Source organism: Enterococcus sp. DIV2402 (assembly GCF_017426705.2).
Classification (GTDB): domain Bacteria; phylum Bacillota; class Bacilli; order Lactobacillales; family Enterococcaceae; genus Enterococcus_F; species Enterococcus_F lowellii.
This window is the reverse complement of record NZ_CP147251.1, coordinates 2,817,844-3,048,529: the sequence shown is the minus strand read 5'-3', so window position 1 is coordinate 3,048,529 and position 230,686 is coordinate 2,817,844. Positions and strand designations below refer to the sequence as shown.

Here is a 230,686-nt window from a genome sequence, read left to right as displayed (position 1 = left end):
GGGAAGGTATATTGAGATATACTATAGGTTCCTCAAAAGAAAAAATGGAAAATATAGTTTCAACTTCAATAATATTTTCAATGATAATGTGTGTAGCCTCTTTTGTTATATTACATATTATTTATAGTAACATTTCAGCTTTTAATGAATATCTACATTTATATATACTCATGATTACGTTAACACCAGTAGTATCTGTATTGCAATTTTCTTCTAGAGGAATAGGAAAAAATACATCATTTGTATTTTCAGGAATATTCTCTACTATTATAAATATAGGTCTATTAATAGTTTTGGTTGTATTTATGAAAATGGGTATAGTGGGATTGTTGATTTCTACGATAGGAACGCAAATTTTCACTATCATATATATTTATATTCATGCAAAAATTTTTGAATTATTCTCTTTTTCAAAATTTAGCTTAAATTCGTTGAAAATACTATTAAGTTATTCTATTCCATTAATATTTAATCTAGTTTTTGCTTGGTTTTTAAATGGGTTTTCTAGATTTTTTGTAAATTATACATTTGGTGCTACTGAAAATGGTATTTTTGCATTTTCTTTGAAATTTGCTGCGATATTAGCAACTATAGGACAAGTTATTTCAATGGTTGTTATTGAGGATGCTATTTTATCCAAGGATGATAAACATTTTATTAATAGATTTGAAAAGAATATAGGAATTATATTTTCGACAATGCTTAATTTGTCTATTTTACTAATACCTTTAATTACCATATCTTACCAGTTTATAACAAACAATGACTTTAAAAGTTCATTAATATACATTCCATTTGTCATGTTAGGTACCATATTTATAAATATGTCTACCAATGTAGGATCTATTTTTAATGTTTTTAGCAAAACAACTAGTATTTTTATAACTTCTTTACTTGCAGCTTTTTCAAATATAATTGGCGTAGTTATTTTGTCGCATTTTTTTGGTGTATTAGGAGTAGCCTTTTCGTATTTAATTAGTGGCTTTGTTTTATTGTTGTGTAGATATATATTAGGTTCTAAAATTATTTATTATAAAATTAATTGGCGAGATATTAGTATTCAAATTATTATATATACATTTGTTTCGTTTATATCTTTATTAAATATTTTAATAATCAATATTGTATTAGAAATTGTTTTATTACTTTTCTACGTATACCTATATAGAAAGGGATTAGCAAAATATATAAATAAGTTTAAGGAGAGACTTATTAAATGATAAAGAAATTTAAGCATAGGGTGGTAACTATTTTAGATCCACAATCTAATTTTGAGCAACTATTAAATAAATATTTGTTCACTAAGAATGCTTTTTTAAAAAAAATATATAGATATAGAATGTTTAAAAATTTTAATATTATTATTGGAAAAAATACAAGAATTGGAAAAAATGTTAGATTTCCACATCCTTTTAATATTGTTATCGGAGATGGAGCTGTAATTGGTGACAATTCGATTATTTATCATGGTGTAACTATCGGTGTTAAAAGTCGAGAGGATATTTTGCTGAATAGAGTTAATGATGAACAAAAAATTATTTATCCCCATATTGAAAATAATGTAATAATTTATGCTAATAGTAGTATAGTTGGGAATATTATCATAGGACAGAATACTGTTATTGGTTCAAATGTCATTATTCATAGTAATATACCAAAAAATTCTATAGTAACTTTAAATCAAGAAATAAAAATTCGTAATAAGAGATTAAAGAATAGAGATAAGGAGCTTAAAAATGACACAAGTACGTAAAGCAATAATTCCAGCAGCAGGATTAGGAACAAGATTTTTACCAGCAACGAAAGCTATTGCAAAAGAAATGTTACCAATTATTGATAAACCAACAATTCAATTTATCGTAGAAGAAGCAATTGCTTCTGGAATTGAAGATATTTTGGTAGTGACTGGAAAAGCAAAACGTCCAATTGAAGATCACTTTGATTCAAATTTTGAATTGGAATATAATTTAGAAAAATCAGGTAAAAAAGAATTACTTGCATTAGTAGAAGAGACAACAGGGATTCGTCTACATTTTATTCGTCAAAAACGCCCATTAGGATTAGGTCATGCGGTATTACAGGCAAAGTCATTTGTGGGTAATGAACCATTTGTTGTTATGTTAGGTGATGATATTATGGTTGATGAGGTTCCTTTAACAAAGCAATTGATGAATGACTATGATAACACTAAAGCTTCTACACTTGCTGTAATGCCGATTCCTCATGAGGATACGTCAAAATATGGTGTAATTGATCCAACTTCTGAAGTTTCTAAAGGATTGTATGATGTAAAAGCATTTGTTGAAAAACCACAACCTGAAGATGCTCCTAGTGATTTGGCTATCATTGGACGCTATCTATTAAAACCAGAAATTTTTGATATTTTAGAAACACAAGAACCTGGTTTAGGTGGAGAAATTCAATTAACGGATGCGATTGATACATTGAATAAAACACAGCGCGTATTTGCTAGAGAATTTACTGGAAAACGTTATGATGTTGGTAATAAATTAGGAATGTTGGAAGCAAATATTGAATTTGGTTTGAAACATCCTGAAATCAAAGATGGGTTAAAAGCTTATTTAAAGGAATTAGCTTCAAAATTATAATAATAAAAAGTTTTTGATTAGATAGTATTAGTAAAAAGAAAACTTTAAAAGTAGGACATCAAAGAATCACTCGATTGTTTGATGTCTTTTTTTGTGCTATCAAAAATTTATATTCTTAAAATAGTATGATTATTGAGAAAATTAATAAGTTTATTATAAAAATAGTATTTAAGGAATTGTAATTTATTCGATAGTTGGATTATTTACCACATTATGTACATTTTTGAAATTTAATTTCTTTTATATTTTAAAAACATAAAAATATTTGAAATTAAATTTCTTTTAGTTTATAATGTAAGCGTATTAAAGAAAGGGGCGTGAGGTTGTGTTAGGTTTTTCCGTATTCTTAGGAGATGAGTTTCAAGAGTCTAAGCGATTGTATATTGAAAAAATGTTTCATAGTGGATTTAAGCGAGTGTTTACTTCGTTGCACATTCCAGAAGATGATGAGTCACGGATGGTAGCTAATTTGAAAGAGCTTTGTAAACTTACGAAGGCATTTAATTGTTCATTAATGGTTGATATTTCGAGTGATGGTTTGCGACGACTTCAGATTGATTTGAATGATGAACAGATGATAGCTCAACTTTTGTCTTTGGGTGTGACTGGAATTCGGATGGATTATGGGATTGATTTTCAAACGATTGCTAGGGTTTCACAACAGTTAGTCGTTGGTTTGAATGCATCGACGTTAACAGAGGCGGATGTTGAAGAGTTAGTTAACTATCAAGCGAATTTTGAGAATATGGAATTATGGCACAATTATTATCCTCGGCCTGAAACGGGTTTATCTGAACCTTATTTACACACATTAAATCAGAAATGGCGAAAATTAGGTTTTAAAATTATAGCGTTTGTTCCAGGAGATAAAAATTTACGTGGACCATTACATGCGGGGTTGCCAACGTTAGAGGGTCATCGTTTGAAGCATCCGTTAGTTGCGGCAGTGGATTTATTACAAAATTATGCTTGTGATGAGGTTTGTATTGGTGATGAAGGATTAAGAGAACAGACGCAACAGCAATTTATTGCGTATTTCAAAGAGCAAAAGGTTGTTTTACCGGTGCAAATAATTGATGAGACACATCGTGAGCTATTTATTGGAACCCATACGAATCGAGTGGATGATGCGCGTGATGTCTTACGGAGTCAGGAGGCACGATTCAAACAATTACCACTGATTATGCCAAATGGTAGCGTATCGAGAGTCAAAGGTAGTGTGACGCTGGATAATCAGAAGTATTTGCGTTATATGGGAGAGCTTCAAATCAGTAAACGGGATTTACCAGCGGATGAAAAGGTAAATGTCGTGGCAAAAGTAATAGATTCAGAGGTAGACCTTCTTACATGTGTATTACCAGGTTATCGATTTGAATTAGTAGAAAGTGGGAATGACAATGAGTAATTTAGAGAATTTAACAACAGAAACAAGAAATCCGAAGACGATGCATCTGGATCAGATGACGATTATGGATGTATTACAGACAATGAATGAGGAAGATCGCCAAGTGCCACTGGCGATTGAAAAAGTGATGCCACAAATCGAAACCGTTGTGGCTCAAATTATTCAAGCCTTTAATAAGCAGGGACGATTGATTTATATGGGGGCTGGAACAAGTGGTCGGTTAGGTGTGTTGGATGCGGCTGAATGTGTGCCAACTTTTGGTACAGATCCTGAGATGGTACAAGGTTTGATTGCGGGTGGGATGAAGGCAATGACAGTGGCGGTAGAAGGTGCAGAAGACTCAGAGGAGTTGGGTCGTAAGGATTTAGAAGCTATTTCATTAACGGCAAATGATATTGTGGTTGGGATTGCGGCTAGTGGTCGGACACCTTATGTGATTGGTGGTTTAGATTATGCAACTGAAATTGGTGCAACGACTGCGACAATTTCATGTAATACAGATGCGGCAATTAGTCATCATGCGACCTATCCGATTGAAGTTGAAGTGGGGCCAGAAGTTTTAACGGGTTCAACACGTTTAAAATCAGGAACTGCTCAAAAATTAGTTTTAAACATGTTATCTACAGTTTCAATGATTGGTATTGGGAAGGTGTACAAAAATTTAATGGTCGATGTTCGTCCAACGAATGAAAAATTAGTGGAACGTGCCAAACGAATTATCATGCAAGCAACGGAATGTTCCTATGAAGTAGCTGAAGCAGCTTTTGAGGCAGCCGATGAAAATGTGAAGTTGGCGATTGTGATGATTTTGACTGGAGAAACAAAAGAACTAGCATCTGAAAAGTTACTGGCAGCGAACGGATTTATTCGTCAAACATTATAAAAGGGGGAAATAAAAAATGGCAGACAAAAATCAACAAATTGCACAAGGGATTTATGACCATGTAGGTGGAATGAACAATGTGAATAAGATTGTTCATTGTATGACTCGTGTGCGTATGGAAATTCGCGATTACAGTTTGGTTGATATTGAAGGATTGAAAAAAGTTCCTGGGGTAATGGGCGTTGTAGAAGATGATACGTTACAAGTGGTTGTTGGTCCAGGTACAGTAAATAAGGTAGCTCAATATATGGTCGATATGGCAGGTGTTGCTTTAGGAGAAACGTTACCTTCACAAGCATCTGTAAGTGGACGGACTGCTGTCGAAGAAAAGGCGGCTCAGACAAAAGCTGCTGTGAAACAGAAAAATCAAAAACCATGGTCGAAGGCATTGAAAGCTATTGCGAATATTTTTGTTCCGTTGATTCCAGCATTTGTTGGTGCCGGGATTATTGGTGGTGTTGCTTCCATTCTAAAAAACTTAATGGCAGCAGGACAGCTTTCGGGTGATATGTGGGTCAACATTGCAACAGTTTGTGGCATTATTCAAAGTGGTGTGTTTACTTATTTAGTGATTTATGTTGGGATTAATAGTGCGCGTGAATTTGGGGCATCACCGAGTTTAGGTGGGGTTATCGGTGGTGTAACCACTCTGGCAGGAATGAGTCCTGATGCGCCATTAACAAATATTTTTACTGGTCAACCGCTTGCTGCGGGACAAGGCGGCGTGATTGGGGTCATTATTGCTGTTTATTTAATGTCTTTAATTGAAAAACGATTGCACAAAGTGATTCCCGAATCTGTTGACATTATTGTGACGCCAGTAATTACTTTATTGATTATGGGCTTGGCAACGATTTTCTTGATTATGCCGTTAGCTGGTTTTATTTCAAATGGTTTAGTTGGCGGAATTAACTGGGTTCTAAATGTAGGTGGCGCATTCTCTGGTTTTGTGTTAGGAGCAGCATTCTTACCAATGGTTATGTTTGGTTTACACCAAATTTTGACTCCTATTCATTTGCAAATGATTGAAAGTGGTGGCAGTACTTTATTATTACCAATTTTAGCGATGGCAGGTGCTGGTCAAGTGGGTGCAGCAATCGCTTTATGGGTCAAATGTTACCGCAATAAATCTCTGGTGGAACTAATTAAAGGGGCATTACCAGTTGGGATTTTAGGAATTGGTGAACCTTTGATTTATGGTGTGACTTTGCCTTTAGGTCGTCCATTTATCACTGCTTGTATTGGTGGCGGTATTGGCGGTGCAGTCATCGGGTTATTTGGTAATGTGGGCGCAACTTCTATTGGACCAAGTGGCGTGGCATTAATTCCTTTGATTGCTAATGGTCATTGGTTGAACTATATTATTGGATTGCTTGCAGGATATGCGGGTGGTTTTGTTATGACGTATCTATTTGGTACCACGAAAGAAATGCAAATAGGAGAAGCTTAATGAAAAAAGCAGTCATTTTTGATATGGATGGCGTCATTGTTTTCTCAGAAAGTCACTATCGTCAACGGCGTAAACTATTTTTTGCTCAACATGATATTCTTTTAACAGATGAGTTTCAAAAAAAATTAGTAGGTTCTAATTCACGAGATATGTTTGAACTATTAATTGAAGATGTAGAAAAACGAAAGTGGTTGATTGAACAGTATGCAGAGTTTCGTGCGAATTATCCGATTGACTATCGTGAAATTTTTAATGCGGAAATGGTGCCAACGTTAGAAGCGTTAGCCAATCAAGGTATACGGATGGCTGTTGCGTCTTCGTCCTCCTTAGAAAATATTCAAATGATTTTAACAGAAAATCAGATTTTATCGTATTTTGAATTGTTAGTCAGTGGAGATAAATTTCAACGAAGTAAACCTAATCCAGAAATCTATCAGTATACGGTGAAAAAATTAGATTTAACACCAGATGACTGTTTAGTGGTAGAAGATTCTTCAATTGGTATTTCTGCTGCTGTAAATGCTGATTTAGAGGTTTTGGCATTAAATAATGATGACCCTGCAGCAACTGTTCCGATTCAATCGGTGAGTGAAGTGTTGAAATATATCGAATTATAGAGCATACGAACTGTATGCTCTTTCTTTTTTATTGTATGATACACGTAGGGAGGACAGGAAATGAATATTTTATTTAGCATTCAAAATCAATTAGATGAATTATCGAAAACGGAAAAAAAATTAGCTGAGTGGATTTTGGCGCATTCCTCAGAAGTCATTCATATGAGTGCCAAAGCGTTATCTGCAGCAGCTGGAGCGAGTCCATCGACTGTGGTGCGTTTGTGTTACTCTTTGGGGTTGGAGGGTTTTCCTGATTTAAAATTAAAACTTTCGGCGAGTTTACCGCAAATCAATCAAGAGTTGTATTCTGATATTACACCTGATGAAGATATTGAGACGATCAAACGCAAGATTAAATTGCGAGTAGTTGACGGTATTGAAAAAAATTGTGAGCTGTTAGAAAATCAATCGATTGAAGATGTTTTAGCTTTATTGGAAGGAACAGATTTTATTTACACGTATGGAATTGGTGCATCGGGAGCAGTGGCGGATGATTTTTGTCAAAAATTTTTACGAATTGGACGCAAAGCGATGTTTCACCAAGATGCTCATTTGCTAGCAACGACAATGGTTACCAATGAAACGCCGTCTTTTCTTTTTTTAGTATCTAATTCTGGAGAAAAAAAAGCTGTAAATAGTTTGGCACATGTAGCCAAGGCAAACGGTATAGCAGTTGTTAGTATGACAAGTCAAAAAAAATCAACTTTAGCGAAATTATCAGATATTGTTGTACATATTGCGGATGGAGGAGAAGCACCGTTACGTAGTTCGGCAACTAATTCTCTTCTAGTACAGTTGTATACTGTAGATGTTTTATTTTCTGTTTATGCTTCTAAACATTATGACAAGACAATCAAACAGTTAGAAGAAACGAAACGAGCAATCGATGTGTTGGAAAGTTATACATAAGGAGGATATTTGATGAAACGGATTTTGGTGACAGGGGGTGCGGGTTTTATTGGTTCAAATTTTGTGCGTTATGTTGCAACAAATCAATCTGAAATTCACATAACCGTTCTAGATAAATTGACTTATGCAGGCAACCAAGCGAATTTGCCTGTCTCTAATAAGGTAGAATTAGTTGTGGGCGATATTTGTGATGCTGATTTGGTAGAACGATTAGTCCAAAAAAGTGATGCCGTCATTCACTTTGCTGCGGAATCACATAACGATCACTCACTAACAAATCCAGCTCCTTTTGTGCAAACGAATATTGTAGGAACGTATACCTTAATTGAAGCCTGTCGAAAGTTTGACGTCCGTTATCATCATGTCTCAACCGATGAAGTTTATGGCGATCTAGCACTAGAGGATTCACAAAAATTCACGCCTGAAACACCCTATAATCCATCCAGTCCTTATGCAGCAACCAAAGCGAGTTCGGATTTATTAGTGAAGGCTTGGGTCCGTTCATTTGGCTTACGCGCAACGATTTCGAATTGTTCAAATAATTATGGGCCGTATCAACATATTGAAAAGTTTATTCCACGACAAATTACCAATATTTTAAATGGGCAACGGCCTAAACTTTATGGAGACGGAAAAAATGTCCGTGATTGGATTCATGTAGAGGATCATTCAAGAGCTGTCTGGTTGATTTTAACCAACGGACAAATCGGTGACACTTATTTAATTGGTGCAGAGGGAGAAGCGGATAATAAAACAGTATTAGCAACGATTCTAACCTTGATGCAACAATCGCCAGAAGCCTATGAACCTGTAGCAGATCGTCCAGGGCATGATTTGCGTTATGCGATTGATGCGACGAAATTAAAAGAAGAATTAGGCTGGCAACCGCAATTTACGGATTTTCGTTCCGGCCTTGAAAGCACAATTGAATGGTATCGAAAAAACCGTAAATGGTGGGAAAAAGAAAAGATAGCCGTCGAAAAGCTGTATACTCAAAGAAAACAATAATTTTAGGAAATATCAGAAGGGCGGTTAGTCATTTCTGATATTTTTGGTTTTCGAGAAATAAATCAACGTCCCTAATCTATATACACAGACTGCACCAATAATTAATTCTCATAGTAATTGATTCAAAAAAATTTCGGTAAGAATACCTAGAATGCAACAAGCATTCTAAATGGCATCAGGTAATTAGCCAAGTGTATCATATTAGGTAACGTACCATGGATTGTTCAGTCAATTCTTATACTTTTTATAAAAAGCCATTTTTTCAGCATCTAGGGTATGTTTCTTTGTTAAACTAATCTCAACTACTATCAAGGAGGGCTGCGGATGACACGGTTCGTCAAAAGTATTTTAGGTCTCATTGCTTCATGTATTCTTGGATATGGTGTGATCCAATACATCGCCTATCCGACATTGCTACAATACGATCGGTTTGTTCATATGATGGAGCGCTTTGCTTATACCAAAGAAACGTTGACTCTTTTTTTAATTTTGAGTTGTTGGCTATTTTATTTGCAATTGTTGTTTAAACGGTTTTCAGCCATTTATTTGTATTTGGTATACAGCGTCTACTTGTTTTTATTATTTGTTGTTTTGTTTACCAAAGCACCACAATATCATACATTTAGCTGGGAAATATTTGACTTTCTAGTGAGAGATAAGAAAACAATGTTAGAGGCACTACTAAATATCTTGTATTTTATTCCTTTAGGCGGATTATATGGCTTAAAAGCAAACTGGTGGGAGTTTGGAATTATTGCTTTATTAACTATTTTAGGGATTGAGACGATTCAATATGTGTTTTATATTGGAACCTTTGCATTAAGTGACATTATTTTAAATTTTATCGGTTGTTCGATTGGTTATAGTATTTGTTTAGGGTTGAAAAAATATACTGTCATATAAAAAACAGCAGTGATTCATAAAGAATCATTGCTGTTTTTTTGATAGATTCGAATGTGATTTCTGCCTGCATGTTTGGCTTCATAGAGAGCTGCATCCGCATATTGCATCGTTTCTATTCCGTTGTAATGATAAGGTTCATTTGTTTCAATCCCCACAGAAAACGTAACAGAATAATTTGCTTCACGTAATAAACGATGTCTTGTTTCATAAACATTTTTAAAAAATGTCAGATGTTTCTGCGCATCTTCTTTAGAACAATTAAAGAATAATACACAGAATTCTTCGCCACCAAAACGGTAAATATTGAAATATTGTTGTCCAATCTTGTTGGTTAATGTTGCTGTTAACAGACTTGAAAATTCTTTCAAAATATCATTGCCTGCGTTATGTCCAAAGGTATCATTTAATTTTTTGAAATAATCCAAATCAATCATTGCCAAAGCGTATGCTTGTTGTTTTGTTTCATATTCTTGTAAATCTATTCCTAATTTTTGGAAATTATAAACGCCAGTTAGCGCATCTGTTTGTCCTTGATGAATCATTTCTTCAATGGCGGCTTTTTCTGAAAGCTCTAAGCGATGAAGCAGCCATAGAATAAAGGTGGCAAGCAAGCTACCTAGATAAATCAAGGTGCTATCTATCCAGGTAGTATATGTTTCCTGAAAAAATAAGGGGAATATAGAAATTACTAGCCACTTCCACGTAAAACTTAAACAGACGTTACCGACTGGTGGAATCTTAGAAAAGCTTTTCATAATCAACGCAAATAGGAATAAAGCGGTACCTAAAAGAGCAATTTGTATTTCTTCATAGTCGATAGCCTTGTCTACCAATAAGTAGTAAATAGTTATTAAAGATGGAGGAGCTAAAAACATCCAGTGACCATGTTTTTTGAAGAAGTAATAGGCCATAACTGTTTCGATAACAAATGTATAACTATAAAATCCAAGAAGGTTATAGGAAAATTTTAATGTGACGTATGCGTAAACTATGTATAGAATGACCATAGTGACTATTTGTAGAATCGGAGTTTTTACGATGATAGTCAGTTGCTTAATGATAAAAGAGAACGCAATAATGACACTTAAAAGAATAATCGGCATGACAAACAAAATGAGTGTGTATTTCTCCATCGAGTGCACGACTCCTTAATAAATTCAATCGTTTACAAAAATAAAAAACGCTTGTGCATTCAATTTAGCAATAATTTTTAAAAAAAGTCAATGAAAGAAACTGATAACTTCAAAGTTCGATGGAATACCGACGATGAAGTTCTTTTTTTGCTTTCTTTTGGCTATCTGCGTCTTGAAATTTAGAATAGATGCGGAAAAAGTCATGTTGATAACCTGGAATATGTTGAAATTCGAGACTTTTTAAAATATCGCGTGTTTCAACAGAAGAGGTAATATTCAAAAATTCCAATAAACTTGTGGTACTGCGCGTTCCACGACAATCATGTTCACGTTTAATAATTGCGTGGGCAAAAAAAGCTTTTTTCATCCCATTTTTTAAACTAGCACTATTTTTGGAGGCCGCTAATGCAAATAAATTTTCAAAACAAACAATTGTTTGCTGTTTTTGCGTAATTAATGAGTGAATGCGTCCAGGATTTAACCAGATGGTCTCACTGTCATCGACTTTTGCTGTGGGAAATAAACTGTAATTTTCATTAGCCACAGGCGTTAGCCGTTCTTTTTTATTTGTCATATACCCTAATGCTTTGCGATAGATGGGATACTCCATATGTTCTAAATTCTGTAATAATTTACAGACAATATTGAAAGGCTGATCTTCCACTAATAAGACGTATTCTCTATATATCACGCAAGATGCTCCCCATAATGGGCGATTAACGGGAATAATTGCATAAATTTCTTCTAAAAAATCTGCTTGGGAGCTAAGAGAAATGTTCTCAATTAGTTGATAAATATCAATTGGTGCTTGATCAGCAGCTGTTGAAAATGCTGGTAGACTCTCTAGTTTTGGGCGATATTCTCTAGAAAAAGAGGGGATTTTCTTTCTCTTTTTGGATTCGTCCGATTTTGAATAAGTCATTTAATCAACTCCTAATAATTATTTTTTGAACAGGATTTATTGAAAGTATTATACAACAAAACCGCTATCTTTTAAGCATTATTTGTAAAAAAATGCAAATAAAACAATTAACGTTTTTTAATTTATTCTTCTATACTCGAACTACCTCGAGGAATAAAACGAATAAAGGAAGAAACAACAATGAAACAACAAGAATTAGAACAATTAGTTCAGGATTATCAAGGGCTTTTTTATAAAGTATTACGCCGATGTAGTATTTTTCCAGGGCAAACTGATTTTGAGGATTATTTTCAAGAATTGCGAATTCTCTTCTTTTTACGAGCGGAAAAATATGAATCACGAGGGTATTTTGAAGCAGAAAACAACATTAGTTACTTGTTTCGATATTTATTGTGGTACCTCATTGATGAAAAACGGAAAGAACAAAAAGCAGGAATCAAAGTACAAGACGAATTTCTTTTAGAGATACAAATTGAGGAAGCGGATTATGATACGCTAGCTGAATTGGCGGAATTTGAAACGTTTTACCATCAATTGAAAGCAAAAGATCAACAAAAAGTTGTTGCATTATTGACCGATGAAAAGCTATCGCGTCAAAGTCGTAGTCGATATCGAAAATATTTTCGTGAGAACTTTAAATTATTTTTCAAAAAGGTGTGACATTCGTTTGACGATTTCCGTTTATAGAAGTGTAAGGCGCGCAACTTACTACCAAAATTCAAGGAGGTTGTTTTTATGAAAACACATAGTCAAACAAAATTAACTGTTCAATTTACCCAAGAGGGAGAGGACAAAACACTAAAGCAAAATTTTGCGAATGTGATTGCTGATCCGACTGAGGCGCAAGTCTTAGCTTTAGGTGATGTAGTGGCTAGTCTGGCACCAGATACGGTAACACTTGATACGGTGATTGAAACAGTTGAATACGAGTATAATAAATAGGAGGAAGATGAGATGAAAAAATTACATTTAACATTTACCAATAGTGAAGGCAAAGCACACAAATTAATCCCCACAGTTGCGGCAGAAGACTTAACAGAAGCGCAAGTGAAAGCTGCAATGCAACAATTTACTGAATTAAATTTATTTGAAAAAGATGGTCTTGGTTTGTATCAAGAAGCGACCAGTGCCAAATACGTCGAAACAATTGAAACCATCTTGTTTTAAAAAGGTAAGCGAGGGGTGAAAACTCCTCGCTTTTTATAAAGGAGGATGAGAATGATTCCAAAACCAATTATTTTAGATATTAGTGAATGGCAGCTACCTAGTCAAATGAATTACGATCAGTTGGCAAAACAAATTGCAGGTGTGATTATTCGGGTGCAATATGGCTCGAATTATGTCGATAAACATTATCAAACTCATTTACGCGAGTTTCAAAAACGTGGGATACCAACCGCTGTCTATGCGTGGGTTCGAGGGACTTCATTGAATGATATGGAACAGGAAGCGTCCGATTTTTATCAACGTGCCAAGGCATTTCAGCCGGTTTTTTGGTGGATGGATGTCGAAGAGCAATCAATGGCGAATATGCGCGAGGGGTGCGAACGTTATCGGGCGAAATTGAAGCAATTAGGTGCCAAAAAAGTTGGTGTTTATGTTGCCAATCATTTGTATCAGCAGTTTAATTTAAACGTCAGCAAGTTTGACGGTCTCTGGGTACCAACATATGGTCAAAATAATGGACAATATACAGGTGCCAATCCGACTGCTACCAACGCCTATCATCTGCATCAATACACTTCAGCAGGAATGTTACAGGGCTATGCTGGTGAGCTAGATCTTAGCCGCTTAGTTAAAGGCGAGTGGTCCTTTTTCTTTGGTGAAACGTCTGCAAGCAAGCCTAGCAATCAATTCGAATTTTCGACAGATGTTTATTTACGAAAAGCAGCTAGTACCAACGCTGCCTCGCTAGCTTTGTTGAAAAAAGGGGAATGCGTGCTCATTGAAAGCATTCAATTAGCTGAAGGCTATGTTTGGGGAAAACAAAAAAGAATAGATGGCAGTTTTGCTTATGTTGCTTTAGGCGAATGGCGAGGCTATGGTAAATATATTTGATCAAATAAACAATAGTCCCCTAAAATTTTGTTAAAACAGTACGAACTGGTTTTTTATTTTTCAGGAATTAGATTACAATAGAAGGAAAGATAAAAGGAGGGGTGGCTTATTTATACTTGGCTAATCCGTTTGATTACCTTGGGCACGCTAATCGTTACTTGGGAAACACATTTTGATTTTCTTGTGTTAAATACTTTTTTAGCTTATCTGCCGATTGAATGTGCTTTTCAAGTGCAACGTATGAAAAATGGCTACGTACAACTGTTATTTGGTTTTTTATGGCTGTTGTTTTTCCCTAATATTCCTTATTTAGTAACGGATATTGTTCATGCTGATTTATTAGGCTTATACAATAATTTAACAGGAATGAGCTTGGAAACGATTCGCGGTTGGGGATTAATTCTAATTTTGTTTTTAGTTATTTTTGCTTATATTTATTGGGGATTCATGGAGTTTTTCGCATTAATGGCATTAGTCAAAGAAAAATTTCAGTTATCTAAATGGGTGATTATCGGTGCTGTCCCTGTGATTTGTTGGTTATCTTCTATGGCGATGTACGCTGGAAGATTTGCGCCACGCCTACATTCAGTGCATTTTTTTACCAATCCGTTGTACGTGTTAGAAGTGATTTTTGCGCATTGGACGATGAAAAAATTTGAGTTCATCTGTCTATTTTTTTTATTACATCTGGGGATTATTGGTATTTTATGGATTGCCAATGGTCGACAAAAAGAAGCGAATTAGTTCGCTTCTTTTTTTGTCGATAGTGATACAGTATTTTAGTGAAATAGATACAGAAAATTGTGAGCATAATTCTTGCTTATTTTTAATTTTAAAGGGATTATAGAATGAGAAATAAAATCATAAGAAAGTAAAGGTGTTTTGCTTATGCGTTATTATATCATGGAGAGCAGTGATATTCGTTGGAATTTAGCAACAGAAGAGCATTTGATGAACACTGCGGATGTAACAGAACCACTCCTTCTGTTATACATACAAAAACCTTGTGTTATAATCGGACGCAATCAAAATGCGTACGAAGAGATTGATTTTAATTATTTACGTCAACATGACATTACCTTAACCCGTCGTATTTCTGGTGGTGGGGCTGTGTATGATGACTTAGGCAATATGAGTTTTAGTTTTGTAACAAAAAAAGATGACACGACATTTGGTGATTATCGCGGTGTAACCACACCTATTTTGCATGCGCTTCAATCAATGGGCGCAAAGGATGCGACAGTGGGTGGTCGGAATGATTTGTATATTAATGGGATGAAGTTTTCTGGAAATGCAATGTACACTCGTCATGGACGGACGTACTCACATGGAACCTTAATGTATGATGTCGATTTATCGGTATTGGACAAAATTTTGACTGTTTCAAAAGAAAAAATTGAATCCAAAGCAACTAAATCGGTTCGTAAAAGTGTAACCAATGTTAAACCATTCTTAGATGAACAATATCAACAATTAACCACACCAGAATTTCGTGATGCGCTAATTTGCCATATTTATGACGTGGATACACTAGCTGCCGTTCAAGAGAAACAATTTGTTTTAAGCGAAGCCGATAAAGTCGCCATCCAACAATTATTTGATGAGCGTTATGCAAATGATGAGTGGGTTTATGGTGAAGCACCAAAGTTTGAATTCAACCGCCGTACACGGATACCAGGCGTGGGCATTGTGGACATTCATTTATCGACAGAAAAAGGCCGCATTTCAGCCATTCAATTTTTTGGTGATTATTTTGGAACCAAAGATACCACCGACTTGGAAAAAATCTTGTTAGGAACGGTTTTTAAGTATGAAGAATTAGCAGCTGCTTTAAAACAAGTGACTGTCTCAGAATATATTTTAAACTTCACCAATGAAGATTTATTAAATCTGTTAGTGGGTTAGGGGGCTGTCATGTATAGACTAGAGCAGGTATCAAAACGTTATCAAGATACGACAGCCTTACAAGATATTTCATTTTCAGTTGGACAAGGTGAAATTATCGGAGTTGTTGGCAAAAGTGGTTCGGGGAAATCAACATTACTTCGTTTATTAAATTTATTAGAAACACCAAGCCAAGGTAAATTATTTTTGGCAGATAAAGACGTTAGTAAACTTTCTAAAAAAGCCATTCAGCAACAAAAACAAAAAATTGGCATGGTTTTTCAACAATATAATTTATTGAATAATTTAACGGTTAAAGAAAACGTTGCGTTGCCCTTGAAATTAATCGGCAAAAAAGATGAGGCCAAAGTCGTTGAGTTATTGAGTTTTGTGGGGATTAGTCATAAAGCAGACAGCTATCCGGTACAGCTTTCTGGAGGCGAGAAACAACGCGTAGCATTAGCGCGAGCCTTAACGCGCAATCCAGATGTTTTATTGTGTGATGAAGCAACCAGTTCATTAGATGAGGAAAACACCGATGATGTAATTCGCTTGTTACAACGTATCCATGAAGAATTTCCAGTAACGATTTTCTTTGTTAGTCATGAATTGGATACGGTTAAGAAATTATGTGAACGCGTGTTGGTAATGGAAGACAGTCATCTCTTAGGAATTGTGGATAATCAACCAACACAATTAGGTAAAAACGATACTCCTTACTTAGAAAAAGTAAAAAGGAGGCTCGCGCAATGACACTCATAGAAAATATTCAGTATTATTTACCAGAATTTATCCTATCATTGAAACAAACAGGAACGATGATGGGAATTTCAATGTCCTCATGTTTGTTATTTGGGTTACCATTGGGAGTAGCTTTATTCTTATCTAATCCGAATATCAAAGGAAGTCAACCAGCTAGTTATTGGGTATTAAACTTTTTAATTACCCTTGTGCGCTCATTTCCATATTTATTATTTGTGATTACCTTGATTCCAGTGACGCGTTTTATTATTGGTCGGGCATTTGGTCCGGTCCCTGCATCACTACCACTAAGTATTGTTGCTGTCGCAATTTTTGCTCGCTTAGTTGAGCAAGTATTATTAGATGTTCCTGAAGAAATTCGTTTATTGGCTGATTCATTGGGAACATCTAAATGGCAATATATTTGGCATTTTTTATTGGTTGAAGCTAGAAGCGGCATTGTACTCGCGTATACAACGGCTGCTGTCAGCATGGTCTCTTATTCCACTGTCATGGGGATTGTTGGCGGTGGAGGTGTCGGAGATTTTGCCATTCGTTATGGGTACCAAAGTTATCAAACCGGAATTATGTACTTTGCAATCGTCGTGATGGTTGTCATCGTATTTATTATTCAAATGCTGGGAAATTTTATTGCCCGCAAATTAGATAAAAGAAAGTAGGAGAAGAAATGAAGAAAATGTACATCGGAGCTTTATCATTATTAGCGGTAGTTACTTTAGCTGCTTGTGGATCAAACGGGGAAACTGAAAGCAGCAGTAGTAGTGTAGATAAAACAGATAAAGTGATTAAAGTTGCGTCTCAAGCTCCTCCAATGACAGATGTTGTCAAAGTTGCAGCTGAAGTTGCAAAAGAAGATGGTTGGGAAATTGAACTAGTTCAAGTAAACGATAATGTTGCTTACAATGATATGGTTAGCAGCGAAGAAGCAGATGCTAGTTTTGCACAACACAAACCATTTATGGAAAAATATAACAGTGAAAAAGGCACTAATTTAGTTGCGATTCAACCAATTTATGATGCAAAAGTTGGTTTTTATTCTAAAGATTACAAAACAATTGATGAAATTCCTGCTGGCACAAAAGTTGCTATTCCGAATGATGCGTCAAATGAAGGTCGTGCGTTAGCGATTTTAGAAGAACAAGGCTTAATCAAATTAAAAGATGGCGTTGGTGTGAATGGAACAATCAAAGATGTGGAAGAAAATCCTAAAAACTTTGAATGGTTACAAGTAGATTTATTGAATCTAGCAGAAGCATACAGTGAACCAAATGTTTCATTAGTGTATAACTACCCAACATACATTGCAAAAATTGGTTTGAAACCAGCGGATGCCTTGTTCTTAGAAAAAAATATCGATCAACGTTTTACCATTCAATTAGTTGCTCGTGAAGACAATCAAGATTCAGAAAAAATTCAAGCATTGAAAAAAGCGATGACTAGTGATGAAGTACGTTCATTCTTAGAAGATGATCATAGCGATACATTAGTTCCTGCATTTTAATGAATACTGACTCCTTACTCATTGAGTAGGGAGTTCTTTTTTGTTTTTTTATTCGCTATATTTGAATGCGTTCTCTTTTTTTGCGATAATTATAGTAGAAACAAATCTAAAGGAGGCCAATCAGTGAAAACGATTTTGATAACAGGTGCCTCTTCGGGAATTGGTCAAGCAGTAGTGGAACGATTCGCATCTCAAGATGTTTGTTTATTATTAGTTGGACGAAATCAAGAAAAACTACAGCATCTAGCACAAAAATTACCAGGTAAAAATCAACTTATTCCACTAGACTTGACGGATTTAGCAGCAGTTCAAAAAATTCCAGCACGTTATAAAATTGATTATTTAATTAATTGTGCTGGCGTGGGTGAAGTTGGTGACTTTCAAGAATTATCTTTGGCACAAGAATTAGCTGAAATTGAAACGAATTTTTTAGCGCCGATGATTCTTTCAAAAGGTTATGCCCAGCAATTTGTTCAACAAAAAAGTGGTACAATTGTAAATGTCTGTTCTACAGCAGCTTTTTATGTTCATCCATTTTTAACAAGTTACGGAGCTAGTAAAGCTGCTTTGTGGCATTTTTCTTTGGGGTTATCTGAAGAATTACGGGCGTATCCTCATGTCCAAGTTCTAACGGTTTGTCCTGGACCAACTAAAACAGCCTTTTTTCAAGGGAAAATGCAAATAGCATTCCAAAAGAATAACTTTCAAATGGCACCAGAAAAAGTGGCAGAGGTTATTGAAAAAGTGTTAACAAAAAATAAAAACCATCAAATTATTGGCTATCGCAATTGGTGGATGACGCAGCTGATACGTTGTTTGCCGATAAAATTGCGTTTGAAAATAGTTGGAAATTATATCAAACAGGGGCGGATGTGAATGTATCTTTTTTATGGGTTAAGTATTAGCTTTGTCTTCTTTTTTTGCTTACGTTGGTTATTAGCAAAACGTTATACGAAGCCAAGGAATGATGGAGCGATTGATGAACGCGAGTACACTGTCTTACAACCGATTTTATCAGGGGATCCTCGTTTAGCCGAAGATTTGCGGGGGAATTTGGAACAAACGACAGAAATGCTGTTTATGTGGTTAGTCGATAAAAGCGATGTCGTTGCTCAAGAAGTGACACAAAACATTCTGCAAGAACCAGACTATGCCAAACGTGTCACGATTGTTTTGCTAGAAGATGTGCCACAAGAAGTCAATCCGAAAGTTTATAAGCTTAAGCAAGTGATGAATGAGATTACGACGCCATATTTTATGGTGTTGGATGACGATTCGGTGTTTAATCGTGTACGTCTAAATGAAATGAGTCATTATGAAAAAGTCACAGAAGATTTTATTGTGACAGGCATTCCCTATAATTTCGGACAGACTGGGTTATGGTCTAAACTAGTGGCTGCCTTTGTTAATAGTAATTCGCTGTTAACGTATTTCCCGATGGCAGAGGTCAAGGCGAATCAAACAATTAATGGGATGTTTTATATTAGTCGAACGGAACTTTTTCAGCGGTTAGCTGTCTTTGAAAAAATTCAATATGAGTTATGTGATGATTTGGCTGTAGCTGCTTTTTTAGCAAAAAATAACGTGCGCATTATTCAAAGCCAAATACCATGCAACGTGCGCAATACAGTGTTGCAACCGAAAAAATATGTCTTATTGATGAAGCGTTGGCTGCTGTTTGCATCAATTTATATCAAAACGTTTCCGTCAGTGGCGTTGTTTTTCTTAATCATTGTCCCTTCTTTTTTACCTGGGCTGTTGTTGCTGATAAGCATATTTCTAGGCTGGCAATATATCGTGGGAACGTTGGGATTATTTAGTTTAAAAGCAATCTTACTACGAACCTATCGAAATCAGTTTTTTGAAGGAAAGGAATCTCTATCTGTTATCGGCTATGAAGTGTTAAATGACATTTTTTTACCCTTTCTCTTCATATATACGTTAGTCACGCCTCCGATTATTCAGTGGCGCAATAAAAAAATTAAAGTCACGGATGGGAAAATTCGTTATGTTTAATTTTAAGCAGTATTTGACAGCCTTACAACAGCTAGACGTTAATCGAACGTTACTGACCACTTCGCGTAGCGTGATTTTATTAAGTGGAAGTAGTCATTATCAACATGCGTCATTGACGATTGAGCAACAACAGTTTTTAGCGTATTTTCAATCATTTGGGTATCAAATTATCCCTTCTAATTTCCCATATAATCAAGACTTTGACTATCAACAAACGGAATTTCCGTCGTTGTTCCAAGCGAGTATAAGCAATATTCATTATTATGGTCATACCTTGAGCAATCGGGTATTTCATAAGGAGTTGATTCGTCATTTGCAACCTTTATTTGAATTAGACGAGATTATTTTAGTGACGCAAAGTTCGGGATTGAACATGTTAACTCAAGTTTTAACGCATATGACTATTAAGCCTACATTGAAAATAGTGGCATTAGGTCCTGTATCTTTGCAAAAATTATCTTTACGAGAAAAGGGGTGGATAGTCAAAGGGAAAACCGATTATTATTCACGATTTCTTGATTTTAATCAACCAACAAACGAGGTCGCATGTGGCCATCATGAGTATTTATTATCACCAGCAGTCAAGGAGGTGCTTGATGACATTATCCAAAATTAAAGTTGATTTAGTGGCAGTTCCGTTTAGCGGTCATCTTTATCCGCTATTAGAGCTTGCGCGCCCTTTATTAGATGATGATAGCTATGAAATTCGCGTATTTACTGGTGCGAATAAAGTAGCAATAGCAGAAAAATTAGGCTTTACGGTAATTCCTTTGTTTCCCGAGGATCCTTCTAAAATGGAACGAATCGCTAATACGGACAAACAAATTAGTTCCTACGGCATGTATCAACAATTAAAGCAAAACCTTGAACTGATTCCTGAAGTAATGACTTTTTTAAAGAAAGCTTTTCAAGTACATCAAACGGATATTGTGGTGGCTGATTTTGTGGCAGTACCTGCGGGCATTGTCTGTAATCAATTAAATATTCCTTGGATTACGACGATTCCAACGCCTTTTGCTATTGAGAGTCAGCGTACGACACCTAGTTATCTAGGTGGTTGGTATCCAGCTAACACAAAGCTGGGAATGGTTCGTGATTGGGTTGGTCGAAAGGCGGTTCGTTCATTTAAACGACTAGTCGTGTGGTTATTAAGAAAGCAGTTAAAACCTTATGATTTTCATTTGTATCACCAAGGCGAAGAAACGATTTATTCTCCGTATTCGATTTTAGGTTTGGGAATGAAAGAATTAGAGTTTCGTGAGGATTTTCCGGTGCAATTTAAGTGGGCAGGACCATGTTGTTCTTCACTTGAAGAGAAGAGTCTTTCTTTTGAATCAAAAATGTATGTGTTAGTAACCAATGGCACGCATTTGTTATGGGGGAAGGACCATTTAACAAACTTGATTTGTGAACTTGCCGTCAAGTATCCACAGTTTCATTTTCTGATTTCCGCCGGTGATGATCGCGAAGAACACGTACAACAATTATGTGAGAATGTTTCCGTCTATAGTTATTTACCTTACGAAGAAGTCCTGCCTCATGTCCAATACGTGGTTCATCATGGCGGTGCCGGAATTTTATATAACTGCATCAAATATCAGCGTCCAGCCTTAATATTGCCTCATGACTATGATCAATTTGATTATGCTGTACGTGCAGAACTTGCGGGTATTGCAGAGGTTGCTAATCGGAAAAATAAGCGACAAATTCATGAGCGATTCCAACGTTTAGTGACGCGCGAATGGTCGGCATTAGCGCAAATTAGTCAACAATGGCAGAACTACCATCCAAGTCAATGTTTGAAGGATGAAATTCAACGCCTAAAAGAAGGTGAGCAAAAATGAAAGTATTAGTAACTGGAGCAACAGGTTTTTTAGGAAAATATGTCGTTGAAGAATTAGTTGAGCATCAATATGAGGTGATTGCTTTTGGCAGAAATGAAGCAGTGGGACAAACATTGGAGCAATCCAAAGTAACTTTTGTAAAAGGTGATTTTGTTCAATATGAAGAAATTGAACAAGCACTTGTCGGTGTCGATGCCGTCATCCATGCAGGTGCGTTATCCACAGTTTGGGGGAAATGGCAAGACTTCTATGAAACCAATGTTTTAGGCACCGAAAATGTTTTAAAGTCATGTGAACAACATCAAATTCAAAAAGTAGTCTTCATTTCATCACCTAGCATTTATGCGGCAGGTAAAGATCAACTTGATTTACGAGAAGATGAAGCACCTCATACCAATGAATTGAATTTTTACATTAAAAGTAAGTTATTGGCCGAAGCTAAAATAAAACAATACCGTCATGTTCCAACCGTTGTTTTGCGTCCTAGAGGTCTGTTTGGAATTGGTGATACCAGTATTATTCCTCGCTTATTGCGGGTTCATCGGAAAATAGGCATGCCTTTATTTAATGACGGGCAACAGTTGGTCGATGTGACATGCGTTGAAAATGTCGCTTTAGCAATTCGTTTAAGTTTGGAGAATCCGTTAGCTATTGGCCAAGTCTATAATATTACGAACGGTGAGCCACGGCCGTTTAAGTCAATTTTGGATGAACTATTAGTAGAATTAGCCTTGGAACAGAAATATCTTTCATTGAGTTTTCCGCTCATGTATGGATTATCAGCTAGCTTTGAAAAAGTGTATCGTTGGTTAGGCATTACGAAAGAACCATTATTTACCAAATATACCATTTTCTTATTGCGTTATAGCCAGACATTATCAATTGAACGTGCACAAAGAGAGTTAGGGTATCAACCGAAAATGACGATTAGTGAGGGGATTAGAAAATATGCAGCCCATTATCGAGGAAATTAGTTACTTTGCTTGTGGTTCTTGTACAAATCATTTGCATTGGATGTTTAAGCAGGCACCCAAAGAAACACGCGTTTTCCCAGCAGGTGTTTTTTTAATAAAGCATCGCACACAAGGGTATATTCTTTATGATACTGGCTATTCAACTGCTTTGTATCAAAACCAGTTCAAATATCTGTTGTATCGTAAAATCAATCCTATTCAAGTCTCCTTTGACGAGATGATTGATCAGCAACTGCGTCAAAAAGGCGTTGAACCTTCAGCTATTCGCTGGGTGATATTATCGCATTTGCATCCCGATCATATTGGTGGTGCTAAACAATTTCCGAAGGCGACATTTATCACCACAGAAGCAGTCTACCGCAATTTTAAAAAAGCAACGGTCAAAGATTTAATTTTTAACGAATTTCTACCGAATGATTTTGAAGAACGTGTGATCCATGTATTACCTAATCAACACGATTCGCAATTTCCTTATCATGCTGTTGCGGATTTGTTTGGAGACGGTAGTTTGTTATTGTCTTCGTTTGATGGGCATGCGGTTGGGCAAGGCTGTTTATTTTTACCTGAGAAAAATCTGTTTTTAGCTGCGGATATTTGTTGGGGGATGGATTTATTATCAAAAACAGAGCAATTAAAACCGATACCACGTTTGATTCAACATAATATGCGTGCTTATCGCCAAAGCTGTGCGCTTTTACAAAAAATTCAAGCAGATGGTATTCAAGTGGTAGTTAGTCATGATGCTACACAGCGTATTAAGGAAGTGTTGGCATGAATAAATTAAAAATGCTGCTGCCTTTTATTCAAGCGCGCTGGCTCCGACGTTTTAAAAATAGACAAGCGTTAGAACGGTATCAAGAAAAAGAACTGCAAAAACAATCTGCGTATATGCGCACACATTCGCCTTATTATCGTTCCTTGCCAGAGGAGGCAACATGGCCTTTGATGGATAAAACATTTATGATGGCACATTTTGACGAGTTAAATACAAAAGGTGTCAAAAAAGAAGAAGCCATGGCTTTTGCATTAGCCAGCGAAAAAAATCGAGAATTTAATGAAAATTATCAAGGGATTTCGATTGGTTTGTCTTCAGGAACTTCTGGCCATCGTGGAATATTTATAACGACAGAAGAAGAGCAAGCCTTGTGGGCAGGAACGATTTTAGGGAAAATGCTACCAAAAGGCAAGTTAGTCGGACATAAACTCGCTTTTTTTCTAAGAGCAGATAATCAATTGTATCAAAGTATCAATTCACCTGTGATAGAATTGGCTTATTTTGATACCTATCAACCGATAGAAGAACATGTCTCTCGTTTAAATGAATATCAGCCGACGATTTTAATAGCCCCTGCATCGATGCTGGTCGCTTTAGCTAAAGCAATAGAAGAACATCACTTGAAAATGGACGTGCAACAAGTGATTTCAGTTGCGGAAATATTGGAAGCAACCGATCAGCGATATTTGGAAAAAATCTTTCAATTACCAGTCATTCATCAAATTTATCAATGCACGGAAGGTTTTTTAGGTTGTACTTGCGAATATGGTCAGTTACATTTAAACGAGGATATTGTTTTTATTGAAAAAGAATATTTAGATGAGAAACGCTTTTATCCGATTGTGACGGATTTTAAACGAACGTCACAACCGATTATTCGCTATCGTTTAAATGACATTTTAGTAGAATCCAAAGAAAAATGTCCTTGTGGTTCAGTATACCAACGTATCGAAAAAATTGAAGGACGATCGGATGATATTTTCCTTTTTGAAGGGAAAAATGGCACGACGATTTCGGTTTTTCCAGATTTTATTCGACGTTGCCTATTGTTTGTACCTGATATTCGTGATTATCAAGTGACTCAACACCAACCGACGCATGTTGAAATTGCCAGCAATCAATTAACTGAACAACAAAAGCGACAAGTCATTCAAGAATTTGAAAAATTAGCAGAAGACTTAGAATTTAATTGCCCTCAACTAACATTCAATGCGTATGAATGGAATCCGCAAGTGAAATTAAAACGAGTGGCACGTAAATTTTAAATGAGGTGAAAAGATGAATCATGTGGAAATTAAAGGGTATGGCACAAGCTTACCAGAACAAACCGTACATTTTGAAGACCAAACACGTTATCGAATTTCTGGAGAAGAAACTCAGTTACGTTTAGCAGTTGAAGCAAGCGAACGTGCGTTGAAAAAAGCCGATTGTACAATCGACGACATTGACTGCATTGTTGCAGCAAGTGCAGTAGGGATTCAACCAATTCCGTGTACTGCCGCATTGATTCATGAACAACTAGCACAAGGATTAGACATTCCAGCAATGGACATCAATACGACTTGTACTAGTTTTGTAACAGCACTAGATATGGTTTCTTATTTAATTGAAGCTGGTCGGTACAAAACAGTATTAATTGTTGCAAGCGAAACAGGTTCTTTAGGTTTAAATCCTAAGCAAAAAGAAAGTTATGAATTGTTTAGTGATGGCGCTGCTGCGATGATTATTACGCAAACGACCGAAGAGAAAGGCATTCTCTATAGTTTGCAGCGTACTTGGTCAGAAGGAGCCCATGCCACAGAAATTCGTGGCGGGTTAACGAATTTTCATCCAAAATTTTATACCGAAGCAACGAAAGAGGAATACATGTTTGATATGCAAGGACCTAAAATTCTTTCGTTAACTATCAAAAAATTACCCGCGATGTTCCAAGAATTCTTAGAGAAAAGTGGGTTACAATTACCAGAGATTGACCAAGTCATTCCACATCAAGCAAGTCGAGCGATGCCGTTACTAATGAAAAAATTAGGGATTCAACGCAAACAGTATATTGATTTAGTGGATGATTATGGCAATATGGTCTCCGTGTCAATTCCTTTTGCTTTATGTCAAGCTTTGGATGAAGGGCGCGTACAATCAGGAGATATGGTTGTACTTTTAGGAACAGCAGCTGGTTTGACTACCAATATGTTGGCGTTGAGACTTTAAACATAAAAAAGCTTTGAATCGTAGCAGATTCAAAGTTTTTTTTATGTTTGTATTTTATGTAAACGTAATTACTGACTAGCACTCTTTTTCGTGGCGACCATCAGCTACGCTTTCTGATGCAACGTTTTAGGCTGAAAGTTTTAACTTTCTTAATAACTAGCCCTATTTAATCAAGCTTTACTTGAGTTAACTTTAAATTTTCGTTACAAAAATGCTTCTAATCTAACGCCTATGTTATAATGAAAGGTAAGAGAATAATCAAAGGAGGATCTTACATGCTGATTGGATTGATTATTTTAGTAGCATTTGTTATCAAGTATGCACCTGAAACGAAAAAAGCACGTCGTTTAAGCGGTCTCTATATAGCATTTATTTATCTTTCATCTATTTTTTTCTTCTATAATCAAGCGAGCATCTCTTGGGATTGGGGCAATATTTTTCTTCCTTTGACCGGATTACCTGCGAGTGCCCTAATAGTTGGAGCGACAGTTTTTAGCATTGCGAGTATCATGGGATATTTTTTTCATTTGGTACGCTCGAATCGAATTCAGAAGACATATACGTTAACCCGTCGGAATTGGTTGGCTTTTTTATTGTCTGCTACGCTGATTTTTAGTGGCGCTTTGGCATATTCAAGTAGTCGTTGGGCAATGAATGGAATTGGCAATATGCGTTTTGACCAGATTGTGTTTGCAATGACGCAACCTTTAAATGGCAGTGATCCAGGACAAATCCAAGCATTTATTTTACAACCATTATTGGAAGCTGTTTTATGGAGTACACCATTAATTTCACTGATGTATCTCTTTACGACTTGCAATGTGCAGTTTGGACGCAAGTCGATTAGTCGGCGGGTGTTATCTACTCGTTTAGTCTGGATGTTAGGCCTATTTGGCTTAGTGTTTGGGATTTCAATGAGTGCGAAAGAAATCGGCTATGCGGACATTAAAGCCTATTATTTCGAAAATACTGAAATCTATGAAAACTATTACGTTGATCCCAAAGAAGTTGAATTGAAATTTCCTAAGAAAAAACGAAATTTAGTGTATATCTTCTTAGAATCAATGGAAAGCAGTTATATGTCAACGGATTTAGGCGGAAGTCAAGAATTCAATTTGTTGCCTAATTTATCATCCTTATCTGAAACAGAAGGCATCCACTTTTCAAATACTACTCAAGTAGGTGGAGGAATGCTGCAAGTCCCTGGTGCGAACCAAACAGCCAGTTCGATGGTTGCGCAAACGTCAGGCGTGCCGTTACGTCCATCTGCTAGTTTTGGTTTATCAGATGGTTCTGGTGCCAATAGTGCCGAATATTTCCCAGGAGCCTATTCGCTAGGGGAAATATTAGATAAAGAAGGTTACAATCAAACCTTATTAATCGGTTCAAAAGCGGAATTTGCTGGTCGTGATAAATATTTCCAACAACACGGCAATTATGAAATTCGTGATTATTATTGGGCAATTGAGCAAGGATTGATTCCTGAAGATTATTATGTTTGGTGGGGCTATGAAGACAATAAACTCTTTGATTTTGCTAAAGACACCTTAAATGAGTTATCTGCCAAAGAAGAACCGTTTAACTTTACGATGTTAACAGCAGATACCCATTTTGAGGATGGTTATGCCACAGAGGAAACGCCGGATTTATTTGGCGATCAATACAGTAATGTGATTCATGAGTCTGATCGTCAATTGATGGCATTTTTATCTTGGATGAAAGAGCAGCCTTTCTACGAAAATACGACAGTCATCTTATGTGGGGATCATTTAACGATGGATAGTGACTTCTTTGATGATTTAGATCCAGAATATCAGCGAAGCGTGTTCAATCTATTTTTAAATACCAACAAAAAAACAGTTAATAATCAAAATCGCCAATTTAGTGCGATGGATATGTTTCCAACGACTTTATCTGCATTGGGCGTGAAAATTTCGGGCAATCGCTTAGGTCTAGGAACAAACCTATTTTCTAAAGAGCCAACGATTATCGAAAAATTGGGCTACGATACCTTTGAATCAGAGCTCATGAAACGTTCAAAATTCTACGATGAAAAATTAATTATGAATGAAGGAACGACTGAATCAGAATAACGACACTCATCTTGTGAATAGCAAGGTGAGTTTTTTTGTTATTTAATTAACAATACTAGCTTATTTGATAGGCTTCTGCTAAAATGGAAAAGGACGATTTTAAGAACAAAGGAGACGTTAAAACATGATTGCAGCAAGTGATTTAAGAGCTGGTATGACTTTTGTACAAGATGGTAAATTAATTAAAGTATTGGATCAAAGCCACCACAAACCTGGTAAAGGAAACACAGTAATGCGTATGAAACTAAGAGACGTACGTACTGGGGCAACTTACGATACAACTTTCCGTCCTGATGAAAAGTTTGAAAAAGCACACATTGATACAAAAACAGTACAATATCTATATACAATGGAAGATACAGCATATTTCATGGACTTAGAAACATATGACCAATATGAAATTCCTACTGAAGTAGTTGCTGAAGAAATGAAATACATTTTAGAAAACATGGAAGTTAAAATCCAATTCTTCGGTTCAGAAGTAATCGGTATTCAATTGCCAAACACAGTTGTTTTACGTGTTGAAGAAACACAACCATCTATTAAAGGTGCAACAGTAACTGGTTCTGGTAAACCAGCGACGATGGAAACTGGTTTAGTTGTCAACGTGCCAGATTTCGTGGAAGCAGGCGAATTATTAGAAATCAATACAGCAGAAGGTACTTACTTAAAACGCGCTGGTAAATAATAAAAAACGTTAAGTAGTGAAAGCTGCTTAGCGTTTTCTTTTTGAGGAGAGAAATTATGGAAATTACTGGTAAAAAACAAGAAGTAGCAATTATTAGTTTGTTGAGTATTTTTATTGGGTTAATTGTTGGTGGTATTGATACGCTTTTTGGAAGAGTTTTACTTGCGCTCACTGAATTTCGAGAGGCGCACTTTCTTTACCTCATTCCATTTTTAGCACCTGTTGGAATGTTGTTTGTTTATGTATTTTTGAATTATGGCAAAACTAGTTCGCAAGGAATGGGTCTGATTTTTCAAGTAGGTCATAATGAAGAGGATCTCATTCCAAAACGTTTAACGCCTTTTGTTATTGTAGGGACTTGGTTGACACATTTATTTGGTGGTAGTGCAGGTCGTGAAGGTGTGGCGGTTCAAGTAGGGGCAACTGTTGCGCACTGGATTGGCAAACTAATTAAAGGTGTCGATGCAAGCCAGTTTATTGTTATCGGGATGGCGGCAGGATTTGCAGGTCTGTTCCAAACACCTATTGCGGCAAGTTTTTTTGCTATGGAAGTTTTAGTGATTGGAAAATTGCGTTATGATGCGTTGTTACCAACGATGATTGCTGCTTTTGTCGCAAGCAATACGTCTGCATTTTTAGGATTAGAGAAGTTTTCGGTTGCCTTGGATGTGCCAATTACTTTTGATGTTTGGTTTGCACTTAAATTAATTGTTTTAGGAATGGCTTTTGGTTTTAGTGGCTGGGCATTTTCAGATAGCTTAAAATGGGCGAAAGGCTTCTTAGTGAAATATATTCCGAATGCGGTCCGTCGTATTGGGATTGTGGGAATTATTTTAAGTATTTTATTCGTGCTCTTTTTCCAAGGCCGCTATTCAGGTCTAGGTACAAACCTCATCAGTTTTAGCTTTAATGGTGGAACGATTGAACTTTATGACTGGCTTTTGAAATTAATCTTCACGGTACTTACTGTGAGTGCGGGCTTCCAAGGCGGCGAAGTAACGCCACTTTTTGCAATCGGTGCTTCACTTGGAGTCATTCTAGCACCCGTTTTGGGAATTCCTGTAGTTTTAGCCGCAGCGTTGGGTTATGCCAGTGTTTTTGGTAGTGCCACGAATACACTGTTGGCGCCCATGTTAATTGGTGGCGAAGTATTTGGTTTTAATTATTTACCTTATTTCTTAATTGTTTGTGGTATTGCGTTTATGTGTAATGGTAATCGTAGTATTTATGGCAATCAAAAAATTGGCTAACAAACTGGGGCTTTTGCATTTTATGCAAAGACCTCAATTTTTTGTTTTCATCAAAAAATGAAACAAAAGCTGGTTCTAAGTACTTTATGACTAAATATTCTTCGTACCCATTTTTAGCGATGGTCTTTTGAATAACATTCAAAAGGCCTTTTTGTTTTAAGGTGACTTTAAGGTAACTTCGTATAATCAAAGATATCACTACATTGAATGGAGGAGTTACCGATGAAAGAAACCGTCTTATTGATCCCCAGTTATCAACCGGATGAACAGACACTCGCTTTTCTTCGAGTGTTAACAGAAGCTAGCACTGTTCCAATTGTTGTTGTTGATGATGGAAGTGGTGAAAAATATCAGTTTTTATTTGAAGAAATGCAAACGTTAGGCATTACCGTATTGTCCTACTCAGAGAATCATGGAAAAGGATATGCATTGAAGCATGGCATGACCTATATTATGGACAATTATCCCGCTGCACGTTGGTTAGTGACAGCCGATAGCGATGGGCAACATACGCTAGCCGACATTCAGCAAATGATTGATCACTATCTCCCAATTTCAGGGAAACTTTTATTAGGTGTTCGTCAGTTTTATTTGAAGCAAACACCTTTGCGTAGCTGGTTAGGTAACCGCATGACAACGTGTATGTATTATGCATCAACAGGTATTTGGCTAACAGATACACAAACGGGCTTACGAAAATTTTCATTGCATGATATTCCTGAATTATTGATGATTTCGGGAGAACGATTCGAATATGAAATGAATCAGCTATTAGAACTACCTCATAAAGGGTATCAGTTAGCTACCATCCCCATTACTACTGTTTATGAAGAAAATAACCAAGGCTCACATTTTCGAGTGATTCAAGATTCCTTCTTGATTTATAAACCACTTGTGACTTTTTTATTTGCGTCACTCTCGTCTTCAATCGTTGATTTGGCATTATTTGTTCTATTAAGTTTAATTGTTGGAGAATCAGCTGGTGCGTTACTTTTTGCGACCTCGTTTGCACGGATTTTATCTGGAGTTTATAACTATCAAATTAATCGTATCGTAGTTTTTCATTCGCAGCATAGTATGCGTCAATCGTTTTGGAAATATGGCATCCTGTTTCTTACCCAATTGCTCCTTAGTTGGTTAGGCGTTTCTTGGTTTAATACAATGATATCGTCTGTGTTTATTAGCAAGATCCTGGTTGACAGTTGTTTATTTATCGCTAGTTTTATTATTCAGCGGCGAATGATTTTTGCAAATTAAAGGAGGACATGAGATGAAGCGATGGTTTAAGAAAAAAATGGCAGTCGTCAGCATATTTATTCTGCTTTTGATAGGTGCTGACAGTTATGTGTTATTAAAGGCGTTCGTTTTACCCCAAGCTGAAACAGTGATTGCTAGCAATCAGATTGCAAGTGAGTCAACCACTACAGACGAAACGACTGAAACAACGGAGCCAGTTATTACTGAAACGAGTTATTCCGATGAAAACATCCAACTTACGATTGATGAACAAGTTGTTAATAATACAACAGCTTATGTAGTGGATATTCAAGTATCTGATCCAAGTTATTTGAAGACTGCTTTGGCACAAAATACGTATGGTCGCAATATTAAGGAAGCAACTTCGACGATTGCCGAAGAAAATAAGGCAATTTTAGCGATTAATGGTGATTTTTATGGGTTTAGAAGTAGCGGCTACGTCTTGCGTAATGGCAATTTATATCGTGAAAGTGGCGTTGACGGACAAGAAGATTTAGTCATTGATGAAAATGGCGATTTATCAATTATTGATGAAGGCGAAATATCGGCACAAGAATTATTAGATAGTGGTGTTCAACAGGTTTTATCGTTTGGTCCAGCATTAATTGAAAACAGTGAAATCGTGGTGGATACTGCCACTGAAGTGGGACAGTCGATGAGTAGTAATCCAAGAACTGCCATTGGACAAATTAGTGAAAACCATTATGTGTTAGTGGTCTCAGATGGCCGAACTGATGAGAGTGAAGGATTGAGTTTATATCAATTAGCTGAAGTATTCCAACAAGTGGGTGCCACAACAGCCTATAACTTAGACGGGGGCGGTTCAACGACCTTGTATTTCAATGGACAAGTTATCAATACGCCCGTGGGTGGCCAAGGAAGCTCGGAACGTTCTGTTAGCGATATTGTGTATTTTGGTTATGAATAGGAGGAAAATCAATGATTCCCAAAACTATCATTCGTTATGTAATAAGTAGTATTTTCTTATTTATTTTTCAAGTTGTGTATCATCAATTCAGTCATGGTGTCGTTTCACCAGCTTTACGCTATATCTGGATAGTTCCTATCGTAGGGCTAATTATCTGGATAGTTGTAGCAAGTGTTAACCATTCAAAGTTGTCTTTTTTATACCATGCCGGAATAGTAATCTTAATCAATGGTTTCATTTTACAAGGTATTTTAGAGATTGCAGGAAGTGATTCTCCGTATATTGTCTTTTATTTTATCGTTAGTTTCTTATGTATAATCGTTGCTCTCGCTAGAATATTAGTGAAAAAAACGCCAGAAAGAAGGAATGTATAATGTTGTTTCTCTTATTATTTATCTTTGGTTTAATCTGGATGCTCTTACCCAAAAGAATTGTAAAATAAAAAAGTGTGTCTTCAATGAACTGAAGACACGCTTTTTTCATCTAGAACGGAAAGCGACGGATTGTTTTTAAGATAAATTTCTTTTTGTTTACGAGATAATTTCTTAAAGGCAGCTTCGGCTTTGGTTGCTTCGCTGCGAGTCTCGAAGACTTCCGCATGAATCATTTTTAAGGGACGTCGACGAGCCAATCGAGTGTATTTAGCACCCGTTCCAGCGTTGTGTTCTGCTAATCGTCGCGTTAAATCAGTTGTGTACCCACCGTAAAAGGTCTGGTCTTTACATTCTAAGACATAAAAATAATGTTTAGTTTCCATACAGCATTTTCCTTGTCTCAGGATTGTAGTTTCCATCTTGGTCATACGTAATTAATGGCGGAGCGACTTTAAAACCATCTTGCTTGCCATCTTTTATGCCTTCGATTAATAGAATATTCGCTTCTTTACCTACTTTAGGATAGACAAATTGAATTCGTTTGGGAACAATTCGATGGCGACGCATGCTGTCAATAATATCCAAAAAACGATCAGGACGATGAACCATTGCGAGTCGTCCATTGGTTTTTAAAAGTTTACTCGATACATGGATGACTTCATCTAAACTGGTGTGAATTTCATGCCGAGCAATCGCCAAATGTGGATTCGGATTTTTAATGCCTGTCTCACTATTTTTGAAATAAGGAGGATTACAGACTAATAGATCAACCGAATCCCCTTTGATTTTTGTTAAAGCGTTTGTTAAATCCATCGTATAAACGGTCATTTGTTCTTCCAATTGATTTAATTGAATGCTTCGTTGTGCCATGTCGGCTAATTTTTCTTGTAATTCGATTTGATAGATGTGAGCGTTTGTTTTACGACTAATAAACAAGCCAACTGCGCCATTTCCTGCGCATAAATCAACAATCTTTCCACGTTTGGGGATGGCTGGAAAATTGGCCAATAAAACCGCATCAAGTGAAAATGAAAAGACTTTTGAGCTTTGAATAATTTGAATATCATCTGCGTACAATTGATCAATTCGTTCGCCTTCGTTTAAATACATGCAAGTGACTCCTTTATAATAAAATAATGAGTTTATTATACGCTATTTTTATAAATAAAAAAATATATTGAAAAGGGTTGCATTTTGTATTGCAATTCTCTAAATCTTATGTTAATATCATTTTTGTGATACGGATTGTTACTGCAAAGCAGGCAAAACCAGAACGAACCAAACGAATTTGTTTAGGGGGAGTCTAGGTTTTTTTTGTTGTATAAAGAGAGGTCGCCATGATTATTGATAAAGTGTTGAATAATAATGTTGTTCTTTCTAGCAATGATGCTGGAGAAGAAATCATTTTGATGGGCCGTGGGTTAGCTTTTAAGAAAAAAGTTGGAGATGAGATTGATTTGTCGTTTGTTCAAAAAGAATTTGTGTTAAAAGATTCTTTTACGGGGCGTCAAATGGAGCAATTATTCTCAGATATTCCAAGTGATGAAATTGATACTGTGAAGAAAATCGTTGATATGGTTGAAGCTGACTTAAACGTAGAATTATCTAATAATATTTACATTACGCTGACAGACCATATTCATTACGCTATTGTTCGATCAAAAGAAGGAATAGAAATGCCGAATCCGCTCTTGCTGGAAACACAAAAATTCTATCCAAAAGAATTTGCAGTAGCGCAAAAAGCATTGGTTTTAGTCGAACAAGACTTAGGTGCGATATTACCCGAGACAGAAGCAGGATTTATTGCTTTTCATATTGTCAATAGCCATCAAGGGAATGACAATATGCAGACTACCATGCAAATGACGGAAATCGTGCGCGATATTTTATCGATAATTAGTCGTTATTTTGGAAAAACCCTTGATACACAATCGCTAAATTATCATCGTATTGTGACGCATCTACAATATTTTGCACAGCGTTACTTAAAAGATGAGTTGTCTGATGAACAAGATGAATTTTTATTTGCTTTAGTGCAATCAAAGTATCCTAAAGCATATCAAACAGTTGAGCGTATTGACGACTATTTAATTAAAGCTTATGGAAAATCATTAGGTCAATCAGAAAAAATCTATCTAACCATTCATATTGAACGAGTGGTGACAGATAAAAAATAACATTCAATCATTATAGGATTGTTACTGACAGACAGGCAAAACCTAGATTGAAAATAGAGCACGAACGTAGCTATTTTTTCGTACTCTTTTTTCAGTCTAGGTTTTTTTGCATAGAAAAACTATAAAGGAGAGAAAGAAAATGAGTAAAAATAGTGAAATTGCTGCTCGCGTCCTAGATGCTGTTGGCGGTAAAGAAAATGTGAACAGTGTGGTTCATTGTGCGACACGTTTACGTTTTGTTTTAAAAGATGAAGGAAAGGCTGATACAGAGCGTTTAAAACAAGACAATGATGTTATTCAAGTTGTGCAAAGTGGAGGACAATATCAAGTCGTTATTGGTAGTCATGTAAGTGATGTTTATCAAGAGTTGACATCACTAGCTAATTTTGGTGGCGGAGATGCTGCTGAATCAGCTGGTAAAAAAGGAAATATTTTTAATCAATTTGTCGATATTATTTCTTCTATTTTTACACCTTTCTTAGGAGCAATGGCCGGGGCAGGGGTCTTAAAAGGATTCTTGACATTAGCAGTTACTCTAAACTGGATTCTAGCTGAATCAGGTGTTTACGTTATCTTGTTCTCAGTTGCCGATGGTTTATTTACTTATTTACCAATTCTTTTAGCATTTACGGCAGCTAATAAATTTAAAACAAGTCCATTTTTAGCGGTTTCTTTAGCGATGGCCTTAGTTCATCCATCAATTACTGCTTTGGCAGGTGCAGGTGAAAGTATTTCGTTCTTTGGTATTCCAGTTATTTTAGGTTTAAGTGGATATACATCATCAGTTATTCCAATTATTTTAGCTGTTTATGTTCAAAGTCATATCGAACGCTTCTTTAAGAAAGTAGTTCCTAGTTTCTTACAAATTATTGCTGTCCCATTATTAGTTTTCTTAATTATGGCACCTGTAACATTTATTGCAATTGGTCCTTTAGGTACAATTATTGGTGATTGGTTAGGCTCTGCTTACAATGGCATCTATAACTTTAGTCCACTTGTTGCAGGAGCTGTCATGGGTGGTTTATGGCAAGTATTCGTTATGTTCGGTATGCATTGGGGCTTTGTACCAATTATGATGGTGAACTTAGGCCAAGTTGGTTTTGATACGATGGTACCAATGTTACTACCTGCTGTATTAGCACAAGGTGGTGCTGCATTAGCAGTCTTCTTTATTACGAAGAGCGTTAAATTAAAAGGTTTAGCTCTTTCTTCAACGATTACAGCAATTTTTGGAATTACAGAACCAACAGTATATGGGGTTACACTACCATTGAAAAAACCATTTATCGCAGCGTGTATTTCGGGTGCTATTGGTGGAGCGTTTATCGGTTTTAGTAATGTGTCCAACTATACATTTGGTTTAGTTAGTGTTTTGAGTTTGCCAGGATTTATTCCACAAGATACAAAAGATATGTCAGGAATGATTGCAGCTGCAATTGGTATGGGCGGTGCTTTCGTTTTAGCCTTCATTCTAACATATATTCTTCGTTTTGATGATCCAGTAGAAACAGCAATTGCAAAACCAAAAGCTCCAGCTGCGACTGGAACAATCGCTAAAGAACGTACAGTCTTAGTAAGCCCATTAGAAGGGAAAATTGTTCCTCTAGCTCAAGTTCCTGACCAAGTATTTGCTTCTGGCGCTTTAGGAAAAGGTGTCGCAATAGAACCAGTTGTTGGGAAATTATTTGCTCCAGCAGATGGGACAGTTACAACTTTATTCCCAACAGGTCATGCGGTTGGTTTAACAACGACTGATGGTGCAGAAGTATTGATGCATATTGGGATGGACACAGTTAGTCTTGAAGGTGAGGGCTTTGAAACAGCCATCAAACAAGGCGATACTGTTAAAAAGGGTGATTTATTAGTTACATTTGATATTGAAAAAATCAAGGCAGCAGGTTTACCAATCATTACGCCAGTTGTTGTAACGAATACAAATGAATATCTAGATGTATTAGATATGGAACAAACAGAAATTCTACCAGGCGAAGATTTCTTAACTATTGTTCCCAATTAAATAATAAAATAATTTCAGGCAGGAATGTCTGAAATTATTTTTGAGAATTATTGAAAACGCTTACCATTCGAAAGGAGAGCAACGATGAAAAAATTAATTTTAGGTGTTATTTTAGGATTTGTGGGAGTAGGTTTAATGGGATGTTCAAATGGAGGAGATGCGGCTTCCTCAGCTGAATCAAGTGCGCCAAAAGAAGAGGAAATCACCTTATATTTGACACGCCATGGCAAAACAATGTTAAACACCATGGATATCTCACAAGGTTGGGTGGATTCACCGTTAACACCTGAAGGAATTGAAGTGGCTGAGAAATTGGGTGAAGGCTTAAAGGAACAGAAGATTACCTTTGATAGTGTGTATAGTAGTGATGCTGGTCGTGCTCGCGAAACTGCTAAATTAATTTTAGAGCATAGCGGTCAAGAGTTACCAATCAATGAAGATGCTCGATTTAGAGAAGCAAATTTTGGTTCTTACGAAGCCAAACCTAATATGGAAATGGCAGCAGCTGCCGCAGAAGAGGCAGGTATTACTTTAGATGAATTATTAGAAATGCTGCAAACAGATACGATTGGTTCGATTCGTTTATTATCTGATGCATTGCATGATATTGATGCCAAAAAAGATGCTTCCGAAATGGGGTGGCCAGCAGAAAGTAGCAAGGAAGTAATCGATCGTTTGGTTGCGGGGACAGATGATATTATTAAAGTCGCTCAAAAGAATGGCGAAAAAGATATTCTCGTTGTTTTCCACGGAAATAGCATCATTAAATTGTTGTATGCGCTAGATCCGACTTCTAATCCAACAATGATTGAAAATGCAAGTATTTCAAAAGTTATTTACAAAGACGGTAAATATACAGTTGAATCTGTTAATGATACTTCTTACATTAAAGAGTAGAAAAAACTTGTCAACAGCGTTTTTTTTCTGCATACTACATTTAATGAGTATGAAAGGAACGAGCGTATGTTTTTTACATTTATGCGTGGCGTTATACGCGTCATTTTATTTGTAGTAAATGGGAATGCTCACTACGAGCAAAGAAAATTACTACCTAACGATGAGAATTATATTTTAGTTGCACCACACCGTACATGGTGGGATCCTTTGTATTTAGCAATTGCAGCCCGACCGAAAAAATTTGCTTTTATGGCAAAAGAAGAGTTGTTCAAAAATCCGGTTTTACGATTTATTTTGGTGAAATCCAATGCATTTCCTGTGAAACGTGACAAACCAGGACCGAGTGCCATTAAAACACCTGTCAAAATTTTGAAAGATACGGATTTGAGTTTAATTATGTTTCCAAGTGGAACGAGACATTCAACTGCTTTAAAAGGTGGTATGGCAGTCATTGCTAAGATGGCTAAAGTTCGTGTCGTCCCTTCTGTTTATCAAGGACCACTGACATTAAAAGATTTATTTAAACGTAAACGGGTGACTGTTCGCTTTGGTGAGCCAATTGATTTAAGTGATATTAAAAAGATGAATGACGAAGGATTAGCAGAAGTAGAACGCCGGATTCAAGACGCGTTTGATCAGTTAGATAAAGAAGTTAATCCAGATTTTCATTATGAACCAAATAAATAGGCCAAAAGGTATCTTAGCAAAAGCTAAGATGCCTTTTTTCTTTAGAGACAAAGAGCAGAAAGTGTTATAATAATGAGAAGAACATTTTTAAGAGGTGAAATGCGTGCGATTTTTACATACAGCCGATTGGCATATTGGGAAAAAACTTCATGGATACGATTTATTAGCCGATCAACGAGATAGCATTGACAAAATTATACGCTTAGCACAAGAAGAAGCCGTAGATGCGATTGTTATTGCGGGTGATTTGTACGATCGCTCTGTTCCTAGTGTCGAAGCTGTGGAACTGTTAAATCAAAAATTGATTGAAATAAATCTTGAGAAAAAAATTCCGGTGTTAGCTATTTCAGGCAATCATGATTCAAGTGGACGCTTAGCGACGGGATCACCGTGGTTTAAAGAAACTGATTTTTATTTGCATACGCAATTGAGCGAAGCGTTTCATCCTATTGAAATGGCAGACACCCAATTTTTCCTTTTGCCTTACTTCGAACCGATTGCAGCTCGCTTATATTTTGACGATGAACGTTTAACGACGATTCAAGCTGCCATGAAACGAGTAATTACTGAAATGGAGACATTGTTTGACACTACGAAGAAACAGGTATTAGTAACTCATTTTTTCATTGCGGGTGGTTTACGAACGGATTCAGAAACGCCGATTGAAGTGGGTGGATTAAACAGTGTGCCGTATGAATTATTAGAAAAATTTGATTATGTTGCTTTAGGGCATTTACATTCTAAAAACGCATTGACAAAAGGTAACGTGCGGTATAGTGGTTCACCATTAAAATTTTCTTTATCAGAAATCAATGATGAAAAAGGTGTTTGGATTATCGATACAGATGAACTGATTCCTGCGTTTCATGCACTACCACCTTTACGTGATATCCAATCGATCGAGGCCTCGTTTGATGAATTATTACAACCGGCCTTTTATCAACAGTTAAATCGAGAACAGTTTTGGCAAATTTCCTTAACTGATCGGGCCGTGATTCCAAATATGATGAATCAATTACGCGAAGTTTATCCATATATTTTAAGTGTGGAACGATTGAATGGTCGCGAAACGTCACAGCCATTTCTTGAACGACAACGTGAACAAAATCCTCAACAAGTTATCACGACTTTTTTTGAAGAAATAACGGGTGAGACCCTAACTGAAAAACAATCCAAGTGGTTATCAGAAGGGTTACAAACAGCATTAGATACAGAAAAGAGGGACTAACATGCAGCCGAGAACATTAACAATGAAAAATTTTGGTCCATTCATTCATGAATCAGTGGACTTTGGCGATTTTCAGGAAGCAGGTCTCTTTTTAATTAGTGGGAAAACCGGTGCAGGAAAAACCACCATTTTTGACGGTATGACGTTTGCTTTGTTTGGTGAAACTTCTGGACAGCTACGTTCAGGAAAAGAAATGCGTTCGATGTTTGCAACGCCAGAAGAAGAAACATCGGTGACTTTTTGTTTTGAGCATCAAGGATTTTTTTATGAAATTGAGCGTTCTCCAGAACAAGAAGTTCAGAAGAAACGTGGCGATGGAACAAAAAAACAAACCGCTAAAGTGCGTCTAACGATTTATGACGGTCAAATGCAAGAACAAAAGCAATATACGAAACGTACCGAAGTTGATCAGTTTATCAAAGATTTATTGAATGTGGATGCCAAACAATTTTTCCAAATTATTTTGTTACCACAAGGCGAATTTCGTAACTTTTTAATTGCTTCTAGTAGTGAAAAAGAAAAATTACTGCGCAATCTATTTGGTACTGAGCTGTATCAGCGCTTAAATGAATGGTTCCGACAAAAACAAAAAAATATGGACCAATCATTGAGCAAAAAATACCATCAAATGGAAGCTTTATTGCCACGGTTCCAATGGCTGGAGGAAGAAAAAACGTTTGTTTCTGTGCAAGAAACATTAAGTGATTGGCAAGAAATTATTGAGCAACTAGTAAATCGCCAAAAGCAATTAAAGGTAGACTTTGAACGCGCAAAAGACACGAAAAAGCAAGCCGAAACAGCTTTATATACTGGAAAAGAACAATCAAAATTATGCCTGGAACAAGCGGAGTTAACTGAAAAATATGCAGTTCTTGAGGCACAAACAGCCGAAATCGCAACGATACAAACAACCGTTGACCGCTTATCTTGGGTTGAAAAACATCTAAATCTCTTGCACAACTTAGACGAATGTCGCAAAGAACATGCGACAATTGATACCTTGTTGCTAGAGTTAACGCAATTAGTAAGTAAAAATAAACACGCCCAGACCGATTGGGAAGCCGAAAAAACAACTATGAATCAGTTGCAAGAACAAGTAACGAGGCAACAAAAGGAGCAACAACGACTTGAAAATTTAGTGCCTTTAGCAAAAAAAGTTCAAGAATTACAAGAAAAAGAGGTTGCACAAAAGCAAGTTTTAGCTGAGCTTCAAAAGCAAGTTGCCGATTATCAAGATCAACAAATTGCCCTTGAAGCAGCCCGTATTTCAACACTTTCAGAAGAAAAAGAAGTGTTGCAAGTAAAGGAACTGCAGCTCGTTCAATTGACAGCTAAAGTCGAACGCTGGCAAGAGGAACAACAGCAATTAGCCACCGTTCAACAGCAGCTTCAAACAAATGAACAAACAATGCACACTACTATAGAAAAAATAAACAGACTTGATGAAGATGTTACAGAACTTCGTGAGTTGTTTAAACAACAGCAGAGTGAATATGCCAAGCTACAAATTGCCCGTTTGCAGTTATTGCTAGTTGATGGAGAACCGTGTCCCGTTTGCGGTTCAACAACGCATGTGCACAAGGAACAAACGGTATCTGAAGACGAACTTGCAACAAGTGAACGCTTAGTTGAAGAAACGACTCAAGTATTACGAGCAAAAGAAGAGGCGTACCAGACTGTTCGTTATCAGCAACAAACCTTGCAGGAAAAACAACATGAGCTGATGATGCAAAAAACAACGCTCAACAATAATTGTAGGAGACTGCATCAAGAAATGGTGAAGCTCTTAAATGAGGAATTTGATCATCCAAGTGAACGCGTGCAACTTTTCCAAGAAACAGTGATGCAAGCACAAGCACGATTGGAACAAAAAATGAATGAGCAACAAGTAATTGAGGAAGAATTGAGTCAAGTGACCGCGAAGTATCAGACAGTCAATCAAGAATTCCAAAAACTTGAACACGTTGTACAACCTATTTCTTTAGAAATTCAAACGTTGCAACAACAATTGGACTATCAGACACAAGCTGAATTGATAGCTGAAATCACTGAACTGCAACAACAAATAAATACTAATCAGCAGCGCTTGGAAAAGTATCAGGTGCAAGGCGAAGAATTAACGACGGAATTTATTAGCTTACATGAGCGTCAGCAACAACAAACACAGCAATTACAAATGCTTGCTGAAAAAAAATACGAACAAGAAAAAAAATTGCAACAAGCACTAAATGACAGTGTTTTTGATTCAGAAGAAGCGATGCGCCTAGCCTACGAAGAGATTGCGATTTTACCAAGCCTGCAAGAAAAATTAACATCGTATCATCAAGAAGTAACGGTGATTAAAAGACGTTTACAGGATTTAGAGCGTCTGATTGTTGATAAACAACCAGATGTGACTTATTTGCAAGAACAATATGATTTAGCCGAACAGGAAATGACCGCATTACAAACTCAAATTATCCAGCAAGAGGAAACGCTCCAAAGCAATCGTCAGTTGTTACAAGAATTACAAACATTGTCCTTGCAATCATCCGAACAAGTAGCAGAAATGAGTCAATTGCAACAACTTTCGCAAACGTTAAATGGGGACAATCCTGAAAAAATTAGTATTGAACGATATGTGTTACAATCATTCTTAGCAGAGATTTTAGCAGTTGCTAATCAACGACTCAGTAAATTAACAAGAGGCCGTTATCAATTTTTATTAGCAAACAAAAAGGGGAGTTATCGAAGTTCTACAGGATTAGAAATTAATATCTATGATGATAATGCTGGTATGAGCCGACGTGCGCATACGTTATCAGGAGGCGAAAGTTTTATTGCTGCTTTAGCTTTAGCTTTGTCGTTAGCCGATGTTATTCAAAATCGTGCCGGTGGTATTGCCATCGAAGCACTTTTTATCGATGAAGGATTTGGTTCATTGGATGAAGAATCACTAGAAATGGCGATGGAAGCTTTAGAAATTATTGAAAATGAAGGACGAATGATTGGAATTATCAGTCACGTCAGAGAATTAAAAGATCGTATTCAACAACAATTAATTGTCCAAACAAATGGAAGCGGTCAAAGCCATATTAAGAGTCAAGTGGTGTAGTGGGGAGGAATAAATGATATGAAATGGAGTATTCCAGAAAAAATCATCGAAAAAGCAAGAACCTATCTGAACGATGGGCGGGTGTTATCGGTAACTCCTGATCCAGAAAATCAAGTATGGCATGCAGAAGTTTTAGGGAGTGAATTGTATCGAATTGACCTTGATACTAGTGCAAAAGAAGAAGACTATTGTCAGTGTCCTTATTGGGAAGAACATCATTATTGCAAACATACAGTAGCTGTTGAACTTTATTTGCGTAAAGAAGGAAAAACGCGCATGATTCCCAAAAGTGAGATTCAAAAAGTCGAAACTTTTTCGCCATCTGTCATGTTTTCGAATGGTTTTCATCGTTTAGCGAATGAATCAGAAAGAAAGGCGATACCACTTGCAATTGAATGCCAATTAGATAGTTTGCCAACCAATCCATATCGCTATGAATTAGATGTTTTAGGTATTTCATTAAAAATTGGAGAACGCAATGGTCGCAGCTACGTCATTAAGAACATTTATAAATTTTTACAAGTATATGATGAAGAAAAATTGTATGTAGCAAATAAGCAAAATAGTTTTTCCCTTGCTCATCAGGCTTTTGACGAGGCAACCAATTCATTTTTAATGCGTCTTTCTCATTTGGCGCAAACTCAACAATTAATGGGTCAAGCTGGAATTCAAGTGAAAGGCAAATTAGATAAGAAATATCTCTTGTTGCCTGTCGAATCAGCGCGCGAAGTGGTTGAGCAGATGATACAATTTCCATTTTTATTACAAACTGAAAATGAGAAATTACGTACCTTACATTTTACTGATGAGGAACAACCGTTGCGATTTTCATTGGCACGCGTAGCAGAACAATTTGAGCTACGGATTGAACAGAATTTCGACCTTGTTTATAAATATTATGGTTGGGGCATTGTGAATGAACAAGTGTATGCGTTAAGTGTAAAAGATTTCGATATTTATTTAACGATGGAACAATTACTAAAACGCTTAGAAAAACCAGTCATCGCTTATCCGAAGCACGAATTATCGATTCTATTTAAACAAGTGTTGCCACTCTTACGCAGAATTGGCGAAGTTCACATCTCAGAAGAAGTATATAATTATATCAGTGATGAGAAATTACATGTAGTTTTCTACTTGAAAAAACGCCAAGGAAATATTGATATGCGGGCAGACTATGTCTATGGGGATGTCGTTTATTCTACCGACGAATCCCATCAACTCGTTCCTGAAAATCATGCCGAAGTTTTACGTGATTATAAACAAGAGCAACGAATTGAATTGCTAGCGAAAAGTTTGGATTTCTCACGAACAGAAACAGGTTGGCAAAAGCCTTTACCAGAAGGCGAAGCGCTCTATCGTTTCTTTACCCGTGAATTGTCATTTTTACGTCAATTAGGTGACATTCGCATGGGTAAAAAATTGCGCGAACGTTATTTAGATGGACGTAAGTTTCAGCCACAGATTGAAGTGAGAGAAGCTGGTTCTTGGTTGGATGTGAGTTTTGACATCTCAGGAATTGCTCAAAATGAAATTGATGAAGTATTACAAAGTTTGTTGCGTAATGACCAATTTTATACTATGGAAAATGGGCAAATTTTAGCCTTAGATTCAGAAGAGTTCCAAGAAACGAGTCGAATTTTAGCGCAATTACGCGAAAATATCCAAACGGAAAAAGGAATTGCCAAAATTCCTTTAAATCAAGGATTACAAATTCAACAACAGTTAGCAGATCATGCGAATTTCAGTGAAGGTTTTGACAAAATGGTGACGGATTTGACGCATCCAGAAGCTTATAATACGGAGTTGCCTCAGCATTTACAAGCCGAACTTCGTGAATATCAAGTTGCTGGTTTTCGTTGGTTAAAAATGTTAAGTCACTACCAGTTTGGTGGTATTTTAGCCGATGAAATGGGCTTAGGGAAAACGTTACAAACGATTAGTTATTTGCTGTCAGAAAAAGAAGAACATCAGACGATTCAAGTGCTAATTGTGGCACCTGCGAGTTTAACTTATAACTGGCATCAAGAAATCAAAAAATTTGCACCTACCTTGCGAGCGATTGTCGTTAGCGGAAATAAAGACGAACGTGAACAAATTATGAATCAACAAGCAGATGTCTGGATTACATCTTACGCCAGTTTACGCCAAGATATTGATAGTTATCGTGAACGTGAAATCGGTTATTTAATTTTAGATGAAGCTCAAATGGTGAAAAATAGTAGCACGAAAACCGCCCAAGCCTTACGTTCATTAAAAGTGGATCATCGTTTTGCGTTGAGTGGGACGCCAATTGAAAACAATTTAGAAGAATTATGGGCATTGTTCCAAATGATTATGCCAGGCTTTTTCCCAAGTAAACAGCGCTATCGAGAATTATCGACAGAACAAATTGCGGGAATGATTCAACCGTTTATTTTACGTCGAGATAAGCGCACTGTATTAAAAGACTTGCCAGAAAAAATTGAAACCAATTATTATAGTGCATTAACCGAAGAACAAAAAACGGTTTATTTGGCTTACTTGCGTCAAATGCGCGAAGAGATTTCAAGTATGGATTCAGCAACCTTTAAGAAAAATCGAATTAGCATTCTTGCAGGGTTAACTCGTCTGCGCCAAATCTGTTGTGATCCGAAATTATTTATTGAAGACTATGCAGGTGGTTCAGGAAAACTGGAACAGGTAAAAGATTTGATTCAAGCTGCAAAAGAAAATAATCGTCGGGTTTTATTGTTCTCACAATTTACAAGCATGCTGTCAATTATTGAAGAAGAATTAAACGAATTAGGGTTAGAGACCTTTTATTTGCGAGGAAGTACACCACCTAAAGAACGAATTGAAATGGTGGATGCGTTCAATGCAGGGGAAAAAGACGTTTTCTTGATTTCTTTAAAAGCTGGTGGTACAGGCTTGAACTTGACCGGTGCCGATACGGTCATCTTGTATGACTTGTGGTGGAACCCAGCAGTAGAAGAACAAGCTGCCGGACGTGCCCATCGTATTGGACAAAAACGGGTTGTTGAAGTTTGGCGAATGATTGCGGAAGGAACAATTGAAGAACGAATGAATTCTTTGCAACAAGAAAAACGTGAATTGTTCCAACGAGTGATTCAAGGCAATGAAACACAACTCCAACAAATGACCGAAGACGACATTCGCTTAATTTTAAGTGTCGGCGAGGAATAGAAAAAAACACCAAAATGACAGGTTCGTTTTGGTGTTTTTTGTTTTTTTCGTGATAAGAAATACCCTTCTGTATAGCCATTTTTCACGTATCTTAATATTATCTGCTATAATAAAAAAGTAGCAACATAATTAAGGAGGCGTTACAATGAACTTTGAATTAACAGGTGGTACAGCTTATCCAATGGCTGTCATTCAGATGGAGCGTGGCGATGTTATTAATATTGAACGAGGAGCAATGGCCTATTCGCGGAATGTTGAAATCAAAGGTAGAATGAATAGCAACAATCGTTCTGGTTTGGGTGGATTGATGTCTGCAATTGGTCGTTCGATTACTTCAGGAGAATCAATGTTTATCACTGAAGCAACTGCAACTGGAAACGGAGCGGAACTTGCTGTGGCACCGAGTAATATCGGAAAAATTGAAAAACTAACCATTGGCGTGACACAATATCGTTTGAATACAGGTGCCTATTTAGCTTCTGATTCATCTGTTCATTACAATATGGTACGCCAAGATGTGGGCAAAGCAATTTTTGCGGGAACAGGCGGTTTATTCGTTATGGAAACATCTGGGACAGGTGATTTATTAATTTCAAGTTTTGGCGATATAGTAGAATTAACGGTTGAACCTGGCAAGCCGTTGACTGTAGACAATGAACATGTCTTAGCTTGGTCTGCTGATTTGGATTATAACATTCGTATCGCTTCTGGAATGTTTGGTTTTACTTCAGGAGAAGGAATTGTAAATGAATTTAACGGTTCAGGAACTGTTTACGTACAAACACGCAATGTTCGTAACCTAGCTGAATCTTTACAAAACTATTTATCAACTGGTGGAAAATAATTCAGTGATAATGTGATTTATCAGTTGGATGTAACTCATAACTAACGCGCGTTGCTTTTTTTAGAAAAGGGGCAAACAAATGAATGAACAATTAAAAATCGTCGATGAGACACTTTATGTGGATTTTTGGTTAGAGATTGAGGCAGATAAAGAAAGTGTATGGGCTTTTTTAACGACCGATGAACGATTGTCCTTATGGTTTACTGAAATTCAAATAGGTGAACTGTCGGAAACGGGGTATCTGAAATTTATTTTGCCCAATGAAACCTTAACGATGCCAATTATTGCATTTGAGTCAGGTAAAAAATTAGCCTTCCAATGGGCGAGTGGCGAAGTCTGTTTTGAGATAAATGAAGAACAAGGAACCCTTTTAAAATTTAGTGAAAAGTTACCACCAGAATTTCCAGCATGGCATCGTGACATTGCGGGGTGGTCTTTAGTTCTTCCTCAGTTGAAAAGTGCTATTGAAGGCAACCCATTGCCATTTCCTAAGGAGCAACACCCCTTGGCAGAAGAAAAGTATCGTCAAGAAATTGCACAATTACGTCTTACTTAAATCAGTGTTTGGAAAGATTTTATGAAAAACCTTTCCAAACACTTGTTTTTTTTGAGTTTGTCTTTTTGCTTTTATTCAGTGGTTTCTCTATAATTGATTTTATGTGAAAGGAGGAATTACATGTTAAAAAGATTTTTTAGTTATTACCGACCGTATAAGTCGTTATTTTTATTGGATTTTTGTTGTGCTGTTTTGGCGGGATTATTAGAGTTAGCTTTTCCAGTGGCAGTAAATCAAGTGATTGATAAAATCATGCCACAAAATAATTTTCGTTATGTCATTTGGGCGTGTTTAGGTCTCTTGCTTTTTTATATTGTCAATACGATTTTGCAATACATTGTTGTCTATTATGGGCATAAACTCGGTGTTAATATAGAAACAGATATGCGTCGAGAATTATTTGGTCATCTGCAAAAGCAATCATTTGAGTATTATGATAACCAAAAAACTGGGAAGGTCATCAGTCGGTTAACGACCGATTTGTTTGAAATTTCTGAAGTAGCCCATCATGGTCCAGAAGATGTTTTTATCACAATAATGACGTTAGTAGGATCATTTATTTTAATGATGCAAATGCATGTAGGCTTAGCACTTGCGACATTTGCTTTAATTCCATTAATTACGATTGCTTTGGTGTTCTTTAATAAAAAGATGACTCAAGTCAATACAGATATTTATGATAATTTGGGTGAATTTAATTCAGGTGTTGAAGCGGCAGTTAGTGGTATTCGTGTGACGCAATCATTTGCTAAAGAAGATTATGAAGCAGCACGTTTCAATGGACTAAGTGAATTATATCGTCGGTCAAAAATTGTATTTTATAAAGTAATGGGGATTAGTTCTGCCTACAATTATTTGATGATTCGTTTGATTAATTTATTTGCTTTAATTTTTGGTGCCTATTATACGATTCAAGGTGAATTAACAAATGGTCAATTTGTTGGCTTTATCTTATTATCCAATGTGTTTGTACGTCCAATTGAAAAAGTAAATATTATGATTGAAAGCTATCCTAAAGGAATTGCTGGTTTCAAACGGTTAACTGAAGAGTTAGATAAAGAACCTTTGATTAAAGACAAACCAGGGGCGCAACCTGTTGGGCATTTAACCGGAGATATTTCGTATAAAAATGTTTCGTTTGCATATGCTGACGATACAAAAGTATTGGAAAATATTTCATTAGATATCCAAGCAGGAGAGACGGTGGCGTTTGTTGGTCAAAGTGGTTCAGGAAAAACCACGTTATGTAATTTATTGCCACGTTTTTATGATGTAACGGGCGGTCAAATTACGATTGATGGCATTGACATCCAAGATATGACGTTGACTTCTTTACGCCACCAAATCGGTACGGTTCAGCAAGATGTTTTCTTGTTCCCAGGAACAATTCGTGAAAATATCGCTTATGGCGATTTAGATGCGACAGAAGAAGACATTTTACGAGCAGTGAAATTGGCGCATTTAGAAGGAGTCGTTGCTCAAATGAGTCAAGGATTGGATACGGTAATTGGAGAGCGTGGAGTAAAATTATCAGGTGGACAACGTCAACGTGTGGCGATTGCTCGTATGTTCTTAAAGAATCCGCCAATCTTAATTTTAGATGAAGCAACTTCTGCCCTAGATACTGAAACGGAACAAGTGATTCAAGAATCATTAAATTCTTTAGCAGAAGGTCGCACGACTTTGATCATCGCTCACCGTTTAGCAACCATTAAACATGCGACAAGAATTATTGTAATGAGTGAAAATGGTATCCTTGAAGAAGGGACACATGGGCAATTAATGGCGAAAAATGGTCATTACCGTAAGCTTTACAATGCCCAATTTCATAATCAATAACAAAACAGAGGTGCGATAATTCACAAATTATAGTGAATTTCGCATTTTTTTTGATTTTTTATTTTTTTCACATTTTATAAAAAAATACAAATCAAATACTCATAAAAATTTTTTTAAAAAAGCTCGAAAATTTAGATTTTCAGAAAAAAAGTAACACAAGAAAAAGTAATGAAATGTTTTTTGTCAACCTTTATTCTTTAAATGAATAAAAAAAATTTTTTAGAAAATTATAGAACCATAATTGTCAAATACCTTGTGTATGTTGTCTTGAAGAGGACTTATTTTTAATAAGAAAGTGGGATTTTTGAATAGAAATTAGATAGAAATTGTTGTTTAATTTTGTAATTAATAATTAAATTATATAACAGTTTTTTCTGTCTGTTGCATAATAATAAAAAAATTAGAAAAAATATTAAAATTATTCGAAAATGGAAAAAACCTTGATAAAATGCGGATAATCACAAGGTTTATTTCTATTAAATAACATTTTTTTTGTTTGCAAACTTGCGAAAAACACTAGTAATTATCAATGGGGTACGTTATAATGAAAACAGAAGTGAAACAAATGAGTCTTCTGTTTTTAATTTAAAAAGGAGTGATGCACGTTGTTGACACTATATACTTCCCCAAGTTGTACCTCATGTCGAAAAGCTCGTGCTTGGTTACAAGAGCACGAAATTCCTTTCGTTGAGCGAAATATTTTCTCTGAACCATTGAACATTTCAGAATTAAAATCAATTCTGCAAATGACTGAAGATGGTACGGAAGAGATTATTTCGACACGTTCAAAGGTTTTTCAAAAGTTGAATATGGATCTTGATGAATTGCCACTAAAAGAATTATTAACTCTTGTCCAAGAAAACCCAGGTTTGTTACGTCGTCCAATTATGATTGACGAAAAACGATTACAAGTTGGTTTTAACGAAGATGAAATTCGTCGTTTCTTACCACGTGATGTTCGTCAATTAGAATTAAGACAAGCGCAACTAATGGCAGGATTATAGAAGTCAATAAGACAAAAATCATATTATGGTTTTTGTCTTATTTTTTTTGTTTAAGAATGCTTGTGTCTTTTGACTTTGTAATGTTTTTCTCTTTACATTTCTAGCCCATCCGTTACAATGGACATATATGAAGGATAAGTGAGGTGTAGCTAATATGGAAATGGAACATATTAATGAGAACACAATACGTGTCTTAATCAAAAGCGAAGATTTAGCTGCTAGAGGAATCACTTTTTTAGACTTACTGGGAAATCACAAGGAAATCGAAAATTTCTTTTATAGTATCTTAGAAGAAGTAGACGTGAATGATGAATTCAAAGGAAGCGAAGCAGTGACATTTCAAGTTTTGCCTAAAGGCGATGGTCTAGAATTGTTTATTAGTAAAAATGCTTCTCTTGAAAACATGGATCCTTATGAGGTATATGGAGATTATTATTCACCAGAAGAGATCACAGACTGGTTAAAAAATGAAGATCCAGAGTCTTATGAAGGATTTTCTCAAGAAGAAATGATGGATTGGTTCAAAAACCAATTACCTGCTAAAAAAGAAAAAAATGAAACAGAATCCGTACCCGTAACTCGTGAATTAGTATTTGAAGTCGGTTCTTTTGAAGCAATGATTCAATTAGCTACAGAAATAGAATTAGAAGATGTTGTAACCAATCTTTATCTAATGAATGGCATGTATTATCTAGATGTCTTTTTCTTAGAAGATAGCTTAACGGATAAACAAATTGAAAATCATACAGCGCTTCTTTCTGAATTTGCACGAAAAAGCACAGTGACTCCTGACTATTTAGTCGAACATGGAGAAACAATCATGGAGATGGATGCTATAGGAATGACGAAACGTTATTTTCTTAATTAATAAAAAGTGGTAGCTAGAAACGAAATTGTTTCTAGCTACCACTTTTTTGATTAAGGTTAACTTTTTAAACTAATGGTAATTGATTATCAGACAAGAAAAAATTTTCTTGTCTTTTTTCGTAGTTAGTATTGAAGAGGTGAAATGTATGTTAATTGCTGAAACGAAAGCGGGTGTTAAATTATTTGCTAATGATTTAAACGAACGACCCACAGAAGCCTTAATCTGTCCTGGGTGTAAAGAATCGGTTGTTTTTAAAAAAGGACGTATCAAATTACCACATTTTGCGCATAAGCCACATACGCAATGCTTTAGTTTTAGCGAAGGCGAAACAGCAGAACATTTAATGAATAAATCATTTTTCCATCAATGGAGTGGTGGGCAACTCGAAGCATATTTGCCTCAACTTAAACAACGACCAGATATTTTAGTCCATTCGTTAGCGATTGAAATCCAATGCTCGCCACTTTCTTTTGAACGTTATACTGAACGCACAAAGAATTACCAAAAACATGGGTATCAACCGTGGTGGTTACTTGGTAACAAACTTTTACCACAACAGCGATGGGGGCAGTTACAGAAAGCATTTTGTTCGTATTCTCCAGAAAAAGGCATTCATCTTTGGGGAATAAAAGCACAGCAAAAAGAAATTTGGTTAGTGTATGCCATTAGAAATCATTTTCGCTTAGGTTTTGTTTATCGAATAAAAAAATGGTGCTTTAGAGAAGAACCATTGGAAGCTCTCTTGTTATACACAGATCAGCAATTAACTTCTTTAAAATGGAATTTTACTGAATATCGGTATCATATCCAACGAAAATTGTTTTTAGATAATGCTAAAATTCATGAGTTACAACAAAAAATATATTTGCTTGGCGGGAATATTCAGACGTTGCCGGGGTGGTGTTATCAAGTGAGTGATTTTTATTTTTTCTTTGACGATCGACTATTGTTTTTACGTTATTGTTTTACGAAGGCCGCTAATTTTGACGAGTGGTTGCAACTTTTAAAGTATTTAGAGTTTACTTGGCAGTATCCATTAATATTACAAAAAGAAATCTTAATTTTGGTTTATCAAGAGTGTCAGCGACTTGCTAAATAACGGTGTATGTCGAAACAGTTTCCTTATGGCAGATAAGAAAAAATATGATACACTGGTCTTATTTAAGAGGAGGGAAACATATATGTCAGAAACAAAACAATTGCCGACACGTGAAGAAGTCGCAGAAGCATCAACATGGGACTTAACGAAAATTTTTGTGGATGATTCAGCTTTTGAAGTTGCGTTTAAAGAACTACAAGAAGAATTAACACATGCTTCGTCTTATAAGGGAACCTTAAAGAACGGTGGTGCCGCTTTTTTAGCAGCATTAGAATATGTTCTGGATGTATCTCGTAAATTAGAAAAATTGTATGTTTACAGCCATTTAAAAAATGATCAAGATACTGCCAATACGACCTATCAAGCCTTGTATGCCCGAGCAAGTAGTTTGTTAGCTCAAACCAGTGAAGCTATCTCTTGGTTAGAACCAGAATTATTAACTTTAAGTGACGACGTTATTTGGGGATATTTTGAAGAAGAACCAAACTTAGCGATTTACCGTCATTTTGTTAAGCAAACTGTTGATAATCGGGCGCATGTTTTACCAGCAGAACAAGAGGCTTTATTAGCAGCAGCAGGTGAAATCTTTGGTTCGCCAAGTAATACGTTCTCTGTTTTAAACAATGCTGACTTAGTTTTTCCAACGATTGAAGGTGAAGATGGTGAAAAAATTCAATTATCACATGGCATTTATGGTCAATTATTAGAAAGTACCGACCGACGTGTACGTGAAGACGCCTTTAAAGGATTGTATAGTGTGTATGAACAATTTCGTAATACATTTGCTTCAACACTCAGTGCAAATATCAAAGCACATAACTATAAAGCGAAAGTACGTAAATTTCAATCAGCACGTGAAGCGGCATTAAGTAGTAACCATATTCCAGAGAGTGTGTATGATACATTAGTATCCGTAGTCAATCAAAATTTACCATTGTTGCATCGTTACATGGCATTGCGCAAACGTTTGTTAAACGTAGATGAATTACACATGTACGATGTTTACACACCGTTATTGGGTGAGGCACCAATTAGCTATACGTATGAACAAGCAGTTGAAAAAGCTGTTCAAGCTTTAGAACCAATGGGTGAAGAATATTTAGCGATTGTTAAAGAAGCCTTTACTAATCGATGGATTGATGTGGTAGAAAATAAAGGCAAACGTAGTGGTGCTTATTCTTCAGGTGCGTATGATACCTTACCATATATTTTAATGAATTGGCATGATACGTTAGATCAATTATTTACGCTAGTTCATGAAATGGGCCATAGTGTACACAGTTACTTTACTCGTAATAATCAACCGTATGTATATGGAGATTATTCTATTTTCTTAGCAGAAATTGCATCAACAACAAATGAAAATATCTTAACAGAACATTTATTAGAAACAGAAACTGACCCTCGAGTGCGTGCTTATGTTCTCAACCATTATTTAGATGGCTTTAAAGGAACGGTTTTCCGTCAAACACAATTTGCGGAATTTGAACACTTTATGCATGTGGAAGATGCTAAAGGAACGCCATTAACGAGTGAGTTTTTAAGTGAGAGCTATGGTGATCTAAATAAAAAATACTATGGAAATGCTTTAGAAATGGACCCTGAAATTCGTTTAGAATGGTCACGCATTCCACATTTTTATTATAATTATTATGTATTCCAATATTCAACAGGCTTTTCAGCAGCTTCTGCTTTAGCAGGAAAAATTCTTTCTGAAGGTCCTGAAGCATTGGAAAACTATTTGAATTATTTAAAAGCCGGTAGTAGTGATTATCCAATTGAAGTAATGAAAAAAGCTGGCGTAGACATGACAAAAGCAGACTATCTTGAAGATGCGATGAAGATGTTCGAAAAACGTTTAAACGAATTAGAAGCATTAGTTGAAGAACTAGAACAGAACTAAGTTTAGTTTATAAAAAAGAGGAGTGGAAGAATTTTTCCACTCTTTTTTTGTCCTTATTTTTTATTTTGATTGCGAATTTTAATAAGCGTAGCTAACTTCTGGTCAGCAGTTTTACCATTATCTTTCATGATGCGTTTTTCCGATAGAATAAAAGAACCACCTACAGCTAATATTTCTGGAGTTGAAAGAAAATTGCGACAATTCCCTTGATTGATTCCTCCAGTGGGAACAAATTTCATATCGTAAAATGGACCGCTTAATGATTGAATTGATTTTAAACCACCGTACATATCAGCAGGAAAAAATTTTACAACATTTAAGCCATAGGAGGCAGCACGCATAATTTCGCTAGGAGTAACAGCTCCAGGAATAATAGGAATATTTTTTTCTACACAATAAGCGACAATTTCGTCGCTAAAACCAGGAGTAACAATGAACGATGCGCCACTATCAATGGCTTCTTTTAAAGTTTCTAAGTTACGAACGGTACCTGCACCAACGATTAAGGAAGAATCTTTTGCTAATTCTGTAATGGCTTGACTAGCTAAGGAACTGCGATACGTAATTTCAATAAAGTGGAGTTGATGTTTTAGTAAAAGCTCTTTAGCAAGGGGCAAATGTTTTTCGGAAGTAGCTGTGTAGAGAGGTAAAAATTTTTCCTCTGCTAACTGTTCCAACAAATTGAATGTTTCCATAGAGAGTTCTCCTTTTTTTAATATTATAAGATGTAATCGCTTTCTGTTTTCGATGTAGATAAAATTGAACGTATTTTACTCATGGAAGTTTGAGCAACTTTGTCGTCTTGATACATTAAATTAACATAGATAATATCCATTACAGTGAGATAAAGGATACGTGAAGACAAAGATTCTGTTCGGAATTTGGATTCCTCAGAATAAATAGTAAAAGATTCATCTGACAAACGAACTAAATCAGAGTAGGGATTACCTGTTAAAACGATTAGCTTAGCCTGACTCTTTGAAACTTCTTGAGCAAAATTGAGTGTTTCGACAGATTGACCAGAGTGAGAGAAAAGAAATACAACATCATCTTCTTTTAATTTGGTTGCATTCATCAATTGTAAATGATAATCAAAAGTGAAGTCACAACGATATTTGGTTCGTAAAAATTTTTGATAGCTATCGTATGCAATCACAGAAGAACCACCAATACCAAAGAAATGAATATAATTACATTTTTGAATCATCGTAAGTACATTATCCAGTTTTTCTTTTGACATAGAATTGATTAAATAATTCATGGATTTAATATTTGAATTCAATACTTTTGTGGCTACTTCGTCACTTGTATCTTGTGGCGTAATATCCGTATATGCTGTCAATACAGAATCAGAATCTGAACTCTTAGAATGAACCGCCAAAGAAATTTTAAAATCTTGAAAACCATCAAATCCTAATTTTTTTACAAATTTGAAAATAGTTGTTTGTGATACACCAATCTCATCAGATAAATGAGTAATTGTTTTTTTTATTAATTCATTGGAATTTTGGCGAAAGTAATCAGCTACTTTTTTTTCAGTATCACTATAAAATCGATACTCTTGGGAAATTTTATTCATTAAATAAGTATTATCCTTCATAATTGTACACCCTTTCATGTTTTTATAAAAATATTTTATCACAATATTCTTAAAAAATAAATTTTATTTTTGTAAGCCTTTACAAAAAAATATTTTTTATGATATTTTGAATTTATAGTGAAACACAGAAAGGAGTTAAATAAAAAAGTTAAGAGGGTTTCATTATTCTTTATATAGTGATAGATGTTTCTCAAAGATTTAGTTGGAATAAAATTGGGCAAATAGTCATTTGTTGCAAATCATTCATAAGTGATAGAAATTATCTATCTTTTTTTAATGTATTTGCAGTAACTACTTTTCATTATTTTTAAAGAGGTGATAAAAAAGTGCTAAATGATTTAAAAGTAAAACCAGGTCCTCAGTTCTACAAATATTCTAAAGGAGCTATTGATGAGTTTGTTCCAAAAATATTGGATGAATTTAGAGGAAAGCGAATTTTAGTTGTACATGGAACAGAATCTTGGAAGAAAGCCAAACCGTTTATGAATTTTCTCTCAAACAAAAAATATCAATTTATTTATCATCAATATACGGGAGAATGCAGTTATTATGGCACGGATTTAATTTCTAAGATTGTCGATAAAGAGCAGATAGAGTTCATTATTGGTGTTGGTGGAGGGAAATTGGTCGATTTAGTGGAGTATGCAGCACATGTCAACAATTTACCAAGTGGGGTTATTCCAACCTTAGCCAGCAATTGTGCACCGTGGACACCATTGTCTGTTATGTATAAAGAATCTGGAGAAGCAGAAGGGACAACAGAGCATTATTTGCGCCAAGCGACATTTCTGATTACAGATCCCTATTTGGTTATTGACGCGCCTATTAATTATTTTGTAGCAGGTTTAGCAGACACTATTGCAAAATGGTATGAATCAGATTTGATTGTAAGTCAACCAGAACTCTTGAATTATCCATTTTTACAATTAGCTAGATACACATCGATGATTAGTAAAGAAGCAATTCTAGGAAGTAGTCAAAAAGCAATTGAAGACATGAAACAAGGAATTGTTTCAGAAGAATTTGTTAATCTATCGGAAATCATTTTCGCTGTAGCAGGTTTAGTAGGTGGTTTAGGGGACAAATATGCACGTAATGCAGCTGCTCATGCGATTCATGATGCTATTTCAAAATACTTACCAGCTAGTCATCACTATTTACATGGGGAAAAAGTAGCGTATGGTATTCTTTATCAATTGGCATTAGAAGAACGGTGGATTTTAATTGATGAGTTATTGCCTTTTTATAAGATGCTCAATTTACCAAAATCTTTAGCAGATATGAAATTGGTACCGCTAACAAAAGAAGAAACAAATAAGATTGTCACTTTTATAAATAGTAAGGAAAAAGTACATTTAATACCGACTGAAGTTAATGAAGAAAGAGTGAAACAAGCGATTTTTAATTTAGAAAACTATATTGCTACTAAATAATTATTATTAAGGAGGAATTATTTTGGAAACATTAACAGTCTTACAGAGTTTGCTGATTGCATTATGGGTTGCAGCCGTTATGTCTAGATGGCTTGGTGGTGGGGCAACGCTCACCTTACGTTTCTCACCATTAATGACTGGTTTGGTTGTAGGGATCGTATTAGGCGATGTAAAACAAGCGATGATTGTAACAGCTGCTATTCAGTTAATTTATATGGGGGTATTCTCACCAGGTGGATCGATGCCATCAGAACCATCAATTGCAACGGCAATTGCAGTGCCAGTCGCTTTATTAGGCAATTTAGCACCTGAAGCTGCGATTTCCGTTGCTGTACCCGTAGGTTTGTTAGGTAGTTATTTATATCAATTTAGATTCTTTATCAATACTTTCTTAGGTAAACACATTGATACTGCCGTTGAAAAATTAGATGATGGAGCAATGAGACGTTCAATCATTTGGTATCCAACTATCGCGTCATTTATGCTATTTGTTCCATTAGTGTTTGTTGCTCTTTATTTAGGTGCTCCCGTTATTGCGAATGTGATTGCAGCGTTAGAAGGAACAGTTATTATTCATATTCTTGAAGTTGTAGGTGGCGGTTTAGCGGCTATAGGTATTGCAACTACCATTTATGTTATTGGAAGAAAAGATTATTTGATTTTCTTCTTCTTAGCTTATTTTGCAAGTGTGATTTTCAAACCACTAGAAATCACAATGGTAACTTATGCTATTTTAGGAGCTTTAATTGCTGCAGCATTTGTATTAGCAAAAGGTTCTAATACTACGCCAAGTGCAGCATCTTCTAGTGGCAATGTAGATTTTGATGATGATGACGATGATTTTTAATTGAACGGAGGGAAAATTGATGACTAACAATGAAAATGTAAAAAAAGCTGGTGCGCCAGAAGAGATTACACAAAATGATGTTCGTAAATCATATTTAAGATGGCATTTTGCAAATGAAATTCCACATTCATTTGAGCGTTACTTAGCGCCATCTCTTCTATATGGAATGATGCCTATCTTAAGAAAATTATATAAAGATGATGAACAATTAAAAGCAGCTTATAAACGTCAATTATTATTCTTTAATACTCAGTTAACTTGGGGTGGTGGTGTTATCACTGGCTTAATGTCTTCTATGGAACAAGAAAGAGCACGACAAGAGTACAACAATGAAGAAATAACTATGACTGATGACTTAATGTACAATACCAAAGCAGGTTTGATGGGCGCTTTAGCTGGAATTGGGGATGCTATTGACTCAGGGACTATTCAATATATCTTTATTGCGATTGCTGTACCATGGGCGCAAGAAGGTAGCGCAATGGGTGCTTTATTCCCATTTATTGCCTTTGCATTGTATCAATTTGCCATGGGATTATTCTTTGCAAAACAAGGATTCTCGATGGGGCGAAATGCAACTAGTTTGATGGAAAGTGCTGGAATCAAAACAATGATTGATTTATTGTCAATTCTTGGTCTGTTTATGATGGGGGTTTTAGCAGGGAATTATATTACGGTTACGTCTAGCTTGTCATTTGATATTTCTGGAAGAGAATTTGTTATTCAAGAAATACTAGATAAAATTGTTCCTGGATTATTACCATTAGCAACTGTAATGGGTGTGTATCTCTATTATACGAAAAAGGGATTGAAGGTTACGCAAGCATTATTATGGTTAACAGGAATTTTGATTGTTTTGGCAGCGATAGGTATTTTATAACAAACTAAAAACACGTGATAGAAAGGAAGATTTTTAATGGGTGTAGTAAATTTAGCAAGAGTAGATGAGCGATTGATTCATGGGCAAGTAATGCTGACATTGTCACAAAAGAGTGGAGTAAATTCAATTTTTGTCGTAGATGACGTAGTAGCAAAAGATAAGTTTATGAAAGACTTATACAAGAGTGCTGGTAGCCGAACTGGTAAGAAAACTATAGTTATGACGACAGAAAAATGTAAATATTATTGGGACGAATTTAAATTTAAAGAATATAACTGTATTATTGTTACGAAAACAATTGATACTGTCTATGAACTAGTCAAACATGGTATTCCAATGACTGACGTTAATATTGGTGGGATTGCTCAAAAAAATCCCGATAAAGATATTCTTGTCACTAAGTCAGTATATACAAATAAAGAAGATGCGTTGAAGTTAAAAGAATTAAAAGACAATTATGGGGTTGAAAATATTTATTTCCAAGCAACACCAGCAGCTTCCAGTACTTCTTTAGAAACGGTTCTAACAAAATTCGATTAATCGAATAGTAAGATAGGTGTAAATATGACAATGACAGAACAATTCAACGATTGGTTTATCCGTTACAATCTTTTATATAAGAAAAGATATACAAAACATCAAAAACAACGCTTTTTACAAAGTTTTGTCAGCGATTTATTAAGTATACGTAAGGATGTAGAAATACGAAAAGATAAGCAAGACAAAAATAGTTTTCATATTGTTGTAGGAGATTTAAAAAAAGCGAAACATGTTATTGCTACGTATTATGACACGCCCGCAATTTATCAAGGGGATTATTATGTCTTTAGTGTAGAAAAACAAAAGAAGCAAACAACCAATACTCTTATGGGACTATCTCTTATAATGCTTATTTTAGGAATTTTGTTTACGTATTTTATAGGAATTCCCGTCTTTGAAAAAGGAGGCATTTCCTATCAGACCATTTTGCTTGTTTTGTTCTACTTTGTCTTCTTTTATATTTTTGGACAAGTGACAAGGGGTTGGCCAGAAAAAAATAATCTTATAAGGAACACGTCGTCTCTCTTATATATGCTGAACTTTATAAAAGAGAACTCAGATCCGACTCTTGCTTTTGTGTTTTACGATCATGGTTGTCAAGGGGATACTAGCACTAAAAAAGTGCGGAAAAAATTGAACTTAAACTCTCAACGGTTAACTATTTTAGATTCAGTTGGGGCTGAAGGTGAATTAGTTAGAGTAGTTCGTAATGATGATAAAAAAACGAAAATACCAACAATTATAGCAAAAGAATGGGATGCTAATTTTGAGTATCTAACAGTAATGACTCATTCTACAAAAGTCTGGAAAGAACTGGTATTGAAGAAACAAACATTAAAAGAAAAAGAACTTAATTACGAAAACTATCAAAATTTAGACGATTTTTTCAATTGAATCAAAAGAGGAGGAATTAAATGTGTTAGGAATTGTGATAGCAACACATGGAAAACTTAGTGATGGATTCAAAGATGCCGCAGAAGTAGTAGTGGGTGAAGCAAATAATATAGAAATTGTTAATTTGCATGCAGGGAATCCTGTAGATGCATTGGGGGACGATATTACTGATGCAGTAAAAAAAGTAGATGATGGTGATGGTGTCATTATCTTAGCGGATTTATTAAGTGCCAGTCCGTACAATCAATCAGTCATTGCAATTAATGGACTAGATGAAGAATTACAACAGAGAGTTCACATTATTTCAGGTGTAAGTTTTCCTATGCTTTTAGAAGCTATTAATCATCAATTCATTGGAACTCCTGTAAACGAAGCGGTAGCAACAATTGTGGAACAAGGAAAAAATGGCATTACCTCTTGGCATGTGACGGAACTACAGTCTACAGGTGTAGAAGATGAAGAAGAGGACGATTTTTAACAACTAATTATTCTCGCTAAGTGGTAGACTTCTTTATTCTCAGAAATGACTGATTTTTTGAGAGTAGTTTTAATTGATGGCAAAGGAGAAAGCTTAATGACAAGATCCTTAGAGGCGGTTGTCTTTGATATGGATGGTCTAATGATTGATACAGAAAAAACTTACAAAGAAGGTTGGTTATTAGGTGCCAACGCTTTGAACGTTGAATTACCAGGAACGTTTATTAACGATGCAGCAGGTCGAAGTATAGATGACAATATTAAAGCACTACAGCAATTGACGAATGACCTGTCTATTGTGATGTCTATTCGTAAAATACGAGAAGACTATTTTTACCAGAATCTAGCAAATGGAAAAATTCCTTTGAAACCCTATTTGAAAGAATTAATAGAAGTATTAAAAGCGAATCAAATAAAAACAGCCGTTGCAACTTCTTCTTATAAAAATAGAGTGTCACGTGTTTTTGAACATTATCATATGACTTCATGGTTTGATGTGGTAATTACTGGTGATGAGGTGGCAAATGTTAAACCTCATCCAGAATTGTATCTCACGGCTTTAGAGATGCTTGGTGTAGACCATCAATCTGCATTAGTATTGGAAGATTCTATAACGGGTGCTAGAGCAGCGAACAATGCAAAGATTCCATTTATCATTGTTCCTGACAGTAGTTCAGAACAAGTAGTAGAGATTCCAGCAGATTTTAGGCATATAGAAACAATTGTTCCTAGTTTAGAAAACGTTGCACATTGGTTAATTGAAAAAAATTTACTAAAAAGATGTAATCAGGAGGAGTACAGATGACAAAACAACAAATTGGCGTTGTTGGGATGGCCGTAATGGGTAAAAACTTAGCGCTAAATATCGAAAGCCGGGGCTATTCTGTTGCTTTATACAACCGTACCGGTTCAAAAACAGAAGAAGTGGTTCATGACAATCCAGATAAGAACTTAAAAGGAACTTACAGCGTGGAAGAATTTGTTGATTCTATCGAAAAACCACGTCGTATTGTATTAATGGTTCAAGCGGGTCGCGGAACAGACGCAACCATTCAATCCTTATTACCACATTTAGATCAAGGGGATGTGCTAATTGATGGCGGAAATACCTTCTTCCAAGACACGATCCGTCGTAGTAATGAATTAGCAGACTCTGGCATTAACTTTATTGGAACCGGTGTTTCTGGTGGAGAAGAAGGTGCCTTAAAAGGCCCATCAATCATGCCTGGCGGTCAAAAAGAAGCCTATGAATTAGTGGCACCTATCTTAGAAAAAATTTCTGCGAAAGCAGAAGATGGCTCCCCTTGTGTGACCTATATTGGTCCAGATGGCGCAGGTCATTATGTAAAAATGGTGCATAACGGCATCGAATACGGAGATATGCAATTAATTGCGGAATCGTATGATTTAATGCAAAACATTTTAGGTTTGTCTGTGGATGAAATGGCCGAAATTTTTGCCGAATGGAATACAGGGGAGTTAGATAGTTTCTTAATTGAAATTACTGCAGATATCCTAACACGTAAAGACGATTTAGGCACAGGAAAACCAATTGTCGATGTAATCTTAGATGCAGCTGGCAATAAAGGAACTGGGAAATGGACGAGTCAAAGTGCCCTAGATTTAGGTGTACCCTTACCATTAATTACAGAATCTGTTTTTGCTCGTTATATCTCTGCATATAAAGAGGAACGTGTACAAGCAAGTAACGTTTTACCAAAACCAGCCGCGTATCAGTTTGAAGGCGATAAAAAAGAATTTGTTGAAAAAATTCGTCAAGCCTTGTATTTCAGTAAAATTATGAGCTACGCGCAAGGCTTTGCGCAATTACGTTCTGCTTCAAAAGAATATAATTGGGAATTACCATTCGGTGAAATTGCGAAAATTTGGCGTGAAGGATGTATTATCCGTGCACAATTCTTGCAAAAAATTACCGATGCCTATGATAAAGAAGCTGATTTAGAAAACTTATTGTTGGATGATTATTTTAAAGACATTACTGCGAACTACCAACAAGCTGTTCGTGATGTGGTCGCGTTAGCCGTTCAAGCAGGAGTACCTGTACCAACATTCTCATCAGCCATTTCATATTTCGATTCATATCGTTCGGAACGTTTGCCAGCGAATATCATTCAAGCGCAACGTGATTATTTTGGTGCACATACTTACGAACGTACAGACCGTGAAGGAATTTTCCATTATTCATGGTATGAGTAAAAAAGTGGAGGTTGGAGGCATCCAATCTCCTTTTTTAACATTTTTTGTAAAATATTTTCTTTTATTGTTTGACAAATGTAAATTATTTTCTTAATATAAGGTTAAGAAAAATAATAGTTAGGAGATAACAAACAATGGAAGCTATAAATGAAATCGGAATGATTGGTTTAGGAAAAATGGGATTAGGATTAACCCAAAATATGATGCGGAATGGTATAAGAGTAATTGGGTACGATAAAGCAAGCACGATTGAAATGGAAGGAGAGTTCAAGCAAGTAGGATCCTTATCTGAAGTTGTTGCTGCATTATCAGGAAAACGTATCATCTGGTTAATGGTTCCAGCTGGTGAAGTCACACGTCAGGTAGTTAGTGAGTTAGGCGAATTATTATCTGAAGGTGATATTATCATCGATGGCGGAAATTCATTTTTTAAAGACTCTGTTGAAAATTATGAATACTTAGCAATGAAAGGAATTTCGTTTTTAGACTGTGGTTCTTCTGGTGGGATGAGTGGTGCATTGAATGGTGGGAACTTTATGATTGGTGGGAATAAAGAAACCTTTGACTTTGTAGAGAAGCTTTTTGAAAAAATTTCATGTCAAAATGGCTATCTGTATACAGGAAAATCAGGAAGTGGTCATTATTTAAAAATGATTCATAACGGTATTGAATACGCCATGATGGCAGCTATTGGAGAAGGGTTTGACTTATTAGAACATTCTGAGTATGACTTTGATAATGAAAAAGTTGCTAGACTTTGGAATAACGGTTCTGTTATCCGATCATGGCTAATCGAATTAGCAGAAGAAGCATTTAAGAAAGATCCAAAGTTAGATAAGGTAAAAGGAATTATGTATTCTTCTGGTGAAGGCAAATGGACAGTAGATGAAGCGTTGCAAAAACAAGTAGCAATTCCCGTGATTACGATGTCATTAATGATGCGCTATCGTTCATTAGAAGACGATACATTTACAGGAAAAGTTGTTTCCTCTTTACGAAATGGTTTTGGAGGACACGCAATGAAAACAATTGAATGATAGATATTAATGAAAAGAGGAGGAAACAGTAAAATGGGCCAATATAAGATAGCAATTGTTAATTCAAGTAGTTTTGGGGAATGGTTTCCAGATCATCTGAAAAGATTGGAAGCTATTGGACCCGTCAAACGTTTCACTTTTCCAAATGATATAGATGGTGTGACGCTAGCAAATGAACTACATGGATACAATTTAATAATATCTAGTGTTACACCATTTTTCACAAAAGAATTTTTTGAGCATAAAGATGAATTATTAATTATTTCTCGTCATGGAATCGGCTATAATAACGTTGATTTGGAAGCAGCAAAAGAAAAAGGAACGATTGTAACGATTGTGCCACCTCTAGTTGAACGTGATGCAGTTGCTGAAAATGCTGTGGCCAATTTAATGGCACTTGTTCGCCAAACAGTGGCTTCTTCTCAAGCTGCTAAAGAAAATCGTTGGCAAGATCGTGCCCAATTTATGGGAAATAATTTAACTGGTAAAACAGTGGGTGTGATTGGTTGCGGAAATATTGGTAGCCGAGTAGCAGAAATTTTAAAATATGGTTTTAATACTCGCTTATTAGTAACTGATCCTAATGTTGATTCAGAGTGGGTAAAGAAACATCAAGCAGAAATAGTACCACTGGACGAATTATTACAAGAAGCAGATATCATTTCTCTGAATGCATCGTTAAATGAAACTAGCTTTCAAATTTTAAATAAAGCTGCTTTTTCTAAGATGAAAAAAGGTGTTTACATCACAAACACAGCTAGAGGTGCATTAATTGAAGAAGATGCTCTGTTGACAGCTATTGATAAAGGAATTGTCCGAGCCGCTGCAACAGATGTCATGATTTCAGAACCAGCGCTGAACACACATCCTTACTTTAAGAATGAAAAAATGTTAATTACACCTCACACGTCGGCATATACTTTTGAGTGTTTAGAAGGAATGGGTGATAAATGTGTAACTGATTTAGAGCGCATGATTGTGGGAAAACAACCAGATACGATAGTGACTCCTATATAAAATAAAAAAATCGTTGTGAAGTGACCGCTTCATGGCGATTTTATTTATTTGAATAGATAAAATGGAACTTGCTTTTGTAGCAGCTTTATTTTATGATTTACCAAAGATGTTGGGTCAGTTAACATTAATAGGGAGGAGTAATATGTCTAATTTTCAAAGTATTGCTAAAAGTAATTATGAGAATCTAACGAAAGCAGAAAAAACAGTGATTGATTTTATTCTAGCAGATGTTGCAGCAGCTAGTATGATGACAATTTCGGATGTTTCTAAAAAAATAAATGTTTCGATTGCTACTATTTCGCGTCTATCTAAAAAGCTAGGCTATCAATCGTATCAAGAAATGCGTTTGAAAGTATATGATGGCCACGATGCACAATCATCCAAATTTTTTCCAAACCTGACTAAAGATGATTCGTTTGTCGAAATTGCTACGAATTCATTTTATATGAGCAAGATTTCATTAGATGAGACACAATCTATTTTAATGGAAGAAGATTTAAAAAAAGCAATTGATTTGTTGGCAAAGGTAAAGACATGTAGCATTTTTGGTTTGGGTGCGTCACAAGTTGTTGCTATGAATGCATTTCATTGTTTTTTACGTTCATCATTGAACTGTACGTATATTCAAGATTATCATTTACAGATGATGTCTTTAACCAAGTTAGGAGAAAATGATTGTCTTTTTTTAATTTCACATACTGGTCACAATAAAGATATGATTCAATTAGCAACAATTGCCCGAGAAAAAAATATTCCTATTATTACGATTACCAGTAATCGCCACTCACCTTTGGCAAAACTTAGTGATATCATTCTTGTCTCCGTTTCAGATGAAACAAAATATCGACCAGAAGCTGTTTCTTCGCTACTTGCACAAATTGCTCTGGTAGATGCCTTATTTATGATTTATGCAATTAAAGTAGATGATAACGAAGAATATCTTTTGAAATCACGAGCAATTATTAATAAAACACGACTTTCATCAGAGGATGATTAATAACCTAGAAAACTAAACAAAAGAAGCTTTGAGCGAATGTGTGCTCAAAGCTTCTTTTTCTATGGGTACACTTTTTTTGTGAAGAATTCTAAAAGTAATGGTGCGATTACTGTGCTTAATAGAATAATGATTACAAATGGAGAATAATAGCTAGGATCGATTAATCCTGCTTGATAGCCAATCTGTAAAACAATTAAGGCCATTTCACCACGAGATACCATACCAGCACCGACCATCCAAGAACTGTTGGTACTAAATCCAGCAAGTTTTGAACCAGTAAAACCGCCTAGAATTTTAGAGACCACAGCAATAAATGTGAAGACGATAATGAAGAGCAATTGTGATTTGAAGTTTTCAAATGAAACATCTAATCCAATGCTGACAAAGAAGACTGGAACAAACACGGAGTAACCTAACGCTTCGACGTTGTGCATTACTTCATGTTGGACTTTTGTTTGACTCACGGCAACTCCGGCAAAGAAGGCACCAATAACGGCACTCAAACCAACAAAGTCAGCAAGATAAGCCATTGTCAAACAAATGACAAGTGAAACAATGATGACAGCTGAATTAGCAAATAATTTTTCTGCTAAATTTACTAAATAAGGGGCAATCCATTTGACCAACATAAAAATTAGAGCGAAATAAGCAATTTCTTCTAATATCATAAGCGGTAAGGGAACACCATTTGAGGAGGAACCTGTTAAAAGTGGAATACTTAAACTTAGAACTAAAACAACTAAGACATCATCCATAACCGATGCACCTAAAGTTGTTGAACCTTCTTTTGTATTCATAACGTTCATTTCTTTTAGAACTTCAACAGTAATACTTACTGCAGTTGCTGATAAAATAATTCCGAAGAAGAATGATTCTTGGAAGCTAATTTGAAATGCGGTTCCTGAAACTGCGCCAAGAACCAGGGGGAAGATAACGCCAAACGTTGCAACTAATAAACTAGGTTTTAGATATTTTTTTAATAAGCTTAGATCACTTTCTAATCCAGCTAAAAACATTAACAAGATAACACCAATTTCTGAAAACTCATGTACCAGTTCACTTGATTGAACCCAATTGAGAACTGCACCTCCTAGTAATACCCCGACTAAGAGTTGACCAACAACAGCTGGTATGCCAATTCGCCTCGATAAATGTGACGCGATTGTCGTCGACACAAGAATGAGACATAGAATACCAATAAATTCCATAACATCCGACCTTTCTTATTTAAAGTAACAAAATAATTGTACCATTTCACGAAAGCGGATGCACTAAAAAAGTTTGGTTGTCCTAACTTTTTTCTAGTGGTTGTGAAAAAAGTGAGTATTTTTTCATGAAAAAAAGTAGGTAGAGATTTTTCTCTATCTACTTTCTTAATGATATGCCTTTTTCGTAAAATACTTCAAAATTAATGGGGAAAGTAAGGTGCTTAACAATATAATGATGACTAAAGGTGAGTAATATTGCGGTTCAATCATATTTGATTGGTGTCCAATTTGTAAAATGACCAGCGCCATTTCGCCACGTGAAATCATTCCTGCACCGACCATTAAGGCACTGTTCGTTTCAAAGCCAGCAATTTTGGAACCCAAGAATCCCCCCAATAATTTAGAGACAATCGCGACAATTGTGAAAGCTACGATAAACAACAATCGTTTTCCAAAGTTTTCAAAAGAAACATCTAAGCCGATACTTACAAAGAAGACGGGGATAAATATTGCATAACCTAATGCCTCCACATTATGCATGACTTCTTGTTTGACTCTTGTTTGGCTAACCGCAATTCCTGCGAAAAAGGCTCCAATGACAGAACTTAATCCGACAAAATCAGCAAGATACGACATACCTAAGCAAATAACTAACGAAGTGATAATAATTGCGGCATTGGCAAATAACTTTTCTGCCAATTGAATCAAATAAGGTGCAATCCATTTGACTAAAGCAAAAATCAACACAAAATAAAGAACTTGTTCAATCAATAAAAGCGAAAGAGGCGTTTCGTTAGTAGCACCACCTGTAAAAAAGGGAATACTTAAACTTAAAATTAATACTGCTAAAATATCGTCAACAACCGATGCACCTAAAATTGTCGACCCTTCTTTTGTATTAACAACATTGAGTTCCTTTAACACTTCAACCGAAATACTAACGGAAGTAGCTGCTAAAATGATACCGAAAAAGACTGATTCTTTGAAGCTAACTTGGAAGGCTTCACCGGTTCCTAAACCTAATACCAGTGGCAAAATAACGCCAAAAACAGCGACTAATAATCCCGGCTTAAAGTATTTCCGTAACAAAGCTAAATCACTTTCTAAACCGGCTAAAAACATGAGCAGAATAACACCGATTTCAGAAAATTCGTGTACCAATTCGTTGGTTTGTACGAGATGTAAACCAGCACTACCTAAGAACACGCCGACTAATAACTGCCCGATTACAGCTGGTATACCGATTCTTCGTGAAAAATGCGAAGCCAGAGTGGTAGTTATTAATATTAGGCAGAGTGTGCCAATAAATGCCATAAACATTCAACCTTTCTATATAAAACTAGCAATGCAAGTATAACATAAAAAAAACCGCTAGAATTATTTCTAACGGTCTGTGGATTACAGTAGTCTTAATCTAGGTATTTCTACGTGGACACGTTCATTCGCACGTTTTAAACGTTTAGAAGAGGAGAATATTCTCGCATTTTGGCACAACGAAGGAATGGTGCGCAACGCATCGCCACCTTGTAAGAGAATGCCGTATTCTTCTTCACGATAAAAATTATAGATAACTGCTGAAGTTTGATGTTGAATATGTAAATCTCTGGCGGTCTGTTGATCTTGCCAAAATTTTTCTTTGACGAGTGCCGATTGCCGATCTTCACGAAACATATCGATATCGCCACCAGTTTCTGCAAAAAGAGTTTCCGCTAGCTGCTGTGAATAAGGCGTTTTGTGACAGATAATTGCTGTTTGCAGTTTAAGTAAAAAAATCCGTGCATATTTTTTGCCTTGTTGCTGTGCTGCTTTGTAGTCAAGTGCTGCCGAGTATGAGTGATTCAAAAAAGTGTTTCTAGAGTCTAAATCTTTTTTGTCCCAACCATACTTACGCATAATAGATGTTGTAGTGGTCATATTAACAAAAGGCAAAATTTGCAAATTGATTTTTTCGGAGCTTTCGTTAATAAAATCGATTAATCTGGTTTCTTCTTCTAGGCAAAGCGAACCAAATGGGTGAATAAACAAATAGATCTCGATCACTAGGTGTTCCTCCAAATACATTACATTCTAAGATAAATAAATCATCTATACTTTAACAGAAAAAGTAGAAAAGGCAAAATGAAAACCTTTTTACTTTGCTTTAGTAGCGCGAACAATTTTATTTTCTGCGGGGCGATAAGTAATAGCATGGGTATGAAGGTAGTGTTCAAAGGCTTGCTTGCCAATTTGGGCATCAGCAACTTCTAGCTCTAATTCATAATCATGTTCTTGATTATACCAACTTTCGTCTAAGGCTAATAATCCTTCAGCAATGACAAACTCAGCGCGTTTAGTTGTTAAAGATGTTAAAATTGTTAATTGACTTATTTCAATCTCTAATCGTGCTAACTCTTGCGCCACAGCTCCTGTAGTTGGAAGGACCTTTTGTTCAATTAACCGTTGTGTTTCGGTTAAAGTTAAAGAATCGGTGGTTTCTAACAAACCAATTTCTTGTGGTGTTTTTAAAGTAATTTCGCCTCTATCAGCATATTGGCGAATTCGTAATCCACAGTGCTTTTGGCGTAAATCTTGAGTAGGTGTGTCAAAATAAACATTGGTTTGTGTGTGAAAATCTGGTTCATTTAAATGATAAAAATTGCAGAAATAATGGTAGTCTGTTTCAGTTAATAATGTTTTAAATTCAATTTCAAGTTGTTTCATCTTCATCAGTCCCTTCTCTTCTTTTTACCTTAGAAAGAGAGGTTCGTCAACTTTTTGCACAAAACCGAAAAGGAACACTAAAGCTTTTTCGTCACTTATGATAAAATGATAGGTGTATGTTAGCTGAGAAATGAGGGAATGTGTATGGAAAAGGATTGGGATAGTTTTTTAGCCCCTTATGAGCAAACAGTTGCAGAATTGAAGGTCAAACTTCGTGGGATACGAAAACAATTTCGTGAAACAAATCAACATGTTCCAATTGAATTTGTTACGGGACGTGTCAAACCTGTCGAAAGTATTCTAGCAAAATGTGAGTTGCGTAATATTCCAGTGGAACGCTTAGAGGCCGAAATGTCAGATATTGCTGGTTTACGAATTATGTGCCAATTTGTAGAAGATATTCATGAAGTTGTGAAGCTTCTGCGCAGTCGCAAAGATATGAGAGTGATTATCGAACGAGATTACGTAACGAATCATAAAGTGAGTGGTTACCGTTCGTATCATTTAGTAATTGAATATCCTGTTCAATTAGTCGAAGGCGAAAAGAAAATTCTTGCAGAAATTCAAATTCGAACGTTAGCTATGAATTTTTGGGCTACAATTGAGCATTCATTAAATTATAAATATCAAGGAGACTTTCCTAAAGAAATAGGGGAACGTTTGAAGCGTGCGGCTGAAGCTGCGTATCAATTGGATGGAGAGATGTCGAGCATTCGCGAAGAAATACAAGAAGCGCAACATTTGTTTTCACATGGCAAAGGCAGTTCCGGAGATAGTCGTTATCAGCAGATTGCAGAATGGAAGGAAGAATCTTTATGAGACAATTAAAAGTGGCTGTTATTCACAGTCATGTCGAAAAATCCTTAAAAGCTGCTGACAAATTATATCAACTTTTAACCAAAAGAGGACACGAAATTAATCGTGATCAACCAGATATCGTAATTTCTGTAGGTGGAGATGGCACGTTGTTATCAGCATTTCATCTCTATAATCATAAATTAGATAAAGTGCGCTTTTTAGGTGTGCATACTGGTCACTTAGGGTTTTATACGGATTGGCGTGACTATGAATTAGAAGAATTAGTTGAAACTTTATGTACAAATCAAGAAAAAAGTGTCAGTTATCCCTTATTAGATGTACGTATTAAATATCGAAATGGGAAACCAGACAAGCATTTTATTGCATTGAATGAATCTACTATTAAACGAGGCAATCGAACAATGGTTGCGGATATTTACATTAAAGATGAATTGTTTGAACGTTTTCGTGGGGATGGTTTATCTGTATCAACGCCGACAGGTTCTACTGCTTATAACAAAAGCGTCGGTGGAGCCGTCTTACACCCTAGTATTAATGCCTTTCAACTAGCCGAAATTGCTTCTTTGAACAATCGTGTTTTTCGTACGTTGGGTTCACCGATTGTGGTGGCACATCAAGAATGGGTGGAGATTAAGTTACAAGATAGTAATGATTATTTAGTTACCATTGATCAATTCAATATTCAACAAGATCAAATTGAGTCAGTGCAGTACCGAATTGCTGACGAGCGAATTCATTTTGCTTCGTATCGTCACATGCATTTTTGGCATCGAGTTCGTGATGCATTTATTGGAGAATTGTAAATCGTATGGAATTTATTTTTGATTATCAAAAAGAACACACACAGCAACTAAAAAGTTTTTTAAAGGAACAAGGCATTTCAAAAGGTTTATTAGCGAAAATTAAGTTTCAAGGTGGGAAAATTTTTGTCAATGATGTGATTCAAAATGTATTATATTATTTAAAATCTGGTGACCAAGTGCGGATTATTATTCCGGACGAAGGCGAACACGAAACGGTTTTATTAGATGAAACCCCGATTGATATTGTCTTTGAAGATGAACATATTTTAGTAGTAAATAAACCAGCAGGTGTTTCTTCAATACCTGCGCAATACCATCCGAATCATACGATGGCTAATCGTGTCAAAGCGCATTATAAACGCCAGGGATATGTTAATCAGGTCGTGCATGTCGTGACTAGATTAGACCGTGATACATCTGGTTTAATGCTGTTTGCAAAACATGGCTTTGCACATGCGAAATTAGATGTCCAATTGCGTGAAAAAAATTTCGTAAAAAAATATCAGGCATTGCTTTCAGGAAAAGTGGACACTTTAGTCGCTCATGATTGGATTGAATTGCCAATCGGACGTGATTATACATCGTTGATTAAGCGGATGGTATCTGAAGAAGGGCGATACGCCAATACGGAATATTGGTTAGAAAAACGAAATGATGAGTTAGCTTTAGTAGACATCCAACTGCATACTGGGCGAACCCATCAGATTCGTGTGCACTTTTCTGCAATTGGTTGTCCCTTAGTTGGCGACGATATGTATGGCGGGACAATGGATTTACCGCTTGTCCGTCAGGCATTGCACTGCTACGAGTTGCATTTTACGCATCCTTTTACGAAAAAAGCATTAGCATTTCAATGTCCATTGCCAACAGATATGGCAGAAATCAGACAAACAATTGAAACGAGGTGAAGAGATTGGATGAAACAAAAGAATTAGAAGAACGTTTTACTCAATTGCGGAAAGATTTGGATGAAGGAAATCTGCAGGAATTTAGAGATGAATTTTTGGAGATGCATATTTATGAACAGGGACAATTTTATCAATCCCTAAAAGAAGAACAACGTCTTTTGGTTTATTCCTATCTTTCACCAAAAGAATTGGCAGATATGTTTGACGTAATCGAGGAAGACAATGAATACATGAAAGATTATTTATCTGAAATGCGTCCAAGTTACGCCGCAGAAATGCTATCTGAAATGTATACCGATAATGCCGTCGATTTATTAAATACGTTAAGCAAAAAACAAATTGCCAAATATTTGAGTTTAATGGATGCGGAAGATGCCGCAGAAATTAAAGAGTTGTTACATTATGAGGATGAAACAGCCGGTTCGATTATGACGACGGAATATGTATCCATCGTTGCAAATCAAACCGTTCGTTCGGCCATGTATGTCTTAAAAAATGAAGCGAAAGCAGCAGAAACGATTTATTATATTTATGTCGTCGATCAAGAAGGGCGTCTTGTCGGGGTTATTTCTTTAAGAGATTTAATTGTTAGTGATGATGATGCCATGATTTCTGATGTCATGAGCGAACGTGTCATGTCCGTCCACGTAGGCGATGACCAAGAAGATGTGGCGCAAACGTTCCGTGATTATGATTTCTTAGCATTACCTGTTACCGATTATGACGATCATTTATTGGGAATTGTCACCGTCGATGATATTATCGATGTAATCGATGAAGAAGCAGCGAGTGACTACTCTGGTTTGGCGGGGGTTAACGTTGATGAAGTCAGTGAAAATCCGATTAAAGCTGCTGGGAAACGTCTTCCTTGGTTAATTACCTTGTTATTTTTAGGAATGGCTACCGCTAGTTTAATTAGTCATTATGAAGATTTAGTTAGTGAAGCCAGTATTTTGGCGGTATTTATTTCTTTAATTACAGGGACAGCCGGCAATGCGGGGACGCAATCGTTAGCCGTAGCGGTGCGACGTTTGGCGATGAACGATGATAAAAGCAATACTTTTTTTGCGACAGTGATTGGTGAAGTTTTAACCGGACTGGTGACGGGAGCAATCACCGGTTTAACTATCTTTGCAATTGTTGCTGTTTGGAAAGGCAACCCCATTTTAGGTTTTGTCATTGGAATGGCGATGATGTGTGCCATCACAGTTGCGAATTTAGCCGGAAGTTTGATTCCGATGCTAATGGATAAATTAGGCTTTGATCCAGCTGTTGCTAGCGGTCCATTTATTACAACGTTAAGTGATTTAACTAGTGTGTTGATTTATTTTAATATTGCCAGCATGTTCATGAGCTATTTTATTGGAAGTTAAAGGCAATAAAAATATCCGAACGATAGAGCGCGCATTGTCGGCTATTTTGTTCGGATATTTTTTTGCTTTTATGGATGCTAATCGCTTTTTAACTTAATGAAAAAGGATAATCATCTATTTGATACTTTCTAGCATTCGGGACAATGCCTAATTGATTAAAAATAGTTCCCCCGTTCATCAAATCAGCGTGAGAGTAGAACAGTTTGTTGTATTCTTGGCCATTACGCAATACTTGATGTAGAAATTGTTGTTGTGGATAATTTGGACTACTTTCGATTGTTAAGCTAGTGCCACTTGATAAATGTATGGTAGCTTTGTCAAATAAAGGCATGCCTAAAACGTATTCACCAGATCCTGGAGTCACCGGATAAAACCCTAAACTGTTAAAGATATACCAACCTGCCATACTACCATTGTCTTCATCACCTGGATACCCACTCGGACTTGTATTAAATGTTTGTGTTAATAGTTGTTTAATAAGCGGTTGTGCCATTTCAGGTTTACCAATATAGCTAAATAAAAATGGGTAATGGAAACTTGGCTGATTGGAAATCGCTAATTGTCCGAATTCCACAGCTGCCATTTCACTCATTTCATGGATTTCAAAACCATAGCCTTCCACATTGAACGTGGGTGCTTGGTTACATAAGCGAACTAATTTTTCTTCAAAGACTTCTTTGCTACCAAATTGTTGAATCAAGCCAGCAAAATCTTGGTAAACAGCAAAACTACTTTGCCATGAACTGCCTTCTGCATAATCTTTTCCCCAACGAATATCTAAAAAGTTTTCACGAAAGACGCCTTGTTTGTCTTTTGCTCGCATGAATCCTGTTTCTGCGTCAAAAATATGTTGATAATTGTGTGCTTGTTTTTGATAATAGGCTGCATCTTCTGTCGCTCCCAGTGTTTGGGAAACTTGACTAATACAAAAATCACTGTAGGCATAATCTAAGGTATGGTTAACGGATTCATGATAGTCACTTGGGACATAACCGTATTTTAAATAGTCTGTCGTCCCTTGTCGTCCATAATTAGGATTTTCGCTTTGAATGGTTGCTGCTTTTTTCATGGCCGTCAGAAATTCTGGCATTAAATCAGTCCGGATTTGTTTTACAGCAGCATCCGCAATCACCGCATCAATTAACGTTCCAGGCATTAACCCACGTTCGTCTGGTGACAGCCACTTAGGTAAAAAGCCGGTTTCATTATAACTATTTAAAAAACCTTCCAGCATTTCTTCATATTTTTCTTGAGCAATTAATGAATACAAAGGATAAACTGTTTTATACGTATCCCAAAAGCCGTTATTGGTATAAAGAACCCCTGAACGGACTTGTTTACTTAATGTATCGTAATGAATGGCTTGATTATTTTCGTCACGCTCATAAAAAGTTTGTGGAAATAAAAATGTTCGATAAAAATTATGATAAAACGTGGCAACTTGTTCGGCATCATGATGCTCGATTTCAATACGCTGCAATAGGTCTTGCCAAGTATTTTGACTTTGTTCAAGATAGTCATTTGGTTGTAGCGCTTGTTCACGTGCTAAATTTAGTTGTGCTTGTTTTTGACTAATAAATGAGGTCCCAAAACGCACGACTTGCTGTTGATTAGTAAATGATAGTAGCAACGTACCATCTTCGCCTTGTTCCTGTGTATGTTCTGTGCTAAAAGGATGCTCCAAGTGTAAAACAAGATAAATGGTGAAATCAGAATCTTCACATCCAGAAAAGTTAATGACTTCAAGTGCGACAGTCTGGTTATCCAGCACTTCATAACGATAACGTCCAGGGAGTGTGACTAATAAACCGTTCTCATTTTGTTGGTAATTCATTGTTAATACGCCACCATACATACTTGGAATGATAGTCGATTGAATACCATAACGTAATTGCTTAATCGATAGATGGGTGGGACGAAAAATACTTTCTGCTGGTCGGTAAGAGCTTTGTGTATGAAACAATGATCGTTCTGTAAACTTGCCACTGACTGGCGTGAAAAGCAAGTGACTAAAATCACCCATCCATGGACTAGGCTGATGGGTTAGGCGGTATCCTTGGAAGGTGTGGTCTTCAGGATGAAACCACCAACTTCCCTTTTGGTCGGTTGTCTGTGGGGCAAAATAGTTCATCCCAAATGGAACGCCCGTATAAGGAAGACAATTTCCATTTGAAAAACTATATTGATTAGCAGTACCATGACGTGTGTCGATTGTTTGAGTAAGCATAATTTCTCCTTTATCACATTAAATTTGTTTGGTTGATTGACGTTGAACGAAAGTAACGGGAACTTTAATATCTGTGGGAACTTGATTGTTTTCGATCCATTCGATTAACGTTTTACCAGCAATTTCACCAATTTGTTTGAAATCCTGGGCGATGGTTGTCAAAGGTGGTTCCACAAATTGCGATGCTTGGATGTCATCAAAGCCAATAATTGAAAAATCAGTGGGAATAGCGTATCCTGCTTGTTTTAGCGTACGCATCGCTTCGATTGCTACTAAGTCATTTTCGCAAACAAGCGCCGTTACTTGATTGTCGATTACATAAGTTAATAGATGTTCGTTAGTCGCAGTAATATCAATAGAAGACGTATGGAATGTTAAGTTTGCGCCATGTAATGCTTTTAAATAGCCAATATAACGATTTCGTACCGATTGTGGATGCAAGGAACGTCCAAATAAATAGGCAATTCGAGTATGTCCGTCCTCAATTAACGATTGGGTAGCTAGCTGTCCTCCTGCCATGTTATCAGATAAAATTGTCGGAAAATTTAGTTCGAAATTCTTTTTATCTAAAGAAATGACAGGGAATGCTTTGAGAGCTAATTCTACTAACGTATCTAAATATTGATCCGTATTTTCAGCATAATAAATCAAACCATCATATTCTTGCATTAGTTCAGTGGCATTTTTTTGAGAAAACACCTCTAAAGTTCCCATAGCGACTTCAATTTGTTGGTCTTGCATGATCGGCAATAAGCCGTCTGTAAAATTTCCTAAAGATAAATCATGCAAAAAAGGTAAAAGAAACAAAATACGGGTTGCTTTGGTTGATACACGCTGGGTGACTTGTGGTGGCGTTTCTTTCACAAAGCTTCCTTTCCCTCGTACACGATAGATTAATCCGGCTTGTTCTAGTTCGGTTAACGCACGTTTAGAGGTAATCCGACTGACGTGGTATTGTTCAGACAATTCCTTTTCAGTTGGGAGTTGACTATTGAGCGGTAACTGACCAGAAAAAATTTGTTTTTTCAAATCATTTAATATTGTTTTATATAACGGCTCTTTCATAAAATCCTCCTCTTTTAAATGATATATCATATTTAGATAATAACATAAAAAGTTAAAAAAATAAATCATTTTATGAAAGAAAGCGTAGACATTTTTGTTTTTTATAGTATAATCAAGATATAAAATATATCAAATTGTTGGAGGATGACAATAAATGGCTTATAAAGATATACCAAATTCGGTGCAAGTGTTTATGGATAAAATTACAGAAAAATGTGGAGAAGAGCATCAAGATTGGGCAACAAACTTTAATGCTGCTTTCGCCAATACGTTATTAACTACAGTAAAACGCCATGAGGATGGCACAACGTTCTTATTGACAGGAGATATCCCTGCAATGTGGCTACGAGATTCAACGGCGCAAGTTCGTCCATATTTAGTAGTAGCAAAAGAAGACGAAGATTTAGCAGCGATGATTAGTGGATTGGTGAAAAAACAATTTTTCTATATCAATATCGATCCGTATGCGAATGCCTTTAATGAAGAGGCTAATGGTGCAGGGCATCAAGACGATCACACTGAAATGAATGACTGGATTTGGGAACGTAAATATGAAATCGATTCATTGTGTTATCCTGTTCAACTAGCGTATCTACTATATAAAAATACTGGCCGTACCGATCAATTCAATGAAGATTTTGTAAATGGTGTGAAAAAGATTTTAGAAGTATTTGAAGTAGAACAAGATCACAATCACTCACCTTATAATTTTGTTCGTGATACTTGGCGTAAAGAAGATACCTTGATTAACGATGGGAAAGGTGTAACGGTTGCGCCAACTGGAATGACATGGTCTGGCTTCCGACCAAGCGATGATGCGTGTGCAGGCGGTGGTTATTTAGTACCATCCAATATGTTTGCGGTAGTTATCTTAGGTTATTTAGAAGAAATCTTTAGCAGTGTCTTAGAAGATACAGCGATTGTTGAAAAAGCTAAAACGTTGCGTGAGGAAATTCAAGAGGGGATTGAAGCGCATGGCCGTACACAAAACGCTGCAGATGAAGATATTTATGCCTATGAAGTAGATGGTTTAGGGAATGCCTCAATTATGGATGATAGTAATGTGCCTAACCTAATTTCAGCGCCTTACCTAGGATATGGTTCAATGAAAGATGAACGTTATCTACGTACAAGAAAAACATTGTTAAGCAAAGAAAATCCATATTTCTATGAAGGCAAATATGCAAAAGGAATAGGTTCATCGCATACACCAGAAAATTACATCTGGCCAATTGCTATGGCAATGGAAGGAATGACGACGGACGATAAAGCGGAAAAAGAACGCATTTTAAACCAATTAGTCGCAACAGATGCTGGGACTAATTTAATGCATGAAGGATTTGACGTAGATGATCCAACGCAATATACACGTGAATGGTTCTCTTGGGCCAACATGATGTTTTGTGAGTTAGTCATGGATTACTTTGATATTCAAGTAGAAAAATAGGAGAAAATAAATGAAGAAAAAAGTTTATATTATTTCCCATAGTCACTGGGACCGTGAGTGGTATGTGGCGTATGAGAAACACCATATGTTATTAGTTGAATTGATGGATGATTTGTTAGAAATTTTTGAAACTGATCCAGATTTTAATAGCTTCCATTTAGATGGACAAACAATCATTTTGGATGATTATTTGCAAGTGCGTCCAGAAAAACGTGCTGCTGTTCAAAAAGCGATAGACGATGGTAAATTGCGAATTGGACCATTTTATATTTTACAAGATGACTTTTTAATTAGTTCTGAATCAAACGTTCGTAACATGTTGATTGGAATGGAAGAAAGTCGTAAATGGGGGACACCTGTCAAACTAGGCTACTTCCCAGATACTTTTGGAAATATGGGGCAAGCACCTCAATTAATGCAAAAAGCTGGTTTTGAAGCTGCAGCCTTTGGTCGTGGTGTGAAACCAATCGGCTTTGATAACCAAGTGTTAGAATCTGAAAGTTACACCTCTCAATATTCTGAAATGTGGTGGAAAGGTCCAGATCAATCAGAAATCTTTGGCTTGTTATTTGCGAACTGGTACAGTAACGGGAATGAAATTCCTTCTGAAAAAGAAGCAGCCATTCGTTTTTGGGATCGTAAATTAGAAGACACAGAAAAATTTGCTTCAACCGATCATTTATTAATGATGAACGGCTGTGACCATCAACCAGTCCAAAAAGATATTACGAAAGCAATTGCGCTAGCGAATGAACTATATCCAGAGTATGAATTTATTCATTCAAACTTCACCGATTATTTAGAAGCAGTCCAAAAAGATTTGCCTGAAGATTTAGGTTCTGTAGAAGGTGAATTAACTAGTCAAGAAACAGACGGTTGGTATACATTAGCCAATACAGCTTCGGCTCGTGTTTACTTGAAACAGTGGAATACCCGTGTTCAACGTCAATTAGAAAATATTGCTGAACCATTGGCAAGTATGGCGTATGAAATTACGGGCAATTATCCACATGACCAATTAGACTACGCTTGGAAAACATTGATGCAAAACCATCCACACGACAGCATTTGTGGTTGTTCAGTCGATGAAGTTCATCGTGAAATGGTACCACGTTTCGAAAAAGCCAATGAAGTAGGAAAATACGTGGCAGAAGAAGCCGTAAATGCGATTACAGCTGAAATTAATACTGAAACTTTTGCCAAAGATAGTTTCCCATTTGTTGTCTTTAATACGAATGGTTTAGCTAAGAGTGGCGAAGCTGAAATCGAAATCGAATTGGAACGAAAAACATTTGCACAAGGTTATCCAGAACAACTATATCGCGCATTAGATGAAATGCCGAAAGGCGAGTATCACGTAGTAGATGAACAAGGTCAAACAGTTTCTGCTATTGTTTCTGAAGTAAATGTTCGTTTTGATTATGATTTACCAAAAGATGGTTTCCGTATTCCTTATATGAAACGCTATGTAACAGTAAAAGTTGCTGTTAAAGACTTACCAGCTTATTCATGGGAAACCTTTGCTTTAGTAGCCGGCGCAGAAGCTAATTCTTCTGAAAAATTAGCGAATGAAGATGGGCGAGTAATCGAAAATACACAAATTAAAGTAGAAATTGCTGAAAATGGTACGCTAGCAATTACAGATAAAGCAACCAATCATACTGTCGATAATTTGTTAATCTTTGAAAATGTCGGTGATATTGCCAATGAATATATTTTTATGCAACCAAAAAATGATCAAGCAATTTTATCTAGCAATGTGGTAGCGGAGTTAGAAATTGTTGAAACCCATGCTGAAAAAGCAGTCATCAAATTGACACATGTCTTAGATATTCCAGTTTCTGCAGATGAATTATTGGATATTGAACAACAAATGGTGATTGGTTTTACTGGACGCAAAGCGGGTCGTTCTAAAGAAACCGCACCATTAACGATTGAAACATTTGTGACAGTTAGCAAAGACAGTAAAAAAGTTGATTTTGAAACACATTTAAACAATCAAATGAAAGATCATCGTTTACGTGCATTGTTCCCAACTGGTTTACAAGTAGAAACCCACGAAGCAGATAGTATTTATGAAGTTGTGGAACGTCCAAATCAAGTTTCAGCAAGTTGGGAAAATCCAACGAATCCCCAACATCAACATGCATTTGCTAATTTACATGATGAGACACGCGGAGTGACTGTTGGAAACTTTGGATTGAATGAATACGAGATTGTGGACGATACGATTGCGGTTACTTTATTACGTTGTGTTCGTGAATTAGGTGACTGGGGCTATTTCCCAACACCAGAAGCACAATGTTTAGGGGAGCACACGTTTAATTACAGTGTCGAAGTTCATGGAACACCAGAGACACGCTACGATACCTACAAACATGCGTACACTGCCCAAGTTCCATTTACAGTTGCCCAAGTCGCTGTACAAGCAGGTCAATACCCAGCAACTTATCAATATGTAACTGTTGAAAGTGAAACGTTTGTTCCAACTGCCTTGAAACGCCGAAAAGCTGACCAAGCGTTAATTTTAAGAGGATACAACATGGCGGATGAAGCCAAAGCTTTAACCATTGAGAAAGCTGAGAGCAAACCAGTAGTCTTAAATTTATTGGAAGAGCTAACAGAAGAAATCTACACCTCAGAAATTCAGCCGTATGAAATTCGTACGATTGGTTTGATAAACTAAAAAAATTGAGCGCAAACTCCATGAAGAGGAGATTGCGTTCTTTTTTTGTACAATCAGTCTTTCGAGAAATAAATCGTTTCATGTAGTTGACAATTAGGATTAAACTTAGCCTGACAATAAGGACAAGCCCCTTTTTTATATTGGAAGAAAGTCAATGTTGTGTGACAATGTCCGCAGATAACCGGAGCAGCATCAGAAACAGCAATAGGTTCAAAAGTATGTGCTTCGCAAGCGTTATGACATTGATAACAAGCATAATATTTTTTACATTTATTGCATTTTAAACCTACAATATCATGTTCTTGATGGTAATGGAGGCATCTACCATTACCATCAATGTCTATTCCATAAATAATCATAAAAAAACCTCTTTCTTTTTGTTAACCATTATAATATAATTGGTTAACAAAAAGAAAGGAGTTTTTTATGAAAACAAAAGATATTTCTATGATTGCTATGATGATAGCCATTATTATAGTATTAGGAATGATTCCACCGATTCCATTAGGCTTTATTCCAGTCCCAATTGTTTTGCAAAATTTAGGTGTGATGTTAGCTGGTATTGTTTTAGGTGCGAAAAAAGGCGGATTAGCCATTGCGTTATTCTTAACTTTAGTAGCTATGGGGATGCCATTTTTGACAGGAGGTTCTGGAGGGTTTTCCGTTTTTCTAGGTCCTACAGTAGGGTATTTAATCGGCTGGTTTGTTTCAGCTATTCTAATCGGATTAGGTAGAAGTAAGTTTATGGAAACGAAAAATTGGGGAATTAAGTTTTTAATTGTAGCTATTCCAGGAGTATTACTGGTGGATTTATTAGGGTCTATCGGTTTATCTATAGTTACTGGTATGTCGTTATCAGCGTCTATTGTCTCAAATTTAGTTTTCATTCCAGGGGATACATTAAAAGTAATTTTGGTTATAATTATTGCCGAACGATTGTTAAAAATAATGAATCGTACAGAACGATAATCGATTGAATACACGCATAGAAAAAGCACTCAGAAAAATTTTTCTGTGTGCTTTTGTTTTAATCATTTAAAAAGATTTCAATAACTGGAACCAAAGAATCTGGTCGTTTAGTTGGTAATTGTAAGACAATGTCGTGGGGTTCGATAATTGTTTCCGTCGTTGTGATAACTTCTTCGGGATCGAAACCACGATAGAAAACTTCAGAACCATCATTTAAAAATTGTGCATAACGAATTTTTCCTGCTAAATCTTTTAAATGAATGTGGAAATATGGCCAAGAGAAAATATGCAAATAGAGTCGATTGCCATTTTGAGTGTAGCGACAGTCAATAGGTGGCACGAATTCACTTGGACCACAATTTTTAATTGAACGATTGTGTAGATAAAACCACTTACTTAAATCAGAGAAGCGTTCTTTGGATTGTTTATCAATTAATCCACGGCCATTTGGTCCAGTATTCATTAAGAAATTTCCACCTTTAGCTACCGTATCAATCAACATTTGCAGAATTTGTTCGGAAGATTTCCATTGTTGATTGTCACGATCGTAGCCCCAAGTACCATTCATTGTTTGGCAAGCCTCCCACAAAACAGGTAACCCATCTTTATATAATGGTTTATCTGGTTGGTATTGCTCCGGAGTGGTAATCCCATGACCTAAAGCAAAACGGTCATTAATCAACATTTCTGGCTGCAAAGTACGACAAATTTTTTCTAAACGTAAGGCATCCCAGTCTGCAGCACCTTTACCGACAGACCAGCCCCAATCTCGATGCGCATAAGAAAAATCAAACCACATATAGTCAATTTTCCCATATTCAGTTAACAGTTCAGTAACTTGGGCAGCTAAGAAATCTTGGTATTTCTTTAAATCACGCTGGTCGTTAGTTGCACGATAGTTTTCCTCGTCACGACAAGGGTGTAAGCCATCAATTGGAAATTCTGGATGATACCAGTCAATTAATGAATGATATAATCCGATTTTTAACCCTACTTTGCGAAATGCTGGTAACAGTTCGGCTAATAAATCTCTACCAAAGGGCGTGTTGGTAATTTTATAATCGGATTGTTTGGTATCCCAAAAAGCAAAGCCTTCATGGTGTTTTGTTGTAAAAACGACATATTCGGCACCGGTAGCTTTAATTTCTTGTGCCCATTGATTGGCATCAAACAAATCAGGATCAAAATGTTCAAAATATTTGCGATAGTTTTCAGGGGTAACTTGTTCAGTTGTCATAAACCATTCATGACGGGCACCAAGCGTGTATAAGCCAAAATGAATGAATGCCCCAAAACGAGCATTGGTAAACCATGTGGTATCTGGATAGCTTTCTGGCCAATTAATATATTTTTTCATTACGTCTCCTTAAATAAAATGTGTATTGGTCATATTGGTTTCTTCAATCACCCATCTGCCATTTTCTTTGACAAAGGTATGATGAGCTTCTGCAATATGATCGCGATAGTCATTTTTTCCTTTATTCACTGTTTTTTGCTGGGTTTCAACTAACATGCGGTTTTCTTCTTGTTTTAACACTTTAAAAGAAAGTAAGGTGTTTTCTAAATCGTATTCATCGAAAAAAGCTTGCATTTCTTTTTTTGTATCTTCTCTTGCATTTGCAACCAATGTGGTGACATATAAGTCCACATCTTCGTTATTGGTAGCTTGTAAATTGGTTTCCAACGTTTCAAAGGCTGCAAGAGCATCCTCTTGATTCGAAATTTTTCCTTCAATTTCAATGTCTGTGTTGGTTGTCACGGTATCGTTGGTTCGGTTAGTCAATACACTAAATACAATAACGATTGCTAAAAGGCTAATCATGCCTAAAAATAATTTGTTTTTCATCGATTCCCTCCTTAAACATCTGATAATTTGCTAGGGCTGACGATGCCGTGATATAAGTTTCGACCGATAATTCCTTCTGGCATAGGATAGGGTCCGTCAAATGGTAAACGTGTTTCTGCTAATTCTTCAAGCGGTTCATCCTGTTCAATCCATTGTGTGAGTCGCCAATGAGTTGTTTCTAAACGTGAAAGTATTCCTCCATAACGAATGTCCAATATTTCCCAGCCAAAAGGTTTGTTATTGGCAAACCATAGTTGACGATGTCGTTTACGCAATTTATCGATTAATAATTGTAGTTGCTCAACTTGTAAGAGCAGTTGTTGTCCAGAAGTTTTGTCTTGCGTTAGATAAGCTTCTTGTAGTTGCTTTCCTAGAGAAGTTTTGCTAGCTAAAACTTCAGCAACTAATTGATAATAGACAAATAAAGCGACCGTATTATCTGACGTTTCACATTGAGCTAATTCTTGAGCTAGTTTTTGATAATGTTCCGTTAGAGGAAAAACTTCGATTGTTTTATCATATAAACCTAGTAAGAGATCTTGGTACAAGATTAATTTACTAACTGCTGAACCGTCTGGATTTTCTGGTGCAACACCAGGTGTTTGGTCAAAGCAATCTAGTAAGAGAAAGCTATCAGCTGATTCATGTTGCAATTCATTAAAGCGTAGAGCAACCAATTCGTCCGTGACAGTTGTATTAAACTGGTGTTCTGCGAATAATTGTAAGCCGTATAACGCAGTGTCCAAAGGTGTTTCGGCACCATCGTCACCCCAAAGTGTTGCATAAATTGAGGAGATTTGTTGCTTTTTACAAGCTGAGAGTGCCGCATGTGTCGTGGCGATAGTTTTGCTATAATTTGGTGCAATCCCATTCCAAGTCCAAATGCCTCCAGCAAACACAATCGGTTTCTCTAATTCTTTATGATGTGCTAATAACTGTAGATATTCTGCTTCTTGATGATGATAATAGTCCCAATAGACCATTTTAACCTCAGGAATACTTGCTACTACTTCTTTAGGAATATCAAAATCAGGATCATAATAATCCCCTGTTTTCGAGCCTAAGCGGAAATACATATCGCTCCACATTTCAACCTCTAGACCTAATGAATTTGTAATTTCTAAAACTTTGGCTAAATGCCGATTCATTAAATCAAAGCGATTTTGTAAGCCATGCTTTTGTAAAAATTGTCCTAAGCCTAATTGATGCGCTTCATCCATTCCGATATGAATTTTATTGGTTCGAAAAGGTTGGCTAACTGCTTGAATGGCTTTTGTTAAAAATTGATACGTTTTTGGTTCGTCAACAAGTAAAATATCTTCTGTATCACGAAATTCACGAGTAAAATTCCATTTCAATGGATTTTTTAAGTGGGCTAACACTTGAATAGCTGGAATGACTTCAATTCCTAATGCATCTCCATAATCATCAATCTCTTTTAATTCCGCCGATGAATAGCGTCCACGGAAATAACCGAAATAAGGATACTCTAGAATTTCATACGTATCTTCCATGTAAAGCATTAATTGATTTAAACCAAGTACGCTACAAGTCGCTAAAAGTTCTTTAATTTTTTTGACTGTTGGGACTGCATTTCGCGATGCGTCAACCATGGGACCAATTGCTTCAAACTGAGGATATTCTTTAAATGAAAAATTTGTTTTTTCCCAATGAGCAAATAATAAATTTAGGCCTCTAAAACAGTGGGTTGCTTCTGCAAATGAGATAGTGATGTCGTTTGCTTTTTTTTCTACTGTAAGAGGTCCTTTTCGGTGAATAAGTTGAATGGGTGTTTGTGAACGATCAAGACGAAAGTGTAGTTTATTTTGTAGAAGAGATAATCCGCGTTCTACAGAAGAAACATCGCCTGTGAAATATACCGCTTTCATTTTAGTGCTCCTTTCATACTTCTTCTAATAGTATACTTAAAACAAAAAGTATTTTCTATGGAAGAGACAATTTTACATAGTAGAATCAAATTTTACATAGCTAACTATTTGTCTTTAGGAAAAAAAGAACGTTTAAACAGAATTCGTTTGAGTTTTCTCATCTGACATGAGCAGGTTTTATCTACATAAAAACAGTGATAGAAACGTTGATAAATCAACGTTTTTTCGCCAAAGGTCAAAAACTACACATTGAGTACCATTGCTATCCACGTTAGCGTTATAAGTGTTTTTTTAAAGGAAGTTCTAATAAAGAGGGAAAAGAAATCGAACAAAAAGCTTGGTTGCTTTGCTTCCGTGTGGTGTATTTTTAACAGCCTGCGGAGGAAATAATGAAGCCGAAACTGCCAAAAGTGAGGTTAAATTAGGCGAAGTTAGCGAATTTCTAGTTACAGAAGAAAAGAATCAAATGACCGTGATGGAACTGAACAGGGGTGCTGCCGAATGGAAAGATATGCCGTTTTTCCATAAAATGGAAAAATTAACGAATATCGAATTTTCATTTAATACATCACCTACAGCTGATTTTAGTACAAAGCTAAATTTAGCCTTTGCGGGGAATGATTTATCTGATGTTTTATTTGGTACCGATCAAAATTCATTAACACCAGCGATGGAAATGGATTAGGGTTCACAAGGAATTTTACTACCATTAGAAGAGTTAATTGATGAGAATATGCCCAATCTGAAAAAAATCTTAGATGAAGATCCTAACGGCAATGGGAAAAAAGATGAAATTCTATTGACAGACGTTAAAATGGATAATTCTCGTCCATGGTTGATGAGTGCATTTGGGATTACAGATCGAGGGATTGAAGAAATTAATGGCAAAGTTGTTTATACACCGATGACTGAAAACTACAAAGAATACGTTACATTTATGAATAAATTATATTCTGAAAAACTAATTGACCCTGAAGTATATGGTCAAGCAGAAGAATAAAAACAAGCCAAAGGGCAAAATAATCAAGTGGGCTTATTCCCAGATGGGTTCTCGTATTTCACTACTGGAAAATCTGAAAAAGATGCGATGGATGATCCATTGTTCCAACCATTAACTTCAGATATTTCACCAGAAGCTGTTGTACCAGGTAGTCCACGTATGGCACGTGAGACATTTGGTATTACCAAAAATTGCCCATCTCCAGAAGGTTGGGTAGATTACTTCTATAGTAAAGAAGGATTAGTTTTATTAAGTAAAGGTTCTGAAGATGCCTTGTGGGAATATGCCGAAAATGATGAAGGAGAACAAGTTCGTATCTACACAGAAGGCATTGATAAAGAAGATACAGAAGGTGAACGTTTTAAAATTACACCAAACTACGGTATTACTGTACTGATTGTGGGGTATCCTGAAACACCAGATATGATGATTCTCAACGACTCTAATGATAAACCTAATCGTGATTTCATTAAGTTCCTTGATTCAGAAACCCAAGCAAAAATGACACCCTATGCGAAAGTAACGTATCCATTATTATATCTAACAAAAGAAGAAAACGACAAAACACGTGATTCAGAAACAGATTTGAAAACGTATGTCGAACAAATGGAAGCGAAATTTATTACAGGAGTCGAGCCTTTATCTAACTGGGATAAATATGTAAAAACTATCGAAAGTATGGGAGTAGAAGAATACGTGTCTATCTATCAAACAGCATATGATCGTTGGGCAGAGAAATAACTAAAAATGGAGACTATGATATAACTTTTTCTAACGATTCGCTATATTCATAGTCTCGTTTTTATTGCCTCATTTTAGTTCGTTACTTGTTATATAATTTTCTTGTTACAGATGCCTACAAAATGCTTTAGGAAACAATTAAGTCGCATGCTAACCTGTTAGACAACTTCAATTAGTGCTTATAAAGATCAATAGAAATTAAAAGGAAGCGTAATAAGCGATGACATAAAACCAAAGCAGAGAAATCTTTGACTATGTGAAAAATAAAAAAGAGTGTCATTATATTGAGAAAATCATTTTAAAAGAGTTGGTATATCAATGTTTTGCGACTATGGTCAAAAACCACATATTGAGTACCATTGCTATTCAATGTAATCTGAAAGTGCTTTCAGGCAACGTTTTTCAAAAAGGGGGAAAAAGATATGGAGTTAACTGGAAAGAAACCTCAGCTAACTACAAAGCAGAAAAAAAGAGAAGATGTTAAGAAAAAGCTATTTGCTAGTCGTCAATTGTACTTATTTGTTTTACCAGCATTCTTAGTTATTTTTATTTTCTCTTATATTCCAATGTACGGTGTAATTATTGCATTTAAAGATTACGTACCAACATTAGGAGTTTGGGGCAGTCCATGGGTAGGAATGAAACATTTTGAACGTTTCTTTAATTCTTATTATTTCTGGGACCTATTAAAAAATACATTGGGTATCAGCGTCTATTCATTAGTTGTTGGATTCCCGCTACCAATTATTTTAGCGTTAGCTCTAAATGAAATTAAAGATGGTCCATGGAAGAAATTTTCACAAACAGTTACATACGCACCGAACTTTATTTCAGTCGTAGTAATGGTTGGTATGATTTTAGCTTTCTTAAATCCATCTACTGGTTTAATCAACCATGCGTTAAACTTTTTTGGGATTGAACCAATTTCCTTTATGGAAGATCCAAAATGGTTCAAAACCGTGTATGTATTATCAGGTGTTTGGCAAGGAACTGGTTGGGGCTCGGTAATCTATCTCGCTGCATTAGCAGGTGTTGATACGCAACTTCATGAAGCGGCAATTGTGGATGGAGCTTCTCGTTTACAACGTATTTGGCACATTAACTTACCAACTATTCGTCCAACAATGGTTATTCTTATTAATTATGAACGTTGGTTCTGTTATGAACTTAGGATATGAAAAAATCCTATTGATGCAAAATCCATTAAATATGGAATCTTCAAATGTTATTGCAACGTTTGTATATGAACAAGGTTTGTTAGAAGCTCAATATAGTTATGCGGCAGCTGTAGGTTTGTTTAACTCAGCAATCAATGCTGTACTATTAATTGTTGTAAATAAAATTGCTGCCAAATTAGGCGATTCAAGTCTATTCTAGAAAGGGGATTTATATGGAAAATCGATTAGTCAAAGATACCAAAGCAGATAGAGTGTTTATGATATTTACCTATATTTTCGTCTTTCTTTCTGTAGCGATTGTCTTATATCCGTTAATTTATATTGTAAGTGCTTCCTTTAGTGATCCCTTAACGGTAAACTCGGGTTCAATGTGGTTATATCCAAAGGGCTTTACATTAGAAGGGTATAAAACAATTTTAGAAAACAATAGTATCTGGCGTGGGTATTTAAATACGATCTATTATACTGCTTTAGGAACATTTATTAACTTATTATGTACATTACCAGCAGCGTACGCGTTGTCTCGACCAGACTTTTATGGTCACAAAACATTTACCACTTTCTTATTAATTACCATGTTTGTTAGTGGAGGTTTAATTCCCTCATACTTATTGGTTAAAAATTTGAATATGTTAAATACAGTTTGGGCGTTAGTATTACCAGGTGCGGTATCGGTTTATAACTTAGTTGTAACAAGAACGTTCTTCCAAACAACCATTCCACGTGAAATGGAAGAAGCCGCAATTATTGACGGATGTAATGATTTCAAATTATTTACACGAATCATTTTACCGTTATCAACACCAATTATCGCTGTTATGGCTTTGTTTTATGGGGTTGGTCACTGGAATAGTTTCTTCAGTGCTTTAATTTACTTATCTGATAAAACAATGTATCCATTACAAATGGTTTTACGTGAAATCTTAGTATTGCAAGACATGTCATCAAATAGTATTGGTAGTAATATGACTAGTGATATGGCGGAATTAATGTTTAGTAAGCAACAACTAGCAGCCGTTATCAAATACGGTGTCATGATTGTTTCAACGTTACCAATTATCGTAGCATATCCGTTCTTACAAAAATATTTTGTAAAAGGTATGATGGTTGGATCAGTTAAAGGGTAGTGTTTTACGGCAATTGCCGATTAATAAAAATCTTTTTATAAGGGGAGAAAGATATGAAAATGCACAAGTCTAAAGTTTTGTTTGGCTTGCTGGCTTGCGGGGTATTATTAGCAGCTTGTGGCGGAAACAAAGACAACGCAAATGACAAAGGAAGTGACGTTGAATTAGGAACAGTAGGCGAATTTCCAGTCACAAAAGAAAAAATCAAAATGACCATGATGGGACCAGGAACTGGTCAAGCAGAATGGAAAGACATGCCAGTTTTCCAAAAAATGGCTGAAATGTCAAACATTGAATTTGAATTTACGACACCACCAACTGCTGACTTTAGTACAAAGCTAAACTTAGCATTTGCAGGGGATGATTTACCAGATGTCTTATTCGGAACAAGTTCAGAATCATTAACACCAGCAATGGAAATGGATTATGGTTCTCAAGGCATTTTAGTACCATTAGAAGATTTAATTGATGAAAATATGCCAAACTTGAAAAAAATTATGGATGAAGATCCATCAATCCGTAAATCAATTACAACACCAGATGGTCATATCTATTCATTACCAATGATTCACCGTGGTGAGACAGCAATTTGGCCTCGTGGTCCAATGTGGTACCGTGGTGACTGGTTGAAAGCGTTGAATGTGACAGAATTACCAAAAACAACCGACGAATTTTATGACTTATTAGTTCGTTTCCGTGATGAAGATCCAAATGGTAACGGTAAAAAAGATGAAATTCCATTGACTGACGTGAAAATGGATAGTACTCGTCCTTGGTTAATGGGTGCATTCGGTTTAACTGAACGTGGGATTGAAGAAATTAACGGTGAAGTTGTTTATACACCAATTACTGAAAACTACAAAGAATACGTAACATTCATGAATAAATTGTATTCTGAAAAACTATTAGACCAAGAAGTATACGGTCAAGCAGATGAACAGAAAAAAGCTAAAGGACAAAATAACCAAATCGGTTTATTCCCAGATTGGTTCTCAATCTTTACAACTGGTAAAAATGAAAAAGATGCAACTGACGATTTGATGTTCCAACCATTAACATCTGATGTTTCACCAGAAGCGGTTGTTCCAGGAAGCACACGTATGGCTCGTGAAACATTTGCTATTACGAAAAATTGTCCATCACCAGAAGCTGCACTACGTTGGGTAGATTATTTCTACGGTGAAGAAGGTTCTTACTTCTTAAGTAAAGGTCCTGAAGGCGCGCTATGGGAATTTGCTGAAAACGACAAAGGTGAAGAAGTTCGTGTCTATGCAGAAGGAATTGACACTTCTAATACCGAAGAAGAACGTTCTAAGATTACACCAAACTACGGTATTACTGTCCCAACAATGGGCTATCCAGAAACAGAAGATATGATGATCTTAGTTGATCCAAATCAAGAACCAGATCGTACGTTTATTGAATTTATCGATTCAGAAACACAAGCGAAAATTACGCCTTTTGCAAAAGTTCCTTATCCATTGTTATACTTAACAACGGAAGAAACAGAGCAAGTTCGTGATTCAGAAACAGACTTGAAAACTTATGTAGAACAAATGGAAGCGAAATTTATTACTGGAGTAGAGCCTTTATCTAACTGGGATAAATACGTGAAAACTATCGAAAGTATGGGTGTTGAAGAATACGTTTCCGTATACCAAACAGCTTACGATCGCTGGGCAGAATAATAATCTGTAATGACAGTTGGTTTGAAAAGCTCAAACCAACTGTTTTTTGTTATTTTGTCTCCATTAAAAAACTAAAAAACGCAATTTTATGGTAAGCTAATGGTAGAAAATTAAAGGGGGAACTAAGATGAAGGAAATGAGAGGGATTATCAAAGGCAGTTACGTCTTAGGGCAAAGAATTATCGATGGTCTTATTCTACAGCTTTTATTCATCGTCTACACATTACGAGGAGCCATTATTTTAGGTTTCTTTCCAGCTTTAGCAGCAGTGTTTCATGTCATTTATTTAGCAATTACCAGAAAAAGTGGGAAATTTAAACCTGCATTTGAACAATTTTACAAAGAAAATTTTAAAATAAGTAATCAATTAGGTTATACCGCATTAACAGGTTGTTTGTTCTTATGGGTAGATTTACGAATTTCAGCTACGTATATTCAACTACCGCTTTTACATTATGTGTTAATTTTGTTATTTGTTTTATGTTTAGGTACAAGTTTATTTCTCTTTCCAACCTTGTGTCGCTATTCGTTAAAATACGGAGAATACTTACGACAAGCCGCTATTTTATTTTTCAGCAATATAATTGAATCGATTGCGATTTTAGTAGGCGTCTTTATTGTTGTTTGGCTATATGTTATTTTTCCAATTTTATTAGTCATTGCCGGGGTGCCGTTACTCATTTTTCCAATTATCTGGTTTGCACTTCAAGCAATGGTTAAAACGGAACGAAAGGCTGAAGCTTAATGAAAATTATGCAGCATTTACCTAAAAAATTTTCGTTCACCAATAAGACATTTTATCGCTATGTATTCTCTTATTTACTCGTATTTTTGTTACCGTTTTCTATTGTATCGGTGATTTGGTATAAAACATCTACAGATAGCATTAATAATCAAATTGATTTATCTTCTCAGAATCATTTGTTGCAAGTAAAATCAATTATGTCGGCTAATTTACGACAATTAGATTATTTAACAGAACAAATTAGCACGAATCCTTCATTAAGTGAAAAACAATTTGCACACCCGTATTATGCATGGGAAGCAAATCGTGAATTATTACGAAATAAAGTGAACAGCAACATTATTGAAGAATTATATGTGTATTTTTATAGTCAACCCAATCAAGTCTATTCTTCCAATGGGCTCTTGGATTTTCCAGCATTTATGCAACAACGTTATGGAACGTATGCTTTTGATGAGAAAAAATTGAAAGCTTCCTTAAACACCAAAGCACCTCTGATTGAACGAATTCCGTCTGGTCAAAAGAATGGTGTGGGTTTGATGACTTACATTGTGCCATTAACAGCAACAGATGGTTTGCCATCTGGTGTGGTAATGTACACGATGCGAATGATTGATATTCAAAATTTCTTAGATAAATCTGTTGATCGCGAGACAGGGAATGTATTTATGGTGGATCGTGAGAATCGTTTATTAGTGGCTTCTCACAATGATGACATACCAGAATTTATGAATAACCCTTCCGAAGTAGAGAAACTTTATCAACAACATTCAAGGAAAACAAAAGCGGGCACATTCTTAGTCAATACTTCCGAGGATGAAGACTTTGGTATCCGCTATATCTCATTAACAAATACGGAGCAAGCATTAAGTGATGTGCGTACCGTTCATTATCGGCTAATGGCGTTAGTACTATCCATTTTAGCTTTGGGACTAGCCATTGTTTTTCTAATTGGTCGACGACAATACAAACCAATTCATGAACTAGAAAAATTAATGGAAAAACAATTAGGTGGCGTTCGTGAAGCCGAAGAGTTAGATGACTTTGTACGGATGGAACAGCACGTTACGAGCTTCTTACAACAAAACAAGGAACTCCATCAAGAAATTCGTCGTCAAACACCACATGCTCGTGAGCAAGTACTACGAAAATTATTGATGGGAAGATTTAAAGACGAAAAAGAAATTCAATTGTTATTAGAATCTGTGGAGGTTGTTCTCTATAAAGAGAGTTATTTTGTTATGTTGATTGACACGAAAATGATTACAACTGAAACAAGTATTCAAAACCAAGAATTTTTAATGAGTTTCTTAGGTTCAATTTCAGGAAAAGGCTATCGTGCGTATGGTTCTGAATTACTTTCGAATCAAGCAATTGCTTTATTAGTTAGTATGGATGGATCCGTGAATCATTCCGATATTGTGCGTGAAATTGTTGCCAAAATTGTTTTAGAAAACACTGTTGCACCAACGATTGGTGTAGGTTCAGTTGTTTGTGAATTGGCAACAATTAATCGATCTTACATTGAAGGATTAGCAGCACTTGAATATCAGGCTGTTTCTGATAAACCTAATCAAGTTTTATTCTTTAAAGAAATCAAAAATGAAAAGAAAAATTCGGTCGTTTCTTATCCTGCCGATGAGCAATTAAAGTTAAGTCAGAGTTTACAACAAGGAGACTTCGAGATTGCTTCTGAAACGATTGAAATTATGGTGAAGAAAGGCATGCAAGAACAACGCACTATCGCAGGAATGAAGCTTTATAGTTATTATCTATTGAATAGTGTCGTGAAAGTAGGTGCAGAAGTGATTGGCGATTCCTTTTTCCAAGAAGCTGAAAAAGCTGTGGAATTTCGCAATTTATTAGAACTTCAAAATGAATTAATTAAAATGAGTGAGAAAATTTGTTTAGCTGTCCAACGCAATCCCAAAAATCAAGAATCAAAATTACAAAAAGATATTTTTGTTTATCTCGATGCAAATTATGCTTCTCATGATTTTTCATTGGAAAGTGTGGCAGAAAAATTTGATGTCTCAGTTTCTTATCTGAGCCGTTTTATCAAAAAAGAAAGTGGCATGACCTTTTCAAAATATGTCCAAGAAAAACGTTTAGACAAAATTAAAAAAGAACTTCGTGAGACAGATAAACCAATTAAAGAAATTATTTCGAGCGCTGGTTATTATGACGTGTCAAATTACACGCGAAAATTTAAACAAATTGTCGGAATGACGCCAGGACAGTATCGTAATAAAAATCGTTAAGAAAGAGGGAGAATTGTGGTAAAAAGATTGATTAGCGCAACAGCATCAGAAATTCGAAAAATGAATCGTGAGGAGATGTTTGAATCCATTAAAGCAAGTGAAGGACGTGTCATTGTCAGTGAAAATGTATGTGTAGCTGCACCTGCATCAGACAGTACAACGAATGCCGAACTTGCAGCAGCATTTGGAGCGGATATGCTTTTATTAAATCTCTTTGACTGTTTAAATCCAGTTGTGATTGGTTTGCCAAAAATGGGCTTATCAGAAGCATTTGATATTTGGAACAATTCAAGTAAAAATACACGCAATCCAATTGAAGAATTGAAAAAATTAACGGGTCGTTTAATTGGTGTAAACCTAGAGCCAGTTGCTGAAAATCAAGAGACAATGGGTGAAAAAGTCATTATTTCTAATGGACGTAAAAGTACAGCTGAAACCTTCCAAGCTGCGGAGAAATTAGGTGTGGATTATATTTGCTTAACTGGAAATCCAGGCACAGGTGTAACGAATGAACAAATTGTGCAAGCGATTCGTGTGGGAAAAGCCAATTATAATGGTCTAATTATCGCTGGTAAAATGCACAGTGCAGGTGTCGATGAACCGATTATGACCAAAGAAGCCATTCAACAATTTGCAGATGCAGGTGCAGATATACTCTTGTTACCAGCTGTCGGTACAGTTCCTGGTTTTGACCAACAAGAATTAAAAGAAGCCGTTAAAATGGCAAAAAGTTTAGGCATGCTTACAATGTCGGCAATCGGTACAAGCCAAGAAAGTGCTTCGCCAGAAACAATTCGCCAAATCGCTTTATGGAATAAAATGTGTGGGGTGGATATGCAACATATTGGTGATGCTGGTTATAGCGGTGTTGCCCCAGCTGAAAATATTTATCATATGTCATTGGCGATTCGTGGAATGAAACATACCATTCAAATTATGGCGCGTTCAATTAATCGTTAAGGAGAGTTTTCATGTTACGATGTCGACCAGATGGAAGTTTTATTATCGCTCATTTTACAGATTTGCATGTGGGGTATCCCAACAATGAGGCAGATCGACGGACACTGCAAGATTTAAGAACGTGTCTTGAAACGTTGGATGCTGATTTACTAATGTTTACAGGTGACCAAATTTGGTGTTATGGCGACAATAATCCCCAGCAAGGATTTCAACAGGTTATTGATTGTATTAATACTAGTGAGATTCCCGTAGTTATCACTTACGGGAATCATGATTCAGAACATGGGAAAATCACACGTGAAGCGCTGCGCCAAATGGAACAAGGGTTAAAAAATCGTGTTTTCGGTGAGCAACGAATCTTGACCAAAGAACGTTTATCGGAACTGTTTTACATTTATGATTCGACAGGCCAACATGTGGTGAAACAATGCGTGGTGTTTGATTCTGGCGATTATGTTTCTGAAAAAATAGCGCAACAATTAACTGATAAAAATGCCGACAATTGTTATGCGTATTTATATACTGAACAAGTTCGTTGGCTGGAACAAACTTTACAACCAGTAGAAACAGCCATTTTTTTGCATATTCCATTGGTGGAATATCAAGAGGCAAAAGCCTTCATCGAAACGGGACAATGCCTAGAGGCAATTTGTAGTCCGGAAATTAATACGGGATTGTTTGCTACCTTGGTTGAACACGAGCAAGCAGTGAATGTTTTTTGTGGACACGACCATGACAATGATTTTACAGCTGAGTGGTTAGGTGTCGGCTTACATTATAGTCGCATTAGTGGCTACAATGTTTATGGACAATTTGCTAGAGGGTATCGTCAAATTATCCTTCATGAGCAAAACGCATTAGCAACAACAATTATTTCATATGATGAACACAAGGAAGGTAAATCATGGCAAAAATTAGACAAGACATTGAAGAAAATCTAACGACTGATTATGAAGCTTATGAAGAACTCCCCGAAGTTATTCAAGAAAAATTAGAGTGGTTTAAAGATCAAAAAATTGGTGTGATTTTTCACTGGGGGCTGTATGCAGTAGCAGGGATTGTCGAATCTTGGCAAATGTCTGAAGAAGATGACTGGGCTAGAAAAAATCCTTGGCGTAATGATATTGATGAATTACGTGCGGACTACTGGGGATTAAATCATTCATTTAATCCGTACCAGTTCAATCCAACCGCATGGGCCCAAGCGTGTAAAGATGCCGGTTTTCGATATATGCTTTTTACGACAAAACATCATGATGGTTTTAATATGTATGATACCGATTATAGTGAGTACAAAGTAACACAAACGCCTTGTCCTTTTGCCGAAAATCCACAAGCTGATGTTTTTGGTGCAGTGGCAGAAGCCTTTCACGAAGTAGGATTAAGTGTAGGTGCGTATTATTCAAAACCAGACTGGCATTCCCCGCTCTATTGGGTACCAGGAGAAAGACCAAAAGGACGTTATGCTAGTTATGATCCGCATGAATTTCCCGAACGTTGGGCGCAATATAACCAGTTTGTCCATGACCAATTAGTTGAAATTACAACTAATTATGGTGAATTAGATATTCTTTGGTTAGACGGCGGTTGGGTCAATAGTCGTCACGAATTACTGGATATGGACCGAATTGCTCAAGCAGTTCGCACGCAACAACAGGATTTACTAATTGTCGATCGCAGTATCGGTGGGAAATATGAAAACTATGTCACTCCGGAACGAAAAATTCCAGAGATTCCGCCAACTAAAGCATGGGAAAGTAACATCCCATTGGCGAAAAACTGGGGCTTTTGTCCGAATGATACGTACAAATCATTTGAAGAAATTCTAACCAGTGTCGTTCAAGTCGTTGCCATGGGTGGAAATATTATTTTAGGTGTTGGGCCAAAACCAGATGGAACCTTACCTAGAGAAGCCTTAGCAATTTTGGAACCTTTAGGCGAATGGTTAACGCAATTTGGTGAAGGTATTTATGAAACACGACCAAGCTCCTATAAAGCACCTCAAGGCTGGTCATTCACACAAAAAGGTACTGTCATTTATGCATTTGGTGAAAAAAGTGCACCGGATTTACCTTGCCAGTTATTTGGAGCAATTGAAAGAATTACGTTATTGAATACAGGTGAAGTTATCAGTGACCAAATGGATGAATTATCTACAGGTGAAGAGCTTTACCAGGTTTATAAAATCGAATTAACAAAGAAAACGAGAGAACAATGAAAACAAAACAGCCACAAACAATCAAAAAACAATCGGAACGAGACGCTATTTTAAAAATCATTTTTGGGAATATTCTACTTGGCTTTGCTTATGCCAAGTGGATGGTTCCCCACGCGATTATTAATGGTGGCGTCACTAGTTTGTCTTTAGTGTTAAGCAAGGTCTTGAATAGCGACGTTGCTTATTTGACAAATATCATAACGATTGGATTATTAATTGTTTGCTGGCTATTTTTAGGTCGTGGACGCTTTCTTAAATCAATTGTCAGTAGTGTGTCATATTTATTTTTCTTTACGTTGTTCCATCGATGGGAATTTTCGATTGTGCTTAATTTGCCGATTGATTTCTTGTTGGCTTCGTTATTGATTGCAGCAGGCTATTATTTTTGCTTGTCCGCTGGTTCTTCTGCAGTCGGAGTGGATGTCATTGCTTTGATTATCCATCAAAAACGACCGGCGATTTCTTTGGCAAAAGCAATTCGCTGGCTAAATTATACGATTTTAGTTTTAGGTTTCTTTACGTATGGTTGGCAATCAATAGTCATAGGTCTGTTATTTAGTTTTGTCTATTCATGGCTGTTAGAACGCTTTTTACAGCAAGAGAGTATGTAACTATTGCGTAATTTTATGAGCGAAAAATCCACATATTGTTTTGTATTCGTTTTCTTAGTAGAGTGAAGAAAAGAGATTGAGGAGGAGAAACAATGATTACATTTCCAAAAGATTTTTTATGGGGTGCGGCAACCTCGGCACCACAAACAGAAGGAGCGGCATTCATTGATGGTAAAAGTCCTTCTACTTGGGACAAATGGTTTGAAATGGAACCAGAGTTATTCTTCGATGGTGTAGGTCCTAATGATACATCAAATGTCTATTTTCAATATAAAGAAGATGTGGCGTTAATGAAAAAAATGTCGATGAATTCGTATCGAACATCAATTGCTTGGACACGTTTATTACCTGATGGCAAAACGCTGAATCCAAAAGCAGTGGCTTTTTATCGCGATTATTTTGAAGAGATGATTAAAAATGGAGTGGAACCAATTATCAATCTCTTCCATTTTGATATGCCATGGTGGTTAATGGAAAAAGGTGGTTGGGAAGCACGTGAGTCAGTGGATCATTTTGCCTTTTATGCAAAAACGGCTTTTGAACAATTTGGTGATATCGTCAAAAAATGGGCAACGTTTAATGAGCCTTTAGTGCATATTGAATGTGGTTATTTAGGAGATGCACATTATCCTAAAGTCCATGATTTTAAACGTGCCATTCAAGTAGGCTATCATACATTATTAGCACATGCGGCAGCTGTTAAAGCATATAAAGAATCCTCACACAATGATGGAGAGATTGGTATTATTTTAAATCTGTCACCTGTTTATGCTAAAAGTGAGGCTCCGACTGATCAAGAAGCACGACATAAGGCCGATTTAATTTATATTCGCAGTTTTGTTGACACGGTCGTTAACGGCTATTTCCCAGAAGAATTGATTACTATTTTGGCTGAAAACCACTTATTGCCAGAGACACAAGCAGGTGATCGAACAATTTTTGAAGAAAATACCATTGATTTTTTAGGCGTAAATTACTATCAACCGTTACGGGTACAAGCAGTAGAAAATCCACGTTTTCCTGCACAATCTCCGGGTGATTTTGCTCGTTATTACGATTGGCCAGAAAAACGAATTAATCCCCACCGCGGCTGGGAAATCTATCCAGAAGGGATGTACGATATTGCGATGCGTCTAAAAAATGATTACAGCAATATTCCTTGGTATGTCTCTGAAAATGGCATGGGTGTGGAAGGAGAAGAACAATTTTTAGATGAGCATGGTGTTATTCAAGATGATTATCGCATTGAATTTTTAGAAGATCATTTATCAATGTTGGCAAAAGCAATGGATGAAGGTAGTCAATGTTTTGGTTATCATATGTGGACGTTTGTTGATTGCTGGTCATGGTTAAATGCCTATAAAAACCGTTATGGATTTTATCGATTAAATCGTGACCAAAACTATGCTCGTTCAGATAAAGCAAGTAGTTATTGGATGAAACAAGTGATTGAACAATCAGGATTTGAGTGCGGAGGGAAGTAATGAGTTATACAATTTCTGTTACAGAAATCAGTAGTTTAACAATTGCACGACGTTTAAAAATGGTCGTGGAACGTTTATTTAAACAAGCGGTAAGTATTACCCAACATGAAGTAGGCGATTTGCATCTTGTACAACAAGCAAATACTTCTGTCATCTATAAAGATCGTGGGATTAAAGTAGTTGCTGATAAAAATGAATTATTGGCGGTTGCCTCGCATGCCTTAATTCGGGAGTTTTTAGGTGAGTTGCCTTTAGGTGAGACAGTGGTCACCTATCAACAAGAACAACGAATTTTAATGATTGATATGGCACGAAAATATTTTTCTAAAGAAATTTTATTGCAATTCATTGATAGTATGGCATTGGCGCAATTTAATTATTTGCAATTACATTTCTCAGAAAATGAAGGCTTTCGTATTGAATCAGAAGTAGCACCTGAGATCGTTTCGGATGAACATCTTACAAAAAATGAAATACGGGAAATTATTTTATATGCCCAACAAGCCGGAATTGAAATTATTCCAGATTTTGATAGCCCGGGACATTTAAAACAAATTTTACGAACACATCCAGAATGGCAATTACAAAAAAAACAAGAAGATGGAACGCTGGAACGTGATCCAGCTGCCTTAAATATTTGTGACCCAGAAGCGATTGCATTTATTCTGTCGATTTATCAAGAATATGCCGAATTATTTGCGGATAGTACGTATTTCCATATCGGTGGTGATGAGTTTGTCGATTTTGATCAAATTGAAGCGTACCCTGAATTGCGTGCTTATGCAAAAGCAAACTATGGGGAAGCTGCAGAAGGCATTGATACATTTGTTTCTTACGTTAATCAAGTCATTGAAACGATTAGTCAATGGGGCTTTGTCCCACGTATTTGGAATGACGGCTTTTTCCGACTAAATCGTAGCGAACAAATAAAATTAGCAACAAATGTGGAAGTTACGTATTGGACAAAATGGAATCAACACATGGCTCCGGTAGCCACTTTCTTAGAAAAAGACTATACGATTATTAATTTTAATGATAATTACTTCTATTATGTTTTAGGTGAAAATGCTGGTTATTCCTATCCAACCTACGACAAAATCTTGGATGGTTGGACGCCAGAAATGTATGCACAACAACAAGTGATGACACAGCTTACGCCGCAATTACCTGGTGTAGCATTGGCTATTTGGTGCGATCGACCAGAAGCGCAAGATACACAAGTCGTTTGGGAGAATATGTCGTATCTATTATTTGCAGCGATGCAAAAATTGACAACAGTCTTTGCAGATCAAAAACAAATCGAAACGATTGTCAAAACATATTTTCATTAAGGAGGAAGTCCAATGTGGGGAATTATTGCAACTTGGCGAATGGCATTTGATGGAGTGACAGTTGCGAGTCAATTATTAAAAGAAGGTGTCACAGTCGGAGATGCTATTGAATCGGCGGTGCGCTTAGTCGAAGACAATCCTGTCTATAAATCGGTTGGTTATGGCGGTCTACCTAACATTCAAGGGGCTGTTCAATTGGACGCTGCTTATATGGATGGTGACACGTATCAAATTGGTGGCGTTGCCGGAATATCGGATGTGAAAAATCCTATCTCTGTAGCGAAGCAGTTGAGTAAGGAACGCTTTAATAGTTTTTTAGTTGGCGAAGGTGCGCGTGATTATGCAGTTCTTAATGGTTTTGATATTCAAAATATGTTAACAGATCGTGCAAAAGCTGAGTGGGAAAAACGTTTGAAAGAAGTGCAAAAAAATCAACTCAACCCTTACGATGGCCATGATACCGTCAGTATGGTGGGGCTTGATGTTAGCGGTAGTATGGCGACAGGTACGTCTAGTTCAGGTTTGTTTTTGAAACAACCAGGTCGTGTGGGTGATTCACCTTTAAGTGGTTCTGGCTTTTATGTGGACAGTGAAATTGGTGGTGCTGCGGCAACTGGTTTAGGTGAGGATTTAATGAAAGGCTGTTTGTCCTACGAAATTGTTCGTCTGATGAAAGCAGGATATACACCACAAGAAGCATGTAATCAAGCAGTCTATGACTTTGATGCACGCTTGACGAAACGAAATGAAAAAGCAGGTGCCTTCTCATTAATTGCGATGGATTGCAACGGGGCATGGGGCGTTGCTACAAATGTTGAATTTACCTTTGTAGTGGCGACTGAAAACCAAAGACCAACTATGTATGTCGCAATACCAGCAGAAGATAACCAAACGAACATTGAACCAATTACCGAAGAATGGTTGGAACAGCAACGTAAAAATCCAACAGTCGATTAAAAAATTGGCAGCTCTTGATGAGTAGTGTGGAGAGAAATCTGAAAGGCTTCTCTCCACACTTTTTTTGCTATAATCCATAAAAAGATATCCTCCTTGATAAAACGTGCATCGTTACAAGGAAGGATATCTTAATAAATACGTATGCTGAAAATTGAATTAGTCGAACGGGACAATTTTTGTGCCATGAACTTCAGTAACACCTAATGTATCCACTACTTCTTGAGCATTTTCAAATGAGATGCCGCCACCAGGTAAAATAATAATCCGATTATCTGCATGAGCAATTAAGGCTTTTAAATGTTCATAGTTTTCAGCAATCGGCGTGCCACTGGCTCCACCATGCGTTAAAATACGTGTCACACCACGTGCCGCTAACCAATCAATTGCTTCAAATTGGCGTTCTGTAGGAATCGCATCAAAGGCCATATGAAAAGTGATTTGTAAGCCTTCAGCATTGTCAATCAACATTTCCAATGCTTCTTCATCCAACCAATTATTAGGAGTTAAACAACCAAATACGACGCCGTCAGAACCTAATTTTTTTGCTTCGATTAAATCAGTGTGCATGATTTTTAATTCGATATCATTATAGATAAAGTCACCACCACGTGGACGAATCATTGTCATGACAGTCACGCCTTTATCATCGGCATAACTCAAGGCTTCTTCAATGACACCCGTACTTGGAGTAGTTCCACCAACTGCTAGATTATCGCAAAGTTCAATTCGTTTGGCACCTTTCGCAATCGCTTGAGGTAAATCCGTATAATTTTCTGCACAAAACTCTCTTAACATCTTTTTGCCTCTTTTCCTTTTGTATATCTAGCATTTTAGCATAAGAATGTGCTAAAGTAATGAAGGAAAGATGAGGAATCAAGATGTTAAAAAAAATTGACCGCAGTGCATTATTTTTAAAAGAAAATGCGCCTTTATTTCAATGTCCCTTGTGTCATGAAGCAATGTCTGCCTTGGAAAAAGGTTTGATTTGTAGGAATCATCATCGCTTTGATTTATCGAAAAAGGGAACACTCTATTTTTTAGACCACCAAATTAAAACAGAATATGACCATGAAATGTTTTTCCATCGAGGCGCAATGATTCAAAGCGGGATGTATCAACCACTCTTAGATAAAATAGCGCCACTTTGTGAAAATGAACAAATTCTTGATGTGGGATGTGGGGAAGGAAGCTTTTTAAATAACTTAGCCAATCAAACTACGCTAGGGCCAAGTGTAGGTTTTGATATTTCGAAAGAGGGGATTTATTTGGCGACGAGTCAACCTGCCAACTTGTTTTGGTGTGTGGCTGATTTGACAAATTTACCTTTTGCCAATGAATCATTTTCAACTATTTTAAATATTTTTTCGCCTTCTAACTATCAAGAGTTCAATCGCATTTTAAAAAAGGCTGGACAAGTTATCAAAGTAGTACCGCGTAGTGGATACTTAAAAGAGTTACGGGCAGCTTTTTATCCAGAAGATGAACAAAAACAAAGTTATTCAAATCAACAAGTCGTGGATAAATTTAGACAAATTTATCCTGAAATGATGCAACAACAAGTTTCGTATGTATTTGATATTCCCGAAAAAAATCGCCTATCTTTATTAGAAATGTCGCCATTAGAGTGGGGTGTTTCGCCAGAAAGAAAAGCAAAAGTTCAAGAAAATCCATTGACAAAAATTACGATTGATTTAGATGTTCTAGTTAGCAAAAAAAATTGAAGTTTTTTTGAATTTTTCTAGATTAATCCCTTGCAATCATCAGATAAGAATGATATATTAATTTCAAGTCATTTTTCATTGGTTTTTATCAGCATCCTGTTCTGATAAAAGTTAGTGAAAAGAGCTTCACTAACGTAACAACTCGCAGTGCTGGACACCGAGTTGGTACGTTTTTTTTTTATGCACTTTTAAACTGGTTATCTTTTGATAAATTCCGATAGATGGTGTTTAATTAAGACAGATGAAAGCTTTTCAAATGGAGGAGTGAATACAATGAAAAAGTTATCCTATCAATTAGTATTTAAAGCGTCCTTATTTACATTATTCGTGCCTTTATTATTCGCTGGTTCCATAGCACTAGCAGAGGAAGGCACTACTTCAGCAGTCGACACTACAACTGAAGAGCTAGTTGAACAGAAAACGAGCGCACCCACTGCATTAAAATTATCTACGCATGCATTAACTATTAGACTCAATGAAACGCAACAAATTCAAGCTACCGTATCACCAGAAGATGCAGACAATCAACAAATTTCTTGGACATCTGCGAATGAACAAGTTGCTAGCGTGACGAATGGTCTTGTTGAAGGGATTAAAGCTGGAACAACCACAATTACTGCAACCGTAAATGGCATCACTGAAACTGTTCAAGTGACCGTAACTGACCCAGTGATTGAATTAACAGATCAACAGTCTACCATTCGGGTATCTGGCGCAACCAGTGTCCTTACAAAAGAAGCAACCCTAAAAGTTGAAACAATGAAAGAAGACACAGAAATCTACAAGCGCGTCAAAGAAGCAACAAACGGACAGTTTCTTTTAGTAGATATTCAACTTTTAAATAAATTAGGGGAAAGCATGCAGCCAAATGGCACCGTTAAAGTACAGCTTCCTATTCCAAAAGATTATCAGCAAGAAAAAGTGAACGTGTATACCTATGATGATAAAATGAACAAATTGACTGAAGTCAAAGGTTCTATCGAAGGAGCATATTATACGTTTGAAACGACTCACTTTTCTTATTATGCATTAGTTGAAGAAGTGGATACACAAGCATTAACAGAGGCTATTCAAAAAGCAACTGCTTTGTCACAAACTGACTATACAAAAGCTAGCTGGACAATAGTAACGAACGCGTTAGGTGTTGCTCAAGATGCTGTAGAAAACGCACAAAGTCAGGCGACAGTCGATCAAGCAACGAACGACTTGAATCAAGCGTTAAATACGTTGGAAAGAAAACCTGACAAAGCAGCCCTACAGCAAGCTGTTACGAAGGGGCAAAAGTTAAAAAAAGACAATTACCAAGCCAGCTCTTGGCAAACCTTTCAAGAAAAATTAACCCAAGCAGCAACTGTTTTAACTGACGAGAACGCGACCAAACAAGAAATTGAACAGGCGCTTAAGTATTTGCAAGAGGCTCAAAATAACTTGAAAACCCAAGATAAAACAAAATTAGTCACGGCTATCAATCAAGCAGAAGAATTAGTGAAAAAAGACTATACAGAAAAAACATGGACAACTGTTGTGGATGCATTGAAGCAAGCAAAAAAAGTTGCCACTGATGAAAATGCGACCCAAACAGCAATCAATGAAGCAACAGAAACGTTAAATACAGCCATCAAAAAATTAGAGAATAAAGACACGTCGTCAAAAGCTGAAAAGCAAAAACTCACAGAAGCTATCAAAAAAGCGGAAAAACTAGTCGAAGAACATTATACCGAGGAAACCTGGAAAGTCTTTTCTGAAAAATTGGCTACCGCAAAAAAAGTAGCAGCTGATGTAAATGCGACACAACAAAAAATCGATAAGGCTTTGAAAGAGTTAACCACCGCTCAAAAAGATTTAATTGCAGCTATCGATAAAGAAGCATTGGGTGATTTAATTGACAAAGCTCTTAAACTAAAAGCAAGTGATTTTGATACGAAAACATGGGCTAACTTGCAAAATTCTTTAGAAGAAGCCCAAGCAATATTTGGAGATGCGAAAGCTACAGTGAATGACATTGCTGAAAGTTTCAAAAAATTAAAAGCCGACATTGCTGCTCTAAAAGCTGCCCGAAATACCAATACAAGCAATCGTGCCAGAAATAATTTGACAAGAACTTCCTCAACCAATCGTAGAACGAGTACGTTCCGTTTGCCTAAGAGAACAAGTACCACTGATCCAACTACGTATCGCAAGCATTCATTTTTACCACGTACTGGAGAACAATTCTCAGCATACTTGCCAATCATTGGTGGAGTACTGATAGTTGCAGGAGTCATTGTTTATATTAGACGTAGAAAAAACAAAACAAATTAATTAAAAGTCTGGGAGAAAAATCTCTCAGGCTTTTTTTTGAAAAATAAAAGAAGATGGCAAAAAATAAAAAATTGCGTTATCATTGATAAGAATATGGATGAACTATTGAAAAAGAAAAGAGGATTTTTTGTGAATCATATTGTTTTATTTGAACCACAGATTCCAGCAAATACTGGAAATATTGCTCGTACTTGTGCAGCAACCAATACCCCATTACATTTAATTGAACCATTAGGCTTTTCCACAGATGATAAACAATTAAAACGTGCTGGTTTAGATTATTGGCATGATGTGAATATTACGTATCATAAGAGTCTAGCAGATTTTATGGCGAGTGTAGGTGACCAGCCTGTCCATTTAATCTCGAAATTTGCCAATAAAGTGTATAGCGAAGAGAACTTTGCCGATGGTCGCGACCATTATTTCTTATTTGGGAAAGAGACGACGGGATTGCCTGAAGAATTTATGCGTGAAAATCCGGAGAAATGTCTGCGTATTCCAATGAACGACGAGCATGTTCGCTCTTTGAATTTATCTAATACAGCTGCTTTAATTGTTTATGAAGCGTTACGTCAACAAGATTTTCCGAATTTAGAATTAACACATCATTACGAAAACGATAAAATTGATTAGGAGTTTAATATGAAACTTTATTTTACACGACATGGTAAAACAGAGTGGAATCAAGCGCGCCGTTTTCAAGGGATGAATGGGGATTCCCCATTGCTACCAACAAGTTATGAACAAATTTACTTATTAGGGCAACATCTCAAAGAAATTCCTTTTGAAGCCATCTATTCAAGTCCATCAAAACGGGCACGTGATACAACGCTAGGGATTCAACGAGAATTGTTGCATCCAACGGAAATTATTTATAACGACGATTTGCGTGAAATGGGCTATGGCGAATTAGAAGGGCAAAGTATTGATGAAATGTATGCGAAATATAGAGAAGATTTGACAAACTTACGTCATCATTTAGATCGCTATGATCCCTCTGCTTTTAAAGGAGAAACGACCGAAGCAATGCTACAGCGAGTATCAAAAGTTATTTTTGAAGCAGTGACGTTACACGAAGGACCACTATTGTTTGTTGGTCATGGGGCGTCATTTACTGCTACCTTACAGCATTTAGTCGGAAAAGAACTTTCAGAACTACGTGAAATGGGTGGTTTGTTAAACAATAGCTTAACGATTTTAGAAACAGAAAACAAACAAAGTCCCTATCAAATGTGTCAGTGGAACGATGTGAGTTTTCTAGCGTAATTTTTTAAGGAAGGAGCGGGAACCATGTTGCCAGAAAAAACGTATGTTGTCGGCAAGGTTGCCGCTATTTTTTTTCAAAATCCAAGTAATTTTTTTAAAGTATTACTCATTCGCATTGAAGAAACCAATGCAGTGTATCGTGAAAAAGAAATAGTGGTAACTGGAAGTTTTGGCGAAGTTCAAGAAGAAGAGAGTTATCGTTTCTTTGGTGAAATGGTGGCACATCCTAAATACGGGGAGCAATTAAAAGCAGATACTTATCAAAAAGAACAACCAACTTCAGAAAATGGGTTAATTCAGTATCTTTCTAGTGAAAAATTTCCTGGAATTGGTAAAAAAACTGCTGAGCGAATTGTAGAATTATTAGGTGATCAAGCAATTGATCGGATGATTGAAGAGCCAGAACTGTTAGCCCAAGTCCCAGGATTGACAGAGAAAAAACGGCGAATGATGTTAGAAACCATTCGTTTAAATTATGGAATGGATCAAGTGATTGTTGGTTTAAATCGTTTTGGTTTTGGAAGCCAATTATCTTTTGCTATCTATCAAGCGTACAAAAATGCTGCCATTGAGATGATTGAAGAAAATCCGTATCGTTTAGTAGAAGATATTGAAGGAATTGGGTTTAAAAAAGCCGATAATATTGCTGAACAATTAGGCATCGAAGCGACTTCACCAAAACGAATTCGTGCGGCCATTTTACATCAAATTTTCCAACAGTCAATTCAAACAGGCAATACCTATGTGCCGGCACAAGATTTATTGGATCAAACCATTCGATTACTCGAAACCAGTCGACCGATTGAAATTCATCCCGAACGCGTGGCTGAGGTAGTGATTCAATTGGTGGATCAAGGGAAGATTCAGCAAGAAGGTACGAATTTATACGAAAACAGTTTATTCTTCTCGGAATGGGGAATTGCTACGTCCATTCAGCGTTTATTGCAACGAAAAAAAGAAATCCATTACCCAGAAAAAACTGTGGAAAAAGCACTGCGTAAGCTGGAAAAACGCTTAGGGATTGTGTATGGCTCTTCTCAAGAAGAAGCCATCAAGCAAGCGATTCGTTCGCCATTATTTATCTTGACTGGAGGACCAGGGACAGGGAAAACCACCGTTATCAATGGCATTGTGCAATTGTTTGCTGAACTGAATGAGGTGGATTTAGAACCTAGTAAATATACCGAAGAGACGTTTCCCATTTTGCTAGCAGCACCCACTGGTCGAGCGGCTAAACGGATGAACGAAACAACAGGTCTGCCAAGTGGGACGATTCATCGTTTGTTAGGATTAAATGGGCGAGAAAAAGCAACAGCGATGACACCGAAAGAATTAGAAGGTGGGTTGCTGATTGTTGATGAAATGTCTATGGTGGATACTTGGTTAGCCAATACCCTGTTTAAATCAATTTCTACCAATATGCAAGTTATCTTTGTAGGTGATAAAGACCAGTTACCATCGGTTGGTCCCGGACAAGTGTTGCATGATTTATTAGAAATTGACGCTATTCCCAAGCAAGAATTAAATGAGATTTATCGTCAAGGGGATGGCTCCAGTATTATTCCCTTAGCTCATGAAATTAAAACTGGACGTCTCCCACAAAATTTTACTCAAAATCAAAAAGATCGTTCTTTTTTTGCTTGTGATGCGTATAAAATTGAACCTTTAATTGCTCAAATTGTTCAACGTGCCAAAGATCGTGGTTTTACCCCGCAAGACATCCAAGTCTTAGCGCCCATGTATCGAGGTGCCGCAGGAATTGATGCCCTAAATAAAATGATGCAAGAAATCTTTAATCCCAATCCTGAGGGTAAGAAAAAAGAAGTGCATTGGAATGAAACGGTCTATCGGATTGGTGATAAGGTATTGCAGCTAGTTAATTCTCCAGAAGATAATGTATTTAATGGTGATATGGGGCAAATTGTTGGAATTACGTATGCAAAAAATTCAGAAGATAAAGTCGACGAATTGACGATCCAATTTGATGCCAATGAAGTGACGTATAAACGCAATGAATGGAATAAAATTACCTTGTCGTATTGTTGTTCGATTCATAAATCACAGGGTAGTGAATTCAAAATGGTTATTTTACCCATGGTTCATCAATATCAGCGAATGTTACAGCGGAATTTATTGTATACGGCAATTACTCGCAGTAAAGAACTGCTTATTTTATTAGGGGAATTACCGGCGTATCAACAATGCGTTGAAAATGAATCGAATTTACGCTATACGACATTAAAAGAGCGCATTTTAGGAATTGATACTTTATCAACGACGATGCGACAACGAATTAATCAATATGAAGAAGCGGATGAAGAGCCATTTGTCGAAGAAATTGTAGCTGTTGAACCTGTAGTTGAAACTATAAAAGAAGACCAGACATCTTTGTCTTTATTTGTGGAAGAGGAAAAAGAAGCATTACCGGAATATTTGACTGAGGATATCGTTCGCACGGGACAGATCGATCCGATGATTGGGATGGAAGGTATTTCACCTTATGATTTTCAAATGAACGAACTAAATATCACATAAATAAGATGAACCGACTGAACGAAAGATAGCCTTGCTATTCTAGTTCAGTCGGTTCGTTTATTTATGCCCAAAAAAGTTGCTGTGTCAACGTCAAAGATATATCATAAGGTCCTTTACCTAATTCTTCGCCGTCAGCTTGTGAGAATTGCGGTGTTGGTGAAACAATTCGTAATTTCGTGCAAGAAAGATGGTGGTAATATTTGGATAGATGATGTTTTTTCCGAAACAACAAGAAAATTAACCAAAAAATTTTGTATAAAGGAATTCGTTCAATAACAACAAAATCTAAAGTTGCTTTTTCAATCGCTGCCATAGGAGCAATTGGGACACCTCCACCAAAATAGGGATGATTCGTAATGGTACATAAAAAAGCTTTATCATACTGATAGGTCTGTCCATTAGCTTCCACTAAAATTGGAAAGCCCTTTTGTTTAAATAATACGTGAAGAACAGAGGCGATATAAGAAAGTGAACCGAGATTATATTTGTTTAAATTTTCTTTTGTAATAGAATGATTCGTTCGGTGAACAATCGCCGCATCTAAGCCAATCCCCACATTATTTACACTAATGCCCATTTGTTCTTGAATAGCTTCTTCATAAGTCAAAATATTAATTTCACGTGGTTGAGTCGTTTGAATGATTCGTTGAAAAGCTTGCTCTGCATCTCTTGACAAACCAATGCCACGGGCAAAATCATTGCCTGAACCAGCAGGAATATACGCAATTGGAAGCTCAATCGCCATCATTTTCAACTGATTAATTACTTGATGAAGTGTGCCGTCCCCTCCTACTACAATTAACAAAGGAAAAGGCTCGTTTGAGTCCTCTGATTCAAAAGGTCGTAAACTATTTATTGCCAAATCAGCAACAATTTCTAACTCGTGGTTGGGATATTGTGTGAGATAGGTTGTAAATAGATAGTTATGTTTATTCATTAATGAAACAAGTTGTTCACTAATTCTTTTTCCGTTGCCTCCGCCAGCTGCCGGGTTGACAAGAAGATAGTAATGGAATGTCATATAATTGTTATCTCCCAAAAATTTTTCTGCTAAATATTATAACATGGAATGAATCAGAGTGTATAAAAAAGAGATTTTCGATAAAAAAGCGCAAAAAAATAGAATCCGATGAGAGAAGGTAGTTAATCTATCTGTATAGATTAGGTTTGATAACAATGGAAGGTTCTAATGTCCACTTCGTCTTGTTTGGTCTCATCGGATTCCTATTCAGTTAGTAAGGAGTTATTCAAATTCCCACATCCTTTTCGTTTACTCGAAGACTCACAACAATTCTTTTCAACAGCTCCTACATCGGCTGCACTACTGGGAATTACTATGACTCCTTACACTTATTTTATACCATGAACCACGTATTTTTGCAAGCGATTACACTCCGTGATTACTTGATTTTTATTACGAAAAAGTTTACAAGGATTACTTCAATCTGCTATAATTCATTGCTAAGGGAAGTGAATAAATGAAATATTATCATCTTATTAGTTTATCGATGATGTTGTTGGGTGTTCAATATGTATTACAAAATATTTTGCAGTTATCGCTTGCTCCATGGATTAGCGTTCTTTTTTTTATGTTGCAGTTAATTATTTTTATTGCTTATGCTTTATTGTTGTTAATACTTTTATTAACTTCTAAACGACAAAAAAGAACATTTAAGAAGCAAAAAGAGGCACGACAAGTTTCTTTAAATAATTTTCATAAAGCCTAATCCAAGGCTTTTTTTTTATAAAAAAAGACAAAACAGTATGTTTTGTCTCATGAACTACACTTTTTCAGCAAAGTGTAGCTTACTATTAATATAATACATAACTGGTGCTGAAATAGTCATGATGATTAATTCGCTTAAAGCCGTTGTACCATAAGTTGGCCAAAATGGTAGATCTAAAGTAATATTTAACATTAAAGCAATTAAAAACATACTCGCTGTAAAGAACAAGGTGTTTAAAACCATTCGTAGCTTTACGTTTTTAATGATGTTTTGTAAAAGGGCAGTCAGGGTTAAGGCTACTAACGTTTGACCACCACCAAAAAGAACATCGAGAATACCAAAGCCGAAAAATAAATTGTAGACGAGAACACCACCAAAAACGCCCCACATTAATTTACGATTGAATACGACTAAATGATTTAAGCTTTCAGATAAACGAAACTGAATAGCACCTGATGAAAAAGGTAGAATAAAGCTTAAGACGACATATAATCCCATAATAATGGCGTTGACACTAATAAGATATAACTTGTTGTTGCGATGAGTTGACATTGTTTTTCCTTCTTTCTCCGAGTTTTGATTACGCGGGATGGTTGATGAACCGCGGTATATAAAACACAATAGCTTATATCTTAAATTTTTTTATAAAAAAAGTCAATAAAAAGGTCATTTCTCCTCAATGCTTGAGGAGAAATGACCTTTGGATTAAGGATTTAAATCTTCAATTTCCACAACTTTAAATTGTTTGTTTTCTAGTTGTGCGATAATTTTATCGCGTAATTCAAGAGTGGTTCCAGCAGGTAAAGTGATTAACGTGCGGCGAATAAATTCATCTTTTCCTACATCCAATGTGATGCAGCTGGCAATATTACTATACTTCGAAATAATCTTAGAGATGGCAGCAAGGTCGCCTTGTTTGCCAGTAGAAGCAATAGTTAAAACATAACTACCATCTTCAATACTCCACGATTGAGCAAGCATATTTAATAACGAGCTATGTGTTAAAATACCATAGAATTGATTGTCGTGATCTAAGACGGCAATATAAGGTAATTCTTTAATGGTAAAGAACACATGAAAGAATGAATCAGTTACATGAATGAATTTAGTCGCATTTTTTAAAAGATGCGTAACGGGCAAATTCATATCGCCGCCGTTTGCTTTATGGCGATAAATGTGCATTTTGTAGATATTTCCACGGAAAATCTTGGATGATTCATCTAAAATTGGCACGCAACGATAACCAGAGTCTTCTAAAATTTCTAGTGCTTCTGCAAGCGTGTTTGTTTCGCTGACTGTTGTTAAATTTTGTTTTTTATATACCATTGTTTTTAATAACATTTTTCTTCCTCCATTTGAGATTTTTTGACAATCTTATCATACCACAAAACCACAGAAAACTAGTCGGAGAATTGACAGTATTTAAAAATCATGGTAACTTTACTAAGTATGAAATCATTTTGAAAAATGAGCAGGAGGCAAAGGAATGGCCGGAAAAAAAGCAGCGTTAGCATGTTCTGTTTGTGGTTCTCGTAACTACACAAAATCAGTCAGTGAAGGCAAAAAAGGCGAACGCTTAGAAATTAATAAATTCTGTAAATATTGTAATCAATATACACTACATAGAGAAACGAAATAGGAGGAACATCATGAATTTTTTACGTAGCGTCAAAGACGAAATGAAAAAAGTTACTTGGCCAACAGGAAAAAAATTACGTAAAGACGTAATCGTAGTTATTGAAACGTCATTGATTTTTGCGGCTTTATTTTATCTTATGGATACAGGCATCCAATCCGTATTTAGTTGGATTCTAAACTAATTGTTTGATAATGTCAGACTAGCGAAATTAGCCTAAGGGTGTTATACTGTGTGATGAGTGGAAAACTTCGGAAGCATCTGGGGTTTTTTTATTTTTCCGTGAAAACAAATAACTGATTTGTTCGAACACTATTCGGGTTGAATCCCACCCGATAATTTCAGGGGTTCAATTTATAAAAAGATAGGGAGCCAAAATAATGGAGTCTTTTGAAAAAAGTTGGTACGTACTGCACACATATTCAGGTTATGAAAACAGAGTAAAAGCAAATATTGAATCTCGTGCACAAAGCATGGGTATGGGTGATTTTATTTTTCGTGTAGTCGTTCCAGAAGAAACAGAAGTAGAAGTAAAAAATGGAAAAGAAAAAGAAATCGTTCATAAAACTTTCCCAGGTTATGTATTAGTTGAGATGATGATGACAGATGAATCATGGTATGTTGTTCGTAATACACCAGGCGTAACAGGATTTGTAGGCTCACATGGCGCAGGTAGTAAACCAGCACCATTATTACAAGAAGAAATCAATTCAATTTTGCGCTCATTAGGTATGAGTACACGTTCAGTTGATTTAGAAGTACAAGTAGGCGACACTGTCAAAATTATTGAAGGGGCCTTCGCTGGTTTAGAAGGACATGTTACTGAAGTAGATGCTGAAAAAGAAAAACTAAAAGTAAATATCAATATGTTTGGTCGTGAAACAAGTACAGAATTAGACTTTGAACAAGTCGACACGATTGATTAATTCTCAAGAGCAAAGTAATATTTGCTCTTTTTTTCTTGTTTAAATTTCGCTATGCTTAAAGAAAACGACTTGGAATAGGGTGAGAAAATGTCGACAGCAACGTTTCCTTTTACAGTAAAGTTAGTTAAAGGACATTATTGGGTAGTGAAAAAAGAAGATACTATCAAACTTTTATTAGGTTTACATGGAGAAATAGTCGTACGTAAAAATGGATTAGACTATACGATGCGAGCAGAAGATTTACTGATTATCAATGCGTTTGAGTCCTGTGAAATTTCTTTTAAAGAGGAATCACTTGTCGTAGTTTTAGAAATTCATCGCAAAGAAATTGAGCGACAACTTGGAATACAGTGGGTACCAGTTTTTATTTGTAATACGATGGCTTCAGAACATCCAGTTTACCAAGATCGTCAATTTGCGAAAATACGGGCCCAATTGATGGCATTAGTCAGTACCTATTTTAATCCAACAGAAAACCAAGAATTTATAATTTGTGAGAAATTTTTTACATTGCTTGCTTATTTACGTAGCCAGTTCCAACAAGGAGATCAACCGTTAAAAGAAATTATCAATGAAGATATTCAGGTTATCGTTGAAACGGTGAAACGCGAGTATACTCAACCGTTGTCATTAGAGCAATTAGCCAAAGAGTCGTATTTGTCTTATAATTATCTATCAAAAAAATTTAAAGATGAAACGGGCGTCGTGTTTCGAGAGTATGTTAAGGCTATTCGTTTGGAACATGCGGCAGAAGAATTGCGTTATAGTACGACATCTGTTTTAAAGGTGGCGCTAAACAATGGATTTTCAAGTAGTAAATCATTTCATAAATCATTTAAAGAACGTTACGGAATGACTCCTAAACAGTTTCGTATGCAAAAACATGCGGTAGAACAACCGAAAGCAAAAGAGCAATGGAGTGTATTGGATCGAGAAACGACCATAGATGTGTTAGCGAAATATTTGATTGAGAACGATAGTGATGAATTCGAAATAAAAAAAGAACGACAGCATACTTTTTCTTTAGCAGAACCCACCAATCCTTTCGTTTCACCCAAACGAATATTAAATATGGGAAAAGCGACGAATTGGTTAAGAGCAGAATGTCAAAATGATCTAGCAGAAGCTTTAAATGAACTAATGTTTGATTTTATTCGAGTCGATGGTTTTTGTTATGAGCAAAGAGGGACCGAATATTTAACCGTTTTTTCAGATTATCAGCAGAATAATCTATTGTTTGAATATATTATGAAGCAAGGGAAAACCCCGATAATTGTTTTTGAGCTACCTACATTAGAAGATGAAGTGGCAGCCTGGTATCAGCAGCAATGTTTATTTATCCGTCAATTGGTGAAAAAATTCGGAACGAAAGAACTCTCAAAATGGTATTTTGAATGGACTATTACGAGTAATTCTGATCAGAATTACTGGTTTAAACGTTTTTATCAAGAACTTAACGCACAGCTATCACAGGCTAAAATCGGTCTGTGTGTAGGAGATTTATATTTTCCTGAAAGGTATCAGTCAACAGCAAACTTTTTTTCTCATCTCGTTTCCGAAGCTTTTTCGATAACCTTTTTTAGCTATCATGCTAATCCAACTGCAGTAGTGGGAAATGAAGAGCAATTATCTATTCAAGATTATCAAAAGCACAATTTGCAGCTGCTACAACAGTTATTATCCACGTATCATTTAACAGGAGAAATTTATTTAACGGATTGGGATACCTTAGTAGGTGAAGGGGAAATTTTTGCAGGTACCTTTTTCCGAGCGGCGCTGTTTATGAAAGAGTGGTTCGGATTGGCAAATAAAGTAGATGGTATCAGTGTTTGGTTAAATAGTGAATCTTATTATCCTAAGAAACAAGGCAATAGCTTGTCTTTGTATTTGGTCTATTCATTGAAGCGACCGGTCTATCTAGCACTTCAATTATTAGATAAACTACAAGGAGAGATTATCTATCAAAATGAGCAAGTTTTTGTTTGTAAAAAAGGCGATGAACTACGCGTTTTATTAACAAATCCTTCCTATATTAATCCTACCATGTCGATTAATGCGAATTATTTACAGTATCAAGCAATTGAACTTGTTTTAACTATGCAAGCGATCAAACCCATGACTTATTTAGTAAAAAGTTATTCGTTAGATAAAGACCATGGGGGAATTTATAATGATTGGCTTCGCTTAGGTGGGCTGTCCGAAATGGATGAAGAAATGGTTGCGTATTTGAAAAAGAAAATTATGCTGCGTTTTGAAGCAGAAATTAAAGAAATGACGGAAGAATCTGCCATCAAAGAAGCGCTTTCGTTTAATGCGTGTCGCCTATTATGCTTTAAGTCGTTCACTTTCGATTGAAAAGTGACGGCTTTTTTTATGATATGTTTTATTGTGAATAAATTAACGTATAAAAAAAGGCTTAAAATAATAAAAAAGAACTTATATCGTTGGATACGTTTTCTGTAAAATGAAGTATCAGAATAGAAACGGAGGAAGTGAAACGATGGAAGTAGAAAAAACGATGAATCAAACCGTGGAGAAAAAAAGTAGTTTAGGAATCGTATTGGCATTAATGGCAGGTTATTCAATGGTTTATATGGATAAAAGTATGATTTCTACAGCCGTTATCCCCATGGCTCAAGACTTCAATTTAGATGCTGGTCAAACAGGTTTAATCATGTCCTTTTTCTTTTTAGGTTATTCGTTGATGCAAATTCCTGGAGGGTGGTTAGCAGACAAAATCGGGGCAAAAAAAGTATTGATGCTTTCTTTAGGTGTTATTTCTTTATTTTCATTTGCTTTTGGTGCGGTGAGTAGCTTAATGTTATTTGTAGCAATTCGCTTTTTTGCAGGAATTGGTCATGGTGGTTATCCACCCAGTGTGACGAAAGCTGTAGCAAGTAATTTTCAACCAGATAAAAGAACATTTATTCAATCGATTATTTTATCAACTTCTGGTATTGGAGGAATTTTAGCTTTTACATTAGGAACCAATTTGATTAATGCTAATTGGCGTTACGGCTATCTCGGTTTAGGGGGACTATTTCTCGTGTCTATGATTTTAGTAGGTATTTTTGTACCAAAAGATGCAACGAGTGATGTCACAGTAAGTAGTAAAAAAATTCCTTTTTCTCAAGTTATTTCAGATCGAAACGTAATTGTATTATTTGTAGCGATGTTATTATTAAACTTTTTGCTTTACGGAAATATGTCATGGTTGCCAACTATTTTAGCACAAAAATTTGGACTATCGATTACATAAATTGGCTATTTATTAGTATTTAATGCGATTTTTCAAACAATTGCTACGATGTTTGCAGGTGTCTTGCTATCCAAATTATTTTTAGGCAAAGAGCGAATCTTTATATTAAGTGCTACTCTTTTATCAGCTGGTTTAGTAATAGGATTTGTTTTATCAACAAATTTGATTTTATCGATGGTGGCGTTAATTTTAGTCAGTATGATTTCTGTTAGTGCGTTTACAGCAATTTTTACCCTACCACATAAGCTGATGGATGCGTCTATTATCGGTTCTTCAATTGGCATTATTAATACTGGTGGAACATTAGGTGGTTTCTTAGCACCCTTAATATTAGGTCAGCTGATTAAAATAGGTGGTGGTTCATTTACCATGTCATTTGGCTTTATGGCGTTAGCAAGTGTATTATGTGGATTAACAGTTGTCTTTGGATTGAAAAAAGGAGCAGAATAATGGTCGAAGCAAAAGAACGAATTAGTGAATTAATTGAAGAAAAAAAACAACTATTTACAAATGCAGCAGATACAATCTGGGGAACGCCAGAAACACGATTCGCTGTAGAAAAATCTGTACAGCCATTTTATGAAGTGTTGGCAGAAGAAGGCTTTTCAATTGAAAAAGGATTAGCCAATATGGAACATTGCTTTGTGGCAACGTATGGTTCAGGTAAACCGGTGATTGGCATTTTAGCAGAATACGATGCATTAGGTAATTTGAGTCAAGTCGCTGATTTAGCTGAGCCAAAACCCGAAGTGCAAGGTGGCAATGGCCATGGTTGTGGTCATAATTTATTAGGTACAGGTGCATTAGCGGGTGCAGTAGGTATTAAAGATTATATGGAAGAAAATCAATTGTCAGGTACCATTAAATTATTTGGTTGCCCTGCAGAAGAAAGTGGATATGGAAAAGCCTTTATGGCAAGAGATGGCTTGTTTGATGAAGTCGATGTGGCGTTATCTTGGCACCCAATGGATATTAGTGGAGCATGGGCGATCAGTAGTTTAGCTGTCTATCAAATATATTATAATTTTAAAGGGATTTCTGCCCATGCCGCCGCCGCTCCTGAACATGGCCGTAGTGCATTAGATGCGGCTGAGTTGATGAATATCGGCATCCAATTTTTACGTGAGCATATCATTGATGAAGGACGTGTTCATTATGCCTTTATGGATGCGGGAGGCGAATCAGCGAACGTTGTACAGCCGTCAGCTAGTTTGTATTATTTTATTCGGGCCCCAAAAATTGAACAAGCACATGAAATTTATCAACGCGTCAATAAAATTGCGCAAGGAGCAGCCTTAATGACTGAAACAGAATTAGAAATGGTTTTTGATTCAGCTTGTTATAACTATTTGCCTAATCAAGCAGTGACAACTGTTATGCAAGAAAATTTGGAGCAATATGGTTCGCTTGATTTAACGAAAGAAGATCAAGCATACGCGAAACGGTATTACGACACCTTAACAGAACCTGCTAAAGCAGCATTAATTGCACGAGCAAAAACGATTGATCCAAAGTTATCTGAAGAGGAAGCGGAATATTTAGGTTCATTACCTGTGAGCGAACAGATTCAGCCATTAGCTTTTTCAGAAGCAACATCGGGTTCAACTGATGTAGGAGATGTCAGCTGGGTGTGTCCCACAGCACAAGTATTTATTGGCTGTGAACCTCAGGGAACACCACCACATTGTTGGCAATGGGTGGCTAATGGGAAATCATCTGTTGCACATAAAGGATTGCTTGCAGCGGGTAAAGTTATTGCAACCACAGCGTATGATTTATTAACAAAACCAGAATTAATTGAACAAGCAAAAAAAGAGCACAAACAAACAGTCGGCAACAAAGGGTATCAATCTGCTATTCCAGCAGATGTTATGCCTCGTTAATCGAATTTGCGGCTTAATTTCAATGAAATAGATGAGGTGGAAACATGGAACAATTAAAATATCGCAGTGTCTTTGATATTATTGGGCCCATCATGGTTGGCCCGAGTAGCTCGCATACAGCAGGTGCGGCACGAATTGGCAAGGTTGTCCGTAAAATTTTTGGTGAACAACCAGATACCGTAGATATTTATTTATATGAATCATTTGCAAAAACGTATCGTGGACATGGAACAGATATTGCGTTAGTGGGTGGGTTATTGGGTATGGAACCCGATGATCCCCAATTAGCTGATTCATTAAAAATTGCCCATGAGAATGGCATGGAAGTATTATTTGTACCAAAACAAGAAAAAGCAGAGCATCCGAATATGGTCCAAATGAAAATTACGAAAGGTGATCGCAAATTAACCGTTACTGGAAAATCAATTGGTGGTGGCAATATCCAAATTTCTGAATTAAATGGCTTTAAGCTATCTCTTTCTTTAGGTGTACCGACTTTTATCATTGTGCATCAAGATGTGCCAGGGATGATTGCTAAAGTTAGTCAGTTGTTATCAAGTGCGGGGGTTAATATCGGAACCATGACAGTTACACGTGAGTCAAAAGGTGAAAAAGCGATTATGATTATTGAAGTAGATGAACGTAATGAAGCAATTTTAGAACAGATTCGTGCCTTGGATTCTATTTATAATGCCTCATATTTTGGATAAAGGAGCAAAACCATGTTTTTTTCAATTGAAGAATTAGTGCAACAAAGTTATGAGTATCCGTCTGTTGCAGAGTTAATGATTGTGACAGAAATTGAAATGTCTGGACGGACACGTGAACAAATCATCGAATTAATGGAACGCAATTTACAAGTGATGGAGCGTTCTGTGGAAGAGGGGGTAGCTGGTGTTACTTCTGTTACGGGACTAACTGGTGGCGATTCTCCTAAAATGAATGCTTATATTGAAGCAGGGGACTTTTTAAGCGGTGAAACTATTTTAATGGCAGTTCGGAATGCCATTGCCGTCAATGAAGTCAATGCTAAAATGGGGTTGATTTGTGCAACGCCAACTGCTGGAAGCGCCGGTGTTGTGCCAGGAGTGTTGATGGCGTGTCGTGAAAAATTAATGATGTCTCGTCAACAACAATTAGATTTCTTATTTACTGCCGGTGCATTTGGGTTAGTGATGGCGAATAATGCGTCAATATCGGGTGCAGAAGGTGGCTGTCAAGCAGAAGTAGGTTCAGCCAGTGCTATGGCATCAGCTGCTTTAGTGGCAGCAAAAGGTGGAAACGCTCATCAATCCGCACAGGCTGTTGCGATTACGCTAAAGAATATGATGGGGCTCATTTGTGATCCAGTAGCAGGTTTAGTAGAAGTACCCTGTGTGAAAAGAAATGCGCTAGGGTCTTCGCAAGCGTTCATTTCAGCAGATATGGCGTTAGCAGGGATTGAAAGTGTGATTCCACCAGATGAAGTTGTTGAAGCGATGTATCAAGTAGGACGCCAAATGCCAGCTACTTTTCGTGAAACAGCAGAAGGCGGTTTAGCTGTTACACCAACTGCTAAACGCTTAACAGAAAAAATTCTAGCAAAACAATCGTAAAAAAATTTCGTTTTCATGAAACTATTTTGCTACTATTTTGAAAAATATTTCTTTTATAGTGGGACTGTGCTACAATGAAAACTCAAAATTAAATGATTTTTATTTCTTCAAAAAAACCAGAAGAGATAATTCGTGCGTAAACAAACACAAAAGGCAAGTTTCTCCAATGAGAAACTTGCCTTTTTATGTTACATATGTTGAAGAATTGTTTCTCGAGACGGCATACCACTTTGAGCGCCTAATTTTTGTACAGATAAAGAGGCACCAATGGTAGCAAAGCGAACAGCTTGAGCGAAATTGCTTCCTGCTGCTAATTCAGCTGCGAATAAACCATTAAAGGTATCACCCGCTCCCGTTGTATCGACGACTGCAACTGATAATGCGGGCACTGTTTGGATAGCATTGTTGGCTATAAATGACGTTCCCTGACTGCCACGTGTAACAATTAAACGTGTGGCATGTTGAGCACTCCACGTTAACATCGCTGCTTCTAACTCTTTGTCAGAAGTTAATTCTTGCCCGATTAATTGGGCGAATTCGGTTTCATTGGGTGTAATGATATCAATTAGAGGCAACATCTCGACAATAGCCGAATGAAAAGGCGCAGGATTAACAATCGTAGTTAAGCCTTTTGCTTTAGCTAATTGCAGGCCTTCTTGAACCGTGGCTAAAGAAATTTCTAATTGTGTCAGAAAAATAGATGCATCATCCCAAGCATTTGTCGCTTTCACATCAATTGTAAAATCAGCATTTGCTCCTGGCAGAACCACGATCGCATTATCGTTTGGTAATTTGAAAATCGCTGCAATTCCTGTGGGGATCGCTGTTTGAGTCACTTGTAAATGTAGATTTTCTCGTTTTAATGCTGTTAAAATTTTTTCACCGAAAGCATCTGTGCCGACTTGCCCAGTTAAAGTTGTCGCAGTATTCGTGCGTGCTGCCGCAACAGCTTGATTGGCACCTTTTCCACCAATAAAATAGTCAACATGCTCTCCTAATAAGGTTTCGCCAATCACAGGTAACTGATTGGTTTTCATGACAATATCCATATTTAAACTACCTAAAACAATGACAGACATTTTTTCCCTCCTAATTATTAATCATTCCATAGAAATTGTTGCAACAATTGATCGACTTCGGTATTTTCATGCAATTGACTGTGTTGCGCATTTGTTGTAATGATGGTGTAATCAACAGACATTTGCTGTTCTTTCAATAACGAATAAACCGCTAATGCACTAGTTAAAGGAACGGTTCCATCACTAAAATCAGTCTCGCTAAGTTGACCACCAATGAGTTGGGTAGAAAATTGAGGCATCGTTGCCATCATCGCTTGATAATCTTGATAACGTGTGGAAAATTCCGTAGGTCCATTTTCCAATAAATCATCGATTGTCTGAATACTGCTAGTATCGATAAAATCATTAAATGGCGCACCAATCGCCGAAAATTTTTCCACCTGAGGCACGGACATATCACTGCCATAAGTTCCTAAATAACGTAGACTACTAACACCACCCATTGAATGGCCAACTAAATTAACATGCTCAATAGCATAAGTTTCTTTTAAATAGGCTAAGGCTGTTCGAATCCATTCCGCTTGGTTCCATTCATGGCTTTCATTATCTTCGAATAAGACTTGAATCATCGGATTTGTTTCTTTTCCTGATAATTCTCCCTCAACTTCAACCTTTCCTTCACTGGTAATGGTTAAAATCATTTCTTTTTTAGCGATTTGATTGTCTTCCATACGTTGGATTAAGTGTCCAAATGAAGAAGGTCCCCCCGCGTAACCATGAATAAATAGGGTAGGGGTTGCGGTTTTTGTTTCAACACTGGAGGTTGTTTGTGTTTCTTCAATAGAAGATACTGTAGCGGAGGGCATTTTTTGGCTACAAGCAGATAACAAAAATAAACTTACCATTAAAAATAATCGTTTCATGTAGCACCTCTTTTTGTATTTAGTATATGCTTCGAAAAATAAAAAAGAAAGTCTCTATGAAAAAAATGAAAAAAGTGCATCAAAATCCTTGCTATTTTTTAGGTCTTTGCTATAATGTTCAAGTGTGCATTAAGACGCATTGTTTTGTGTGCGCTGAAACAAGTGGGAGGAGAAATTTGGATCTCCAATTAACCACATCACGGACTCAAGGAGGTATGTCTCGTGGCAAAAAAAGTAGAAAAACTAGTTAAATTGCAAATTCCTGCAGGTAAAGCAACACCAGCTCCACCAGTAGGTCCTGCATTAGGTCAAGCGGGTGTGAACATTATGGGATTCACGAAAGAATTCAACGCTCGTACAGCTGATCAAGCAGGTTTAATTATTCCGGTTGTTATTTCTGTATACGAAGACCGTTCATTCACATTCGTTACAAAAACACCGCCAGCAGCAGTATTATTGAAAAAAGCTGCAAAAATTGACAAAGGTTCAGGTGAACCAAACAAAAATAAAGTTGCTAAAGTTACTAGCGATCAAATCAAAGAAATCGCTGAGTTGAAAATGGAAGACCTAAACGCAGCTAGCGTTGAAGCAGCTATGCGCATGGTTGAAGGAACTGCACGAAGCATGGGAATCACTGTAGAATAATTTTTGCACTGAAACCTAAGGAAGTAGCTTCTCAGTTGGCTCTGTATTGAAAGATAGAGAACACGTGGGAGGTTCTACCGTTATAACCACATCAAGGAGGAAACACAAAATGGCTAAAAAAAGCAAAAAAATGCAAGATGCATTAAAAAAAGTTGATGCAACAAAAGCTTACTCAGTTGAAGAAGCAGTAGCATTAGCAAAAGACACAAATATTGCAAAATTCGACGCAACTGTTGAAGTTGCTTACCGTCTAAATGTAGACCCTAAAAAAGCGGATCAACAAATCCGTGGCGCGGTGGTTCTACCAAACGGAACTGGTAAAACTCAAAAAGTTTTAGTATTCGCTAAAGGCGAAAAAGCGAAAGAAGCAGAAGCTGCTGGAGCTGATTACGTAGGCGAAGCTGACTTAGCTCAAAAAATTCAAGGTGGCTGGTTCGACTTTGACGTTGTAGTAGCAACACCTGATATGATGGCTGAAGTTGGTAAATTAGGACGCGTATTAGGGCCTAAGGGTTTAATGCCTAACCCTAAAACTGGTACTGTTACAATGGACGTTACTAAAGCAATTAACGAAGTAAAAGCTGGTAAAGTAACTTACCGTGTAGACCGTAACGGAAACATTCATGTTCCAATCGGTAAAGTATCATTCGACAACGAAAAACTTGTTGAAAACTTTAAAACTATCCATGATGTATTAGTGAAAGCTAAACCATCAGCAGCTAAAGGAACTTACATGAAAAACATCACAGTGACAACTACGTTTGGTCCTGGTGTACATGTAGATTCAGCTTCTTTCTAAAAAATTAGAAAATAAATAAAAATAGTTGACTCAAACACCTTTCTTATGGTAAGGTGTTTGAGGTTAATAATTAACTGTACCGAAGACAGTAGGTGACGTCAGTCATAATTCCTACCGAGGACTTTATTGAGAAACTTCAATTGTCCCTCTATGTCTACGGTGGCATAGAGTTTTTTATTGTCTTTTGAGAAGAAAAACTCTTCCATCAAAACCAGGAGGTGAATTTAAATAATGAGTGAAGCAGCTATCGCTAAAAAAGCAGCGATTGTTGAAGAAGTGAGTGAAAAATTCAAAGCAGCAGCTTCTGTAGTAGTTGTAGACTACCGTGGATTAACTGTTGATGAAGTAACTCGTTTACGTAAACAATTGCGTGAAGCTAACGTGGAAATGAAAGTTATCAAAAACTCTATCCTTTCACGTGCCGCTGAAGCAGCTGGTCTAGAAGGCATGAATGAAGTATTCACTGGCCCAACAGCAGTCGCTTTCAGTAACGACGATGTAGTCGCACCTGCGAAAATCATCGATGAATTTGCGAAAGACGCAAAAGCATTAGAAATCAAAGGCGGTATCATCGAAGGCAAAGTATCTTCATTGGAAGAAATTACTGCATTGGCGAAATTGCCAAACCGCGAAGGTCTTTTATCTATGCTTTTATCTGTATTACAAGCGCCAGTCCGCAACGTGGCTTACGCTATCAATGCAGTCGCAGAAAAAGAAGACGGAGATGCAGCTTAATTGCCGCATGATCCACAATTAATTAAACTATAAAACTTACCTATAATGGAGGAAAACAAAAATGGCATTGAACATTGAAAACATTGTCGAAGAGCTAAAAGGCGCGACAATCTTAGAATTAAACGACTTAGTTAAAGCTATCGAAGAAGAATTTGGCGTATCTGCTGCTGCTCCTGTAGCTGTAGCTGCTGCTGGTGGCGCTGCTGAAGAAGAACAAACAGAATTTACTGTTGAATTAACTGCAGCTGGCGATCAAAAAGTTAAAGTTATCAAAGCAGTTCGTGAAGCAACTGGCTTAGGCTTGAAAGAAGCTAAAGCTGTAGTTGATGGTGCTCCATCAGCTGTTAAAGAAGGCGTATCTAAAGACGAAGCTGAAGCATTAAAAGCTACTTTAGAAGAAGTTGGCGCTTCTGTAACTGTAAAATAATCATTGTCAATGATTTTAAACCTAGGATGCTTGAATATTCAAGTTTTCTAGGTTTTTTTGTTTCATACGAAGGAGGAAAGAAGATGTCTGATACGTACAATTTGAATCGGTTTGTTACAAAGCATCAGGAAGACTATGCTAATGCCTTGTCAGAAATCCAAAATGGAAAAAAACAGAGCCATTGGATGTGGTATATTTTTCCACAATTAAAAGGCCTCGGAAAAAGTACGATGGCCGAGTATTACGGAATGACTTCTCTACCAGAAGCAATTGCCTTTTTGAATCATCCACTACTCGGAAAAAATTTAAAAGAAATTACCAGAGCCTTATTGCCACAAGTTGCATCTGCTAGAGAAATTTTTGGCAAACCAGATGATCGTAAACTACATTCTTCGATGACACTTTTTGCTTTAGTGGATGATGATTCGCTTTTTCAAGAAGTATTGGATAAATTTTTTGATGGGAAATATGATGAACGGACGTTACAATTGTTGGAGATTCGTTAAAAAAACAGATTGAGAATTTTCTCAATCTGTTTTTTTATTTAGGATTAATACCTAGAGCAATACGACCGAACCGGCTGATACGAGTCATTTTCCAAGCAGGAGACCAAACAATCTTAACGGTAACGTCATTGATTTCATCAAGCTGCATTAGTGCCCATTTGATTTCTTCAGGGACTGCTTCAATACAGTCACAACCAATTCCTGTAAATGTTACAACGACTTCACAGTGTCCACTTTCGTCTAAATTAATTTCATAAATGAAACCTAAATTATAAATATCTAATCCAATCTCATGATCATGGACAGTTTGAAGTTGTTCAATGATTTTGTCGCCGATAATTGCAGCGCGGTCGTTTATTTTAATGTCTTCTCGCATAACGATTATTCCTTTCGATTTTGAAAATTTAATACAATGCTTATTTTTTCATGAAAATCTATTTTTGGCAAGTAAATTATTCATTGTTTTTTTACTTTATTTATAGTAGAATTTAATATTTATGTTAGAATATAATAAAACCATTAGAGAGCATCTCGAAAGGAGCGTTTTAACGTGTCTAGTGAAGAAAAAAAAGATATTAGAATTAGAAGTAATGTGTATGATAGTATGGTCAAGTCACCGAACCGTGCTATGCTACGAGCAACAGGAATGAACGATGAGGAATTTAAAAAACCAATAGTAGGCGTTATTAGTACATGGGCAGAAAACACTCCTTGTAATATTCATCTCCATGATTTAGGAAAATTAGCACGCAAAGGAGTTATTACCGCTGGTGGTTGGCCAGTACAATTTGGCACGATTACAGTTGCCGATGGGATTGCGATGGGAACACCAGGTATGCGTTATTCGCTACCTTCACGTGATATTATTGCAGATTCAGTTGAAACGGCGATTAGTGGTCATAACTGTGATGCCTTTGTTGCAATTGGCGGCTGTGATAAAAACATGCCAGGTTGTATGATTGCCATTGCTAACACTGAAATCCCTTCTATCTTCGTTTATGGAGGTACGATTGCACCAGGAAATTTAGATGGTAAAGATATTGACTTAGTATCAGTATTTGAAGCGATTGGTAAATGGAACCATAACGATATGACTGCTGAAGAAGTTCGTCGTATTGAATGTAATGCGTGTCCTGGACCTGGTGGATGTGGCGGTATGTATACAGCAAATACCATGGCATCTGCAATCGAAGCAATGGGCATGAGTTTACCGGGATCTTCTTCTCATCCAGCAACAACCGAAGAAAAATTACGTGACGTTGAAGCAGCTGGAGAAGCCGTTTTAAAATTATTAGAAAAAGGAATTTATCCAAAAGATATCATGACACGTAAATCATTTGAAAATGCAATTACTGTTGTTATGGCATTAGGTGGCTCAACAAACGCAATTTTGCACTTAATGGCAATGGCACATGCAGCGAATGTTGACTTAACTTTAGATGACTTTAATGATTTCCAAGAAAAAGTACCACATTTAGCAGACTTAAAACCAAGTGGACAATATGTATTCCAAGATTTATATGAAGTTGGCGGCGTACCAGCAGTTATGAAATATCTATATGAGAATGGTTTCTTACATGGCGACTGTTTAACGGTAACTGGTAAAACAATTGCTGAAAACTTGGCAGAAGTTCCTTCATTAAAAGAAGGTCAAAAAGTAATCATGCCATTAGAAAATCCAAAACGTAAAGATGGTCCATTAATCGTCCTTCACGGTAACTTAGCTCCTGATGGCGCAGTTGCGAAAGTATCTGGGGTAAAAGTTCGTCGTCATGAAGGACCTGCCAAAGTATTTAATACAGAAGAAGAAGCGATTCAAGCAGTATTAACTGATGAAATTGTCGATGGAGATGTAGTTGTGGTACGTTACGTAGGACCAAAAGGTGGACCTGGTATGCCAGAGATGTTGTCTCTATCTAGTATGATCGTTGGGAAGGGACAAGGCGAAACAGTTGCCTTATTAACAGATGGTCGTTTCTCTGGTGGAACGTATGGCTTGGTTGTAGGACATATTGCTCCTGAAGCTCAAGATGGCGGACCAATTTCACTTCTACAAACGGGAGATATCGTTGTCGTTGACCAAGATACCAAAGAACTTACCATGAAAGTTTCTGATGAAGAATTAGCTAAACGTCGTGAAACAGTAGTGATTCCGCCATTGCATTCTCGTGGAGCGCTTGGTAAATATGCACATATCGTGTCTAGTTCAGCCAAAGGTGCCATCACTGACTTTTGGAAAAAAGGCGAATAATAATGTAACCTTTCAATACAAATAAAAAACTCCAAACTATATGAGAAGACATCCACCAACTATTTGGTTGTGGATAGACGTTATTTCTCACTAGTTTGGAGTTTTTTCGTTTAGCGTGTGGTTCGTTTATGGGAGATAAGTGAAGTCAAACTTTTTTCTCGCATATTCATTAAGTTAAGTACCATAAAAACTGCTGAAAAAGCAAATAATACCAGAAGATTCAATCCGATTGCTTCAAAAAATTTCTGATTGTAAGTAATCGATTCGCCAATTAACATATTACTTTGCACAAACCAATAAGTTGGAGTAAAGGCCGCAATTTTATTGACGATATCTGGTAAAAATTCAGACGGAACAAAGACACCACTAATAAAACAACTACCAAGAATAAACACATTATTCACACCACTGATAGTTTCGCTACTTTTAACAAGATTTGTGATTAGTGTTGAAAAAGTAACCATTGCTAAAAAGAAGGCAAAGATACTGATACTGAATAAACCAATAATCTGAGGATCTCTTAATTTTGAAATATAGATAATAAAACTACTAAAACCAATAGTTGCGAGAAAGGAATAACTAATTGTAGCTAAAGAAATTTTTCGAGAAAAACTTCTTCGTGAAACGGGTGAACAGCTGTTTCTCATTTTTACTTCTGGTCGATTAAAGGCCAAATTAACGAGACCATAAGCAGAGAAAATAGTTGAAAACAAACCGTAAGCCAATAGATTAATAAAACGAGCACCGATACTTTGATTCACTTTTTGAGTATAGGTAGGATCTAATGTCACTGTTGATTTTTGACTTAATGTCTGGGTTGTTTGCTCTAACACTGTTTGTTGAGAAAGTGCAGGTTGAGCTTTCTGATAAAGTAAATAGGTGTTTAAAAACTGATTGATTGTTGTATTAACCAAGGTTTTAGTATAGGTTCCGGGTTTAGTTTGAATCGTTACATGTGGTTTTTTACCATTTGTTAAAGACGTTGTAAAAGAGTCGGGAATTGTCAAAATATAATCTGTTTTTCCAAAATAAAGAGCATCATCTAACGCCCGTTGAGAAGTATCTTCCAGTGTAACGACTCGTTGTTCTTCTTTTAAATAGTCAATTAAAGATTGTGTGAGTGGTGAGTCATCCTGGGATAGAATCACAATTTTCGCTGTTTGCAGGGTCGTTTGTTCGTCACGGATTTGTCCAGATTGAGTAAAGGTAATAAACATCGTAATCGCGATACCTAACAATAATGCGCCTTTATTTGCTTTTAACAGTTTAATAATCGTTTTATAGATGATCATAAGAAACTCTCCTTTCAAAATAGACATTGCTCAGAAAGAAGACGACAGTAAATCCAGCTAACCACAACAGGTTATGATAAAAGGGTTGTAAAGATTGGTAATAATACAATTGATAAAATCCTTCACTAATTAAATTCACCAAATTAATTTTACCTAGTAATGGAAGATTTTGGCTAATCCAGTATTTGATAGATTCGGTACCCATCATTCCGGCAAGAAAACTCATCGCCATCGTCAGTGTCGTTCCAATCGTAATTTTTTGATCAAATGAAATTTTAGAAGAAAAATTACCCATTAACGTACCAAAACTCAAGGCATTCAATGAACCAATCGCAATTAATAAGAAAATCCATCCCCAATTATTACCAAAATCAACCCGATAAATAAAGTGGAAGACACCAAGCACTACCAGAGATTGTAAATAAAATAAAACAAAGCTAGCAAGTAAATTAGCGAAAGAAACGACAAATTTATTGCGAGGTGAGAGACAAATTCGAATGCCATTTGCTGATTGATTCGCTTGTTGATCATTGGTATTGCCTAGCCCCCAAATGAAGCCATTTAAGATGGTCATACCAAGTAAAGCGAAGAAATAGAAGTTACTTTGACTAAAGGAACGTTCTTTAGATTCCGTAATAAAATCCTCATTGGCTACAAGTTGTGCATGAATTTCTTCTGGATTCACACCTGCATTTAACAAGACAGTAACTTTGTCTTGAATTTGTAAGTATTGACTTAAAAATTCGGATAGAACAGTTTGTTCTATATGATTTTGATTGATAAATAATTGAATGTCTGCTTTATCAAATTCATAATAACCGATTATTTTATCATTCGTTAATTGTGTCGTTGCTTCTTGTTTTGAAAGATGCGAAACGGTGAATAATTCACCCTCGTCGGTTTGTAAGGAGTTAAGCATAGTTTCAAATTCAGAAGTATCTTCTTCGCTGACAATCCCGATAGCAGATTGATTGAGCAAATTTGCTTGATCTAAGTTACTAAAAGCAGCCATAAAAAGTAAGCCTAATAAAATAGGAAAAACCATCGTCCAAAAAATAAGTGGTAAATTTGTAATGAGTATTTTTAAGCGATAGTAAAACAAATGCCAAAACATGCAATCACCTCCCTAGTCTCGTAATTCTTTTCCAGTAATTTCTAAGAAAACATCGTTCAATGTAGCTTCTTGCGTGTGTAAATTTGCATAAGGAACTTGTTCATTTTCCAAATAAGTTAAGATGGGTAAAAGGGTGTCTTTGGTGTTGGCAACATTTAATGTTAAGGTCACTTGATCGTAATCAACGTCTAGTACACCAGGAATAGCTGCGAGAGCTGTTTTTTGTTGTTGCGATAACGAAGGGATTTCTAATAATAGCTTTTCGCCAGTCCGAATCATATTTTTTAACTCTTCTTTTGTGCCTTCTGCAATTACTTGACCTTGATCGATAATTACAACGCGATCACAAAGAATTTCAACTTCTTCCATATAATGTGTCGTATAAACAATCGTAGCGCCTTGATGATTTAATTCTTTAATACTACTAAGAATCTTGTTGCGGCTTTGAGGATCAACGGCAACTGTAGGCTCATCCAAAAAAATTAATTCTGGTTTATGGGAAATACCACAAGCAATATTTAAACGCCTTTTTAACCCACCACTTAACTGATGCGGATGAAATTTTTTGAACTTTTCTAAGCCCACTAATTGAATAACTTCTTCGACATATTGTTTTCGTTGTTTTTTATCCTTCACATAAAGTCCACAGTAATAATCAATATTTTCAACAACCGATAATTCAGCGAATACGGCAATTTCTTGAGGGACAATTCCAATTCGTCGTTTGATATCATATTTGGTAGGATTCATGTCTTCATCGAATAATTTAACGGTCCCCCGATCATAGGTTAAGAGACTTAGCATACAATGAATCGCTGTTGATTTTCCACTACCATTGGGCCCTAATAAGCCTAAAATGGTGCCTTGCTTTACCGACAAGTTAAAATGATTGAGAGCAACGAAATCGCCGTAGCGTTTGACTAGATTTTGAATTTCGATAATCATCAGCAAAAACTCCTTTTCTTTTTACTGTAACTATAAAGGAAATAACATAGAAGGAACAGTGTCTACATGCTAAAATGAATATGACAAATGTCATCTCTTAGGAGGATAGTATGAATAATCGAAATGTATGGGGGCTGTATCTCTTTTTACAAATTATTAGTTTTTTATTTTTAAGTTATGAACATTTCCAACCGATAGATGTTTTATTTTTATTAGTGAGTGTAATCTTATTAGTACCTACTTTGCTATCACAAAATTGGCTTGGTCATGGTTTGACTCTGGCTCTGTTCTATCTTTTGAGCTTTAAATGGCCAGAATTTAGCTATTTTTTACCTGGAGCATGGTGTATGGTGAATCGTTCACACTTATTGGGAATACCCTGGCTAGTGTTATGTAGTGGTTCCGTTTTTTTAATAGCAGATAGCGGAATTGCCAAAATCTTTGTAATTACCATGCTTATTTTCGTTTATTTCTTTAATGCCATTTGTTTGGATAAAGAGAAATTGATGCAAAATCATTTAGTTTTACAAGATGATAGCTGGGAGCAAGAACAACTTCTACGACAAAAAAACGAAGAATTGCAAGCAACGCAACAAGCGATGATTCAATTAGAAATTGCGGAAGAACGTAATCGTATTGCTCGTGATATTCATGACAATGTGGGTCATTTGTTATCAAGTGCTATTATACAAATGGGGGCGTTAGAAGTCTTAGCTCAAGAGGACGACTTGAAAAAACCACTGCATTCTTTAAAAGAGACCATTCATACAGGGATGGATAAAGTTCGCGAAAGTGTCCATGATTTGCATGAGTCTTCGCTAGGCTTTCAAGAGAATTTGCAACGGTTAGTAGAAGCGTTTCAGTTTTGTCCAATTACGATTCAAGGGAATTTATCGAAACAATTAACAAATCAACAAAGCCGAGTTCTGTTACTGGTGACTAAAGAAGCTTTAGCTAACGTCATGAAACATAGTAATGCCACACACATTATTATTGAAGAAACTGACCTACCAGCGTTTTATCGTTTCCGAATCAAAGATAATGGCCAAAAAGTTACGAATAAAATGTCAAAAGGCTTAGGCTTGGTAAGCATGCAACAACGAGTAAAAGAAATTGGTGGTCAGTTGCATATTAATGCCAGTAATGCTGGATTTATGATAACAATTATATTGCCTAAGGAGGGAACAACATGATTCGTGTGGTGGTGATTGATGATGACCGTTTAGTGACCGAATCGCTCAAAACCATTCTGGAAAGTACTCAAGAGATTGAGGTGCCTAAAACGGGACATTCTGCTGAAGAAGCTGTTTGTTTCTATCAAGAAATACAGCCAGATGTTGTATTAATGGATATTCGTATGGGAGAAAAAACAGGAATTGATGCGGCTAAATTAATTTTAAACGCTGACCCGCAAGCCAAAATTTTGTTGTTAACGACTTTTTCTGATGAAGAATATATCAGTGAAGCACTTCAGATAGGTGTCAAAGGGTACCTCATTAAGCAAAATTTAGCAACAATTGTACCTGCAATTCAAGCAGTCATGAGTGGACAATCTGTTTTTGGTACGGAAGTGGTCGGAAAATTATCCGCAATTTTAAAAGAAACGTCTGAAAGAAAGTCATCTATTGAATTAACAGACAGAGAAGAAGATATTTTAATACAAATTGCTAATGGTAGAAATAATAAAGAAATTGCGCAAATGCTTTTTTTAAGTGAAGGCACAGTCAGAAACTATATCAGCCAACTCCTCGATAAAGTGGCTGTTAGAGACCGTACGCAACTAGCGATTTTTTATTATCGAGAGTATAAAAAATAGACAGGGCCTTAATTTTTTTGGCACTGTCTTTGATAATTACTGCCCCAGTCAGACAAGCTATCTAAAACTGACTGCAAACTATAACCCGTTTGTGTAAGTTCATATTCAACACGGGGAGGAACTTCTGCAAATACTTGTCTGGAAACTAAGCCTTGTTCTTCCATTGAACGTAAATTGGTTGTTAGTACTTTTTGTGAGATACCGTCTACTGATTTTTTTAATTCACCAAATCGTTTTTTTCCATCCATTAAATCTCGTAAAATTAACACTTTCCAACGGTTACTTATAAGTAGGAGCGTGGTTTCTACAGGGCAGTCAGGTAAATTTTTTTCCATAATTTTTTAGCGTCCTTTCAAAATAGTTTCTGAAAAGTAACTAGGTTACTTCAAAGTGCTTACTTTCTTTTAGTAACTATTAGAGTTATTATAACGTTAGGAAATAAAAAATACAATTTTATTGGAGGAATAGTAGATGAAAATTGCCGTTATTGCAGCAAATGGAAAAACAGGAAGCCAAGTAGTGACAGAAGCAGTTAATCGAGGATTTGAAGTAACTGCCGTTGTTCGTCATGACAATCAAACAAAGGCACAACATGAATTGAAAAAAGATCTTTATGAACTAACAGCTGAGGACTTACAAGGATTTGATGCAGTTGTGGATGCTTTTGGTGTTTGGAATCCAGAAAAATTAAACGAACATACAACATCATTAATCCATTTAGCCGATGTTTTAAGCCATACGAAAACCCGTTTAATAGTGGTAGGGGGCGCAGGTAGCCTGTATATGGATGCTGCTCATAAGATTCAATTAAAAGATACGTCGGATTTTCCAGAAATGTTTTTCCCATTAGCTGAACAAATGTCGATTGCTTTGGATGAATTGAGAAAAAGAGACGATGTACAGTGGGTTTATATTAGTCCAGCAGCTGATTTCCAAGCAGAAGGAAGTCGAACTGGCGAATACGCATTAGCGGGAGAAGAATTTACAGCAAATGCCGAAGGAGCAAGTTATATCAGTTATGCGGATTATGCAATTGCTGTGGTCGATGAAATTGAAACAGGCACACACAATCAAGAACGTATTTCAGTCTATCAAAAAAACTAGTGGTCATCACTAGTTTTTTTGTTGTTCTGCATATAATTTACCGTCATACATTTTGAAAAATGGATAATAAATAATAATCGAAATAGCGAGATTAATAAACGCAATTAAAACTGCACGATAATCACCACCAGTTCCTAGAAAAGCGCCAATCCCAATCGGTGAAATCCAAGGAATCCCAGAGATGATTTTATTAACGAAACCAAAAGCTGTGGCAAAATAGGCAACGGAGACATTCACAATTGGTGTCACTACAAATGGAATAATCAAGTAGGGGTTGTAAACAATCGGTGCCCCAAAAATCACCGGTTCATTAATATTAAATAATCCTGGTAAAATCGCTGCTCGACCTAAAATCTTCAATTGATCTGATTTTGCGACAAACATCATCAGTAAAACTAAACCTAATGTACTTCCAGCCCCACCTAAGAAAATATACATATTGGTAAAGTCACCAGCAAAAATATTGTTACCGCCATTAATATTTTCTGTTAATGAGACTAATAAAATTGGATTAATAAAACTGTTTTTAATAATCGCTGTACCATGTACACCGACTGCCCACAGTAAGTGGATTAAAAGCATAATTACTACAATCCCTAGCCATGAACCCGTTAGTTCTTTTACAAATTCAAATGGTTTAGATAATAAACCATGCAGATCTGTGTGGAAAGTAGCTAAAATACCATTAATTATTAGCATCGTAAAAGCGATGAAAATCGCTGGAATCAATGAAGCAAAAGCTTTACTAACCCCATCAGGAACCCCTTCTGGCATTCGAATAGTTAGTTTTTTACGAAGGCAGAACCGATAGATTTGCGTGGCTAAAATGGCTGTTAAAATACCAATAAAAATTCCGATACCACCAAAGCGAGTAATCCAAGCGCCCATAGCTACCCCATTATAAATAATGGCAGTCTCTGACGTTTGTTGGATGAGTTGCGCTCCATCGCTGGTAATATCTACTTGAATGATTGTTAATAAGAAGGCAAATAACCCTAAAATAGCCCCAACAAAACTGCTCAGTTCCTTGTCTTCTTGACGATAGCTTTCAGTTAAATAATAGGCTGTGGCTAAAGCATAAAAGATGGCTAACGAACCAATCGACATCGTGGTAATCACACTATATAAAGGTGAGAATTTTAAAAGCGTCTGTTCAAAAAATGGCGCCAATGGAGGAATAATTTGCGGTAAATTGTTAATGATTAAAAAGATTGATCCTACAATGGTAAAAGGGACGGTAATAATCCCGGCTTGCATAATAGCACGAATAAATCTTAAATTGGCTAATTTATTCAGTGGTGGCATTAATTTAGTTTCTAAAAACTGAAAAACACGATTCATTAGAAATACTCCTTTCTATGAGGGGATTTGCTTTGTTTGAATTAATTGTTGATACCAATAAAAACTGTCTTTCTTATAACGAGCTAATTGCTTTTCATCATCTTCGGTACGATCCACATAAATAAAGCCATAGCGTTTACTGATTCCTTCATGCACGCTTACTAAATCAACTGCTGACCACGGACTATAACCAAATAAATCAACACCAGCTTCGATTGCTTGGAGACATTGTCCGATATGTTGCTCTAAATAATTGATACGATAGCTATCGTGAATTTTTCCATCGGCGGTTAATTCATCACGAGCACCTAGGCCATTTTCAGTAATGATGATTGGTAAATGATAGCGGTCATATAAGGTTTGTAACGTTGTCTTCAAGCCGTCTGGATCAATCGTCCAATTGAATTCATTTTTTTGTAAAAACGGATTAGTGTAACCTTTATAAAAGCCCCATTCCATAATATCTTCACTTTGTTGATCGCTAATGCCATCAGACATGCCCTCTTTTTTGACAGGTTTTTCTACAGTAACCGTAGTATAAAAGTTCATTGCCACGAAATCAGGAAAATGCGTCTGCATCATTTCTTCATCCTCTTTAGCAAAACTAATTGTTACTCCTTTTTGGTTCAAATAATCTTTAAAGACAGCATTGTAACGACCAAAACAAGAGAAATCAAGGTAAGCCCAATTACGAACACTATTGAAATAAAGTGCCGCTTGATTATCTGTGGGTTTGCTTGTGGCAGGGTAAACCAATGAAATATTAGGAACAGGTCCAATTTTACCTTCAGGAACTAATTCATGGCAAAGTTTGAATGCATATTTTTCGGCCATCATTAAATGATGAAATTGTTGATATTTTTCTTGTAAAGGAATTTCTTTTCCAAGAATTTTTTGGTCCACCAACAACATGATGTTCGGTTCATTAATCGTTAGCCAATTTTTCACGCGGTCGCCATATGCTTCAAAAAGAGTTTGAGCGTACGTTGCAAAAGCTTCGACAGTACTGCGAACAGCCCAACCACCTTCATCTTCTAATGCTTGTGGTAAGTCAAAATGATTCAACGTAATAAAAGGCTGGATGTTGTATTTTAGACATTCGTTAATTACATCGTTGTAATGGTCGATTCCGGCTTGATTTATTTCACCACGTCCATTTGGAAAAATTCTCGTCCAAGCAATCGAAAAACGAAAGACGTCTAAACCTAGTTCAGCTAATAAACGAATATCTTCTTTATAATGGTGATAATGATCTGAAGCAACAGTAAAATCTGCAATTTCGTGATTGTCGCGTGGTCGGGTATCTTGGACGCTTAAACCTTTGCCATCTTCAAGATAGGCACCTTCTGTTTGATGCGCACTAATAGACGCACCCCATAAAAAATCCTTGGGAAATGTATGTGACATAACGTTCATCCTTTCAAAATAAATTAAATACAACCTAGTATAACAAGAGTTGTTGGTAGTAAGCAAAAAAAGGACACTGAAATAACAGTGTCCTAATGATTATTCTACTTCAAAAATCCAACCTTCTGGAGCTGGACGATCACCATATTGAATGCCTACTAATTCTTCATATAATTTTTTCGTCACAGGTCCTACTTCGGTTTCACTATAAAAAATGTGGAACTCATCATGGGTTTGAATGCCACCAATTGGTGAAATAACAGCTGCGGTTCCGCACGCGCCTGCTTCGACAAATTTATCTAATTCATCTAAACGCACATCACCTTCAATAGCTTTCAAACCTAACGTATGTTCTGCTAAATATAAAAGTGAATATTTAGTAATACTTGGCAGAATGGAAGGGGATTTTGGCGTAATAAATTCATTGTTTTTTGTAATACCGAAGAAGTTTGCTGAACCAACTTCTTCAATTTTAGTATGTGTCTCTGGATCTAAATAGATACAATCTGAAAAATTCTTTTCACGGGCTTCCTCACCAGGAAGGAGACTTGCAGCGTAATTGCCACCAACTTTAGCTGCACCAGTACCATTTGGCGCAGCACGATCGTAATCTGAAACGATAAAGTTTGTGGGCGCTAAACCACCCTTAAAGTATGGACCAACTGGCATACAAAAAACAGTGAAAATAAATTTATCCGCAGGTCTTACACCAATAATATCTCCAACTCCAATTAGTAAGGGACGAATATATAATGAAGCTCCTGTTCCATATGGTGGAACAAATTCGCGGTTAGCTTTTACAACTTTTTTTACTGCTTGTAAAAATAATTCTTCTGGAACTTGTGGCATACGTAAACGTGTCGCACTACGATTTAGACGTTTGCTATTTTCATCCGGGCGAAACAAATTAACGCCGCCATCTTTACGACCATATGCTTTTAAGCCTTCAAAACATTGTTGACCATAATGCAAGGCTGGAGAAGATTCGCTAATATGTAAGATATTATCTTCTGTTAGTTCGCCTTCATTCCAAGTGCCATCTTGCCAAGTAGCAATGAAGCGCCAAGGTGTTTTTATATAATCAAATCCTAAATTATTCCAATCAATTGTCATAAGACCACTCCTTTATTTTTTGATAGTATATCACTAATTCTAAGTATTGTCATTATTCTGAAAATTTACAAAAAAAGCCAATCATAATCAATAAAAATAACCGAACTATCACTAATATAGCAATGCTAATTATTATAAAATTAGCATTGCTAATGGATAATTCGGATTATATTTGAAAGGCTATGTGACTTCTCTTAGAATTTTCCTCCGCCACCACCGAATGAACCACCACCAGTTGAATGAGTCGTGCTGCCACCGCCGCCACCACCAGAGCCACCACCACTTGAAGTATTGCGAGGAATACGTCTGGTAGTGACAAAAGAATTGGTTAAACGGTCTTCTTTTTGACTAAGTTTTAAAGAAGATTTTTCATTGTATGGATAGCGGTAACCACCCATTTTTAATTGATATCTCGACTTAATGACAAAGAAGAATACAGTGCTAAGAATGGCTGCTGCAAGTAAGGCAAAAAAAGCTTCCCAAAAGGTTATGGTTTTATAGTACGTAATCTTACCAGTTTCACGATCTATTCGATAATGGCCTCTAGGTACGCCATCAGAAACATATTGACTGGCTTCGGATAAATAATTTTTTGCGGCAGTAAAGTAATCTCCTGCTGAAAGAGACTCTTGGATAGATTCTTTCATATTTTCAATTCGTCGATCGGTAAGATAATCAATCATGTTTCCCGAAGTAGAGATATGATAATCACGATAAGTCATATTGACCATTAAGGCCATTCCATTATTATCATTTCCAATTTGGCTACTTAGGTACAAATCGGTGAATTCTTCTGGATCGCTATAGCTACGATTAGTGGTAAGAATGAAAACTTCACCTTTAATTTTATCGTTGAGTTCTTCTGCTAATTGATTTAATTCTTGAATTTCTTGCTCAGTAAATAATCCCGCTTCATCGTTCACTGCTTCTGCAGCATAACTTGGAGCAACAAAGACAAACAGACCTAAAAATAGGGTGAAGAGATAAAAGAATTTTTTCATATCAGATACCCCGCAATCATAAAGAGTGAAGCTAACACTGCAAAAATTCCCACGGTAGTGAAACCTAATTTTTTATAACTAATTGGCAAGACACCACTGACTTTTCCAGTTTGGCCATTCATCGCATAATAGAAAACTTTTTTTGAGCGATCATTGCTACGATAAGTGACTAACCAAACAGGAAGTAAAACATACTGATTGTCTTCTTTTGTTAATTGAAAATTTTGATGGGTTCGTCTAAAGCTGGTGTAACCACTGACGGAATTGCTCAACAAGTTTTCACCATAATTTGCCAATTCATTCCGTACCGAATTTTCAATATCAGGGTATTCAATATCTCGTTTTTCTGCTTGAAACCCTGCGAGATATTGATTTTTAAACTCTACGGCTTTTTCTAATTGAAACGGTTGAACACCTTCAACCATTTTTTGTTGCGTATTTTTAGATAAGGCGTTTTTAATTAACTCTTTAAAAGATAATTTTCCTTTGCGCAAGACATCATATTGTTTAGTTTCGGTATATTCTAAATCGCCCACTCGCCATACTCGTATGGAAGTGGCCGTTCCTGAAAGTTCACCGTCTGCTTCTGCATCAACCGCCCAATAAGGGAAATAAACCCCTGTTAATTTTTCTACTTGATCTTTGTTGAAAAAATCTCGTGGAACAAACCATTTTTTCTGTGCCCATTTTAAGAAATTTTCTGTTGCAACTTCTTTTTCTACTGCAAAGGGTAAGACTTTATTTGGTAAAAGTTTTCCGCTCAAACGCCCCGAAAGAACGACTGGATTGTGGCAGAAATAACAATAGGTTGCAGCAGTCGTCGAATCCGTTACAATTTCTGCGCCACAACTTGGACAGAGAAATAAATCCATAGCACTGTCATCGGTGGCTTCTTGCTCTTCTTCAATGGGTGCCGTCACATCATCTGTATCTGCAAGACGAGCTTCTTTTTGACTAGCTTCAAAAGCCGTCACTTCTGCTTCTGTGAATACGCTTAAACAATAGGGACAGTGAAACTTTTGATCACTAGGATCAAAAGTTAAGGCACCATCACAGTTCGGACATTTATGTGTAATTACTTCCATACCAACAACCTCCTAAATTTAGATTGGTACTCCTTGGAATGGTTTGCCACACTCTGGACAGAATTTTGGTACGCCATTTGTTAAATCAACGACTGCGTCACAAGAGGCACATTTCATTTTAACACTTGCTGCTTTAGCTTCAGGTTTTGCAGTCCCACAATTGCTACAGAATTTTCCAGTATTTTCAGTACCGCAATCTGGGCAAGTCCAAGTGTTTTCTTGTTTAGCTGCTTGCTGTTGCATTTGTTGTTGATTCGTTTGAGAAGCTTGATTAAAGAAACCTCCAGCAGCATTCATCCCAACACCCATGCCCATAAAGCTTTGTGCTGCGCCTCCAGGATTGTTTCCTGCTGCTTCCATTCCTTTAGCAATTGACCCTTGTACAAATCCTTCACGAATGTTGGCATCACCTAACATTGCACCTTGGTTACGCATGTTGATTAATTTAACTGAATCATCTGTGTAAGAAATGCTTGCCACTGCTACAGCGACAATTTCCATTCCACGTAAATCACGCCAACTATCATCTAAAACATCACTCATATATTTGCTTAGTTCCATACTTTTAGAAGGGACATAAGAAATACGTTCGCCATCAGCAGACATTTTGTTGATAGTTGCTTGTAAGGCTGTTAAAAATTCAGCTAGATATTGCTCGTTAATATCATCGATTTCGACTTGTGTTTTATTGCGCGGAATCGCATTTGTGTAAAATAAAATTGGATCAGTTACTTTAATAGAATACGTTCCATGTGTTCGTAAAAATAACTCCGCATTGTAAAAATTATCAAAATAATTTAGCGGAGAAGACGTACCAAAACGAATGCCTTTAATTTCTTGTAAATTAATATAGAAAACTTGTTGTTTTTGTGGGGTCACACCACCAAATTTGAAACGGTCAAATGTTTCTGAAATGGCTGCTTTTAATGAACCGTTAAACATGGATGGTGCAGAATTATTTTGAACAGTATAATATCCTTCTTCTGCGGTATAATCGATAATTTTTCCACCATCAACTAAAAGCATCATCATATTTGGATATACATGAACAACTGAACCATCCGTAATTACGTCATCGGTTCCTTTACGGTTGGATCCACGTTTACTATCTTTTCTAACTTTGACACCTTTTGTCATTACTGTTGTGTCACCCATATCATCTGGTTCGATAATCTCTAGCCATTGGTCAGCAAGACCGCCACCAATTGTACTTGTTGCTGCTTTAATTAATCCCATGATGTTTCCTCCTTTAGTGAGTTAAAAATTATTATTAAACATCTATAACCAAATTATACCACAAGACGAATTATTTCTTGTATCCGCCGTAAGTCGTAAAAAAAGTTAATGAGAGTTCCTTCGTGTTGGTAGTTTTTTTTACAAAAGTTTCGTATAATGATAGATAGCGAATTTTGAAAAGAGGTGGGCAAGTTTGGCTTATCAAGCACTTTATCGCGTCTGGCGTTCGCAACGCTTTGACGATGTTGTCGGGCAACAAGCGATTACCCAAACGTTGAAAAATGCGATTATCCAAAATCAGATTTCTCACGCCTATTTATTTACAGGCCCACGAGGAACAGGAAAGACCAGTGCCGCAAAAATTCTTGCCAAAGCAGTCAATTGTCCGCACAGTCAAGATGGCGAACCGTGTAATGAATGTGAAATGTGTCGTTCGATTACAGCAGGTAGTCAAGAAGACGTTATTGAAATTGATGCTGCGAGTAATAATGGTGTAGAAGAGATTCGCTTTATTCGTGATCGGGCAAATTATGCACCGACGCAAGCGAAATATAAAGTGTATATCATCGATGAAGTCCACATGCTTTCGACAGGTGCGTTTAATGCTTTGTTAAAAACGTTGGAAGAACCGCGAAAAAATGTGATTTTTATCTTAGCAACAACTGAGCCTCATAAAATTCCAGCAACAATTATCTCACGGACGCAACGTTTTGATTTTAAACGAATTCGGACAGAAGATATTGTTGAGCATTTGGCACATATTTTAGCTGAAAGCAACATTGATTATGAAGATCAGGCGTTGCAAGTGATTGCTCGTTCGGCTGAAGGTGGTATGCGTGATGCATTGAGTATTTTAGACCAAGCAATTTCCTTTAGCGATGGTAAAATTACAATGCAAAATGCGATGGAGGTAACTGGAAGTTTAACCTTTGAAATGATGGATCAGTTTATCCAGTACTGTGCACAAAACAATGTAGCTGGCGCTTTAGAAATGTTAGGTGACATGTTAGCCTCTGGTAAAGAAGCTCGACGTTTATTGGAAAATCTTTTAGTCTATTGTCGTGATTTATTGATTTATCAACAAGCCCCACAGTTGTTAAACGAAAAAACGGGGTATCTAACGGAAGAGTTTCAGCAACTTGCGAAAGATACAGCACCACCACAATTGTATCAATGGATTGATATTTTAAATGATACACAAAATGATGTACGGTTTACGACAAATCCAACTATTTATTTAGAAGTGGCGACAGTTAAATTAGCCAGTGGTGGTACACCAGCTAGTGTCGTCTCTGCGGAAGCAATCGTTGATAATCAAGAAGTCCAACAATTAAAAAAAGAATTGCAAGGCTTACGACAAGAACTACAGCAACTCAAGCAAAATGGCGTAACGGCACAACCGGAAACACCAAAAGCACCTAAGCGAAAACCGCAAATGAATGGCTATCGTATTCCCAAAGAGCGTGTCTTTAGTGTGTTAAAAGAAGCCACCAAACAAAATTTAGTGAATGTGAAAATGGTTTGGGAAGACTTGCTATCTAGTTTGACGATTACTCAAAAAGCCATCTTGCGTGCAAGTGAACCCAAAGCAGCTAGTCCAACTGGGTTAGTGATTGCATTTGACTATGAAATTATTTGTCAAAAAGCTGCGAACGACCCAGAATTTGGATTAGCCGTGCATAATAATTTGAGTCGAATGATTCCAGATTATGCACCGGATCCAATTTTTATTACGGTTGATAGCTGGCCAGAACTACGGCAAGAATTTCTATCCAGTGATCACGAAATTGAAGTGGAAGAAGTATTTGAAGAAGCAGGGGATATTTCGTTAGTACCAGAGGAACCTGAAGATGAAACAATAGTGACCAAAGCTCAAGAGTTATTTGGTGATTTAGCAACAATTGAAGAAGATTAATGAGAAAATGAGAAATGGAGCGATGACTAATGATGCGAGGCATGGGAAATATGCAAGGCATGATGAAACAAGTACAAAAAATGCAAAAGAAAATGGCAGAAGAACAAGAAGTGTTAAATGCCACAGAATTTAAAGGGGAAGCTACTAACGGCTATGTAAAAGTTACCGCAACCGGTGACCGCAAAATTAAAGATATCGTGATTGATCCAGCAATCATTGACGCAGAAGATGCTGAAATGTTACAAGATTTAGTTGTAATGGCAGTTAATGACGTATTAACGAAGGTTGAAAAAGAAACCGAAGCAACAATCGGTAAATATACAAAAGGAATCCCAGGATTCTAAAAAAAGGAGTCTTGACTTGTGCAATATCCAGAACCAATTGCAAGATTAATTGCTAGTTATATGAATTTACCAGGGATTGGTCAAAAAACTGCGACTCGGTTGGCTTTTCATACGATTGATATGAAAGATGAAGTCGTCAACGAATTTGCAAAATCATTATTAAGTGTCAAGCGTGATTTGACCTTTTGTAGTGTATGTGGGAATATTACAGAAGAAGATCCTTGTAGCATTTGTTCAGATACAACCCGTGATCGTAGCACGATTTTGGTTGTAGAAGAACCAAAAGATGTGATGGCTTTGGAGAAAATGCGCGAGTATCGAGGTCTATATCACGTCTTACATGGTGTGCTTTCTCCAATGGAAGGAACCGGACCAGAAGATATCAACATTCCCAGTTTGATTCAACGCTTGCATAACGATGAGGTGACTGAAGTTATCTTAGCAACGAATGCAACGACTGAAGGAGAAGCAACTGCGATGTATCTTTCTCGTTTAATCAAACCGGCTGGCATCAAAGTAACACGCCTGGCACATGGGCTATCGGTGGGTAGTGACATTGAATATGCAGACGAAGTAACTTTATTAAAAGCGGTCGAAGGCAGAAGAGAATTATAGAAATGTTTATTCAGAAAATGAATCGATGGAGGAAACCCTAGTGAATGGATTATTCATAACAATTGAAGGACCAGATGGCGCAGGTAAAACCAGCGTCATCAATGAACTGTACCCTCGTTTACAGTTAATAGCTAAAAAAGGTATTGTAAAAACAAGAGAACCAGGAGGTGTCCGAATTTCGGAAAAAATTCGTCACATTATCCTCAATCCAGAACATGATGAAATGGATGAACGTACCGAAGCGTTGCTTTATGCAGCGGCTCGCCGTCAACATTTAGTTGAAGTAATTTTACCTGCGTTAAATGCTGGTAAAATTGTTATCTGTGATCGTTTTGTGGATAGTTCATTAGCTTATCAAGGAGCAGGACGTCGGATTGGCATGGAAGAAATTGCTGCAATTAACGAATTTGCAACAGAAGGGACAACGCCAGATTTTACGCTTTATTTAGATATTGATTCTGATTCAGGGTTAAGAAGAATTCAACAAAACAGAGCCGACCAAATTGACCGATTGGACTCTGAAGGGTTAGAATTTCATCAAAGGGTTCGTCACGCTTATTTAAAATTAGCGGAAGAAAATCCATTCCGTATTCATCGAGTGGACGCACGTATGAGTTTACCTGATGTGGTCGAAACAAGCTATTCTGCTATTGTCGAAGCTTACCCACAATATTTTTAATTATCATAAAAACTAAGGAGATGAGAACATGAAACTAATTATGGCAATCGTTCAAGACAAAGACAGCAACCGTTTAGCAAACGAATTTATTGATGCGAATATTCGTGCAACAAAACTATCTTCAACAGGTGGTTTTTTGAAAGCAGGTAACAGCACCTTTATTATCGGGATTGAAGATGAACGTGTAGATGAAGCACTAGAATTGATCAAGAAAACATGCCAATCAAGAAAGCAATATGTGTCAACACCAATGTCTTTAGATGTTTCATTGGATGGACAAGTTCCATATCCAGTTGAAGTAGAAGTTGGTGGCTCAACCGTATTTGTTTTACCAGTTGAAGGTTTTCATCAATATTAAGGAGGGCTAGTATGGAGGAAGGAAAGTTTTTAGCCGAATACCAACCTCTTGTCTACTCTCAAATGAAAAAAAATGGTGAGCATGAGCGTTTGGCTCATGCTTATCTTTTTGAAGGGGACAATGGGACCGGCAAACATGAAATGAGTACATGGTTAGCAAAATACATTTTTTGTGAACAACGACAAGACAATGAACCGTGTAACCAATGTATTAATTGTTTGCGTATTGAGATGAATGAACATCCGAATGTTCAGACGATTACCCCTGATGGTCAGAGTATTAAAGTCGATCAAATTCGTCAATTACAAGCGGAGTTTTCCAAAAGTGGTTTTGAGCAACGTCAGCAAGTATTTATTATTCAACAAGCAGAAAAAATGAATGCGAGTGCAGCGAATAGTTTACTTAAATTTTTAGAAGAGCCACCTGGTAGTTTCTTAGCAATCTTAGAGACGGATAGTTTAGGCAGAATTTTGCCAACCATTCAATCACGTTGCCAAATTATTCATTTTTCGCCACTTCCCAAAGGAAAATTACGTGAAAAATTACAAAATGATGGAATTGGTCAACAGACGGCAGAACTTCTTGCTAGTCTGACAAATAGTTACGACAAAGCAGTTGAAATCTCTCAAGATGAATGGTTTAATGGTGCTAAGGACATTGTTTCAACGTGGTTTGACTACTTGCGAAAGAAAGATCCTCAAAGTTTTGTTTTTGTACAGAAAAAATTATTGGCAATCACAAAAGAAAAAACACAACAACGTCAAGTTTTAGCGATATTGTCGTTTTATTTTCAACGTGAGCGCAACCAATTTTTGACTCAAGGACTTCATGTAGATGGATTGAATCGTGAATTGGAGCTGATTTTACAAGCTCAACAAAAATTAGAAGCAAATGTTTCTTTTCAAGGTGTCGCTGAACAGTTGGCATTGCGGATCATTACCTGAAATAAGTCCATAAGAAAGGAGGAGACACATGGTTAAAGTAGTGGGTGTTCGTTACCGACAAGCTGGACGAATCTATTATTTTTCTCCTGGTGAAACTGAATTTTTATATAACGATAAGGTCTTGGTGGAATCCCAGCAAGCGAAATATATAGCGACTGTTGCTATCCCTAATAAAGAGATGGCCGCAGAAGATTTGCCGGATGACATTAAACCAATCATCCATCGCGCAACAGCTTCTGAGTTGCAACAAGATGAAAAGAATAAACAAGATGCAAAAGAAGCTTTACGAATTGGTAAAAATAAAATTCGTGAGCATAAATTAGAAATGAAATTGGTCGATGTCGAATATACATTTGATCGTAGCAAAATGATATTCCAATTTACTGCAGACGGGCGAATTGATTTTAGAGAATTGGTCAAAGATTTAGCCGCTATCTTCCGTACACGAATTGAATTACGTCAAATCGGCGTCCGTGATGAAGCAAAAATCTTAGGTGGAATTGGTCCTTGTGGTCGTCAATTATGTTGTTCAACTTTTTTAGGCGATTTTGTCCCAGTGTCCATTAAAATGGCAAAAGACCAAGGCTTATCTTTAAATCCAACAAAGATTTCTGGTTTATGTGGTCGTTTAATGTGTTGTTTAAACTATGAAAATGATGAATATGAAGCAGCGAAAAAAGAATTACCTGATTTTGGTACTGAAATTGTAACCCCCGACGGCAAAGGTCGTGTAGTCGGCTTAAACTTATTAAGTCGTGTCATCAAAGTACGACTATTCGGGAAAGAAACGCCTGTGGAATATGATTACGAAGAGATAAAAGAAGTTGCCAAAGCAGGTGAAGCTAATGTCAATGGATAAGCGTTCGATATATGATGGATTGAATGATTTTGAGAGTGATTTACAAAACTTATTAACAAATCTTGCGGAAATGAAAGATTCTCTACAAGAAGTTGTGGAAAAAAATGCCACACTGGAGTTAGAAAATCAGCGTTTGCGTGAGCATATCCGTGAATTAAATCAAGCAAATGAGCAGCCGTCAGGCAAGGCGAAACAAGAAAATTCATCGGCATTATCAAAATCACGCATGAATTTAGAAAAAATTTACGAAGAAGGTTTCCACGTTTGTTATGATTTATATGGATCAAGACGTGAGCACGATGAACCGTGTGCGTTTTGTTTAGAAGTAATTTATCGCGAAAGTGGCAAATAAGATAAGAGACTGGCAGAAATTTTTGCTCAGTCTTTTTATTTTAAGGAGTGAACAAGTTGAAGAAACAGCGGAGTTTTAAAGATAAGACAGTTGGGATACTATATTTAGTTCCGACACCGATTGGCAATTTAGAAGATATGACCTTTCGCAGTGTAAAAACATTACAAGCGGTGGATTTAATTGCCAGTGAAGACACTCGTAATACTCAAAAGCTATTGAATCATTTTGAAATTACAGTACCGCAAAAAAGTTTACATGAACATAATTATAAAGAGCGGGTTCCCCAACTAGTTGAATATTTAAAAGAGGGTAAATCCATCGCGCAAGTTAGTGATGCAGGCATGCCCTCGATTAGTGATCCTGGTCATGAACTAGTGTTGGCATGTATTGAAGAAGAAATTTCGGTGGTTGCTTTGCCTGGTCCCACTGCTGGTTTGACAGCTTTGATTGCTTCTGGACTGACGCCACAGCCAAATTATTTTTATGGCTTTTTAAAACGTAAAAAGAAAGAACAGCTAGCAGAACTGGCAACACTCAAGTATCAAAAAGCAACCATGATTTTTTATGAATCGCCGTATCGTTTAGGAACAACTATCGAAAACATGATGGAAGCTTTTGGTCCGAATCGTCAAGCAGTTGTTTGTCGTGAATTGACCAAAATTCATGAAGAATATTTACGAGGAACCTTAGCAGAATTAAAAGAATATCTTGATGAGACGCCTGTCAAAGGCGAATGTTGCTTGATGGTTGCCGGTGCAACCGAAGAAGCGCCAGCAGAAGAAATTGTTGGAACCATTACCGAGCAAGTCGAAGCTTTAATTGCTGATGGAATGAAACCAAATCTAGCAATTAAAGAAATTGCCAAGAAAAATAGCTTGAAAAAGCAAGTCGTGTACAATGATTATCATGGATTAAATGAAGTCTAGGCAGGTATGCCTAGGCTATTTTTTTAGGAACAAACAACGTAAGGATATTTGCAGGGGAATGTTCGTTCGTATATAATGGAAGAGAGGTGAGCCTGATGACCGGATTGCAGTTTCCATTAAAAAATGATACATCCCGTAAAATTATACATATTGATATGGATGCTTTTTTTGCATCAGTAGAAGAACGTGACCAACCGGAACTGGCGAAGCATCCGTTAGTGATTGCTCGTCATCCAAGTGATACCGGGGGACGTGGTGTGGTTACAACAGCGAATTATTTAGCACGCCAATATGGCATACATTCGGCTATGAGTGCGCAAAAAGCGTATGAGCTGTGTCCACATGCGCTATTTGTTCCAGGAAATCACCAAAAATATCGAGAAATTTCTCGGCAAGTGCGTGCGGTTTTTTACCGTTATACAGATTTAGTCGAAATCGTTTCGATTGATGAAGCGTATTTGGATGTGACTGAAAATAAAATTCAAAGTACATCAGCTATTAAAATTGCCAAATTAATTCAGCATGATATTTGGCAAGAAGTTCAGCTTACTTGTTCAGCAGGGGTCAGTTACAATAAATTTTTAGCCAAATTAGCTTCAGATTTTGAAAAACCACGAGGCTTGACCGTTGTAATGCCTCAAGATGCTGTTACTTTTCTAAAAAAATTACCGATTGAAAAATTTCATGGTGTCGGGAAAAAGACCGTTCCTAGAATGCATGAATTAGGTATTTTTACAGGAGCAGACTTACATGAACGTAGTGAGGCAGAGCTGATGCAGCATTTTGGCAAAATGGGTTATTCCTTGTATCGCAAAGTCCGTGGTATTCACAATGCACCGGTAAATATTTCACGTGAACGAAAATCGATAGGCAAAGAAAATACCTATGGGCAACCTTTAGCGACAGAAGACGAATGTCTAGCTCAATTACGCCAATTGTCGAATGCAGTAGCTGAATCCTTAAAAAAAGAACAAAAACACGGCAAGACGGTTGTTGTGAAAATTCGCTATGCAGATTATACCACGATTACTAAGCGGGTTACCTTGCTTGAATACGTCTATCGCAAGGAAGAGATTTTTTCGCAAGCTAGTTTAATTTGGGAAGAAATTCTGGGCGTTGAAAAGGGGATTCGTTTATTAGGTGTGACAGTCACTAACTTGGATCCATTGACTTATGAAAATATCGTGTTACCTCTGTGGGAAACTGGAGATCCTTATGAAAAAAGCAAGCACTAAATGAGCGCTTGCTTTTTAATTTGTTCATATTGTTGTTCGGCATCGATACATTTTTCCCAAATCACTGCTTTACCAGCTGCTAATGATTTGGGGACATCAAGAATTCGTTGATTACTGCTACCACGAAATTGTAAATTGAGATTACGTTTACTTAATTCAAAACGACCATCAACTAAAATATCGATTTGTTGCAATAGAGCCAATTTATCATCAGTTTCTTGCAAAAGTTCTTCAAATGTATATCCTGACCAACTCCAGATATCTTTTTTCATTCCAAACGTTTCCCGAACGCGTTGAACTAATTGGAGGCAAACAGCCGTGTTTAAAAAAGGTTCGCCACCTAATAAAGTAAGTCCTTGAACATAATCGTGAGAGAGGTCTGCAATAATTTGATTTTCTAATTCCAAAGTATACGGTGTACCGTAGCGGAAATTTTGTACGGCTTTATTGAAGCAACCTTCACAAGCAAAAAGACAACCGCTGACGTATAAACTATTACGAACTCCCTCACCATCGACAAAATTAAACGGCTTATAATCAGCAATCCGTTGTTGACTATAGTCTTCACTGCACCATTCTTTGGGTTGTGGGTTTCTCATATTATCACGTCCTTATTTCATGTGTTTAACACGTGCAGAAATTTCTTTGTGGCGTCCATGTACCATTGGGCGTGCTTGTGGATTGCCTAGATACCCGCATGTTCGTTTTACTACATCGCAGGTTTTTGGATCATGATTGCCACATTGCGGGCATTGAAAACCACGCTCGGTTGGTTTGAAATCTCCTTCATACCCACATTCATAGCAATGGTCAATGGGCGTATTGGTTCCCAAATAGCCAACACGTTCATAAGAATAATCCCACACAGCTTCTAAGGCTTTCGGATTTTGTTGTAGAATGGGGTATTCACAGTAATGAATAAAGCCACCGCTACAATAGTACGGATAATCTTTTTCGAAATCTAGTTTTTCAAAAGGTGTCGGATTTTTACGAACATCATAATGGAAGCTATTTGTATAATATTCTTTGTCAGTAATATTTTCAATCACGCCAAATTTTTCAGTATCCAGACGGCAAAAACGATCGGTTAAACTTTCACTTGGTGTTGAATAAACACTAAAATGATACCCATATTCTTCAGCCCAATCATCTGCATGGTCTTTTAAGGCACGTAAAATCGCTAACGTGAATTCTTTAGCTTGTGGATTAACTTCCCATTCGCCATCATAAAATGCCGCAGCGACTTCATATAATCCAATATATCCGAGAGAAACAGTCGCACGACGATGATTAAATAATTCATCTACAGCATCATTGGGTGCAAGTTTCTTGCCAAACGCGCCGTGCATATAGAGGATAGGTGCATTTGTTGGTGTAGCTTCTTTACAGCGTTCAATTCGATATACGAGTGCATCTTTCACAATTTGCAGGCGTTCTTCTAGAAGCTGCCAAAATTTTGCTTGATCATGTTGTGCTTCAAGGGCAATTCGGGGCAAATTTAGGGTGACTACACCTAGATTCATCCGTCCAACATTGATTTCTTGCCCAGTTGCATCCTTCCAACCTTGTAAGAAAGAACGGCAGCCCATAGGCACCTTAAAACTCCCTGTTAACTCCACAATCTTATCGTAATTTAAAATATCAGGATACATCCGTTTCGTTGCACATTCTAATGCCAATTGCTTGATATCATAATTAGGGTCTTGTGGTTGAAGATTCACGCCTTTTTTGATAGAGAAAATCAATTTAGGGAAAATAGCTGTTCGATGTTCGCTACCTAAACCATTGATTCGATTTTGCAAAATCGCTCGTTGAATTTCTCGTTCAAACCAATTTGTACCCAAACCAAAACCAAGAGAAGTGAAGGGCGTTTGTCCGTTTGATGTAAACAACGTATTGATTTCGTATTCTAAGCTTTGCATGGCATCAAAAATGTCTTTCTTGGTTTTTTTACGAGCAAAAGCTATTTGACGTTCTTCGCCTGCAATCCATTTTTTGGCATCTGCTAAATGCTTTTCATAATTTTTCTCAGCAAAAGGCGCTAAAAGTTCATCCACTCGATCGGCAGAACAACCGCCATATTGACTAGAAGCCACGTTAGCAATAATTTGTGAAATTTGCGCAGTTGCTGTTTGAATAGATTTAGGTGCTTCGACTTCAGCGTTGCCCATTTTGAAGCCTTCGTTTAACATTTTTTTAAAGTCAATTAAGCAACAATTTGTCATTGGGGCATAAGGATGGTAATCCAAGTCATGATAATGAATATCGCCTTTTTGATGTGCGTTTGCGACATGAGGAGGTAACATCTTTAAACCAATTGATTTGCCAACAATTCCTGCGGTTAAATCACGTTGTGTGTTAAATACATTACTGTCTTTATTGGCATTTTCATTGACGACACTTTGTTCTTTATTCATTAGCTTTTCAATTGTAAAATTAATGTCGGTTGCCTGACTTCGTTCGAAATCACGTTGTGTCCGATAACGAATGTATTCTTCAGCAAGCGCATAATCATGTTGTTGTAACAGAATATGTTCAACGATATTTTGGATTTCATAAATTTTAACCGTTTTTTGAAAACGCGCCTCAATTTCATGATTGATTTTAGTTACAAGATAATGTACTTGCTGATGGTCCATGGGTGAAAGAGTCCCTTGCACTTGTTGTTTGGCTTTGACCAAGGCGTTATAAATTTTTTGATCGTCAAACGTTACGGTCCGTCCATCGCGTTTAATGACTTGTATTTCAACCGTAGTTGCTGGTGAGAAATATTGTTCATCTTTTAATTTAGTTGCCGTCATTTTGTGTCACTCCTTTGTTTACTTCTTCTCTATAATAAAATAAAAAAAGAAGGATTTCAACTATATATAGTTGTTTATTTTTGTTTATACACTATATGTAGTATATGCAGAGGGTGGCATAAGCTAGGTGAGAGTAGGGAGTTTCATTGTTTTATTTTACACAAAATGTATAAAATTTATTTTTAGATTTTAGAGAATTAATTGAAAATATGCTAAGATACAAGAGAGAAAAGAGGCGAGAATCGTGAAAAAAATAATCGATGTCAAACATTTAACAAAAACATATGGTACCCGCTTTAATCAAACAAAGGTATTAGATAATTTATCTTTTAGTGTCGATCAAGGTGAATTTGTTGGAATTATGGGACCGAGTGGAGCGGGAAAAACCACCCTGATGAATATTTTATCTTCCATCAGTTTACCAACGATGGGGTCGGTCTATATTGATGGCAAAGATATCACCCGTATGAAAGAAAATGAATTAAGTGATTTTCGCCGTCAAAAAATCGGCTTTATTTTTCAAGACTTTAATTTATTGGATACACTCACCAGTAAGGACAATATTTTATTACCTTTGGCGATTGATAAATTATCTAGCACAGAAATGGAGCAACGCGTACAAACCGTGGCCGATTTATTAGGTATTTCGTATTTGTTAAATCGGTATCCAGATGAGTTATCTATTGGGCAAAAGCAGCGAGTCGCCGCTGCACGAGCGATTGTTGCACAACCGTCCGTCATTTTTGCAGATGAACCGACTGGATCTTTGGATTCTAAATCAGCAACAGAATTGCTTCGTTATTTAAGTGAAGTCAATTTACACAATGACACGACAATCTTAATGGTGACCCATGATCCGTTTACTGCGAGTTATTGTAATCGAATTTTATTTATTAAAGACGGGGTGTTTTTTGCTGAAGTCGTTCGTCGCGGGACCCGTAAAGAATTTTTTGAACAAGTAATTGATATGCAGGCGACAATCGGAGGAGGAGGTCGTCGGAATGCTTTTTAAAATTATTTGGCGTAGTTTTTTACGTCAAACGCGGAATTATGTTGTCTATTTCTTATCCATGACAACTGCCGTGATGATTTTTTATTCATTTAGTGCGATGACATATGATCAGCCTCTAACCTTGCGTGCTAGACAAGATATTCAAATTGAAGGTGTATTGACGTTAGGGAATGTATTTGTTGCCATGGTCGTGTTGTTTTTTATGCTAGGCGCTAACCAATTTTTTATCCAACAACGACAAAAAGAAATTGGGTTGTATCAATTGTTTGGGCTACGAAAATCACGTATTATTTTTCAATTTTTAATTGAAGGGGTGGTTTTGAACGTTTTTTCTCTGCTTGTGGGAATCATTATGGGGATTGTTTTTTCAAAATTTTTTGCGATGATTTTAATCAAAGCTATGGATTTAAACATTGAAAGTCGTTTCTTTATTTCATGGGCTTCTGTGTTAACAACTGTAGTGATGTTTTTTGTCGCCATTAGTTTAATTTCGTTGCAAAATATGTGGTTGATTTGGCAAAAACAATTGATTGACTTGTTTCAGCCTAAACGAGTGATAGCTAGTCGGCATTTAACAGTTCGTTGGAGTGCCTATTTAATTGGTATATTTAGTGTTTTGTTGATCAGTATTGGTTACTACATTGCAGTAAATTTTGTTGACGTGCTAAATAGTTACATTCAACAAACCGAGGACTTTTCTTCTGTGTTATGGGTACCGTTGTTCATTTTTTCTTTGTGCGTCTTCGGGACGTATTTGTTTTTTGCCTATGGTATACAAGCTTTATTAGATGGATCAACCAAATGGCGTGCATTTAGCTATCGTCAGTTACGTTTTTTTACGTTGAATCATACGCGTCATTTGCTGTCAAAAAGCTGGCGAACCCTTTCGTTGATTTCTGTTATTGTGGGCATTGCCATTTCATTGATTGGTGGAGCAATTGGTATTTTTGCCATGTCTTATCGGTACACGGATTTAAGTCAACCAGTTGACTTTCAAATTACTGTCGAAGAATCTACGCGTTTAGAAGAATTACTTCAACAAAATGGCGGAGAAATTACTCAAAAAACTATCGTCCCTTTAAAAGTAGTCGGTACACATTCATTACGTCCGATTCAATTTTTAGATGAGGAAACCTATGAAGAGATTGCTCTTTTTGATTTGATTTCTGAACAAAGCTACAATGAAATTCGGACGATGATTCCCCACTTACCCGCAGTCAATTTAGACAAAACAGACGAGGCGGTGATGATTGATTTGAATACGGCAATGCTGAACAAACGATTGTTGACAAAAGCTGAGCAGAAAATAACTTTACCAAATGGTATAAACGTTCATCTCAGTGAGCGTTATTCCAATTTAATTGGGGATAGTTTGTTGCGTTATGGTTCGAATTTATTAGTGGTAACTGACAATCTCTATCAGCAGGCAGAGGGGATAGATTATCAATTGGTTTATTTGAATGCGACTGGATACGATGAAGAGCAATTTCAAAAAACATATGTCTCTCAATTACCTACAGACTGGGGCAATGATATTAGCTACCAGTATGAATATACGAATGGGCAATTAAAAGGCGATATTCAACGTGCTACTGATGATGATATTTCTGAAGATTCAGAAGGACAACGTGTAAGTCGTTTAAATCAAACAAGTCGTTATCCTAATGTACGTGCCGATCGACGTCAAGGAGGCATTTTCTTGTATGTCACGCTTTTTGTCGGGATGATTGTGTTGATTACTACAGCGAGTACCTTAATGGTTCGCCAGTTTTTTGAAGCTGGACGAGAAAAACAAAATTATCAATTACTACAGCAAATTGGTCTTCCAAAAAAAGCGTTACATCGTGCGGTTTACCAGCAAAATGCCTGGATTTTCTTTCCAACAATGTTGCTTGCCACAAGTCATGGCTCATTTGCGATTTATATGCTCACCAAATTAGTGCAAGATGCTAATTATTGGGTGGCGTATCTCTTTTGTTTCATTACCATATTTATCTTTACATCAGCTTATTTTTTAACGACAAATTTTTATTTGCGGATTGTAGAAGAATAGGAGTAACTTATGGAAAATCAACAAGAATATTCAATTGGCGCTTTTTCAACACGTGTTCATTTGAGCGTGGATACGTTGAGATATTATGAAAAAGAAGGATTGCTTAAACCAAGGCGCAATCAACAAAATCAACGTATCTATACAGAAAACGATTATGAATGGACACTGTTTATTTTACGTCTGAAACAAATTGGCATGCCTATTCGCGACATTCAAACATACGCGAAACTCCGATACCAAGGAGATGAAACAATCAACGAACGTTTACAATTGCTTTATAAACAAGAACAACTTCTTGAAAAACAGCGACACGAAATTGATGAACATCTAGCATTTTTAGCAAAAAAAATAACTATCTATCACGAAAAAATAGTTGACATGGAGTAAACTCCAGCTCGTATCCTTAAGTTATTAAGGAGGAGAAATTCATGAAAAAGTACATTGTTATTACAGGAGCTAGCTCCGGAATTGGGGCGGCTACAGCGAGAGCTTTTGCCCAAAGAGGAAAAAATGTCATTTTAATCGCTCGTCGTGAAGAAAAATTACTAGAAGTGAAAGAACAAATTCAGCAGGCTTGTCCAGAGGTTGATATTGTGGTGCATCCATTTGATTTAACGCAAGTTGCCGAACTAGAAAAGCTATTTCAGCAATTAGACAGCTATTTTATTGAAGCTTGGATTAATAATGCGGGCTTTGGTTATTACACAATGGTGGAGGAACAATCCATTGGGCGTACATCTGCCTTATTGCAACTCAATGTAGAGGCGCTCACGATTTTATCCATGCTGTACGTACAAAAATACCAACAGCAACCACAGACGCAATTGATTAATATTTCATCGGCGGGTGGTTATACAATCGTTCCAACGGCGGTAACGTATTGTGCCTCAAAATTTTATGTTAGCTCTTTTACAGAAGGTTTGGCTTTAGAATTACGTGCGTCAAATTCACCGCTACAAGCGAAGGTTTTGGCGCCGGCAGCAACAAAAACGGAATTTGGCAAGGTCGCCAACAACACGACAACATATAATTATGACCAAGCCTTTTCAAGATACCATGACAGTGAAGAGATGGCGCAGTTCTTAATGCAACTCTACGATAGTGATAGTATTGTGGGTTCGATTGATCGAGAAACGTTTACTTTCGTCTTAAGTGATCATAAATTTTCTTATGCAGGTACTAGCAAAAATAATCAACAACTGACCAAAGAAAAATAGTGAGAAAAAATTAATTGAGACATAACCGAGCTATTCTGTTCTTTCATTGGATGCGTGCTATACTTAATTTATAGTATAAAAAAAGGAGCGTATGTGATGTTAGAAAAAAAAGAGGAACAACTATTGATTGATTTAACTTCTGCTCGTGGTGTACCTGGCAACGAAGAAGAAGTTCGAGAGGTTTTTAAAGCCTATGCCAAAGATTTTGCCGAAGATATTTTCTTTGATGGCTTAGGGAGCGTGATTGCCAAACATTCTGGAAAAGGTGGCGGTCCTAAAATCTTTATTTCTGGTCATATGGATGAAGTTGGTTTTATGGTCACCAAAATTACTGAAAAAGGCTTTATTGAATTCCAAACATTAGGTGGCTGGTGGGGCCAAGTTATGCTTGCACAACAAGTAGAAATTAAAACGCAAGATGGAAAATTAATTCACGGCGTTATTGGTTCCAAACCACCACATGTACTATCAATGGAAGCACGCAAAAAACCATATGATGTCAAAGATATGTTTATTGATATTGGGGCGTCAAGTGAAGAAGAAGCAAAAACTTGGGGCATTCGACCAGGAGATATGATTACGCCATATATCGAATACCAACGGATGAATGACAGTAAATTCTTATTAGCTAAAGCATGGGATAATCGTGTGGGGACTGCTGTTTCTTTACGTGTATTAGAAAACTTAGCCAATGAAGGCCATCCAAATTGCTTGTTTGCTGGAAGTGACGTGATGGAAGAAGTCGGATTACGTGGGGCTCGTACAAGTACGCACTTAGTTAATCCTGATATCGCAATTGCTTTAGACACGGGTACTGCTGGGGATACACCAGGAATGACACCGAAAGAAGCAGATTCTGTTCTGGGTAAAGGACCGCAAGTGTTAATTTTTGATGCCTCGATGATTCCACATAAAAAATTATTGAACTTTGTTATTAACGTTGCTGAAGAGTTAGAGATTCCTTTCCAATATACCGTCATTACAGGTGGTGGAACAGACGCAGGACAAATGCATTTAACTAGAGATGGCGTTCCATCAATTGCAATTACCGTCCCTGTACGTTACCTACATTCGCATACATCCATCATTCATGAAGATGATTATTTAAATACGGTTAAATTAGTGACAGAAGTAGTTCGTCGCTTAGATGATAAAAAAGTGAATGAGTTAAGAAGTTATTAAATAAAAATAGAGTGAGAATCCTTTGATAGGTTTTTCACTCTATTTTTTATTTGCGTGTCGTTAGCGAAACGTTTACACTAAGGACAAAAGGTGAGGAGGAATTTTTATGAAACTAACAGTTTTAGGTTGCCTTGGCGCATATCCTTATAATGGGGAAGGTACAACGAGTTTTTTATTGCAATCAGAAGGTTATAATCTACTGCTTGATGCGGGAAGTGCAACATTGATTCAACTGGAAAAAGTGTTTAATCCATTAGATTTAGATGCAGTGATTCTCAGTCATTATCATCCCGATCATGTGGCTGATTTAGGTGTGCTACAACATTATTGGCAATTATTCCCCAAAACAGAAGAACGGCCAATTCTACCGATTTATGGTCATGGAGAAGATGCCGAACAGTTTGCTCGCTTGACCTTACCGAATGTTTCAGAAGGACATGATTATCTAAAAGTAGAACAGTTGAACTTAGGACCTTTTTCTGTTACATTTATGAAGACGATTCATCCTGTCGTTTGTTACGCAATGCGGTTTGTAGAAAATAGTACAGGTAAAATATTTGTATTTACTGGTGACTCTGGTTATTTAGAAAGTTTTGTTGATTTTGCCAAAGATGCGGATTTATTTTTAGCAGATACCTATCTGTTTGAAGGTAATGAAAATCATATTGCGCATTTTACTTCTAAAGAAGCTGGAGAAATTTCACGTCAAGCAGGGGTGAAAAAATTAGTTTTAACTCATTTACCTCAATTCGGTGATTTGGAACAATTACGCACCGAAGCAAGTGCAGCAGCGCAGCATGAAGTGCCTGTCGAATTAGCAAAAGTAGGGAAAACTTTTGAAATTTAGGAGGAACGAAGCATGATTTTTGTACCAAATGATTTAAGAGACCCACGAGTAAACTTAGCGATTGAAACTTTTTTATTGCAAGAAATGGCTATTGACGAGCCGATTTTACTTTTTTATATCAATGAACCATCAATTATCATTGGTCGTAACCAAAATACGATTGAAGAGATTAACAAAGAATATGTGGATGAAAATGGAATCCATGTTGTTCGCCGTTTTAGTGGTGGTGGGGCAGTTTATCACGATGAAGGAAATCTAAACTTTAGTTTCATCATGCCTGATGATGGCAATTCATTCCGCGATTTTGAAAAAGTAACGAAGCCAATTATTCAAGCACTACATGATATGGGCGTTGAAGGGGCACAACTAAAAGGTCGTAATGATTTAGTCATCAATGACATGAAGTTCTCTGGAAATGCGATGTATGCTACAAATGGTCGCATGTTTGCGCATGGTACAATCATGTTTGACAGCGATGTAAATGAAGTGGTGAACTCCTTAAAAGTTCGTAAAGATAAAATTGAGTCAAAAGGTATCAAATCGATTCGTTCACGGGTAACGAATATCAAACCATTCTTACCAAAAGAGAATCAAGAGATGACAACGGAAGAATTCAGTCAAGAAATCTTATTGAAAATCTTTGGTGTCGATTCAGTAGAAGCTATCAAAACGTATACCTTAACTGATAATGATTGGGAAAAAGTCAAAGCAATCTCAGAAAAATATTATGCGAACTGGGATTGGAACTATGGAAAATCTCCAGCTTTTGACATTGAACGTCGTAAACGATTCCCAATTGGTTCTATTGAAGTGCGCTTAAATGTTGCAGAAGGCAAAATTACTGATGCGAAAATTTATGGTGATTTCTTTGGTTTAGGAGAAGTAAAAGACGTAGAAGATGCTTTAGTAGGAACAAAATATGAAAAAAATGCGTTAAAAGAAGTCGTTGATGCTATCGATGTGAAAAAATATTTTGGGAACATTGAAACAAACGATTTATTTGAATTAATTTATTAATATTGAAAATCTGCAAAAACAATTTGTTGTTGCAGATTTTTTTAATAGGAGGAAGCTTAAATGGTAAAAATTAACCAACAATCTGTTTTTCCAATCGGCTTAGGTACTTGGCATATGGGCGATGTTCCTCAAAAAAGAGCGCAAGAAATTCAAGCATTACGTGCCGGTTTAGACCATGGAGCAAAGGTGATTGATACTGCTGAAATGTATGGAGAAGGCAATGCAGAACGATTAGTTGGCGAAGCAATCCAACCGTATCGTCGAAAAGAACTTTATTTAATTTCTAAAGTGTATCCATGGAATGCTTCTCTTGAGCAATTGCCGATTCGTTTAGACAATAGCTTGCGACGGTTAGGAACAGATTATCTAGATATGTATTTGCTACATTGGCGTGGGAATATTCCCTTAGCTGAAACGGTAGAAGCATTGGAAAGAGCGAAACAAAGTGGAAAAATTCGGGCATGGGGTGTCTCTAACTTTGATTTAGCAGATATGGAAGAGTTAATGAGAGTAACAAACGGACAAAATTGTCAAACGAATCAAGTTTTATATAATTTAAGTGAGCGCGGAATTGAGTTTGACTTATTGCCGTATATGCAGAAACGTCAACTGCCATTAATTGCTTATTCACCGATTGCACAAGGTGATAGTTTAGGTGGACATTTAACCGAGCAACGTGTCTTGCAAGAAATTGCGCACCAGCATCAAGTGGACATTTTTCAAGTTCTCTTGGCTTGGTGTCTTCGTGATGGGCAAACATTGGCGATCCCTCAATCAAGTAGTGTGGCACATACGATTAGCAATATTCAAGCAGGGCATCTTCAATTAACTGAGGAAGAATTGGCACTAATTGATGCTTTGTATCCAGCTCCAACGGCTAAACAGCCTTTAGCTATATTATAAAAAGGACCTTTCAATCGTCTCATGAAGATGGTTTGAAAGGTTTTTTTATGGAATATTTGTTTTTTTTCAGGGAGTTAAGCTAACTTTAAGCTAGGCGATATATAGTAAACACAGTACTAAGAACGAATACATTAGAGAAAAAAGGAGGGAATGATAATGAAGGCAAAGAAACGCTCTGCTTTGAAATTAATTTTTTTAACAGCCCTCGCGTTTTCGACAATGGGCTTATTCGCAACAACAAAAATAACGCGTCATAATTTATAGAAGATAAGGAGAAACGAATATGAATAAACGTAAAAAAGGATTAACTGCAGCTACCTTAGCACTTGCAGTAACGGTGATTGCCGCTTGCAGTCAAACAGAAAGTAGTCAAGCAGAGACCGCTGCATTAGAAACAAATACCAGTATCGTAGCTACGACATCAACCTCTACTGCGACAACTGAAACACTCGTACAAACTGAAACGAGTGACAATGCTGACGTCGATTGGGATGCTTTGGAAACCACAGAAATTACCTTAACCGATGAAGGATTAAACATTACTGAAGCTGGTACGTACATTTTGAGTGGTGAAACAACTGGTCAAGTGACCGTCAATACAGAAGGCAATGTACGAATTATTTTAAACAATGCAACCATTACAAGCAGTGAAGGAGCAGCTATCTCAATTGAAAATGCAGAAAAAACAGTTTTAGAATTAGCAGATGGAACAACCAATACAGTCGAAGATGCAGCGACACGTAGTGATGAAGAAATTGATGGAGCGATCTATTCATCAGATGATATGATAATTACAGGTCAAGGAACATTGAACGTAACAGCCAATTTTGAAGACGGAATTGTAGGTAAAGATGACTTATGGATTGAATCAGGTACTATTAATGTTACGAGCGTAGATGGTGGGATTCGAGGCAAAGATTCCTTAACCATTTCTGGTGGAACTTTGACTATTGATGCAGGTGGCGATGGCATTAAATCAAGTAATGACACAGATTTAGGAAAAGGTCAGTTAACCATTAGTGGTGGTGAAATCACCATTACTTCAGGAGATGATGCGGTTAAAGCAGAACAAAATATCTGGATTACAGGAGGAACGTTAGATATTGTGACTAGTGTAGAAGGTATTGAAGCACCTGTGATTGTTATTGATGATGGGGATGTGACACTCTACGCAACAGATGATGGTATCAACGCTTCTGCCTCTGAGATTATCACAACTGATTTAAGTTTAACTATTAATGGTGGCAATGTGACGGTAGAAGTCGGTCAAGGAGATACGGATGCGTTAGACAGTAACGGCGATTTGACCATTGCTGGCGGTGTGGTAACTTTAACCGCCCAATCTGCGGTTGACTATGATGGTACAGGCAGCTTTACTGGTGGCACTTTAATTGTGAATGGTGAAACGTTAACAGACTTACCAGAAGGTGGCATGATGGGTGGCCCTGGAGGTAATATGGGTGGCGGACCTGGCGGCAATGGAAACCCCTAATATAAAAAGAAATTGGAAAACGTATAGATAGTCTCAACGAATCAAAAATAGCGAGTCAAATTCTTTTTCAAGATGTTGACTTGCTATTTTTTTGATTCATTCAGTTTTTAGTGTTGATAACGAAGAGTTAAGTTCATCCGGATTATTGGCAAAATAATTGTCTATATATGATTTTATTCCCTCAAAATCCTTTTTTATAAATAAGTCTGCGGGTACTTCGATTATTGGAAGCTCTGTTTCATTATCAAAAGGGACAAATGGTTTAGGGACGACTAAATAATCCACTACGTCTTTATCGTTAGCGTAGTCAATCGAAACGTCGTAATCCTTAGAAAAATACTCTTTCAAAGCATCGTTATTTCTAACAAGTGGATAGGGAAATATTGAACCATAATTGATTCCGGTACTAACAATTAATACAAAACATATTTTCTTCATGAATATCTCCTCCTCAGTTAATAATAAAATAAGCGACTTTGTTTTGCAAACCTTCTCATTTTCGCTATAGATAGTAGTAAATCAATAGAAATTAGCTGCTACTGATGACACCAAATAAAAGCATCCGCTGATTCAGTTTTTTACCATTAAAATTAGAAATTAACCTGTCAGACTAGATTTTATTCTGGTATTTTTTAGAAAAAACAGTATAATTAAGCTTATTAAATATTTTAATGAGCTTAAAAAGAAAGAGAAGAGAATGAGCCCACAATTAGCGAAAGAAAACTTTTTTGTTTTAATTTTAAATCAAATAAAAAATGAAGAAGCCCAAACAAAAGAAGAAACACAGTTACAGGAATTACTTTTAGAAATAGGTGAAGCATTACTTCAAGAAGGGACTATTAATGAGTTATTAATTAAAAAAATAAATCAAGCTTTACAACAGCGCCACTATTTTGATTTATGCGTGCAGTTCAATACAGGTGAATTAGTTGTTACTTCACAATTTTCACCTTCTTTAAGTAGGGTTGATCGTAATTACATTGAAGCTATTGTGAGTGTGGTAGAGGCTTTAGAAAAAGGACCAATTGAAATTAAACGTTGTGAGCAATGTAGCGAATGGTTTCTGCCTTATAAACGAGCGAAAGTCTCGAAATTTTGTAGCAAAAAATGCCGAAATCGTGCCAATTATCTAATCAATAAGGAGAAAAACAATGACCATTATTAAATCAGAGCGTGAATTAGACTTAATGCATAAAGCTGGAAAAATTGTCGCCGAATGCCATCAATTAGTTCGTGAAGTTATCCGTCCAGGAATCACCACCTTAGAAATTGATACCTTAGTTGAAAAAACAATTCGTGAGAAAGGAGCTATTCCTAGCTTTATTAATCATCATGACTTTTCCTATTCGATTTGTTCTTCACCAAATGATGTTATTTGTCATGGGTTTCCAGATAACCAACCCTTAAAAGACGGCGATGTGATTACCATTGACATTGGCGCTTGTTACCAAGGCTATCATGGGGATTCTGGCTGGACATATGCCGTTGGAACGGTGAGTGGAGAAATTCAAGCGATGATGGAACATTGCGAAAAAAGTCTCTACTTAGGCATTCAAGAAGCGTTAGCAGGACGACGAGTTGGGGATATTGGTTATGTTATTGATAGTTATGCACGAGAACACAGTTATGGCAATGTGTACGACTTTACAGGTCATGGTGTCGGACGAGAAATTTGGGAAGAACCCACTGTACCACATTATGGTATTCGTAACAAAGGTGCTCGTTTGAAAAAAGGCATGGTAATTGCCATTGAACCAATGTTTACTTTAGGTAAAACGGCAAATTATACGGAAGATGATGGTTGGACAGTTCGAACGTTAGATCATTCGATTTGTGTACAATATGAGCATACAGTGGCTATTACCGAAAATGGGCCAGAAATTCTGACACAATTATAAAAAAGAAGCAAAATCAAAACTGATTTTGCTTCTTTTTATTAATAAGCTCGTGCAATCCACACGGTGTGTTTTGCGGGTTTGCCACTTACAATATCAACTGTTTTTTCCATTGGTGTTTCAAATGGAATATTACGGGTTGTAAATCCAGTTTCTTCTTTGATTTTTGCTTCGGTTTCTTCTGTTCCATCCCAACCAATTAGGACAAAACCAGTTACTTTATCTTCTGCTTTACATTTTTCAATGTGTGCTTTTAAGTCATCTAATGTTTCGATGTCATAGTGTTCGTTTTCTTTGTTACGAGCACGAGCAGCTTCTAATAAACGGTTTGGCATAATTGCCAATTGTTCTTTCACATAAGCAGTTAACTCTTCGAAGCTTACTTTTTCTTTTTCTGAAAGGTCACGAACTTTAACCATTACATGACCGTTTTCTAAGTCACGAGGACCACATTCGATACGGACACAAGCTCCTTTTAATTCCCATTCGTTGAATTTGTAACCTGGAGAATTATCGCTATCATCTAAGCGTACGCGGAAACCTTCTGCTTTAAATGTTGCAAAAATTTCGTCTAATTTTTCCATGATTGCTGGATTTTTCTTCCAAGGACCAACTGGCATTAAAACGATTTGTGTTGGCGCAATAGTTGGTGGGAAAACTAACCCATTTTCGTCTCCGTGGGTCATGATTAATGAACCTAACAAACGTGTAGATACTCCCCATGAAGTTGTATGGGCGTGAACGTGTTTATTTTCTTTATTTAAATAAGTAATGTCAAAGGCTTCAGCAAATTTGGTTCCCATATAATGTGAAGTTCCTGCTTGAACGGCTTTTCCATCTTTCATCATTGCTTCAATTGAATAAGTTTCTTCGGCGCCTGCAAAACGTTCAGAAGGTGTTTTTTCACCTTTATATACAGGAATCGCTAGAAATTCTTCACATAAACGCGCATACTCATCTAAGATACGTAAGGTACGTTTGCGTGCATCCTCTGCATCTGCATGTGCGGTATGTCCTTCTTGCCATAAAAATTCAGAAGTACGTAAAAATGGTAAAGTTTTCTTTTCCCAGCGGAAGACGTTGGCCCATTGATTAATTTCGTAAGGTAAATCACGATAAGAATTAATCCAATCAGAAAAAGCAGTCCCAATCATTGTTTCAGAAGTTGGGCGTAAAGCTAAAGGTTCTTCTAACTTTTCATCGCCTACCTCAGTTACCCAAGGAAGCTCTGGAGCAAAGCCTTCAATATGATCCGCTTCTTTCATGAAGAAACTTTTTGGAATCAACATTGGGAAATAGGCATTGCGAATTCCTTCGCTACGTAAGAATTTGTTGAATTCTTCTTGAATATGCTCCCATAATTCAAAACCATCTGGACGGAAGATGATGGAACCTCTAACGGGTGAGTAAGACATTAATTCTGCTTGTTGAACGGTTTGTAAATACCATTCTGTAAAATCATTTTTTTGTTCTGCCATTTTGTTTCCTCCTATTGATTAAATGTACGATTATTTTGGTTGAGCGCATCTTTCATAGTGGGTAAAGATTTTGGTCCCACGCCATGGATAGCTAAGACCTGTTTTTCAGTTAAGCTGGCTAATTTATCAAAGCTATCAATTTTTTCGTGTAAAAGTGCATTTCGTGCGGGGTTAGAAAGTTTTTGTAAAAATTCGTCGTAAGTCATTTGATAACCACCTTTAATTTTTTGCAATAAAAAAAGCATTCTCATCCCGATAAAAAGGACGAAATGCTGAACATTCGCGGTACCACCTTCATTGAATAGAATAACTCTATCCCACTTGTAACGAAGATAAGGGTTCTAACCCGATTGTTTTCACAATCATTGACATTGGTAGGTTCACAAAAATAGGGGTATCGAGGTTCCAGCCTTGCCCCGACTCTCTAAAACATATTTTTGATAGTAATCCAAATCCTGTCTATAGACTAATAGGAATTGCTCAAAAAAGCAAGTAGAAGTTTTTAATGAGAAAAGATTGCAGGTTGTCGCTGAAATTCGTATAATGAAAAACAGTGAATAAGTAGGAGTGTAAAACATGAGAAACGAAATGATGTATCGACCAGTTGTAAAACCCGAACTTGTCGAATTTTTACGTAATGAACAAAAACAATTAGCTGGTGAACTGGGTCAAATTGAAAAAGAAGCCAATGAAAATGAAGTACCGATTATCCCCCATGAAACAGTTGTTTTTATGCAATTTTTATTAGGTCAAATTAGACCAAAGCAAGTGTTGGAAATCGGAACAGCACTGGGATTTTCTTCTAGTTTAATGGCGCAATATGTTGGAGAAGACGGGCATGTTACCACCATTGATCGCTTTGATGTCATGATTCGTAAAGCGAAAAAAACTTATGAACGTCTTGGCTTAGAAGATAAAGTAACGTTATTAGAAGGTCAAGCAGCAGATATTTTACCAGAATTAACAGGTCCATATGATTTTATTTTTATGGATAGCGCTAAGTCAAAATATATTGAGTTTTTACCAGAGTGTTTACGCTTGTTGAAAAAAGGTGGCGTATTGATGGTAGATGATGTGTTTCAAGGAGGAACAGTGTTAGATCCAATCGAAGAAATTCCTCGGAATCGTCGTACTATTCATCGTAAACTAAAACGATTTTTAGATGTCATTAATACACACCCTGATTTAACAACGAGTTTGGTACCATTAGGGGATGGGATTGCTTTAATCACCAAAGAAGCAGATGAAGTTGTGATTGAACCTGTAGAATAAGCTGTTTTTTAAGGTGTCTTTTTTTGGCACCTTAAAAAATAACAGAAAAACAATTGACATTTATAAGGAATTTCCATATAATAATTTTTGTTGCTAAAACATCTGTCATAGTAGCTCAGCCGGATAGAGCATCCGCCTTCTAAGCGGACGGTCGGGGGTTCGAATCCCTCCTGTGACGCTAATTAAGCCTTAGAAACGTTGGTTTCTAAGGCTTTTTTTGTTTTTTGTGCCAAAAAATTTTATAACGATGATATTTTGCCTTAATTAATTAATGTTTAACACACAGCTGCTATTTTCTAGCAGTTTTTTTATTTTATAGCGTATATTCACACGTATGAATCACCAATGCAAGCAAAGTAATTTACAAATTAAATTCTTTTCTGTATATTTGATGAATCAACTGTTGACTAGTCAAATGTAGAAGGGAGTTAATATGAATCTTAGAAAAATTAGTAAATTATTTTATCAGTTAAAGTTGGCGAATCAAGAAATGACCGCCAAGTTTGAAAAAGAAACGGGGTTTAGTATTACTCGTTATGAACTAATGATGTTTTTAAAAGAAAATGGGCAATGTTCGCAAACTATTCTACAAAAAGAATTGAAAATTGATAGTGCCGCAGTAACGAGACATCTAAAAATACTAGAAGATAAGAATTATGTAACTCGTGAAAGAAATCAACAAAACAATCGCGAAGTTTTTGTAAAGATTACAGCTAAAGCTTTCAACGAGTTAGAAACTTGTGAAAAAAAATATAGTTCTTCTGAAAAACAAATACCTGTATCACTTAATGATCAAGAAGGAGAACTTCTCTTAGAATTATTAACCAAATTAGTGAAATGAAAGAGGCCAATTAATATGTCAAACAACTTAATGAACAATAATTTTTCTGAAATTACTTTTGATAGAAAATCTGTACGTATCTATGATGAATCCTATAAAATTTCTCATGAAGAAATGCTAGAAATGATTCAAGAAGCAACACTTGCGCCTTCATCAGTAAATATGCAACCATGGCGTTTTGTAGTCGTTGAAAGCGAGGCAGAAAAAGCAAAATTAAAACCATTAATTCGTTTTAATACTCGTCAAAATGATACATCTTCTGCAATGATTTTAATTTTTGGAGATATGGAATGTTATGAACGAGGCGAAGAAATTTACGACCAAGCAGTAGCAGAAGGAGGAATGCCTCCAGAAGTCAGAGATCAACAACTAGAAGCAATTATCCCTTACTATAAAAACTTTACTAAAGAAAAAATGAATGACGTTGTAAAAATTGATTCAAGTTTAGCTGCGATGCAATTGATGTTAGTTGCTCGTGCACATGGTTATGAAACAAATCCAATTGGTGGGTTTGAAGAGGATCAATTAGCAGAAGCATTTGGTTTAGACAAAGAGCGTTATGTCCCCGTGATGATTGTATCGATTGGTAAAGCAAAAGAAACGGGTTATTCATCTGTCCGTTTAGCAGCGGAAAAAATTACAGAATTTAAGTAAAAGTGTTACTTGAAAAATAGTCTTCTAAGGGGGAGTATCATGTCATTCATTTCAATGGTATTAGTTGTGTTAGTAGCCTTAGAATTTTTCTATATTATGTATTTAGAAACTTTCGCTACAACCTCAGCTGCAACAAGTCGTGTATTTAATATGACGAGGGAAAGTTTAGCAGATAAATCATTAAACACCTTATTTAAAAATCAAGGTATTTATAATGGATTGATTGGTGTTGGGTTATTGTATAGTGTCTTCTTTGCTACTGCATCGCTGGAAATCAGTCGTTTAATTCTGCTATACATTATTTTCGTTGCTTTATATGGAAGCTTTACAAGCGATAAAAAAATTATTTTCACGCAAGGTGGGTTAGCCATCCTTGCTTTAGTTTCAACCTTTTTTTAATTGTCTATAAAAAGCGCAGTCTGCAAAGGTTGTGCTTTTTATTTTTAGCTTAGAATGTTTGTTATAATAGAGATAAATAAACGAAGAGATGAATATATGTGTAAGCTTTCGGATGCTTTATTAGTGATTGATCTTCAAAATGGTGTTTGTCAGGATAGCTATCAACTACAAAAGTTGACGTTACTAGTCAATCAACGAATTGATGAATACAATAAAACTAATTGAGCAGTTATTTTTATTCAACATTGTGATTCAAAGTTGATTTATCAAGAGAAAAATTGGGAAATCATTTCTCAAATAAACCAACCAGAAGATGCTTAATTTGTTCAGAAAAAACATGCTAGTGCAAGATTTACAACAGTTATTGACAAAAATTGATGTAGAATCCATCGAAACATGTGAGACACAAACAGAATATTGTGTGGATTCAACGATTAAAGTTGACGCTTCCTAATGCAACAACGACAATGGATAATAAGTATATGTCAGCGGCAAAGACTATTCAATTTTATGAAAATATTTGGGACCGACGTTTTGTAGATTTTATATAAAGGAGGGCTTTCTATGGGGAATGAAAAGAGAATTTTATTAAAAGAAATCAACCTATTAGAAAACAAAAAGTTGATTTGGGGATTAAACATCGCCGGAATTATGTTGTTTTTTGTTTTCTTTTTTATCTTTTCTAAATTGGGCTTTTTATATTCTGCCTCGCTCTATCAAACATTTGATTTTGGGGCATTGATGTTGGGGGTTATCCTCTTTTTGGGTTTAATTATTATTCACGAGCTTATTCATGCTGTTTTTTTCAAAACTTTTCAGCCAACAAAAAAGGTGAAATTTGGTTTTAAGAATGGGATGGCTTATGCGACAAGTCCTCATTCGTATTATAAAAAATACCAATTTATTATCATTTGTTTAGCGCCCTTTATTATTATTACAGCAGGACTAATTATTTTTTTCTTATTAAATATCTTGCCAGCGAGTATGTTTGCTTTTTTAGTTGCCTTGCATGGAGCGGGATGTGTCGGTGATTTTTATTTCACCTATTTAATTTTGTTTGCTCCCAAAAACATCTGGATAGAGGATACAGAACAAGGAATCAATTTTTACTATTAGGCTGTGTGAGCAGTCTTTTTTTCTGTATCACTTCATTGGTAATCCCTTCCAATATCGGGTATAATCAAAATGTTACGATATGTAACAGATAAAAAAACTGTTATAATTTTGGAGGGGAAAACATGAAGAAATGGTTAGTGGTAGCAACACTTCTTACAGCAGGTTTAGTATTAACTGCATGTGGAACAAAGGAAAAAGAGGGACAAGATGAAAGTTGGGGAAAAGTTGAAGAAGCAGGTAAGTTAACTGTATCAACTTCAGGAACACTTTTTCCATCTTCTTATTATAATGATAACAATCAATTGGTTGGTTATGATGTTGATTTGGCAAAAGAAGTAGCGAAGCGCTTAGATGTCGATATTGAATTCAAAGAATATAATGTTGATGGTCAAATTGCTGCATTACAACGAGGAGAAGCCGATTTTGCAGCAAATGATTTTGGTTTATCGGGCGACCGTAAAGATAAATTTAGTTTAAGTACACCAATCAAATATTCATTCACAAGTATGATTGTACGTGAAAGTGATGATTCAGGGATTCATTCACTAGAAGATTTAAAAGGCAAAAAAGCAGCAGGTGAGCCGAACACTAGTTACATGAAGTTAGCAGAAAGCTATGGTGCTGAGTTAGTTGTTTATGATAATGCAACGAACGATCAATATTTAACCGATGTCGCAAATGGTCGGACAGATGTCATTATTAACGATTATTATTTACAAAAAATGTCTGTAGGTGCTTTGCCTGATATTCCAGTAAAAATTTTAGAGGATGTTTATTTTGATTTAGATCATACTGGGTTTTTATTTGTCAAAGAAAACAATGAATTACGTGAAAAAGTAGATACAGCACTAAAAGAAATGAAGGAAGATGGCACGCTTGCTAAAATTTCAGAAGGATATTTCCAAACAGATGTCTCTGAAAAACCAAAAGAAGATTTGCTTGAAAGTAAAAAGGCCGAGTAATGTATATTCCAACCTTTGATTTTCAATTGATGTGGGAATCGCTCCCCTTTATTTTAGGTGGCTTATCTTATACAATTGGGATTGCGTTTGCTTCGTTTTTCTTTGGAAATCTTTTGGGAATCTTATTTACAACTCTGAGCTTTCTTCCAAATCGTTGGTTGAATCGTGTCATTCGAGTGCTGATTTCTTTTCTACGAGGCGTACCAGCGCTGGTCATTTTGTTTTTATTATATTTTGGCTTGCCATATCAATTAGATGCGCTGACAGCGACAATTGTTTGTTTTAGTTTAACAAGTAGTGCCTTTATTGGTGAAATTTATCGAGGATCAATTGCCGGAGTGGATCGCGGGCAGTGGGATGCGGCCTATGCGTTAGGGTTTTCATTTCCAAAAGTTATGCGTTCGATTATTTTGCCGCAAGCGTTTCGTATTTCTATCCCCGCACTAAGTAATGTGGCGATGGATTTAGTTAAAGGAACGTCTTTAGCTGCAATGATTACGATTCCAGATATTTTTCAAAAAGCTAAAATTGTTGGCGGACGAACCTTTGATTATATGTCGATGTATGTATTAGTTGCGATTATTTATTGGTGTATTTGTTTACTTATTGAATATGTACAAAAGTATTTAGAAGATTATTATCTGCGTCGTTATGGGACCATAAAATAAGTAAACCTCCTTGCTTGGCGAGGAGGTTTTTTTGTACATAAACTTGAGGACGACAAATGAAATAAAAAATTTGTAGGATGTTATTCATGCAATCAATGAACCATCAGAGATAGACCCTCAATCAGAATATTAGAAGCGTTTTTTTGAGAAATCACATGTTCGTTGATTTTTTTACAAACAGTATCTTTCATCTTAGCTTTCATTTGTGATAAGATAATAAAGTTTTCAAATGAACTAAAGGAGTTTAAAGATGTTGTTTCAAATTAAAAAAAATGAATGGTTGGGCAATGAACGTAATGATTTGTTTGCGGGGTTAGTGTCTTCCGTGGCAATTTTACCAGAAGTGATTGGTTTTGCAATTATTGCTGGTGTGCCGCCAATCGCTGCGTTGTTTGCTTCAGCGATTACGCTGTTAGTGGTGACGTTTACGGGTGGGCGACCAGCGATGGTTTCAGCTGCTGCCGGTTCAATGGCGCTAGTAATCGCAGGGTTAGTAAACTCACATGGCTTGAATTACATGATTGCTGCAACAATTTTAACAGGGATTTTACAAATGATTTTCGGTTTTCTAGGAATTCATAAGTTGATGCGTTTTATTTCTAAAACGGTGATGTTTGGTTTTGTTAATGCTTTGGCTATTTTAATTTTTATGGCACAAGTCCAACAATTACCCGGTCAAACGTGGGCTTCTTATGCAATGGTTATTGTGAGTATTGGTTTGATTTATCTGATTCCTCGGTTTATAACGGTTGTTCCTTCTGCGTTAATTGTGATTGTGGTGATGACGATTGTTGCCTTTTTATTTAAAGGAAATTTACAGACCGTAGGGGATTTAGGGGCGATGAATGATATCACACCAACTTTGGCATTACCAGCTGTCCCATTGACATTAAAAACATTATGGATTATTTTGCCAACTTCACTAGCGTTAGCTATGATTGGTTTGATTGAGTCGTTATTGACCGTGCCGATTGTAGACGAGATGACTGATAGCAAAAGCGACAGTCAGCGTGAAGTCAAAGCACAAGGATTAGCCAATATAGTGACTGGTCTTTTTGGCGGACAAGCTGGTTGTGCCATGATTGGTCAAGCAGTTATTAATGTGAAGTCAGGTGGACGTAAACGATTATCCACATTTATTTCAGGCATGACTTTATTGCTATTTATCTTTGCATTAAAAGACTTGATGGTGGGTATTCCAACGGCTGCTTTGATTGGGATTATGATGACCGTAGCGGTGGATACCTTTGATTGGGAAAGTTTGCGTTTATTTAAAAATCGTGAATTCAAAGAAAGTCTCATTTTGTTTATTACCGTTGCTGTGATTGTTTATACACATAATTTAGCAATTGGTATTGTATTAGGTGTTCTTTTAACAGGTATTACGCACCTCCATTTTTTTGCAAAAGTCAGTAACAGCTCTAATGATTAGAGCTGTTTTTTCGTCTATTAGGGCCCTCTGTATTGCCAAATACCAGAATTTGTGTATAATTTTACAAAAAGGAGTGTGATGCAAATGGCAAAGAAAGTAAAGGTAATTGAAAGTTTATGTCAAGACGGTTATGAAAGTGGTTATGCAAAAAACAAAAATTATGAATTTAAACGTGAGGATAGTGTGGTTTCTTTATTATCCAAAGGGAATGTTTTATGCCGATTTGTCATTACCGGTTATCGACAAGGACAAGTAGCAGAAGTAAATGTTTCGAATCGTCATGAAGCAAATGCTGTAACAACATTTGTCCAATATTTTGGCTCAGAGGATGAATTTGAGGCAGCAAAAAAGGCAGCAAAAAAGTAAAACTACCCTAGCTAACTTTAGGTTAAATGCCTAAAGTTAGCTATTTTTTATTTTATGCCGAAATATTCAGAAAATTAAAACAAAAGTATTGACTTATTTTTTCTTTTTCGGTATCTTTTTATCAAGAACTTATTGATTAGGTGGTTATTATGAAAAATACAATAGTAATTTCAACAACTACATTTTTATTATTATAGTCCAGGACTCTTTTCTAGTTTACATTTAAGAAGAGTCCTATTCGCATTGCATAAAGGAAATCCTTTGTGGAGTGCTTTTTTTATTAGTAAGAAATTATACGTAGAAATCATCCTAAAAAAACGATGGAAAAAAGAGAGGTAGAAGTGCAATGAGAAAAATACAATTTTTTGATACAACCCTACGAGACGGGGAACAAACACCCGGTGTGAATTTTAATACCAATGAAAAGGTTCAAATTGCCCTTCAACTTGAAAAGTGGGGAATTGACACAATTGAAGCTGGTTTCCCAATTGCGTCACCTGGTGATTTTGAAGCTGTTCAAGCAATTGCAAAGGTAGCAACAAAAATGACCGTTGCTGGTTTGGCACGTTGTCAGAAAAAAGACATTGATCGTGCTTACGAAGCATTGAAGGATGCTAAACATTCACAACTCCATGTTTTTTTAGCAACTAGTGATGTTCATATGAAATATAAATTGAAAATGACACGTGAAGAAGTGTTGGACTCCATTAAAGAGCATGTGAGTTATGGAAAAGAACGTTTCGACAAAGTTCAGTTCTCGCCAGAAGATGCGACTAGAACAGACAAAGAATTTCTTTTAAAAGCTGTCCAAACAGCGATTGATGCAGGTGCAACAATTATTAACGTACCGGATACAGTCGGTTATTCCAATCCAACTGAATATGGTGCATTGTTTGCTTACCTAATCGAAAATATTCAAAGTGAAGAAGAAATCATTTTCTCTTCTCATTGTCATGACGATTTGGGAATGGCAACAGCCAATGCTTTGGCGGCGATTGAAAATGGCGCAAAACGTGTGGAAGGAGCCATTAATGGCATCGGTGAACGAGCTGGTAATACGGCTTTAGAAGAAGTTGCCGTTGCTTTGCACATTCGTAAAGATTTTTATGAATGTGAATCCAATATTGTATTGAGTGAAACAAAACGTACGAGTGATATCGTTGCTCGCCTTTCAGGTTTTGCTGTTCCTAAAAATAAAGCGGTAATTGGTGGGAATGCCTATGCTCATGAATCAGGTATTCATCAAGATGGTGTCTTAAAAAATCCAGAAACTTATGAAATTATTACACCACAGCTTGTAGGAGTTCATACAAATTCACTTCCTTTAGGTAAACTATCTGGTCGTCATGCGTTTGTTACGAAAATGGCAGAATTAGGTTATGAATTATCGGAAGAAGAAGTGAAAAATCTCTTCAAGAAATTTAAAGAACTAGCCGATAAGAAAAAGCAGATTACCGATGAAGATTTAATTGCACTACAAGCGGATGAAGTTCGTCGTAGCGAAGAAACTTACAAGCTAAAAACAGTTCAATTACAATATGTATCAAACGGCTATCAAGGAGCGGTTGTTTCTATTGAAGACGACAACCAAGAAGTTCATACTGCTTCTGCTATTGGTGCCGGAAGTATTCAAGCAATTTATAATTCGATTGATCAAATTTTTAATCAACAGCCGCGTTTGGTTGACTATGAGATTACAGCGTTAACTAGCGGCGAAGATGCCCAAGCAGAAGTTCATGTATCGATTGAATGTGAAGCAACAAAAGAACGGATTAATGGAATTGGTGTAGATTTTGACGTATTACAAGCTTCTGCTGAGGCATATACCCAAGCAAGTGCTATTCTTAAAGAAAAAGGGGAACGCAAATGAAAAAAAAGATTGTCGTTTTAGCAGGTGATGGAATTGGACCAGAAATTATGGCAAGTGGTGTCACCGTCTTAAAAAAAGCTGTAGAGCATGCAAACATTACTTTTGAATTTGAAGAACATCCTTTTGGTGGCGCGGGAATTGACGCTAAAGGTGAACCATTACCACAAGATACACTAGTTGCTTGCCAGCAAGCCGATGCCATTTTATTAGGAGCAATTGGTGGTCCTAAATGGGAACAAGCAGAGAAAACGCCAGAACAAGGATTATTGGCTTTACGTAAAGCATTAAATTTATTTGCAAATATTCGTCCGATTTCTGTTCCAAATGCGTTGTTACCACTTTCTCCTATTAAAGAACATATCGTCAAAGGAACGGATTTTGTTGTTGTTCGAGAATTAACAAGTGGTATTTATTTTGGTGAACCACGTCACTTAGGAGAAGAGGAGGCGTTTGATACCAACCGTTACCAAGAAGTTGAAATTCGTCGCATTATCCGTAAGGCGTTTGAGATTGCTCAAGGACGTCGCAAACATGTCTTGTCAGTGGATAAAGCGAATGTATTAGCAACCAGTAAATTATGGCGTAAAATTGCCGAAGAAGTCGCTCAAGAATTTCCAGATTGTACGTTAGAACATCAATATGTTGATTCAGCAGCAATGCGAATTGTACAAAATCCAACTGCTTTTGACGTAGTTGTAACAGAAAATCTGTTTGGAGATATTTTGAGTGATGAAGCATCTGTTTTGCCAGGTACATTGGGGGTTTTACCGAGTGCCAGCCACAGTGAATCAGGCGTTTCCTTGTATGAACCAATCCACGGCTCTGCACCAGATATTGCGGGGCAAAATATTGCGAATCCTGTCTCAATGATTTTGTCGGCTAGTTTGATGCTACGTCAATCATTTGATATGAACGAAGAAGCAGATCGAATAGAAAAAGCTTGTTTTGAGGCGATGGAAGAAGGCATTTTAACAAAAGATTTAGGTGGGAATACAACGACTACAGCATTTACACAAGCCATTCTAGAAAAATTAACGTAATTGTGAAATCAAAAAATTAAAGGAGGCTTTCACATGGGAAAAACACTATTTGATAAAGTCTGGGAACGTCATGTCGTCAGTGGTGAAGAAGGAGAAGCGCAACTCCTTTATATTGATTTACAAATGATTCATGAGGTGACATCACCTCAAGCGTTTGAAGGATTGCGTGAAGCTGGTCGTAAAGTTCGTCGTCCCGATAAAACATTTGGTACGATGGATCATAATGTACCAACAAAAGATATTTTTAACATTACTGATTTAATTTCAAAAAAACAAATTGATACGCTAAGAAGAAATTGTGAGGAATTTGGTATTACTCTTTGTGATAATGGTTCTGCTCGTCAAGGGATTGTGCATATGGTCGGACCTGAAGTAGGTTTAACACAACCGGGGAAAACGATTGTCTGCGGGGATTCTCATACAGCGACACACGGAGCATTTGGCGCGATTGCTTTTGGGATCGGTACAAGTGAGGTAGAACACGTTCTAGCAACGCAAACTATTTGGCAAAAGAAACCTAAACGCTTAGGTATTCATGTTACCGGAAAGTTGCGACCAGGCGTTTATGCCAAAGATATTATTCTAGCCTTGATTGCGACATACGGTGTTGATTTTGGAGTTGGCTATGCAGCAGAATTCTATGGCGAAACCATTAAAAATCTAACAATGGAAGAACGAATGACCATTTGTAACATGTCGATTGAAGGCGGCGCAAAAATGGGCATGATGGCTCCTGATGAGAAAACTTTTGAATATGTTCAAGGTCGCGAATATGCACCGAAAGACATGGAAGCTGCAATTGCTGACTGGAAAACATTGTATACAGATGAAGATGCAGAGTTTGATCGTATCATCGAATTGGATGCAAACACATTGGAACCATATATTACTTGGGGAACGAATCCAGAAATGGGTGTGTCTATTAATACACCATTTCCAGAAATCAAAGACCATAACGATCGCCTAGCTTACGAATATATGGACTTGCATCCCGGTCAAAAAGCAGCAGACATCAATATCGAATACGTCTTTATTGGGTCTTGTACGAATGGTCGTCTATCCGATTTACAAGAAGCTGCCAAAATCTTAAAAGGTAAAAAAATTAAAGAAGGCGTGACTGGAATTGTTGTTCCTGGCTCACGACCAGTCCGACACGCTGCCGAAAAAATTGGCTTAGATAAAGTTTTTATTGAAGCGGGATTTGAATGGCGTGAACCAGGATGTTCGATGTGCTTGGGAATGAATCCAGATAAAGTCCCAGAATTTGTGCATTGTGCCTCAACTTCTAACCGGAACTTTGTTGGTCGACAAGGAAAAAACTCACGAACACATTTGTGTAGCCCTGCAATGGCAGCAGCTGCAGCAATTAACGGTCGCTTTATTGATGTACGAGAAATTATAGGAGGGGAATAATATGGAACCTTTTACAGTCTATGAGGGGAAAACAGTTCCCTTTATGAATGATAATTTAGATACGGACCAAATTTTACCGAAAACATACCTAAAGTTAATTGAAAAAACAGGCTTTGGAGAATTTTTGTTTGATGATTGGCGGTATATCAAAGGCAGAAAACCAAACCCAGATTTTATCTTAAACTTTCCAGAATATAGTGAAGCGTCTATTTTGATTTCAGGTGATAATTTTGGTGGAGGGTCTTCTCGGGAACATGCGGTTTGGGCGATTTCAAACTATGGTTTTCGTGCAGTCATTGCTGGAAGCTTCGGTGATATTTTTTATATGAATTCGTTAAAAAATGGGTTATTGCCAATTTCTTTGCCACGACCTGCACTTGAACAGCTTGCTGCACTTACTCCAACGGATAAAATTACGATTGACTTACCTAATCAAAAAGTTGTTTCTGGTGAAAATGAATATTCATTTGACATTGACTCAACTTGGAAGCACAAAATGTTAAACGGATTAGATGAGATTGGAATCACGCTAAAAGAAGACGAAGCTATCACAGCTTATGAGAAAACTATTCCGGCTTATTGGCAATAAGAAAATATTTTGGAAAAATTTCAAAACTTTTCATTGACGTGAGAATTGTTTTTTGATAAAGTAGTATTGTTGTAATTGTGGACTCCACAGCTACAACCGCACAGAACAAGTTATTAAGTACAATTTGTCGCTTGGGATGGCGAGTCTAAGTATATTACAAGGAGGTGCTGTATAGCATGTACGCAATTATCAAAACTGGTGGTAAACAAGTAAAAGTTGAAGTTGGTCAAGCAATCTACGTTGAAAAATTAGACGTTGAAGCAGGACAAAAAGTAACTTTTGACGAAGTAATCTTAGTGGGTGGCGAATCTACAAAAGTTGGTGCTCCAACTGTAGCAGGTGCAACTGTTGAAGGAACTGTTGAAAAACACGGTAAACAAAAGAAAGTTGTAACTTACAAATATAAACCTAAAAAACACACTCACCGTAAACAAGGTCACCGTCAACCTTACACAAAAGTTGTTATCGAAGCAATTAACGCATAATTCTTACAAAAAAGTAGGGTAAGCTATGATTAAAGGAACATTTAAACGCAATGATTCTGGTAGAATCGTTTCATACGAGATTACAGGACATGCGAATGCTGGAGAATATGGCAATGATATCGTTTGTGCAGCTGTTTCAGCTTTAGCGATTAGCGCCGTGAATGGTATTGAAGCCTTAGCAGGCATTCAGCCCATTCTTGAGGTTAATCATGAAGAAGGTGGCTACTTATATGTAGAAGTACCGACTGGAATGACGCAAGAACAAATGAATATCGTACAAATTCTAATAGAGAATTTATTGTTGGGTCTTCAAGCTGTTCAAGAAGAGAATAGCGAATATATCCAAATTAACACACAATTATAACCACAGGAGGTGCATCTCATGTTGATGAAAATGAATTTACAATTATTCGCCCACAAAAAAGGTGGCGGTTCTACATCTAACGGACGTGACTCTGAATCTAAACGTTTAGGCGCTAAACGTGCAGACGGTCAAACTGTTACAGGTGGTTCAATCCTTTATCGCCAACGCGGTACTAAAATCTATCCAGGCGTAAACGTAGGTATTGGTGGAGACGATACTTTATTTGCTAAAGTTGACGGCGTAGTACGTTTCGAACGTAAAGGTCGCGACAAAAAACAAGTATCTGTATACCCAGTAGCTCAAGAAGCTTAATTAGATATTTTTTAGCTAGAAACTTTTCGAAGTTTCTAGCTTTTTTTGTTGTAAGAAAACCGTACTTTAATTGCATCATTGATTTGAGTTTAATCACTTCGCTTTTTGACGTTTGATTAAGCTCTTTTTTTGTATTTTTTAGTTAACGCTTACATTTTTGCTCGATTAAGATGCAAAAATCTCTACTAACAATCGAGTAGGCGAGCACCTATACTATAGTCAGAGAAGGAGATAAGCTCATGAAAGATCGAACAATTAAGCTGATAAGAAAATTTCTATATTCTGATTTTCCGATTAGCATCGATACGCTTAGTGAAGAATTTCAATTAAGCAAACGAACGATGAGAAATGAAATAAATCAACTGAATACGTATTTTATCGATAATGATTTCCCTGTTTTACAAACAATTCGTGGGAAAGGTTTGCGACTAACAATGACAGAGCAGAAAAAAGAAGCGCTTATTGAATTAATTGGTCGCGATGTTCATGATGAGATATTGACTCGTGATGAACGACTGTTAGATTTAATTCTTTCTATTTCACTCGGAAAAAAGAAAGTATTTCTCTATCAAAAAGAAGAGGAATTACAAATTTCTAAAAGTACCTTAGACGAGGATATGCGACGGTTACGTCAGTTGTTAACAAAATATACTGTCGAAATTTTAAGTATTCCCAAACAAGGGTTAGTACTGAATGGCAAGGAACGCAGTATTCGAACAATGATTTATTCGTTTATCAATAAAATGGTAGATAATTTTACTTTAACCGATGAGATAAAAAATCAATCAGTCAAACAGCAAATTATTTTTAAATATATTTCTTTAGAAGTATTTAAAAAGATTGATCAAATTTATGGTGAGTCGATTTCAGCAAGTGAAGATAATTTGTATCGAAAAAATCTCGTCTTATTTACTGGAATTTGGTTGACTCGTTTTCAAAATAAACAGAGTATTCAATCGCCCGATTGGTCACATAAAGAAACACATGCTTCTCAAGAAATTCAAGAGTTTGTTCAAGCGATTTTTGATAAATTTTCGATTCAGGATGCAGCAAATGAATACAAGTATCTCACCTTTATTTTAGATACCTTTAACCCTAAAAATATGAGTACATCTATTGAATGGGTGCAAGCACAATTGCTTTCAATTCAATTAATTCAACATGTTGAAAATGAAACACATATTCCATTTACTAAAAAAGAAGCGGATTTGCAAGAAGGCTTGTATCAACATATTGGTAGTTTACTCAGTCGTTTGCGATATGATGTGCAATTTGCTAATCCTTTGAAGGAAACAATCAAAGCCAATTATGACACCATTTATCGAGCAGTGGAAAGTTTTACACCTGAATTTAACAAGGTTTTAAAGAAACAATTGACTGAAGATGAAATTGCTTTTCTCACGATTCATTTTTCAACCTCTTTAAGTGAATTGAATCAAGAATTGACTTATTTTTATCGAGCGGTAGTGATTTGCAATCACGGATTGGCAACTGGCAAGCTATTATCAGAAAACCTTAAAGAGTTATTTCATATTGAAGTATTAGCCGTTTTAAGTTCACGTGAAATCGAACTAATCAAAAAATTAGATGTTGATTTTGTCTTTTCTACGGTCTCTATTGAAATCAAAAATAAACCATTATTGATTTTAGAACCAATTATTAAAGAAGATAGCAAAGAAGCCATCGCTGCATTTCTGAGTCAACATTCGCAATATCGTCGTTTATCGAATGAACATAGAGATTCGACACAGTTATTCTCAGACATTTTAACGTTGTTTGATAAAAAAACTTCACAAAAAGTGGAATGTCAGTACCAAGAATTGGAAAAAATATTTAGAAAAAATCACTTAACGATTAATAAAAGGGAGTTGCAGCCTATGATTCAGGATGTCTTAAAAGATGAAAATATTTTGATGAATGTTGAAGCAAAGAATTGGAAAGAATTAATTACAAAGGTTTCTCATCCATTGCTGAAAGAAAGGATTATTACAGAAAATTATATTCAAGCGATGATTGATTCTGTTGATGAATATGGTCCTTATATCGTAATTGGTAAACACCTTGCCCTAGCACATGCTAGACCAGAAGATGGCGCAAATAGTTTAGGGTTAAGTGTTGCGACAGTTAAGTCAGGTGTGGAATTTGGTCATGAGGAAAATGATCCCGTCAAAATTATTTTTTGTTTATCAGCAGTCGATTCGTTTTCACATCTTAATATTATGCGTCATTTGATTGATTTAATTAATGATGAAGAAAAATTAAATCAACTTGTTACTACTAAAACAATAGATGAGTTTAAACAAACTCTCTTTAATTAAAAGAAGAATAGGAGAATGAATAATGGGTAAAAAGATTGATATTTTATTTGTATGTGGTGCTGGATTAGGAAGTAGTTTTGCAGCACAAATGTCAGCAGAGGATGTTTTAAATAAATACAATGTTAGTGCCAAGTTAGATCACGTGGACATTTCAACAGCAGCATCTATGCAACCGGATATTATTATCACTGCACAAAATTTTAAATCACAATTTGAAAAATTCAATATTGATGAAAATAAAACAGCGATTGTTTATTTGAAAAATATTGTGTCAAAAGTAGAAATTGAAGAAAAACTAGTTCCAGTTTTACAAGCAAAAGGCGCTTTATAAAATCAAGTTGAAAGGAATGAATGAAATGGGCGTTATAAATTTTATTATTGAAAACATTTTAACACAGGCATCCATTACGATTGCATTGATTGCAATGTTAGGATTAATTTTGCAAAAAAAATCAATGGGACAAGTAATTTCAGGAACGTTAAAAACGTTACTAGGTTTCCAAGTATTAAGTGCAGGTTCAAGCATTATTGTAGGTAGTTTGACTTATTTTGGGGAAATTTTTACAGCGGGATTTAATATGCAAGGAATTATTCCATCGATTGAAGCAATCAATGGACAAGCGATGAACGAACTTGGTTTAGGGCGAGATATTGCTTTAACGTTTTTAGCTATCTTTATTTTTAATATTTTAATTGCACGCTTTACGAAGTGGAAATATATCTTTTTAACAGGTCAAGCGATCTTATGGATGGCGACAATGACAACGGTTTTTGGTTTCTTTGCTGGCTTGCGAGGGATTGTCTTAATTTTGGTAGGTGGGCTTGTTGGTGGCATTTTTGCTGTGGCGATGCCAGCGATTGCACAGCCAATTATTCGTAAAGTGACGGGGTCAAATGATATTGCCTTAGGTCATTTTTGTACGATTGGTTATCTATTTGAAGCAGGTGTAGCAAAAATTTTTGGTGAAAAAGGTGAAAATAAAAAATCAATTGAAGATATTAAATTACCGTCTTCCTTTGAATTTTTACAAGATACCTATCTTTCTGTCATGGTGGTAATGGTACCTTTGTATGTGATTACAGCAGTATTTGCGGGTCCCGGAATTGGCGAGCATGGCGCACAACATTATTTGATGTTTGCCTTTTTACAAGCTATTCAATTCGTTGTTGGTGTGTATGTGTTATTAGCAGGTGTGCGTTTATTGTTAGGTGAAATTGTCCCTGCTTTCCGAGGAATTGCTATGAAATTAGTACCCGATGCAATTCCTGCGTTAGATTGTCCAGTATTTTTCCCATATTCACCAAATGCGGTGATTTTAGGATTTATTACAACGACAATTGGAACAATCATTGCGATGTTTACGTTGCCAGCTTTTGGGTTAGCAATGATCTTACCAGGAATGTTAACTAACTTCTTCGCTGGTGGGACAGCTGGTATTTTTGGGAATGCAGTTGGTGGTCGTCGAGGTGCGATTATTGGAGGAATTGCTCACGGCTTCTTCATTACCTTATTACCTGCACTGCTTGTTACTATTTTTAATAGTATGGGCTTTGTTAATGCAACCGCAACAGATGTTGATACAGTAGTAGCTGCTTTATTATACGCTTGGATTTTAAGCCCAATTTTAAAAATGTTCTAAGGAGGAATTTAGATGTTTGGTTTCTTTAAGAAAAAAACAAAAGAAAAGCAACCTGAACAACCCGTTTTATCAGAAGAACGTAGAATAGAATTGTTGGCGTTTGTTTCTAAAAAAGAACATGAAATGAAGCAGCTAACGTCTGATGAGCAATTAGCTAAATTATATGAAGAAATAGGCTTAGCTTATGCAGAATTAGAAGACGAACAGGCAATTCCAACGTTAGAGAAAAGCCTCGAGTATAAATTAACGATGGGCGATGGTTATAAAAAACTAATGAGTCTTTATAATGCAAAACGAGCAGAAGCCGCACGAAATGGCGATGATACTGGAATTGAAAAATATATGAACAAAATGGATGATATGCGTCAAATAGCAAAAAAATTAACCATTACCGGTGGAAAATAAGTACAAAGGATGGAAGAATATGTATAAAACATTAAAAGAAGTCACACAAATAGCAACAGATTTAAATATGACCATTGGTGCGTTTAATACGCACAACTTAGAAATGCTTCCAGAAATGATTCGAGCGGCAAAAGAGATGGGAAGTCCGATTATTATTCAAACAAGTATTGATACAGCAAAATACATCGGTTATAAAGTAGTCGTAGCTGTAGTCAAAGAAATTGCAGAAGATGAAATGGTTGATGTTGCCTTGCATTTAGATCATGCACGTGATTTTAATGAAATCAAAGCAGCAATTGATGCGGGGTATTCTAGTGTTATGTATGATGGTTCACATTTACCATTTAAAGAAAATATTGCTAAAACCAAAGCAGTCGTTTCTTACGCTCAGGCTCATGGGGTATCTGTGGAAGGGGAACTTGGAACAATTGGAGGAACGGAAGAAGGAATTTCAGTAGCTGAAAATGATAAAGTCTATACACGTCCAGAAGATGCTGTGGAATTTGTCAAACAAACCGGTATTGATGCCTTAGCAATTGCGATTGGTACAAACCATGGACAGTTCAAGTCAAAAACTGAAGTGAATATTCCATTATTAAAAGAAATTCATAAGGTAGTGGATATTCCTTTGGTCATCCATGGAGGAACTGGCGTCAAAGAAGAAGACTATCCAGAGTTAATCAATCATGGCATTCGTAAATTTAACGTTGGCACCGAACTATTAGTTAATTGGACAAAACAAGCAAAAGAATCGTTTGGAGAAACAGAAGTCAACAAATCCTTGCGTCACAATATCATTCCTGCTAATTTAACTGTTAAAGAAATTGTCAAACATAAAATTAGTTTATTTATGAATATCGATGAACCACTAAAAATTGGTGTTGGGACGAATGGATAAGTATCTGATTTTATTAGCAGGTAGTCCAGCAACTGGAAAGAGTTATTTGGTCAATCAGATAAAGCAGGTATTGCCGGATATATTTAGTATTACCCCAGATGAGATTAAAGAAATTTTGGCGGATTCAGTGGGTTTTAATAATCTAGCAGAGAAAAAAGAACTTGAAAAGGAAGTATGGAAATTTTATTATCAAGTTCTTGGCTTGTACATGGGTATTGGCAAACGCTTTATTCTATCCGAGTATCCTTTTTCCGATAAACAGAAACAACAGTTGGTAGAGTTGACAACAACGTATGATTATCAAGTGATTACGATACGTTTAGTGAGTGACTTCGAAAAATTATGGGCACGACGAAAACTTCGTGACGTTCAATCAGATCGACATTTGAGTCATATCAGCACACATTATCATTTTGGTGATCAATTAGAAAATCGCGCCTTAGCAGATGATTTAATTACCAAAGAAGCTTTCAAAAAAATCATTGAAGAAAGACAATACAACCATTTCTCACTAGGGGCTTTATATGAATATGATGTATCAGATTTTTCTAAAGTTGATTATACGGGATTGCTACAAAAACTTGCGAATTTAAATACGTAAAGTGGACGATTGTTCGTTCACTTTTTTTAGGTTTCTAAAATTAATCAAATACTATCTTTTTTATTTGTTAAAAAAAACAACGCATAGTATAGTAAAGGTGAAAAGAAGATATCTTCTTTTCACTACCCAAGTTCATAAAAAGGACGTGAAGTTATGGAAAACGCATACCGAAGTAACTTGTATAAAAGGAAAGTAAACAAACTGTTGATGAGCATGGGATTAATCAAAAAACCACCAGATAATTGGATTAAACTTTCTTATACCCGAGATAATCGGAGAAAGGACGTGTGATCCACTATCTCGTAACTATGCGTCAAATAGTAAGTCGAATCGATAACACAAAGCCCGTTGGAAAACGGGTTTTTTTATATACTAAATGTTTTTTTACTTCAAAGTAGTTATTGCTGATGTGAATAGAAGATTACATCATCATGTTATTCGAATTTTAAAAATTTTTTTGACTTTTTTAACCCCTTTCATTGACTTTTATAAAGAAGTTCCGCACACTTTACTTATAGCGTTTTTTTGATAATTTAATTAAAGGAGTGTGAAAAACGTGATAAAATCTCTCTTGAAAAATATTGGAGAATATAAAAAAGATGCGTTAATGACGCCTTTTTTTGTTTCCTTAGAAGTTCTTCTCGATATTCTGATACCAGTTTTAATGGCACAAATTATTGATCAAGGTATCGCGACAGGAAATCAACGAAATATTTTGGTTATTGGTTTAGGTTTGGTCGTATTTGCGGTCTTGGCGTTAATTTTTGGGATGTTGTCTGCGCGTTATGCGGCAATTGCTTCGGCGGGATTTGCTAAAAATATTCGTCGCGCTATTTTTGTGAATATCCAAAAATTTTCTTTTGCCAATATTGACCGCTTTTCTACGTCTAGCTTAGTTACACGTTTAACAACTGATATCAACAACGTGCAAAATTCTTTTCAAATGACAATTCGAATTTTAGTTCGTAGTCCGTTGTTGTTTATTTTCTCATTATTTATGGCTTTTCGGATTAATAATGAATTAGCGGTTATTTTTTTATTTGCCATTCCTTTTTTGGCAATCGGCTTAGCTCTCATTATTAAGTTTGCTCATCCGGCATTTAATCGTGTCTTTCGTACGTATGATCGGTTGAATCAAGTCGTTCAGGAAAACTTACAAGGTATTCGCATTGTAAAATCATATGTTCGAGAAGCGCATGAAGTGCAAAAATTCGAAACTGTTTCAGAAAAAATTTATCGGATGTTTTCCAAAGCAGAACGAATTGTCGCTTTCAATGGACCATTAATGCAATTTACGATGTTTAGTTGCATGTTGCTAATCTCATGGATTGGGGCACATTTGATTGTCGATAGTTCGATGACAACGGGCGAATTGATGAGTATGTTCATGTATGTCATGCAAATTCTAATTGCTTTGAATATGATGTCGATGGTTTTTGTGATGCTGATTATTTCTCGTCCTTCGATGGAGCGAATTTCAGAAGTATTGAATGAAGCAAGTGATTTGACCGATCCTGAGGAACCTTTGACGGAGATTTCTGATGGCAGTGTAGAGTTTAAGAATGTTTCTTTCAGCTATTCTGGAAAAAAAGACAATCTGGTGCTCAACAATTGTGATTTTCATATTGCCTCTGGAGAAACAGTGGGAATTATTGGTGGAACTGGGTCTGGTAAAACGACTCTTGTCCAATTGATTCCACGACTATATGATGCGACAGAAGGAACAGTGCAGGTTGGTGGTCAAGATGTCCGAGACTATTCGTTGCAAGCACTGCGAGATGCGGTAGGAATGGTCTTGCAAAACAATGTCTTATTTTCTGGAACTATCAAAGAAAACTTACGTTGGGGAAATCCTGAAGCAACGGATGAAGAGTTGGTGGAAGCTTGTTGTTTGGCACAAGCAGATGAATTTATCCGTAAGCTTGCTCAAGGCTATGATACGTATATTGAGCAAGGAGGAACCAATGTGTCGGGTGGTCAAAAACAGCGACTTACAATTGCACGTGCGTTATTGAAGAAACCTAAAATTTTGATTCTTGATGATTCGACGAGTGCGGTGGACACTAAAACTGATTATCTGATTCAGCAAGCTTTTTTTGAAACAATCCCAGAAACGACGAAATTTATTATTGCTCAACGGATTTCTTCTGTTGAAAAAGCCGATAAAATTATTGTCATGGAAGAAGGAGAAATTCAAGGGATTGGCACCCATGAAGAATTGCTCGCAACCAATAAAATCTATCAGGAAGTCAATCATTCTCAAGTGAAAGGATTTGGTGAGGTATATGAGTAAACGACAACCAGCAGATCGCCCGATAAAAACACTACGACGTTTAGTGAGCTATTTAATTAAAGGGTATCCTTGGCAATTAGCGATTGTGTTTGTTTGTATTATTTTGTCAGCTTTTGCGACGGTTCGTGGTTCGCTCTTTCTACAAGTCGTGATTGATGATTACGCTATTCCCCTATTGGCACAAAGCGGAGCGGCTGATTTTACTGGCTTATTGACAGCTGTGTTGCAAATGGCGGGAATATATCTTATGGGGATTTTGGCAGCAATTACGTTTAATCAATTGATGGTAACCATTTCGCAAGGCGTTCAAAAGAAAATTCGTGATGACCTTTTTAGTCATATGGAAACTTTACCTATCCGATATTTCGATACGCATTCTCATGGGGATGTAATGAGTCATTATACAAATGATATTGATACGCTTCGTCAAATGATTTCTCAAAGCTTGCCGCAGCTTCTCCAAGCCTTGGTAACTTTTGTGAGTGTTTTTCTAGCGATGTTCTTTGTCAGTTTGCCTTTGACGATTTTTGTGATTTGTTCAGTGAGCTTGATGTTTTTAACAATCCGAAAAATTACTAGCTTGAGTGGCAATTATTTTGGCAAACAACAGTCAACGCTTGGGAAATTAAATGGTTTCGTGGAAGAGCGTATGCAAGGACAAAAAGTCATCAAAATTTTTAATCATGAAACCATCACGATTCAAGAATTTGATACACTAAATAATCAATTGGCAGAGGATGCAACGAAAGCCAATGGGTATGCCAATATTCTAATGCCCGTGATGATGAATATGCTAAATATTCAGTATGTGTTAATTGCGGTCGTTGGTGGATTGTTAAGTATTCATGGACTGGCTGTCTTAACGATTGGGGCAATTGCTTCTTTTCTTCAACTAAGTCGCTCGTTAAATATGCCAATCAGTCAGATATCACAGCAAATCAACTTTGTAATTATGGCGTTAGCAGGTGCGGAACGTATCTTTGTATTACTTGATGAAGAAGAGGAAAAAGATGAAGGAGTTGTCACATTAACCAATGTTCGTTATGAAGCGGGGCAACCTGTGGAATGTGCAGAACAAACGGGAGATTGGGCATGGAAAGTACCAGAAAACAATCATTTTAATTATATTCCACTGACAGGCGATGTACGGTTCAACCATGTTGATTTTGGTTATTCACCGGATCCGGATCAACTTGTTTTACATGATATTAATTTGTTTGCTAAACCAGGAGAAAAATTAGCTTTTGTTGGTGCAACGGGTGCAGGGAAAACCACCATTACCAATCTAATTAATCGGTTCTATGACATTTCAAATGGCGAAATTCTTTATGATGGAATTAACATTCAACAAATCAAAAAAGAATCGTTGCGTCGTTCGTTAGGAATTGTGTTGCAAGATACGCATTTATTTACTGGAACAATTAGTGAAAATATTCGGTACAGTAAACCGGATGCAACGGATGAAGAAGTGCGCAAAGCGGCCAAACTTGCGAATGCGGATTACTTTATATCCCACCTTTCAGATGGCTATGATACTGTTATTACTGGAGATGGTGAAGGACTTTCTCAAGGGCAACGTCAATTGCTGGCGATTGCACGAGCAGCTATCGTAGATCCACCCGTGATGATTTTAGATGAAGCGACATCAAGTATCGATACGCGCACGGAACGTATCGTTCAAGACGGAATGGATGCTTTGATGAAAGGACGGACTGTTTTCGTCATTGCTCATCGTCTATCCACGATTCAGAATTCCGATGCGATTATGGTCTTAGATCAAGGTCGCATTATTGAACGCGGAAACCATGAAGAATTACTTGAACACAAAGGTGTCTACTATCAATTAGCAACTGGTGCGATTGAATTGGATTAAAATAGTTTAATAGAATGAGTACGAAAAGAAAATCGTCGTTTTCTTTTCGTACTTTTTTTGTTTATTCACGCATTTTTTTTAACTTTCGTGTAAAATAAATCTAACGATAGTGAAAGGAATGATCTAGTGGGGAAATTAGTGACAGTTACAGGAATCGGTCATGTTTCTGCAATTCCTGATACAGTATGTGTTGTTTTACAATTAGCAACGGTCCATGCTGAATACGCACAAGCGATTCAAGGGGCAAAGCAAAAGGTTACACAATTAGAAACAGTGATTACGGCACAGGAGTTTTCTGTTGAAGAGTTAAAAACACAATCATTTTCAATAGATACCAAAGAAAAAAGTGAATTCAAAGAAGAGGTTTGGCAAACGGAGTCCATTGGTTATGAAGTGAATCAAACCGTGACGTTGCAATTTCCGTTTCATCAAGAACGTTTGGAAGAATTGTTGACGAGTATTTCTAAAACAGAGGTACAACCAGTGATTTCACTTCAATTTACTGTCAGTGATCGTTTGACATTACAAAAACAATTATTAATCAACGCAACAAATGATGCACGCTTGCAAGCAGAAATTCTTGCAGAAGCTTCAAATTTACTATTAGGTGATTTAGTTCAGATTGAAAATAGCACAACTGAGCAACGCCCATTTCTTTCACCCATGGTCTTTCAATCTACTGTGAGTCGTCAAGCAGCAATGCCCACGATTCAACCAGCTATGATTGAAGAAACCTTATCTGTAACATTTTGTTGGAAATTAAAGAACAAATAGGAGGAACTGAAGATGACGAAAGCTTTGTTAATTGTAAACCCAAGTTCAGGTGGAGAAGAAGCCAAAAAATATGAAGAACAAGCAACTGAAAAATTAAACACTTTATTTGACGAAGTGATTGTTAAACATACAGAAGAAGCTGGCGATGCGATTGATTTTGCCAAAGAAGCTGCACAAGCAAAACTTGATAGCGTCTTTGCAATGGGGGGCGATGGCACGGTTAATGAAGCCATTAGTGGATTGGCAGAAGAAACCTATCGACCAAATTTTGGTTTCTTTCCATTAGGTACTGTGAACGATTTAGCCAGGGCCTTAAATTTACCATTAGATCCAGAAGAAGCAATTAGCAAGTTAGATATTAAGCGTACAAAATCATTGGATGTGGGTAAATTAAATGACCAATACTTCATGAATGTTGTAGCAATTGGTACAATTCCAGAATCAATTAATGATGTCGATGTTGAAGATAAAACTAAATTTGGTAAATTGGCTTATTTTATTTCAGGCATTAAAAATGTAATTGGGACTGAATCATATGACTTTGAATTAACAATTGACGGAGAGTCACAAGAAATTACAAGTACAACCCTCATTATTGGTTCAACTAATTCAGTTGGTGGTTTTGAACAATTATTTTCCGATGCACAAGTTGATGATGGTAAGATGCACTTATTATATCTTAAAGATGAAAGTTTATTGGAGACTGTAAAAAGTTTGCCCGACTTATTAACAGGTGTCAAAGAAAGTACGGACAATGTAGGTTATGTGACGTTTGAGAAAGGAACAATTGCTGTCAAAGAAAAAACACTTGGTACGAATGTAGATGGTGATGAAGGCCCAGAATTGCCAATTACTGTCGAAATATTACCTGCACATTTGACAGTATATGCCGGTGAAGTGAATGACTAACATTTCTATTCGAACAGCAACCATTGAAGATGCGTCAGCTTTATTGAGCATTTATGCACTGTATGTAGAAAACACTGCCATTACGTTTGAATATACGGTACCGACTATTGAAGATTTTTCCAACCGAATTCAACAAACACTAGAAAGATATCCTTATTTAGTGGCAGAAACAGAGGATGGAGCAATTTTAGGGTATGCTTATGCCGGTGCCTATAAAATGCGAGCAGCCTATGATTGGGCGGTTGAAACAACGGTCTATGTCCAAGAAAATTGCCCAGTTAAAGGAATTGGTACTCAATTGTATCAAGCGCTAGAAGCGGTCTTAATGCGACAAAATGTTGTTCAATTATTAGCTTGTATTACTGCAGGAAATCAAAGAAGCGAACATTTCCATCAAAAATTTGGCTACCAACATGTTGGATTGTATACACAAGTTGGTTTTAAATTTAATCAATGGTTTGATGTGGTGTGGATGCAAAAAACACTTACAGAGCCGACGATTCCGCCACAAGCATTCATTCCATTTGCAAAACTTGATGAAAAAACAAGATAGGTCATTTGATCTGTCTTGTTTTTTCAGTGTGCATGGTAATTCATGATAAGACCGTTTATAATAGAAAGAAGAAATTTGATGAAGAGGTGAGATGTTTGAGTAAGCGTATGGAAAGAATTTATCAATATATTGTGGATCGAGAGAATGAATCTTCTAATTTAGAAAAAATTGCTGTTACTACTGCTGAAATTGCTGAAGCTCTTCAAATTCAACGGAGTAATGTCAGTAAAGATTTGAACCAACTTGTACGTGAAGGTCGTTTACTTAAATTAGATGGTCGTCCAGTTGGTTATACATTAGCGGCAACGATTCATAATGTACAGGAAAAATATGTACCAAGCTACAAAGAAAGTCGTCAACCACGTGAAAAAAGAAAACCTCAGCGTATTTCACAATTTTTACCAGCGAATGATATTTTTGCGCGTATTATTGGGATGAATGGCAGTATGAAAAATGCCGGAGAACAAGCGAAAGCAGCAATTTTGTATCCTCCACGAGGGTTGAATTGTTTAATCACCGGTCCAACTGGTTCAGGAAAGACTTTTTTTGCGCACGCAATGTTTCAATTTGCGAAGGCGAATCAAGTAATTGCGGAAGACAAAGAAATGATAGTATTCAATTGTGCCGATTACGCGAATAATCCCGAGTTGTTAATGAGTCATTTATTTGGTTATGTTAAAGGTGCTTTTACTGGAGCTGATGCGGAGAAGTTAGGTGTAATTGATCAGGCTGACGGAAGTATGCTCTTTTTAGATGAGATTCATCGTTTGCCACCAGAAGGACAAGAAATGATTTTTTATTTTATGGATCATGGCTCTTATAGCCGTCTTGGTGAAACAGGGAAAAATCATTTTGCGGATGTACGAATTGTGGGTGCAACCACTGAAGACCCTAATTCGGCATTATTAGATACATTTGTTCGAAGAATTCCAATTAATATCCAAATGCCTTCTTTTGAAAAGCGGCCGGCTAATGAGAAGCTCGATTTGGTTAAAATCATGGTATCTCACGAAGCGAGTCGTATTCAACGAACCATTTCTTTAACGGAAGATGTGGTAAAAGCTTTAATTGGAAGTGTTAGTTTTGGAAATATTGGACAGCTAAAATCAAACGTTCAATTAGTTTGCGCGCGCGGTTTTTTAAATCACATGCATCAATCGCAAATTGATATCACTTTAGAAGATGTTCCAGAAGGCATTCGTTCTGGTTTGATTATGTTAGCGAATAAACGTGAAATTTTAATGGAACTGTCTCATAGTCTTGAACCTAAAATTGTCATTCAACCTAATGAAGACATTTTAAATATTCAATCAGATTCATATGAACTACCGTATAATTTATATGATATTATCGGTGATAAAGCTGCCTTGTTAAAAGCTGATGGCGTCGATCAAGAAGCAATTAATCATTTTATTTCGACGGATATTAATGTGCATTTAAAATCGTTTTATAAAGATCATGGCTTTTCTTTTCATGCGGATAATAAATTGAGTGAATTTGTTGACCAAAAAATCATTGAACTAACCAACCGAATTTATACCATTGTTCGCAATCGTTTGAATTATGATTTTCAGCAAAATTTTGTGTATGCGATGAGTTTGCATATTAGTTCATTTTTGAAAAAAATTCAGTTAGGAGAAACAAGACATACCAATGATAACATCCGTGAAATGGTAGCGGACTATCCAGAAGAATTCAAAGTTGCGCAAGAAATCCGTCAGTTTATTGGGGAATCATTTAATGTAGCGATTCCAGAAAGCGAAGAATATTATTTAGCTGTATTGTTGGTTTCGTTGAAAAATAGTTCTGCGGAAGGCAAGATTGGGGTAGTTGTGGCTGCACATGGCAATAGTACAGCAACAAGTATGGTTGATGTCGTGAAGCAATTATTGGGTGTTGAACAGGTAGCTGCAGTTGATATGCCGTTAGACATGCCACCTAAAATTGCATTAGAAAAAATGAAACAAGCAGTACTTATGGTCAATGAAGGCAGCGGTGTTTTATTATTAGTTGATATGGGTTCTTTAGTCACCTTCAATGCCGAAATTCAACGTGAAACGGGTGTGTTTGTGCGAACAATTGATATGGTCACTACACCCATTGTATTAGAAGCAGTTCGTAAAGCTTCTGTATTAGGAACGAGTTTGAAAGAATTGTATGAGTCACTAGAGAATTTTCGTGGGTACAGTCGTTTAGAGGAGTTTCCACATTCGGGTGTTCAGCCACATTTACCACGAGGCATTTTAGCGATTTGTGCGTCTGGTGAAGGTACTGCTGAACAAATTAAAGGCATCATTCAACATACGTTAGATAAAAAAAATATCACGGATATTGAAATTTTAACGTTATCTGTTTTGGATTTAAAAGAAAAAGTCCCGCAGATCCAAAAGAAATATGAATTGATTGCAACGACTGGTGTTATCGATCCTAAATTACCGGTACCCTTTATTTCATTAGAAAACTTTATGACACAAGATACCGATGAACTGATTGATCGATTATTGACAGGAAATCAACTGTTATCTGAAACAGTCGAACTAAATCAAGAACAAACAAAACAAGTCTGTATCGAATTTTTAGAAAATAATTATACTTTCTTGAATCCGAAAAAAATGATTGAGCCTTTATGGAAATTTACAGCAGACGTGATGAATAGTTCGCATATTCCAAGTGAAGAAAAAGGCTTCCGTATTAATTTCTTATTGCATGCAGCAGGTTTGTTAGAACGAGTTTTATTAAACCAACCACTGACTACGAATGAAGAAGAAATACATTGGTTGCAAGAAAATGAAGACTATGAGCAATTACATGTTCATGTGTTATCGTTAGGAAGAACGCTAAACTTAACGATTCCGTTAGCAGAAGAGTATTATTTGCTAACGATGATTCATCGTCAAGTGAAAGAAAAAGTTTGATACAATACACTAAAACGATACACAAAACAAAGTGTGTCGTTTTAGTGTATTGTATTTTTTTGAGAAAAAGTATTAAATCAACAGTGTATCATTTAGTGTTTTGGCACGCTTCTTGCTTGTATTAAAGTGCATGAGGAGGTGGAAAATTACTAACAGCCAGAGACAGGAGGCGAGGCAATGGAGATTCGATTAGCAAGAATCGATGATCGATTGATTCACGGGCAAGTAGCTACAGCTTGGGCAAAACAAATTAATATTAATCGTATTATTGTCGTTAGTGATGAAGTAGCTAATGATTCACTGCGAAAGTTTTTACTGCAAGAAGCAGCGCCACCAGGTATTAAATCCAATGTCGTAACTGTTTCGCGTATGTTAGACGTTTACGATAACCAATTATTTCAAGAACAAAAAGTCATGTTATTATTTACCAATCCGCAAGATGTGGAACGTTTGATACGTGGAGGAATGAGATTGAATTCATTAAATATTGGTGGTATGCGTTTTACAGCAGGAAAACGAATGATTACAAATTTTGTTTCAATCGATGAACAAGATGCGGACGCTTTTCGTTACTTAGATGAGCAAGGAATTGAATTAGAAGTTCGCAAAGTCCCAACTGATCGTAAAGTCAATTTGATGGAACTGTTAGATAAGTTGTAAAGAAATATAGAAATTTAGAAAATAGGAGGTAAGAAGATGGTAGGAATTATCCTAGCAAGTCATGGAGATTTCGCTAAAGGGATTTTGCAATCAGGAGCGATGATTTTCGGTGAACAAGAAAACGTAGCTGCTTGTGTATTAGCACCAAGTGAAGGTCCAGATGACATCAAAGCAAAAATGCAAGAAGCAATTAATTCATTTGATGACCAAGAAGAAGTTCTTTTCTTAGTTGATCTGTGGGGAGGAACCCCCTTTAACCAAGCTAATAATTTATTAGAAGGTCATAAAGATAAGTGGGCAATTGTTTCAGGTATGAATTTACCAATGGTGATTGAAGCCTATGCTTCTCGTTTTTCAATGAATTCGGCACAAGATATTGCCGCAGCAATTTTAAACACTGCGCGCGATGGTGTCAAAATTAAACCAGAAGAATTAGAACCAGAAGTTGCTGCACCTGCTCAAGCAACAGATGATGCTACACCAAAAGGAGCACTTCCTCCAGGAACAGTTGTGGGCGATGGCAAAATTAAATACGTCTTAGCACGTATTGATTCACGTTTATTACATGGTCAAGTAGCAACGGCTTGGACAAAAGCAACACAGCCAACACGTATTATTGTCGTTAGTGATGCTGTAGCTAAAGACGATTTGAGAAAACGTCTGATTGAACAAGCAGCCCCACCAGGAGTAAAAGCAAATGTCGTTCCAATTGATAAAATGATTGAAGTAGCAAAAGATCCACGCTTTGGTTCAACAAAAGCATTATTATTATTTGAAAATCCACAAGATGTTGTTCGTGCAGTTGAAGGTGGCGTAGAAATTGAAGAAGTAAACGTAGGTTCAATGGCGCATTCAACCGGTAAAGTTGTGGTAAATAACGTATTATCTATGGGGAAAGACGATGTCAAATCTTATGAAAAATTAAAAGAATTAGGATTAAAATTCGATGTTCGTAAAGTACCAAATGACTCTAGAGCTAATTTAGATGAATTATTAAATAAAGCAAAATCAGAGTTGAAATAAAAAAATAAATTGAACTAGGAGGTTTATCATGTCAGATTTAAATTTTATCCAAGTGATATTGGTTGTTGCTGTTGCCTTTTTAGCTGGTATGGAAGGGATTTTGGATGAATTTCAATTCCATCAACCATTGGTAGCATGTACATTAATTGGATTAGTAACAGGGAATTTAGAAGCAGGGATTATGCTAGGTGGATCATTACAAATGATTGCTCTTGGATGGGCAAACATTGGAGCAGCCGTAGCACCCGATGCAGCGTTAGCATCAGTTGCAGCAGCAATTATTTTAGTTTTAGGTGGTCAAGGAGCAGCAGGTATCCCTTCTGCAATTGCGATCGCTATTCCTCTAGCTGTAGCTGGTTTATTCTTAACAATGGTTGTTCGTACATTAGCTGTACCATTAGTTCACATGATGGATGCCGCTGCTGAAGAAGGAAACTATAGAAAAATCGAAATTTTACAAATTTTAGCTATTTGTATGCAAGGTGTTCGTATTGCAATTCCAGCAGCTGCATTGCTATTTATTCCAGCATCAGTTGTTCAATCTGGTTTAGAATCAATGCCTGCATGGTTAACAGAAGGTATGGCTATCGGCGGTGGTATGGTTGTAGCCGTTGGTTATGCATTAGTTATTAACATGATGGCAAACAAAGAAGTTTGGCCTTTCTTCATTCTTGGATTTGTTGTAGCTGCCATTACTGATTTGACTCTTATCGGAATTGGTGCAATCGGTGTTGCTTTAGCGCTTATCTACTTGAACCTATCTAAAATGGGTGGTTCTTCAACAGGTGGAGGCGGAGGAAACGCAAGTGACCCTCTAGGTGACATTCTAAACGATTATTAATCTTTCAAAGGAGGAATAGGAAAAATGGCAGAAGAAAAAATTCAATTAACGAAAAGAGACCGTTTAGCTGTTGCATGGCGTTCAACATTTATCCAAGGATCTTGGAACTATGAACGTATGCAAAACGGCGGGTTCGCCTTTTCAATGATTCCAGCAATTAAAAAATTATATAAAACAAAAGAAGACCGCGCAGCAGCGTTAAAACGCCACTTGGAATTCTTTAACACACATCCATATATCGCATCACCAATTTTGGGTGTAACATTAGCCTTAGAAGAAGAACGTGCCAACGGAGCAGCTGTGGATGATGTAGCAGTTCAAGGGGTAAAAGTTGGGATGATGGGTCCTTTAGCCGGTATCGGTGATCCAGTATTCTGGTTCACTGTACGTCCAATGTTAGGTGCATTAGGTGCATCACTAGCCATGGGTGGAAATATCTTAGGTCCAATCATTTTCTTCCTAGCATGGAATATTATTCGTTGGGCATTCATGTGGTATACACAAGAATTTGGTTATAAAGCAGGTTCAGCAATTACAGATGATTTATCTGGTGGTTTATTACAAGATGTAACAAAAGGTGCTTCGATTCTAGGTATGTTCGTCTTGGCATCCTTAGTCCAACGATGGGTAAATATTAGTTTTGTTCCAACTGTTTCAGAAGTTGAACTTTCACCAGGTGCTTATATCGAATGGGATAAAGTTCAAATGACAGGTGAAGGATTGCAATCAGTCTTTGGTGATATCGCAGCTGGTAAAGCATTGTCTAATATCCAAGTCACAACATTACAAGATAACTTAGATCAATTGATTCCTGGTTTAGCAGGACTATTATTGACATTCTTATGTATGTGGTTATTGAAGAAAAAAGTTTCACCAATCGTGATTATCCTTGGATTATTCGTTGTTGGTATCTTAGGCCACGTTATCGGATTATTATAATTATTTCAAACGAAACCAGACAAGAAACGTTTCTTCGTCTGGTTTTCTTTACATAATTTGATTTTACAAGTTGGAATGAAAAACGCTATACTAATAGAAAAATATGAGGTGAAAAAGATGGTTCAATCGTTAAATACAAAAGTTGATCTAGTTATCAACGCAACAGCTTTTACAGGACTAACAGATTATGGAAAAATTATGATTGGCGATAAAGGATTTGAATTTTATAACGATCGCGATGCGCGAAAATTCATTCAAATCCCTTGGGAAGAAGTTGATTACGTTGTTGCTTCTGTCTTGTTCAAAGGGAAATGGATTCCGCGTTACGCAATTCAAACGAAACGTAATGGAACATATACGTTTGCTTCAAAACAACCGAAAGTAGTGCTACGAGCAATAAGAGCATACGTGGAGCCTAGTCGAATGGTCCATTCATTGAGCTTTTTCGATGTTATCAAACGTGGCGTACTCTCTATTGGGAAGAAAAAATAACTTACCTTATATAGATATTATTTTCTGCAACGAAGCGTGTGTGTTAGAATAATAGTATCATGTATAAGGAGGTGCTTCATATGCATTGGTTATGGGTATTGATTGTCGGTGCGGTTATCGGCGCAATCGCAGGTTCCATTACCGGAGAAAAACGTGGCTGTTTATTTAATATTATTGCAGGTATTATTGGTTCTTCAATTGGAGAAAGTTTATTCAGTAGCTGGGGACCTAATGTAGCTGGAATGGCGATTATTCCATCTATTTTAGGAGCAGTTATTTTTGCAGCAGTCATTTCATTTTTCTTTGGAAAAAGTAAATAATTAACAGACGAATCAGTGAAGACATTGATTCGTCTTTTGCTTTTATAAGTCTACTCTTTTCTCTTTAAGACGAAGTTTGTTATAATGAAAAATGAATTTAAAGGGAAAGAAGGAATAACATGTTACGAGTACAAAAATTACGTGAAGCAATGAAAAAAGAAGCGATAGACGGTTTCTTAGTTACGAGTCCTTACAATCTTCGTTATTTAACAAATTTCACTGGTACAACAGGATTAGCAGTTATTACATTAGACAAAGCTTTTTTTGTGACTGATTTTCGTTATACAGAACAAGCAGCAAAACAAGCACAAGGATATGAAATCGTCAAAAATGCCGGTCCGATTTTTGATGAAGTTGCTCGTATCTGTCAAGAAGAGGAAATTAACGCATTGGCTTTTGAAGAGACACAAGTTAGTTTTGCAGAATATACTGTTTTAGAAGATATCATTGAAGAGTCTGCCTTGGTTCCTATTGCTGGCATGATTGAAAATTTACGCGAAGTAAAAGACGAAACAGAGATTGCAACGATTCAACAAGCTTGTCATATTGCAGATCAAGCCTTTTCACATATCTTAAAAATGGTTCGTCCTGGTATGACAGAAATTGAAGTAGCCAATCAATTAGACTTCTTTATGCGTTCGTTAGGTGCGACAAGTGTCTCGTTTGAAACAATTGTAGCTAGTGGTGTCCGTTCAGCTATGCCGCATGGGGTAGCAAGTAACAAAATCATCGAGCAAGGGGATTTAATTACACTTGACTTTGGCTGTTATTATAATGGTTATGTTTCTGATATGACTCGTACATTTGCGATTGGTGATCCAGGAGAAAAATTAAAAGAAATTTATCAAATTGTTTTAGATGCGCAATTGCAGGTTTTAGAAGCAGCTAAACCTGGAATGACAGGGATTGAATTAGACGCAGTGGCTCGAGATTATATTGCTTCCTTTGGTTATGGTGAAGCATTTGGCCACTCTACCGGCCATGGGATTGGCTTAGAGATTCATGAAGGACCGAATGTTTCTTTCCGTGCTGAGAAAGCTTTTGTGCCAGGCAATATCATTACCGATGAACCAGGAATCTATTTACCAGGAATTGGCGGCGTTCGGATTGAAGATGATTTATTGATTACTGAAACAGGAAATAAAGTTTTAACACATTCGCCAAAAGAATTAATCATCTTGTAATTTCGACTGAATAAGAGGACTTTTTATAGCTTATCTGGTGATTAAATGATAAACTATAATCGAAGTTCAGGCTCATTCTCCACTAGAAAAAAACAGTGGTAAGGATTGTTTGAGGACTGTCAACATAGGTTTTGAACTGTAAGATTTTTTTCAGTGGTATCTGTTTATCTAAAATACCGCAGAAGGTTAAATCGTATTCAGAGATGGAGGAATTTAGAATGGTCGATGAAAAAAATTTCGTATTAGATGCTAATCAAGAATTAGGGGAAATTGTCATTGCTCCTGAAGTGATTGAAGTAATTATTGGTATTGCTGCTTCAAAAGTAGATGGCGTATACCGTATGCAAAGCACATTCGCAAATAACGTAACAGAACTATTAGGTCGTTCTGCTTATGGTAAAGGTGTTCGTTTAGAAATGGACGATACTGGTATCAAAGTAGACATCTATACCTATATGAAATATGGGGTTTCTGTACCAAAAGTAGCAATGGAAATGCAAAAACGTGTGAAAGAACAAGTTTTATTTATGACAGATGTTAATTTGTCAGAAGTGAATATTCATGTGATGGCGGTTGTCCCAGAAAAACCAGAACAATTGGATTTAGAAGAACTATTTGGAAATGACGAGGAAGAAAATGAGTAAAGAATTATCAAGACATGAAATCAGACAAATGGCTGTTCAGGCACTATTTCCGTTAGATTTCAATCAAGATTTAGAGAAAAAAGACGCCATTTTTCATGCGATTGAATTAGAACATGAAGATATGATTGATGAAGAACACGAAAATTTTATACCGACCTATCTAGATTTATTAGTAACTGGTGTTTGTGAAAATAAAGAATCATTGGATAAAATGATTCAAGAGCATTTACGCCGTGGTTGGAGTCTACAACGTCTTTCTAAAATGGATGTAACTATTTTACGTATCGCATTATTTGAAATGTTGTATGTCGATAATGTTCCCAATAAAGTTGCTTTAAATGAAGCAATTGAATTAGCAAAAACCTTTAGTGATGATCAATCACGTAAGTTTATCAATGGTGTGTTATCAACTATCAATAATAAATTAGAAGCTAGCGAATAGGCTAGCTTCTTTTCTACAACGAATTAACGAAGATTATGGATGGGATAACTCGAATTTTCGTTTTTTATACCGAATACACGAACGAAAATGAATGTTTTTTTGAAAATGATAATGAAAATATTTTTTGAGAAATCAATATGTGTTAAAATGTTAAAAAATGCAAGGGGGCTATTTAACAAAATGGGTGTATTAATCAATGGAAAAGAATTAGCAGAAAAAATGCAAGAAGAAATTCGTTTAGAGGTCCAACAATTAGTCAAAAAAAATCTTCAACCAGGGTTAGTTGTTTTATTAGTTGGTGAAAATCCAGCTAGTCAAACCTATGTCAAAAACAAAGAATTGGCAGCAACACGTATCGGGATTCATTCAAAAGTAGAACGTTATCCAGCTACAATTACTGAAGATGAGTTGTTGGCAGAAATTGAAAAATACAACCAAGATCCAGCTTTTCATGGCATTTTAGTCCAACTTCCTTTACCAAACCATATTGATGAAGAGAAAATTTTATTAGCAATTGATCCTAAAAAAGATGTCGATGGTTTTCATCCAATGAATCTAGGACGTCTATTTGCCGGCGCGCCTGAAATGATTCCTTGTACGCCATATGGTATTATGAAGATGTTTGAAGCATACAATATTGATTTAGAAGGAAAAAATGCCGTAGTTATCGGTCGTAGCAATATCGTGGGTAAACCAATGGGACAATTATTATTAGCTAAAAATGCGACGGTTACGATGACACATTCACGTACAAAAAATTTACCAGAAGTTGCCAAACAAGCCGATATTTTAGTTGTGGCAATTGGCCGAGGCCATTTTGTGACCAAAGAGTTCGTTAAAGAAGGTGCTGTTGTCATCGATGTAGGGATGAATCGCAGTCCAGAAGGTAAATTAATTGGGGATGTGAAATTTGACGAAGTAGAACCAATTGCAGGTTATATCACGCCTGTACCAAAAGGGGTTGGCCCAATGACAATTACCATGTTAATGATGCAAACCGTTGAAGCGGCAAAACGTCAGGAGATAGAAAAATAAAATGACACAGAAGTATTTGTCTGTGACTGCGCTGACGAAATACTTAAAGCGAAAATTTGATGTTGATCCGTATTTAGAACGAGTGTTTTTAACTGGAGAAATTTCAAATTTTCGTTTGCGTCCAAATCATCAGTATTTCAGCTTAAAAGATGATGGTGCTAAAATTTCAGCAGTAATGTTCAAAGGAGCGTTTGACAAACTCGCTTTCAGACCCGAAGAAGGGATGAAAGTGATGGCTGTTGGGCGTATTTCTTTGTACGAAGCTAGTGGGAATTATCAAATCTATGTTGAGCATATGGAACCTGATGGAGTAGGCGCATTGTATCAAGCGTATGAACAGTTAAAAGCCAAATTAGATAAAGAAGGTTTATTTCAAGCACCAAAAAAAATATTGCCGAAATATCCGAAACGGATTGCAGTGCTTACTAGTCCAAGTGGGGCAGTTATTCGTGATATTATTACCACGACACGACGAAGATATCCAATTGCTCAAATTGTATTATTCCCAACAGTTGTTCAAGGAGCTAAAGCAGCGGATGATGTGGTGAAAAACATTGGACGCGTAGAAGCGATGGGAAATTTTGATACAATGATTATTGGGCGTGGCGGCGGTTCAATTGAAGATTTATGGCCCTTTAATGAAGAACGGGTAGCTCGCGCCATTTTTGAAGCAAAGACCCCGATTATTTCTTCTGTTGGACATGAGACAGATACGACGATTGCTGATTTAGTTGCTGATGTTCGAGCTGCAACACCAACTGCAGCAGCTGAATTGGCAGTTCCCGTTTTGACAGAGGAGTTATTGCGAATTGAAGAACGTCAAGCGCGTTTAATTCAAGCGTACGCTAATCAAATGCAACGGAAAGATGAACGTTTCCAACGCGTACAAAATTCCTATATATTCCGTCAACCCGAGCGATTATATGAAGCACAATCATTGAAGTTAGATCAACTACAACAACGCTTAATGCAACAAATGCAAACATTAATTTATGAAAAAGAACGTACAGCCAATCAAACCATTCATCGTTTGGCGCAAGTTGTGCCAACTGCACGCGTTCGTGAGTCAAAACAACAAGTCAATTATTTGTCAGAACGTTTAGATAAACAAATGCAATTGATTTTTGAACAGAAGCAACGACAATTTCAACAAACACTTCAATCGCTGGATTTATTAAGCCCACTAAAAATTATGGGACGTGGATACAGCTATACGACCAAAGAAACGGTTGTCAAATCAGTTCAAGAGTTAGCTGTCGGCGATGTTTTAGATGTCCATTATCAAGATGGGCAAGCAAAAGTTGAAGTTCTTGAAATTAAGGAGGAAAAGCATGACAAATCCAACATTTGAAGAATCATTACAAGAATTAGAACAAATTGTTACACGTCTAGAACAAGGCGATGTTCCTTTAGAAGAAGCATTAACTGCTTTCCAGCAAGGCATGATTTTGAGTAAACAATGTAAAGATACCCTATCAAAGGCAGAACAAACATTAACTAAAATGATGACAGAAGCCAATGAAGAAGTTCCATTTGAAGAGGCGGAAAAATGAGTAGATTAACAACTTTTCAAACCAAAGAAATTCAACAAACCGAAACAGAAATGGTTCGGTTTGTTCGTGAGCATACAAATAATCAAAGACTACAAGAAAGTATGCTATACTCAATTGATGCTGGTGGGAAACGTATTCGACCACTCTTGTTGTTAGCTACAATTGCATCATTTAACAAAGAAATTTCTTTGGGTGGTTATCAAACAGCAGCAGCACTTGAAATGATTCATACGTATTCATTAATTCACGATGATTTACCAGCGATGGATAATGATGATTTACGTCGTGGAAAACCGACCAATCATAAAGTATATGGTGATGCGATGGCTATTTTAGCTGGGGATGGTTTATTAACACTAGCATTTGAATTAGTGAGCATGGCGGAAATCGAACCAACTGAAAAAGTTTTACTTTTACAATTATTAGCTAAAGCTTCCGGAACACATGGGATGGTCGCTGGTCAAGCCGCTGATATGCAAGCGGAAGGAAATAAACTTTCAATAGAAGAATTAATGGCGATTCATCAACGCAAAACAGGGGCATTAATTCGTTTTGCAGTGGTTGCCGGGGGGATTTTAGCTAATCAGTCAGAAGGCACCCTTGAAAAGTTAGATCAATTAGCCAAACATCTAGGCTTAGCTTTCCAAATTCGAGACGACTTATTAGACGTTGTCAGTACGACTGAAGAATTAGGTAAAGAAACAAATCGAGATGAATTACTTGAAAAAAGTACGTATCCAGGTTTATTAGGTTTAGAAGGAGCTAAAAAAGCTTTAACAGATGAACTAACTGCTGCTGAGGCAATTTTAAATGAATTAGCTTTATTATCGACATTTGACGCAGAATTATTAAAAGAAGTTTGCGGTCTATTTTATTTATAAAGAAAGAGGAACTACATGAAAAAAGAACGAGTCGATGTGTTGGCATTTCAACAAGGACTTTTTGAAACACGAGAACAAGCCAAGCGTGGCGTTATGGCAGGGTTAGTCTACATGGAAAAAAATAATGAACGTTTAGACAAACCAGGCGAAAAAATTCCAATGGACACAATGTTACAGATTAAAGGACAAAAACTACCGTATGTTTCTCGTGGGGGATTAAAATTAGAAAAAGCGTTAAAAACTTTTGATTTTACCGTGCAGGATAAAACAGTACTAGATATTGGCGCATCTACAGGTGGTTTTACCGATGTTGCTCTACAAAATGGTGCGAAGCAAAGTTATGCGTTGGATGTAGGATACAATCAACTAGCTTGGAAAATCCGCCAAGATCCACGAGTGACAGTGATGGAAAGAACGAATTTCCGCTATTGTCAACCGTCAGATTTTACAAATGGCGTACCAGAAGTTGCGACAATTGATGTTTCTTTCATTTCATTACGCTTAATGTTGCCACCCCTTCACGCAATTTTAGCCAATCAAGGTGATGTAATGGCTTTAATCAAACCTCAATTTGAAGCAGGTAGAGAAGCTGTAGGGAAAAATGGTATTGTTCGTGACCCATTAACACATCGAGCGGTGTTAGAAGATATTTTACACTTTGCACTTAATGAGAACTATGACGTGAAAAATTTAAGTTATTCACCGATTACAGGTGGCGAAGGAAATATTGAATTTATTGTCCATTTACAAAAATCAGCAACAGCAGGTGAGATTTCTGAAACGGTAGACATTGAAAAAATAGTTCATGAAGCCCATCAACAATTAGATAAATAAAATGAGATTCTTTAGAAAGAAATAGTTTTCTAAAGAGTCTTTTTTTAGCGGGATGGTTCTTTCTTTCTAGGAGAAAATGAGCTATGATAAATAAGAATTTAACTAGGGGGAAAGCTTTATGAGAAAAAAAGAGCGCCATCGTTTGATTACGCGACTTTTAACTGAATATGATATTCAAAAACAAGAAGAATTTGTAGCGTATTTAAAACAAAAAGATGTTTACGTAACACAAGCGACAATTTCTAGAGATATCAAAGAATTGAAATTAATCAAAGTACCGGCGGCTTCAGGAGGTTACCGCTACAGTTTACCATTAGAATCCACGGAAGACGTTGTCGAAAAATTGGATAAATTATTAAAAAATGCGTTTGTTTCGGTGGATGAAATGGATAAATTTGTTATTTTGCGTACTTTACCAGGAAATGCTTCTGCAGTTGCTAATTTAATTGATAAACGTTTTAAAGAGGAATTATTTGGTACACTTAATGATGACGATAATATTTTAATGATTGCACGTACACAAGAAGCACGTAGTCTTTTGTTTAACGAATTAAAAAAATATAACCGCTAGGAGTGAATCGTATGCTACTAGAGCTAACGATTGAAAATTTTGCTATTATTCCCAAATTACATTTGTCTTTTCATCAAGGAATGACGGCGTTAACGGGAGAAACAGGAGCCGGAAAATCGATTATTATTGATGCGATGGGCCTGCTAGCTGGCAGTCGTGGTTCCAGTGATTATATTCGCCAAGGAGCAGATAAATGTTTACTGGAAGGGTTATTTGAATTGCCACAACAAAAAGGGTTTCGCCAAGTAATGGATGAGTTAGGCATTGATTATTCCGATGAACTATTAATTGTTCAACGAGATATGTCTCTTTCTGGCAAAAATATCTGCCGAGTGAACGGGCGGACAGTAACTTTGGCAAATCTTCGTCGGATTGGGATGTATTTAGTAGATATTCAAGGTCAAAACGAACATCAAGAATTACTTCAAGCTGAGAAACATTTATCGTTAATGGATAGTTTTGGTTCTCAAAAATTTCAACAACAATTAGCAAATTATCATACGCACTACCATGAATTTCGTCAATTAGAAAAACGCGTACGTAAAATTCAATTGAACGAACAATCTTACGTACAACGGATGGATATGCTACGTTTTCAACAAGAAGAAATTGAGCAAGCGGATTTGCAACCAAATGAAGAAGAACTGTTAGTTGAAGAGCGTGACAAACTAAGTAATTTTCAAAAAATTGTCGATGCTTTAGCAAAGGCATATGGGATGCTTTCATCAGAAACGGGTGATAGTCTGGATGGAGTTAGTATTGCATTTAATGAAATTCAAGGAATTGCCCATTTGGATGTGGAATATGAACAAATTAGCGAAAACATCCAAAATGCGTATTATTTGTTACAAGATGCGGCAAGTGATATTTCCCGTCAAATGGATCATTTAGAATTAGATGAAGAACGTTTAGAAGAAGTTGTGTTGCGCCTAGAAACAATCCGTCAATTGAAACGAAAATATGGTGATTCGGTACCAGCCATTTTAGCTTATTATGAAAAAATTTCTGATGAGCTGTCTGCAGCAACCATTACAGAAGGTCAATTAGAAGAGTTAGAATTGCAGTTAGAAGAAAAAGAACAATCTGTCTGGCAATTAGCTGAAGAATTGCATCAGCAACGGCAACAAATTGCTCAACAATTAGAGCAAGAAATTTTGCAAGAACTATCTGAGCTTTATATGGAAAATACTCAATTTGATGTGCATTTTGAAGAAAGCAAAGTTTTACGCGGAACTGGTTTTGATCAAGTTGAATTTTATTTGAGCACAAATCCAGGGGAACCTTTAAAACCTTTAGTCAAAGTTGCTTCTGGTGGGGAATTATCTCGTATTTTATTAGCCTTAAAAACGATTTTTTCGAAAACGCAAGAAATGACCAGCATTGTGTTTGATGAAGTAGACACTGGGGTGAGTGGCCGTGTCGCACAAGCTATTGCTGAGAAAATCGCAAAAATTGCAAGAAATTCTCAAGTGCTGTGTATTACGCATCTACCACAAGTTGCAGCAGTTGCTGATTATCAATATTTTATTTCCAAAGCAGTCAAAGAAGGTCGCACTCAAACACACGTTGCTCAACTAACAAATGAAGAACGTGTGGAGGAAGTTGCGCGTATGCTTGCAGGTGCAGAAATTACTGAATTAACTTTGGAACATGCACGTGAGCTATTACGAATTGCAGGGAAAGTTGTACAAAGTTAATACAAAAAAAGAGGTCTGGGTAATTACACTCAGACCTCTTATTTGGAAGTATTTTCTTATGAAAATGCTGCAAGTGCACCTAAAATAGCTGTGCCAATGGTAATAACTAACATTAACCAAATAACAACTTTTGTGATTTTAGAAAATGTACTGCTTGGTTTTTTGTCGTTCATTTTGAGTCATCCTTTTTTATTGATAGTGACAGTGTACAACCAATAGCCAAATAACTCAAGATTTCTAATCATAAAAATATCAAAGTGTCAGAAAAAATGAAGAGATAGGTTTCTCTTTTGTGCTGTTTCGATTTTTGGTATAATAATTTGTTTTCAAGGACTACTTATAAAAAATAAACATAAACTAATTGTAAAAAGAAAGGATACAAACTAATGACAACATTCTCACCGATTCTATTGCTCTGGTATATTTTCCCGCTGATTGTGCTTTTAGTAGCACAAATAATTGTCAAATTATTGTCTTTAACCAAACGATTTCAATTAAAAGCGCCTGATTTAGCCGTACCTTTTTTAATTTATGGGATACATGCGCTATCAGTAGCAACTTTTACGACCTCTATTTTTCCGTATTACTTACTATCGATTCTTTCTTTAGGAATTGGTCTAGCATTTTTTCATGCGTATTTTTATGCAGAAATCAAATATGGGCGTTTCTTCAAAATGTATTGGCGTTCGGTATATCTACTGTCCTTATTATTACATGCTATTCTAGTAATAGTGAACATCATTTCTATGGTGTAGACCTATTTTCTTAAAGTTTTTTTAAAATCTTTTAAAAGCTTGTCGTTTCTAGAAATTCCTTTTTTGGTAAAGATAAATCAAACAACTTTCCCTCCATTTTTGTATAAATTGTGGTAGAAAGTGGGGGATTGTGGTAGACTGTGTTTATTAGGTGGCGACGGGAGGAAACATCGATGTTTATGGGAGAATTTCAACATTCTATCGATGCAAAAGGCCGGCTTATTGTCCCATCCAAATTGCGAGATAAACTCGGGGAAAAATTTGTGGTGACTAGAGGGCTAGACGGCTGTCTTTTTGGCTACCCTCTACCTGAATGGGAGAAATTAGAAGAGAAGTTAAATGAAATGCCTCTTGCGAAAAAAGATGCAAGAACATTTGTAAGATTCTTCTACTCCGCAGCAACTGAATGTGAAATTGACAAGCAAGGTCGAATCAATATTCCTGCGACATTACGAAAACATGCGAACTTAGTAAAAAGTTGTGTGATTATCGGCGTTTCTAATCGTATTGAGATTTGGGATGAAGAGCGTTGGGAAGCATTTTCGACAGAAGCTGAAGAAAACTTTGATGAAATTGCCGAAACCATGATTGATTTTGGCTTATAGAAAGAGGCAAATAAATGGTAGAGTTTCAACATTATACCGTCATGAAGAAAGAAACGGTTGATGGTTTGAATATAAAACCCAGTGGAATATATGTTGACTGTACCCTAGGTGGTGCCGGTCATAGTGAATATATTTTAAAACAATTAAATGAACAAGGGCATTTATATGCGTTTGACCAAGACCAAAAAGCAATTGATTTTGCAAATGAACGTTTAGCATCTTATGTAGAAAAAGGACAAGTAACATTTATAAAACGTAATTTCCGATATTTAAAAGAAGAGTTAAATCAATTAGGTATTACCAAGGTAGATGGGATTCTCTATGACCTAGGTGTTTCTTCACCTCAATTGGATGAAGCAGAGCGTGGGTTTAGTTATCATCAAGATGCCCCATTAGATATGCGAATGGACCAAACGGCATCATTGTCTGCCTATGAAGTAGTAAATGAATATGACTATCATGAATTAGTAAAAATATTTTTCCGTTATGGCGAAGAAAAATTCTCAAAACAAGTGGCACGAGCAATTGAACGTGCGCGTGAAGTTTCACCGATCGCAACAACGGGTGAGTTAGTTGAAATTATTAAATCAGCGATTCCAGCACCAGCGAGACGCAAGGGTGGACATCCTGCTAAACGAATTTTCCAAGCAATTCGTATCGCTGTGAATGATGAGTTAGGTGTCGTTGAGGATTCTTTGGAACAAGCAATTGAATTATTGAATAAGAATGGACGTATCAGCGTAATTACCTTCCACTCGTTAGAAGATCGTATTGTAAAAAGCATCTTCAAAGAATATAGCACAATGAAAGATTTACCTCCAGGTTTACCGGTCATTCCCGACGAATTCCAACCAGAATTAAAAGTCATTACTCGTAAGCCTCTGCTACCCTCGGAAGAAGAGCTGGCAGAAAATAATCGTTCCCGTAGTGCTAAGCTGCGAATAGCTGAAAAACTAAAGGAAAAGGAGTAGCTGGTATGGCTGAATTAAATGCACATCATGAAGTGCCCTATGAAGAGCATCCAAGTCATGAGCCATCGCATACTCCTGAACGTCCTGAAGTTGTTGTTGTCCCTTTATCTCCAGCACGTAAGTTAAGTCGCATCTCTACCATGGAAAAAGTGATTAGCTTAAGTCTATTAGTAACGTTTATTGCATTAGGTTTACTAATGATTAGTTTACGTACAACTATTAGCCAAGTTGAGCATAGCATTTCTATTCTTCAAGATGACGTAACAACTAACGAAGCAGAAATTCTTCAATTAGAACAAGAAAAAAATGAATTGTCTAAAAGTGAACGAATTCAAAAAATTGCTGAAGAAGAAGGATTATCCATTAATAGTGATAATTTAAGGAAAGTGAAGAAGTAAATGCGAATTATAGAGAAAATCAAGCAGTACTTTAAAAAGAAAAATTTGTCTACAATGAACAATCGCAAAAAAGTAGGAATTATTCTCTTTACTACGAGTATTGGATTGTTCTTTTTATTTGTCACTCGATTAAGCTATATTGTGATTGTTGGACAAGTAGCAGGGACTTCTTTAGAAGAAAAAACACAAAATTTATATAAAGGAAGTCAAGTCATCAAAGCGAAACGTGGCACAATTTATGATCGCAATGGTGTAGCTATCGCAGAAGATGCAACTTCATATTCTTTATATGCTGTGTTAAGTACAGATTATCGTAGTGGCAATAAGAATTTATATGCTGAAGAAAAAAACTTTGAAGCCCTAGCGACGATTGTATCAGATATTTTAAATGGGCGTGTTCGTAAAACAACAGTCGAAAAAGTTTTAAAAAGTGGTCTAGAAAATAATAAATACCAAGTAGATATTCCGAATGGTAAGAATATTACTTTACAAGAAAAACAAGCCATTGAAGAAGCCATGGAAAAACAAAAAATACAAGGACTTTATTTTGAAGAACATCCTTCTCGCATCTATCCAAATGGGGTTTTCTCTTCACATTTTATTGGGTATGCAGATATTCAAGTGAATCAAGAAACCAAAAAAGAGGAATTGTTAGGACGGATGGGATTAGAAGAAGTTTATAATGATGTTCTTGCCGGAAAAGATGGCGAAATGACTTTCCAAAAAGATAATTTCCAAAATCCATTGCCAGGAACAACTGCAGAAATAGAACCTGCTCAAGATGGTCAAGATATTTATACAACCTTAGATGTTCGGTTACAAAGCTATTTGGAAACATTGATGGATCAAGCTGTTAAAAATATCCAAGCAGAAGATATTACAGCTGTCTTAATGGAGGCAAAAACAGGTGAAGTCGTAGCGATGTCACAGCGACCAACCTTTAATCCAGAAACAAAAGCTGAATTTACCGATGAAGATTTTATTTGGCAAAATCTTTTTGCGCAAGACAATTATGAACCAGGTTCAACGATTAAAGTCTTAACTGTAGCAGGAGCTATTGATCAAGGTGTATTTAATCCAAATGAAACCTACAGTACAGATGAAATTAAAATTGGCGATACGACGATTCGTGACTGGGACTTAGGTGAAAAAGGTTCCCTAACAATGCGTCAAGCCCTGTCTTGGTCAAGTAATATCGGAATGGTAAAACTTGAACAACGAATGACTGAACGTTGGCAACGATACTTGAAAGAATTTGGTTTTGGAAGAAGTACGTATTCTGGAATCGCAGAAGAACATACAGGAAACTTACCAGAAGATAATATTGTCAGTCAGGCAATGTCTTCTTTTGGTCAAGCTATTGGGGTGACACAACTTCAAATGCTTCAAGCCTTTACAGCGATTTCCAATGATGGACAAATGTTAAAACCTCAATTTATTAAAAAAATAGTTAATCCAGAGACAGAAGAAGAGATGGTCACGCAAAAAGAAGTTGTAGGACATCCAATCTCAGCTTCAGCCGCTCAAACCGTTCGTGAGTACATGCGTGATACCGCAGAAGACCCAGATTATGGAACAGCATATGGTCGTTATGATATTCCTGGGTACAACGTATCTGTTAAAACAGGAACTGCCCAAATTGCTCGTGACGGTAGTTATTTAACTGGTGAAAGTGATTATCTATATTCTTCAGTTGCGATGATTCCTTCTGAAGATCCAAAATATGTTATGTATGTCACAATGAAACGTCCAGAACAACAGGATGGTTCAATTATTCCAAGCATCGCCACACCATTATTAAAACGTGCAATGGATTTATATGATGTTGATTTAGTAGAAGATCCAAGTGAAACAAGTACGGAAATGGTCACTGTTGAAGACTATCGTAATTTAGATACAACGACGGCAGCAGAAGATGCACAAAGACGTGGATTATCTGTAGTAGTTATTGGTAATGGGGATGAAATCAAAGCACAATCAATTGAAAATGGTAAAAAAGTTATGCCTTCTGAAAAACTGTTATTACTGACAGATGGTAATCAGCGTTATATGCCTGACACAATCGGTTGGTCAAAATCCGACTTAATTAAATTAGGTGAATTATTAGACGTTGAAGTTACATTTGAAGGCGAAGGATATTGTGTTGAACAAAGTATCGCTCCATACGAAGCATTAACAGACACAGGATTAACATTTACGTTGAAAGAAAATTAACTTAGGAGAGAAAAAGCATGGAATGGACAAAAATGATTCTGCCACTTGCAAGTAGTTTTGGGATTACGGTGGCAACAATGCCATTATTTATTGGGTATTTTCAAGCCAAAAAATATGGACAAGAAATTCGCGATGAAGGACCAAAATGGCACAACATCAAAGCAGGAACACCTACAATGGGTGGAGTGGTATTCTTAGTTGCTTCGGTGATTACAGCTCTTTGGGTAGGCTTGTGGCAACAACAATTAACGCCATCACTATTCATTCTATTGTTTGTCTTGGCATTATATGGTTTGTTAGGATTTTTAGACGATTTCATTAAGATTTTCAAAAAAAGAAATATGGGATTAAATTCCTTGCAAAAATTAATTGGTCAAATTGTTGGTGCAGTTATTTTTTACTTAGTCTTTTTATATGAAGGTAACGCAAATGTATTAAACTTGTTTGGCCTTTCAGTACCATTGTCTTATGTATATGGCTTGTTTGTCATTTTCTGGTTAGTTGGTTTTTCAAATGCAGTGAATCTAACAGATGGAATTGACGGTTTAGTATCTGGTTTAGGTACCATCTCTTTTGGAACATATGCCATTATCGCTTGGCATCAACAACAAATTGACGTGTTGATTTTATGCCTAAGTGTTGTGGGTGGATTGATTGGTTTCTTTTTATATAATCATAAGCCAGCCAAAATTTTTATGGGGGATGTAGGTTCCCTAGCACTAGGTGGTTTATTAGCAGCCATCTCTATTTTACTACATCAAGAATGGACGCTTCTTTTAATCGGTCTTGTTTATGTGATTGAAACAGCGAGCGTCATGTTACAAGTTGCTTCTTTCAAGTTAACAGGAAAACGTATTTTTAAAATGTCACCCATTCATCATCATTTTGAAATGAGTGGTTGGTCAGAATGGAAAATAGATAGTGTATTTTGGCTAGTAGCTTTAGGTTGTTCAGCTTTGACACTATTCATTTATTTTCTATAATTAATTGATAAACGTTTGAAAGACACTTTTTGTAGGAGATGAGTAAAATGAAAAAAATTACTGAATATAAAAATAAAAAAGTCCTAGTATTAGGATTAGCAAAAAGCGGATTTAGTGCGGCCAAATTGTTACACGATTTGGGCGCACTTGTTACCGTTAATGACGGGAAACCGTTTGAAGACAATCCCGAAGCACAAGACTTATTAGCATTAGGGATTAAAGTAGTGACAGGGAGTCATCCAATTGAATTATTAGATGAGGATTTTTCACTAATGGTTAAAAATCCTGGAATTCCTTATACCCAACCACTAGTTCAAAAAGCTTTAGAAAAAAATATTCCGATTTTAACAGAAGTAGAATTAGCCTATCAAATTTCAGATGCACCTATTATTGGTATTACTGGGACAAATGGTAAGACGACTACTACAACCATGATTGAACAAGTATTAAATACTGGATTATCACAAGGTACGGCACGTCTTTCTGGAAACATTGGTTTTCCTGCAAGTTCTGTCGCTCAAGAGGTAACAAGTGAGGATTGTTTGGTTATGGAATTATCTAGTTTCCAATTGATGGGGACAAAAGAATTTCATCCTAAAGTAGCAGTGATTACGAACCTTTACGAGGCGCATTTAGATTATCATGGTAGCCGTGAAGATTATGTTGCTGCAAAATGGAACATTCAAAAAAATATGACTAAAGCAGACCATATTGTTTTAAATTGGAATCAAGCTGAGGTACAGGAGTTAGCTAAAATAACGCAAGCAACGGTGGTTCCATTTTCTACACAAGAAAAAGTCGATGGGGCATATCTCTTAGATGGTCAACTTTATTTCAAAGATGAAGCAATTTTACCAGTGAAACAGTTAGGTGTTCCTGGTAAACATAATGTTGAAAATGCCTTGGCAGCAATTGCTGTAGGAAAACTATGGGGAATTGAGAATCAAGCCATTGCTGAAGCGCTAAAAGTTTTCTCTGGCGTTCCTCATCGCACACAATATGTAGATAAAATTGAAGAGGTTGTTTTCTTTAATGATTCCAAAGCAACCAACATTTTAGCGACTGAAATGGCTTTGGGCGGGTTTGACCATGAACGATTGATTTTACTTGCAGGTGGTTTAGATCGAGGCAATGGTTTTGATGAGTTGATTCCTTCATTAAAAGGAATTAAAGCGATTGTCTTGTTTGGTGAAACAAAATATAAACTAGAAGATGCTGCAAAAAAAGCAGGAATTCCAATCATTAAATTAACTGAAAATGTAGAAACAGCTGTGCCAATTGCCTTCGAATTAAGCGAAAAAGGCGACACGATTTTATTATCACCAGCTAATGCTAGCTGGGACCAATATCCGAACTTTGAAGTTCGTGGGGACCGTTATATGGCTGCAATTGCTGCATTGAAAAAATAATATAGAGTGAGGAAGATACAATGAAAGTATTAGTCACTGGTGGTGGAACTGGAGGTCACATTTACCCAGCCTTAGCCTTTGTGAAATATGTAAAAGAGCAAGATCCAACATCAAGTTTTTTATATGTCGGGGCAACAAGAGGGTTGGAAAATAAAATTTTGCCTCAAACAGATATTCCTTTTAAAACGTTAGAAATTCAGGGCTTTAAGCGTAGTTTATCTTTTGATAACATTAAAACCATTCAACTATTTTTAAAGAGTATTCGTGAAGCTAAGAAAATTTTGCGTGAGTTTAAACCAGATGTGGTTATTGGTACAGGTGGTTACGTTTCAGGAGCTGTGGTTTATGCTGCGGCTAAACTGAACATACCGACTATTGTACATGAACAAAATAGTGTGCCAGGTGTAACCAACAAATTTTTAGCTCGTTATGTCGATAAGATTGGCATTGCGTTTGAGGACGCAGCGCAATACTTCCCTAAACAAAAAACGGTATTAGTAGGAAATCCTCGTGCGCAAGAAGTGGGTGGAGTAGCAAAATCTGATATTTTAAAAAATTACAATTTAGATTCTGAAAAGAAAACCGTATTAATTTTTGGTGGTAGTCAAGGTGCATTAAAAATTAACCAAGCAGTAGTTGCGGCAATCCCTCAATTTGCTGATAAAAACTATCAAATTTTATATGCTTCAGGCGAGCGATATTATCAAGAAATTGAAGAATCAATTGGGATGTCTAAAGACGCTTTTGCCAATATTAGTATTCAACCATACATCAATCAAATGATGGATGTCATGGTGAATTGTGACTTATTGATTGGACGAGCAGGTGCTACGTCGATTGCTGAATTTACAGGTTTGGGTTTACCAGCTATTTTGATTCCTAGTCCGTATGTTACAAACGATCATCAAACAAAAAATGCGATGAGTTTGGTTCATGCTGGAGCAGTAAAAATGATTAAAGACAGTGAATTGACAGCAGAGAACTTAGTTGTTACAGTAGACGAAATTATGAATGATGAAGTATTACGCAAACAAATGGCTGAAGCTTCAAAAGAGCAAGGAATCACTGACGCTTCTGAACGTTTGTATCAATTAGTCCAATCCTTGATCTAGAAAAATGTAAAGGAGGCGATTGTTATCAGTACGAATGAGGAAGAACCAAAGAAAGTTAAAAAAAATCAAGGAGAGAATTTGACTCCTTGGCAAAAAGAACATTTGCTTTATCTTGAGAAAACTGGTCAAGTTGATCCAACGATTCAGCTTGAAGAAGAAGAAATAGAAGAAGCAACAGATGAAGTAGAAGTATCAGAAGAAATTCAAGAAGAGACTGATGAACGCGTCTCTTTTGCTGATCGTCTTCCTAAAATTAAAGAATATCGCAGTAAAAAACTTTATCAGCGGTTATTTCTATTAATTCTTTTGTTTTTGTTACCATTATTAGGGACACTTTACTATATTTCTCCTTTAAGCAAAGTTTCAGCTATCACAGTTGTGGGCAATCAAAAAGTACCGACAGAAACAATCGTGAACGAATCAAATTTAAAAAATGATGAAAGCTTATGGGCACAGTTTTTCAATCGTAAAACAACTGTGCAACAAATCAAAGAAAAAGCGCCGCGTGTAGAAAATGCTACTATTCAGATTGTTCATTGGAATCAATTACAAATCAATGTGACTGAGTATCAAGAAGTTGCATGGTTGGTTGAAGGGAAAGAATATTTACCAATCTTAGCGAGTGGTTATGTGATTCAAGAACCTCAAAAAGAAGCTGGGCAAGATAAAGTGATTTTTGAAGGGTTTAAAGATAAAAAAGTCATTTTGCGAGCATTAAAGGCATACGATAAATTACCAAAAGAAATTCAAGAGGGAATTTCACAAGTAAAGTATGCACCAACAAAAAGTAATGACCAATTATTGAATTTGTACATGAATGATGGGAACCAAGTAATTGTCAATATTTCGAACATGTCTAGCCAAATGGAATACTATCCCCAAGTTGCCAAAGAAATGGACAAAAAAGGGGTTATTGATATGGAAGTCGGTATTTTTGCTTATCCTTATCAAGTTTCTGAATCAACAACGGAAACCAAAGCAGAAGAAAAAGAATAAAATAAGGCAAAAACCAAATTTTAACATAATTGTCATATAATTTTTTATTAACTTCTTTCTAAAATGGGCTAAACTATGGTAAAATTGGTGGCAGTGAATAAATGATTCGATATAGCTAAGTAAGAACAAATATGTTCAAGATATATGGAAATTAGTAGGTAGGAGGGAACCCCATCCATGGCAAAAACGGGAATGCATGTTGGTCTAGATATTGGTACAACTTCTGTAAAAGTTGTTGTAGCAGAATATATTGAAGGTCAAATGAACATTATTGGTGTAGGAAATGCAAAATCAGAAGGAATTAATCGTGGGATTATTGTTGATATTGATAAAACTGTAAAAGCCATTCAGCGCGCAGTACGCCAAGCTGAAGAAAAAGCAGGAATTCAAATCCACAATGTAAGTGTTGGTGTACCAGCAAATCTTTTAGAAGTAGAAAATTGTCAAGGAATGATTGCTGTAAGTAGTCAATCTAGAGAAATTTCAAACGAAGATGTACGTAATGTAGCTTCAGCAGCTATGGTACGTTCAATTCCTCCTGAAAGACAAATTATCACAATTATTCCACAAGAGTTTACAGTGGACGGTTTTGAAGGGATTAAAGATCCTCGCGGTATGATTGGTGTACGCTTAGAAATGTTTGGTGTTGTCTTTACTGGACCAAAAACAGTTGTGCATAATATCCGTAAATGTGTCGAAAAAGCGGGATTGATTTTAAGTGAAATGGTTATTACACCGCTAGCATTAACTGAAACAGTTCTTTCCGATGGTGAGAAAGACTTCGGTACAACGGTTATCGATATTGGTGGTGGGCAAACAACTGTTGCAGTAATGCATGATAAACAATTGAAATTTACAAGCGTGAACCAAGAAGGTGGAGAGTTTGTAACAAAAGATATTTCAACTGTTTTAAATACATCGTTTAATAATGCAGAAGCATTGAAAATTAACTATGGAGATGCTTATCCAGAACGCACATCTGCAAGTGAAGAGTTTCCAGTAGATGTGATTGGTAAGTCAGAACCAGTAAAAATTGATGAACGCTATCTTTCTGAAATTATCGAAGCACGTATGGAGCAAATCTTTACCAAAGCAAAAGATGTTTTAGATGAGATTGAAGCATTAGAACTACCTGGTGGAATCGTATTAACTGGTGGAGCAGCAAGCTTACCTGGTATCGTGGACTTAGCACAAGAAGTGTTTGGTGTAAACGTAAAATTATACGTACCAAATCACATGGGCTTACGTAATCCAGTCTTTACAAATGTTATTAGTATTGTTGATTATTCAGCAAATCTAAGTGAAGTATATCAAATGGCGAAAAGTGCTGTAACGGGTGAAAAACCTGTTATGGATCGTCCAGCAGCTGTGAAACAAGAACCAATTTACGAACAACCACAGTATGAAGAAGAAGTAACTTACCAAGAACCAGACGCAACAGACAAACCAGCAAATGAAGGTTTTACAAGTAAAGTGAAAAACTTCTTTTCTAACATTTTCGATTAATAACTCAGGAGGAAATTAAATTATGGAATTCTCAATTGATAATACAATCAATGACGGCGCAGTAATCAAAGTTATCGGTGTCGGCGGCGGTGGCGGAAACGCAGTAAACCGTATGATTGAAGAAAACGTAAAAGGTGTTGAATTTATTACAGTTAACACTGACGTACAAGCTTTAAAAAATTCAAAAGCGGAAACAGTGATTCAATTAGGCCCTAAATATACACGTGGTCTAGGAGCTGGATCTCAACCAGAAGTTGGACAAAAAGCAGCAGAAGAAAGCGAAGAATTAATTCGTGAATCTTTAGAAGGTGCTGATATGGTCTTTATCACCGCTGGTATGGGAGGCGGAACTGGTACAGGTGCTGCTCCAATCGTTGCAAACATTGCAAAAGAATTAGGTGCATTAACTGTAGGTGTTGTAACACGTCCATTCTCTTTTGAAGGTCCAAAGCGTGGCCGTTTTGCAGCAGAAGGTATTGCTAAACTAAAAGAAAATGTCGATACATTACTAATTATTTCTAATAACCGTTTATTAGAAGTTGTTGATAAGAAAACACCAATGTTAGAAGCGTTCCGTGAAGCTGATAATGTATTACGTCAAGGCGTACAAGGTATTTCAGACCTAATTACTGCTCCAGGTTACGTGAACTTGGACTTTGCTGATGTGAAGACAGTCATGGAAAACCAAGGAACGGCTCTAATGGGTATTGGGGTTGCTAGTGGTGAAAATCGCGTCATCGAAGCAACGAAAGAAGCCATTTCTTCTCCATTATTAGAAACTTCTATCGAAGGCGCAGAACAAGTTTTATTAAATATTACTGGTGGCTTAGATATGACATTATTCGAAGCACAAGACGCTTCTGATATTGTTGCAGGTGCATCAGCAGGCGATGTGAATATTATCTTAGGTACTTCAATTAATGAAGAACTAGGTGATGAAATTCGTGTAACTGTTATTGCTACAGGAATTGATCCATCAAAACGCGAAAATAAACCAGCTCGTGCAAGACAAAATCAAGTACAAGCAACTCCTCAAAAACCTGTTTTTGAAATGGAACAAGCGAAACCTACTGAACAAGAAGAAACTGCAGCGACATTTGGTGATTGGGATATTCGTAAAGAACAAAATGTTCGCCCAAAAATCGATGAAGCACAATTTGAATCTATTGAAAAGAAAGATTTTGATACCTTCAGTCGTGAAGAAACAAAATCAAATGACGATGAGTTAAATACACCACCATTTTTCCGTCGTAAACGATAAGAGGAGGCAGAGCACATGATTTCTGACAACTTGCGGGAGGTAGAGCAAGAGCTGCGGGATTCTTGTGCTCTTGTTTCTCGTCAACGAGACGAAGTAACGCTTGTTGCTGTAACTAAAACCGTCGATGTTGAGAAAACTAGCGAATTGGTCGATTTAGGCGTTTATCATTTAGCTGAGAATCGCGTTGATAAATTCTTAGAGAAAAAGGAACAAATGGGTGACTTTTCTAATATTTCATGGCATTTCATTGGTAATTTACAGCGTAGAAAGGTAAAATCAGTTATAAATGAAATTGACTTTTTTCATGCGTTAGATGGGTTGAAATTAGCAAATGAAATCCAAAAACGAGCAGAAAAAACGATTCGTTGTTTTATTGAAGTAAACGTTTCGGGTGAAGCAAGTAAACACGGTATTTCACCTGAAGAAGTTGAACAGTTTATTGATTCAATTGCTACATATGATCGGATTCAAGTTGTGGGATTAATGACCATGGCACCATTTGATTCGACTGTAGAAGAACAACATCAATTTTTTAAAACACTAAAAAAATTACAAGAAAACATAGAAGCGAAAAATCTACCATACGCACCTTGTACTGAAACAAGTATGGGGATGTCAAATGATTTTTCTGTAGCTATTCAAGAAGGTGCAACGTTTGTCCGAGTGGGAACTGCACTATTTAAAGAGTAAAGGGGGGGTTATTACATGTCATTTTTAGCAAAAGTATCAACTTTTTTTGGACTAGAGGATGAAGAGTACATGGAAGAGGCACAAACACCTCAACAAAAGCCAGTAGTTCAGCAGGCTGCTTCTAGTTCTGCTAGACAGAAAAATACATTCAACCCTAGAGCGCAAACTACAAATACTAAGCCTAAACCAAAGCCAAAACAAAAAGCAAAACCTAAAACAAACTATTCATCAGAATCAGTTTCTTCTAGACAAGCACTCACTCAAGCAACCGAGTCCATGTATAAAGAACCAGTGTATACGCAAAGTGCACAACCTGAACCAGAAAAAAAAGTTGTGTCCATGCGCCAAACATCACCGAAACGACAAGTGAAAACTGAAGTTACTTCGGCGGATGGCTCAAGTAAAATTATGATTATTTCCCCACGTGTATATTCAGAAGCAATGATTATTGCTAAGCATGTGATGAGTGGAGAGTCTGTACTTGTTAATTTTCAGTTAATTGAAGAGTATCAAGCACGGAGAATTGTTGATTTCTTGACGGGAACAGTGTACGCTGAAGATGGTGATATTAAACGAGTAGCAGACGAAATCTTTTTATGTACACCAAAAGGTATGGAAATTGATGGGACAGCTCAATCACTAGTTGAAAGTAACTTATTTGAAATGTAACTAGAGGAGGCAAAGCTTATATTTATTTATAGTTTAATCAATCTTTTAGGGAAAGCAGTATATATCTATACTGTATTACTTGTAATCTATGCACTTTTATCATGGTTTCCTGGAGGCTATCAATCATCTTTTGGTCGTTTTTTGTCAAAAATTTGTGAACCATATTTAAGCTTATTTGATCATTTGAATCTGTCTTTTGGACCAGTGAATTTTAATATTGCATTTGCAATCATCATTCTACAATTAGCATCAGAGGCACTATTTCGAATTATTCTAGCAATCTTATAACGAAAGGGGTGAGAATCGATGAACGCAAATGTCTATCAACATTTTCGAACCGATGAACACCCTTTTATTGATACCGTAGAGCAATGGATTGAACAAGTAACGATGCAATATGCACCTGTGCTAACAGAATTTTTAGATCCAAGGCAAGCGTATATTTTAGAATCTCTTGTTCGTCAAACTTCAGATTTGAAATTCCAATTTTTTGGAGGCTATGAAGCAGCTGAACGAACACGCTGTTTAATATTTCCAGATTATTATGAACCTGCGCAAGAAGAATTTGATATTGTTCTATATGAAATTAACTACCCTAAGAAATTCACAACATTAAGTCATGGGAAAATTTTAGGTACGCTTATCGGTACTGGCGTTAAGCGTGAGTTTTTTGGAGATATTATTTCTGATGGCGATGCTTGGCAAGTGTTTATTGCTAAAGAAGTTCATTCTTTTGTAGAACTACAAGTTACTAAGATGGGAAATGTTAGTGTAAGACTGGAAAAACGCGATTACACGCAAATTTTAATACCTAAAGATGGTTGGTCGGAAGAGCGAACAACAGTCAGTTCTTTACGATTAGATACGGTTATTTCTAGCGTGTTTAATATTTCTCGTCAACGATCAAAGCAATTAATTGAGTCAGGAAAAATAAAAGTCAATTGGACAGAAACCGTGCGACCCGATTTTATATTGGATTTGTTGGACATTGTTTCAATCCGTGGATTTGGTCGATTACAAATTCAAGGATTAGAGGGTGCCACAAAGAAAGAAAAAATTCGTTTATTGCTCGGTGTATTACGTAAATAACTATAAAGAGGTGTGTAAATATGGCATTAACTCCATTAGATATTCAAAATAAAAGCTTCGCAGTAAAAATGCGTGGCTATGAAAAAAACGAAGTCGATGATTTTTTAGAAATCGTAGTTAGAGACTATGAAGATGTCACACAAAGAAATCGTGAATTAGAAAAAGCCTTACGTCACGCAGAAGAAAAATTAGAGTATTTCAACGAATTAAAAGATGCTTTAAACCAATCAATTATTGTTGCACAAGATACAGCTGATAAAGTTAAAACAAGTGCAAGTAAAGAATCTGAAGTCATCGTTACATCTGCACAAAATAAAGCAGACGAATTAGTAACGACTGCAGAAAAACGTGCAGCAGCCTTAAATGCAGCAGCAGAATTAAAAGCCAAAGAAATTTTAACAGATGCAACTGCGCGTGCACGTCAATTGGCAACTGAAACTAATGACTTGAAATCTAAAACAAGAGTCTTCCATAATAACTTATTGGTTATGTTGCAAGCTCAATTAGAACAAGTAAAAAGTCCAGAATGGGATGAAATCTTAGCACCATTTTCAAGTTATGTTCAAGAAGACCACGAAGTTATTCGTGAGGTTTTATCTAAAGAACTTGACATCGAAAATACTTCTGAAGTAAACTCAGAAGAAGTAGAGAATAATTCAGATGATGACATTTCTATTGTAGAAGCAAGCGGAAAAGTTGTAAAAGTATCTGAAAAAAATAAATAAACGATAGTAAGTAGAACAGAAAAGCTAATTGTATTTTTCTAGCGAAACGGGGATAGTGGAAGCCCGTCAAAACCCTGTAATTAGCCAGATCATCTACACGTCTTGATTTTGAATTGACAGTAGAAATCAACGTTTAATCTCGTTAACGATTACTAGAGAAAAACAAATTTTGTTTTTAAACTTTGGGTGGTACCACGATACGTTCGTCCCTATGCGATTAGGGATGGGCGTTTTTTTGTTGGCATTTACTCAGATTTAATAGAAGAAAAGGGGCAAGCACTAATGAAAATGAAAGAAACGCTACATCTTGGAAAAACAGCTTTTCCAATGCGTGGAAATTTACCAAATCGTGAAGGTGAATGGCAAAAAGATTGGGAAGAAAAAGATATTTACGGACAGCGTCAAAAATTAAATGAAGGAAAACCAACGTTTGTTTTACATGATGGACCTCCCTATGCTAATGGAAATATCCATATTGGGCATTCATTAAATAAAATCAGTAAAGATATTATTGTTCGTTCAAAATCTATGTCGGGTTTCCGTGCACCGTATGTTCCTGGTTGGGATACACATGGTTTACCTATTGAACAAGTTTTAGCTAAAAAAGGTGTAAAACGTAAAGAAATGGACATGGCTGAATATCGTCAAAAATGTTACGACTATGCGTTGACACAAGTAGACACACAAAGAAACGATTTCAAACGTTTGGGTGTAGCTGGTGATTGGGAAAACCCATATATCACCTTAACGCCTGACTATGAAGCTGCTGAAATTCGTGTGTTTGGTAAAATGGCTGAAAATGGCTATATCTATAAAGGATTAAAACCAATTTATTGGTCTCCTTCTAGTGAATCTTCATTAGCAGAAGCAGAAATCGAATATCAAGATGTGAAATCACCATCTATTTATGTTGCATTTAAAGTTTCTGATGGTAAAGGTTTGTTAGACGAAGATACGTCATTTGTTATTTGGACGACCACGCCTTGGACTTTACCTGCAAACTTAGGAATCTCTGTTAACCCAGATTATACGTATGTTCAAGTTAACGCAGATGGTCGTAAGTTTGTGATTGCAAAAGATTTAATTGAAACTGTTCAAGAAGCAATCGGTTGGGAAACAGTTGAAATTTTACAAGAAATTTCAGGTGATAAACTAGAAAATATGACTGGTCAACACCCATTCTATGATCGCGCATCCCTAGTGATGTTAGGAGACCACGTAACACTAGATGCGGGTACTGGTTTAGTTCATACAGCTCCTGGACACGGGGAAGATGACTATATTGTAAGTAAAAAATATGGTTTACCAGTTATTTCACCAGTGGATAATCGTGGCTGTTTTACAGAGGAAGCACCAGGTTTTGAAGGAATTTTTTATGACAAAGCAAATCCAATGATTACAGATTTATTAAAAGAAAAAGATGCTTTGTTGAAGCTAGATTTCTTTACACACAGTTATCCACATGACTGGCGTACGAAAAAACCAGTTATCTATCGCGCAACACCACAATGGTTTGCATCAATTGATAAATTCCGTCAAAATATCTTAGACGAAATTGAAAAAGTAGATTGGATTATTCCGTGGGGGAAAACACGTCTTTACAATATGATTCGGGATCGTGGTGATTGGGTAATTTCTCGACAACGCGCTTGGGGTGTCCCACTACCAATTTTTTATGCTGAAAATGGGGAAGAAATCATCACACCAGAAACAATTGAACATGTTGCAGCATTGTTTGAAGAGCATGGATCAAATATTTGGTTTGAACGTGAAGCGAAAGATTTATTACCAGCAGGCTTTACACATCCTGGTTCGCCAAATGGTGAATTTACGAAAGAAACAGATATCATGGACGTGTGGTTTGACTCAGGTTCTTCACATGAAGCTGTTTTACGTCAAAGAGAAGAGCTAACATTCCCTGCAGATATGTATCTTGAAGGTTCTGACCAATATCGTGGATGGTTCAACTCAAGTATTACAACAAGTGTAGCGATTAATGGTGTAGCACCTTACAAATCTGTGTTATCTCAAGGCTTTACTTTAGATGGTGAAGGTCGTAAGATGAGTAAATCTTTAGGAAATACAATTGCTCCTGAAAAAGTTATCAATCAAATGGGTGCCGATATTTTACGTCTATGGGTAAGTAGTGTAGATTACGAAGCCGATGTACGTGTATCAATGGATATTTTAAATCAAGTATCAGAAGTATACCGTAAAATTCGTAACACAATGCGTTTCTTATTAGCAAACACAGCTGATTTTGATCCAAAAGACAGTGTAGCATTTGAAGATTTACGTTCGGTTGATAAATATATGACTGTTCGTTTGAATCAAGTTATTAAAGAAATTCGTGAAAAAGGGTATGAACAATATAATTTCTTACACATTTATCGTACAGTAATGAACTTCTTAACTGTTGAATTATCTTCATTCTATTTAGATTTTGCGAAAGATGTCGTCTATATCGAAGCTGAAGCTGATTACCAACGTCGTTGCATGCAAACAGTGTTCTACCAAACAGCAGTTGCCTTAACAAAATTATTAACACCAATTATTCCGCATACTGCAGAAGAAATTTGGTCACATTTAAAAGAAGAAGAAGAATATGTACAATTAGCAGAATTCCCTGAATACCAAGAGTTTCCAAACCAAGCTGAACTGTTAGACATTTGGACTGCATTTATGGATTTCCGTAATGATGTCTTAAAAGCATTAGAAGTAGCCCGTAATGAAAAATTAATTGGTAAATCATTAGAAGCAAAAGTAACTATCTATCCATCAGAAACTGTTCAAACATTGTTGACAGCAGTTGATACGAATTTAGCCCAATTACTAATTGTCTCTCCTGATTTCTTTGAAGTGAAACCAGCAGGTACAGAAGTTCCTGAACAAGCGCAAAAATTTGAAGATGTTGCTATTTTAGTTGAAAAAGCAGAAGGTGAAGTTTGCGAACGTTGCCGCCAAGTGAAAAATACTGTGGGTTCTCAAGAAGAATTACCAACCTTGTGTTCACATTGTGCGGAAATTGTCGCACAAGAATTTCCAGAAGCAGTAGCAGAAGGATTTGAAACAAAATAATGAAAAAGCGTAATCGACCACAATCGATTACGCTTTTGTTTTAATGGAGAGCCAGATTTTCGTTTTTGCATTTCATTCAGAAGAAGGCGACGATTCGGAAGTTGTTGCTTACGTGCTGATGGAATCAATATATTATTGGAAATGAGTCATTAGATATTCTAATAGATTCATCAAAAAGCTATCTAACAATTAGTGTTCCAGTTAGTCAGTTACATCTAAAAGCGAGATAAAAAGACATGATGTTAACTACAAACATCATGTCTTTTAGTTTAGTCTAATAAATTACGTTCACGGTACCATTCATCTGGTGCCCAGATCCATTTGAAGCCATCTTTTTCCAATAAATCATAGGCTTCTTTAGGTCCCATTGTACGAGCAGGGTATTGAGGAAGAACAGAGTGATCTTGATCCCATGCTTGACGAATGACATCCACTACACGCCATGATTGAGCAACTTCATCCCAATGAGTGAAGTTTGTTCCATCACCATTTAGCGCATCAAGCATTAATTTTTCATAAGCTTCAGGAGTATTTGACATTACTTCTGAACTATTTCGATGCTCTAAATGAATTGGCAACATATTGAAACCAGGTCCAACTTCTTTACCATTTAAAGATAAAGAGAAACCTTCTGTTGGTTGGATGTAGATAGTTAATACATTTGGTTCTAATTGTTGATTGCTTTTTGTGCCAATTGCTGACTTGAACACGTTAACCGGTACTTGTTTGAAAACAATATTGATTCGTGTGCCTTTTTCAGTTAGGCGTTTTCCAGTACGGACATAGAATGGTACACCTGACCAACGGAAATTATCAATAACGAATTTACCAGCAACAAACGTTTCTGTCTCAGAGTTAGCATCAACATTTAATTCGTTTTTGTATCCAGTAAAGTCTTCACCTTTAAATTTGCCTGTGCTATATTGTGCACGAACAAAGTTTTTGGCAACTTCTTCAGGGGTATACACACGAACAGCTTCTAAAGCTTTGATTTTTTCTACTCGAATTTCTTTTTCAGAAAAGGCTACAGGTGGTTCCATAGCTAGCAAAGCTAAGACTTGTAAAATATGATTTTGGACCATATCTTTTAAGGCACCACTTTTTTCATAGTATCCACCACGCTCTTCAACGCCTAAATCTTCGGCAATGTTAATTTGAATATTGTCAATAAAGCGATTATTCCACATTGATTCAAAAAAGTTGTTGGCAAAGCGAATAGCTGAAATATTTTGAACCATTTCTTTTCCTAAATAATGGTCAATTCGATAAATATCTTCTTCATTAAAAACTGTCGCAATTTCTTCATTTAATTGTCGTGCAGTTTCATAATCTGTTCCAAATGGTTTTTCAATAATTACACGATGATAGCCATCTACCTCTAACATACCTTGTGATTGTAGATGAGCAACGATTGTACCAAAAAAGTTAGGTGACATCGCTAAGTAAAATAGACGGTTTCCATCTAATTGATATTTTTCATCCAATTCATCAGATAATTTTTTTAAGGTATTGTAATGTTCCGTATCTTGTACATCGTGTGACTGATAATAGAAGTGAGAAGAGAATGCTTCTGCTTCTTCGGGTGTTGGCTCTAATCCAGCAATTGTTTCTTTTACGATGTCACGGTAAACTTCATTACTCCAAGGGCGACGTGCTGTACCAATTATTGCAAATGATTCAACCAAATCACCTTTGCGGTACAAGCGGAATAGAGAAGGGTATAGCTTTCTTTGGGCTAAGTCACCTGTCGCACCAAAAATTGTAAACAAAACCTTTTTTTCGTTCATTTAGTTCACTCCTTATAGTTTATCAACGAATATTGTGCTGGCTGCTTTGTAGCTGACGGCTAACGTCTTTTCTTGGTTTTGAATAGTAATTGGACCTTCATAGGCAGCAACATCAATGATTTCATATTCTTCGTGTAGCTTCAAATCAATAGAAACAAGATAATCCAATAACTCGCGTTCATCAAGGACACGGGCTATTTTTACACGTGTACCTTTTGAATAGGTGCTAAGTGTTTCTCTTTTTTTCTCATGAATTGTTTGTGTTTCTTTCGGGATCATGCCACCATGGGGACAATATTCTGGATGGTTCAAGTAAATTTCAAGACGATGAGCGAGCGTGTCTGAAGTGACATGTTCTAGAACTTCGGCATCATCATGAACTTCATTCCAAGAATAATTGAGGTGTTCCACGAGAAATACTTCCCATAATCGGTGTCTGCGAATCAGCGAGCTTGCTTTTTCTAAACCAGCAGTGGTTAATTGCACACCTTGATAAGGAGTATGTTTGACTAATCCTTCTTTAACAAGTTTAGAAATCATCTCACTGACAGAAGCAGCAGAAATGGCTAAGCCAGATACAATTTGTTTATTGCTGATTTGTTGTTGGTCGCCACCAAGTTCTAAAATCAGTTTTAGATAATCTTCACGATTAGGTGTCATTATGAATCATCCCTTCTGTATGAAGTAAATTCTATCAAAATTTTTCCTTTTTTACTATGCAAAATGATTGAGAAAATAAAGAAAATATTCAAAAAAAATAAAAGCAAAAATGAAATCGTCATTTTTGCTTTTATTTTCTGCTTTTTATGCCCAATCACCGTTTCTGAAAATTGGCATAGTACTTCCATCTTTTCGAATACCATCAATATTCATTTCTGCTGAACCAACCATAAAATCAACGTGTGTTTGACTGCGATTTAACCCAGCTTCAATTAATTGTTCTTCTGTCATTTCTGTACCACCTTGCAGGTTAAAGGCATAAGCTGACCCAAAGGCTAAATGATTTGAAGCATTTTCATCAAACAAGGTGTTGAAGAAAATAATTCCTGATTGAGAAATCGGTGAGGGATCTGGAACTAAAGCAACTTCACCTAAACGTCGCGCGCCTTCGTCTGTGTCTAGCAATTTAGCTAAGACTTCTTCGCCTTGTTCGGCAGAAAAATCAATAACTTTGCCATCTTTGAATGTAAACTTCATTCCTGAAATAATAGTTCCTGCATAACTTAATGGTTTTGTACTTGAAACAACACCATCTACGCGACGACTATCTGGAGCAGTAAAGACCTCTTCGGTAGGCATATTGGCCATGAATTTTTCGCCACGAGCATTGAAACTACCTGCACCTTCCCAAAGATGATCTTTTGGTAAACCAATAATCAAATCTGTACCCGGTGCTGTATAATGTAAGGAGTCAAATTGTTCTGCATTTAACTCATTGGCTTTTTCTTGTAATGTCTCATCATGTTTTTTCCACGCAGCAACGGGGTCTTCTGTATAGATTCGTGTGGTTTTGAAAATTTGATCCCACAAAGCATCTTGCGCTTCTTCAGCAGATAAATCAGGAAAGACTTTTTTCGCCCATTCATTGCCAGCTGCTGCAACGACAGTCCAGCTTACTTTATTTGATTGCGTAGCTAAACGTAATTTATGCATAGCTTTGCCAGCAGCTAATTGATAAGCTGCAACACGTTCAGGATCAACACCTGCTAAAGAACCTGGATCAGAAGAAACTACGCTAATTCGACTTGCTCCTTTATCAATCCAATCTTCTGTTTGATCAATTTTATGTTGTGGAATAGTCGTAATACGTTCTTGGTCAGCGTGTGTTAAAAATTCTTTTTGAATCATATCATCTGTCCATTGAACAATAACTTCTGCGGCACCTAATTCATACGCATTTTTTGTAATTAAACGAGCTAAAGGCGCTTGTTCGACACTAATTTGTAACACCACTGTATGTGATTCTTGGACATTAACACCGACTTCAGCAATTAATCGGGCATATTTTTCAAGATTTTCATTAAAATTTACTAGAACCATTGTTTTTTTCCTCCTAAAAAATCATCTGTTTCAATAATAACACTAACTAAAAATCAAAACAATTTAGAAAGTGCGGAGACTAAAAGAATGAAAGTTATTAAAAAAGGATAAAAATTGTTTTTTTATTGTAAAGAAAATAGACTGAATTTTGAATTATTTAGAAAACATGTTAAAATGAACAAAACGTATCTGTGAAAGCGGTATATATTAATGTAAGGAGACCGGAGATTATGGCAAGAAAAAAAACTATCACAAGAGATCAAATATTGAATGCTGCTTATGAAGTTGTTGCAAAAGAAGGTTTTTCCCGTTTTACTGCTCGAAATATCGCAGCTAAAATGAAATGTTCAACTCAACCTATTTATTTAGAATTTAAAAATATGGATGAATTGAAAAAGGTGTTAGTCAAAGAAATCATTACGAAACTATCAACAAAGTTACTTCATAAAGAAGTAACAGGAAATAAATTGATTGATTTAGGTATTAACTATATTGAATTTGCGAGTGAAGAAAAACAGTTATATAAAGCACTTTATTTAGAAGGCGAAACAGAAATGG

Annotated in this window: 229 protein-coding genes, 1 tRNA gene, 1 pseudogene and 4 other annotated features (2 of these 235 running past the window's edge); of the genes and pseudogenes, 189 read left to right on the top strand and 42 right to left on the bottom strand. The window is 36.4% G+C overall.

Translation table 11 applies throughout. From position 1 onward, the window contains the following. The 10 genes from DOK78_RS14915 to DOK78_RS14870 form a co-directional block, all read left to right on the top strand. Nucleotides 1-1,220: the 3' portion of a lipopolysaccharide biosynthesis protein gene (locus tag DOK78_RS14915; RefSeq protein ID WP_207942083.1), read on the top strand. 199 nt of this gene lie to the left of the window's left edge; only the last 1,220 of its 1,419 coding nucleotides appear in the window; its start codon lies off the left edge, out of view; its stop codon occupies nt 1,218-1,220. Further along, on the top strand, nt 1,217-1,753 hold the full coding sequence (locus DOK78_RS14910; RefSeq protein WP_207942084.1) for a serine O-acetyltransferase: 537 nt from the start codon (nt 1,217-1,219) through the stop codon (nt 1,751-1,753). Before DOK78_RS14915 ends, DOK78_RS14910 begins: the two co-directional genes overlap by 4 nt. After that, nucleotides 1,737-2,609: a UTP--glucose-1-phosphate uridylyltransferase GalU gene (gene galU, locus DOK78_RS14905; RefSeq protein ID WP_207942085.1), complete on the top strand. Its 873-nt coding sequence runs from the start codon at nt 1,737-1,739 to the stop codon at nt 2,607-2,609. Before DOK78_RS14910 ends, galU begins: the two co-directional genes overlap by 17 nt. Before the next feature lie 325 nt (nt 2,610-2,934). Beyond that, nucleotides 2,935-4,014 (top strand): MupG family TIM beta-alpha barrel fold protein, encoded by a 1,080-nt coding sequence (locus DOK78_RS14900; protein WP_207942086.1) that lies wholly within the window; start codon nt 2,935-2,937, stop codon nt 4,012-4,014. Continuing rightward, entirely contained in the window at nt 4,001-4,897 is an 897-nt protein-coding gene (murQ, locus tag DOK78_RS14895; protein ID WP_207942087.1) for an N-acetylmuramic acid 6-phosphate etherase, read from the top strand. The genes DOK78_RS14900 and murQ overlap by 14 nt, the downstream gene beginning before the upstream one ends. A 16-nt stretch (nt 4,898-4,913) precedes the next feature. Beyond that, nucleotides 4,914-6,347, top strand: coding sequence for a PTS transporter subunit EIIC (locus DOK78_RS14890; RefSeq protein WP_207942088.1), 1,434 nt, complete (start codon nt 4,914-4,916; stop codon nt 6,345-6,347). After that, nucleotides 6,347-6,964 carry an HAD family hydrolase gene (locus DOK78_RS14885; RefSeq protein ID WP_207942089.1) on the top strand — a complete coding sequence of 206 codons (618 nt, stop codon included), beginning with the start codon at nt 6,347-6,349 and terminating at the stop codon, nt 6,962-6,964. The genes DOK78_RS14890 and DOK78_RS14885 overlap by 1 nt, the downstream gene beginning before the upstream one ends. Nucleotides 6,965-7,024: 60 nt before the next feature. Then, nucleotides 7,025-7,873, top strand: a complete 849-nt coding sequence (locus DOK78_RS14880) for a MurR/RpiR family transcriptional regulator (protein WP_207942090.1) — start codon at nt 7,025-7,027, stop codon at nt 7,871-7,873. 12 nt (nt 7,874-7,885) lie between these two features. Next, a complete protein-coding gene (gene rfbB / locus DOK78_RS14875) occupies nt 7,886-8,881 on the top strand; it encodes a dTDP-glucose 4,6-dehydratase (protein WP_207942091.1) in 996 nt (331 codons plus the stop codon). A 324-nt stretch (nt 8,882-9,205) separates the two neighbouring features. Next, nucleotides 9,206-9,784: a VanZ family protein gene (locus tag DOK78_RS14870; RefSeq protein WP_207942092.1), complete on the top strand. Its 579-nt coding sequence runs from the start codon at nt 9,206-9,208 to the stop codon at nt 9,782-9,784. A 14-nt stretch (nt 9,785-9,798) separates the two neighbouring features. Here the strand turns inward: DOK78_RS14870 and DOK78_RS14865 are convergent, their stop codons facing one another. Beyond that, the gene (locus tag DOK78_RS14865; RefSeq protein WP_207942093.1) at nt 9,799-10,917 is read right to left on the bottom strand and encodes a GGDEF domain-containing protein; all 1,119 of its coding nucleotides are present in this window, start codon (nt 10,915-10,917) and stop codon (nt 9,799-9,801) included. Between the two features lie 109 nt (nt 10,918-11,026). Further along, the gene (locus tag DOK78_RS14860; RefSeq protein ID WP_207942094.1) at nt 11,027-11,839 is read right to left on the bottom strand and encodes a hypothetical protein; all 813 of its coding nucleotides are present in this window, start codon (nt 11,837-11,839) and stop codon (nt 11,027-11,029) included. 180 nt (nt 11,840-12,019) lie between these two features. Between DOK78_RS14860 and DOK78_RS14855 the strand changes: the two genes are divergently transcribed. The 23 genes from DOK78_RS14855 to DOK78_RS14745 all read left to right on the top strand — a co-directional run bounded on the left by DOK78_RS14855 (nt 12,020) and on the right by DOK78_RS14745 (nt 32,451). Continuing rightward, on the top strand, nt 12,020-12,499 hold the full coding sequence (locus DOK78_RS14855; protein WP_207942095.1) for an RNA polymerase sigma factor: 480 nt from the start codon (nt 12,020-12,022) through the stop codon (nt 12,497-12,499). Between the two features lie 75 nt (nt 12,500-12,574). Next, nucleotides 12,575-12,781, top strand: a complete 207-nt coding sequence (locus DOK78_RS14850; protein WP_207942096.1) for a hypothetical protein — start codon at nt 12,575-12,577, stop codon at nt 12,779-12,781. Between the two features lie 12 nt (nt 12,782-12,793). Further along, nucleotides 12,794-13,006: a DUF2922 domain-containing protein gene (locus DOK78_RS14845; RefSeq protein ID WP_207942097.1), complete on the top strand. Its 213-nt coding sequence runs from the start codon at nt 12,794-12,796 to the stop codon at nt 13,004-13,006. 51 nt (nt 13,007-13,057) lie between these two features. Further along, entirely contained in the window at nt 13,058-13,897 is an 840-nt protein-coding gene (locus DOK78_RS14840; protein ID WP_207942098.1) for a glycoside hydrolase family 25 protein, read from the top strand. Between the two features lie 129 nt (nt 13,898-14,026). Then, nucleotides 14,027-14,641 carry a DUF1361 domain-containing protein gene (locus DOK78_RS14835; RefSeq protein WP_243430699.1) on the top strand — a complete coding sequence of 205 codons (615 nt, stop codon included), beginning with the start codon at nt 14,027-14,029 and terminating at the stop codon, nt 14,639-14,641. 144 nt (nt 14,642-14,785) lie between these two features. Next, on the top strand, nt 14,786-15,802 hold the full coding sequence (locus tag DOK78_RS14830; protein WP_207942099.1) for a lipoate--protein ligase: 1,017 nt from the start codon (nt 14,786-14,788) through the stop codon (nt 15,800-15,802). Between the two features lie 9 nt (nt 15,803-15,811). Next, a complete protein-coding gene (locus DOK78_RS14825; RefSeq protein ID WP_207942100.1) occupies nt 15,812-16,534 on the top strand; it encodes an ATP-binding cassette domain-containing protein in 723 nt (240 codons plus the stop codon). Continuing rightward, the gene (locus DOK78_RS14820; RefSeq protein WP_207942101.1) at nt 16,531-17,202 is read left to right on the top strand and encodes a methionine ABC transporter permease; all 672 of its coding nucleotides are present in this window, start codon (nt 16,531-16,533) and stop codon (nt 17,200-17,202) included. Before DOK78_RS14825 ends, DOK78_RS14820 begins: the two co-directional genes overlap by 4 nt. Before the next feature lie 8 nt (nt 17,203-17,210). Next, entirely contained in the window at nt 17,211-18,044 is an 834-nt protein-coding gene (locus tag DOK78_RS14815; protein WP_207942102.1) for a MetQ/NlpA family ABC transporter substrate-binding protein, read from the top strand. Nucleotides 18,045-18,167: 123 nt separating this feature from the next. Continuing rightward, nucleotides 18,168-18,920 carry an SDR family NAD(P)-dependent oxidoreductase gene (locus DOK78_RS14810; RefSeq protein WP_207942103.1) on the top strand — a complete coding sequence of 251 codons (753 nt, stop codon included), beginning with the start codon at nt 18,168-18,170 and terminating at the stop codon, nt 18,918-18,920. Then, nucleotides 18,921-20,060 carry a glycosyltransferase gene (locus DOK78_RS14805; RefSeq protein WP_207942104.1) on the top strand — a complete coding sequence of 380 codons (1,140 nt, stop codon included), beginning with the start codon at nt 18,921-18,923 and terminating at the stop codon, nt 20,058-20,060. After that, nucleotides 20,053-20,676: a hypothetical protein gene (locus tag DOK78_RS14800; protein WP_207942105.1), complete on the top strand. Its 624-nt coding sequence runs from the start codon at nt 20,053-20,055 to the stop codon at nt 20,674-20,676. The genes DOK78_RS14805 and DOK78_RS14800 overlap by 8 nt, the downstream gene beginning before the upstream one ends. Then, a complete protein-coding gene (locus DOK78_RS14795; RefSeq protein ID WP_207942106.1) occupies nt 20,657-21,904 on the top strand; it encodes a glycosyltransferase in 1,248 nt (415 codons plus the stop codon). Before DOK78_RS14800 ends, DOK78_RS14795 begins: the two co-directional genes overlap by 20 nt. Next, a complete protein-coding gene (locus DOK78_RS14790) occupies nt 21,901-22,878 on the top strand; it encodes an NAD-dependent epimerase/dehydratase family protein (RefSeq protein WP_207942107.1) in 978 nt (325 codons plus the stop codon). Before DOK78_RS14795 ends, DOK78_RS14790 begins: the two co-directional genes overlap by 4 nt. After that, entirely contained in the window at nt 22,853-23,653 is an 801-nt protein-coding gene (locus DOK78_RS14785) for an MBL fold metallo-hydrolase (protein ID WP_207942108.1), read from the top strand. Before DOK78_RS14790 ends, DOK78_RS14785 begins: the two co-directional genes overlap by 26 nt. Beyond that, on the top strand, nt 23,650-24,918 hold the full coding sequence (locus tag DOK78_RS14780; protein ID WP_207942109.1) for a F390 synthetase-related protein: 1,269 nt from the start codon (nt 23,650-23,652) through the stop codon (nt 24,916-24,918). Before DOK78_RS14785 ends, DOK78_RS14780 begins: the two co-directional genes overlap by 4 nt. A 13-nt stretch (nt 24,919-24,931) precedes the next feature. Beyond that, complete coding sequence (locus tag DOK78_RS14775) at nt 24,932-25,861, top strand: 3-oxoacyl-[acyl-carrier-protein] synthase III C-terminal domain-containing protein (RefSeq protein ID WP_207942110.1); 930 nt, start codon at nt 24,932-24,934, stop codon at nt 25,859-25,861. Nucleotides 25,862-26,136: 275 nt separating this feature from the next. Continuing rightward, on the top strand, nt 26,137-27,954 hold the full coding sequence (locus tag DOK78_RS14770; RefSeq protein ID WP_207942111.1) for a sulfatase-like hydrolase/transferase: 1,818 nt from the start codon (nt 26,137-26,139) through the stop codon (nt 27,952-27,954). A 124-nt stretch (nt 27,955-28,078) separates the two neighbouring features. Next, complete coding sequence (efp, locus tag DOK78_RS14765; protein WP_207942112.1) at nt 28,079-28,642, top strand: elongation factor P; 564 nt, start codon at nt 28,079-28,081, stop codon at nt 28,640-28,642. Between the two features lie 56 nt (nt 28,643-28,698). Beyond that, entirely contained in the window at nt 28,699-29,892 is a 1,194-nt protein-coding gene (locus DOK78_RS14760; RefSeq protein WP_207942113.1) for a chloride channel protein, read from the top strand. 222 nt (nt 29,893-30,114) lie between these two features. After that, nucleotides 30,115-31,149, top strand: coding sequence for a glycosyltransferase (locus DOK78_RS14755; protein WP_207942114.1), 1,035 nt, complete (start codon nt 30,115-30,117; stop codon nt 31,147-31,149). A 13-nt stretch (nt 31,150-31,162) separates the two neighbouring features. Continuing rightward, a complete protein-coding gene (locus DOK78_RS14750) occupies nt 31,163-32,077 on the top strand; it encodes a phosphodiester glycosidase family protein (RefSeq protein WP_207942115.1) in 915 nt (304 codons plus the stop codon). Nucleotides 32,078-32,088: 11 nt separating this feature from the next. Then, entirely contained in the window at nt 32,089-32,451 is a 363-nt protein-coding gene (locus DOK78_RS14745) for a hypothetical protein (protein ID WP_207942116.1), read from the top strand. Between the two features lie 80 nt (nt 32,452-32,531). Here DOK78_RS14745 and DOK78_RS14740 read toward each other — a convergent pair whose 3' ends face one another. Both DOK78_RS14740 and DOK78_RS14735 read right to left on the bottom strand, forming a co-directional pair. Next, the gene (locus DOK78_RS14740) at nt 32,532-32,834 is read right to left on the bottom strand and encodes a GIY-YIG nuclease family protein (protein ID WP_207942117.1); all 303 of its coding nucleotides are present in this window, start codon (nt 32,832-32,834) and stop codon (nt 32,532-32,534) included. Then, nucleotides 32,824-33,561 carry a tRNA1(Val) (adenine(37)-N6)-methyltransferase gene (locus tag DOK78_RS14735; protein WP_207942118.1) on the bottom strand — a complete coding sequence of 246 codons (738 nt, stop codon included), beginning with the start codon at nt 33,559-33,561 and terminating at the stop codon, nt 32,824-32,826. The genes DOK78_RS14740 and DOK78_RS14735 overlap by 11 nt, the downstream gene beginning before the upstream one ends. 227 nt (nt 33,562-33,788) lie before the next feature. On the opposite strand from DOK78_RS14735, the gene licT reads away from it, so the two are divergent. The 14 genes from licT to pepF all read left to right on the top strand — a co-directional run bounded on the left by licT (nt 33,789) and on the right by pepF (nt 53,850). Continuing rightward, nucleotides 33,789-34,628: a BglG family transcription antiterminator LicT gene (gene licT / locus DOK78_RS14730; protein WP_207942119.1), complete on the top strand. Its 840-nt coding sequence runs from the start codon at nt 33,789-33,791 to the stop codon at nt 34,626-34,628. Nucleotides 34,629-34,767: 139 nt separating this feature from the next. Next, on the top strand, nt 34,768-36,645 hold the full coding sequence (locus DOK78_RS14725; RefSeq protein WP_207942120.1) for a beta-glucoside-specific PTS transporter subunit IIABC: 1,878 nt from the start codon (nt 34,768-34,770) through the stop codon (nt 36,643-36,645). A gap of 84 nt (nt 36,646-36,729) precedes the next feature. Continuing rightward, entirely contained in the window at nt 36,730-37,542 is an 813-nt protein-coding gene (locus DOK78_RS14720; protein ID WP_207942121.1) for a histidine phosphatase family protein, read from the top strand. 66 nt (nt 37,543-37,608) lie between these two features. After that, complete coding sequence (locus tag DOK78_RS14715) at nt 37,609-38,229, top strand: lysophospholipid acyltransferase family protein (protein ID WP_207942122.1); 621 nt, start codon at nt 37,609-37,611, stop codon at nt 38,227-38,229. A 103-nt stretch (nt 38,230-38,332) separates the two neighbouring features. Continuing rightward, nucleotides 38,333-39,457: an exonuclease SbcCD subunit D C-terminal domain-containing protein gene (locus tag DOK78_RS14710; protein WP_207942123.1), complete on the top strand. Its 1,125-nt coding sequence runs from the start codon at nt 38,333-38,335 to the stop codon at nt 39,455-39,457. A gap of 1 nt (nt 39,458) precedes the next feature. Further along, nucleotides 39,459-42,551, top strand: a complete 3,093-nt coding sequence (locus DOK78_RS14705; RefSeq protein WP_207942124.1) for an AAA family ATPase — start codon at nt 39,459-39,461, stop codon at nt 42,549-42,551. Nucleotides 42,552-42,569: 18 nt separating this feature from the next. Then, the gene (locus DOK78_RS14700) at nt 42,570-45,737 is read left to right on the top strand and encodes a DEAD/DEAH box helicase (RefSeq protein WP_207942125.1); all 3,168 of its coding nucleotides are present in this window, start codon (nt 42,570-42,572) and stop codon (nt 45,735-45,737) included. A gap of 145 nt (nt 45,738-45,882) precedes the next feature. After that, the gene (locus DOK78_RS14695; protein ID WP_207942126.1) at nt 45,883-46,581 is read left to right on the top strand and encodes a TIGR00266 family protein; all 699 of its coding nucleotides are present in this window, start codon (nt 45,883-45,885) and stop codon (nt 46,579-46,581) included. A gap of 79 nt (nt 46,582-46,660) precedes the next feature. Beyond that, entirely contained in the window at nt 46,661-47,137 is a 477-nt protein-coding gene (locus tag DOK78_RS14690) for an ATPase (protein ID WP_207942127.1), read from the top strand. Nucleotides 47,138-47,257: 120 nt separating this feature from the next. Further along, entirely contained in the window at nt 47,258-48,976 is a 1,719-nt protein-coding gene (locus DOK78_RS14685) for an ABC transporter ATP-binding protein (RefSeq protein ID WP_207942128.1), read from the top strand. 605 nt (nt 48,977-49,581) lie between these two features. Continuing rightward, a complete protein-coding gene (spxA, locus tag DOK78_RS14680; RefSeq protein ID WP_016174349.1) occupies nt 49,582-49,980 on the top strand; it encodes a transcriptional regulator SpxA in 399 nt (132 codons plus the stop codon). A gap of 154 nt (nt 49,981-50,134) precedes the next feature. Next, complete coding sequence (locus DOK78_RS14675) at nt 50,135-50,848, top strand: adaptor protein MecA (RefSeq protein WP_207942129.1); 714 nt, start codon at nt 50,135-50,137, stop codon at nt 50,846-50,848. A 145-nt stretch (nt 50,849-50,993) separates the two neighbouring features. Continuing rightward, the gene (locus tag DOK78_RS14670) at nt 50,994-51,947 is read left to right on the top strand and encodes a competence protein CoiA (RefSeq protein WP_207942130.1); all 954 of its coding nucleotides are present in this window, start codon (nt 50,994-50,996) and stop codon (nt 51,945-51,947) included. 82 nt (nt 51,948-52,029) lie between these two features. Continuing rightward, nucleotides 52,030-53,850, top strand: coding sequence for an oligoendopeptidase F (gene pepF / locus DOK78_RS14665; protein WP_207942131.1), 1,821 nt, complete (start codon nt 52,030-52,032; stop codon nt 53,848-53,850). A gap of 53 nt (nt 53,851-53,903) precedes the next feature. Here the strand turns inward: pepF and DOK78_RS14660 are convergent, their stop codons facing one another. Together DOK78_RS14660 and DOK78_RS14655 are read right to left on the bottom strand one after the other, a co-directional pair. Beyond that, nucleotides 53,904-54,545 (bottom strand): bifunctional 4-hydroxy-2-oxoglutarate aldolase/2-dehydro-3-deoxy-phosphogluconate aldolase, encoded by a 642-nt coding sequence (locus DOK78_RS14660; RefSeq protein WP_207942132.1) that lies wholly within the window; start codon nt 54,543-54,545, stop codon nt 53,904-53,906. Between the two features lie 23 nt (nt 54,546-54,568). After that, nucleotides 54,569-55,450: a MurR/RpiR family transcriptional regulator gene (locus tag DOK78_RS14655; protein WP_207942133.1), complete on the bottom strand. Its 882-nt coding sequence runs from the start codon at nt 55,448-55,450 to the stop codon at nt 54,569-54,571. 326 nt (nt 55,451-55,776) lie between these two features. Here DOK78_RS14655 and DOK78_RS14650 point away from each other — a divergent pair, with 326 nt between their 5' ends. The 11 genes from DOK78_RS14650 (at nt 55,777) to DOK78_RS14600 (ending at nt 65,789) form a co-directional block, all read left to right on the top strand. Next, a complete protein-coding gene (locus tag DOK78_RS14650) occupies nt 55,777-56,883 on the top strand; it encodes an iron-containing alcohol dehydrogenase (RefSeq protein ID WP_207942134.1) in 1,107 nt (368 codons plus the stop codon). A 22-nt stretch (nt 56,884-56,905) separates the two neighbouring features. Beyond that, the gene (locus DOK78_RS14645) at nt 56,906-57,730 is read left to right on the top strand and encodes a PTS mannose/fructose/sorbose/N-acetylgalactosamine transporter subunit IIC (protein ID WP_207942135.1); all 825 of its coding nucleotides are present in this window, start codon (nt 56,906-56,908) and stop codon (nt 57,728-57,730) included. 19 nt (nt 57,731-57,749) lie between these two features. Then, nucleotides 57,750-58,610, top strand: a complete 861-nt coding sequence (locus DOK78_RS14640) for a PTS system mannose/fructose/sorbose family transporter subunit IID (RefSeq protein ID WP_207942136.1) — start codon at nt 57,750-57,752, stop codon at nt 58,608-58,610. Nucleotides 58,611-58,646: 36 nt separating this feature from the next. Further along, entirely contained in the window at nt 58,647-59,150 is a 504-nt protein-coding gene (locus DOK78_RS14635) for a PTS system mannose/fructose/N-acetylgalactosamine-transporter subunit IIB (protein WP_207942137.1), read from the top strand. A gap of 24 nt (nt 59,151-59,174) precedes the next feature. Beyond that, nucleotides 59,175-60,044 (top strand): hypothetical protein, encoded by an 870-nt coding sequence (locus DOK78_RS14630; RefSeq protein ID WP_207942138.1) that lies wholly within the window; start codon nt 59,175-59,177, stop codon nt 60,042-60,044. A gap of 22 nt (nt 60,045-60,066) precedes the next feature. Next, on the top strand, nt 60,067-60,522 hold the full coding sequence (locus tag DOK78_RS14625) for a PTS fructose transporter subunit IIA (RefSeq protein WP_207942139.1): 456 nt from the start codon (nt 60,067-60,069) through the stop codon (nt 60,520-60,522). 96 nt (nt 60,523-60,618) lie between these two features. Further along, nucleotides 60,619-61,326 (top strand): HAD family hydrolase, encoded by a 708-nt coding sequence (locus tag DOK78_RS14620; RefSeq protein WP_207942140.1) that lies wholly within the window; start codon nt 60,619-60,621, stop codon nt 61,324-61,326. Then, nucleotides 61,323-62,738, top strand: a complete 1,416-nt coding sequence (gene gndA / locus DOK78_RS14615; protein WP_339076299.1) for an NADP-dependent phosphogluconate dehydrogenase — start codon at nt 61,323-61,325, stop codon at nt 62,736-62,738. The genes DOK78_RS14620 and gndA overlap by 4 nt, the downstream gene beginning before the upstream one ends. Before the next feature lie 134 nt (nt 62,739-62,872). Next, nucleotides 62,873-63,775: a phosphogluconate dehydrogenase (NAD(+)-dependent, decarboxylating) gene (gene gnd, locus DOK78_RS14610; RefSeq protein ID WP_207941577.1), complete on the top strand. Its 903-nt coding sequence runs from the start codon at nt 62,873-62,875 to the stop codon at nt 63,773-63,775. A gap of 33 nt (nt 63,776-63,808) precedes the next feature. Then, a complete protein-coding gene (locus DOK78_RS14605; RefSeq protein ID WP_207941578.1) occupies nt 63,809-64,792 on the top strand; it encodes a D-isomer specific 2-hydroxyacid dehydrogenase family protein in 984 nt (327 codons plus the stop codon). Between the two features lie 142 nt (nt 64,793-64,934). Further along, entirely contained in the window at nt 64,935-65,789 is an 855-nt protein-coding gene (locus DOK78_RS14600) for a MurR/RpiR family transcriptional regulator (protein WP_207941579.1), read from the top strand. Between the two features lie 59 nt (nt 65,790-65,848). Here the strand turns inward: DOK78_RS14600 and DOK78_RS14595 are convergent, their stop codons facing one another. The 4 genes from DOK78_RS14595 to DOK78_RS14580 form a co-directional block, all read right to left on the bottom strand. Beyond that, nucleotides 65,849-66,997 carry a cation:proton antiporter gene (locus tag DOK78_RS14595; RefSeq protein WP_207941580.1) on the bottom strand — a complete coding sequence of 383 codons (1,149 nt, stop codon included), beginning with the start codon at nt 66,995-66,997 and terminating at the stop codon, nt 65,849-65,851. A gap of 165 nt (nt 66,998-67,162) precedes the next feature. After that, complete coding sequence (locus DOK78_RS14590; protein WP_207941581.1) at nt 67,163-68,311, bottom strand: cation:proton antiporter; 1,149 nt, start codon at nt 68,309-68,311, stop codon at nt 67,163-67,165. Between the two features lie 84 nt (nt 68,312-68,395). Then, a complete protein-coding gene (locus DOK78_RS14585; RefSeq protein ID WP_207941582.1) occupies nt 68,396-69,037 on the bottom strand; it encodes a DsbA family protein in 642 nt (213 codons plus the stop codon). Between the two features lie 90 nt (nt 69,038-69,127). Further along, nucleotides 69,128-69,697, bottom strand: a complete 570-nt coding sequence (locus DOK78_RS14580) for a CYTH domain-containing protein (RefSeq protein ID WP_207941837.1) — start codon at nt 69,695-69,697, stop codon at nt 69,128-69,130. A 144-nt stretch (nt 69,698-69,841) separates the two neighbouring features. Between DOK78_RS14580 and DOK78_RS14575 the strand changes: the two genes are divergently transcribed. From DOK78_RS14575 to mgtE, 4 genes are read left to right on the top strand one after another with little or no spacing between them, the layout of a single operon-like run. Further along, a complete protein-coding gene (locus tag DOK78_RS14575) occupies nt 69,842-70,516 on the top strand; it encodes a GTP pyrophosphokinase (protein WP_207941583.1) in 675 nt (224 codons plus the stop codon). Beyond that, nucleotides 70,513-71,319, top strand: coding sequence for an NAD kinase (locus tag DOK78_RS14570; RefSeq protein WP_207941584.1), 807 nt, complete (start codon nt 70,513-70,515; stop codon nt 71,317-71,319). Before DOK78_RS14575 ends, DOK78_RS14570 begins: the two co-directional genes overlap by 4 nt. Nucleotides 71,320-71,324: 5 nt before the next feature. Next, on the top strand, nt 71,325-72,227 hold the full coding sequence (locus tag DOK78_RS14565) for an RluA family pseudouridine synthase (RefSeq protein ID WP_207941585.1): 903 nt from the start codon (nt 71,325-71,327) through the stop codon (nt 72,225-72,227). 5 nt (nt 72,228-72,232) lie between these two features. Further along, a complete protein-coding gene (mgtE, locus tag DOK78_RS14560; protein ID WP_207941586.1) occupies nt 72,233-73,600 on the top strand; it encodes a magnesium transporter in 1,368 nt (455 codons plus the stop codon). Between the two features lie 88 nt (nt 73,601-73,688). Here the strand turns inward: mgtE and DOK78_RS14555 are convergent, their stop codons facing one another. Beyond that, entirely contained in the window at nt 73,689-75,827 is a 2,139-nt protein-coding gene (locus tag DOK78_RS14555) for a GH92 family glycosyl hydrolase (RefSeq protein WP_207941587.1), read from the bottom strand. A gap of 18 nt (nt 75,828-75,845) precedes the next feature. Then, nucleotides 75,846-76,892 (bottom strand): GntR family transcriptional regulator, encoded by a 1,047-nt coding sequence (locus tag DOK78_RS14550; RefSeq protein WP_207941588.1) that lies wholly within the window; start codon nt 76,890-76,892, stop codon nt 75,846-75,848. A gap of 154 nt (nt 76,893-77,046) precedes the next feature. Between DOK78_RS14550 and DOK78_RS14545 the strand changes: the two genes are divergently transcribed. Then, the gene (locus tag DOK78_RS14545) at nt 77,047-78,339 is read left to right on the top strand and encodes a glycoside hydrolase family 125 protein (protein WP_207941589.1); all 1,293 of its coding nucleotides are present in this window, start codon (nt 77,047-77,049) and stop codon (nt 78,337-78,339) included. A gap of 10 nt (nt 78,340-78,349) precedes the next feature. Next, complete coding sequence (locus tag DOK78_RS14540) at nt 78,350-81,025, top strand: alpha-mannosidase (RefSeq protein WP_207941590.1); 2,676 nt, start codon at nt 78,350-78,352, stop codon at nt 81,023-81,025. A 53-nt stretch (nt 81,026-81,078) separates the two neighbouring features. Here the strand turns inward: DOK78_RS14540 and DOK78_RS14535 are convergent, their stop codons facing one another. Beyond that, nucleotides 81,079-81,384, bottom strand: coding sequence for a CHY zinc finger protein (locus tag DOK78_RS14535; RefSeq protein WP_207941591.1), 306 nt, complete (start codon nt 81,382-81,384; stop codon nt 81,079-81,081). Nucleotides 81,385-81,451: 67 nt separating this feature from the next. On the opposite strand from DOK78_RS14535, the gene DOK78_RS14530 reads away from it, so the two are divergent. Beyond that, nucleotides 81,452-81,994, top strand: a complete 543-nt coding sequence (locus tag DOK78_RS14530) for a biotin transporter BioY (RefSeq protein WP_207941592.1) — start codon at nt 81,452-81,454, stop codon at nt 81,992-81,994. 58 nt (nt 81,995-82,052) lie between these two features. Here the strand turns inward: DOK78_RS14530 and DOK78_RS14525 are convergent, their stop codons facing one another. From DOK78_RS14525 to DOK78_RS14515, 3 genes are read right to left on the bottom strand one after another with little or no spacing between them, the layout of a single operon-like run. Then, a complete protein-coding gene (locus DOK78_RS14525) occupies nt 82,053-83,351 on the bottom strand; it encodes an alpha-L-fucosidase (protein WP_207941593.1) in 1,299 nt (432 codons plus the stop codon). A gap of 9 nt (nt 83,352-83,360) precedes the next feature. Continuing rightward, on the bottom strand, nt 83,361-83,840 hold the full coding sequence (locus tag DOK78_RS14520; protein WP_207941594.1) for a hypothetical protein: 480 nt from the start codon (nt 83,838-83,840) through the stop codon (nt 83,361-83,363). A gap of 11 nt (nt 83,841-83,851) precedes the next feature. Continuing rightward, a complete protein-coding gene (locus DOK78_RS14515) occupies nt 83,852-85,729 on the bottom strand; it encodes a beta-N-acetylhexosaminidase (protein WP_207941595.1) in 1,878 nt (625 codons plus the stop codon). A gap of 337 nt (nt 85,730-86,066) precedes the next feature. Here DOK78_RS14515 and DOK78_RS14510 point away from each other — a divergent pair, with 337 nt between their 5' ends. The 15 genes and pseudogenes from DOK78_RS14510 to DOK78_RS14440 all read left to right on the top strand — a co-directional run bounded on the left by DOK78_RS14510 (nt 86,067) and on the right by DOK78_RS14440 (nt 102,030). After that, nucleotides 86,067-86,414: a hypothetical protein gene (locus DOK78_RS14510; RefSeq protein WP_339076298.1), complete on the top strand. Its 348-nt coding sequence runs from the start codon at nt 86,067-86,069 to the stop codon at nt 86,412-86,414. 48 nt (nt 86,415-86,462) lie between these two features. Beyond that, the gene (locus DOK78_RS14505) at nt 86,463-86,729 is read left to right on the top strand and encodes a hypothetical protein (protein WP_339076297.1); all 267 of its coding nucleotides are present in this window, start codon (nt 86,463-86,465) and stop codon (nt 86,727-86,729) included. Between the two features lie 27 nt (nt 86,730-86,756). Further along, nucleotides 86,757-87,470 (top strand): hypothetical protein, encoded by a 714-nt coding sequence (locus tag DOK78_RS14500; protein WP_339076296.1) that lies wholly within the window; start codon nt 86,757-86,759, stop codon nt 87,468-87,470. A 422-nt stretch (nt 87,471-87,892) separates the two neighbouring features. Further along, nucleotides 87,893-88,847, top strand: a pseudogene (locus DOK78_RS14495) (ABC transporter permease). A gap of 13 nt (nt 88,848-88,860) precedes the next feature. Continuing rightward, nucleotides 88,861-89,775, top strand: a complete 915-nt coding sequence (locus DOK78_RS14490; RefSeq protein ID WP_207941597.1) for a carbohydrate ABC transporter permease — start codon at nt 88,861-88,863, stop codon at nt 89,773-89,775. A gap of 53 nt (nt 89,776-89,828) precedes the next feature. After that, nucleotides 89,829-91,463 (top strand): extracellular solute-binding protein, encoded by a 1,635-nt coding sequence (locus DOK78_RS14485; RefSeq protein ID WP_207941598.1) that lies wholly within the window; start codon nt 89,829-89,831, stop codon nt 91,461-91,463. 127 nt (nt 91,464-91,590) lie between these two features. After that, entirely contained in the window at nt 91,591-92,208 is a 618-nt protein-coding gene (locus tag DOK78_RS14480; protein WP_207941599.1) for a YesL family protein, read from the top strand. Further along, nucleotides 92,208-94,469 (top strand): helix-turn-helix domain-containing protein, encoded by a 2,262-nt coding sequence (locus DOK78_RS14475; protein ID WP_207941600.1) that lies wholly within the window; start codon nt 92,208-92,210, stop codon nt 94,467-94,469. Before DOK78_RS14480 ends, DOK78_RS14475 begins: the two co-directional genes overlap by 1 nt. A gap of 15 nt (nt 94,470-94,484) precedes the next feature. Next, nucleotides 94,485-95,429, top strand: a complete 945-nt coding sequence (locus DOK78_RS14470; RefSeq protein WP_207941601.1) for a haloacid dehalogenase-like hydrolase — start codon at nt 94,485-94,487, stop codon at nt 95,427-95,429. A gap of 11 nt (nt 95,430-95,440) precedes the next feature. Continuing rightward, nucleotides 95,441-96,370 carry a metallophosphoesterase gene (locus DOK78_RS14465; RefSeq protein ID WP_207941602.1) on the top strand — a complete coding sequence of 310 codons (930 nt, stop codon included), beginning with the start codon at nt 95,441-95,443 and terminating at the stop codon, nt 96,368-96,370. Further along, nucleotides 96,334-97,647, top strand: coding sequence for an alpha-L-fucosidase (locus tag DOK78_RS14460; protein WP_207941603.1), 1,314 nt, complete (start codon nt 96,334-96,336; stop codon nt 97,645-97,647). The genes DOK78_RS14465 and DOK78_RS14460 overlap by 37 nt, the downstream gene beginning before the upstream one ends. Continuing rightward, nucleotides 97,644-98,258 (top strand): YitT family protein, encoded by a 615-nt coding sequence (locus DOK78_RS14455; RefSeq protein ID WP_207941604.1) that lies wholly within the window; start codon nt 97,644-97,646, stop codon nt 98,256-98,258. Before DOK78_RS14460 ends, DOK78_RS14455 begins: the two co-directional genes overlap by 4 nt. A 92-nt stretch (nt 98,259-98,350) precedes the next feature. Continuing rightward, nucleotides 98,351-99,742 (top strand): glycoside hydrolase family 1 protein, encoded by a 1,392-nt coding sequence (locus tag DOK78_RS14450; protein ID WP_207941605.1) that lies wholly within the window; start codon nt 98,351-98,353, stop codon nt 99,740-99,742. Next, a complete protein-coding gene (locus DOK78_RS14445) occupies nt 99,742-101,073 on the top strand; it encodes a family 20 glycosylhydrolase (protein ID WP_243430615.1) in 1,332 nt (443 codons plus the stop codon). The genes DOK78_RS14450 and DOK78_RS14445 overlap by 1 nt, the downstream gene beginning before the upstream one ends. A 12-nt stretch (nt 101,074-101,085) precedes the next feature. Beyond that, nucleotides 101,086-102,030 carry a N(4)-(beta-N-acetylglucosaminyl)-L-asparaginase gene (locus DOK78_RS14440; RefSeq protein ID WP_207941606.1) on the top strand — a complete coding sequence of 315 codons (945 nt, stop codon included), beginning with the start codon at nt 101,086-101,088 and terminating at the stop codon, nt 102,028-102,030. A gap of 156 nt (nt 102,031-102,186) precedes the next feature. Here the strand turns inward: DOK78_RS14440 and DOK78_RS14435 are convergent, their stop codons facing one another. Beyond that, nucleotides 102,187-102,825, bottom strand: a complete 639-nt coding sequence (locus tag DOK78_RS14435) for a copper homeostasis protein CutC (protein ID WP_207941607.1) — start codon at nt 102,823-102,825, stop codon at nt 102,187-102,189. 83 nt (nt 102,826-102,908) lie between these two features. On the opposite strand from DOK78_RS14435, the gene DOK78_RS14430 reads away from it, so the two are divergent. The 5 genes from DOK78_RS14430 to DOK78_RS14410 all read left to right on the top strand — a co-directional run bounded on the left by DOK78_RS14430 (nt 102,909) and on the right by DOK78_RS14410 (nt 109,853). Then, nucleotides 102,909-103,751, top strand: coding sequence for a methyltransferase domain-containing protein (locus DOK78_RS14430; RefSeq protein WP_207941608.1), 843 nt, complete (start codon nt 102,909-102,911; stop codon nt 103,749-103,751). 273 nt (nt 103,752-104,024) lie between these two features. Beyond that, nucleotides 104,025-106,052, top strand: coding sequence for an Ig-like domain-containing protein (locus DOK78_RS14425; RefSeq protein WP_207941609.1), 2,028 nt, complete (start codon nt 104,025-104,027; stop codon nt 106,050-106,052). Nucleotides 106,053-106,181: 129 nt separating this feature from the next. Continuing rightward, complete coding sequence (trmL, locus tag DOK78_RS14420) at nt 106,182-106,685, top strand: tRNA (uridine(34)/cytosine(34)/5-carboxymethylaminomethyluridine(34)-2'-O)-methyltransferase TrmL (RefSeq protein WP_339076295.1); 504 nt, start codon at nt 106,182-106,184, stop codon at nt 106,683-106,685. Between the two features lie 9 nt (nt 106,686-106,694). Further along, a complete protein-coding gene (locus DOK78_RS14415; RefSeq protein ID WP_207941611.1) occupies nt 106,695-107,318 on the top strand; it encodes a histidine phosphatase family protein in 624 nt (207 codons plus the stop codon). Between the two features lie 24 nt (nt 107,319-107,342). Next, entirely contained in the window at nt 107,343-109,853 is a 2,511-nt protein-coding gene (locus tag DOK78_RS14410; RefSeq protein ID WP_207941612.1) for an ATP-dependent RecD-like DNA helicase, read from the top strand. A 61-nt stretch (nt 109,854-109,914) separates the two neighbouring features. Here DOK78_RS14410 and DOK78_RS14405 read toward each other — a convergent pair whose 3' ends face one another. Continuing rightward, complete coding sequence (locus tag DOK78_RS14405) at nt 109,915-110,874, bottom strand: diacylglycerol/lipid kinase family protein (protein WP_207941613.1); 960 nt, start codon at nt 110,872-110,874, stop codon at nt 109,915-109,917. A 457-nt stretch (nt 110,875-111,331) separates the two neighbouring features. On the opposite strand from DOK78_RS14405, the gene DOK78_RS14400 reads away from it, so the two are divergent. After that, nucleotides 111,332-111,580, top strand: a complete 249-nt coding sequence (locus tag DOK78_RS14400; protein WP_207941614.1) for a hypothetical protein — start codon at nt 111,332-111,334, stop codon at nt 111,578-111,580. 54 nt (nt 111,581-111,634) lie between these two features. On the opposite strand, the gene DOK78_RS14395 is transcribed toward DOK78_RS14400, so the two are convergent. Beyond that, complete coding sequence (locus DOK78_RS14395) at nt 111,635-112,132, bottom strand: QueT transporter family protein (protein WP_207941615.1); 498 nt, start codon at nt 112,130-112,132, stop codon at nt 111,635-111,637. A 153-nt stretch (nt 112,133-112,285) separates the two neighbouring features. After that, a complete protein-coding gene (cbpA, locus tag DOK78_RS14390) occupies nt 112,286-112,921 on the bottom strand; it encodes a cyclic di-AMP binding protein CbpA (protein WP_207941616.1) in 636 nt (211 codons plus the stop codon). A gap of 145 nt (nt 112,922-113,066) precedes the next feature. Between cbpA and rpmG the strand changes: the two genes are divergently transcribed. The 9 genes from rpmG to sdaAA all read left to right on the top strand — a co-directional run bounded on the left by rpmG (nt 113,067) and on the right by sdaAA (nt 120,879). After that, complete coding sequence (rpmG, locus tag DOK78_RS14385; protein ID WP_207941617.1) at nt 113,067-113,219, top strand: 50S ribosomal protein L33; 153 nt, start codon at nt 113,067-113,069, stop codon at nt 113,217-113,219. 10 nt (nt 113,220-113,229) lie between these two features. Further along, complete coding sequence (gene secE / locus DOK78_RS14380) at nt 113,230-113,400, top strand: preprotein translocase subunit SecE (RefSeq protein ID WP_207941618.1); 171 nt, start codon at nt 113,230-113,232, stop codon at nt 113,398-113,400. 196 nt (nt 113,401-113,596) lie between these two features. Beyond that, nucleotides 113,597-114,142 (top strand): transcription termination/antitermination protein NusG, encoded by a 546-nt coding sequence (gene nusG, locus DOK78_RS14375; RefSeq protein WP_207941619.1) that lies wholly within the window; start codon nt 113,597-113,599, stop codon nt 114,140-114,142. A gap of 87 nt (nt 114,143-114,229) precedes the next feature. Further along, nucleotides 114,230-116,497 carry a helix-turn-helix domain-containing protein gene (locus DOK78_RS14370; protein ID WP_207941620.1) on the top strand — a complete coding sequence of 756 codons (2,268 nt, stop codon included), beginning with the start codon at nt 114,230-114,232 and terminating at the stop codon, nt 116,495-116,497. Nucleotides 116,498-116,642: 145 nt separating this feature from the next. Then, entirely contained in the window at nt 116,643-117,401 is a 759-nt protein-coding gene (locus DOK78_RS14365; RefSeq protein ID WP_243430616.1) for an MFS transporter, read from the top strand. A gap of 48 nt (nt 117,402-117,449) precedes the next feature. Continuing rightward, nucleotides 117,450-117,851 (top strand): hypothetical protein, encoded by a 402-nt coding sequence (locus DOK78_RS14360; protein ID WP_243430618.1) that lies wholly within the window; start codon nt 117,450-117,452, stop codon nt 117,849-117,851. After that, the gene (locus DOK78_RS14355; protein ID WP_207941621.1) at nt 117,851-119,284 is read left to right on the top strand and encodes an amidohydrolase; all 1,434 of its coding nucleotides are present in this window, start codon (nt 117,851-117,853) and stop codon (nt 119,282-119,284) included. The genes DOK78_RS14360 and DOK78_RS14355 overlap by 1 nt, the downstream gene beginning before the upstream one ends. Nucleotides 119,285-119,328: 44 nt before the next feature. Beyond that, nucleotides 119,329-119,994: an L-serine ammonia-lyase, iron-sulfur-dependent subunit beta gene (gene sdaAB, locus DOK78_RS14350; protein WP_207941622.1), complete on the top strand. Its 666-nt coding sequence runs from the start codon at nt 119,329-119,331 to the stop codon at nt 119,992-119,994. A gap of 12 nt (nt 119,995-120,006) precedes the next feature. Further along, nucleotides 120,007-120,879, top strand: a complete 873-nt coding sequence (gene sdaAA, locus DOK78_RS14345) for an L-serine ammonia-lyase, iron-sulfur-dependent, subunit alpha (RefSeq protein WP_207941623.1) — start codon at nt 120,007-120,009, stop codon at nt 120,877-120,879. Between the two features lie 188 nt (nt 120,880-121,067). On the opposite strand, the gene DOK78_RS14340 is transcribed toward sdaAA, so the two are convergent. Then, nucleotides 121,068-121,958: a ribokinase gene (locus DOK78_RS14340; RefSeq protein WP_207941624.1), complete on the bottom strand. Its 891-nt coding sequence runs from the start codon at nt 121,956-121,958 to the stop codon at nt 121,068-121,070. 17 nt (nt 121,959-121,975) lie between these two features. Beyond that, complete coding sequence (locus tag DOK78_RS14335) at nt 121,976-122,821, bottom strand: alpha/beta fold hydrolase (protein ID WP_207941625.1); 846 nt, start codon at nt 122,819-122,821, stop codon at nt 121,976-121,978. A 222-nt stretch (nt 122,822-123,043) separates the two neighbouring features. On the opposite strand from DOK78_RS14335, the gene rplK reads away from it, so the two are divergent. The 5 genes from rplK to DOK78_RS14310 all read left to right on the top strand — a co-directional run bounded on the left by rplK (nt 123,044) and on the right by DOK78_RS14310 (nt 125,933). Beyond that, entirely contained in the window at nt 123,044-123,466 is a 423-nt protein-coding gene (gene rplK, locus DOK78_RS14330) for a 50S ribosomal protein L11 (RefSeq protein WP_207941626.1), read from the top strand. A 109-nt stretch (nt 123,467-123,575) separates the two neighbouring features. Beyond that, nucleotides 123,576-124,265 (top strand): 50S ribosomal protein L1, encoded by a 690-nt coding sequence (gene rplA / locus DOK78_RS14325; protein WP_207941627.1) that lies wholly within the window; start codon nt 123,576-123,578, stop codon nt 124,263-124,265. 61 nt (nt 124,266-124,326) lie between these two features. Beyond that, nucleotides 124,327-124,451 (top strand) — a sequence feature (ribosomal protein L10 leader region). Between the two features lie 45 nt (nt 124,452-124,496). Next, nucleotides 124,497-125,000: a 50S ribosomal protein L10 gene (gene rplJ / locus DOK78_RS14320; protein WP_016175755.1), complete on the top strand. Its 504-nt coding sequence runs from the start codon at nt 124,497-124,499 to the stop codon at nt 124,998-125,000. Nucleotides 125,001-125,061: 61 nt separating this feature from the next. Next, the gene (gene rplL / locus DOK78_RS14315; RefSeq protein ID WP_207941628.1) at nt 125,062-125,427 is read left to right on the top strand and encodes a 50S ribosomal protein L7/L12; all 366 of its coding nucleotides are present in this window, start codon (nt 125,062-125,064) and stop codon (nt 125,425-125,427) included. An 83-nt stretch (nt 125,428-125,510) separates the two neighbouring features. After that, on the top strand, nt 125,511-125,933 hold the full coding sequence (locus DOK78_RS14310) for a DUF1810 domain-containing protein (protein WP_207941629.1): 423 nt from the start codon (nt 125,511-125,513) through the stop codon (nt 125,931-125,933). A 34-nt stretch (nt 125,934-125,967) separates the two neighbouring features. Here DOK78_RS14310 and DOK78_RS14305 read toward each other — a convergent pair whose 3' ends face one another. Beyond that, nucleotides 125,968-126,309 (bottom strand): metal-sulfur cluster assembly factor, encoded by a 342-nt coding sequence (locus tag DOK78_RS14305; protein WP_207941630.1) that lies wholly within the window; start codon nt 126,307-126,309, stop codon nt 125,968-125,970. Between the two features lie 228 nt (nt 126,310-126,537). Between DOK78_RS14305 and ilvD the strand changes: the two genes are divergently transcribed. Further along, nucleotides 126,538-128,184, top strand: coding sequence for a dihydroxy-acid dehydratase (gene ilvD, locus DOK78_RS14300; protein ID WP_243430637.1), 1,647 nt, complete (start codon nt 126,538-126,540; stop codon nt 128,182-128,184). A 110-nt stretch (nt 128,185-128,294) separates the two neighbouring features. Here the strand turns inward: ilvD and DOK78_RS14295 are convergent, their stop codons facing one another. From DOK78_RS14295 to DOK78_RS14285, 3 genes are read right to left on the bottom strand one after another with little or no spacing between them, the layout of a single operon-like run. Further along, nucleotides 128,295-129,476, bottom strand: coding sequence for an ABC transporter permease (locus DOK78_RS14295; protein ID WP_207941632.1), 1,182 nt, complete (start codon nt 129,474-129,476; stop codon nt 128,295-128,297). Beyond that, on the bottom strand, nt 129,463-130,590 hold the full coding sequence (locus DOK78_RS14290) for an ABC transporter permease (RefSeq protein WP_207941633.1): 1,128 nt from the start codon (nt 130,588-130,590) through the stop codon (nt 129,463-129,465). The genes DOK78_RS14295 and DOK78_RS14290 overlap by 14 nt, the downstream gene beginning before the upstream one ends. 12 nt (nt 130,591-130,602) lie before the next feature. Then, nucleotides 130,603-131,535, bottom strand: a complete 933-nt coding sequence (locus tag DOK78_RS14285) for an ABC transporter ATP-binding protein (RefSeq protein ID WP_207941634.1) — start codon at nt 131,533-131,535, stop codon at nt 130,603-130,605. Nucleotides 131,536-131,645: 110 nt separating this feature from the next. Here DOK78_RS14285 and DOK78_RS14280 point away from each other — a divergent pair, with 110 nt between their 5' ends. Further along, on the top strand, nt 131,646-132,728 hold the full coding sequence (locus tag DOK78_RS14280) for a sensor histidine kinase (protein ID WP_207941635.1): 1,083 nt from the start codon (nt 131,646-131,648) through the stop codon (nt 132,726-132,728). Then, on the top strand, nt 132,725-133,351 hold the full coding sequence (locus DOK78_RS14275; RefSeq protein WP_207941636.1) for a response regulator transcription factor: 627 nt from the start codon (nt 132,725-132,727) through the stop codon (nt 133,349-133,351). Before DOK78_RS14280 ends, DOK78_RS14275 begins: the two co-directional genes overlap by 4 nt. Nucleotides 133,352-133,359: 8 nt before the next feature. On the opposite strand, the gene DOK78_RS14270 is transcribed toward DOK78_RS14275, so the two are convergent. Beyond that, nucleotides 133,360-133,686, bottom strand: coding sequence for a winged helix-turn-helix transcriptional regulator (locus DOK78_RS14270; RefSeq protein WP_207941637.1), 327 nt, complete (start codon nt 133,684-133,686; stop codon nt 133,360-133,362). 136 nt (nt 133,687-133,822) lie between these two features. On the opposite strand from DOK78_RS14270, the gene DOK78_RS14265 reads away from it, so the two are divergent. Further along, the gene (locus DOK78_RS14265) at nt 133,823-134,455 is read left to right on the top strand and encodes an SDR family oxidoreductase (protein WP_207941638.1); all 633 of its coding nucleotides are present in this window, start codon (nt 133,823-133,825) and stop codon (nt 134,453-134,455) included. 9 nt (nt 134,456-134,464) lie between these two features. On the opposite strand, the gene celB is transcribed toward DOK78_RS14265, so the two are convergent. From celB to DOK78_RS14235, 6 genes are all read right to left on the bottom strand, one after another. Next, the gene (gene celB, locus DOK78_RS14260) at nt 134,465-135,796 is read right to left on the bottom strand and encodes a PTS cellobiose transporter subunit IIC (RefSeq protein ID WP_207941639.1); all 1,332 of its coding nucleotides are present in this window, start codon (nt 135,794-135,796) and stop codon (nt 134,465-134,467) included. A gap of 15 nt (nt 135,797-135,811) precedes the next feature. Continuing rightward, entirely contained in the window at nt 135,812-137,203 is a 1,392-nt protein-coding gene (locus DOK78_RS14255) for a glycoside hydrolase family 1 protein (RefSeq protein ID WP_207941640.1), read from the bottom strand. Between the two features lie 99 nt (nt 137,204-137,302). Continuing rightward, nucleotides 137,303-138,316: a branched-chain amino acid aminotransferase gene (locus DOK78_RS14250; RefSeq protein ID WP_207941641.1), complete on the bottom strand. Its 1,014-nt coding sequence runs from the start codon at nt 138,314-138,316 to the stop codon at nt 137,303-137,305. A gap of 194 nt (nt 138,317-138,510) precedes the next feature. Further along, on the bottom strand, nt 138,511-139,317 hold the full coding sequence (locus DOK78_RS14245; protein WP_207941642.1) for a TPM domain-containing protein: 807 nt from the start codon (nt 139,315-139,317) through the stop codon (nt 138,511-138,513). Further along, a complete protein-coding gene (locus DOK78_RS14240; RefSeq protein WP_207941643.1) occupies nt 139,314-140,402 on the bottom strand; it encodes a TFIIB-type zinc ribbon-containing protein in 1,089 nt (362 codons plus the stop codon). Before DOK78_RS14240 ends, DOK78_RS14245 begins: the two co-directional genes overlap by 4 nt. A gap of 18 nt (nt 140,403-140,420) precedes the next feature. After that, on the bottom strand, nt 140,421-141,638 hold the full coding sequence (locus DOK78_RS14235) for an SPFH domain-containing protein (protein WP_207941644.1): 1,218 nt from the start codon (nt 141,636-141,638) through the stop codon (nt 140,421-140,423). A 193-nt stretch (nt 141,639-141,831) separates the two neighbouring features. On the opposite strand from DOK78_RS14235, the gene dnaX reads away from it, so the two are divergent. The 10 genes from dnaX to dinB all read left to right on the top strand — a co-directional run bounded on the left by dnaX (nt 141,832) and on the right by dinB (nt 149,865). Next, nucleotides 141,832-143,553, top strand: a complete 1,722-nt coding sequence (gene dnaX / locus DOK78_RS14230; protein WP_207941645.1) for a DNA polymerase III subunit gamma/tau — start codon at nt 141,832-141,834, stop codon at nt 143,551-143,553. Nucleotides 143,554-143,582: 29 nt separating this feature from the next. After that, nucleotides 143,583-143,897 carry a YbaB/EbfC family nucleoid-associated protein gene (locus DOK78_RS14225; RefSeq protein WP_207941646.1) on the top strand — a complete coding sequence of 105 codons (315 nt, stop codon included), beginning with the start codon at nt 143,583-143,585 and terminating at the stop codon, nt 143,895-143,897. Nucleotides 143,898-143,915: 18 nt separating this feature from the next. After that, nucleotides 143,916-144,512, top strand: a complete 597-nt coding sequence (gene recR, locus DOK78_RS14220; protein ID WP_207941647.1) for a recombination mediator RecR — start codon at nt 143,916-143,918, stop codon at nt 144,510-144,512. 40 nt (nt 144,513-144,552) lie between these two features. Further along, entirely contained in the window at nt 144,553-145,191 is a 639-nt protein-coding gene (gene tmk, locus DOK78_RS14215; RefSeq protein ID WP_339076294.1) for a dTMP kinase, read from the top strand. 28 nt (nt 145,192-145,219) lie between these two features. Continuing rightward, the gene (locus DOK78_RS14210) at nt 145,220-145,549 is read left to right on the top strand and encodes a cyclic-di-AMP receptor (protein WP_207941649.1); all 330 of its coding nucleotides are present in this window, start codon (nt 145,220-145,222) and stop codon (nt 145,547-145,549) included. An 11-nt stretch (nt 145,550-145,560) separates the two neighbouring features. Beyond that, nucleotides 145,561-146,493 carry a DNA polymerase III subunit delta' gene (gene holB / locus DOK78_RS14205; RefSeq protein ID WP_207941650.1) on the top strand — a complete coding sequence of 311 codons (933 nt, stop codon included), beginning with the start codon at nt 145,561-145,563 and terminating at the stop codon, nt 146,491-146,493. A 28-nt stretch (nt 146,494-146,521) separates the two neighbouring features. Continuing rightward, entirely contained in the window at nt 146,522-147,352 is an 831-nt protein-coding gene (locus DOK78_RS14200; protein ID WP_207941651.1) for a PSP1 domain-containing protein, read from the top strand. Beyond that, on the top strand, nt 147,345-147,704 hold the full coding sequence (locus DOK78_RS14195) for a DNA replication initiation control protein YabA (RefSeq protein WP_207941839.1): 360 nt from the start codon (nt 147,345-147,347) through the stop codon (nt 147,702-147,704). The genes DOK78_RS14200 and DOK78_RS14195 overlap by 8 nt, the downstream gene beginning before the upstream one ends. A 56-nt stretch (nt 147,705-147,760) precedes the next feature. Beyond that, nucleotides 147,761-148,630: a 16S rRNA (cytidine(1402)-2'-O)-methyltransferase gene (gene rsmI, locus DOK78_RS14190; protein WP_207941652.1), complete on the top strand. Its 870-nt coding sequence runs from the start codon at nt 147,761-147,763 to the stop codon at nt 148,628-148,630. A gap of 95 nt (nt 148,631-148,725) precedes the next feature. Then, entirely contained in the window at nt 148,726-149,865 is a 1,140-nt protein-coding gene (gene dinB / locus DOK78_RS14185; RefSeq protein WP_207941653.1) for a DNA polymerase IV, read from the top strand. Here dinB and nrdG read toward each other — a convergent pair. Together nrdG and nrdD are read right to left on the bottom strand one after the other, a co-directional pair. Next, entirely contained in the window at nt 149,862-150,464 is a 603-nt protein-coding gene (gene nrdG, locus DOK78_RS14180) for an anaerobic ribonucleoside-triphosphate reductase activating protein (RefSeq protein ID WP_207941654.1), read from the bottom strand. The two genes, dinB and nrdG, sit on opposite strands and share 4 nt — an antisense overlap. A 12-nt stretch (nt 150,465-150,476) precedes the next feature. Next, nucleotides 150,477-152,666, bottom strand: a complete 2,190-nt coding sequence (gene nrdD, locus DOK78_RS14175) for an anaerobic ribonucleoside-triphosphate reductase (RefSeq protein ID WP_207941655.1) — start codon at nt 152,664-152,666, stop codon at nt 150,477-150,479. A gap of 244 nt (nt 152,667-152,910) precedes the next feature. On the opposite strand from nrdD, the gene DOK78_RS14170 reads away from it, so the two are divergent. From DOK78_RS14170 to DOK78_RS14130, 9 genes are all read left to right on the top strand, one after another. Further along, a complete protein-coding gene (locus DOK78_RS14170) occupies nt 152,911-153,678 on the top strand; it encodes an ATP-binding cassette domain-containing protein (protein WP_207941656.1) in 768 nt (255 codons plus the stop codon). Then, complete coding sequence (locus DOK78_RS14165) at nt 153,668-155,731, top strand: FtsX-like permease family protein (protein ID WP_243430619.1); 2,064 nt, start codon at nt 153,668-153,670, stop codon at nt 155,729-155,731. Before DOK78_RS14170 ends, DOK78_RS14165 begins: the two co-directional genes overlap by 11 nt. A gap of 9 nt (nt 155,732-155,740) precedes the next feature. Next, on the top strand, nt 155,741-156,118 hold the full coding sequence (locus tag DOK78_RS14160) for a MerR family transcriptional regulator (protein WP_207941658.1): 378 nt from the start codon (nt 155,741-155,743) through the stop codon (nt 156,116-156,118). A 41-nt stretch (nt 156,119-156,159) separates the two neighbouring features. Continuing rightward, on the top strand, nt 156,160-156,948 hold the full coding sequence (locus tag DOK78_RS14155) for an SDR family NAD(P)-dependent oxidoreductase (RefSeq protein ID WP_207941659.1): 789 nt from the start codon (nt 156,160-156,162) through the stop codon (nt 156,946-156,948). Between the two features lie 96 nt (nt 156,949-157,044). After that, nucleotides 157,045-158,130: a M42 family metallopeptidase gene (locus tag DOK78_RS14150; protein WP_207941660.1), complete on the top strand. Its 1,086-nt coding sequence runs from the start codon at nt 157,045-157,047 to the stop codon at nt 158,128-158,130. 106 nt (nt 158,131-158,236) lie between these two features. Then, nucleotides 158,237-158,977 (top strand): MBL fold metallo-hydrolase, encoded by a 741-nt coding sequence (locus tag DOK78_RS14145; protein WP_207941661.1) that lies wholly within the window; start codon nt 158,237-158,239, stop codon nt 158,975-158,977. 12 nt (nt 158,978-158,989) lie between these two features. Further along, complete coding sequence (locus DOK78_RS14140; RefSeq protein WP_207941662.1) at nt 158,990-159,994, top strand: lipoate--protein ligase; 1,005 nt, start codon at nt 158,990-158,992, stop codon at nt 159,992-159,994. Between the two features lie 60 nt (nt 159,995-160,054). Further along, nucleotides 160,055-160,897: an aldo/keto reductase gene (locus tag DOK78_RS14135; RefSeq protein ID WP_207941663.1), complete on the top strand. Its 843-nt coding sequence runs from the start codon at nt 160,055-160,057 to the stop codon at nt 160,895-160,897. A gap of 283 nt (nt 160,898-161,180) precedes the next feature. Further along, nucleotides 161,181-162,389 (top strand): carbohydrate-binding domain-containing protein, encoded by a 1,209-nt coding sequence (locus tag DOK78_RS14130; RefSeq protein ID WP_207941664.1) that lies wholly within the window; start codon nt 161,181-161,183, stop codon nt 162,387-162,389. 96 nt (nt 162,390-162,485) lie between these two features. On the opposite strand, the gene DOK78_RS14125 is transcribed toward DOK78_RS14130, so the two are convergent. Beyond that, nucleotides 162,486-162,827, bottom strand: coding sequence for a hypothetical protein (locus DOK78_RS14125; protein ID WP_207941665.1), 342 nt, complete (start codon nt 162,825-162,827; stop codon nt 162,486-162,488). Between the two features lie 259 nt (nt 162,828-163,086). Here DOK78_RS14125 and DOK78_RS14120 point away from each other — a divergent pair, with 259 nt between their 5' ends. Together DOK78_RS14120 and map are read left to right on the top strand one after the other, a co-directional pair. Then, nucleotides 163,087-163,554, top strand: coding sequence for a hypothetical protein (locus tag DOK78_RS14120; protein WP_207941666.1), 468 nt, complete (start codon nt 163,087-163,089; stop codon nt 163,552-163,554). Then, nucleotides 163,541-164,287, top strand: a complete 747-nt coding sequence (gene map, locus DOK78_RS14115) for a type I methionyl aminopeptidase (protein WP_207941667.1) — start codon at nt 163,541-163,543, stop codon at nt 164,285-164,287. Before DOK78_RS14120 ends, map begins: the two co-directional genes overlap by 14 nt. 38 nt (nt 164,288-164,325) lie before the next feature. Here map and proS read toward each other — a convergent pair whose 3' ends face one another. Beyond that, nucleotides 164,326-165,762, bottom strand: coding sequence for a proline--tRNA ligase (proS, locus tag DOK78_RS14110; protein ID WP_207941668.1), 1,437 nt, complete (start codon nt 165,760-165,762; stop codon nt 164,326-164,328). An 11-nt stretch (nt 165,763-165,773) separates the two neighbouring features. Continuing rightward, nucleotides 165,774-165,968, bottom strand: a complete 195-nt coding sequence (locus DOK78_RS14105; protein WP_207941669.1) for a DNA-directed RNA polymerase subunit alpha C-terminal domain-containing protein — start codon at nt 165,966-165,968, stop codon at nt 165,774-165,776. 51 nt (nt 165,969-166,019) lie between these two features. After that, nucleotides 166,020-166,228 (bottom strand) — a binding site (T-box leader). 110 nt (nt 166,229-166,338) lie between these two features. Between DOK78_RS14105 and DOK78_RS14100 the strand changes: the two genes are divergently transcribed. The 46 genes from DOK78_RS14100 to recN all read left to right on the top strand — a co-directional run bounded on the left by DOK78_RS14100 (nt 166,339) and on the right by recN (nt 207,840). Then, nucleotides 166,339-167,034, top strand: a complete 696-nt coding sequence (locus tag DOK78_RS14100; protein WP_207941670.1) for an O-methyltransferase — start codon at nt 166,339-166,341, stop codon at nt 167,032-167,034. 104 nt (nt 167,035-167,138) lie between these two features. Beyond that, nucleotides 167,139-167,212 (top strand) — tRNA-Arg (locus DOK78_RS14095). A gap of 255 nt (nt 167,213-167,467) precedes the next feature. Beyond that, the gene (locus DOK78_RS14090; protein WP_207941671.1) at nt 167,468-167,875 is read left to right on the top strand and encodes a MarR family winged helix-turn-helix transcriptional regulator; all 408 of its coding nucleotides are present in this window, start codon (nt 167,468-167,470) and stop codon (nt 167,873-167,875) included. A 15-nt stretch (nt 167,876-167,890) separates the two neighbouring features. After that, the gene (locus DOK78_RS14085; protein WP_207941672.1) at nt 167,891-168,529 is read left to right on the top strand and encodes a nitroreductase family protein; all 639 of its coding nucleotides are present in this window, start codon (nt 167,891-167,893) and stop codon (nt 168,527-168,529) included. A gap of 39 nt (nt 168,530-168,568) precedes the next feature. After that, nucleotides 168,569-168,928 carry a DUF1304 domain-containing protein gene (locus tag DOK78_RS14080; protein WP_207941673.1) on the top strand — a complete coding sequence of 120 codons (360 nt, stop codon included), beginning with the start codon at nt 168,569-168,571 and terminating at the stop codon, nt 168,926-168,928. 96 nt (nt 168,929-169,024) lie between these two features. Continuing rightward, entirely contained in the window at nt 169,025-169,153 is a 129-nt protein-coding gene (locus DOK78_RS14075) for a hypothetical protein (protein WP_279381661.1), read from the top strand. Nucleotides 169,154-169,492: 339 nt separating this feature from the next. Beyond that, on the top strand, nt 169,493-170,044 hold the full coding sequence (locus tag DOK78_RS14070; RefSeq protein WP_207941674.1) for a DUF3267 domain-containing protein: 552 nt from the start codon (nt 169,493-169,495) through the stop codon (nt 170,042-170,044). Nucleotides 170,045-170,166: 122 nt separating this feature from the next. Next, nucleotides 170,167-171,006 carry a transporter substrate-binding domain-containing protein gene (locus DOK78_RS14065; protein WP_207941675.1) on the top strand — a complete coding sequence of 280 codons (840 nt, stop codon included), beginning with the start codon at nt 170,167-170,169 and terminating at the stop codon, nt 171,004-171,006. After that, nucleotides 171,006-171,674 (top strand): amino acid ABC transporter permease, encoded by a 669-nt coding sequence (locus DOK78_RS14060; protein ID WP_207941676.1) that lies wholly within the window; start codon nt 171,006-171,008, stop codon nt 171,672-171,674. The genes DOK78_RS14065 and DOK78_RS14060 overlap by 1 nt, the downstream gene beginning before the upstream one ends. 250 nt (nt 171,675-171,924) lie before the next feature. Continuing rightward, the gene (locus DOK78_RS14055) at nt 171,925-173,106 is read left to right on the top strand and encodes a SulP family inorganic anion transporter (protein ID WP_207941677.1); all 1,182 of its coding nucleotides are present in this window, start codon (nt 171,925-171,927) and stop codon (nt 173,104-173,106) included. 84 nt (nt 173,107-173,190) lie between these two features. Next, nucleotides 173,191-173,472 (top strand): hypothetical protein, encoded by a 282-nt coding sequence (locus tag DOK78_RS14050; RefSeq protein ID WP_207941678.1) that lies wholly within the window; start codon nt 173,191-173,193, stop codon nt 173,470-173,472. 346 nt (nt 173,473-173,818) lie between these two features. Beyond that, on the top strand, nt 173,819-175,342 hold the full coding sequence (locus tag DOK78_RS14045; protein WP_207941679.1) for a 2-isopropylmalate synthase: 1,524 nt from the start codon (nt 173,819-173,821) through the stop codon (nt 175,340-175,342). Further along, nucleotides 175,339-176,382, top strand: a complete 1,044-nt coding sequence (gene leuB / locus DOK78_RS14040) for a 3-isopropylmalate dehydrogenase (RefSeq protein ID WP_207941680.1) — start codon at nt 175,339-175,341, stop codon at nt 176,380-176,382. The genes DOK78_RS14045 and leuB overlap by 4 nt, the downstream gene beginning before the upstream one ends. Nucleotides 176,383-176,415: 33 nt before the next feature. After that, nucleotides 176,416-177,795: a 3-isopropylmalate dehydratase large subunit gene (leuC, locus tag DOK78_RS14035; RefSeq protein ID WP_207941681.1), complete on the top strand. Its 1,380-nt coding sequence runs from the start codon at nt 176,416-176,418 to the stop codon at nt 177,793-177,795. Between the two features lies 1 nt (nt 177,796). Further along, nucleotides 177,797-178,384: a 3-isopropylmalate dehydratase small subunit gene (gene leuD / locus DOK78_RS14030; RefSeq protein WP_207941682.1), complete on the top strand. Its 588-nt coding sequence runs from the start codon at nt 177,797-177,799 to the stop codon at nt 178,382-178,384. Nucleotides 178,385-178,468: 84 nt separating this feature from the next. Beyond that, nucleotides 178,469-178,541, top strand: a sequence feature (ribosomal protein L21 leader region). Nucleotides 178,542-178,560: 19 nt separating this feature from the next. Then, entirely contained in the window at nt 178,561-178,869 is a 309-nt protein-coding gene (gene rplU, locus DOK78_RS14025; protein ID WP_016175703.1) for a 50S ribosomal protein L21, read from the top strand. A 25-nt stretch (nt 178,870-178,894) separates the two neighbouring features. Then, a complete protein-coding gene (locus DOK78_RS14020) occupies nt 178,895-179,233 on the top strand; it encodes a ribosomal-processing cysteine protease Prp (RefSeq protein ID WP_207941683.1) in 339 nt (112 codons plus the stop codon). Between the two features lie 18 nt (nt 179,234-179,251). Next, nucleotides 179,252-179,545, top strand: coding sequence for a 50S ribosomal protein L27 (rpmA, locus tag DOK78_RS14015; protein ID WP_016175701.1), 294 nt, complete (start codon nt 179,252-179,254; stop codon nt 179,543-179,545). Nucleotides 179,546-179,784: 239 nt separating this feature from the next. Then, nucleotides 179,785-181,863, top strand: coding sequence for a BglG family transcription antiterminator (locus DOK78_RS14010; RefSeq protein ID WP_207941684.1), 2,079 nt, complete (start codon nt 179,785-179,787; stop codon nt 181,861-181,863). A 22-nt stretch (nt 181,864-181,885) separates the two neighbouring features. Further along, nucleotides 181,886-182,194: a PTS sugar transporter subunit IIB gene (locus tag DOK78_RS14005; protein ID WP_207941685.1), complete on the top strand. Its 309-nt coding sequence runs from the start codon at nt 181,886-181,888 to the stop codon at nt 182,192-182,194. A 25-nt stretch (nt 182,195-182,219) separates the two neighbouring features. Beyond that, the gene (locus DOK78_RS14000) at nt 182,220-183,503 is read left to right on the top strand and encodes a PTS sugar transporter subunit IIC (protein ID WP_207941686.1); all 1,284 of its coding nucleotides are present in this window, start codon (nt 182,220-182,222) and stop codon (nt 183,501-183,503) included. A gap of 12 nt (nt 183,504-183,515) precedes the next feature. Next, nucleotides 183,516-183,908: a tetratricopeptide repeat protein gene (locus DOK78_RS13995; RefSeq protein WP_207941687.1), complete on the top strand. Its 393-nt coding sequence runs from the start codon at nt 183,516-183,518 to the stop codon at nt 183,906-183,908. 19 nt (nt 183,909-183,927) lie between these two features. Continuing rightward, nucleotides 183,928-184,806 (top strand): class II fructose-bisphosphate aldolase, encoded by an 879-nt coding sequence (locus DOK78_RS13990; protein WP_207941688.1) that lies wholly within the window; start codon nt 183,928-183,930, stop codon nt 184,804-184,806. Next, on the top strand, nt 184,799-185,407 hold the full coding sequence (locus DOK78_RS13985) for an AAA family ATPase (protein ID WP_207941689.1): 609 nt from the start codon (nt 184,799-184,801) through the stop codon (nt 185,405-185,407). The genes DOK78_RS13990 and DOK78_RS13985 overlap by 8 nt, the downstream gene beginning before the upstream one ends. 556 nt (nt 185,408-185,963) lie before the next feature. Then, nucleotides 185,964-187,700 carry an ABC transporter transmembrane domain-containing protein gene (locus DOK78_RS13980; protein WP_207941690.1) on the top strand — a complete coding sequence of 579 codons (1,737 nt, stop codon included), beginning with the start codon at nt 185,964-185,966 and terminating at the stop codon, nt 187,698-187,700. Next, on the top strand, nt 187,693-189,573 hold the full coding sequence (locus DOK78_RS13975; protein ID WP_207941691.1) for an ABC transporter ATP-binding protein: 1,881 nt from the start codon (nt 187,693-187,695) through the stop codon (nt 189,571-189,573). Before DOK78_RS13980 ends, DOK78_RS13975 begins: the two co-directional genes overlap by 8 nt. A gap of 126 nt (nt 189,574-189,699) precedes the next feature. Then, entirely contained in the window at nt 189,700-190,347 is a 648-nt protein-coding gene (locus DOK78_RS13970) for an SIMPL domain-containing protein (protein ID WP_207941692.1), read from the top strand. Between the two features lie 12 nt (nt 190,348-190,359). Further along, the gene (locus tag DOK78_RS13965; protein WP_207941693.1) at nt 190,360-191,256 is read left to right on the top strand and encodes a diacylglycerol/lipid kinase family protein; all 897 of its coding nucleotides are present in this window, start codon (nt 190,360-190,362) and stop codon (nt 191,254-191,256) included. Nucleotide 191,257: 1 nt separating this feature from the next. Continuing rightward, entirely contained in the window at nt 191,258-191,809 is a 552-nt protein-coding gene (locus tag DOK78_RS13960; RefSeq protein ID WP_207941840.1) for a GNAT family N-acetyltransferase, read from the top strand. 95 nt (nt 191,810-191,904) lie between these two features. Next, on the top strand, nt 191,905-194,724 hold the full coding sequence (locus tag DOK78_RS13955; RefSeq protein ID WP_207941694.1) for a sigma-54-dependent transcriptional regulator: 2,820 nt from the start codon (nt 191,905-191,907) through the stop codon (nt 194,722-194,724). 177 nt (nt 194,725-194,901) lie between these two features. After that, entirely contained in the window at nt 194,902-195,384 is a 483-nt protein-coding gene (locus DOK78_RS13950; protein WP_207941695.1) for a mannose/fructose/sorbose PTS transporter subunit IIB, read from the top strand. 36 nt (nt 195,385-195,420) lie between these two features. After that, a complete protein-coding gene (locus DOK78_RS13945) occupies nt 195,421-196,407 on the top strand; it encodes a mannose/fructose/sorbose PTS transporter subunit IIA (RefSeq protein WP_207941696.1) in 987 nt (328 codons plus the stop codon). Nucleotides 196,408-196,435: 28 nt separating this feature from the next. After that, a complete protein-coding gene (locus tag DOK78_RS13940) occupies nt 196,436-197,248 on the top strand; it encodes a PTS mannose/fructose/sorbose transporter subunit IIC (protein WP_207941697.1) in 813 nt (270 codons plus the stop codon). Between the two features lie 24 nt (nt 197,249-197,272). Then, nucleotides 197,273-198,187, top strand: coding sequence for a PTS system mannose/fructose/sorbose family transporter subunit IID (locus tag DOK78_RS13935; RefSeq protein ID WP_207941698.1), 915 nt, complete (start codon nt 197,273-197,275; stop codon nt 198,185-198,187). A gap of 117 nt (nt 198,188-198,304) precedes the next feature. Next, nucleotides 198,305-198,679 (top strand): DUF956 family protein, encoded by a 375-nt coding sequence (locus DOK78_RS13930; RefSeq protein ID WP_207941699.1) that lies wholly within the window; start codon nt 198,305-198,307, stop codon nt 198,677-198,679. Nucleotides 198,680-198,759: 80 nt separating this feature from the next. Beyond that, nucleotides 198,760-198,999, top strand: a complete 240-nt coding sequence (locus DOK78_RS13925; protein WP_207941700.1) for a GlsB/YeaQ/YmgE family stress response membrane protein — start codon at nt 198,760-198,762, stop codon at nt 198,997-198,999. Nucleotides 199,000-199,118: 119 nt separating this feature from the next. Next, the gene (locus DOK78_RS13920; protein WP_207941701.1) at nt 199,119-200,183 is read left to right on the top strand and encodes a M24 family metallopeptidase; all 1,065 of its coding nucleotides are present in this window, start codon (nt 199,119-199,121) and stop codon (nt 200,181-200,183) included. A 218-nt stretch (nt 200,184-200,401) separates the two neighbouring features. Beyond that, nucleotides 200,402-200,827: an Asp23/Gls24 family envelope stress response protein gene (locus tag DOK78_RS13915; protein ID WP_207941702.1), complete on the top strand. Its 426-nt coding sequence runs from the start codon at nt 200,402-200,404 to the stop codon at nt 200,825-200,827. Further along, a complete protein-coding gene (gene nusB / locus DOK78_RS13910) occupies nt 200,820-201,269 on the top strand; it encodes a transcription antitermination factor NusB (RefSeq protein ID WP_207941703.1) in 450 nt (149 codons plus the stop codon). The genes DOK78_RS13915 and nusB overlap by 8 nt, the downstream gene beginning before the upstream one ends. A 180-nt stretch (nt 201,270-201,449) precedes the next feature. Beyond that, nucleotides 201,450-202,304 (top strand): bifunctional methylenetetrahydrofolate dehydrogenase/methenyltetrahydrofolate cyclohydrolase, encoded by an 855-nt coding sequence (locus DOK78_RS13905; RefSeq protein ID WP_207941704.1) that lies wholly within the window; start codon nt 201,450-201,452, stop codon nt 202,302-202,304. Between the two features lies 1 nt (nt 202,305). After that, the gene (gene xseA / locus DOK78_RS13900; protein WP_207941705.1) at nt 202,306-203,655 is read left to right on the top strand and encodes an exodeoxyribonuclease VII large subunit; all 1,350 of its coding nucleotides are present in this window, start codon (nt 202,306-202,308) and stop codon (nt 203,653-203,655) included. Next, complete coding sequence (locus tag DOK78_RS13895) at nt 203,636-203,857, top strand: exodeoxyribonuclease VII small subunit (RefSeq protein ID WP_207941706.1); 222 nt, start codon at nt 203,636-203,638, stop codon at nt 203,855-203,857. The genes xseA and DOK78_RS13895 overlap by 20 nt, the downstream gene beginning before the upstream one ends. Continuing rightward, on the top strand, nt 203,854-204,738 hold the full coding sequence (locus tag DOK78_RS13890) for a polyprenyl synthetase family protein (RefSeq protein ID WP_207941707.1): 885 nt from the start codon (nt 203,854-203,856) through the stop codon (nt 204,736-204,738). The genes DOK78_RS13895 and DOK78_RS13890 overlap by 4 nt, the downstream gene beginning before the upstream one ends. Nucleotides 204,739-204,753: 15 nt before the next feature. After that, the gene (locus DOK78_RS13885; protein ID WP_207941708.1) at nt 204,754-205,572 is read left to right on the top strand and encodes a TlyA family RNA methyltransferase; all 819 of its coding nucleotides are present in this window, start codon (nt 204,754-204,756) and stop codon (nt 205,570-205,572) included. Nucleotides 205,573-205,690: 118 nt separating this feature from the next. Further along, on the top strand, nt 205,691-206,143 hold the full coding sequence (gene argR, locus DOK78_RS13880) for an arginine repressor (protein ID WP_207941709.1): 453 nt from the start codon (nt 205,691-205,693) through the stop codon (nt 206,141-206,143). A gap of 11 nt (nt 206,144-206,154) precedes the next feature. Further along, nucleotides 206,155-207,840, top strand: coding sequence for a DNA repair protein RecN (recN, locus tag DOK78_RS13875; protein WP_207941710.1), 1,686 nt, complete (start codon nt 206,155-206,157; stop codon nt 207,838-207,840). A 56-nt stretch (nt 207,841-207,896) separates the two neighbouring features. On the opposite strand, the gene DOK78_RS13870 is transcribed toward recN, so the two are convergent. Next, nucleotides 207,897-208,013, bottom strand: a complete 117-nt coding sequence (locus DOK78_RS13870) for a DUF4044 domain-containing protein (RefSeq protein ID WP_207941711.1) — start codon at nt 208,011-208,013, stop codon at nt 207,897-207,899. A 213-nt stretch (nt 208,014-208,226) separates the two neighbouring features. On the opposite strand from DOK78_RS13870, the gene DOK78_RS13865 reads away from it, so the two are divergent. The 17 genes from DOK78_RS13865 to ileS all read left to right on the top strand — a co-directional run bounded on the left by DOK78_RS13865 (nt 208,227) and on the right by ileS (nt 226,301). Continuing rightward, nucleotides 208,227-208,595 (top strand): DUF3397 domain-containing protein, encoded by a 369-nt coding sequence (locus DOK78_RS13865; protein WP_207941712.1) that lies wholly within the window; start codon nt 208,227-208,229, stop codon nt 208,593-208,595. Nucleotides 208,596-208,768: 173 nt separating this feature from the next. Further along, nucleotides 208,769-209,200: a division/cell wall cluster transcriptional repressor MraZ gene (gene mraZ / locus DOK78_RS13860; protein ID WP_207941713.1), complete on the top strand. Its 432-nt coding sequence runs from the start codon at nt 208,769-208,771 to the stop codon at nt 209,198-209,200. 14 nt (nt 209,201-209,214) lie between these two features. Further along, nucleotides 209,215-210,171, top strand: coding sequence for a 16S rRNA (cytosine(1402)-N(4))-methyltransferase RsmH (gene rsmH, locus DOK78_RS13855; protein ID WP_207941714.1), 957 nt, complete (start codon nt 209,215-209,217; stop codon nt 210,169-210,171). 5 nt (nt 210,172-210,176) lie between these two features. Beyond that, complete coding sequence (gene ftsL, locus DOK78_RS13850) at nt 210,177-210,569, top strand: cell division protein FtsL (RefSeq protein WP_207941715.1); 393 nt, start codon at nt 210,177-210,179, stop codon at nt 210,567-210,569. Beyond that, nucleotides 210,570-212,783, top strand: a complete 2,214-nt coding sequence (locus DOK78_RS13845; protein ID WP_207941716.1) for a penicillin-binding transpeptidase domain-containing protein — start codon at nt 210,570-210,572, stop codon at nt 212,781-212,783. A 17-nt stretch (nt 212,784-212,800) separates the two neighbouring features. Further along, nucleotides 212,801-213,766 carry a phospho-N-acetylmuramoyl-pentapeptide-transferase gene (mraY, locus tag DOK78_RS13840; protein WP_207941717.1) on the top strand — a complete coding sequence of 322 codons (966 nt, stop codon included), beginning with the start codon at nt 212,801-212,803 and terminating at the stop codon, nt 213,764-213,766. Nucleotides 213,767-213,813: 47 nt separating this feature from the next. Continuing rightward, complete coding sequence (murD, locus tag DOK78_RS13835; RefSeq protein WP_207941718.1) at nt 213,814-215,175, top strand: UDP-N-acetylmuramoyl-L-alanine--D-glutamate ligase; 1,362 nt, start codon at nt 213,814-213,816, stop codon at nt 215,173-215,175. Between the two features lie 20 nt (nt 215,176-215,195). Next, entirely contained in the window at nt 215,196-216,287 is a 1,092-nt protein-coding gene (murG, locus tag DOK78_RS13830; protein WP_207941719.1) for an undecaprenyldiphospho-muramoylpentapeptide beta-N-acetylglucosaminyltransferase, read from the top strand. A gap of 78 nt (nt 216,288-216,365) precedes the next feature. Further along, a complete protein-coding gene (locus DOK78_RS13825; RefSeq protein WP_207941720.1) occupies nt 216,366-217,283 on the top strand; it encodes a cell division protein FtsQ/DivIB in 918 nt (305 codons plus the stop codon). 177 nt (nt 217,284-217,460) lie between these two features. Then, nucleotides 217,461-218,789 carry a cell division protein FtsA gene (gene ftsA / locus DOK78_RS13820; RefSeq protein WP_207941721.1) on the top strand — a complete coding sequence of 443 codons (1,329 nt, stop codon included), beginning with the start codon at nt 217,461-217,463 and terminating at the stop codon, nt 218,787-218,789. A gap of 22 nt (nt 218,790-218,811) precedes the next feature. Beyond that, nucleotides 218,812-220,050, top strand: coding sequence for a cell division protein FtsZ (gene ftsZ / locus DOK78_RS13815; protein ID WP_207941722.1), 1,239 nt, complete (start codon nt 218,812-218,814; stop codon nt 220,048-220,050). A gap of 15 nt (nt 220,051-220,065) precedes the next feature. Beyond that, complete coding sequence (locus tag DOK78_RS13810) at nt 220,066-220,740, top strand: YggS family pyridoxal phosphate-dependent enzyme (RefSeq protein ID WP_207941723.1); 675 nt, start codon at nt 220,066-220,068, stop codon at nt 220,738-220,740. Between the two features lie 15 nt (nt 220,741-220,755). After that, entirely contained in the window at nt 220,756-221,409 is a 654-nt protein-coding gene (locus DOK78_RS13805) for a cell division protein SepF (RefSeq protein WP_207941724.1), read from the top strand. 24 nt (nt 221,410-221,433) lie between these two features. After that, entirely contained in the window at nt 221,434-221,697 is a 264-nt protein-coding gene (locus DOK78_RS13800; protein WP_422389698.1) for a YggT family protein, read from the top strand. Nucleotides 221,698-221,715: 18 nt separating this feature from the next. Further along, nucleotides 221,716-222,498 carry an RNA-binding protein gene (locus DOK78_RS13795; RefSeq protein WP_207941725.1) on the top strand — a complete coding sequence of 261 codons (783 nt, stop codon included), beginning with the start codon at nt 221,716-221,718 and terminating at the stop codon, nt 222,496-222,498. A gap of 20 nt (nt 222,499-222,518) precedes the next feature. Next, nucleotides 222,519-223,223: a DivIVA domain-containing protein gene (locus tag DOK78_RS13790; RefSeq protein ID WP_207941726.1), complete on the top strand. Its 705-nt coding sequence runs from the start codon at nt 222,519-222,521 to the stop codon at nt 223,221-223,223. After that, nucleotides 223,221-223,437, top strand: a binding site (T-box leader). Its footprint overlaps the gene before it by 3 nt. Before the next feature lie 68 nt (nt 223,438-223,505). After that, complete coding sequence (ileS, locus tag DOK78_RS13785; protein WP_207941727.1) at nt 223,506-226,301, top strand: isoleucine--tRNA ligase; 2,796 nt, start codon at nt 223,506-223,508, stop codon at nt 226,299-226,301. A gap of 269 nt (nt 226,302-226,570) precedes the next feature. On the opposite strand, the gene zwf is transcribed toward ileS, so the two are convergent. The 3 genes from zwf to DOK78_RS13770 all read right to left on the bottom strand — a co-directional run bounded on the left by zwf (nt 226,571) and on the right by DOK78_RS13770 (nt 230,128). Beyond that, entirely contained in the window at nt 226,571-228,088 is a 1,518-nt protein-coding gene (gene zwf / locus DOK78_RS13780) for a glucose-6-phosphate dehydrogenase (protein ID WP_207941728.1), read from the bottom strand. A 12-nt stretch (nt 228,089-228,100) separates the two neighbouring features. Then, on the bottom strand, nt 228,101-228,748 hold the full coding sequence (locus tag DOK78_RS13775) for a metal-dependent transcriptional regulator (protein ID WP_207941729.1): 648 nt from the start codon (nt 228,746-228,748) through the stop codon (nt 228,101-228,103). A 144-nt stretch (nt 228,749-228,892) separates the two neighbouring features. Then, nucleotides 228,893-230,128 (bottom strand): aminopeptidase, encoded by a 1,236-nt coding sequence (locus tag DOK78_RS13770; protein WP_207941730.1) that lies wholly within the window; start codon nt 230,126-230,128, stop codon nt 228,893-228,895. A gap of 230 nt (nt 230,129-230,358) precedes the next feature. Here DOK78_RS13770 and DOK78_RS13765 point away from each other — a divergent pair, with 230 nt between their 5' ends. Next, nucleotides 230,359-230,686: the 5' portion of a TetR/AcrR family transcriptional regulator gene (locus tag DOK78_RS13765; RefSeq protein ID WP_207941731.1), read on the top strand. 260 nt of this gene lie beyond the right edge of the window; the window shows 328 of its 588 coding nt (coding positions 1-328); it begins with the start codon at nt 230,359-230,361; the stop codon falls past the right edge of the window.

What these genes read in the sequence shown, in the direction of transcription:
- DOK78_RS14595 (WP_207941580.1), bottom strand. Translation starts at nt 66,997, where the DNA reads ATGGAATTTATTGGTATTCTATGTCTCATTCTTGTGTCGACGACAATC.
- DOK78_RS13915 (WP_207941702.1), top strand. Translation starts at nt 200,402, where the DNA reads ATGGTCGATGAAAAAAATTTCGTATTAGATGCTAATCAAGAATTAGGG.
- DOK78_RS14020 (WP_207941683.1), top strand. Translation starts at nt 178,895, where the DNA reads ATGATTAAAGGAACATTTAAACGCAATGATTCTGGTAGAATCGTTTCA.
- DOK78_RS14450 (WP_207941605.1), top strand. Translation starts at nt 98,351, where the DNA reads ATGATTACATTTCCAAAAGATTTTTTATGGGGTGCGGCAACCTCGGCA.
- DOK78_RS13870 (WP_207941711.1), bottom strand. Translation starts at nt 208,013, where the DNA reads ATGAACGACAAAAAACCAAGCAGTACATTTTCTAAAATCACAAAAGTT.
- nrdD (WP_207941655.1), bottom strand. Translation starts at nt 152,666, where the DNA reads ATGACGGCAACTAAATTAAAAGATGAACAATATTTCTCACCAGCAACT.
- proS (WP_207941668.1), bottom strand. Translation starts at nt 165,762, where the DNA reads ATGGCAGAACAAAAAAATGATTTTACAGAATGGTATTTACAAACCGTT.
- DOK78_RS14630 (WP_207942138.1), top strand. Translation starts at nt 59,175, where the DNA reads ATGACAATGACAGAACAATTCAACGATTGGTTTATCCGTTACAATCTT.
- DOK78_RS14880 (WP_207942090.1), top strand. Translation starts at nt 7,025, where the DNA reads ATGAATATTTTATTTAGCATTCAAAATCAATTAGATGAATTATCGAAA.
- DOK78_RS14000 (WP_207941686.1), top strand. Translation starts at nt 182,220, where the DNA reads ATGGGCGTTATAAATTTTATTATTGAAAACATTTTAACACAGGCATCC.
- rfbB (WP_207942091.1), top strand. Translation starts at nt 7,886, where the DNA reads ATGAAACGGATTTTGGTGACAGGGGGTGCGGGTTTTATTGGTTCAAAT.
- ftsL (WP_207941715.1), top strand. Translation starts at nt 210,177, where the DNA reads ATGGCTGAATTAAATGCACATCATGAAGTGCCCTATGAAGAGCATCCA.
- DOK78_RS14270 (WP_207941637.1), bottom strand. Translation starts at nt 133,686, where the DNA reads ATGGAAAAAAATTTACCTGACTGCCCTGTAGAAACCACGCTCCTACTT.
- DOK78_RS13865 (WP_207941712.1), top strand. Translation starts at nt 208,227, where the DNA reads ATGACAACATTCTCACCGATTCTATTGCTCTGGTATATTTTCCCGCTG.
- DOK78_RS14340 (WP_207941624.1), bottom strand. Translation starts at nt 121,958, where the DNA reads ATGTCTGTCATTGTTTTAGGTAGTTTAAATATGGATATTGTCATGAAA.
- DOK78_RS13770 (WP_207941730.1), bottom strand. Translation starts at nt 230,128, where the DNA reads ATGGTTCTAGTAAATTTTAATGAAAATCTTGAAAAATATGCCCGATTA.
- DOK78_RS14405 (WP_207941613.1), bottom strand. Translation starts at nt 110,874, where the DNA reads ATGACATTCCATTACTATCTTCTTGTCAACCCGGCAGCTGGCGGAGGC.
- DOK78_RS14740 (WP_207942117.1), bottom strand. Translation starts at nt 32,834, where the DNA reads ATGGAAACTAAACATTATTTTTATGTCTTAGAATGTAAAGACCAGACC.
- DOK78_RS14505 (WP_339076297.1), top strand. Translation starts at nt 86,463, where the DNA reads ATGCCCAATCTGAAAAAAATCTTAGATGAAGATCCTAACGGCAATGGG.
- DOK78_RS14745 (WP_207942116.1), top strand. Translation starts at nt 32,089, where the DNA reads ATGATTCCCAAAACTATCATTCGTTATGTAATAAGTAGTATTTTCTTA.
- DOK78_RS14100 (WP_207941670.1), top strand. Translation starts at nt 166,339, where the DNA reads ATGAGAAACGAAATGATGTATCGACCAGTTGTAAAACCCGAACTTGTC.
- DOK78_RS14785 (WP_207942108.1), top strand. Translation starts at nt 22,853, where the DNA reads ATGCAGCCCATTATCGAGGAAATTAGTTACTTTGCTTGTGGTTCTTGT.
- DOK78_RS14815 (WP_207942102.1), top strand. Translation starts at nt 17,211, where the DNA reads ATGAAGAAAATGTACATCGGAGCTTTATCATTATTAGCGGTAGTTACT.
- leuC (WP_207941681.1), top strand. Translation starts at nt 176,416, where the DNA reads ATGGGAAAAACACTATTTGATAAAGTCTGGGAACGTCATGTCGTCAGT.
- holB (WP_207941650.1), top strand. Translation starts at nt 145,561, where the DNA reads ATGGAGGAAGGAAAGTTTTTAGCCGAATACCAACCTCTTGTCTACTCT.
- DOK78_RS14830 (WP_207942099.1), top strand. Translation starts at nt 14,786, where the DNA reads ATGCGTTATTATATCATGGAGAGCAGTGATATTCGTTGGAATTTAGCA.
- DOK78_RS14455 (WP_207941604.1), top strand. Translation starts at nt 97,644, where the DNA reads ATGAAAACAAAACAGCCACAAACAATCAAAAAACAATCGGAACGAGAC.
- DOK78_RS14365 (WP_243430616.1), top strand. Translation starts at nt 116,643, where the DNA reads ATGGAAGTAGAAAAAACGATGAATCAAACCGTGGAGAAAAAAAGTAGT.
- DOK78_RS14605 (WP_207941578.1), top strand. Translation starts at nt 63,809, where the DNA reads ATGGGCCAATATAAGATAGCAATTGTTAATTCAAGTAGTTTTGGGGAA.
- DOK78_RS14355 (WP_207941621.1), top strand. Translation starts at nt 117,851, where the DNA reads ATGGTCGAAGCAAAAGAACGAATTAGTGAATTAATTGAAGAAAAAAAA.
- ftsA (WP_207941721.1), top strand. Translation starts at nt 217,461, where the DNA reads ATGGCAAAAACGGGAATGCATGTTGGTCTAGATATTGGTACAACTTCT.
- DOK78_RS14660 (WP_207942132.1), bottom strand. Translation starts at nt 54,545, where the DNA reads ATGGAAACATTCAATTTGTTGGAACAGTTAGCAGAGGAAAAATTTTTA.
- DOK78_RS13990 (WP_207941688.1), top strand. Translation starts at nt 183,928, where the DNA reads ATGTATAAAACATTAAAAGAAGTCACACAAATAGCAACAGATTTAAAT.
- DOK78_RS14540 (WP_207941590.1), top strand. Translation starts at nt 78,350, where the DNA reads ATGAAGAAAAAAGTTTATATTATTTCCCATAGTCACTGGGACCGTGAG.
- rplJ (WP_016175755.1), top strand. Translation starts at nt 124,497, where the DNA reads ATGAGTGAAGCAGCTATCGCTAAAAAAGCAGCGATTGTTGAAGAAGTG.
- DOK78_RS14800 (WP_207942105.1), top strand. Translation starts at nt 20,053, where the DNA reads ATGTTTAATTTTAAGCAGTATTTGACAGCCTTACAACAGCTAGACGTT.
- DOK78_RS14440 (WP_207941606.1), top strand. Translation starts at nt 101,086, where the DNA reads ATGTGGGGAATTATTGCAACTTGGCGAATGGCATTTGATGGAGTGACA.
- leuB (WP_207941680.1), top strand. Translation starts at nt 175,339, where the DNA reads ATGAAAAAAAAGATTGTCGTTTTAGCAGGTGATGGAATTGGACCAGAA.
- DOK78_RS14705 (WP_207942124.1), top strand. Translation starts at nt 39,459, where the DNA reads ATGCAGCCGAGAACATTAACAATGAAAAATTTTGGTCCATTCATTCAT.
- rplL (WP_207941628.1), top strand. Translation starts at nt 125,062, where the DNA reads ATGGCATTGAACATTGAAAACATTGTCGAAGAGCTAAAAGGCGCGACA.
- DOK78_RS14010 (WP_207941684.1), top strand. Translation starts at nt 179,785, where the DNA reads ATGAAAGATCGAACAATTAAGCTGATAAGAAAATTTCTATATTCTGAT.
- pepF (WP_207942131.1), top strand. Translation starts at nt 52,030, where the DNA reads ATGTCAGAAACAAAACAATTGCCGACACGTGAAGAAGTCGCAGAAGCA.
- DOK78_RS14580 (WP_207941837.1), bottom strand. Translation starts at nt 69,697, where the DNA reads ATGAAACAACTTGAAATTGAATTTAAAACATTATTAACTGAAACAGAC.
- DOK78_RS14515 (WP_207941595.1), bottom strand. Translation starts at nt 85,729, where the DNA reads ATGAAAGCGGTATATTTCACAGGCGATGTTTCTTCTGTAGAACGCGGA.
- nrdG (WP_207941654.1), bottom strand. Translation starts at nt 150,464, where the DNA reads ATGAGAAACCCACAACCCAAAGAATGGTGCAGTGAAGACTATAGTCAA.
- gndA (WP_339076299.1), top strand. Translation starts at nt 61,323, where the DNA reads ATGACAAAACAACAAATTGGCGTTGTTGGGATGGCCGTAATGGGTAAA.
- DOK78_RS13775 (WP_207941729.1), bottom strand. Translation starts at nt 228,748, where the DNA reads ATGACACCTAATCGTGAAGATTATCTAAAACTGATTTTAGAACTTGGT.
- DOK78_RS14475 (WP_207941600.1), top strand. Translation starts at nt 92,208, where the DNA reads ATGAAAATTATGCAGCATTTACCTAAAAAATTTTCGTTCACCAATAAG.
- DOK78_RS14565 (WP_207941585.1), top strand. Translation starts at nt 71,325, where the DNA reads ATGGAATTTATTTTTGATTATCAAAAAGAACACACACAGCAACTAAAA.
- galU (WP_207942085.1), top strand. Translation starts at nt 1,737, where the DNA reads ATGACACAAGTACGTAAAGCAATAATTCCAGCAGCAGGATTAGGAACA.
- ftsZ (WP_207941722.1), top strand. Translation starts at nt 218,812, where the DNA reads ATGGAATTCTCAATTGATAATACAATCAATGACGGCGCAGTAATCAAA.
- DOK78_RS14850 (WP_207942096.1), top strand. Translation starts at nt 12,575, where the DNA reads ATGAAAACACATAGTCAAACAAAATTAACTGTTCAATTTACCCAAGAG.
- DOK78_RS14620 (WP_207942140.1), top strand. Translation starts at nt 60,619, where the DNA reads ATGACAAGATCCTTAGAGGCGGTTGTCTTTGATATGGATGGTCTAATG.
- DOK78_RS14280 (WP_207941635.1), top strand. Translation starts at nt 131,646, where the DNA reads ATGAATAATCGAAATGTATGGGGGCTGTATCTCTTTTTACAAATTATT.
- murG (WP_207941719.1), top strand. Translation starts at nt 215,196, where the DNA reads ATGAAAGTATTAGTCACTGGTGGTGGAACTGGAGGTCACATTTACCCA.
- DOK78_RS14825 (WP_207942100.1), top strand. Translation starts at nt 15,812, where the DNA reads ATGTATAGACTAGAGCAGGTATCAAAACGTTATCAAGATACGACAGCC.
- DOK78_RS14105 (WP_207941669.1), bottom strand. Translation starts at nt 165,968, where the DNA reads ATGACTTACGACGAATTTTTACAAAAACTTTCTAACCCCGCACGAAAT.
- DOK78_RS14460 (WP_207941603.1), top strand. Translation starts at nt 96,334, where the DNA reads ATGGCAAAAATTAGACAAGACATTGAAGAAAATCTAACGACTGATTAT.
- DOK78_RS13810 (WP_207941723.1), top strand. Translation starts at nt 220,066, where the DNA reads ATGATTTCTGACAACTTGCGGGAGGTAGAGCAAGAGCTGCGGGATTCT.
- DOK78_RS14465 (WP_207941602.1), top strand. Translation starts at nt 95,441, where the DNA reads ATGTTACGATGTCGACCAGATGGAAGTTTTATTATCGCTCATTTTACA.
- DOK78_RS13965 (WP_207941693.1), top strand. Translation starts at nt 190,360, where the DNA reads ATGACGAAAGCTTTGTTAATTGTAAACCCAAGTTCAGGTGGAGAAGAA.
- DOK78_RS13845 (WP_207941716.1), top strand. Translation starts at nt 210,570, where the DNA reads ATGCGAATTATAGAGAAAATCAAGCAGTACTTTAAAAAGAAAAATTTG.
- ilvD (WP_243430637.1), top strand. Translation starts at nt 126,538, where the DNA reads ATGGTCAAGTCACCGAACCGTGCTATGCTACGAGCAACAGGAATGAAC.
- DOK78_RS14335 (WP_207941625.1), bottom strand. Translation starts at nt 122,821, where the DNA reads ATGAAACGATTATTTTTAATGGTAAGTTTATTTTTGTTATCTGCTTGT.
- DOK78_RS14065 (WP_207941675.1), top strand. Translation starts at nt 170,167, where the DNA reads ATGAAGAAATGGTTAGTGGTAGCAACACTTCTTACAGCAGGTTTAGTA.
- DOK78_RS14410 (WP_207941612.1), top strand. Translation starts at nt 107,343, where the DNA reads ATGTTGCCAGAAAAAACGTATGTTGTCGGCAAGGTTGCCGCTATTTTT.
- DOK78_RS14265 (WP_207941638.1), top strand. Translation starts at nt 133,823, where the DNA reads ATGAAAATTGCCGTTATTGCAGCAAATGGAAAAACAGGAAGCCAAGTA.
- rpmA (WP_016175701.1), top strand. Translation starts at nt 179,252, where the DNA reads ATGTTGATGAAAATGAATTTACAATTATTCGCCCACAAAAAAGGTGGC.
- recN (WP_207941710.1), top strand. Translation starts at nt 206,155, where the DNA reads ATGCTACTAGAGCTAACGATTGAAAATTTTGCTATTATTCCCAAATTA.
- DOK78_RS14770 (WP_207942111.1), top strand. Translation starts at nt 26,137, where the DNA reads ATGCTGATTGGATTGATTATTTTAGTAGCATTTGTTATCAAGTATGCA.
- DOK78_RS13885 (WP_207941708.1), top strand. Translation starts at nt 204,754, where the DNA reads ATGAAAAAAGAACGAGTCGATGTGTTGGCATTTCAACAAGGACTTTTT.
- secE (WP_207941618.1), top strand. Translation starts at nt 113,230, where the DNA reads ATGAATTTTTTACGTAGCGTCAAAGACGAAATGAAAAAAGTTACTTGG.
- DOK78_RS14780 (WP_207942109.1), top strand. Translation starts at nt 23,650, where the DNA reads ATGAATAAATTAAAAATGCTGCTGCCTTTTATTCAAGCGCGCTGGCTC.
- mraY (WP_207941717.1), top strand. Translation starts at nt 212,801, where the DNA reads ATGGAATGGACAAAAATGATTCTGCCACTTGCAAGTAGTTTTGGGATT.
- DOK78_RS14430 (WP_207941608.1), top strand. Translation starts at nt 102,909, where the DNA reads ATGTTAAAAAAAATTGACCGCAGTGCATTATTTTTAAAAGAAAATGCG.
- DOK78_RS14840 (WP_207942098.1), top strand. Translation starts at nt 13,058, where the DNA reads ATGATTCCAAAACCAATTATTTTAGATATTAGTGAATGGCAGCTACCT.
- DOK78_RS14550 (WP_207941588.1), bottom strand. Translation starts at nt 76,892, where the DNA reads ATGAAAGAGCCGTTATATAAAACAATATTAAATGATTTGAAAAAACAA.
- DOK78_RS14210 (WP_207941649.1), top strand. Translation starts at nt 145,220, where the DNA reads ATGAAACTAATTATGGCAATCGTTCAAGACAAAGACAGCAACCGTTTA.
- murQ (WP_207942087.1), top strand. Translation starts at nt 4,001, where the DNA reads ATGACAATGAGTAATTTAGAGAATTTAACAACAGAAACAAGAAATCCG.
- DOK78_RS14070 (WP_207941674.1), top strand. Translation starts at nt 169,493, where the DNA reads ATGGGGAATGAAAAGAGAATTTTATTAAAAGAAATCAACCTATTAGAA.
- licT (WP_207942119.1), top strand. Translation starts at nt 33,789, where the DNA reads ATGATTATTGATAAAGTGTTGAATAATAATGTTGTTCTTTCTAGCAAT.
- DOK78_RS14590 (WP_207941581.1), bottom strand. Translation starts at nt 68,311, where the DNA reads ATGGCATTTATTGGCACACTCTGCCTAATATTAATAACTACCACTCTG.
- DOK78_RS14290 (WP_207941633.1), bottom strand. Translation starts at nt 130,590, where the DNA reads ATGTTTTGGCATTTGTTTTACTATCGCTTAAAAATACTCATTACAAAT.
- DOK78_RS14820 (WP_207942101.1), top strand. Translation starts at nt 16,531, where the DNA reads ATGACACTCATAGAAAATATTCAGTATTATTTACCAGAATTTATCCTA.
- DOK78_RS14480 (WP_207941599.1), top strand. Translation starts at nt 91,591, where the DNA reads ATGAAGGAAATGAGAGGGATTATCAAAGGCAGTTACGTCTTAGGGCAA.
- DOK78_RS14725 (WP_207942120.1), top strand. Translation starts at nt 34,768, where the DNA reads ATGAGTAAAAATAGTGAAATTGCTGCTCGCGTCCTAGATGCTGTTGGC.
- DOK78_RS14700 (WP_207942125.1), top strand. Translation starts at nt 42,570, where the DNA reads ATGAAATGGAGTATTCCAGAAAAAATCATCGAAAAAGCAAGAACCTAT.
- DOK78_RS14075 (WP_279381661.1), top strand. Translation starts at nt 169,025, where the DNA reads ATGTGTAAGCTTTCGGATGCTTTATTAGTGATTGATCTTCAAAATGGT.
- DOK78_RS14690 (WP_207942127.1), top strand. Translation starts at nt 46,661, where the DNA reads ATGAATGAACAATTAAAAATCGTCGATGAGACACTTTATGTGGATTTT.
- argR (WP_207941709.1), top strand. Translation starts at nt 205,691, where the DNA reads ATGAGAAAAAAAGAGCGCCATCGTTTGATTACGCGACTTTTAACTGAA.
- DOK78_RS14305 (WP_207941630.1), bottom strand. Translation starts at nt 126,309, where the DNA reads ATGCGAGAAGACATTAAAATAAACGACCGCGCTGCAATTATCGGCGAC.
- DOK78_RS14200 (WP_207941651.1), top strand. Translation starts at nt 146,522, where the DNA reads ATGGTTAAAGTAGTGGGTGTTCGTTACCGACAAGCTGGACGAATCTAT.
- DOK78_RS13940 (WP_207941697.1), top strand. Translation starts at nt 196,436, where the DNA reads ATGTCAGATTTAAATTTTATCCAAGTGATATTGGTTGTTGCTGTTGCC.
- DOK78_RS14165 (WP_243430619.1), top strand. Translation starts at nt 153,668, where the DNA reads ATGCTTTTTAAAATTATTTGGCGTAGTTTTTTACGTCAAACGCGGAAT.
- DOK78_RS13930 (WP_207941699.1), top strand. Translation starts at nt 198,305, where the DNA reads ATGGTTCAATCGTTAAATACAAAAGTTGATCTAGTTATCAACGCAACA.
- DOK78_RS14545 (WP_207941589.1), top strand. Translation starts at nt 77,047, where the DNA reads ATGGCTTATAAAGATATACCAAATTCGGTGCAAGTGTTTATGGATAAA.
- DOK78_RS14715 (WP_207942122.1), top strand. Translation starts at nt 37,609, where the DNA reads ATGTTTTTTACATTTATGCGTGGCGTTATACGCGTCATTTTATTTGTA.
- DOK78_RS13905 (WP_207941704.1), top strand. Translation starts at nt 201,450, where the DNA reads ATGGGTGTATTAATCAATGGAAAAGAATTAGCAGAAAAAATGCAAGAA.
- DOK78_RS14570 (WP_207941584.1), top strand. Translation starts at nt 70,513, where the DNA reads ATGAGACAATTAAAAGTGGCTGTTATTCACAGTCATGTCGAAAAATCC.
- DOK78_RS14860 (WP_207942094.1), bottom strand. Translation starts at nt 11,839, where the DNA reads ATGACTTATTCAAAATCGGACGAATCCAAAAAGAGAAAGAAAATCCCC.
- DOK78_RS13795 (WP_207941725.1), top strand. Translation starts at nt 221,716, where the DNA reads ATGAACGCAAATGTCTATCAACATTTTCGAACCGATGAACACCCTTTT.
- sdaAA (WP_207941623.1), top strand. Translation starts at nt 120,007, where the DNA reads ATGTTTTTTTCAATTGAAGAATTAGTGCAACAAAGTTATGAGTATCCG.
- DOK78_RS14060 (WP_207941676.1), top strand. Translation starts at nt 171,006, where the DNA reads ATGTATATTCCAACCTTTGATTTTCAATTGATGTGGGAATCGCTCCCC.
- nusG (WP_207941619.1), top strand. Translation starts at nt 113,597, where the DNA reads ATGGAGTCTTTTGAAAAAAGTTGGTACGTACTGCACACATATTCAGGT.
- DOK78_RS14635 (WP_207942137.1), top strand. Translation starts at nt 58,647, where the DNA reads ATGGGTGTAGTAAATTTAGCAAGAGTAGATGAGCGATTGATTCATGGG.
- DOK78_RS14575 (WP_207941583.1), top strand. Translation starts at nt 69,842, where the DNA reads ATGGAAAAGGATTGGGATAGTTTTTTAGCCCCTTATGAGCAAACAGTT.
- rplU (WP_016175703.1), top strand. Translation starts at nt 178,561, where the DNA reads ATGTACGCAATTATCAAAACTGGTGGTAAACAAGTAAAAGTTGAAGTT.
- DOK78_RS14160 (WP_207941658.1), top strand. Translation starts at nt 155,741, where the DNA reads ATGGAAAATCAACAAGAATATTCAATTGGCGCTTTTTCAACACGTGTT.
- DOK78_RS14120 (WP_207941666.1), top strand. Translation starts at nt 163,087, where the DNA reads ATGAGCCCACAATTAGCGAAAGAAAACTTTTTTGTTTTAATTTTAAAT.
- DOK78_RS14395 (WP_207941615.1), bottom strand. Translation starts at nt 112,132, where the DNA reads ATGTCAACTCATCGCAACAACAAGTTATATCTTATTAGTGTCAACGCC.
- DOK78_RS14225 (WP_207941646.1), top strand. Translation starts at nt 143,583, where the DNA reads ATGATGCGAGGCATGGGAAATATGCAAGGCATGATGAAACAAGTACAA.
- DOK78_RS14890 (WP_207942088.1), top strand. Translation starts at nt 4,914, where the DNA reads ATGGCAGACAAAAATCAACAAATTGCACAAGGGATTTATGACCATGTA.
- DOK78_RS14490 (WP_207941597.1), top strand. Translation starts at nt 88,861, where the DNA reads ATGGAAAATCGATTAGTCAAAGATACCAAAGCAGATAGAGTGTTTATG.
- ileS (WP_207941727.1), top strand. Translation starts at nt 223,506, where the DNA reads ATGAAAATGAAAGAAACGCTACATCTTGGAAAAACAGCTTTTCCAATG.
- DOK78_RS14415 (WP_207941611.1), top strand. Translation starts at nt 106,695, where the DNA reads ATGAAACTTTATTTTACACGACATGGTAAAACAGAGTGGAATCAAGCG.
- DOK78_RS14080 (WP_207941673.1), top strand. Translation starts at nt 168,569, where the DNA reads ATGTCATTCATTTCAATGGTATTAGTTGTGTTAGTAGCCTTAGAATTT.
- DOK78_RS14855 (WP_207942095.1), top strand. Translation starts at nt 12,020, where the DNA reads ATGAAACAACAAGAATTAGAACAATTAGTTCAGGATTATCAAGGGCTT.
- nusB (WP_207941703.1), top strand. Translation starts at nt 200,820, where the DNA reads ATGAGTAAAGAATTATCAAGACATGAAATCAGACAAATGGCTGTTCAG.
- DOK78_RS14530 (WP_207941592.1), top strand. Translation starts at nt 81,452, where the DNA reads ATGAAAACAAAAGATATTTCTATGATTGCTATGATGATAGCCATTATT.
- DOK78_RS14370 (WP_207941620.1), top strand. Translation starts at nt 114,230, where the DNA reads ATGTCGACAGCAACGTTTCCTTTTACAGTAAAGTTAGTTAAAGGACAT.
- efp (WP_207942112.1), top strand. Translation starts at nt 28,079, where the DNA reads ATGATTGCAGCAAGTGATTTAAGAGCTGGTATGACTTTTGTACAAGAT.
- rpmG (WP_207941617.1), top strand. Translation starts at nt 113,067, where the DNA reads ATGGCCGGAAAAAAAGCAGCGTTAGCATGTTCTGTTTGTGGTTCTCGT.
- DOK78_RS14050 (WP_207941678.1), top strand. Translation starts at nt 173,191, where the DNA reads ATGGCAAAGAAAGTAAAGGTAATTGAAAGTTTATGTCAAGACGGTTAT.
- DOK78_RS14695 (WP_207942126.1), top strand. Translation starts at nt 45,883, where the DNA reads ATGAACTTTGAATTAACAGGTGGTACAGCTTATCCAATGGCTGTCATT.
- DOK78_RS14005 (WP_207941685.1), top strand. Translation starts at nt 181,886, where the DNA reads ATGGGTAAAAAGATTGATATTTTATTTGTATGTGGTGCTGGATTAGGA.
- dinB (WP_207941653.1), top strand. Translation starts at nt 148,726, where the DNA reads ATGACCGGATTGCAGTTTCCATTAAAAAATGATACATCCCGTAAAATT.
- DOK78_RS14535 (WP_207941591.1), bottom strand. Translation starts at nt 81,384, where the DNA reads ATGATTATTTATGGAATAGACATTGATGGTAATGGTAGATGCCTCCAT.
- DOK78_RS14235 (WP_207941644.1), bottom strand. Translation starts at nt 141,638, where the DNA reads ATGGGATTAATTAAAGCAGCAACAAGTACAATTGGTGGCGGTCTTGCT.
- DOK78_RS13985 (WP_207941689.1), top strand. Translation starts at nt 184,799, where the DNA reads ATGGATAAGTATCTGATTTTATTAGCAGGTAGTCCAGCAACTGGAAAG.
- DOK78_RS14435 (WP_207941607.1), bottom strand. Translation starts at nt 102,825, where the DNA reads ATGTTAAGAGAGTTTTGTGCAGAAAATTATACGGATTTACCTCAAGCG.
- DOK78_RS14255 (WP_207941640.1), bottom strand. Translation starts at nt 137,203, where the DNA reads ATGTCACATACATTTCCCAAGGATTTTTTATGGGGTGCGTCTATTAGT.
- DOK78_RS14250 (WP_207941641.1), bottom strand. Translation starts at nt 138,316, where the DNA reads ATGACAATTGATTGGAATAATTTAGGATTTGATTATATAAAAACACCT.
- cbpA (WP_207941616.1), bottom strand. Translation starts at nt 112,921, where the DNA reads ATGTTATTAAAAACAATGGTATATAAAAAACAAAATTTAACAACAGTC.
- DOK78_RS14910 (WP_207942084.1), top strand. Translation starts at nt 1,217, where the DNA reads ATGATAAAGAAATTTAAGCATAGGGTGGTAACTATTTTAGATCCACAA.
- DOK78_RS13890 (WP_207941707.1), top strand. Translation starts at nt 203,854, where the DNA reads ATGAGTAGATTAACAACTTTTCAAACCAAAGAAATTCAACAAACCGAA.
- DOK78_RS14760 (WP_207942113.1), top strand. Translation starts at nt 28,699, where the DNA reads ATGGAAATTACTGGTAAAAAACAAGAAGTAGCAATTATTAGTTTGTTG.
- DOK78_RS14275 (WP_207941636.1), top strand. Translation starts at nt 132,725, where the DNA reads ATGATTCGTGTGGTGGTGATTGATGATGACCGTTTAGTGACCGAATCG.
- DOK78_RS13790 (WP_207941726.1), top strand. Translation starts at nt 222,519, where the DNA reads ATGGCATTAACTCCATTAGATATTCAAAATAAAAGCTTCGCAGTAAAA.
- sdaAB (WP_207941622.1), top strand. Translation starts at nt 119,329, where the DNA reads ATGGAACAATTAAAATATCGCAGTGTCTTTGATATTATTGGGCCCATC.
- DOK78_RS14485 (WP_207941598.1), top strand. Translation starts at nt 89,829, where the DNA reads ATGAAAATGCACAAGTCTAAAGTTTTGTTTGGCTTGCTGGCTTGCGGG.
- DOK78_RS14790 (WP_207942107.1), top strand. Translation starts at nt 21,901, where the DNA reads ATGAAAGTATTAGTAACTGGAGCAACAGGTTTTTTAGGAAAATATGTC.
- rplA (WP_207941627.1), top strand. Translation starts at nt 123,576, where the DNA reads ATGGCTAAAAAAAGCAAAAAAATGCAAGATGCATTAAAAAAAGTTGAT.
- map (WP_207941667.1), top strand. Translation starts at nt 163,541, where the DNA reads ATGACCATTATTAAATCAGAGCGTGAATTAGACTTAATGCATAAAGCT.
- DOK78_RS14670 (WP_207942130.1), top strand. Translation starts at nt 50,994, where the DNA reads ATGTTAATTGCTGAAACGAAAGCGGGTGTTAAATTATTTGCTAATGAT.
- DOK78_RS14400 (WP_207941614.1), top strand. Translation starts at nt 111,332, where the DNA reads ATGAAATATTATCATCTTATTAGTTTATCGATGATGTTGTTGGGTGTT.
- DOK78_RS14735 (WP_207942118.1), bottom strand. Translation starts at nt 33,561, where the DNA reads ATGTATTTAAACGAAGGCGAACGAATTGATCAATTGTACGCAGATGAT.
- celB (WP_207941639.1), bottom strand. Translation starts at nt 135,796, where the DNA reads ATGAATCGTGTTTTTCAGTTTTTAGAAACTAAATTAATGCCACCACTG.
- DOK78_RS14135 (WP_207941663.1), top strand. Translation starts at nt 160,055, where the DNA reads ATGGTAAAAATTAACCAACAATCTGTTTTTCCAATCGGCTTAGGTACT.
- DOK78_RS14130 (WP_207941664.1), top strand. Translation starts at nt 161,181, where the DNA reads ATGAATAAACGTAAAAAAGGATTAACTGCAGCTACCTTAGCACTTGCA.
- DOK78_RS14885 (WP_207942089.1), top strand. Translation starts at nt 6,347, where the DNA reads ATGAAAAAAGCAGTCATTTTTGATATGGATGGCGTCATTGTTTTCTCA.
- DOK78_RS14195 (WP_207941839.1), top strand. Translation starts at nt 147,345, where the DNA reads ATGGATAAGCGTTCGATATATGATGGATTGAATGATTTTGAGAGTGAT.
- DOK78_RS14140 (WP_207941662.1), top strand. Translation starts at nt 158,990, where the DNA reads ATGATTTTTGTACCAAATGATTTAAGAGACCCACGAGTAAACTTAGCG.
- DOK78_RS13975 (WP_207941691.1), top strand. Translation starts at nt 187,693, where the DNA reads ATGAGTAAACGACAACCAGCAGATCGCCCGATAAAAACACTACGACGT.
- DOK78_RS14245 (WP_207941642.1), bottom strand. Translation starts at nt 139,317, where the DNA reads ATGAAAAAATTCTTTTATCTCTTCACCCTATTTTTAGGTCTGTTTGTC.
- DOK78_RS14085 (WP_207941672.1), top strand. Translation starts at nt 167,891, where the DNA reads ATGTCAAACAACTTAATGAACAATAATTTTTCTGAAATTACTTTTGAT.
- DOK78_RS14310 (WP_207941629.1), top strand. Translation starts at nt 125,511, where the DNA reads ATGTCTGATACGTACAATTTGAATCGGTTTGTTACAAAGCATCAGGAA.
- DOK78_RS14425 (WP_207941609.1), top strand. Translation starts at nt 104,025, where the DNA reads ATGAAAAAGTTATCCTATCAATTAGTATTTAAAGCGTCCTTATTTACA.
- DOK78_RS13920 (WP_207941701.1), top strand. Translation starts at nt 199,119, where the DNA reads ATGTTACGAGTACAAAAATTACGTGAAGCAATGAAAAAAGAAGCGATA.
- DOK78_RS13950 (WP_207941695.1), top strand. Translation starts at nt 194,902, where the DNA reads ATGGAGATTCGATTAGCAAGAATCGATGATCGATTGATTCACGGGCAA.
- DOK78_RS14125 (WP_207941665.1), bottom strand. Translation starts at nt 162,827, where the DNA reads ATGAAGAAAATATGTTTTGTATTAATTGTTAGTACCGGAATCAATTAT.
- DOK78_RS14360 (WP_243430618.1), top strand. Translation starts at nt 117,450, where the DNA reads ATGTTTGCAGGTGTCTTGCTATCCAAATTATTTTTAGGCAAAGAGCGA.
- DOK78_RS14720 (WP_207942121.1), top strand. Translation starts at nt 36,730, where the DNA reads ATGAAAAAATTAATTTTAGGTGTTATTTTAGGATTTGTGGGAGTAGGT.
- DOK78_RS14755 (WP_207942114.1), top strand. Translation starts at nt 30,115, where the DNA reads ATGAAAGAAACCGTCTTATTGATCCCCAGTTATCAACCGGATGAACAG.
- DOK78_RS14675 (WP_207942129.1), top strand. Translation starts at nt 50,135, where the DNA reads ATGGAAATGGAACATATTAATGAGAACACAATACGTGTCTTAATCAAA.
- DOK78_RS14090 (WP_207941671.1), top strand. Translation starts at nt 167,468, where the DNA reads ATGAATCTTAGAAAAATTAGTAAATTATTTTATCAGTTAAAGTTGGCG.
- DOK78_RS14055 (WP_207941677.1), top strand. Translation starts at nt 171,925, where the DNA reads ATGTTGTTTCAAATTAAAAAAAATGAATGGTTGGGCAATGAACGTAAT.
- DOK78_RS14805 (WP_207942104.1), top strand. Translation starts at nt 18,921, where the DNA reads ATGTATCTTTTTTATGGGTTAAGTATTAGCTTTGTCTTCTTTTTTTGC.
- DOK78_RS14865 (WP_207942093.1), bottom strand. Translation starts at nt 10,917, where the DNA reads ATGGAGAAATACACACTCATTTTGTTTGTCATGCCGATTATTCTTTTA.
- DOK78_RS14685 (WP_207942128.1), top strand. Translation starts at nt 47,258, where the DNA reads ATGTTAAAAAGATTTTTTAGTTATTACCGACCGTATAAGTCGTTATTT.
- DOK78_RS14525 (WP_207941593.1), bottom strand. Translation starts at nt 83,351, where the DNA reads ATGAAAAAATATATTAATTGGCCAGAAAGCTATCCAGATACCACATGG.
- DOK78_RS14285 (WP_207941634.1), bottom strand. Translation starts at nt 131,535, where the DNA reads ATGATTATCGAAATTCAAAATCTAGTCAAACGCTACGGCGATTTCGTT.
- mraZ (WP_207941713.1), top strand. Translation starts at nt 208,769, where the DNA reads ATGTTTATGGGAGAATTTCAACATTCTATCGATGCAAAAGGCCGGCTT.
- DOK78_RS14155 (WP_207941659.1), top strand. Translation starts at nt 156,160, where the DNA reads ATGAAAAAGTACATTGTTATTACAGGAGCTAGCTCCGGAATTGGGGCG.
- DOK78_RS14655 (WP_207942133.1), bottom strand. Translation starts at nt 55,450, where the DNA reads ATGAAGGATAATACTTATTTAATGAATAAAATTTCCCAAGAGTATCGA.
- DOK78_RS14555 (WP_207941587.1), bottom strand. Translation starts at nt 75,827, where the DNA reads ATGCTTACTCAAACAATCGACACACGTCATGGTACTGCTAATCAATAT.
- murD (WP_207941718.1), top strand. Translation starts at nt 213,814, where the DNA reads ATGAAAAAAATTACTGAATATAAAAATAAAAAAGTCCTAGTATTAGGA.
- DOK78_RS14640 (WP_207942136.1), top strand. Translation starts at nt 57,750, where the DNA reads ATGACTAACAATGAAAATGTAAAAAAAGCTGGTGCGCCAGAAGAGATT.
- DOK78_RS14145 (WP_207941661.1), top strand. Translation starts at nt 158,237, where the DNA reads ATGAAACTAACAGTTTTAGGTTGCCTTGGCGCATATCCTTATAATGGG.
- xseA (WP_207941705.1), top strand. Translation starts at nt 202,306, where the DNA reads ATGACACAGAAGTATTTGTCTGTGACTGCGCTGACGAAATACTTAAAG.
- DOK78_RS14870 (WP_207942092.1), top strand. Translation starts at nt 9,206, where the DNA reads ATGACACGGTTCGTCAAAAGTATTTTAGGTCTCATTGCTTCATGTATT.
- DOK78_RS14750 (WP_207942115.1), top strand. Translation starts at nt 31,163, where the DNA reads ATGAAGCGATGGTTTAAGAAAAAAATGGCAGTCGTCAGCATATTTATT.
- DOK78_RS13805 (WP_207941724.1), top strand. Translation starts at nt 220,756, where the DNA reads ATGTCATTTTTAGCAAAAGTATCAACTTTTTTTGGACTAGAGGATGAA.
- DOK78_RS13895 (WP_207941706.1), top strand. Translation starts at nt 203,636, where the DNA reads ATGACAAATCCAACATTTGAAGAATCATTACAAGAATTAGAACAAATT.
- leuD (WP_207941682.1), top strand. Translation starts at nt 177,797, where the DNA reads ATGGAACCTTTTACAGTCTATGAGGGGAAAACAGTTCCCTTTATGAAT.
- DOK78_RS14240 (WP_207941643.1), bottom strand. Translation starts at nt 140,402, where the DNA reads ATGGAAGTAATTACACATAAATGTCCGAACTGTGATGGTGCCTTAACT.
- DOK78_RS14445 (WP_243430615.1), top strand. Translation starts at nt 99,742, where the DNA reads ATGAGTTATACAATTTCTGTTACAGAAATCAGTAGTTTAACAATTGCA.
- DOK78_RS13925 (WP_207941700.1), top strand. Translation starts at nt 198,760, where the DNA reads ATGCATTGGTTATGGGTATTGATTGTCGGTGCGGTTATCGGCGCAATC.
- DOK78_RS14045 (WP_207941679.1), top strand. Translation starts at nt 173,819, where the DNA reads ATGAGAAAAATACAATTTTTTGATACAACCCTACGAGACGGGGAACAA.
- DOK78_RS14150 (WP_207941660.1), top strand. Translation starts at nt 157,045, where the DNA reads ATGTTAGAAAAAAAAGAGGAACAACTATTGATTGATTTAACTTCTGCT.
- DOK78_RS14600 (WP_207941579.1), top strand. Translation starts at nt 64,935, where the DNA reads ATGTCTAATTTTCAAAGTATTGCTAAAAGTAATTATGAGAATCTAACG.
- zwf (WP_207941728.1), bottom strand. Translation starts at nt 228,088, where the DNA reads ATGAACGAAAAAAAGGTTTTGTTTACAATTTTTGGTGCGACAGGTGAC.
- DOK78_RS13935 (WP_207941698.1), top strand. Translation starts at nt 197,273, where the DNA reads ATGGCAGAAGAAAAAATTCAATTAACGAAAAGAGACCGTTTAGCTGTT.
- DOK78_RS14775 (WP_207942110.1), top strand. Translation starts at nt 24,932, where the DNA reads ATGAATCATGTGGAAATTAAAGGGTATGGCACAAGCTTACCAGAACAA.
- gnd (WP_207941577.1), top strand. Translation starts at nt 62,873, where the DNA reads ATGGAAGCTATAAATGAAATCGGAATGATTGGTTTAGGAAAAATGGGA.
- DOK78_RS14520 (WP_207941594.1), bottom strand. Translation starts at nt 83,840, where the DNA reads ATGAAAAACAAATTATTTTTAGGCATGATTAGCCTTTTAGCAATCGTT.
- rsmH (WP_207941714.1), top strand. Translation starts at nt 209,215, where the DNA reads ATGGTAGAGTTTCAACATTATACCGTCATGAAGAAAGAAACGGTTGAT.
- DOK78_RS14795 (WP_207942106.1), top strand. Translation starts at nt 20,657, where the DNA reads ATGACATTATCCAAAATTAAAGTTGATTTAGTGGCAGTTCCGTTTAGC.
- DOK78_RS13995 (WP_207941687.1), top strand. Translation starts at nt 183,516, where the DNA reads ATGTTTGGTTTCTTTAAGAAAAAAACAAAAGAAAAGCAACCTGAACAA.
- DOK78_RS14845 (WP_207942097.1), top strand. Translation starts at nt 12,794, where the DNA reads ATGAAAAAATTACATTTAACATTTACCAATAGTGAAGGCAAAGCACAC.
- DOK78_RS14295 (WP_207941632.1), bottom strand. Translation starts at nt 129,476, where the DNA reads ATGATCATCTATAAAACGATTATTAAACTGTTAAAAGCAAATAAAGGC.
- DOK78_RS13945 (WP_207941696.1), top strand. Translation starts at nt 195,421, where the DNA reads ATGGTAGGAATTATCCTAGCAAGTCATGGAGATTTCGCTAAAGGGATT.